The organism is Streptomyces sp. NBC_00250, assembly GCF_036192275.1.
Taxonomy (GTDB): domain Bacteria; phylum Actinomycetota; class Actinomycetes; order Streptomycetales; family Streptomycetaceae; genus Streptomyces.
The window spans coordinates 3,695,037-3,920,221 of record NZ_CP108088.1 but is presented as its reverse complement, the minus strand read 5'-3'; the positions used below and the strand labels follow the sequence as shown (position 1 = coordinate 3,920,221).

General features: G+C 70.9%; 218 protein-coding genes, 4 tRNA genes, 3 pseudogenes and 1 riboswitch (2 of these 226 cut by a window edge). Of the genes and pseudogenes, 150 read left to right on the top strand and 75 right to left on the bottom strand.

Going from position 1 to position 225,185, the window contains the following annotated elements:
• The 12 genes from OG259_RS17565 to OG259_RS17510 all read left to right on the top strand — a co-directional run.
• A protein-coding gene (locus OG259_RS17565) for an NADH-quinone oxidoreductase subunit C (protein ID WP_328943112.1) crosses the window boundary here: on the top strand, nt 1-815 show its 3' portion. Its footprint begins 655 nt before the window's first position; only the last 815 of its 1,470 coding nucleotides appear in the window; its start codon lies off the left edge, out of view; the stop codon is at nt 813-815.
• Nucleotides 812-1,780, top strand: coding sequence for a complex I subunit 1/NuoH family protein (locus tag OG259_RS17560; RefSeq protein ID WP_073910915.1), 969 nt, complete (start codon nt 812-814; stop codon nt 1,778-1,780). The genes OG259_RS17565 and OG259_RS17560 overlap by 4 nt, the downstream gene beginning before the upstream one ends.
• Nucleotides 1,780-2,343, top strand: coding sequence for a NuoI/complex I 23 kDa subunit family protein (locus tag OG259_RS17555; RefSeq protein ID WP_328943111.1), 564 nt, complete (start codon nt 1,780-1,782; stop codon nt 2,341-2,343). Before OG259_RS17560 ends, OG259_RS17555 begins: the two co-directional genes overlap by 1 nt.
• Nucleotides 2,340-2,918: an NADH-quinone oxidoreductase subunit J family protein gene (locus tag OG259_RS17550; RefSeq protein WP_328943110.1), complete on the top strand. Its 579-nt coding sequence runs from the start codon at nt 2,340-2,342 to the stop codon at nt 2,916-2,918. The genes OG259_RS17555 and OG259_RS17550 overlap by 4 nt, the downstream gene beginning before the upstream one ends.
• Nucleotides 2,918-3,322: an NADH-quinone oxidoreductase subunit NuoK gene (gene nuoK, locus OG259_RS17545; protein ID WP_328943109.1), complete on the top strand. Its 405-nt coding sequence runs from the start codon at nt 2,918-2,920 to the stop codon at nt 3,320-3,322. Before OG259_RS17550 ends, nuoK begins: the two co-directional genes overlap by 1 nt.
• Complete coding sequence (locus tag OG259_RS17540; protein ID WP_328943108.1) at nt 3,319-5,313, top strand: NADH-quinone oxidoreductase subunit 5 family protein; 1,995 nt, start codon at nt 3,319-3,321, stop codon at nt 5,311-5,313. The genes nuoK and OG259_RS17540 overlap by 4 nt, the downstream gene beginning before the upstream one ends.
• A gap of 27 nt (nt 5,314-5,340) precedes the next feature.
• A complete protein-coding gene (locus tag OG259_RS17535) occupies nt 5,341-6,894 on the top strand; it encodes a complex I subunit 4 family protein (protein ID WP_328947110.1) in 1,554 nt (517 codons plus the stop codon).
• Complete coding sequence (locus tag OG259_RS17530; protein ID WP_328943107.1) at nt 6,891-8,453, top strand: NADH-quinone oxidoreductase subunit N; 1,563 nt, start codon at nt 6,891-6,893, stop codon at nt 8,451-8,453. The genes OG259_RS17535 and OG259_RS17530 overlap by 4 nt, the downstream gene beginning before the upstream one ends.
• Before the next feature lie 37 nt (nt 8,454-8,490).
• Nucleotides 8,491-8,946 carry a large conductance mechanosensitive channel protein MscL gene (gene mscL / locus OG259_RS17525; RefSeq protein WP_328943106.1) on the top strand — a complete coding sequence of 152 codons (456 nt, stop codon included), beginning with the start codon at nt 8,491-8,493 and terminating at the stop codon, nt 8,944-8,946.
• A 174-nt stretch (nt 8,947-9,120) separates the two neighbouring features.
• Nucleotides 9,121-9,984: a zinc metalloprotease HtpX gene (gene htpX, locus OG259_RS17520; protein WP_328943105.1), complete on the top strand. Its 864-nt coding sequence runs from the start codon at nt 9,121-9,123 to the stop codon at nt 9,982-9,984.
• A complete protein-coding gene (locus OG259_RS17515) occupies nt 9,981-10,388 on the top strand; it encodes a YccF domain-containing protein (RefSeq protein WP_266895317.1) in 408 nt (135 codons plus the stop codon). Before htpX ends, OG259_RS17515 begins: the two co-directional genes overlap by 4 nt.
• Nucleotides 10,389-10,396: 8 nt before the next feature.
• Nucleotides 10,397-11,416 carry a hypothetical protein gene (locus OG259_RS17510; protein ID WP_328943104.1) on the top strand — a complete coding sequence of 340 codons (1,020 nt, stop codon included), beginning with the start codon at nt 10,397-10,399 and terminating at the stop codon, nt 11,414-11,416.
• Here OG259_RS17510 and OG259_RS17505 read toward each other — a convergent pair.
• The 4 genes from OG259_RS17505 to OG259_RS17490 all read right to left on the bottom strand — a co-directional run bounded on the left by OG259_RS17505 (nt 11,382) and on the right by OG259_RS17490 (nt 14,347).
• On the bottom strand, nt 11,382-12,620 hold the full coding sequence (locus tag OG259_RS17505) for an APC family permease (protein ID WP_328943103.1): 1,239 nt from the start codon (nt 12,618-12,620) through the stop codon (nt 11,382-11,384). The two genes, OG259_RS17510 and OG259_RS17505, sit on opposite strands and share 35 nt — an antisense overlap.
• Before the next feature lie 23 nt (nt 12,621-12,643).
• Nucleotides 12,644-13,267 carry an alpha-ketoglutarate-dependent dioxygenase AlkB family protein gene (locus OG259_RS17500; RefSeq protein WP_328943102.1) on the bottom strand — a complete coding sequence of 208 codons (624 nt, stop codon included), beginning with the start codon at nt 13,265-13,267 and terminating at the stop codon, nt 12,644-12,646.
• Entirely contained in the window at nt 13,264-13,761 is a 498-nt protein-coding gene (locus tag OG259_RS17495; protein ID WP_328943101.1) for a methylated-DNA--[protein]-cysteine S-methyltransferase, read from the bottom strand. The genes OG259_RS17500 and OG259_RS17495 overlap by 4 nt, the downstream gene beginning before the upstream one ends.
• Nucleotides 13,762-13,855: 94 nt before the next feature.
• Nucleotides 13,856-14,347, bottom strand: a complete 492-nt coding sequence (locus OG259_RS17490; protein WP_328943100.1) for a YajQ family cyclic di-GMP-binding protein — start codon at nt 14,345-14,347, stop codon at nt 13,856-13,858.
• Between the two features lie 170 nt (nt 14,348-14,517).
• Between OG259_RS17490 and OG259_RS17485 the strand changes: the two genes are divergently transcribed.
• Nucleotides 14,518-14,599 (top strand) — tRNA-Tyr (locus tag OG259_RS17485).
• Nucleotides 14,600-14,668: 69 nt separating this feature from the next.
• Here OG259_RS17485 and OG259_RS17480 read toward each other — a convergent pair.
• Nucleotides 14,669-15,325 (bottom strand): SDR family oxidoreductase, encoded by a 657-nt coding sequence (locus OG259_RS17480; protein ID WP_328943099.1) that lies wholly within the window; start codon nt 15,323-15,325, stop codon nt 14,669-14,671.
• Nucleotides 15,326-15,327: 2 nt separating this feature from the next.
• On the bottom strand, nt 15,328-16,608 hold the full coding sequence (locus OG259_RS17475) for an amidohydrolase family protein (protein WP_328943098.1): 1,281 nt from the start codon (nt 16,606-16,608) through the stop codon (nt 15,328-15,330).
• Nucleotides 16,609-16,815: 207 nt separating this feature from the next.
• On the opposite strand from OG259_RS17475, the gene OG259_RS17470 reads away from it, so the two are divergent.
• The 8 genes from OG259_RS17470 to OG259_RS17435 all read left to right on the top strand — a co-directional run bounded on the left by OG259_RS17470 (nt 16,816) and on the right by OG259_RS17435 (nt 21,570).
• Nucleotides 16,816-16,888: transfer RNA gene (locus OG259_RS17470), tRNA-Thr, on the top strand.
• Between the two features lie 43 nt (nt 16,889-16,931).
• Nucleotides 16,932-17,004, top strand: a tRNA-Met gene (locus tag OG259_RS17465).
• Between the two features lie 86 nt (nt 17,005-17,090).
• Complete coding sequence (rpmG, locus tag OG259_RS17460) at nt 17,091-17,255, top strand: 50S ribosomal protein L33 (protein WP_003956487.1); 165 nt, start codon at nt 17,091-17,093, stop codon at nt 17,253-17,255.
• Nucleotides 17,256-17,337: 82 nt separating this feature from the next.
• Nucleotides 17,338-17,790 (top strand): MaoC family dehydratase N-terminal domain-containing protein, encoded by a 453-nt coding sequence (locus OG259_RS17455; protein ID WP_328943097.1) that lies wholly within the window; start codon nt 17,338-17,340, stop codon nt 17,788-17,790.
• A gap of 2 nt (nt 17,791-17,792) precedes the next feature.
• Nucleotides 17,793-18,221 carry a MaoC family dehydratase gene (locus OG259_RS17450; RefSeq protein ID WP_266895335.1) on the top strand — a complete coding sequence of 143 codons (429 nt, stop codon included), beginning with the start codon at nt 17,793-17,795 and terminating at the stop codon, nt 18,219-18,221.
• Between the two features lie 106 nt (nt 18,222-18,327).
• Nucleotides 18,328-18,897, top strand: coding sequence for a TetR/AcrR family transcriptional regulator (locus OG259_RS17445; protein ID WP_328943096.1), 570 nt, complete (start codon nt 18,328-18,330; stop codon nt 18,895-18,897).
• Nucleotides 18,898-18,988: 91 nt separating this feature from the next.
• Nucleotides 18,989-20,440 carry an MFS transporter gene (locus tag OG259_RS17440; RefSeq protein WP_328943095.1) on the top strand — a complete coding sequence of 484 codons (1,452 nt, stop codon included), beginning with the start codon at nt 18,989-18,991 and terminating at the stop codon, nt 20,438-20,440.
• A 71-nt stretch (nt 20,441-20,511) separates the two neighbouring features.
• Nucleotides 20,512-21,570 (top strand): UDP-N-acetylmuramate dehydrogenase, encoded by a 1,059-nt coding sequence (locus tag OG259_RS17435; protein ID WP_328943094.1) that lies wholly within the window; start codon nt 20,512-20,514, stop codon nt 21,568-21,570.
• 66 nt (nt 21,571-21,636) lie between these two features.
• On the opposite strand, the gene OG259_RS17430 is transcribed toward OG259_RS17435, so the two are convergent.
• A complete protein-coding gene (locus OG259_RS17430; protein WP_328943093.1) occupies nt 21,637-22,269 on the bottom strand; it encodes an NAD(P)-dependent oxidoreductase in 633 nt (210 codons plus the stop codon).
• An 87-nt stretch (nt 22,270-22,356) separates the two neighbouring features.
• On the opposite strand from OG259_RS17430, the gene OG259_RS17425 reads away from it, so the two are divergent.
• On the top strand, nt 22,357-22,953 hold the full coding sequence (locus OG259_RS17425; protein WP_328943092.1) for a TetR/AcrR family transcriptional regulator: 597 nt from the start codon (nt 22,357-22,359) through the stop codon (nt 22,951-22,953).
• A 10-nt stretch (nt 22,954-22,963) separates the two neighbouring features.
• Here OG259_RS17425 and OG259_RS17420 read toward each other — a convergent pair whose 3' ends face one another.
• Together OG259_RS17420 and OG259_RS17415 are read right to left on the bottom strand one after the other, a co-directional pair.
• Nucleotides 22,964-23,986: an adenosine deaminase gene (locus tag OG259_RS17420; protein ID WP_328943091.1), complete on the bottom strand. Its 1,023-nt coding sequence runs from the start codon at nt 23,984-23,986 to the stop codon at nt 22,964-22,966.
• A gap of 146 nt (nt 23,987-24,132) precedes the next feature.
• On the bottom strand, nt 24,133-25,359 hold the full coding sequence (locus tag OG259_RS17415) for a pyridoxal phosphate-dependent aminotransferase (protein ID WP_328943090.1): 1,227 nt from the start codon (nt 25,357-25,359) through the stop codon (nt 24,133-24,135).
• Between the two features lie 207 nt (nt 25,360-25,566).
• Between OG259_RS17415 and OG259_RS17410 the strand changes: the two genes are divergently transcribed.
• From OG259_RS17410 to OG259_RS17365, 10 genes are all read left to right on the top strand, one after another.
• Nucleotides 25,567-25,639 (top strand) — tRNA-Trp (locus OG259_RS17410).
• A gap of 103 nt (nt 25,640-25,742) precedes the next feature.
• Nucleotides 25,743-26,030 (top strand): preprotein translocase subunit SecE, encoded by a 288-nt coding sequence (gene secE / locus OG259_RS17405; protein ID WP_015035534.1) that lies wholly within the window; start codon nt 25,743-25,745, stop codon nt 26,028-26,030.
• Between the two features lie 44 nt (nt 26,031-26,074).
• Nucleotides 26,075-27,007 (top strand): transcription termination/antitermination protein NusG, encoded by a 933-nt coding sequence (gene nusG / locus OG259_RS17400; RefSeq protein ID WP_328943089.1) that lies wholly within the window; start codon nt 26,075-26,077, stop codon nt 27,005-27,007.
• Between the two features lie 158 nt (nt 27,008-27,165).
• On the top strand, nt 27,166-27,600 hold the full coding sequence (gene rplK / locus OG259_RS17395; RefSeq protein WP_030318720.1) for a 50S ribosomal protein L11: 435 nt from the start codon (nt 27,166-27,168) through the stop codon (nt 27,598-27,600).
• A 78-nt stretch (nt 27,601-27,678) separates the two neighbouring features.
• The gene (gene rplA / locus OG259_RS17390; RefSeq protein ID WP_328943088.1) at nt 27,679-28,401 is read left to right on the top strand and encodes a 50S ribosomal protein L1; all 723 of its coding nucleotides are present in this window, start codon (nt 27,679-27,681) and stop codon (nt 28,399-28,401) included.
• 113 nt (nt 28,402-28,514) lie between these two features.
• A complete protein-coding gene (locus tag OG259_RS17385) occupies nt 28,515-29,336 on the top strand; it encodes a hypothetical protein (RefSeq protein ID WP_328943087.1) in 822 nt (273 codons plus the stop codon).
• A 248-nt stretch (nt 29,337-29,584) separates the two neighbouring features.
• On the top strand, nt 29,585-30,112 hold the full coding sequence (gene rplJ, locus OG259_RS17380) for a 50S ribosomal protein L10 (protein WP_189831652.1): 528 nt from the start codon (nt 29,585-29,587) through the stop codon (nt 30,110-30,112).
• Between the two features lie 109 nt (nt 30,113-30,221).
• On the top strand, nt 30,222-30,602 hold the full coding sequence (gene rplL / locus OG259_RS17375; protein WP_266895362.1) for a 50S ribosomal protein L7/L12: 381 nt from the start codon (nt 30,222-30,224) through the stop codon (nt 30,600-30,602).
• Between the two features lie 549 nt (nt 30,603-31,151).
• A complete protein-coding gene (rpoB, locus tag OG259_RS17370) occupies nt 31,152-34,634 on the top strand; it encodes a DNA-directed RNA polymerase subunit beta (protein WP_328943086.1) in 3,483 nt (1,160 codons plus the stop codon).
• A 107-nt stretch (nt 34,635-34,741) separates the two neighbouring features.
• On the top strand, nt 34,742-38,641 hold the full coding sequence (locus tag OG259_RS17365; RefSeq protein ID WP_328943085.1) for a DNA-directed RNA polymerase subunit beta': 3,900 nt from the start codon (nt 34,742-34,744) through the stop codon (nt 38,639-38,641).
• 61 nt (nt 38,642-38,702) lie between these two features.
• Here the strand turns inward: OG259_RS17365 and OG259_RS17360 are convergent, their stop codons facing one another.
• From OG259_RS17360 to OG259_RS17295, 14 genes are all read right to left on the bottom strand, one after another.
• The gene (locus OG259_RS17360) at nt 38,703-38,966 is read right to left on the bottom strand and encodes a hypothetical protein (protein WP_266895368.1); all 264 of its coding nucleotides are present in this window, start codon (nt 38,964-38,966) and stop codon (nt 38,703-38,705) included.
• Entirely contained in the window at nt 38,953-39,219 is a 267-nt protein-coding gene (locus OG259_RS17355; RefSeq protein ID WP_328943084.1) for a hypothetical protein, read from the bottom strand. Before OG259_RS17355 ends, OG259_RS17360 begins: the two co-directional genes overlap by 14 nt.
• A 24-nt stretch (nt 39,220-39,243) precedes the next feature.
• The gene (locus OG259_RS17350; RefSeq protein ID WP_328943083.1) at nt 39,244-40,155 is read right to left on the bottom strand and encodes a peptidoglycan-binding protein; all 912 of its coding nucleotides are present in this window, start codon (nt 40,153-40,155) and stop codon (nt 39,244-39,246) included.
• 84 nt (nt 40,156-40,239) lie between these two features.
• A complete protein-coding gene (locus OG259_RS17345; protein WP_328943082.1) occupies nt 40,240-40,668 on the bottom strand; it encodes an ATP-binding protein in 429 nt (142 codons plus the stop codon).
• Nucleotides 40,669-40,696: 28 nt separating this feature from the next.
• Complete coding sequence (locus OG259_RS17340; RefSeq protein ID WP_328943081.1) at nt 40,697-41,338, bottom strand: hypothetical protein; 642 nt, start codon at nt 41,336-41,338, stop codon at nt 40,697-40,699.
• Nucleotides 41,338-42,435 (bottom strand): hypothetical protein, encoded by a 1,098-nt coding sequence (locus OG259_RS17335; RefSeq protein ID WP_328943080.1) that lies wholly within the window; start codon nt 42,433-42,435, stop codon nt 41,338-41,340. The genes OG259_RS17340 and OG259_RS17335 overlap by 1 nt, the downstream gene beginning before the upstream one ends.
• Before the next feature lie 10 nt (nt 42,436-42,445).
• Nucleotides 42,446-43,585 carry a hypothetical protein gene (locus tag OG259_RS17330; protein ID WP_328943079.1) on the bottom strand — a complete coding sequence of 380 codons (1,140 nt, stop codon included), beginning with the start codon at nt 43,583-43,585 and terminating at the stop codon, nt 42,446-42,448.
• Between the two features lie 31 nt (nt 43,586-43,616).
• Nucleotides 43,617-44,804 carry a hypothetical protein gene (locus tag OG259_RS17325; RefSeq protein WP_328943078.1) on the bottom strand — a complete coding sequence of 396 codons (1,188 nt, stop codon included), beginning with the start codon at nt 44,802-44,804 and terminating at the stop codon, nt 43,617-43,619.
• A 34-nt stretch (nt 44,805-44,838) separates the two neighbouring features.
• Nucleotides 44,839-46,029, bottom strand: a complete 1,191-nt coding sequence (locus OG259_RS17320; protein WP_328943077.1) for a hypothetical protein — start codon at nt 46,027-46,029, stop codon at nt 44,839-44,841.
• 153 nt (nt 46,030-46,182) lie between these two features.
• Nucleotides 46,183-47,106, bottom strand: a complete 924-nt coding sequence (locus OG259_RS17315) for a phage distal tail protein (protein ID WP_328943076.1) — start codon at nt 47,104-47,106, stop codon at nt 46,183-46,185.
• A 210-nt stretch (nt 47,107-47,316) separates the two neighbouring features.
• On the bottom strand, nt 47,317-48,573 hold the full coding sequence (locus OG259_RS17310) for a tape-measure protein (RefSeq protein ID WP_328943075.1): 1,257 nt from the start codon (nt 48,571-48,573) through the stop codon (nt 47,317-47,319).
• Nucleotides 48,570-49,778 (bottom strand): phage tail protein, encoded by a 1,209-nt coding sequence (locus OG259_RS17305; RefSeq protein WP_328943074.1) that lies wholly within the window; start codon nt 49,776-49,778, stop codon nt 48,570-48,572. Before OG259_RS17305 ends, OG259_RS17310 begins: the two co-directional genes overlap by 4 nt.
• 31 nt (nt 49,779-49,809) lie before the next feature.
• Nucleotides 49,810-50,763 carry a hypothetical protein gene (locus OG259_RS17300; RefSeq protein ID WP_328943073.1) on the bottom strand — a complete coding sequence of 318 codons (954 nt, stop codon included), beginning with the start codon at nt 50,761-50,763 and terminating at the stop codon, nt 49,810-49,812.
• Nucleotides 50,764-50,856: 93 nt separating this feature from the next.
• On the bottom strand, nt 50,857-51,069 hold the full coding sequence (locus OG259_RS17295; RefSeq protein WP_328943072.1) for a hypothetical protein: 213 nt from the start codon (nt 51,067-51,069) through the stop codon (nt 50,857-50,859).
• Between the two features lie 302 nt (nt 51,070-51,371).
• Between OG259_RS17295 and OG259_RS17290 the strand changes: the two genes are divergently transcribed.
• Nucleotides 51,372-52,136, top strand: coding sequence for a hypothetical protein (locus OG259_RS17290; RefSeq protein WP_328943071.1), 765 nt, complete (start codon nt 51,372-51,374; stop codon nt 52,134-52,136).
• 27 nt (nt 52,137-52,163) lie between these two features.
• Here OG259_RS17290 and OG259_RS17285 read toward each other — a convergent pair whose 3' ends face one another.
• The 4 genes from OG259_RS17285 to OG259_RS17270 form a co-directional block, all read right to left on the bottom strand.
• Nucleotides 52,164-52,532 carry a hypothetical protein gene (locus tag OG259_RS17285; RefSeq protein WP_328947109.1) on the bottom strand — a complete coding sequence of 123 codons (369 nt, stop codon included), beginning with the start codon at nt 52,530-52,532 and terminating at the stop codon, nt 52,164-52,166.
• A gap of 65 nt (nt 52,533-52,597) precedes the next feature.
• Nucleotides 52,598-52,888, bottom strand: a complete 291-nt coding sequence (locus OG259_RS17280) for a hypothetical protein (protein WP_266895398.1) — start codon at nt 52,886-52,888, stop codon at nt 52,598-52,600.
• A gap of 85 nt (nt 52,889-52,973) precedes the next feature.
• Entirely contained in the window at nt 52,974-53,585 is a 612-nt protein-coding gene (locus tag OG259_RS17275; RefSeq protein WP_266895400.1) for a phage tail tube protein, read from the bottom strand.
• A gap of 123 nt (nt 53,586-53,708) precedes the next feature.
• Nucleotides 53,709-54,119, bottom strand: coding sequence for a hypothetical protein (locus tag OG259_RS17270; RefSeq protein ID WP_266895402.1), 411 nt, complete (start codon nt 54,117-54,119; stop codon nt 53,709-53,711).
• Nucleotides 54,120-54,444: 325 nt separating this feature from the next.
• Here OG259_RS17270 and OG259_RS17265 point away from each other — a divergent pair, with 325 nt between their 5' ends.
• Nucleotides 54,445-55,269 (top strand): hypothetical protein, encoded by an 825-nt coding sequence (locus OG259_RS17265; protein ID WP_328943070.1) that lies wholly within the window; start codon nt 54,445-54,447, stop codon nt 55,267-55,269.
• A 53-nt stretch (nt 55,270-55,322) separates the two neighbouring features.
• Here the strand turns inward: OG259_RS17265 and OG259_RS17260 are convergent, their stop codons facing one another.
• From OG259_RS17260 to OG259_RS17250, 3 genes are read right to left on the bottom strand one after another with little or no spacing between them, the layout of a single operon-like run.
• Entirely contained in the window at nt 55,323-55,526 is a 204-nt protein-coding gene (locus OG259_RS17260; protein WP_030318670.1) for a hypothetical protein, read from the bottom strand.
• On the bottom strand, nt 55,520-56,299 hold the full coding sequence (locus OG259_RS17255) for a hypothetical protein (RefSeq protein WP_328943069.1): 780 nt from the start codon (nt 56,297-56,299) through the stop codon (nt 55,520-55,522). The genes OG259_RS17260 and OG259_RS17255 overlap by 7 nt, the downstream gene beginning before the upstream one ends.
• On the bottom strand, nt 56,292-56,591 hold the full coding sequence (locus tag OG259_RS17250) for a WhiB family transcriptional regulator (protein ID WP_328943068.1): 300 nt from the start codon (nt 56,589-56,591) through the stop codon (nt 56,292-56,294). The genes OG259_RS17255 and OG259_RS17250 overlap by 8 nt, the downstream gene beginning before the upstream one ends.
• Before the next feature lie 236 nt (nt 56,592-56,827).
• Here OG259_RS17250 and OG259_RS17245 point away from each other — a divergent pair, with 236 nt between their 5' ends.
• From OG259_RS17245 to tuf, 5 genes are all read left to right on the top strand, one after another.
• Nucleotides 56,828-57,277: a helix-turn-helix domain-containing protein gene (locus tag OG259_RS17245; RefSeq protein WP_266895412.1), complete on the top strand. Its 450-nt coding sequence runs from the start codon at nt 56,828-56,830 to the stop codon at nt 57,275-57,277.
• 294 nt (nt 57,278-57,571) lie between these two features.
• A complete protein-coding gene (gene rpsL, locus OG259_RS17240; protein ID WP_003948652.1) occupies nt 57,572-57,943 on the top strand; it encodes a 30S ribosomal protein S12 in 372 nt (123 codons plus the stop codon).
• A gap of 2 nt (nt 57,944-57,945) precedes the next feature.
• On the top strand, nt 57,946-58,416 hold the full coding sequence (gene rpsG / locus OG259_RS17235) for a 30S ribosomal protein S7 (RefSeq protein ID WP_015035567.1): 471 nt from the start codon (nt 57,946-57,948) through the stop codon (nt 58,414-58,416).
• A 39-nt stretch (nt 58,417-58,455) separates the two neighbouring features.
• Nucleotides 58,456-60,585: an elongation factor G gene (fusA, locus tag OG259_RS17230; protein ID WP_189831628.1), complete on the top strand. Its 2,130-nt coding sequence runs from the start codon at nt 58,456-58,458 to the stop codon at nt 60,583-60,585.
• Nucleotides 60,586-60,735: 150 nt separating this feature from the next.
• Entirely contained in the window at nt 60,736-61,929 is a 1,194-nt protein-coding gene (gene tuf / locus OG259_RS17225; protein WP_026058274.1) for an elongation factor Tu, read from the top strand.
• Nucleotides 61,930-62,023: 94 nt separating this feature from the next.
• On the opposite strand, the gene OG259_RS17220 is transcribed toward tuf, so the two are convergent.
• The gene (locus tag OG259_RS17220; protein WP_328943067.1) at nt 62,024-64,003 is read right to left on the bottom strand and encodes a PIG-L family deacetylase; all 1,980 of its coding nucleotides are present in this window, start codon (nt 64,001-64,003) and stop codon (nt 62,024-62,026) included.
• A 213-nt stretch (nt 64,004-64,216) separates the two neighbouring features.
• Here OG259_RS17220 and OG259_RS17215 point away from each other — a divergent pair, with 213 nt between their 5' ends.
• The 33 genes from OG259_RS17215 to truA all read left to right on the top strand — a co-directional run bounded on the left by OG259_RS17215 (nt 64,217) and on the right by truA (nt 83,454).
• Complete coding sequence (locus tag OG259_RS17215; protein ID WP_328943066.1) at nt 64,217-64,579, top strand: YciI family protein; 363 nt, start codon at nt 64,217-64,219, stop codon at nt 64,577-64,579.
• On the top strand, nt 64,576-65,817 hold the full coding sequence (locus tag OG259_RS17210; protein ID WP_328943065.1) for an RNA polymerase sigma factor: 1,242 nt from the start codon (nt 64,576-64,578) through the stop codon (nt 65,815-65,817). The genes OG259_RS17215 and OG259_RS17210 overlap by 4 nt, the downstream gene beginning before the upstream one ends.
• Before the next feature lie 449 nt (nt 65,818-66,266).
• Nucleotides 66,267-66,575 (top strand): 30S ribosomal protein S10, encoded by a 309-nt coding sequence (gene rpsJ / locus OG259_RS17205; RefSeq protein WP_003948644.1) that lies wholly within the window; start codon nt 66,267-66,269, stop codon nt 66,573-66,575.
• Between the two features lie 11 nt (nt 66,576-66,586).
• A complete protein-coding gene (rplC, locus tag OG259_RS17200; RefSeq protein ID WP_024755405.1) occupies nt 66,587-67,231 on the top strand; it encodes a 50S ribosomal protein L3 in 645 nt (214 codons plus the stop codon).
• Between the two features lie 7 nt (nt 67,232-67,238).
• Nucleotides 67,239-67,889, top strand: coding sequence for a 50S ribosomal protein L4 (gene rplD, locus OG259_RS17195; RefSeq protein ID WP_189831625.1), 651 nt, complete (start codon nt 67,239-67,241; stop codon nt 67,887-67,889).
• Nucleotides 67,889-68,212 (top strand): 50S ribosomal protein L23, encoded by a 324-nt coding sequence (gene rplW, locus OG259_RS17190; RefSeq protein ID WP_015035575.1) that lies wholly within the window; start codon nt 67,889-67,891, stop codon nt 68,210-68,212. Before rplD ends, rplW begins: the two co-directional genes overlap by 1 nt.
• 40 nt (nt 68,213-68,252) lie before the next feature.
• Nucleotides 68,253-69,089 (top strand): 50S ribosomal protein L2, encoded by an 837-nt coding sequence (gene rplB, locus OG259_RS17185; protein ID WP_030214008.1) that lies wholly within the window; start codon nt 68,253-68,255, stop codon nt 69,087-69,089.
• Between the two features lie 12 nt (nt 69,090-69,101).
• The gene (gene rpsS / locus OG259_RS17180) at nt 69,102-69,383 is read left to right on the top strand and encodes a 30S ribosomal protein S19 (RefSeq protein WP_024755409.1); all 282 of its coding nucleotides are present in this window, start codon (nt 69,102-69,104) and stop codon (nt 69,381-69,383) included.
• Between the two features lie 42 nt (nt 69,384-69,425).
• On the top strand, nt 69,426-69,773 hold the full coding sequence (rplV, locus tag OG259_RS17175; protein ID WP_187623358.1) for a 50S ribosomal protein L22: 348 nt from the start codon (nt 69,426-69,428) through the stop codon (nt 69,771-69,773).
• Complete coding sequence (rpsC, locus tag OG259_RS17170) at nt 69,773-70,621, top strand: 30S ribosomal protein S3 (RefSeq protein WP_017239578.1); 849 nt, start codon at nt 69,773-69,775, stop codon at nt 70,619-70,621. The genes rplV and rpsC overlap by 1 nt, the downstream gene beginning before the upstream one ends.
• A 5-nt stretch (nt 70,622-70,626) precedes the next feature.
• Nucleotides 70,627-71,046 (top strand): 50S ribosomal protein L16, encoded by a 420-nt coding sequence (gene rplP / locus OG259_RS17165; RefSeq protein WP_015035580.1) that lies wholly within the window; start codon nt 70,627-70,629, stop codon nt 71,044-71,046.
• Nucleotides 71,046-71,270, top strand: a complete 225-nt coding sequence (gene rpmC / locus OG259_RS17160; RefSeq protein WP_017239580.1) for a 50S ribosomal protein L29 — start codon at nt 71,046-71,048, stop codon at nt 71,268-71,270. Before rplP ends, rpmC begins: the two co-directional genes overlap by 1 nt.
• Nucleotides 71,270-71,551: a 30S ribosomal protein S17 gene (gene rpsQ / locus OG259_RS17155; RefSeq protein WP_015035582.1), complete on the top strand. Its 282-nt coding sequence runs from the start codon at nt 71,270-71,272 to the stop codon at nt 71,549-71,551. The genes rpmC and rpsQ overlap by 1 nt, the downstream gene beginning before the upstream one ends.
• Before the next feature lie 136 nt (nt 71,552-71,687).
• Complete coding sequence (rplN, locus tag OG259_RS17150) at nt 71,688-72,056, top strand: 50S ribosomal protein L14 (RefSeq protein ID WP_003956455.1); 369 nt, start codon at nt 71,688-71,690, stop codon at nt 72,054-72,056.
• A gap of 2 nt (nt 72,057-72,058) precedes the next feature.
• Nucleotides 72,059-72,370: a 50S ribosomal protein L24 gene (rplX, locus tag OG259_RS17145; protein ID WP_024755412.1), complete on the top strand. Its 312-nt coding sequence runs from the start codon at nt 72,059-72,061 to the stop codon at nt 72,368-72,370.
• On the top strand, nt 72,367-72,924 hold the full coding sequence (gene rplE / locus OG259_RS17140) for a 50S ribosomal protein L5 (RefSeq protein WP_106975815.1): 558 nt from the start codon (nt 72,367-72,369) through the stop codon (nt 72,922-72,924). The genes rplX and rplE overlap by 4 nt, the downstream gene beginning before the upstream one ends.
• 5 nt (nt 72,925-72,929) lie before the next feature.
• A complete protein-coding gene (locus tag OG259_RS17135) occupies nt 72,930-73,115 on the top strand; it encodes a type Z 30S ribosomal protein S14 (protein WP_003948630.1) in 186 nt (61 codons plus the stop codon).
• 206 nt (nt 73,116-73,321) lie between these two features.
• Nucleotides 73,322-73,720 (top strand): 30S ribosomal protein S8, encoded by a 399-nt coding sequence (gene rpsH, locus OG259_RS17130; RefSeq protein ID WP_015035585.1) that lies wholly within the window; start codon nt 73,322-73,324, stop codon nt 73,718-73,720.
• Between the two features lie 21 nt (nt 73,721-73,741).
• On the top strand, nt 73,742-74,281 hold the full coding sequence (gene rplF, locus OG259_RS17125; RefSeq protein WP_024755414.1) for a 50S ribosomal protein L6: 540 nt from the start codon (nt 73,742-73,744) through the stop codon (nt 74,279-74,281).
• A 3-nt stretch (nt 74,282-74,284) separates the two neighbouring features.
• A complete protein-coding gene (rplR, locus tag OG259_RS17120; RefSeq protein WP_015035587.1) occupies nt 74,285-74,668 on the top strand; it encodes a 50S ribosomal protein L18 in 384 nt (127 codons plus the stop codon).
• 46 nt (nt 74,669-74,714) lie between these two features.
• Nucleotides 74,715-75,317, top strand: a complete 603-nt coding sequence (gene rpsE / locus OG259_RS17115) for a 30S ribosomal protein S5 (protein WP_114625512.1) — start codon at nt 74,715-74,717, stop codon at nt 75,315-75,317.
• The gene (rpmD, locus tag OG259_RS17110) at nt 75,317-75,499 is read left to right on the top strand and encodes a 50S ribosomal protein L30 (RefSeq protein ID WP_015035589.1); all 183 of its coding nucleotides are present in this window, start codon (nt 75,317-75,319) and stop codon (nt 75,497-75,499) included. Before rpsE ends, rpmD begins: the two co-directional genes overlap by 1 nt.
• A 1-nt stretch (nt 75,500) precedes the next feature.
• On the top strand, nt 75,501-75,956 hold the full coding sequence (gene rplO, locus OG259_RS17105) for a 50S ribosomal protein L15 (protein WP_030318646.1): 456 nt from the start codon (nt 75,501-75,503) through the stop codon (nt 75,954-75,956).
• A gap of 213 nt (nt 75,957-76,169) precedes the next feature.
• Nucleotides 76,170-77,489, top strand: a complete 1,320-nt coding sequence (gene secY, locus OG259_RS17100) for a preprotein translocase subunit SecY (RefSeq protein ID WP_266895449.1) — start codon at nt 76,170-76,172, stop codon at nt 77,487-77,489.
• Nucleotides 77,489-78,136 (top strand): adenylate kinase, encoded by a 648-nt coding sequence (locus tag OG259_RS17095; RefSeq protein WP_328943064.1) that lies wholly within the window; start codon nt 77,489-77,491, stop codon nt 78,134-78,136. Before secY ends, OG259_RS17095 begins: the two co-directional genes overlap by 1 nt.
• Nucleotides 78,137-78,232: 96 nt before the next feature.
• The gene (map, locus tag OG259_RS17090) at nt 78,233-79,084 is read left to right on the top strand and encodes a type I methionyl aminopeptidase (protein ID WP_266895453.1); all 852 of its coding nucleotides are present in this window, start codon (nt 78,233-78,235) and stop codon (nt 79,082-79,084) included.
• Between the two features lie 206 nt (nt 79,085-79,290).
• The gene (gene infA / locus OG259_RS17085) at nt 79,291-79,512 is read left to right on the top strand and encodes a translation initiation factor IF-1 (RefSeq protein ID WP_003956442.1); all 222 of its coding nucleotides are present in this window, start codon (nt 79,291-79,293) and stop codon (nt 79,510-79,512) included.
• A 62-nt stretch (nt 79,513-79,574) separates the two neighbouring features.
• Complete coding sequence (gene rpmJ / locus OG259_RS17080; RefSeq protein ID WP_003956441.1) at nt 79,575-79,688, top strand: 50S ribosomal protein L36; 114 nt, start codon at nt 79,575-79,577, stop codon at nt 79,686-79,688.
• A gap of 190 nt (nt 79,689-79,878) precedes the next feature.
• A complete protein-coding gene (gene rpsM, locus OG259_RS17075; protein ID WP_015035595.1) occupies nt 79,879-80,259 on the top strand; it encodes a 30S ribosomal protein S13 in 381 nt (126 codons plus the stop codon).
• Nucleotides 80,260-80,325: 66 nt separating this feature from the next.
• Complete coding sequence (rpsK, locus tag OG259_RS17070) at nt 80,326-80,730, top strand: 30S ribosomal protein S11 (protein WP_006376016.1); 405 nt, start codon at nt 80,326-80,328, stop codon at nt 80,728-80,730.
• Between the two features lie 134 nt (nt 80,731-80,864).
• Nucleotides 80,865-81,887, top strand: a complete 1,023-nt coding sequence (locus OG259_RS17065; RefSeq protein WP_003966937.1) for a DNA-directed RNA polymerase subunit alpha — start codon at nt 80,865-80,867, stop codon at nt 81,885-81,887.
• A gap of 162 nt (nt 81,888-82,049) precedes the next feature.
• Nucleotides 82,050-82,514, top strand: coding sequence for a 50S ribosomal protein L17 (rplQ, locus tag OG259_RS17060; RefSeq protein WP_266895457.1), 465 nt, complete (start codon nt 82,050-82,052; stop codon nt 82,512-82,514).
• An 82-nt stretch (nt 82,515-82,596) separates the two neighbouring features.
• A complete protein-coding gene (truA, locus tag OG259_RS17055) occupies nt 82,597-83,454 on the top strand; it encodes a tRNA pseudouridine(38-40) synthase TruA (RefSeq protein ID WP_328943063.1) in 858 nt (285 codons plus the stop codon).
• Here the strand turns inward: truA and OG259_RS17050 are convergent.
• The gene (locus OG259_RS17050; RefSeq protein ID WP_328943062.1) at nt 83,425-84,423 is read right to left on the bottom strand and encodes a hypothetical protein; all 999 of its coding nucleotides are present in this window, start codon (nt 84,421-84,423) and stop codon (nt 83,425-83,427) included. The genes truA and OG259_RS17050 overlap by 30 nt on opposite strands.
• 56 nt (nt 84,424-84,479) lie before the next feature.
• Here OG259_RS17050 and OG259_RS17045 point away from each other — a divergent pair, with 56 nt between their 5' ends.
• The 4 genes from OG259_RS17045 (at nt 84,480) to glmM (ending at nt 88,905) form a co-directional block, all read left to right on the top strand.
• Nucleotides 84,480-86,102, top strand: a complete 1,623-nt coding sequence (locus tag OG259_RS17045; RefSeq protein WP_266895463.1) for an ABC-F family ATP-binding cassette domain-containing protein — start codon at nt 84,480-84,482, stop codon at nt 86,100-86,102.
• A gap of 307 nt (nt 86,103-86,409) precedes the next feature.
• Nucleotides 86,410-86,853 (top strand): 50S ribosomal protein L13, encoded by a 444-nt coding sequence (gene rplM, locus OG259_RS17040; RefSeq protein ID WP_030318630.1) that lies wholly within the window; start codon nt 86,410-86,412, stop codon nt 86,851-86,853.
• A 44-nt stretch (nt 86,854-86,897) separates the two neighbouring features.
• Nucleotides 86,898-87,410 carry a 30S ribosomal protein S9 gene (rpsI, locus tag OG259_RS17035; RefSeq protein WP_015035601.1) on the top strand — a complete coding sequence of 171 codons (513 nt, stop codon included), beginning with the start codon at nt 86,898-86,900 and terminating at the stop codon, nt 87,408-87,410.
• A 136-nt stretch (nt 87,411-87,546) separates the two neighbouring features.
• Nucleotides 87,547-88,905 carry a phosphoglucosamine mutase gene (glmM, locus tag OG259_RS17030; RefSeq protein ID WP_328943061.1) on the top strand — a complete coding sequence of 453 codons (1,359 nt, stop codon included), beginning with the start codon at nt 87,547-87,549 and terminating at the stop codon, nt 88,903-88,905.
• A 94-nt stretch (nt 88,906-88,999) separates the two neighbouring features.
• Here the strand turns inward: glmM and OG259_RS17025 are convergent, their stop codons facing one another.
• The gene (locus tag OG259_RS17025; protein ID WP_328943060.1) at nt 89,000-89,950 is read right to left on the bottom strand and encodes a DUF389 domain-containing protein; all 951 of its coding nucleotides are present in this window, start codon (nt 89,948-89,950) and stop codon (nt 89,000-89,002) included.
• Between the two features lie 18 nt (nt 89,951-89,968).
• Entirely contained in the window at nt 89,969-90,937 is a 969-nt protein-coding gene (gene coaA, locus OG259_RS17020; protein ID WP_328943059.1) for a type I pantothenate kinase, read from the bottom strand.
• 183 nt (nt 90,938-91,120) lie between these two features.
• Here coaA and OG259_RS17015 point away from each other — a divergent pair, with 183 nt between their 5' ends.
• From OG259_RS17015 to OG259_RS17005, 3 genes are read left to right on the top strand one after another with little or no spacing between them, the layout of a single operon-like run.
• Entirely contained in the window at nt 91,121-91,876 is a 756-nt protein-coding gene (locus OG259_RS17015) for a hypothetical protein (protein ID WP_328943058.1), read from the top strand.
• A 39-nt stretch (nt 91,877-91,915) separates the two neighbouring features.
• Nucleotides 91,916-93,763, top strand: a complete 1,848-nt coding sequence (gene glmS, locus OG259_RS17010; protein WP_328943057.1) for a glutamine--fructose-6-phosphate transaminase (isomerizing) — start codon at nt 91,916-91,918, stop codon at nt 93,761-93,763.
• A gap of 38 nt (nt 93,764-93,801) precedes the next feature.
• Nucleotides 93,802-94,170 carry a holo-ACP synthase gene (locus OG259_RS17005; protein ID WP_328943056.1) on the top strand — a complete coding sequence of 123 codons (369 nt, stop codon included), beginning with the start codon at nt 93,802-93,804 and terminating at the stop codon, nt 94,168-94,170.
• Between the two features lie 108 nt (nt 94,171-94,278).
• Here the strand turns inward: OG259_RS17005 and OG259_RS17000 are convergent, their stop codons facing one another.
• Nucleotides 94,279-95,754: a YncE family protein gene (locus OG259_RS17000; protein ID WP_328943055.1), complete on the bottom strand. Its 1,476-nt coding sequence runs from the start codon at nt 95,752-95,754 to the stop codon at nt 94,279-94,281.
• On the bottom strand, nt 95,751-96,308 hold the full coding sequence (locus OG259_RS16995) for a hypothetical protein (RefSeq protein ID WP_328943054.1): 558 nt from the start codon (nt 96,306-96,308) through the stop codon (nt 95,751-95,753). Before OG259_RS16995 ends, OG259_RS17000 begins: the two co-directional genes overlap by 4 nt.
• Nucleotides 96,309-96,424: 116 nt before the next feature.
• Here OG259_RS16995 and OG259_RS16990 point away from each other — a divergent pair, with 116 nt between their 5' ends.
• The 6 genes from OG259_RS16990 to OG259_RS16965 all read left to right on the top strand — a co-directional run bounded on the left by OG259_RS16990 (nt 96,425) and on the right by OG259_RS16965 (nt 102,207).
• Nucleotides 96,425-97,873 carry an NAD(P)H-hydrate dehydratase gene (locus OG259_RS16990; RefSeq protein ID WP_328943053.1) on the top strand — a complete coding sequence of 483 codons (1,449 nt, stop codon included), beginning with the start codon at nt 96,425-96,427 and terminating at the stop codon, nt 97,871-97,873.
• 262 nt (nt 97,874-98,135) lie between these two features.
• Nucleotides 98,136-98,963, top strand: coding sequence for a L,D-transpeptidase family protein (locus OG259_RS16985; RefSeq protein WP_443052131.1), 828 nt, complete (start codon nt 98,136-98,138; stop codon nt 98,961-98,963).
• A gap of 20 nt (nt 98,964-98,983) precedes the next feature.
• Nucleotides 98,984-100,132 carry an alanine racemase gene (alr, locus tag OG259_RS16980; RefSeq protein WP_328943051.1) on the top strand — a complete coding sequence of 383 codons (1,149 nt, stop codon included), beginning with the start codon at nt 98,984-98,986 and terminating at the stop codon, nt 100,130-100,132.
• 10 nt (nt 100,133-100,142) lie between these two features.
• Nucleotides 100,143-101,333: an alpha/beta fold hydrolase gene (locus tag OG259_RS16975; protein WP_328943050.1), complete on the top strand. Its 1,191-nt coding sequence runs from the start codon at nt 100,143-100,145 to the stop codon at nt 101,331-101,333.
• A gap of 10 nt (nt 101,334-101,343) precedes the next feature.
• Complete coding sequence (gene tsaE / locus OG259_RS16970) at nt 101,344-101,844, top strand: tRNA (adenosine(37)-N6)-threonylcarbamoyltransferase complex ATPase subunit type 1 TsaE (RefSeq protein ID WP_266895490.1); 501 nt, start codon at nt 101,344-101,346, stop codon at nt 101,842-101,844.
• 171 nt (nt 101,845-102,015) lie between these two features.
• Nucleotides 102,016-102,207 carry a hypothetical protein gene (locus tag OG259_RS16965; protein WP_266895492.1) on the top strand — a complete coding sequence of 64 codons (192 nt, stop codon included), beginning with the start codon at nt 102,016-102,018 and terminating at the stop codon, nt 102,205-102,207.
• Nucleotides 102,208-102,311: 104 nt separating this feature from the next.
• Here the strand turns inward: OG259_RS16965 and OG259_RS16960 are convergent, their stop codons facing one another.
• Nucleotides 102,312-102,878, bottom strand: a complete 567-nt coding sequence (locus OG259_RS16960; protein ID WP_443051978.1) for a hypothetical protein — start codon at nt 102,876-102,878, stop codon at nt 102,312-102,314.
• Nucleotides 102,879-102,974: 96 nt separating this feature from the next.
• Between OG259_RS16960 and tsaB the strand changes: the two genes are divergently transcribed.
• The 8 genes from tsaB to OG259_RS16920 all read left to right on the top strand — a co-directional run bounded on the left by tsaB (nt 102,975) and on the right by OG259_RS16920 (nt 108,843).
• Nucleotides 102,975-103,631: a tRNA (adenosine(37)-N6)-threonylcarbamoyltransferase complex dimerization subunit type 1 TsaB gene (gene tsaB, locus OG259_RS16955; RefSeq protein ID WP_328943049.1), complete on the top strand. Its 657-nt coding sequence runs from the start codon at nt 102,975-102,977 to the stop codon at nt 103,629-103,631.
• 23 nt (nt 103,632-103,654) lie between these two features.
• Entirely contained in the window at nt 103,655-104,125 is a 471-nt protein-coding gene (gene rimI / locus OG259_RS16950) for a ribosomal protein S18-alanine N-acetyltransferase (protein ID WP_328947107.1), read from the top strand.
• Nucleotides 104,115-105,230, top strand: coding sequence for a tRNA (adenosine(37)-N6)-threonylcarbamoyltransferase complex transferase subunit TsaD (tsaD, locus tag OG259_RS16945; RefSeq protein WP_328943048.1), 1,116 nt, complete (start codon nt 104,115-104,117; stop codon nt 105,228-105,230). Before rimI ends, tsaD begins: the two co-directional genes overlap by 11 nt.
• Complete coding sequence (locus tag OG259_RS16940) at nt 105,227-105,481, top strand: hypothetical protein (protein ID WP_328943047.1); 255 nt, start codon at nt 105,227-105,229, stop codon at nt 105,479-105,481. Before tsaD ends, OG259_RS16940 begins: the two co-directional genes overlap by 4 nt.
• A gap of 56 nt (nt 105,482-105,537) precedes the next feature.
• Entirely contained in the window at nt 105,538-106,386 is an 849-nt protein-coding gene (locus OG259_RS16935; protein WP_328943046.1) for a polysaccharide deacetylase family protein, read from the top strand.
• Nucleotides 106,387-106,523: 137 nt separating this feature from the next.
• Nucleotides 106,524-106,889, top strand: a complete 366-nt coding sequence (locus OG259_RS16930; protein WP_266895502.1) for a YciI family protein — start codon at nt 106,524-106,526, stop codon at nt 106,887-106,889.
• A gap of 82 nt (nt 106,890-106,971) precedes the next feature.
• Nucleotides 106,972-108,177: an RNA polymerase sigma factor gene (locus OG259_RS16925; protein ID WP_328947106.1), complete on the top strand. Its 1,206-nt coding sequence runs from the start codon at nt 106,972-106,974 to the stop codon at nt 108,175-108,177.
• Nucleotides 108,178-108,198: 21 nt separating this feature from the next.
• Entirely contained in the window at nt 108,199-108,843 is a 645-nt protein-coding gene (locus OG259_RS16920; RefSeq protein ID WP_328943045.1) for a hypothetical protein, read from the top strand.
• Nucleotides 108,844-108,924: 81 nt separating this feature from the next.
• Here the strand turns inward: OG259_RS16920 and OG259_RS16915 are convergent, their stop codons facing one another.
• On the bottom strand, nt 108,925-110,112 hold the full coding sequence (locus OG259_RS16915) for a THUMP-like domain-containing protein (protein WP_328943044.1): 1,188 nt from the start codon (nt 110,110-110,112) through the stop codon (nt 108,925-108,927).
• A gap of 129 nt (nt 110,113-110,241) precedes the next feature.
• Between OG259_RS16915 and OG259_RS16910 the strand changes: the two genes are divergently transcribed.
• From OG259_RS16910 to groL, 4 genes are all read left to right on the top strand, one after another.
• Nucleotides 110,242-111,174 (top strand): polysaccharide deacetylase family protein, encoded by a 933-nt coding sequence (locus OG259_RS16910; protein WP_328943043.1) that lies wholly within the window; start codon nt 110,242-110,244, stop codon nt 111,172-111,174.
• Nucleotides 111,175-111,194: 20 nt separating this feature from the next.
• Nucleotides 111,195-111,443 carry a hypothetical protein gene (locus OG259_RS16905; RefSeq protein WP_328943042.1) on the top strand — a complete coding sequence of 83 codons (249 nt, stop codon included), beginning with the start codon at nt 111,195-111,197 and terminating at the stop codon, nt 111,441-111,443.
• A gap of 211 nt (nt 111,444-111,654) precedes the next feature.
• On the top strand, nt 111,655-111,963 hold the full coding sequence (gene groES / locus OG259_RS16900) for a co-chaperone GroES (RefSeq protein WP_017239619.1): 309 nt from the start codon (nt 111,655-111,657) through the stop codon (nt 111,961-111,963).
• 133 nt (nt 111,964-112,096) lie between these two features.
• Complete coding sequence (groL, locus tag OG259_RS16895) at nt 112,097-113,725, top strand: chaperonin GroEL (protein ID WP_328943041.1); 1,629 nt, start codon at nt 112,097-112,099, stop codon at nt 113,723-113,725.
• A gap of 71 nt (nt 113,726-113,796) precedes the next feature.
• Here the strand turns inward: groL and OG259_RS16890 are convergent, their stop codons facing one another.
• Nucleotides 113,797-114,495 (bottom strand): ester cyclase, encoded by a 699-nt coding sequence (locus tag OG259_RS16890; protein ID WP_328943040.1) that lies wholly within the window; start codon nt 114,493-114,495, stop codon nt 113,797-113,799.
• Between the two features lie 52 nt (nt 114,496-114,547).
• Here OG259_RS16890 and OG259_RS16885 point away from each other — a divergent pair, with 52 nt between their 5' ends.
• A complete protein-coding gene (locus OG259_RS16885) occupies nt 114,548-118,012 on the top strand; it encodes a hypothetical protein (protein ID WP_328943039.1) in 3,465 nt (1,154 codons plus the stop codon).
• Here the strand turns inward: OG259_RS16885 and OG259_RS16880 are convergent.
• The 5 genes from OG259_RS16880 to OG259_RS16860 form a co-directional block, all read right to left on the bottom strand.
• Nucleotides 117,989-119,011, bottom strand: a complete 1,023-nt coding sequence (locus OG259_RS16880) for a hydroxyacid dehydrogenase (RefSeq protein ID WP_328943038.1) — start codon at nt 119,009-119,011, stop codon at nt 117,989-117,991. The two genes, OG259_RS16885 and OG259_RS16880, sit on opposite strands and share 24 nt — an antisense overlap.
• 17 nt (nt 119,012-119,028) lie before the next feature.
• Nucleotides 119,029-119,883 (bottom strand): carbohydrate ABC transporter permease, encoded by an 855-nt coding sequence (locus tag OG259_RS16875; RefSeq protein ID WP_328943037.1) that lies wholly within the window; start codon nt 119,881-119,883, stop codon nt 119,029-119,031.
• Nucleotides 119,880-120,824: a carbohydrate ABC transporter permease gene (locus OG259_RS16870; protein WP_328943036.1), complete on the bottom strand. Its 945-nt coding sequence runs from the start codon at nt 120,822-120,824 to the stop codon at nt 119,880-119,882. The genes OG259_RS16875 and OG259_RS16870 overlap by 4 nt, the downstream gene beginning before the upstream one ends.
• Before the next feature lie 4 nt (nt 120,825-120,828).
• On the bottom strand, nt 120,829-122,145 hold the full coding sequence (locus OG259_RS16865) for an ABC transporter substrate-binding protein (RefSeq protein ID WP_328943035.1): 1,317 nt from the start codon (nt 122,143-122,145) through the stop codon (nt 120,829-120,831).
• Nucleotides 122,146-122,254: 109 nt separating this feature from the next.
• The gene (locus OG259_RS16860; RefSeq protein ID WP_328943034.1) at nt 122,255-123,352 is read right to left on the bottom strand and encodes a substrate-binding domain-containing protein; all 1,098 of its coding nucleotides are present in this window, start codon (nt 123,350-123,352) and stop codon (nt 122,255-122,257) included.
• 185 nt (nt 123,353-123,537) lie between these two features.
• Here OG259_RS16860 and OG259_RS16855 point away from each other — a divergent pair, with 185 nt between their 5' ends.
• The gene (locus OG259_RS16855) at nt 123,538-125,367 is read left to right on the top strand and encodes a DUF2264 domain-containing protein (RefSeq protein ID WP_328943033.1); all 1,830 of its coding nucleotides are present in this window, start codon (nt 123,538-123,540) and stop codon (nt 125,365-125,367) included.
• A gap of 5 nt (nt 125,368-125,372) precedes the next feature.
• Here the strand turns inward: OG259_RS16855 and OG259_RS16850 are convergent, their stop codons facing one another.
• Nucleotides 125,373-126,146: an SDR family NAD(P)-dependent oxidoreductase gene (locus OG259_RS16850; protein WP_328943032.1), complete on the bottom strand. Its 774-nt coding sequence runs from the start codon at nt 126,144-126,146 to the stop codon at nt 125,373-125,375.
• Nucleotides 126,147-126,196: 50 nt separating this feature from the next.
• Complete coding sequence (locus OG259_RS16845) at nt 126,197-126,871, bottom strand: MOSC domain-containing protein (protein WP_328943031.1); 675 nt, start codon at nt 126,869-126,871, stop codon at nt 126,197-126,199.
• An 80-nt stretch (nt 126,872-126,951) separates the two neighbouring features.
• Here OG259_RS16845 and OG259_RS16840 point away from each other — a divergent pair, with 80 nt between their 5' ends.
• Nucleotides 126,952-127,869 carry a LysR family transcriptional regulator gene (locus OG259_RS16840; RefSeq protein ID WP_328943030.1) on the top strand — a complete coding sequence of 306 codons (918 nt, stop codon included), beginning with the start codon at nt 126,952-126,954 and terminating at the stop codon, nt 127,867-127,869.
• A gap of 199 nt (nt 127,870-128,068) precedes the next feature.
• On the opposite strand, the pseudogene OG259_RS16835 reads toward OG259_RS16840, so the two are convergent.
• Nucleotides 128,069-128,395 (bottom strand): annotated as a pseudogene (locus OG259_RS16835) (WhiB family transcriptional regulator); the annotation flags it as partial.
• Nucleotides 128,396-128,828: 433 nt separating this feature from the next.
• On the opposite strand from OG259_RS16835, the gene OG259_RS16830 reads away from it, so the two are divergent.
• The 4 genes from OG259_RS16830 (at nt 128,829) to OG259_RS16815 (ending at nt 133,198) form a co-directional block, all read left to right on the top strand.
• A complete protein-coding gene (locus OG259_RS16830) occupies nt 128,829-129,440 on the top strand; it encodes a response regulator transcription factor (RefSeq protein WP_003948568.1) in 612 nt (203 codons plus the stop codon).
• 243 nt (nt 129,441-129,683) lie between these two features.
• Complete coding sequence (locus tag OG259_RS16825; RefSeq protein WP_030211429.1) at nt 129,684-130,286, top strand: sigma-70 family RNA polymerase sigma factor; 603 nt, start codon at nt 129,684-129,686, stop codon at nt 130,284-130,286.
• Nucleotides 130,287-130,464: 178 nt separating this feature from the next.
• Nucleotides 130,465-131,967 (top strand): IMP dehydrogenase, encoded by a 1,503-nt coding sequence (gene guaB, locus OG259_RS16820; RefSeq protein WP_328943029.1) that lies wholly within the window; start codon nt 130,465-130,467, stop codon nt 131,965-131,967.
• Nucleotides 131,968-132,073: 106 nt separating this feature from the next.
• Complete coding sequence (locus OG259_RS16815; protein ID WP_266895555.1) at nt 132,074-133,198, top strand: GuaB3 family IMP dehydrogenase-related protein; 1,125 nt, start codon at nt 132,074-132,076, stop codon at nt 133,196-133,198.
• 70 nt (nt 133,199-133,268) lie between these two features.
• On the opposite strand, the gene OG259_RS16810 is transcribed toward OG259_RS16815, so the two are convergent.
• Both OG259_RS16810 and OG259_RS16805 read right to left on the bottom strand, forming a co-directional pair.
• On the bottom strand, nt 133,269-133,757 hold the full coding sequence (locus OG259_RS16810) for a hypothetical protein (protein ID WP_328943028.1): 489 nt from the start codon (nt 133,755-133,757) through the stop codon (nt 133,269-133,271).
• 115 nt (nt 133,758-133,872) lie between these two features.
• A complete protein-coding gene (locus OG259_RS16805; RefSeq protein WP_328943027.1) occupies nt 133,873-135,114 on the bottom strand; it encodes a nucleotide sugar dehydrogenase in 1,242 nt (413 codons plus the stop codon).
• 260 nt (nt 135,115-135,374) lie between these two features.
• Here OG259_RS16805 and OG259_RS16800 point away from each other — a divergent pair, with 260 nt between their 5' ends.
• The 6 genes from OG259_RS16800 (at nt 135,375) to OG259_RS16775 (ending at nt 148,634) form a co-directional block, all read left to right on the top strand.
• The gene (locus tag OG259_RS16800) at nt 135,375-137,081 is read left to right on the top strand and encodes a glycerol-3-phosphate dehydrogenase/oxidase (RefSeq protein ID WP_328943026.1); all 1,707 of its coding nucleotides are present in this window, start codon (nt 135,375-135,377) and stop codon (nt 137,079-137,081) included.
• A gap of 190 nt (nt 137,082-137,271) precedes the next feature.
• Entirely contained in the window at nt 137,272-139,797 is a 2,526-nt protein-coding gene (locus tag OG259_RS16795) for a protein kinase domain-containing protein (protein WP_328943025.1), read from the top strand.
• A 138-nt stretch (nt 139,798-139,935) separates the two neighbouring features.
• Complete coding sequence (locus OG259_RS16790; protein WP_443051977.1) at nt 139,936-143,028, top strand: protein kinase; 3,093 nt, start codon at nt 139,936-139,938, stop codon at nt 143,026-143,028.
• A 136-nt stretch (nt 143,029-143,164) separates the two neighbouring features.
• On the top strand, nt 143,165-144,955 hold the full coding sequence (locus tag OG259_RS16785) for a serine/threonine-protein kinase (RefSeq protein ID WP_328943024.1): 1,791 nt from the start codon (nt 143,165-143,167) through the stop codon (nt 144,953-144,955).
• Between the two features lie 153 nt (nt 144,956-145,108).
• The gene (locus tag OG259_RS16780) at nt 145,109-146,773 is read left to right on the top strand and encodes a succinic semialdehyde dehydrogenase (RefSeq protein ID WP_328943023.1); all 1,665 of its coding nucleotides are present in this window, start codon (nt 145,109-145,111) and stop codon (nt 146,771-146,773) included.
• 49 nt (nt 146,774-146,822) lie between these two features.
• Nucleotides 146,823-148,634, top strand: a complete 1,812-nt coding sequence (locus OG259_RS16775; RefSeq protein WP_328943022.1) for a GMC family oxidoreductase — start codon at nt 146,823-146,825, stop codon at nt 148,632-148,634.
• A gap of 762 nt (nt 148,635-149,396) precedes the next feature.
• Here OG259_RS16775 and OG259_RS16770 read toward each other — a convergent pair.
• Nucleotides 149,397-149,690, bottom strand: coding sequence for a chorismate mutase (locus OG259_RS16770; RefSeq protein ID WP_055603524.1), 294 nt, complete (start codon nt 149,688-149,690; stop codon nt 149,397-149,399).
• 322 nt (nt 149,691-150,012) lie between these two features.
• Between OG259_RS16770 and guaA the strand changes: the two genes are divergently transcribed.
• The 4 genes from guaA to OG259_RS16750 all read left to right on the top strand — a co-directional run bounded on the left by guaA (nt 150,013) and on the right by OG259_RS16750 (nt 154,600).
• Nucleotides 150,013-151,605 carry a glutamine-hydrolyzing GMP synthase gene (gene guaA, locus OG259_RS16765; protein ID WP_328943021.1) on the top strand — a complete coding sequence of 531 codons (1,593 nt, stop codon included), beginning with the start codon at nt 150,013-150,015 and terminating at the stop codon, nt 151,603-151,605.
• Nucleotides 151,606-151,755: 150 nt separating this feature from the next.
• Nucleotides 151,756-152,544, top strand: coding sequence for a class II aldolase/adducin family protein (locus tag OG259_RS16760; protein ID WP_328943020.1), 789 nt, complete (start codon nt 151,756-151,758; stop codon nt 152,542-152,544).
• A gap of 177 nt (nt 152,545-152,721) precedes the next feature.
• Nucleotides 152,722-153,954 carry a hypothetical protein gene (locus tag OG259_RS16755; RefSeq protein WP_328943019.1) on the top strand — a complete coding sequence of 411 codons (1,233 nt, stop codon included), beginning with the start codon at nt 152,722-152,724 and terminating at the stop codon, nt 153,952-153,954.
• Between the two features lie 91 nt (nt 153,955-154,045).
• Entirely contained in the window at nt 154,046-154,600 is a 555-nt protein-coding gene (locus OG259_RS16750) for a DoxX family protein (protein ID WP_328943018.1), read from the top strand.
• 156 nt (nt 154,601-154,756) lie between these two features.
• Here OG259_RS16750 and OG259_RS16745 read toward each other — a convergent pair whose 3' ends face one another.
• Nucleotides 154,757-156,100: a PspC domain-containing protein gene (locus OG259_RS16745; RefSeq protein ID WP_328943017.1), complete on the bottom strand. Its 1,344-nt coding sequence runs from the start codon at nt 156,098-156,100 to the stop codon at nt 154,757-154,759.
• A 156-nt stretch (nt 156,101-156,256) separates the two neighbouring features.
• Here OG259_RS16745 and OG259_RS16740 point away from each other — a divergent pair, with 156 nt between their 5' ends.
• Both OG259_RS16740 and OG259_RS16735 read left to right on the top strand, forming a co-directional pair.
• Entirely contained in the window at nt 156,257-157,525 is a 1,269-nt protein-coding gene (locus OG259_RS16740) for a PspC domain-containing protein (protein ID WP_328943016.1), read from the top strand.
• Complete coding sequence (locus OG259_RS16735) at nt 157,522-158,238, top strand: response regulator transcription factor (protein WP_328943015.1); 717 nt, start codon at nt 157,522-157,524, stop codon at nt 158,236-158,238. Before OG259_RS16740 ends, OG259_RS16735 begins: the two co-directional genes overlap by 4 nt.
• Before the next feature lie 121 nt (nt 158,239-158,359).
• Here OG259_RS16735 and OG259_RS16730 read toward each other — a convergent pair whose 3' ends face one another.
• Entirely contained in the window at nt 158,360-159,493 is a 1,134-nt protein-coding gene (locus OG259_RS16730; protein ID WP_328943014.1) for a C40 family peptidase, read from the bottom strand.
• A 342-nt stretch (nt 159,494-159,835) separates the two neighbouring features.
• On the opposite strand from OG259_RS16730, the gene OG259_RS16725 reads away from it, so the two are divergent.
• Nucleotides 159,836-160,189: a hypothetical protein gene (locus tag OG259_RS16725; protein ID WP_266895593.1), complete on the top strand. Its 354-nt coding sequence runs from the start codon at nt 159,836-159,838 to the stop codon at nt 160,187-160,189.
• Between the two features lie 136 nt (nt 160,190-160,325).
• Nucleotides 160,326-162,776, top strand: coding sequence for a DNA helicase PcrA (gene pcrA / locus OG259_RS16720; protein WP_328943013.1), 2,451 nt, complete (start codon nt 160,326-160,328; stop codon nt 162,774-162,776).
• Between the two features lie 80 nt (nt 162,777-162,856).
• On the opposite strand, the gene OG259_RS16715 is transcribed toward pcrA, so the two are convergent.
• Both OG259_RS16715 and OG259_RS16710 read right to left on the bottom strand, forming a co-directional pair.
• The gene (locus OG259_RS16715; protein WP_328943012.1) at nt 162,857-164,569 is read right to left on the bottom strand and encodes a M23 family metallopeptidase; all 1,713 of its coding nucleotides are present in this window, start codon (nt 164,567-164,569) and stop codon (nt 162,857-162,859) included.
• A gap of 222 nt (nt 164,570-164,791) precedes the next feature.
• Nucleotides 164,792-165,583, bottom strand: a complete 792-nt coding sequence (locus OG259_RS16710; protein ID WP_328943011.1) for an esterase/lipase family protein — start codon at nt 165,581-165,583, stop codon at nt 164,792-164,794.
• 303 nt (nt 165,584-165,886) lie between these two features.
• Here OG259_RS16710 and OG259_RS16705 point away from each other — a divergent pair, with 303 nt between their 5' ends.
• Nucleotides 165,887-166,294 (top strand): cobalamin B12-binding domain-containing protein, encoded by a 408-nt coding sequence (locus OG259_RS16705; RefSeq protein ID WP_187623423.1) that lies wholly within the window; start codon nt 165,887-165,889, stop codon nt 166,292-166,294.
• Between the two features lie 157 nt (nt 166,295-166,451).
• Here the strand turns inward: OG259_RS16705 and OG259_RS16700 are convergent, their stop codons facing one another.
• The gene (locus OG259_RS16700) at nt 166,452-168,095 is read right to left on the bottom strand and encodes a DUF5691 domain-containing protein (RefSeq protein ID WP_328943010.1); all 1,644 of its coding nucleotides are present in this window, start codon (nt 168,093-168,095) and stop codon (nt 166,452-166,454) included.
• A 38-nt stretch (nt 168,096-168,133) separates the two neighbouring features.
• On the bottom strand, nt 168,134-169,480 hold the full coding sequence (locus tag OG259_RS16695; protein ID WP_328943009.1) for an SWIM zinc finger family protein: 1,347 nt from the start codon (nt 169,478-169,480) through the stop codon (nt 168,134-168,136).
• Nucleotides 169,481-169,688: 208 nt separating this feature from the next.
• Here OG259_RS16695 and OG259_RS16690 point away from each other — a divergent pair, with 208 nt between their 5' ends.
• From OG259_RS16690 to sucD, 6 genes are all read left to right on the top strand, one after another.
• Complete coding sequence (locus OG259_RS16690) at nt 169,689-170,102, top strand: hypothetical protein (protein WP_328943008.1); 414 nt, start codon at nt 169,689-169,691, stop codon at nt 170,100-170,102.
• A 159-nt stretch (nt 170,103-170,261) separates the two neighbouring features.
• On the top strand, nt 170,262-171,419 hold the full coding sequence (locus tag OG259_RS16685; RefSeq protein ID WP_328943007.1) for an ATP-binding protein: 1,158 nt from the start codon (nt 170,262-170,264) through the stop codon (nt 171,417-171,419).
• Nucleotides 171,416-173,824, top strand: a complete 2,409-nt coding sequence (locus OG259_RS16680; RefSeq protein ID WP_328943006.1) for a DUF5682 family protein — start codon at nt 171,416-171,418, stop codon at nt 173,822-173,824. The genes OG259_RS16685 and OG259_RS16680 overlap by 4 nt, the downstream gene beginning before the upstream one ends.
• Nucleotides 173,821-175,074 (top strand): VWA domain-containing protein, encoded by a 1,254-nt coding sequence (locus OG259_RS16675; RefSeq protein ID WP_328943005.1) that lies wholly within the window; start codon nt 173,821-173,823, stop codon nt 175,072-175,074. The genes OG259_RS16680 and OG259_RS16675 overlap by 4 nt, the downstream gene beginning before the upstream one ends.
• 473 nt (nt 175,075-175,547) lie before the next feature.
• Nucleotides 175,548-176,726, top strand: a complete 1,179-nt coding sequence (gene sucC, locus OG259_RS16670) for an ADP-forming succinate--CoA ligase subunit beta (protein ID WP_328943004.1) — start codon at nt 175,548-175,550, stop codon at nt 176,724-176,726.
• A 19-nt stretch (nt 176,727-176,745) separates the two neighbouring features.
• On the top strand, nt 176,746-177,630 hold the full coding sequence (gene sucD / locus OG259_RS16665) for a succinate--CoA ligase subunit alpha (RefSeq protein ID WP_189832909.1): 885 nt from the start codon (nt 176,746-176,748) through the stop codon (nt 177,628-177,630).
• Between the two features lie 82 nt (nt 177,631-177,712).
• On the opposite strand, the gene OG259_RS16660 is transcribed toward sucD, so the two are convergent.
• A complete protein-coding gene (locus OG259_RS16660; protein WP_328943003.1) occupies nt 177,713-179,053 on the bottom strand; it encodes a sigma factor-like helix-turn-helix DNA-binding protein in 1,341 nt (446 codons plus the stop codon).
• A gap of 119 nt (nt 179,054-179,172) precedes the next feature.
• On the opposite strand from OG259_RS16660, the gene OG259_RS16655 reads away from it, so the two are divergent.
• Complete coding sequence (locus OG259_RS16655) at nt 179,173-180,684, top strand: cell division protein PerM (RefSeq protein WP_328943002.1); 1,512 nt, start codon at nt 179,173-179,175, stop codon at nt 180,682-180,684.
• A gap of 6 nt (nt 180,685-180,690) precedes the next feature.
• Here the strand turns inward: OG259_RS16655 and OG259_RS16650 are convergent, their stop codons facing one another.
• Nucleotides 180,691-181,452: a hypothetical protein gene (locus OG259_RS16650; RefSeq protein WP_328943001.1), complete on the bottom strand. Its 762-nt coding sequence runs from the start codon at nt 181,450-181,452 to the stop codon at nt 180,691-180,693.
• 252 nt (nt 181,453-181,704) lie between these two features.
• Between OG259_RS16650 and purN the strand changes: the two genes are divergently transcribed.
• Both purN and purH read left to right on the top strand, forming a co-directional pair.
• Nucleotides 181,705-182,334: a phosphoribosylglycinamide formyltransferase gene (gene purN / locus OG259_RS16645; protein WP_328943000.1), complete on the top strand. Its 630-nt coding sequence runs from the start codon at nt 181,705-181,707 to the stop codon at nt 182,332-182,334.
• The gene (gene purH / locus OG259_RS16640) at nt 182,309-183,874 is read left to right on the top strand and encodes a bifunctional phosphoribosylaminoimidazolecarboxamide formyltransferase/IMP cyclohydrolase (protein ID WP_328942999.1); all 1,566 of its coding nucleotides are present in this window, start codon (nt 182,309-182,311) and stop codon (nt 183,872-183,874) included. The genes purN and purH overlap by 26 nt, the downstream gene beginning before the upstream one ends.
• A 102-nt stretch (nt 183,875-183,976) precedes the next feature.
• Here the strand turns inward: purH and OG259_RS16635 are convergent, their stop codons facing one another.
• The 5 genes from OG259_RS16635 to OG259_RS16615 form a co-directional block, all read right to left on the bottom strand.
• Complete coding sequence (locus OG259_RS16635; RefSeq protein WP_328942998.1) at nt 183,977-184,843, bottom strand: peptidoglycan DD-metalloendopeptidase family protein; 867 nt, start codon at nt 184,841-184,843, stop codon at nt 183,977-183,979.
• A complete protein-coding gene (locus OG259_RS16630) occupies nt 184,843-185,337 on the bottom strand; it encodes a hypothetical protein (protein WP_328942997.1) in 495 nt (164 codons plus the stop codon). The genes OG259_RS16635 and OG259_RS16630 overlap by 1 nt, the downstream gene beginning before the upstream one ends.
• A 66-nt stretch (nt 185,338-185,403) precedes the next feature.
• On the bottom strand, nt 185,404-186,363 hold the full coding sequence (locus tag OG259_RS16625) for a hypothetical protein (protein ID WP_328942996.1): 960 nt from the start codon (nt 186,361-186,363) through the stop codon (nt 185,404-185,406).
• Between the two features lie 168 nt (nt 186,364-186,531).
• Nucleotides 186,532-187,926 (bottom strand): protein kinase domain-containing protein, encoded by a 1,395-nt coding sequence (locus OG259_RS16620; RefSeq protein ID WP_328942995.1) that lies wholly within the window; start codon nt 187,924-187,926, stop codon nt 186,532-186,534.
• Nucleotides 187,923-188,681, bottom strand: coding sequence for an FHA domain-containing protein (locus OG259_RS16615; RefSeq protein ID WP_328942994.1), 759 nt, complete (start codon nt 188,679-188,681; stop codon nt 187,923-187,925). The genes OG259_RS16620 and OG259_RS16615 overlap by 4 nt, the downstream gene beginning before the upstream one ends.
• A gap of 178 nt (nt 188,682-188,859) precedes the next feature.
• Here OG259_RS16615 and OG259_RS16610 point away from each other — a divergent pair, with 178 nt between their 5' ends.
• The gene (locus OG259_RS16610) at nt 188,860-190,314 is read left to right on the top strand and encodes a DUF2079 domain-containing protein (RefSeq protein ID WP_328947104.1); all 1,455 of its coding nucleotides are present in this window, start codon (nt 188,860-188,862) and stop codon (nt 190,312-190,314) included.
• A 176-nt stretch (nt 190,315-190,490) separates the two neighbouring features.
• Here the strand turns inward: OG259_RS16610 and OG259_RS16605 are convergent, their stop codons facing one another.
• Nucleotides 190,491-191,087, bottom strand: coding sequence for a hypothetical protein (locus OG259_RS16605; protein ID WP_328942993.1), 597 nt, complete (start codon nt 191,085-191,087; stop codon nt 190,491-190,493).
• Between the two features lie 252 nt (nt 191,088-191,339).
• Here OG259_RS16605 and OG259_RS16600 point away from each other — a divergent pair, with 252 nt between their 5' ends.
• The 7 genes from OG259_RS16600 to OG259_RS16570 all read left to right on the top strand — a co-directional run bounded on the left by OG259_RS16600 (nt 191,340) and on the right by OG259_RS16570 (nt 197,302).
• Nucleotides 191,340-192,200: a bifunctional methylenetetrahydrofolate dehydrogenase/methenyltetrahydrofolate cyclohydrolase gene (locus OG259_RS16600; RefSeq protein WP_266895639.1), complete on the top strand. Its 861-nt coding sequence runs from the start codon at nt 191,340-191,342 to the stop codon at nt 192,198-192,200.
• Between the two features lies 1 nt (nt 192,201).
• Entirely contained in the window at nt 192,202-192,771 is a 570-nt protein-coding gene (locus OG259_RS16595) for a DUF3017 domain-containing protein (RefSeq protein ID WP_328942992.1), read from the top strand.
• A 233-nt stretch (nt 192,772-193,004) separates the two neighbouring features.
• Complete coding sequence (locus OG259_RS16590; RefSeq protein WP_328942991.1) at nt 193,005-194,099, top strand: helix-turn-helix domain-containing protein; 1,095 nt, start codon at nt 193,005-193,007, stop codon at nt 194,097-194,099.
• Between the two features lie 333 nt (nt 194,100-194,432).
• A complete protein-coding gene (locus OG259_RS16585) occupies nt 194,433-195,422 on the top strand; it encodes a malate dehydrogenase (protein ID WP_328942990.1) in 990 nt (329 codons plus the stop codon).
• 186 nt (nt 195,423-195,608) lie between these two features.
• Entirely contained in the window at nt 195,609-195,839 is a 231-nt protein-coding gene (locus tag OG259_RS16580) for a hypothetical protein (protein WP_328942989.1), read from the top strand.
• On the top strand, nt 195,832-196,239 hold the full coding sequence (locus OG259_RS16575; RefSeq protein WP_328942988.1) for a hypothetical protein: 408 nt from the start codon (nt 195,832-195,834) through the stop codon (nt 196,237-196,239). The genes OG259_RS16580 and OG259_RS16575 overlap by 8 nt, the downstream gene beginning before the upstream one ends.
• Before the next feature lie 181 nt (nt 196,240-196,420).
• Nucleotides 196,421-197,302, top strand: a complete 882-nt coding sequence (locus OG259_RS16570) for a hypothetical protein (RefSeq protein ID WP_328942987.1) — start codon at nt 196,421-196,423, stop codon at nt 197,300-197,302.
• Nucleotides 197,303-197,419: 117 nt separating this feature from the next.
• On the opposite strand, the gene OG259_RS16565 is transcribed toward OG259_RS16570, so the two are convergent.
• Nucleotides 197,420-198,166, bottom strand: a complete 747-nt coding sequence (locus tag OG259_RS16565; RefSeq protein WP_328947103.1) for an isocitrate lyase/PEP mutase family protein — start codon at nt 198,164-198,166, stop codon at nt 197,420-197,422.
• A gap of 20 nt (nt 198,167-198,186) precedes the next feature.
• Nucleotides 198,187-198,717, bottom strand: a complete 531-nt coding sequence (locus OG259_RS16560) for a carboxymuconolactone decarboxylase family protein (protein WP_328942986.1) — start codon at nt 198,715-198,717, stop codon at nt 198,187-198,189.
• Nucleotides 198,718-198,763: 46 nt separating this feature from the next.
• Here OG259_RS16560 and pdxR point away from each other — a divergent pair, with 46 nt between their 5' ends.
• The gene (gene pdxR / locus OG259_RS16555; RefSeq protein WP_328942985.1) at nt 198,764-200,299 is read left to right on the top strand and encodes a MocR-like pyridoxine biosynthesis transcription factor PdxR; all 1,536 of its coding nucleotides are present in this window, start codon (nt 198,764-198,766) and stop codon (nt 200,297-200,299) included.
• Nucleotides 200,300-200,353: 54 nt separating this feature from the next.
• On the opposite strand, the gene OG259_RS16550 is transcribed toward pdxR, so the two are convergent.
• The gene (locus tag OG259_RS16550) at nt 200,354-201,223 is read right to left on the bottom strand and encodes a hypothetical protein (protein ID WP_328947102.1); all 870 of its coding nucleotides are present in this window, start codon (nt 201,221-201,223) and stop codon (nt 200,354-200,356) included.
• Nucleotides 201,224-201,369: 146 nt separating this feature from the next.
• Here OG259_RS16550 and OG259_RS16545 point away from each other — a divergent pair, with 146 nt between their 5' ends.
• Entirely contained in the window at nt 201,370-201,669 is a 300-nt protein-coding gene (locus OG259_RS16545; protein WP_328942984.1) for a hypothetical protein, read from the top strand.
• A 14-nt stretch (nt 201,670-201,683) separates the two neighbouring features.
• Entirely contained in the window at nt 201,684-202,868 is a 1,185-nt protein-coding gene (locus tag OG259_RS16540) for a glutathionylspermidine synthase family protein (protein WP_328942983.1), read from the top strand.
• A gap of 4 nt (nt 202,869-202,872) precedes the next feature.
• On the opposite strand, the gene OG259_RS16535 is transcribed toward OG259_RS16540, so the two are convergent.
• Nucleotides 202,873-203,568 carry a polysaccharide deacetylase family protein gene (locus OG259_RS16535; RefSeq protein ID WP_328942982.1) on the bottom strand — a complete coding sequence of 232 codons (696 nt, stop codon included), beginning with the start codon at nt 203,566-203,568 and terminating at the stop codon, nt 202,873-202,875.
• A 91-nt stretch (nt 203,569-203,659) separates the two neighbouring features.
• Nucleotides 203,660-204,868 (bottom strand): ornithine--oxo-acid transaminase, encoded by a 1,209-nt coding sequence (gene rocD, locus OG259_RS16530; protein WP_328942981.1) that lies wholly within the window; start codon nt 204,866-204,868, stop codon nt 203,660-203,662.
• Between the two features lie 124 nt (nt 204,869-204,992).
• A riboswitch (ZMP/ZTP riboswitch) is annotated at nt 204,993-205,083 on the top strand.
• Nucleotides 205,084-205,156: 73 nt separating this feature from the next.
• On the opposite strand from rocD, the gene glyA reads away from it, so the two are divergent.
• Nucleotides 205,157-206,434, top strand: a complete 1,278-nt coding sequence (gene glyA / locus OG259_RS16525) for a serine hydroxymethyltransferase (protein ID WP_328942980.1) — start codon at nt 205,157-205,159, stop codon at nt 206,432-206,434.
• A 55-nt stretch (nt 206,435-206,489) separates the two neighbouring features.
• Here the strand turns inward: glyA and OG259_RS16520 are convergent, their stop codons facing one another.
• Together OG259_RS16520 and OG259_RS16515 are read right to left on the bottom strand one after the other, a co-directional pair.
• The gene (locus OG259_RS16520; protein WP_328942979.1) at nt 206,490-207,287 is read right to left on the bottom strand and encodes a hypothetical protein; all 798 of its coding nucleotides are present in this window, start codon (nt 207,285-207,287) and stop codon (nt 206,490-206,492) included.
• Nucleotides 207,280-207,888, bottom strand: coding sequence for an RNA polymerase sigma factor (locus tag OG259_RS16515; RefSeq protein WP_328942978.1), 609 nt, complete (start codon nt 207,886-207,888; stop codon nt 207,280-207,282). Before OG259_RS16515 ends, OG259_RS16520 begins: the two co-directional genes overlap by 8 nt.
• A gap of 56 nt (nt 207,889-207,944) precedes the next feature.
• On the opposite strand from OG259_RS16515, the gene trpS reads away from it, so the two are divergent.
• Both trpS and OG259_RS16505 read left to right on the top strand, forming a co-directional pair.
• The gene (trpS, locus tag OG259_RS16510) at nt 207,945-208,958 is read left to right on the top strand and encodes a tryptophan--tRNA ligase (protein ID WP_328942977.1); all 1,014 of its coding nucleotides are present in this window, start codon (nt 207,945-207,947) and stop codon (nt 208,956-208,958) included.
• 91 nt (nt 208,959-209,049) lie between these two features.
• Nucleotides 209,050-209,646, top strand: coding sequence for a 2'-5' RNA ligase family protein (locus OG259_RS16505; protein ID WP_328942976.1), 597 nt, complete (start codon nt 209,050-209,052; stop codon nt 209,644-209,646).
• Between the two features lie 96 nt (nt 209,647-209,742).
• Here the strand turns inward: OG259_RS16505 and OG259_RS16500 are convergent, their stop codons facing one another.
• Nucleotides 209,743-210,498, bottom strand: a complete 756-nt coding sequence (locus OG259_RS16500; protein WP_328942975.1) for a decaprenylphospho-beta-D-erythro-pentofuranosid-2-ulose 2-reductase — start codon at nt 210,496-210,498, stop codon at nt 209,743-209,745.
• 86 nt (nt 210,499-210,584) lie between these two features.
• Nucleotides 210,585-210,779 (bottom strand): annotated as a pseudogene (locus tag OG259_RS16495) (decaprenylphosphoryl-beta-D-ribose oxidase); the annotation flags it as partial.
• Nucleotides 210,780-211,042: 263 nt separating this feature from the next.
• On the opposite strand from OG259_RS16495, the gene OG259_RS16490 reads away from it, so the two are divergent.
• Complete coding sequence (locus tag OG259_RS16490) at nt 211,043-211,963, top strand: YihY/virulence factor BrkB family protein (RefSeq protein WP_328942974.1); 921 nt, start codon at nt 211,043-211,045, stop codon at nt 211,961-211,963.
• Here OG259_RS16490 and OG259_RS16485 read toward each other — a convergent pair.
• The gene (locus OG259_RS16485) at nt 211,875-213,158 is read right to left on the bottom strand and encodes a D-alanyl-D-alanine carboxypeptidase family protein (protein WP_328942973.1); all 1,284 of its coding nucleotides are present in this window, start codon (nt 213,156-213,158) and stop codon (nt 211,875-211,877) included. The two genes, OG259_RS16490 and OG259_RS16485, sit on opposite strands and share 89 nt — an antisense overlap.
• Before the next feature lie 109 nt (nt 213,159-213,267).
• Between OG259_RS16485 and OG259_RS41780 the strand changes: the two are divergent.
• From OG259_RS41780 to OG259_RS16450, 7 genes and pseudogenes are all read left to right on the top strand, one after another.
• Nucleotides 213,268-213,342, top strand: a pseudogene (locus tag OG259_RS41780) (SCO4848 family membrane protein); the annotation flags it as partial.
• Nucleotides 213,343-213,386: 44 nt separating this feature from the next.
• The gene (locus OG259_RS16475) at nt 213,387-215,114 is read left to right on the top strand and encodes a recombinase family protein (protein ID WP_328942972.1); all 1,728 of its coding nucleotides are present in this window, start codon (nt 213,387-213,389) and stop codon (nt 215,112-215,114) included.
• A gap of 395 nt (nt 215,115-215,509) precedes the next feature.
• The gene (locus OG259_RS16470) at nt 215,510-215,932 is read left to right on the top strand and encodes a hypothetical protein (RefSeq protein WP_328942971.1); all 423 of its coding nucleotides are present in this window, start codon (nt 215,510-215,512) and stop codon (nt 215,930-215,932) included.
• 1,093 nt (nt 215,933-217,025) lie between these two features.
• Nucleotides 217,026-217,979: a hypothetical protein gene (locus OG259_RS16465; RefSeq protein ID WP_328942970.1), complete on the top strand. Its 954-nt coding sequence runs from the start codon at nt 217,026-217,028 to the stop codon at nt 217,977-217,979.
• Nucleotides 217,980-217,997: 18 nt separating this feature from the next.
• Complete coding sequence (locus tag OG259_RS16460) at nt 217,998-218,345, top strand: hypothetical protein (RefSeq protein ID WP_328942969.1); 348 nt, start codon at nt 217,998-218,000, stop codon at nt 218,343-218,345.
• A 1,118-nt stretch (nt 218,346-219,463) separates the two neighbouring features.
• Nucleotides 219,464-219,667, top strand: a complete 204-nt coding sequence (locus OG259_RS16455) for a hypothetical protein (protein ID WP_328942968.1) — start codon at nt 219,464-219,466, stop codon at nt 219,665-219,667.
• Complete coding sequence (locus tag OG259_RS16450) at nt 219,667-224,646, top strand: peptidoglycan DD-metalloendopeptidase family protein (RefSeq protein ID WP_328942967.1); 4,980 nt, start codon at nt 219,667-219,669, stop codon at nt 224,644-224,646. The genes OG259_RS16455 and OG259_RS16450 overlap by 1 nt, the downstream gene beginning before the upstream one ends.
• 225 nt (nt 224,647-224,871) lie before the next feature.
• Here OG259_RS16450 and OG259_RS16445 read toward each other — a convergent pair whose 3' ends face one another.
• Nucleotides 224,872-225,185, bottom strand: the 3' end of a protein-coding gene (locus tag OG259_RS16445) for a helix-turn-helix domain-containing protein (protein ID WP_328942966.1). It continues 790 nt past the right edge of the window; only the last 314 of its 1,104 coding nucleotides appear in the window; its start codon lies beyond the right edge, outside the window; it ends in the stop codon at nt 224,872-224,874.

Here is a 225,185-nt window from a genome sequence, read left to right as displayed (position 1 = left end):
GCTCGGCAACCCCATCGGAAACCCCGCCCCCGACGGACACCCCCCGCCCGCCCCGCCGCACCCGCTCGGTCTCCGACGGTTCGGCGAGCCAGTCGACCCCGGAGCCGTCCGCCGTGCCGGAGCCGGGTCCCGACGCCCCGCCTGCGGTGCCGCGCCGTTCGCGTTCGGCGGCCGACGGTTCGGCGAGCCAGTCGCTCCCCGAGCCGAGCGCCACGCCGGAGCCGGGCGGCGACGCCCCGCCCGCGGCGGCCCGTCCGCCGCGCCGTTCTCGCTCTGCAGCCGACGGCTCGGCCAGCCAGTCGACCCCGGAGCCGTCCGCCATGCCGGAGCCGGGGCCCGATGCCCCGCCTGCGGTGCCGCGCCGTTCGCGTTCGGCGGCCGACGGCTCCGCGAGCCAGTCGACCCCGACCGGCCCCGCGTCGCGCCCGGAGGCCGCGCCCCCGCGCACCCGCAGCTCGGACGCACCCTGGCACCACGCCCGCCCGGCCTTCGACGAGGAGCCCACCACTGGGCCGAAGGCCCCGGAAACGGCGCCGGAGCCCGAGGCTTCGGGACCCGAGCCCGAGGCTTCGGGCCCCGAGCCCGACGGCTCCGAAACCTCGCGGCCCGAACGCGGGGCCGACGGCCCCGGAACCGCCGCCGAGCCCGAGGAAGGTCCGGAGCCCGGTCCCGCCGGGACCGAGGCCGAGCCCGCAGGTGAAGGCCCCGCCGCCCCGCAGGGGGACGCCGAGGCCGACGCCGCCCACCCGCCCGCCGCCCCGCAGGGGAACGCGGACCCCGACCCCACCACCCCCACCGGAGGCGATCCCGCGTGAACGACGTACTCGACGTCGCCCTCCGGCTGCTCGTCGTCTTCGCCGTCTTCCTCGTCCTGCCGCTCGTCGTCGGGCAGACCGAGCACAAGGTCATGGCCCATATGCAGGGCCGCCTCGGCCCCATGTACGCCGGTGGTTTCCACGGCTGGGCCCAGCTCGTCGCCGACGGCGTGAAGTTCGCGCAGAAGGAGGACGTGGTTCCCAAGGACGCCGACCGGCGGGTCTTCCAGCTCGCGCCGGCCGTCGCCCTCCTCCCGTATCTGCTCGTGCTGGTCGCGATCCCGATCGGCCCGAGCGAGGGCGCCGTCGGGCAGGTCGTCGACGCGGGCATCTTCTTCGTGCTGGCCGTGATGGGCGTCGGTGTCCTCGGCAGCCTGATGGCCGGCTGGGCGTCCGCGAACAAGTTCTCGCTGCTCGGCGGTCTTCGTACCGCCGCTCAGCTCCTCGCGTACGAGCTCCCCATGCTCCTCGCCGCCGCCTCCGTCGCGATGGCCGCCGGCACGGTCTCCCTCCCCGGCATCCTGAACGCCTTCGAGTGGTGGTGGGTGCCCTGGCAGATCGTCGGCGCGCTCGTCTTCTTCGTGGCGGGTCTGGCGGAGCTCCAGCGGCCGCCGTTCGACATGCCGGTCGCCGACTCGGAGATCATCTTCGGCGCGTACACCGAGTACACCGGCCTCCGTTTCGCGCTCTTCCTGCTCGCCGAGTACGCCGGCATCGTCGTCCTGTGCGGCCTCACCACCGTCCTGTTCCTCGGCGGCTGGCACGGGCCCTTCGGCGCGGACGGTCTCGGCTGGGTCTGGACCCTCCTCAAGACCGCGATCCTCGCGTTCGTCGTGATCTGGCTGCGGGTGAGCTACCCGCGCCTCCGTGAGGACCAGCTCCAGAAGCTCGCCTGGACGACCCTCGTCCCGCTCGCGCTCGCGCAGATCGCACTCACCGGCATCGTGAAGGTGGCGATCCAGTAATGGCCATTCCCGGCTCCGGCCTCGCCAAGGGCCTCGCCGTCACCCTCCGCACGATGACGAAGAAGACCGTCACCGCGCAGTACCCGGACGTCCAGCCCGAGCTGCCGCCCCGCACCCGCGGGGTCATCGGGCTGTTCGAGGAGAACTGCACGGTCTGCATGCTCTGCGCCCGCGAGTGCCCCGACTGGTGCATCTACATCGACTCCCACAAGGAGACGGTGCCGGCGGCCGTCCCCGGCGGCCGCGAGCGCAGCCGGAACGTCCTCGACCGCTTCGCCATCGACTTCTCACTCTGCATGTACTGCGGCATCTGCATCGAGGTCTGCCCGTTCGACGCGCTCTTCTGGTCGCCCGAGTTCGAGTACGCGGAGACCGACATCCACGAGCTGACCCACGAGCGCGACAAGCTCCGCGAGTGGATGTGGACGGTTCCGGAGCCGCCCGCGCTCGACCCGCACGCGGAGGAGCCGAAGGAGATCGCGGCGGCCCGCAAGGCAGTGGAGAAGGCCGCCACCGCGGCGGCCGCCGAAGCGGCCGCGGCCGCCGAGGGGGAGCAGCAGTGATCCTGGCAGCACACACAACTCAAGCGGCACAGGCGGCACAGCAGGCCCAGGGCTTCCTCTCGCCCACCGGCGTCGAGATCGCCTTCCTCCTCGTCGGCCTGGTCACCCTCGGCGCCGCCCTCGTGACGGTCACCACCCGCCAGCTCGTCCACGCCGCGCTCTGGCTGGTCGTGGCGCTCGGTGGCCTCGCCGTCGAGTACCTGCTCCTGACGGCCGAGTTCATCGCCTGGGTCCAGGTCCTGATCTACGTCGGTTCCGTCGTCGTCCTCCTCCTCTTCGGGCTCATGCTCACCAAGGCCCCCATCGGCCACTCCCCGGACGCCGACTCCCGTAACAAGCCCGCGGCGATCGCCGTCGCGATCGCCGCCGCAGCCGCACTCGTCTGGGTCGTCGTCGACGCGTTCCGTACGACGTGGATCGATCTGGACGGTGCCGTGCAGGGCTCGACGAAGGTGTCGGGCGAGATCCTCTTCCGGCACTGGGTGCTGCCGTTCGAGGCGCTGTCCGTCCTCCTCCTGGCCGCCCTGGTCGGCGCCATCGTGCTCTCCCGCAGGAAGCAGGAGGAGCAGCGCTGATGCATCTCGTCTACCCGGCCGTCCTCGCCGCCCTCCTCTTCGCCATCGGCGTGTACGGCGTCCTCGCCCGCCGCAACGCGATCCTGGTCCTGATGTCCGTCGAGCTGATGCTCAACGCCGTCAACCTCAACCTGGTCGCCTTCGACGTCTGGCTCCGCGACACCCTCCACGCCGGCCAGGCCCTCACCCTCTTCACCATCGCCATCGCCGCCGCGGAGATCGGCATCGGCCTCGCGATCGTCCTGATGGTCCACCGCAACAAGGGCACGTCGGACGTCGACCGCCTCCGTGACACGGCGGAGCCGCCGGAGCCGTGGAGCACCGATGCCGCGGACGAACCGTCACCGGACGACGCGCCCACCGACGACACGCCCGCCGGCGAGAAGGCCGAGGCCACCGCGTGACCACCACGACCCTCGCCGTCCTCGTCCCCCTCCTGCCCTTCCTCGGCTCCGTCGCCGGACTCCTGCTCGGCCGCACCGCGCCCGGCTTCGTCCGCCCGCTGGCCGTGCTTCCCACCCTCGCCGCCACGGTCCTGGCCGTGCTGGTCGCGGTCCGGCAGGGCGGCGGGAAGGCGATCGACGCCGCCACCCAGCTCACCCCCACCGGCTCGGTCCCCATCGACCTGGCCCTGTACATCGACGGCTTCGCCGCGCTCGTCGCCGTCCTGGTCGGCGTCGTCGCCACCTGTGTGCAGATCTACTCGACCGGCTACCTCCGCGAGGACCCGCGCTACCCCTCGTACGCCGCGCTCGTCTCCCTCTTCACGTCCGCGATGCTGCTCGTCGTCTACTCCGGCGACCTGATGGTGCTCCTGGTCGGCTGGGAGATCATGGGCATCTGCTCGTACTTCCTCGTCGGCCACTACTGGGAGACGCCCGAGGCACGGGCCGCCTCCCTGAAGGCCTTCCTCGTCACCAAGCTCGGCGACGTCCCCTTCCTCATCGGGCTCTTCGCGCTCGCCACCGACGCGGGCACCTTCCAGATCACGGGCGTCCTCGGCGCCGTCGCCGGCGGCGGCCTCGACCACCCCACCCTGATCGCGCTGCTGCTGCTCGCCGGTGTGGCGGGCAAGTCGGCACAGTTCCCGCTGCACACCTGGCTCCCGGACGCCATGGCCGGCCCCACCCCCGTCTCCGCGCTCATCCACGCGGCGACGATGGTCGCCGCCGGTATCTACTTCACGGCCCGGCTGCTGCCCGTCTTCGCCGAGTCCGCCGCCGCGATGACGGTGCTGGCCGTGATGGCCGCGATCACGATGGTCGGCTCGGCGCTCGCCGCGCTCGCCCAGGACGACATCAAGCGGGTCCTCGCCTACTCGACGATCGGCCAGCTCGGCTACATGGCCGGCGCCCTCGCCGTCGGCGACCGCGGGGCTGCCGTCTTCCACCTCCTCTCGCACGCCGCGTTCAAGGCACTGCTCTTCCTCGCCGCCGGCACGGTCATCCACGCCGCCGGTACGAACTCGCTGACCGCCATGTCCCGCATGAGCGGCCTCGCGAAGCGCGTCCCGGACGCGTACTGGACGATGACCGTCGCCCTGCTCGCGCTCGCCGCGATCCCGCCGTTCGCCGGCTTCTTCTCCAAGGAAGCCGTCCTGGTGGCCGCCGAGCACACCGCGCTCGGAGACCGGACCGTCGCCCCCGCCGGGGCCGGCTGGACCGTCCTCGTCGCGGGCCTGCTGACGGCCCTGCTCACCGCCGCGTACGCGCTCCGCCTCTGGCTGCGGACCTTCCGCGGCCGGGGCGCAGAGGCCCCCGACCACGGGCGCCAGCCGATCGCCATGACGTCCGTCCTGTGGGTGCTCGCGATCCCCTCCCTGGGATTCGGTCTGACCGTCACGTACCTCGACGACTGGTTCGACGGGAACGCCCTCACCCCGACCGTCACCACGGCCGTCCTCGGCACGGGTCTCGCCGCCGCCGGAGCGGTGATCACCTACGCGGTCTGGCGCACCCTCGCCGCCAGGACGCCGGTCTCCGCGGCCGCCGCGCAGGCACCCGCCCCGCACGTCGCCCACCCGGACGCCGACGCGGGACTGGTCGAGGCGGAGGCGCTGCACCTGCCGCACCCCGCCGAGGACCCGGCCGACCCCGGCCGCGCCCTCCTGGGTCCGCTGCACGGTCCCGCCGCCGACGGCTTCCACCTGGACGCCGTCTACCGGACGGTGTTCGTCCGCCCCGTCCTCGCCGCGGCCTCCCTGGTCCGCTTCCTGGACCGTGAGGTCATCGACACCTACGTCCGCGCCGCGGGCACCTCCGCCAAGGGGCTCGGCTGGCTCGTCCGCCGCGCCCAGACCGGCAACGTGCAGACCTATCTGAGCGCCCTGTTCGCCGGCTCCGTCGTCCTGGCGATCGTCGCCGTCGCCCTCGCCAACGCCGTCGCCGGAGCGTGAGCCGTGATCGATATCAGCGAATCCGTGATGCAGTTCCTTCTGGCGTTGATCGTCGCCGGACCGCTCCTCGGCGCGGCCGCCGCCCTCCTCCCGGCCCCGCCGGGACTGAAGGGGAAGTCCCCGGACCAGGCCGTGCTCCGCCACGGCGTCACCGTCACCGGTGTGATCCTGCTGGCCGCGATCGTCCTCGCGCTCGGCTTCGACCACGACCAGCCGTCGAGGATGCAGGCCACGACGGACATCAGCTGGATCCAGGCACTCGACGTGCGGATCCACCTCGGCGTCGACGGCATTTCCCTCCCCCTCCTGGTCCTGACCGCGCTCCTGACCTTCCTCTGCGCGCTGTACAGCTACTTCAAGATGCCCTCCGGCCCTTCCCCCAAGGGCTTCGTGGCGCTGCTCCTCGTCCTGGAGTCCGGCACCCTCGCCACCTTCGCCGTCCTCGACCTGGTCCTGTTCTTCCTGGCCTTCGAGATGGTCCTCATCCCGATGTACTTCCTCATCGCCCGCTGGGGCGGCGAGGGCAAGCAGGCCGCGGCCTGGAAGTTCATCCTCTACACGCTGCTCGGCTCCGTCGTCATGCTGCTCGGCCTGCTCCTCATCGGAGTGAAGGCGGGCACCTTCGACATGGTGGCACTGGCCACTGACAACGGCCGTGGACTGACCACGTCCGTGCAGGTCATCGCCGTTCTCGCGATCGGTCTCGGGCTCGCCGTGAAGACCCCGATGTGGCCGCTGCACAGCTGGCTCCCGGACGCCCACACCGCCGCCCCGACGGTCGGCTCGGTCCTCCTCGCCGGTGTGCTGCTCAAGATGGGCACGTACGGTTTCGTCCGGATCGTCCTGCCGATCGCCCCCGACGGCATGCGGATCTTCGCCCCCTACCTCGCCGCCTTCGCCGTCGCCGGGATCATCTACGGATCGCTCGCCTGCCTCGCCCTCGTCCGGCCCGGCAACAAGGGCGACCTCAAGCGCCTCATCGCGTACTCCTCCGTCGGCCACATGGGCTTCGTGCTCCTCGGCATCGCCACCATGACCCCCACCGGAGTCAACGGCGCCCTCTTCGCCAACGTCGCCCACGGCCTCGTCACCGGCCTGCTGTTCTTCCTGGTCGGCGCGGTCAAGGACCGGTACGGCACCGCCGACCTCGACACCCTCGCGGGCGCCACCGGCGCCGCCCTCTACGGCCGTGCCCCGCGCCTCGGCGCCCTCCTCGCCTTCGCCGCCGTCGCCTCCCTCGGCCTGCCCGGCCTGGCCGGATTCTGGGGCGAGATGCTTGCCCTGTTCGGCGCCTTCGAGCCCGCCGAGGGCCTCAGCCGCCCCGCCTTCCTCACCTTCATGGCGATCGGCGCCTTCGGCACCCTCCTCACCGCCGCGTACCTCCTGCTCGTCGTCCGCCGCGTCTGCATGGGCGGCCCCCGGCCGGCCGGGGAGACGCCGATCGCCGACATCCAGGGGTACGAGTTCGCCGCCTGGACCCCGCTCGTCGCCCTCACCGTCCTCGCCGGACTCTGGCCCGCGGTCCTCCTCGGCCTCACCGACCCGGCCGTCCAGAAGCTCCTCGCCGGAGGCACCCGATGACCCCAGTGACGGCGTTCGCCAGCGAGTCGCTCGTCCAGTCCGTCGACTGGCTGGCGATCGCGCCCCCCACCCTCACGGCCGTGGTCGCCCTCGTCGTGCTCGTCGCCGACCTGTTCGTCCCCGAGGAGCGCAAGCGGCTCCTCGGCTGGACCGCCATCGCCGGCCTCGTCGCCGCCCTCGCGCTCCTCGTCCCGCTGCGGGCCGGCGACCGCTCCACCTTCTGCCTCACCGCGGACACCCAGGTCACGGCCTGCAGTTACACGGCCGACGACTTCACCCTCGTCATCCAGCTGCTCGTCCTCGGCGGCGCGCTCCTGACGGCGCTGCTCTCGATCACCGAGACCCGCGAGAAGCTCCCGGCCGGCGAGTACTGGTTCCTGCTGCTCTCCTCGGCGGCCGGCGCCGCCCTCCTGCCCGCCTCCCGGGACCTCGCGACCCTCGTCGTCGCCCTCGAAGTGGCCTCGCTGCCCGCCTTCGCGCTCGTCGGCCTCAAGCGCGGCGACCGCAGGTCCGGCGAGGCCGCGCTGAAGTTCTTCCTGTCGTCGGTGACGGCGACCGCCGTCACCCTGCTCGGGGTCAGTTTCGTGTACGCGGCGACCGGCACCCTCCACCTCACGGAGCTCGCCCAGCGCCTCGACGACGTGCCCGGCCAGCTCCAGACGCTCGCCGAGGCGGGCGTGGCCCTCACCCTCGTCGGCTTCGCCTTCAAGACGGCCGCCGTCCCCTTCCACTTCTGGGTGCCCGACACCTACGTCGGCGCCCCGCTGCCCGTCGCCGCCTATCTGTCGGTGGTCGGCAAGGCCGTCGGCTTCACCGGGCTCATCCTGGTGACGGTCGTCGCCTTCCCCTCGTACGCCGACGTGTGGGGCCCGGCGCTCGCCGCCCTCGCCGCGCTCACCATGACCGTCGGCAACGTCGCCGCCCTCCGTCAGCGCTCCACGCGCGCGTGGAGCGCGGTCCGGCTGCTCGCCTGGTCCTCCGTCGCCCAGGCGGGCTACCTCCTCGTGCCGATCGCGGCCGCCGCGTACTCCAGCGACGACCAGATCGGCGCCACCGTCGCGTACGCCCTGATGTACGCCGTCGTGAACCTCGGCGCGTTCGCGGTCGTCGCGCTCGTCGCCCGCCGGCATCCCGAGAACCGGATCGCGGACTACCGGGGCCTGTACGCCGCGAGCCCTGCCGCCGCCCTCGCGCTCGCCTTCTTCCTCCTGAATCTGGCCGGTTTGCCCCCGGGTATCATCGGCCTCTTCGCCAAGGTGACCGTCTTCTCGGCGGCCGTCGACGCGGGCCTCGGCTGGCTGGCCGTGATCATGGCCGTCAACGTCGTGATCGGGCTGTACTACTACCTCCGCTGGACGGCACTGCTGTTCCGCACGCCGGAAAGCACGTCTGAAAGCGCGCCGGAAGGCGCACAGGCAGGAGCGCCGGAGGGGAAGGCCGTGCCCCACGCGGTCCCCGCGCCGATCACCCTGGCGATCGTGCTGACCGCCGCCGCCGGAGTCGTGCTGTCGGGATACCCGCAGCTCGCCCTCCGCTTCGCGGCGAACAGCCTCTTCTGACCCCCCACAAACGAAACACCTGGGAGCGAGAAACACCGTGCTGAACGGATTCAAGGACTTCATACTTCGCGGGAACGTCATCTCGATGGCCATCGGCCTGGCCGTCGGAACGGCGTTCACGGCCGTCGTCACCGGCTTCAGCAAGGCCTTCATCACCCCGCTCATCGGTCTCGCGACCGGCTCCGTCGGCAACTTCAACGACGCCCAGTTCCACGTCGGCAAGACCGTCTTCCCCTACGGCCTCGCCATCTCGGCCGCCATAGCGTTCGTCATCACCGCCGCGGTGCTCTACTTCCTGATCGTCGCCCCGCTGGCGAAGGTCCAGGAGAAGTTCGCGAAGGAGGAGGCGGCCGACCCCAAGGCGGAGAAGCGCGACTGCCCCCGCTGCTTCACCGAGATCCCGGCGATCGCCTCCCGCTGCGCCCACTGCACCAGTGAGGTCGAGCCCGTCGCCACCACCCTGGAGAAGCTCGGGGTCCCGGCGGCCCGCTGATCACCCGAACGGCCCACAGCACGCCCCGGTGCGGCCGGGGGAACCGGAACCTCCCGCCTGGCGTTGACCAGTACGGAAGGGTCCACTGGACCTGGGGGTCCCTCCCGGACGAAGTCCGGGGCGGGCCACCACGAAGCAAAGGGTTCCCCTGCCGCACCACTTGGAGGGCGTACCGTGCACCGCCGGCACAACGGGCTGAGGACCGCCGTACTCCTCGGAGGGCTCTCGGCCCTCATCATCGTCATCGGCAGCTTCTTCGGCCGTACGGGGCTGATCGTCGCGCTGTTCGTGGCGCTCGGCACCAACGCGTACGCGTACTGGAACAGCGACAAGCTGGCGCTCCGGGCCATGCGCGCCCGACCCGTCAGCGAGTTCGAGGCACCCGCGCTCTACAAGATGGTGCGGGAGCTCTCCACGCAGGCGCGTCAGCCCATGCCGCGGCTCTACATCTCGCCCACCCAGGCGCCCAACGCCTTCGCGACCGGCCGCAACCCGCGCAACGCGGCGGTCTGCTGCACCGAGGGCATCCTCGCGATCCTCGACGAGCGCGAGCTGCGCGGGGTCATCGGCCACGAGCTGAGCCATGTCTACAACCGGGACATCCTGATCTCCTCGGTCGCCGGAGCACTCGCCTCGGTGATCATGTTCCTGGTCAACTTCGCATGGCTGATCCCGGTCGGCCGCTCCAGCGACGACGACGGGCCGGGCATCCTCGGCTACCTCCTGATCCTCATCCTCGGCCCGATCGCCGCCTCGATCATCCAGCTCGCCATCTCCCGCTCCCGCGAGTACGAGGCCGACGCCTCCGGAGCGCAGCTCACCGGCGACCCGCTCGCCCTGGCCAGCGCCCTGCGGAAGCTGGACGCCGGCACCAAGCAGCTGCCGCTGCCCGCCGAGCCGCGGATCGAGACCGCGAGCCACATGATGATCGCGAACCCGTTCGGGCCCGGAAAGGGCGTGTCCAAGATGTTCTCCACCCACCCGCCGATGGCCGAGCGGATCGCCCGGCTCGAACAGATGGCAGGTCGACGCCCGTGAAGACGATCCTCAACATCATCTGGCTGATTCTCTGCGGATTCTGGATGTTCCTGGGCTACATGCTCGCGGGCGTCCTGCTCTGCATCACGATCATCGGCATCCCTTTCGGACTCGCCGCCTTCCGTATCGGGATGTACGCGCTGTGGCCCTTCGGGTACACGGTCGTGGACCGACGCGACTCGGGCGCGCCCTCCTGCGTGGGCAACGTCCTGTGGCTGATCCTGGCCGGCTGGTGGCTCGCCCTCGGCCACATCACCACCGGCATCGCCCTCTGCATCACGATCATCGGCATCCCGCTCGGCATCGCGAACTTCAAGATGATCCCGGTGTCGCTGCTCCCGCTCGGCAAGGAGATCGTCCCCACGGACCAGGCGTACGGCGCGTACGGGCAGCAGGGGCACTGACGACACCGGTGGACCATCCGAACTACGCCTTGGTCTCCGGCGCGTACGCGGTCGCCCTCTGCAAGGACGTCGACGGCCTGTACGGGGACCCCGTCCCGCCGCCCCGCGTCGTCCACGAGCTCCGCGGCTGCGAAGCGCGCGGGGACCTCGCCCGGGCCGTCACCCAGGCCGTCGTCGAGGGCTCGGCCCCGTTCGGCACGCTCCACGTCCAGACCCACGACGGCCTCACCTGGCTCTTCGTCGAGGTCCGGGTCCTCGGCGCCCGCGGCGACGTCGTCACCGTCGAGTCCTCGGGCGACCCCCGCAGGGCCTACGGCGCGCACGGGGCCTTCTCCTGCGTCAACCTGGTCCCCGTCCTGCCCTCGGATCCACCGGAGCGCACCCACACCGAGGTCACCTTCCTCGGCTGCTCCCCGCGCGGTGTGCTCCGCGACGCCCTGGCGGCCGGCGCGGAGGAGTTCGAGACCGTCCGCTACCAGGTCCTCAGCCATGTGGGAACCGCGCACCACGAGGCCGAAGCGGGCCGCATCACCGGCTGGGACACCTCGCTCCTCGCCCACGGCCTGGTCGACCTCACCGTGTCCTTCCCCCGGCAGGGCCTGATACCGCACCAGTCCCGGGAGGTCTGGGACCTCTGGCACAAGGGCCGGCCCGCGGAGCCGGGCACCTGGCGGCGGTTCACCGGCGCGGCGCGCGGCGAGTGGCTGAACCAGGCCGTCCGCAGGTCGTACGGCGCCCCGGAGATCACCCCGGACGCCACGTACGACCTCGACGGGACCGACGTCACCGACGAGGACTCCTTCCTCTGCGCGCTCGGCGAGGCGGTGTACGGCCCCGGGCGCACCTTCGGGTTCGGGGCGCCGGGGGCGATCGGCGAGGAGCTGGCGGGCACCACCCTCGTCTGGCACCGGTCGGACGTGGCCCGCACCTGCCTGGGCGTCCAGCCGTGGAGCGGACGCCGCCCCGCGACCTTCCAGGAGTTCGTCGACGGCCTCAGGAACGCGGGGGTACGGCTCGTCCTCGACTGATGGCCCAGGCCACCACGCCCGCCGCGACGACTCCCGACCCGGCGAGGACCGGCCCGAGCGGCAGCGCGAACGCGAGGGTCGCGCACCCGGCGAGGCCGAGCGCGGCGAGCGGCCGGTGCGCGGGCCCCAGGGTCCAGGCGGAGGCGTTCGCGATCCCGTAGTAGACGAGCACCCCGAAGGACGAGAACCCGATCGCGTCGCGCACGTCCGCCGTCGCGGCCACCACGGCCACCACCGCGCCCACGGCGAGCTCGGCCCGGTGCGGCACCTGGAACCGGGGGTGGACGGCGGCGAGCGCGGTCGGCAGATAGGCGTCCCTGGCCATCGCCAGGGTCGTACGGGACACCCCGAGGATCAGTGAGAGCAGCGAGCCGAGCGCCGCGACGGCCGCCCCCACCGCGACCACCGGCACCAGCCAGTCGGCGCCCGCGGCCCGGGCGGCATCCGTCAGCGGGGCGGGGGAGTCGGCGAGGGCGTCGGGGCCGAGGACGGTGAGCACGCTCACCGCGACGAGCACGTAGACGGCGAGCGTGATCCCGAGCGCCACCGGTACGGCCCGGGGGATCGTCCGGGCCGGGTCGCGGACCTCCTCGCCGAGCGTGGCGATGCGCGCGTACCCCGCGAATGCGAAGAAGAGCAAACCCGCGGCCTGGAGAACCCCGCCGAGGGTGAGCTCCCGGCCGGGCGCGAGCGGCGATGTCCCACCGGCCCCGAAGGACACCGTGACGACAGCCGCGAGGACCGCGAGAACCAGTCCCACGACCACCCGCGTGAGCAGCGCCGACTTCTGAACTCCCCGGTAGTTGACGGCGGTCAGGGCCACCACGGCGCCCACCGCCACCGCGTGCGCGTGAGTCGGCCACACATACGCACCGACGGTCAGCGCCATCGCCGCGCACGAGGCCGTCTTGCCGACCACGAACGCCCAGCCGGCCAGGTATCCCCAGAACGACCCGAGGCATTCGCGACCGTACACATAGGTGCCGCCCGAACGGGGGTAGCGGGCCGCGAGCCGGGCCGAGGCCATGGCGTTGCAGTACGCGACGACGCCGGCGATCCCGAGCGCCAGGAGCAGCCCGCCCCCGGACCCGGCGGCCACCGCGGCGGGCCCGAGCGCGACGAAGATCCCGGCCCCGATCATGGCGCCGAGCCCGATCACGACCGCGTCGAACACACCGAGGGACCGGCGCAGCTCAGCACTCATGCGCCGCAGCCTAGGGGGTGTCCCTAGAGCCCCGTCTCCCGCAGGGTGATGTTGAGCCGCCCCGTGAGACCGAGCGCGGGATCGGCCGTCCCCGGCCAGACCTTCGGCACCCCGTGATGGACCCACCGGGAAGCCCCGCCGAACACGAACAGATCGCCGGACGCCAGGTCGACGTCCTGGTAGGGGCGGCCGCGGTTCTCCTCGTTGCCGAACCTGAAGACGCACCGGTCCCCGAGGCTCAGCGACACCACCGGCGCGCCCGAACGCTCCTCGCGGTCCTGGTGCATGCCCATCCGCGCCCCCGGCGCGTAGAAGTTCACGAGCGCGGTGTCCGGCGCGAAACCGCCGTCGTCCCCGTACGCCTCGACGAGCGCCTCCCGGCCGAGGGCGACGAGCCACCCGGGCAACGGGACACCGACGGAGTCGAGATAGCGGTACGGCACCCATGGCCGGCCGAGACACAGCGACCGCACCGACATGACACCCCCGCCGGGCAGCACGGTCTGCCGGTACGGCGTGGGCCCCCGCCCCCACTCCCGGCAGGCGTCCACCAACTCCCGCTGCCGCGCGAACGGGAGCCACGCGGGCACGTGCACCGCGCCGGGCGCGACCGTGGCCCGCTCGCGGGGGAACAGCCCCTCGGTCACACCGGGGCCCCCTCCAGGCCCAGGAGCCGCTCCTTGCGCTCGAGCCCCGCGGCGTACCCGCGCAGGCTCCCGTCGGCCCCGATCACCCGGTGACAGGGCCGCACCACGAGCAGCGGATTGCGCCCGATCGCGGTCCCCACGGCCCGTACCCCGGCGCCGGAGGAACCGATCTGCCGCGCGATCTCCCCGTACGAGACGGTCGTGCCGTACGGGATCTCCTCCAGGGCCCGCCAGACGCGCCGCTGGAACTCGGTCCCGGCGTCGCTGTCGAGCGGCAGGTCGAACCGGTCCCTTCGCCCGTCGAAGTACTCGCCGAGCTGCTCGGCGACGTCCGCGAAGGCCTCGGGTGCGAGCGTCCACCCGTCCTCGACCTCGACGGCGCCCTTCTGCCCCGGCAGGGACAGCGAGCGCAGCACGGCACGGCCCCCTTCGGCGAGCTGCCCGACAAGCAGCATCTCGCCCAGGGGGCCGTCGACGTACGCGTACACGGTCATGGCTGGTTCCTCTCCCCGCACGGGTCTTCCACGTCCAGTGTGCGGGGCCCGCCGAGCCTCGGGCTGGCGGTATTCGGACACGAGCCTCGACGGGTCAGCGGTAGTTCACGAACTGGATCGCGAAGTCGAAGTCCTTGCCCTTGAGCAGCGCCTGCACGGCCTGCAGGTCGTCCCGGCTCTTCGAGCTGACCCGCAGCTCATCGCCCTGGACCTGTGCCTTGACGCCCTTGGGGCCCTCGTCGCGGATGGCCTTCGCGACCTTCTTGGCGTTCTCCTGGGAGATGCCCTCGGTGACCGACGCGAAGAGCTTGTACTCCTTGCCGGACAGCTGCGGGTCACCCTCGACGTCCAGCGACTTCAGCGAGATCCCCCGCTTGATCAGCTTGGTCTGGAAGATGTCGAGGATCGCCAGGACGCGCTCCTCGCCGTTCGCCTGCATGAGGATCTTCTCGCCCGACCACGAGATCGAGGCGTTGGTTCCCTTGAAGTCGTAACGCTGGGAGATCTCCTTCACGGCCTGGTTGAGGGCGTTGTCGACCTCCTGCCGCTCGACCTTGGACACGATGTCGAAACTGGAGTCGGCCATGACTCGTGGCTCCTTGCTCGGATGCTGTGGGGTACGACCCAACCCTAGGGGGTGCACCACGGCCCGAACCGCTGATCAATCCGGTGGCGAACCACCCCCCGGGATCAGGTATTGTTTACGTCGTTGCCACGGAACACCGCCGAAAAGCGGCTCCACGGCAGCGATCTCATGGCGATGTGCCCGAGTGGCCAATGGGAGCGGACTGTAAATCCGTCGGCTTAGCCTACCCAGGTTCGAATCCTGGCGTCGCCACGCGAAACGGAAGGTCCCCGGTGCTTGCACCGGGGACCTTCCTTCGTTTCCGGGGTGGTGTCGGCGCCGTCAGTTTCCGGCCATGTCCTTGACCGCGACCGAGAGCGGGGTCGAGCCCGCGATCAGTTCCAGGGTCAGGCCGGCGGTCGCCGGGGTGTCCAGGAGTTCGGCGAGGGTCGCCGCCACGTCGTCGCGGGGGACCGGGCCGCGGCCCGTACGGGCCTCCAGGCGGACCATGCCCGTGCCCGCGTCGTCCGTCAGGGTGCCGGGGCGCAGGATCGTCCAGTCCAGCCCCGTGCGGGAGCGGACGTCGTCGTCGGCGGCGCCCTTGGCACGGAGGTAGGCGTCGAAGACCCCGTCACCGGCGTGCGTGGCGTCCGCGCCCATCGACGAGACGACGATGTAGCGGCGCACGCCCGCCCGTTCCGCCGCCTCGGCGAACAGGACCGCCGCCGCGCGGTCCACCGTGTCCTTGCGGTCCACGCCGCTGCCCGGGCCCGCCCCGGCCGCGAAGACCGCCGCGTCGGCGCCCGTGAGCACGGCGGCGACCATCTCGGCCGACGCCGACTCCAGGTCCAGGACGACGGGTTCGGCCCCCGCGTCCCGCAGGTCCCCGGCCTGCTCCGGTCTGCGGATGATCCCCGCGACCTCGTGCCCGTGCGCCGAGAGCAGCCTCTCCAGGCGCAGGGCGATCTGTCCGTGTCCTCCAGCGATGACGATGCGCATACTCACGACCGTACGACGGGACCGGGCGGAGGGCTTCCCGGCTCGGGCGGCCGTTCAGGGCGTGCCTGGCGCGGCAGATCGAGCGCCGCCGCCGAGTCGCAGTACTCCCGCACCGCGCTCGTCCGGGCCACCACCCGCCCCCGGTGCACCACGATCCGGCTGTACGCGAGGGACAGCACGCCCGACAGGCGCTCTCCGCGCACCGCGAGCAGCTCCGCCGGGAACCCGGCCTCCACCCGCACCTCCGGCAGCCCCATCGCCGCCCGCGCCTCCGCGCTCACCGCCGCGTACGCCTCCTCCGCGGGCAGCCCGCCCAGCGAGGCGAGCAGGTACGCCGCCTCCAGCGGATCCCCGCGCCCCACCGGGTTGGCCACGTCCCGCATCGCCCCGCTGCCCGCCGCGACCCGTACCCCGGCCGCCCGCAGCAGCCGTACCGGCGCCGCCCCGCGCCGCTCGGTGCCCCCGCAGCCGCCCTGCGGCAGGCACACCACCGTCACCCCGGCCGCCGCGAGCCCGTCCGCGGCCCGCCGTGCCACGTCGGAGGGAAGTCTGACGAGCCCCGTGCACGGGCCGATCGTCACCCCGGGCCGCAGCCCGCCGGCCATCGCCGCGAGCCGGGCGAGCCGGGCCGGGTCGTCACCGTCGGTGTGCAGATCGACCGGCACGCCGTGCTCGGCCGCGACCTCCAGGACCGCCTCCACGTATCCCGCCGGGTCGGGGTCGAGGTCGGGGCAGCCGCCGACCACTCCGGCGCCCATCTTCACCGCGTCCCGCAGCATCGCCAGACCGTCCGCGCCCGCCACCCCGGTCAGCAGCCGGGGCACCGCGACCGTGGTCAGGTCCACCAGGCCGCGCAGCGAGCGCCGGGCCTGGAGGACGGCTTCCAGCGGGCCGAGCCCCTGCACGTCGCCGATCCGCACGTGCGCGCGTTGCGCGGTCGCGCCGTGGCCGAGCTGGAGCAGCGCCGCCTCGGTGGCCCGGCGCTGCACGTCCTCGGGTGCGTACGAGACGGGCCCGGGGGAGTCGGCGGAGAGCGCGGTGTCGGAGTGGGCGTGGGGTTCGGCGGCGGCGGGCAGCAGCAGGTAGCCGGCGAGGTCCACGCGCGCGCCCACGGCGGTGAGGCTGCCGGCCGTGCCGACCGCCTCGATCCGGCCGCCGACGAGCCGTACGTCCACGGTCCGCCCGTCGGTGAGCCGTGCGTGGGAGAGCAGGAGCGAGGTCGAGTCGGCCGTGGTGGCGGCCCCGTCCTCGGGCGGCTGGGGCTGCTTGCTTTCGGCTGACATGGGGGCTCCTCAAGGCTCCTCAAGATCAAGATCACGAAGCGTGGGGCCGAGCCTAGGGGTGCCCGGAGCGACCTTCGAGGAGGAGCGCAATAGTCGTACCGATGAGGCCACGAGTGGCGTACGTGACGCCTGGTGAGGACCGTCGGGCGGGCGCCGCGAAACGGATTTGGGTGATGGGCGGGAGACCGTGTAATGTCTTCCTCGCTCGCCCCAATAGCTCAGTCGGTAGAGCGTCTCCATGGTAAGGAGAAGGTCTACGGTTCGATTCCGTATTGGGGCTCTGGTGAGAAGGACCCGCCTTCGGGCGGGATCCGGATCATCAAAGCGGTGTAGCTCAGTCGGTAGAGCAAGCGGCTCATAATCGCTGTGTCACCGGTTCAAGTCCGGTCACCGCTACACACAGTAGCCGATTGTGGGGTCGGTCCTTCGATCGGCTACTCTTTCATGCGTTCATCCGTCCCATCCGTCCAAGGAGCACTCACGTGGCTGCCACCGACGTCCGCCCGAAGATCACGCTGGCCTGCGTGGAGTGCAAGGAGCGGAACTACATCACCAAGAAGAACCGGCGTAACAACCCGGACCGTCTTGAGATGAAGAAGCACTGCCCCCGCTGCAACTCGCACACTGCGCACCGCGAGACGCGCTAATCAGGCTCGTACACGAGGCCGTCCCCACTCGGGGGCGGCCTCGTGTCGTTTGTCGGCAACAAATCCAGGAGGTATCGAGTCCATGGCGCTCGACCAGTCCTTCGTGGGCCGGACCTATCCGCCCACCCCGCCCTATGAGGTCGGCCGCGAGAAGATCCGCGAGTTCGCCGAGGCGATCGGGGATGCGAATCCCGCCTACGTCGACCAGGAAGCGGCCAAGGCGCTCGGGCATTCCGATGTGATCGCCCCGCCGACCTTTGTGTTCGCCATCACATTCAAGGCGGCCGGCGCCGTCGTCGAGGACCCCCAGCTGGGTCTCGACTACAGCCGCGTCGTCCACGGCGACCAGAAGTTCGTCTACACCCGGCCCGTACGCGCCGGGGACCGACTCTCGGTCACCTCCACCATCGAGGGGATCAAGTCCCTCGCCGGCAACGACGTCCTGGACATCCGCGGAGAGGTCCACGACGCCTCCGGCGAGCACGTCGTGACCGCCTGGACCAAGCTCGTCTCCCGCGCACCCGAGGGGGCCTGACCATGACCGCCAAGATCGCCTACGACGAGGTCGAGGTCGGCACCGAGCTGCCCGCGCAGACCTTCCCCGTGACCCGCGACACACTCGTCCGGTACGCGGGCGCCTCCGGGGACTTCAACCCGATCCACTGGAACGAGAAGTTCGCGGTGGAGGTCGGCCTCCCCGACGTCATCGCCCACGGCATGTTCACCATGGCCGAGGCGATCCGCGTCGTCACCGACTGGGCCGGCGACCCCGCCGCCGTCGTCGAGTACGGCGTCCGCTTCACCAAGCCGGTCGTCGTCCCCAACGACGACAAGGGCACCACCGTCGAGGTCAGCGCCAAGGTCGCCGCGAAGCTGGACGACCAGCGGGTGCGGGTCGACCTCGTCGCGATGTGCGCCGGCCAGAAGGTCCTGGGCATGTCCCGGGCCGTGGTCAGGCTCGCGTAGCCCGGCTGAGGGCAGAGGCTGAGGGCACGGGGGAGGGGTGGCCGCGGAAAGCGGCTGCCCCGATCCCCTCTTGACCAAGTTAGTGATTGAGTACTAACTTGGTCGCATGGTCAGGATGAGTGCGGAGGAGCGGCGCGAGAGCGTCATCCGTGCGGCGATGAGCGAATTCAGCCGCGGCGGGTACTACGGCACGTCCACCGAGGCGATCGCCAAGCGCGTCGGCGTCTCGCAGCCGTACCTCTTCCGGCTCTTCCCGGGCAAGAAGGCCATGTTCCTGGCCGCCTCCGAGCGCTGCATCAGCGACACCATCCGCGTCTTCGAGGAGGCCGCGGAAGGGCTGTCCGGCGAGGAGGCCCTGCAAGCCATGGCCAACGCGTACACCCGGATCATCGCGGAGGATCCCGACCGGCTCCTGATGCAGATGCAGGTGTACGTGACCGTCGCCGCCGCCGAGGCGGCCGGTGACCACGAGTTCGGCGAGGCCGTACGGGCCGGCTGGATGGTGCTCTGGGAGACCGTCCACCTCGCGCTCGGCGCCGACAAGGACGAGACCACGACCTTCCTGGCGTACGGGATGCTCATCAACACCCTCGTCGCCATGGGCTTTCCGCCCGAGCACCGGGTCTGGGAGGGGTTCTACCCCTCCGCCCGCCGTCTCGGCCGTCTGGAGAAGTAGCGCCGCCACCCGCCTTCGCGTGTGCCCGCCCGCCCTTTCATGGGCACAAAAGTTAGTCATCAATAACTAACCTGAGATCTGAGGGGCAGTAATGAACCAGCCAACAGCCCGCCGTGGTTCCGCCGCCTGGGCACTCGTCATCACCAGCGTCGCCGGCTTCATGGCGGCCCTCGACAACCTCGTCGTCACCACCGCCCTCCCCTCGATCCGCGAGGACCTCGGCGGAGCCCTCCACGACCTCGAATGGACGGTGAGCGCCTACACCCTCACCTTCGCCGTCCTGCTCATGTTCGGAGCGGCCCTCGGTGACCGCTTCGGCCGCCGCCGGCTCTTCGTCGTCGGACTCGCCGTCTTCACCGGTGCCTCCGCCGCCGCCGCGCTCGCCCCCGGCATCGACGCACTGATCGCCGCCCGTGCCGTCCAGGGCGTCGGCGCCGCGATCATGATGCCGCTCACCCTCACCCTGCTCACCGCGGCCGTCCCGGCCGCCAAGCGCGGGATGGCCTTCGGCATCTGGGGCGCCGTCAACGGTCTCGCCGTCGCCTCCGGCCCGCTCATCGGCGGCACCCTCACCGAACACATGTCCTGGCAGTGGATCTTCTGGCTGAACGTTCCGCTCGGCCTCGCCCTGCTTCCGCTCGCCCGGCTGCGCCTGGCCGAGTCGCACGGCACCGGGGCCCGCCTCGACATCGCCGGCACGCTCCTCGCCAGCGGCGGTCTGTTCGGCATCGTCTACGCGCTGATCCGCGGCCCGATCGACGGCTGGACCTCGCTGACCGTCCTCACCGGACTGATCGCCGGCTCCGCGCTCATCGGCGGGTTCATCCACCACGGCATCCACGGCAAGGCGCCGATGCTGCCCATGCGGCTCTTCCGCAACCGCGCCTTCTCCGGGATCAACGCGGCCAGCCTGCTGATGTTCCTCGGCATGTTCGGCTCGATCTTCCTGCTCAGCCAGTACATGCAGGGCGTACTCGGCTACTCGCCCACCGAGGCGGGACTGCGGATGCTGCCCTGGACCGGCATGCCGATGATCGTCGCGCCGCTCGCGGGCGCCCTCTCCGACCGGATCGGCGGCCGCCCGGTCGTCGCCGTCGGCCTCGCCCTCCAGGCGCTCGGCCTCGCCTGGTTCGCGCTCGTCCTGACCCCCGACGCCTCGTACGCCGTCCAGCTCCCCGCGCTCGTCGTGAGCGGCATCGGCATGGCGCTGTACTTCGCACCGGCGGCCAACCTCGTGATGTCCAGCGTCCGCCCCTCCGAGCAGGGCATCGCGTCCGGCGCCAACAACGCGCTCCGCGAGGTCGGCGGTGCGCTCGGCGTCGCCGTGATGGCCTCGATCTTCGCCGCCCAGGGCGGGTACGAGTCCGGCCAGAGCTTCGTCGACGGCCTGGTACCCGCGCTGTGGGTCGGCGCGGGGGCGGTGGCCCTCGGCGCGGTCGCGGTGCTGTTCGCCCCGTCGCGGCGCCAGGAGGCCCGGCGGAAGGCGGAGGGCGAGGCGGCGGCCGGAGCCGAGGCGGGGGAGAAGGACCTCATCGCCGCGTGACGCCGTGTGCGGAACCGCGCCGGGGACGGGCCCGCCAGGGGTGGCGGGCCCTTCCCCGTACCCTTGAGCCCGTGCAGCCTCTCCACGACGCCCCCCTCGCGCCCCTGACCACCTTCCGGCTCGGCGGACCCGCCACCCGGCTCGTCACGGCCACCACCGACGACGAGGTGATCGCGGCCGTGCGCGAGGCCGACGCCACGGGGACGCCACTGCTGGTCATCGGCGGCGGATCCAACCTCGTCATCGGCGACAAGGGCTTCGACGGCACCGCGCTGCGGATCGCGACCAAGGGCTTCGCCCTCGACGGGACGAAGCTGGAGCTCGCCGCGGGCGAGGTCTGGACCGACGCCGTCGCCCGGACCGTCGAGGCCGGCCTCGCCGGGATCGAGTGCCTGGCCGGCATCCCCGGCTCGGCCGGCGCGACCCCGATCCAGAACGTCGGCGCGTACGGCCAGGACGTCTCCGCCACCGTGACCGAGGTCGTCGCCTACGACCGGCGCGACGAGGAGACCGTCACCCTCACCAACGCCGAGTGCGCCTTCTCGTACCGGCACAGCCTCTTCAAGGACCACCCCGAGCGGTATGTGGTGCTGCGGGTCCGCTTCGAGCTGGAGGACGCGGACGGGCTGTCCGCGCCGATCAACTACCCGGAGACGGCCCGCTTCCTCGGCGTCCGGGCAGGGGACCGGGTGCCGCTCGCCCACGCCCGCGAAACCGTCCTGCGGCTGCGCGCGGGCAAGGGCATGGTCCTGGACCCGGAGGACCACGACACCTGGTCCGCGGGCTCCTTCTTCACCAACCCGATCCTCACGGCGGGGCAGTACGAGACCTTCCTCGCGCGCGTGGCCGGGCGGCTCGGCGCCGACGTCACCCCGCCGGCCTTCCCCACGGGCGAGGACGGCGCGGTGAAGACCTCCGCCGCCTGGCTGATCGACAAGGCGGGGTTCACCAAGGGGTACGGCTCCGGGCCCGCGCGGATCTCCACCAAGCACACGCTGGCGCTGACCAACCGGGGCGAGGCGACCACCGAGGACCTGCTGGCGCTGGCCCGCGAGGTCGTCGCCGGGGTCCACGAGGCCTTCGGGATCACCCTGGTCAACGAGCCCGTCACCGTCGGCGTCGAACTCTGAGTCCGGTCCGCCCCCGGTCCACCGGACACCTTCCAGTACGCGACGCCCACGCCCTGCTTGACCGTCCTAGTACGCGACGCCCACGCCCTGCTTGACCGTCGCCGGGTCGTCGATCATCGCCAGCATCGCGTGGGCCACGTCCGCGCGGGCCAGTGAGCGGCCCCGGGGCGGGGTGCCTCCGACGACCGTGCGGTAGCGGCCGGTGCCCCGCTTGTCCGTCAGCTTGGGCGGGCGTACCGACGTCCAGTCCGTGCTGCTCGCCGCGAGCTCCGACTCCATGACCCGCAGATCCGCGTAGACGTCCTTCAGGACGGCGTTGACGATCGCGAGGACGGCCTTGTCCGCGAGTCCCTGGCCGTCCGGGACCGGGCCGAGCGGGGCCGCGCTCACCACCAGGAGCCGACGCACCTTCTCCGCCTCCATGGCCGTGAGCACCGAGCGGGTCAGCCGGGCGGCCACGCCCGCGTCCGCGCGGCTCCGGGCGCCGAGGCCCGAGAGCACCGCGTCCCGGCCGGTGAGCGCTCCGCGCAGGCTCTGCGGGTCGGAGAGGTCGGCGCGGAGGACCGTCAGCCGTCCGCCGGTGGCCGTGAGTCGCGCCGGGTCCCTTACGACCGCCGTCACCTCGTGGCCCGAGGCCAGGGCCTGGCCGACGATCTCCCGGCCGATGCCGCCGGTCGCACCGAAGACTGTGAGCTTCATGTCGCACCCTCCAGGGGTGGGTAAGTGTTCACTCACCCCTAGGGTGGGTGAACACTTACCCACCCGTCAAGCGTGGCTGGAGGATGCATGGAACAGAAGCCGACCCGGGTACGGATCGTGGACGCGGCCCGCGACCTGATGCGGACCGTGGGGCTCGCCCGCACCACGACCAAGGAGATCGCCAAGGCCGCGGGCTGCTCGGAAGCCGCGCTCTACAAGTACTTCACCAGCAAGGAAGAGCTCTTCCTCGCCGTACTCAACGAGCGGCTTCCCCAGCTCGGCGGGCTCCTCGGCACACTCGTCGCCGACCCCGGCGGCCGTACCGTCGAGGCGAACCTCACCGAGGTCGCCCGGCAGGCCGCCCTCTTCTACGAGCAGACCTTCCCGGTCGTCGCCTCCCTCTACGCGGAACCGCAGCTCAAGCAGCGCCACGAGGAGGCCATGCGCACGTACGGCATGGGGCCCCACAAGCCCATCGAAGGCCTCGCCGCCTACCTGCGCGCCGAGCAGCGGCACGGCCGCATCGCCGCCCACGCCGATCCGGTGGCCGCCGCCTCGCTGCTCCTCGGGGCCTGCGCCCAGCGCGCCTTCGCCTGGGAGATGACCCCCGACCGCCGACCGCCGGACTCCGTCGACGACTTCGCGCGGAGCGTCGCGCGCACCCTGATGGCAGGAATCGGCTAGCCCCCTGGGATCAGGCGGCGATCCAGTCGTCGATCCCCGCGAGCAGCTTCGCCCGGACGTCCTCCGGGGCCGCCGAGCCCCGCACCGACTGCCGGGCCAGCTCCGCCAGCTCCGCGTCCGTGAAGCCGTGGTGCTTGCGGGCGATCTCGTACTGCGCCGCGAGCCGGGAGCCGAAGAGCAGCGGGTCGTCCGCGCCGAGCGCCATCGGCACCCCCGCCTCGAAGAGCGTCCTCAGCGGCACGTCCTCGTGCTTCTCGTACACCCCGAGGGCCACGTTGGACGCCGGGCAGACCTCGCAGGTCACCCCGCGCTCCGCGAGCTTCCGCAGCAGCCGCGGGTCCTCCGCCGACCGCACCCCGTGGCCGACCCGCGCCGCCCGCAGATCGTCCAGGCAGTCCCGTACGGACGCCGGCCCCGTCAGCTCGCCCCCGTGCGGGGCCGCGAGCAGACCGCCCTCGCGCGCGATGGCGAAGGCCCGGTCGAAGTCCCGGGCCAGGCCCCGCCGCTCGTCGTTCGAGAGCCCGAAGCCGACCACGCCCCGGTCCGCGAACCGCACCGCGAGCCGGGCGAGCGTCCGCGCCTCCAGGGGGTGTTTCATCCGGTTCGCCGCGACGAGCACCCGCATCCCCAGCCCGGTCTCCCGGGAGGCCGCGTCGACCGCGTCCAGGATGATCTCCAGGGCCGGGATGAGCCCGCCGAGGTGCGGGGCGTACGAGGTGGGGTCGACCTGGATCTCCAGCCACCCGGAGCCGTCCTTCACGTCCTCCTGGGCGGCCTCGCGGACGAGCCGCTGGATGTCCTCGGGGGAGCGCAGGCAGGAGCGGGCGATGTCGTACAGCCGCTGGAAGCGGAACCAGCCGCGCTCGTCGGTGGCCCGCAGCTTCGGAGGCGTACCGCTGCTCAGCGCCTCGGGAAGGTGCACGCCGTACTTGTCGGCCAGCTCGATGAGGGTGGTGGGCCGCATCGAACCGGTGAAGTGCAGGTGCAGATGGGCCTTGGGCAGTGCGGTGAGGTCGCGGTAAAGGTGCTCCATCGGCTGATCCTGCCGCACCCGAATGGACGAACACACCCCGTTTCCCCGATCGGGACCTTGCTAGAACGCAAAAACGGGTCCCCGGCTCCGAAGAACCGGGGACCCGCCACCCACCTGGCGACGTCACCAGGTGGTTCGGTCACCGATCAGTCGGTGGCCTCGGCGAGAAGCTTCTGGAGGCGGGCCACGCCCTCCACCAGGTCCTCGTCACCCAGCGCGTACGACAGGCGCAGGTAGCCCGGCGTGCCGAAGGCCTCGCCCGGGACGACCGCGACCTCGGCCTCGTCCAGGATCAGGGCGGCCAGTTCGACCGAGGTCTGCGGGCGCTTGCCGCGGATCTCCTTGCCGAGCAGGCCCTTCACCGAGGGGTACACGTAGAACGCGCCCTCCGGGGTCGGGCAGAGGACGCCGTCGATCTCGTTGAGCATCCGCACGATCGTCTGGCGGCGCCGGTCGAAGGCGCGACCCATCTCCGCGACGGCGTCCAGGTTGCCCGAGACGGCGGCGAGGGCGGCGATCTGCGCGACGTTGCTCACGTTGGACGTGGCGTGCGACTGCAGGTTCGTCGCGGCCTTCACGACGTCCTTCGGGCCGATGATCCATCCCACGCGCCAGCCGGTCATCGCGTACGTCTTGGCGACACCGTTGACCACGATGCACTTGTCGCGCAGCTCCGGCATGACCGCCGGGAGGGAGACCGCGGAAGCGCCGCCGTAGACCAGGTGCTCGTAGATCTCGTCCGTCAGGACCCACAGACCGTGCTCGACGGCCCAGCGGCCGATGGCCTCGGTCTCGGCCTCGCTGTAGACGGCGCCGGTCGGGTTGGACGGCGAGACGAAGAGGACGACCTTGGTCTTCTCCGTACGGGCCGCCTCCAGCTGCTCCACCGAGACCCGGTAGCCGGTGGTCTCGTCGGCCACGACCTCCACCGGGACACCGCCCGCGAGGCGGATCGACTCGGGGTACGTCGTCCAGTACGGCGCCGGGACGATGACCTCGTCGCCCGGGTCGAGGATCGCGGCGAACGCCTCGTAGATCGCCTGCTTGCCGCCGTTGGTCACCAGGACCTGGGAGGCGTCGACCTCGTAGCCGGAGTCGCGCAGCGTCTTGGCGGCGATGGCGGCCTTCAGCTCGGGCAGACCCCCGGCCGGCGTGTAGCGGTGGTACTTCGGGTTCTTGCAGGCCTCGACGGCCGCGTCGACGATGTAGTCCGGGGTCGGGAAGTCGGGCTCACCCGCGCCGAAACCGATCACCGGGCGCCCGGCGGCCTTGAGAGCCTTGGCCTTGGCGTCGACGGCGAGGGTGGCGGACTCGGAGATCGCACCGATCCGGGCGGAGACCCGACGCTCGGTGGGAGGGGTAGCAGCGCTCATGCGGCCCATCGTCCCAGACCGCTTCAAGGCCCGGCACTCAGGTTTCACGGACCGGACAGGAACGGTCATTACCGGTCGTACGCGCGTCCGACGGCAGGTCGGTCGTGGTTTCTGTTCGACGCGGGGCCCCCTGACCACGTATGCTCACTCCTCGTTGGCCCGCACCGACCACATCTCACGATGCGGTACGTTGAGGGACACCAACAAAGGGTCGTAGCTCAATTGGTAGAGCACCGGTCTCCAAAACCGGCGGTTGGGGGTTCAAGTCCCTCCGGCCCTGCTACACACACCGCCAGGTGTTGTGCGCATGTACGTACTTCATTGCACCGCCGTGCGGCTCCACCCGGGCGCGGCACGGCCGACCCGGAATCAGGTGAGAGATCGTGACGGACGCCGTAGGCTCCATCGACATGCCTGATGCCGATGACGAGGCCGCAGAGTCGAAGAAGAAGTCCCGCAAGGGCGGCAAGCGCGGCAAGAAGGGCCCCCTGGGCCGTCTCGCGCTCTTCTACCGACAGATCGTCGCAGAGCTCCGCAAGGTCGTCTGGCCCACGCGCAGCCAGCTTTCGACGTACACCACCGTGGTGATTGTCTTCGTCGTCATCATGATCGGCCTTGTCACCGTGATTGACTATGGCTTCCAGGAAGCAGTCAAGTACGTCTTCGGCTGACTTTTTGTTCCACCCCATCTGTATCGCAGGAAGAAGCAGCCACCGTGTCTGACGCGAACCTGAACGACGCCTTCGAGTCCGAGTCCGTCGAGGACGAGCTGGACATCGTCGAGGCCGCCGACGAGGACCAGGCAGACGCTGCTGACGACGTTGCCGGCGAGGCCGCCGAGGAAGCCGCTCTCCAGGTCGAGGACGAGGACCAGGACGAGTCGGAGACCGACGAGGACGACTCCGACGACGACTCCTCCGACGAGGACGCCTCCGAGGACGACGAGGACGAGGACGAGACCGTCGTCGAGGTCGAGGACGACGAGGACACCGAGGAAGAGACCGACGAGGAGGCCGAGCCGGCCGCCCCGGTCGACCCGGTCGCCGCGCTCCGCGAGGAGCTGCGCACCCTCCCCGGCGAGTGGTACGTCATCCACACCTACGCGGGCTACGAGAAGCGCGTGAAGGCCAACCTCGAGCAGCGTGCCGTCTCGCTCAACGTCGAGGACTTCATCTACCAGGCCGAGGTCCCCGAGGAAGAGATCGTCCAGATCAAGGGCGGCGAGCGGAAGAACGTCAAGCAGAACAAGCTTCCCGGCTACGTTCTCGTCCGCATGGACCTGACGAACGAGTCCTGGGGCGTCGTCCGCAACACCCCCGGTGTCACCGGCTTCGTGGGCAACGCCTACGACCCGTACCCGCTGACCCTGGACGAGATCGTCAAGATGCTCGCCCCGGAGGCCGAGGAGAAGGCCGCCCGCGAGGCCGCCGAGGCCGAGGGCAAGCCGGCTCCGGCCCGCAAGCTGGAGGTCCAGGTCCTCGACTTCGAGGTCGGCGACTCGGTCACCGTCACCGACGGCCCCTTCGCCACCCTCCAGGCGACCATCAACGAGATCAACCCCGACTCGAAGAAGGTCAAGGGCCTCGTCGAGATCTTCGGTCGCGAGACCCCGGTCGAGCTCAGCTTCGACCAGATCCAGAAGAACTGATCTCATAAGTTTCCGACCAGGTCAGAGTGGCTCTCGCAGCCGCTCTGACCTGCTCGGTTTTTGGCCGCAGCGCTATACCCGTTATCGTGGTGCGGTATGCCTGCATCCGGATGACCGGATGGCGGGCTGAACACTCTCACTAGGACCCGGAGAGAGCAATGCCTCCCAAGAAGAAGAAGGTCACGGGGCTTATCAAGCTCCAGATCAACGCTGGTGCGGCCAACCCGGCCCCGCCGGTCGGCCCCGCGCTGGGTCAGCACGGCGTCAACATCATGGAGTTCTGCAAGGCCTACAACGCCGCGACCGAGTCGCAGCGTGGCATGGTCGTGCCGGTGGAGATCACGGTCTACGAAGACCGTTCCTTCACCTTCATCACGAAGACTCCGCCGGCCGCCAAGCTGATCCTCAAGGCCGCTGGTGTGGACAAGGGCTCCGGCGAGCCGCACAAGACCAAGGTTGCCAAGCTCACGGCCGCCCAGGTCCGCGAGATCGCCACGGTCAAGCTCCCCGACCTGAACGCCAACGACCTGGACGCCGCGTCCAAGATCATCGCTGGCACCGCCCGTTCCATGGGCATCACGGTCGAGGGCTGATCACCCCCCTCGTGACCTAGTGGTAGGACCAGCGCTGGTCCGCACCACGACTCCACACCTGAACCAACAGGAGAAGCAGTGAAGCGCAGCAAGACTCTCCGCGCAGCGGACGCCAAGATCGACAGCGAGCGGCTCTACGCCCCTCTCGAGGCCGTCCGTCTCGCCAAGGACACCTCCAGCACGAAGTTCGACGGCACCGTCGAGGTCGCCTTCCGCCTGGGCGTCGACCCGCGCAAGGCCGACCAGATGGTCCGTGGCACCGTGAACCTTCCGCACGGCACCGGCAAGACCGCCCGGGTCCTGGTCTTCGCGACCGGTGACCGTGCCGAGGCCGCGATTGCCGCGGGCGCCGACATCGTCGGCTCCGACGAGCTCATCGACGAGATCTCCAAGGGCAACCGCCTGAACGAGTTCGACGCCGTTGTCGCCACCCCGGACCTCATGGGCAAGGTCGGCCGCCTCGGCCGCGTCCTCGGCCCGCGTGGTCTCATGCCGAACCCCAAGGTCGGCACCGTCACCCCCGATGTCGCGAAGGCTGTCAACGACATCAAGGGCGGCAAGATCGAGTTCCGCGTCGACAAGCACTCGAACCTGCACTTCATCATCGGCAAGGTCTCCTTCGACGAGACGAAGCTGGTCGAGAACTACGCCGCGGCCCTGGACGAGATCCTCCGTCTGAAGCCGTCCGCCGCGAAGGGTCGCTACATCAAGAAGGCGACCATCACGACGACGATGGGCCCCGGCATCCCGCTGGACTCGAACCGCACCCGCAACCTGCTCGTCGAGGACGAGACGGTCTGAGCCCCACAGGCTCACTGAGCGGTCGGCCGGCCCCGCACCTCTTCGGAGGTGCGGGGCCGGCTTTTTGTTACGGTCCGGGGGACGTACGACGTTGATCAAGGGGTGGAACACGTATGGGCAGCTCCGCAGGGAAGCGCGTGGCGTTCGCGCTGGCGGCCGTGGTCGTCGTGGCCGGTGTCTCGGGGTGCGAGGACGGCGACGGCGGTACGAAGCCGGCGGGGGCGTCCGCCGAGCCGACGACCCAGAGCCGGGAGGAGGCCGTGAAGGCCGTCCGGGCCGCGTACACCAAGACCGCCCGGGCCAAGAGCGCCAAGGTCGAGATGCGCGTCGTCGTCAGCGGTGACCAGGGCGGCAGCAGCACGTTCACCGGTGTCCAGGGATGGAGCCCCTCGGTCGCGGACCTGAAGGTCACCGATTCGACGTACCTGGAGGGCATCCCCGGCGCCCCCGTCGAGACGCGCATGCTCACGGCCGGCGGCGCCACCTACATGGACGTGGGCTCCGAGCAGGCCGCGCAGACGGGCGGCAAGCGCTGGATGAAGGTCGAGGCCGAGGGCGCCGCCGGTGGCGACGAGCTGCTGACGCAGCTGACCGCGGGCCTGAGCAGCGTGAACCAGGACCCGGCTCAGGAGCTCGGCCTCCTCGCCGGGTCGTCGACGGTGAAGCACCTCGGCCCGGCGAAGGGCGCCGACGTCACCGGACAGAGGTACGAGGGCGAGCTCTCCGGCGGCAAGCACGTGGAGGTCTGGATCGGCAAGGACGGCTATCCGGTGCGGATGATCGTCGAGACGACGGCCGGCGGGTCGTCGACGAAACTCACCACGAACTACCGCGACTACGGTGCCAAGGCCGCCGTGCAGGCCCCGCCCGCCGACGAGACCTTCGGCTTCATGGAACTCCTGAAGAGGATCGGTCAAGGTCTCGGACGGGGCTGATTTGCCCCGGGCCGACCCGGTCGCGTACTCTTCCGAGGAAGCCAAAGACCGCTGGTCGTCACTGTGCCGTCAAGGTGTGGTGGCCGAAGGATTCGCTGAGACGCGAACGACCCGCGCAGGTGATTGTGGATGAGTTCCCGGATCTTCGTGATGCGGTCGAGCTGAGCCCCGAGCGCCTGCGCCGGGGCGTTTTGTTTTGTCAGCCCCTTCTGAGCGGTCCTCATCACCCGGAAGGAGGCCGACGCTCTATGGCAAGGCCCGACAAGGCTGCCGCGGTAGCCGAGCTTGAGGACCAGTTCCGCAGCTCGAACGCCGCCGTGCTGACCGAGTACCGGGGTCTCACCGTTGCGCAGCTCAAGACGCTGCGTCGTTCGCTCGGTGAGAACGCCCAGTACGCCGTGGTGAAGAACACGCTGACCAAGATTGCGGCCAACCAGGCCGGGATCACCGCGCTGGACGAGCACTTCGCTGGTCCGACCGCGGTCGCCTTCATCACCGGTGACCCGGTGGAGTCGGCGAAGAGCCTGCGTGACTTCGCCAAGGACAACCCGAACCTCATCATCAAGGGCGGTGTCCTTGATGGTAAGGCGCTCTCCGCCGATGAGATCAAGAAGCTCGCGGACCTCGAGTCCCGCGAGGTTCTGCTCAGCAAGCTGGCCGGCGCGTTCAAGGGCAAGCAGTCTCAGGCTGCCTCGCTCTTCCAGGCGCTGCCGTCGAAGTTCGTCCGCACCGCGGAGGCGCTTCGCGTCAAGCTCGCCGAGGGCGGTGCCGAGTAATTCGGCTCGCGTCATGATCTGTGCCGCCTAGGCCCAGGTCGTAGCGGGCCGTAACGCCCGCCTCTCTATACATCCGGCACTTGCCGAATTAGTGGAAGGATCGCCCATCATGGCGAAGCTCTCTCAGGACGACCTCCTCGCCCAGTTCGAGGAGATGACCCTCATCGAGCTCTCCGAGTTCGTGAAGGCGTTCGAGGACAAGTTCGACGTCACCGCCGCCGCGGCCGTCGCCGTTGCCGGCCCGGGTGCCCCCGTCGCCGCCGAGGCCGAGGCCGAGCAGGACGAGTTCGACGTCATCCTCGAGGGTGCCGGCGACAAGAAGATCCAGGTCATCAAGGTCGTGCGCGAGCTCACCTCCCTGGGCCTCAAGGAGGCCAAGGACCTCGTCGACGGCACCCCGAAGCCGGTCCTCGAGAAGGTCGCGAAGGAGGCCGCCGAGAAGGCTGCCGAGTCCCTCAAGGCCGCCGGCGCCTCCGTCACGGTCAAGTAAGACCGTTTCGAGTCGCTGAAGCTGACTCCGGCCCCCGTGTAACGCGAGGGCACCGAAAGGCGATCACCCTTCTGGGTGGTCGCCTTTCGGCGTTCCCCGGGAAGGGCGTGGCGGGGCACCTGAGGGCCGCCGGAAGCGGAGTATGGTGATCTTCGCCGTGCGCCCCGCAGACCGGGGGGCCTTGACGAACCGCACGCAGCGCGCAATTCTCAGGACGCGTCGTCACAACGATCCGTTTCCGAGGCATGGATCGACGACTGAACGGGCAGTATCGAGGTGCGCCGCACGGCGCGAGGTACCGCGGAGTTGAGAGCAACGAGGGTCGCGAATTATTCGCCCTGGACATCAGTGAGCCAAGTGGCTACACTGACCCTTTGCGCTGCCTGTTAGCTGCCCCCTGCCCGTCACCAGGGGCATACCTTCGCATCCGCTACTCGGACCGACCCCGTCTGACCTGGCTTTTTGGCCATATCAGGAAAAGTCTGCCGTGAAGCGATGCAGGGGACCGGTACGCGCGTAGTGAGTCCGAGCCCTCGGAAGGACCCCCTCTTGGCCGCCTCGCGCAACGCCTCGACCAATACGAACAACGGCGCAAGCACCGCCCCGCTGCGCATCTCTTTTGCAAAGATCAGGGAGCCCCTCGAGGTTCCGAACCTCCTCGCGCTGCAGACCGAGAGCTTTGACTGGCTGCTCGGCAACGCCGCCTGGAAGGCTCGCGTCGAGGCTGCCCTTGAGTCGGGACAGGACGTCCCCAGGAAGTCCGGTCTGGAAGAGATCTTCGAGGAGATCTCGCCGATCGAGGACTTCTCCGGGTCGATGTCGCTGACCTTCCGCGACCACCGCTTCGAGCCGCCGAAGAACTCGATCGACGAGTGCAAGGACCGTGACTTCACGTACGGCGCCCCGCTCTTCGTCACCGCCGAGTTCACCAACAACGAGACCGGCGAGATCAAGTCCCAGACGGTCTTCATGGGCGACTTCCCGCTCATGACGAACAAGGGCACCTTCGTCATCAACGGCACCGAGCGTGTCGTGGTGTCGCAGCTGGTCCGTTCGCCGGGCGTCTACTTCGACTCCTCGATCGACAAGACGTCCGACAAGGACATCTTCTCCGCCAAGATCATCCCGTCCCGGGGTGCCTGGCTGGAGATGGAGATCGACAAGCGCGACCTGGTCGGTGTCCGCATCGACCGCAAGCGCAAGCAGTCCGTCACCGTCCTCCTCAAGGCTCTCGGCTGGACCACCGAGCAGATCCTGCAGGAGTTCGGCGAGTACGAGTCCATGCGCGCCACCCTGGAGAAGGACCACACCCAGGGCCAGGACGACGCGCTGCTCGACATCTACCGCAAGCTGCGTCCGGGCGAGCCGCCGACCCGTGAGGCCGCTCAGACGCTGCTCGAGAACCTCTACTTCAACCCGAAGCGCTACGACCTCGCGAAGGTCGGCCGCTACAAGGTGAACAAGAAGCTCGGCGCGGACGAGCCGCTGGACGCCGGCGTGCTCACCACCGATGACGTCATCGCCACGATCAAGTACCTGGTCAAGCTCCACGCGGGCGAGACCGAGACGATCGGCGAGAACGGCAACGAGATCGTCGTCGAGACCGACGACATCGATCACTTCGGCAACCGTCGTCTGCGCAACGTCGGCGAGCTCATCCAGAACCAGGTCCGCACGGGTCTGGCTCGTATGGAGCGCGTCGTGCGTGAGCGCATGACCACCCAGGACGTCGAGGCGATCACGCCGCAGACCCTGATCAACATCCGGCCGGTCGTCGCCTCCATCAAGGAGTTCTTCGGCACCAGCCAGCTGTCGCAGTTCATGGACCAGAACAACCCGCTGTCGGGTCTGACGCACAAGCGTCGTCTCTCGGCGCTGGGCCCTGGTGGTCTGTCCCGTGAGCGGGCCGGCTTCGAGGTCCGAGACGTGCACCCGTCCCACTACGGACGCATGTGCCCGATCGAGACCCCCGAAGGCCCGAACATCGGTCTGATCGGTTCGCTCGCCTCGTACGGCCGCGTCAACGCGTTCGGCTTCATCGAGACGCCGTACCGCAAGGTCGTCGACGGCCAGGTCACCGACGAGGTCGACTACGTCACCGCCGACGAGGAGGACCGGTTCGTCATCGCGCAGGCCAACGCCGCGATCGACGACGACCTGCGCTTCTCCGAGAACCGCGTCCTGGTGCGTAAGCGTGGCGGCGAGGTCGACTACGTCGAGCCGTCGGACGTGGACTACATGGACGTCTCGCCGCGCCAGATGGTGTCGGTCGCGACCGCCATGATCCCGTTCCTCGAGCACGACGACGCCAACCGTGCCCTCATGGGCGCGAACATGATGCGTCAGGCGGTGCCGCTGATTAAGTCGGAGGCCCCGCTCGTCGGCACCGGCATGGAGTACCGCTGCGCCACCGACGCCGGCGACGTGCTCAAGGCCGAGAAGGACGGTGTCGTCCAGGAGCTGTCGGCCGACTACGTCACGGTCGCCAACGACGACGGCACGTACATCACGTACCGACTGCACAAGTTCTCGCGCTCGAACCAGGGCACCTCGGTCAACCAGAAGGTCGTCGTCGACGAGGGCGACCGCGTGATCGAGGGCCAGGTCCTCGCCGACGGTCCCGCCACCGAAGACGGCGAGATGGCGCTCGGCAAGAACCTGCTCGTGGCGTTCATGCCGTGGGAGGGTCACAACTACGAGGACGCGATCATCCTGTCGCAGCGCCTCGTCCAGGACGACGTCCTCTCCTCGATCCACATCGAGGAGCACGAGGTCGACGCCCGTGACACCAAGCTCGGCCCGGAGGAGATCACCCGGGACATCCCGAACGTCTCCGAGGAGGTCCTCGCCGACCTCGACGAGCGCGGCATCATCCGTATCGGTGCCGAGGTCGTCGCCGGCGACATCCTCGTCGGCAAGGTCACGCCCAAGGGCGAGACCGAGCTGACCCCGGAGGAGCGCCTGCTCCGCGCGATCTTCGGTGAGAAGGCCCGTGAGGTCCGTGACACCTCGCTGAAGGTGCCGCACGGCGAGATCGGCAAGATCATCGGCGTCCGCGTCTTCGACCGCGAGGAGGGCGACGAGCTTCCCCCGGGCGTGAACCAGCTGGTCCGCGTCTACGTCGCCCAGAAGCGCAAGATCACCGATGGTGACAAGCTCGCCGGCCGTCACGGCAACAAGGGTGTCATCTCCAAGATCCTTCCGATCGAGGACATGCCCTTCCTCGAGGACGGCACCCCGGTCGACATCATCCTCAACCCGCTGGGTGTCCCGTCCCGAATGAACCCGGGACAGGTCCTGGAGATCCACCTCGGCTGGCTCGCCAGCCGCGGCTGGGACGTCTCCGGCCTCGGGGAGGAGTGGGCGCAGCGCCTTCAGGCGATCGGCGCCGACCAGGTCGCCCCCGGCACCAACGTCGCGACCCCGGTCTTCGACGGTGCGCGTGAGGACGAGCTCGCGGGTCTGCTGAACCACACCATCCCGAACCGCGACGGCGAGCGCATGGTGCTCCCGACCGGTAAGGCGAGGCTGTTCGACGGCCGCTCCGGCGAGCCGTTCCCGGACCCGATCTCCGTCGGGTACATGTACATCCTCAAGCTCCACCACCTGGTCGACGACAAGCTCCACGCTCGTTCGACCGGTCCGTACTCGATGATCACCCAGCAGCCGCTGGGTGGTAAGGCCCAGTTCGGTGGCCAGCGCTTCGGTGAGATGGAGGTGTGGGCGCTGGAGGCGTACGGCGCCGCTTACGCCCTCCAGGAGCTGCTGACGATCAAGTCCGACGACGTGACCGGCCGCGTGAAGGTCTACGAGGCCATCGTCAAGGGCGAGAACATCCCTGAGCCCGGCATCCCCGAGTCCTTCAAGGTGCTCATCAAGGAGATGCAGTCCCTGTGCCTCAACGTGGAGGTGCTGTCCTCGGACGGCATGTCCATCGAGATGCGCGACACCGACGAGGACGTCTTCCGCGCAGCGGAGGAGCTCGGCATCGACCTGTCCCGGCGCGAGCCGAGCAGCGTCGAAGAGGTCTGACGGGAGTTCGGTCGGGGACTCGGCGTAACGCCGCCGAGTCCCCGGCCGGCCCCAGGACCCCCGTATCAGACCCCAAGCCTTACAACCCTGAGAGGGATTGACGCATAGTGCTCGACGTCAACTTCTTCGACGAGCTCCGGATCGGTCTGGCCACCGCTGACGACATCCGTCAGTGGAGCCACGGCGAGGTCAAGAAGCCGGAGACCATCAACTACCGCACGCTCAAGCCCGAGAAGGACGGACTCTTCTGCGAGAAGATCTTCGGTCCGACCCGGGACTGGGAGTGCTACTGCGGCAAGTACAAGCGTGTCCGCTTCAAGGGCATCATCTGTGAGCGGTGTGGCGTCGAGGTCACCCGCGCGAAGGTGCGCCGTGAGCGGATGGGCCACATCGAGCTCGCCGCTCCCGTCACCCACATCTGGTACTTCAAGGGCGTCCCGTCGCGTCTTGGCTACCTGCTCGACCTCGCCCCGAAGGACCTCGAGAAGGTCATCTACTTCGCGGCGTACATGATCACGTTCGTCGACGACGAGCGTCGTACGCGTGACCTGCCCTCGCTGGAGGCGCACGTCTCCGTCGAGCGTCAGCAGATCGAGAACCGTCGCGACTCCGACCTGGAGGCCCGCGCCAAGAAGCTCGAGAACGACCTCGGCGAGCTTGAGGCCGAGGGCGCCAAGGCCGACGTGCGCCGCAAGGTGCGCGAGGGTGCCGAGCGTGAGATGAAGCAGCTGCGCGACCGTGCGCAGCGCGAGATCGACCGTCTGGACGAGGTCTGGTCGCGCTTCAAGAACCTCAAGGTCCAGGACCTGGAGGGCGACGAGCTCCTCTACCGCGAGCTGCGTGACCGCTTCGGCACGTACTTCGACGGTTCGATGGGTGCCGCGGCGCTGCAGAAGCGCCTGGAGTCCTTCGACCTGGAGGAGGAGGCCGAGCGCCTCCGCGAGATCATCCGTACCGGCAAGGGCCAGAAGAAGACCCGTGCGCTCAAGCGCCTCAAGGTCGTCTCCGCGTTCCTGCAGACCGCGAACAGCCCCAAGGGCATGGTTCTCGACTGCGTGCCGGTGATCCCGCCGGACCTGCGTCCGATGGTGCAGCTGGACGGTGGCCGCTTCGCGACCTCCGACCTGAACGACCTGTACCGCCGCGTGATCAACCGCAACAACCGTCTGAAGCGTCTGCTCGACCTCGGTGCCCCCGAGATCATCGTGAACAACGAGAAGCGGATGCTCCAGGAGGCGGTCGACGCCCTCTTCGACAACGGCCGTCGTGGTCGCCCGGTCACGGGCCCCGGCAACCGTCCGCTGAAGTCCCTCAGCGACATGCTGAAGGGTAAGCAGGGTCGTTTCCGTCAGAACCTGCTCGGCAAGCGTGTGGACTACTCCGCGCGTTCCGTCATCGTCGTGGGTCCGCAGCTGAAGCTGCACCAGTGTGGTCTGCCGAAGGCCATGGCGCTGGAGCTCTTCAAGCCGTTCGTGATGAAGCGCCTGGTCGACCTGAACCACGCGCAGAACATCAAGAGCGCCAAGCGGATGGTCGAGCGCGGCCGCACGGTCGTGTACGACGTCCTCGAAGAGGTCATCGCCGAGCACCCGGTTCTGCTGAACCGTGCGCCCACGCTGCACCGCCTCGGCATCCAGGCCTTCGAGCCCCAGCTGGTCGAGGGCAAGGCCATCCAGATCCACCCGCTCGTCTGCACCGCGTTCAACGCGGACTTCGACGGTGACCAGATGGCCGTGCACCTGCCGCTCTCCGCGGAGGCGCAGGCCGAGGCCCGCATCCTGATGCTGTCCTCGAACAACATCCTGAAGCCCGCCGACGGCCGTCCGGTCACGATGCCGACCCAGGACATGGTCCTCGGTCTGTTCTTCCTGACCACCGACGGTGAGCTCCGTGACACCAAGGGCGAGGGCCGTGCGTTCGGCTCCACGGCCGAGGCGATCATGGCGTTCGACGCCGGCGAGCTCGCGCTGCAGTCGCAGATCGACATCCGCTTCCCCGTCGGCACCGTCGCTCCGCGTGGCTGGGTTCCCCCGGTCACCGAAGAGGGCGAGCCGGAGTGGCAGCAGGGTGACTCGTTCCGCCTGCGCACCTCGCTGGGCCGCGCGCTCTTCAACGAGCTGCTGCCCGAGGACTACCCGTTCGTCGACTACTCCGTCGGCAAGAAGCAGCTCTCCGAGATCGTCAACGACCTCGCCGAGCGCTACCCCAAGGTCATCGTGGCGGCGACGCTCGACAACCTGAAGGCGGCGGGCTTCTACTGGGCGACCCGTTCCGGTGTCACCGTGGCCATCTCCGACGTCGTCGTGCCCGAGGCCAAGAAGGCCATCGTCAAGGGCTACGAGGAGCAGGACGAGAAGGTCCAGAAGCAGTACGAGCGCGGTCTCATCACGAAGGAAGAGCGCACTCAGGAGCTCATCGCGATCTGGACCAAGGCGACCAACGAGGTTGCCGAGGCGATGAACGCGAACTTCCCGAAGACGAACCCCATCTTCATGATGGTTGACTCGGGTGCCCGAGGAAACATGATGCAGATGCGTCAGATCGCCGGTATGCGTGGTCTGGTGTCGAACGCCAAGAACGAGACGATCCCGCGTCCCATCAAGGCGTCCTTCCGTGAGGGCCTCACCGTTCTGGAGTACTTCATCTCCACGCACGGTGCCCGTAAGGGTCTGGCGGACACCGCCCTGCGTACCGCCGACTCGGGTTACCTGACCCGTCGTCTGGTGGACGTCTCGCAGGACGTGATCATCCGCGAGGAGGACTGTGGCACCGAGCGCGGTCTGAAGCTGCGGATCGCCGAGCGCGGCGCCGACAACGTGCTGCGCAAGACGGACGACGTCGAGACCTCCGTGTACGCGCGGATGCTCGCCGAGGACGTCGTCGTCGACGGCAAGGTCATCGCGCCTGCCAACGTCGACCTGGGTGACGTGCTCATCGACGCCCTCGTGGGCGCCGGTGTCGAGGAGGTCAAGACCCGCTCGGTCCTGACCTGTGAGTCCGCCGTCGGTACCTGTGCGTTCTGCTACGGCCGTTCGCTCGCCACCGGCAAGCTGGTCGACATCGGTGAGGCGGTCGGCATCATCGCCGCCCAGTCCATCGGTGAGCCCGGTACCCAGCTGACGATGCGTACCTTCCACACCGGTGGTGTGGCCGGTGACGACATCACCCAGGGTCTGCCCCGTGTCGTCGAGCTCTTCGAGGCTCGTCAGCCCAAGGGTGTCGCCCCGATCTCGGAGGCGGCCGGCCGCGTCCGTATCGAGGAGACCGAGAAGACCAAGAAGCTCGTCGTCACCCCGGACGACGGCACCGACGAGACGGCGTTCCCGATCTCGAAGCGTGCCCGTCTGCTCGTGGGCGAGGGCGACCACGTCGAGGTGGGCCAGAAGCTCACCGTGGGTGCCACCAACCCGCACGACGTGCTGCGCATCCTGGGTCAGCGTGCGGTCCAGATCCACCTGGTCGCCGAGGTCCAGAAGGTCTACAACTCGCAGGGCGTGTCGATCCACGACAAGCACATCGAGATCATCATCCGGCAGATGCTGCGCCGTGTGACGATCATCGAGTCCGGCGACGCGGAGCTGCTGCCGGGCGAGCTCGTCGAGCGCTCGAAGTTCGAGACCGAGAACCGTCGTGTGGTCACCGAGGGCGGTCACCCCGCCTCCGGCCGTCCGCAGCTGATGGGTATCACCAAGGCCTCGCTCGCCACCGAGTCGTGGCTGTCGGCGGCGTCCTTCCAGGAGACGACCCGAGTTCTGACGGATGCGGCGATCAACGCCAAGTCCGACAGCCTCATCGGCCTCAAGGAGAACGTCATCATCGGTAAGCTCATCCCGGCCGGTACGGGTCTGTCCCGCTACCGCAACATCCGGGTCGAGCCGACCGAGGAGGCCAAGGCCGCGATGTACTCGGCCGTCGGCTACGACGACATCGACTACTCGCCGTTCGGCTCGGGCTCCGGCCAGGCCGTTCCGCTGGAGGACTACGACTACGGTCCGTACAACCAGTAAGCGAGTCGCTTGACCGAAGGGCGGTCACCCCGATGGGGTGGCCGCCCTTCGGCGTGCCCGGCTAGCGGGCGGCGAGTTCCCAGACGGCGACGAGCACGCCGGCGCTCGCGGCCAGGGCGGCGATGCTGGTCAGCGGCCAGCGGGAGCGCTCCAGGTCGTCGAGGCGGGCCTCGTGGTCGGCGAGCTGTCGGTCGGTCTGGTCGCTGCGCTGTACGAGCAGCGCGAGCGAGCCGTCGACGCGGGCGAAGCCGGCCTCCAGGGTGCCGCGGAGCCGTTCCAGTTCGAGGGCGACGGCGACGGGGTCGTTCGGATCAGACTCGGTCATCGGCACCGCCCTCGGCCGGGGCGCTGCCGTCGCCGGCGTCGACGGCGTCGCTGCGGAGCCAGGACGGCAGCAGGGTCTGCACCACGTCCAGGGCCATCACCCGGGCGAGACCTCCGGCGACGGCCAGCGCCCCGGCGACCCAGGGGAGGGTCGCGGGGACACCGGAGGCGTCGACGATCGCGGGGAGCACGACGGCGATGCCGACGGCGGACTGGAGGACGGTGCGGGCCGTGCGCTTGGCGGCATCGGACATCGGGGGTCTCCTCTGGTGCGGTGGCTACTTCGTGTGCGGGACCTTCAGCGCGCTCCAGGACGCGGCGCCGGGGATGCCGTCGGCGTCGGAGCCGCGGAAGCCGAGCTTGCGCTGCCACTTCGCGTAGCTGAGCCGGTCGGCCTCGCTCCAGCGGGGGCCGGGGCCGACGGTGTACGCGGAGCAGCCCTCGGCGACGAGACGGCGGCCCATGGCCGTGATGACCGGGGAGCTCGTCTCCTTGCGGAAGAACGAGGTGCCCGGGAACGGCTGGAGGCGGGGGACGGCGGGCTTTCCGCTGTCGGGGGTGTTCTTGGCGGGGTCCTTGGCGAGCCGGGTCTGGACCCGCTGGCGGAGGGTCGGCATGCCGAAGCCCTTGGGGTCGCTCTTCCAGTCGGACCACTCCAGGTGGCCGATGACGGACTTGGCGCCCCAGCCGTGGGCCCGGCACAGGGCGGCGGAGACCCGTTCGATGGCGTCGAGCTGGGCGGCCGGCCAGGGGTCGGTGCCGTTGCCGAGGTTGATGCATTCGAAGCCGTAGAAGCGGGAGTTTCCGTCGACGGCGTCCTGGCTGCCCTGGTGGGCGCGCGGGGTCGGCGGCCGGTCGCCGTACGTCTCGGTGACCACGGCCTGGAGGACGGACGGGTCGCCGCCGCCGGCGTGGTTGGCGCGCCCGTTGCCGACGAGGTGGACGGTGCCGTCCTTGGCGATGACGCCGTGGCAGAGCGGTCCGGGCAGGCCCTCGTAGCCGTTGAAGCACATCTCGACGGACGAGGTGGTGCCGGAGCTGACGGTGTGGTGGATCATCACGCCGGCGACGGGGCCCCAGGCGCCGGCGTGGTTGCGGTTGTGGGTGCGCCAGCCGGGGTGTTCGACGACGGTGACGCCTTCGGCGCGGAGCGCGGCGACGAGCCGGTCCGCGGGGAGGGGAGTGGCCATCTGGTGTCCTCCGGACATGAAAAAGGCCCGCACGGAGGGCGGGCGTACGGGTGGGCGGCGGGCCGGCCGAGGGGCCGGGGCCGACTACGGGGCCGGGGTCGTCTCCGGTGCGGGCTCCGTCTCCGGGGCCGGCTCGGGGTCCGGTTCGGGGGCGGCGGGGACCCAGGCGGCGCAGAGCGCGGCGTAGGCCAGTCGACGGGTCTCGAAGTCGGCGAGCGAGGCCTCGACGGCCCGCTGGACGGCGGTCGGGTCGGGCACGGCCGGGTTGCCGTTGGCCGGGTTGACGGTGACCAGGCCGTAGCCGCGGAGGAAGGCGCTGGTCTCGCCGTTCTCGCTGATCTGGGCGGTGACGTACACGGCCGGGTACTCGCCGGTCATCGGGTCGGGCTCCAGCGGGCCGCCGAGGGTGTTGTCGTACAGGCGGACGCCGATCGTGTGGCCGTTCTCGGTGACGGTGCCGCGGCCCGCGTAGTCGATGGGCAGGCCCCAGGGGTGGTTCGGGTCGGGGATCATGGTGGCTCCTCTCAGGGGGTGGGGCGGGTCAGGTCTGGCGGCCGTACATCAGGATCGGTTTGGCGTAGACCGTGCCGGAGGCGCTGGTCACGAGGCCGTGGATCTCCACCGTCAGGTCCTTGCCGAAGTTGGTCTGCATGTCGGCGGTGACGAAGTCGGTGGTGTCGAAGACGGCGCCGGCGGCGACGGTCGCACCGAACTGGACGCCGTTGACCATCACCCGGATCTGGCCGGTGGCGCCGCTGGAGACCCGGGTGGCCATCCGCAGGCGCATCTTGGGCTGCCAGATCGGGTTCTGGGACTGGGCGATCGTGGTCCACGCGGTGGCGCTGGTGGCCGGCCAGTTCGCGGAGGCCAGGTCCTGCGGCGGGAGCATCGGCAGCCAGGGCCGGGCGAGACCGCCGGTGATGATGTCGTCCGAGAGGATCTCGTGGCCGTAGGCGTCGTTGACCCGCAGGACCGGCTTGGCGGAGCCGGGCCCGCTGCTGTTGATCTGGGTGACGGTGACGGAGGTCGTCGGGTCGTCGGGGTTGGGCTGCCGGCGCACGGTGAGCGAGCCGTTGACGACCTCGGTGATCGGGGGGCGGGTGTTCACCGCGGTGGACAGTGCCTGGATCCGGCGCTCCATCTGGATGAGCCGGTCGATGATGTCCTCGGGCAGCTGGGCCATCAGGCCTCCTCAAGGCTGAGCTCGGCGGTGTCGGGGCGGCCGCGCTCCGGTGGCCGGAACTTGACGCCGACGATCCGGTAGCGGGCGTCGAGCCCCTGGGGGTGCCACTCGTCGGTGATCCGGATCCTGGCGGTACGGCCGAGGAGCGCGGGCGGAACGATTCCGCCACCCAGTCGGATGCTGATCTCGGGGATCAGTACGGAGCCGCTCGCCGCCGTGACCTGGGCCAGGGCCAGCGAGTTGAGCGTGTCGACGTCGCTGATGTCGTTGTGGTCGGAGGACAGGTCGACCAGCGGCCAGTCCGCGTGCTGCGGGCTGAGCTTCACCTCGGAGCAGGTGGGCCGGGACTCCGAGGCGGCGTTCGTGTTCGTCGTGGCGCCGCGGGCGACGGCGGCGGTGCCGCCCCGGGTCGCGTCGTCGGGGAACGAGTAGCTGAGGATGGTGCCGGGCCGGTCGAAGACCATGTCGGTCGCGCCGGTACGGATCTTGGGCGAGCCGAGCCGCAGCTGGCGCACACGCGTGCCGTCGGTCGGGTCGCGGTAGACCAGGATCTGGTACTCGAAGCCGTTCTGCTGGGAGGCGAGCTGGTCGAGCGCCTCCTGGTAGACGGTCTCGTCGCCGAACCGCCAGGACGCCGTCCGCATGATGTCGGACGAGTCGGTGCCGGCCGCGACGCCGCTCTTGCCCAGGCCCGCCGAGAGGTCGGCCCAGAGCGTGCGGGCGATGTCGAACTGATCCGTCGGCAGGGTGAACGTGATCGGCCTGCGGATGCGGCGCCGGGTCGCGTACGAGTCGAAGGTGGCCGCCTGGATGCCCAGGGTCAGCACCCCGCGGTCGCTGCTCTGCAGGTTGGTCGTCCAGACGATGCCGCCCCACCACAGGTCGCCGCCGCGCTCCAGATAGACCGCGGTGCGGCCCGCCTGGACCTTGTGGGCGCGCTCGGCGATGGCCCGGTCGGAGAGCGGGATGGTGCCGGACAGGGAGCCGGCCCGGCCGATGTAGTCGTCGCACTGGACGTCCCGCAGCGGCAGGATGTCGAGGGTCGTGTCGGTCAGCAGGTCGCAGAAGATCGCCCGGTAGGGCGTGTCGATGGTCATCGGTGGGACCTCACAGCACGTAGGTGGCGGAGACGCGGACGTTTCGGCCGGCCGTGAGAGCGCCGTTCGACGACCAGGTGCGCAGCACCACCTGTCCGTTGGGGGAGAAGTAGGCGCTTCCGGAGGCGAAGCCGTCGCCGGCGGCGGCTTCCAGGTCGAGGACGGAGCGCCAGCCGACGGGCAGCGTGAGCAGTGGCTCGTCGTTGATGTTGCCGGCGCTGTTGGCGTAGATGTCGGCGCCGTTGCGGGTGACGGTGGCGGTGACGGTGGCGATGCCGCGGGTGCGGCGGGCGTTGAACGCGATCAGCGTCCAGCCGGTGAGCGCGGTCGCGCCCGTCGCGATCGTCTCCACCTCCACGGGCGGCTGGTAGTTCACCCAGGCGCTGCCGTTCCAGCGCTGGAGCACGCCCGCGTTGTCGCGGAACTGGCCGGTGTAGCCACCGGTGGTGAGCGTCGTCCCGGTGGGGACGACGCCACCGATCTCCTTCGGGTAGGCGACCCAGGAGGTGCCGTCCCAGCGCTGGAGGAAGTGGGAGTTGTCGTTGTCCTGGTACTGGCCCGGGTAGGAGCCCGGCACTCCGGCGTTGTTGTAGACGGGCAGGATGCCGCCGACGCCGACGACGGTGGCGCGCAGGTCGGTGAGGGCACCGCCCGCCCATTCGATGCCGCCGGTGCCGGCGGAGGCGCCCGCCTTCACCCTGACCTGGAAGAGGGGGAGCGAGCGCGGGGGTGCGGCGGGCGGGACCGGTACCGCCTTCGGTGTGCCGCGCACGATCTCCAGGACGGCTTCGTTCCTGGTCAGGGCGTCGAACTCGTCGTCGTACACACGCAGGACGACGAGGTCCAGCCGGGGGTTGAGCGGGTCGCCGTCGCCGAAGGTGACCACGCTGTCCTCGTCGAGGGTGACGGGGTAGGCGCCCTGGTTGTCCGCTCCCTGGATGACCGCGCGTCCTGGGTGGACGGTCGCGGTCATCGGGCCGCTGGAGGTCATCGAGAGGCCGGCGACCCGGTACTTGCCGTCGATCGAGCCGGGCAGGATGCCGGAGCGCGAGGCGAGCGGGTTGACCGGGGTGGTGGCGCCGTGGGCGGTGAGGCGGGTCGTGACACGGGTCTGCCCGGTCGGCGGGAGCCAGCCGCTGCGGAGTGCCATGGGATTCTCCTGTCGGGTGGGTGGGCCGGTGTCAGAACTGCGGGTCGACGCGGATGAACGTGTTGTCGAAGCCCGCCTTGTGGCCGAGGGTGTTGACGGTGATCCGGAAGAAGGCGGTCAGCGTGTAGCTCGTGCCCGGGGTCAGGTTGGAGAGCCGGCGCATGGCGGAGCAGGAGACCGTGGTGTCGCTCGCGACGATCGCCGCGTACTCGTCGTTGAGGTCCTCGACGACGGTGGCGCCCTGGGTGAGCTTGAGGGCCATGAAGCCGTAGTGGTCGTCCCGGGACTTCATGCGGGCGCCGAAGGTGATGAGGACGCTCTTCGACGGCGGCGCGACGAAGGTCAGCGCGAGCGGGTTCGTGGCGCGTGCCACGAGCGTCGAGGTGTACGTGCCCGACGTGGTGTCGCCGTAGTCGGTGTTGTCCGTGTAGTACGAGCTCGGCACGGACTGCAGCCAGGTGGAACCGTTCCACCGCTGGAGCTGGCCGCCCGCCGAGTCGCGGTACTGGCCGGTGTAGCTGGCGGGCGTGGTGGAGGCGGAGTTCGGGATGATGCCGCCGAGCGCGGACGGGTACGACACCCAGGCGCCGCCGTCCCAGCGCTGGAGCGCGCCGCCGGAGTCCTGGTACTGCCCCGGGTAGGCGCCCGGCAGGACCGGGCCCTCGACGGGCAGGATGCCGCCGAGCGCGACGACCGGGGTGCGCAGGTCCTTGAGCGAGGAGGCCCACGGGATGCCGCCGTTGCCCGCGCTGGCGCCGGCCGGGACGGTCACCTCGTACAGCGGGAGGCTGCGGGGCGGGACCGCCGGGGCCTGCGGGGTCTGCCCCGGGATGCCCTGGATGATCTCGATCTTCGCCTCGTTGCGGTTCGAGGAGTCGTAGAGGTTGTCGTAGATCTTCACGACGAGCAGGTCGATCCGGCCGTACAGGGCGTCGCCCGGCGCGAAGGTGACCGCCTCGGACGTCGGCATGGTCACCGGGTAGACGCCCTGGGAGATGTCGCCCTGGATGACGGCCCGGCCCTCGGAGACGGTCGCGGTCATCGCGGCCGAGCCGTAGGTCCAGAAGCCGGCCATCCGGTACAGGCCGTCGTAGGACCCGGGCAGGACGCCGGAGCGGACCTGGACGGGGTTGGTCAGGGTGGTCACGCCGGTCTGGGTGAGGCGGGTGTCCTCGCGGGTCTGGCCGGTCTCGGCGACCCAGCTGCTGCGCAGGTTCATGGGGTTTCTCCGTTCGGAAGGGAGGGGGCGGGGGTCAGGACTTGATCCACTCGGCGGAGAGGTTGCCGGCGTAGCCCGAGCCGCCGAGGGTCTTCACCGCCACGTCGTGGGTCTGGTAGACGGCGACGTTGATGGTGCTTCCGGCGTTGAGCTTGATCAGGCCCTGGCCGCCGACGACGACGGCGCCGGCGCCGGCCGGGGTCAGCCAGGTGCAGCGCGGTACGCCGACGCTGTCGACCACGATCCGGGCGCCGCGCATGCCGGCCGAGGAGTCGGGGGCCCAGGCGATGTGTGCGGAGATGCGCCACCAGCCGGTCCGCGGGACGCGGTAGTAGGTGCTGCCGGACCAGCCCGCCGCGTCGTCGACGTCGACGCTCTGGAAGCCGACCGTGTACCAGGTGTTGGGCGGGACGGTGGACTGCGCCGTCTGCGAGACGCTGAACAGGATCGAGGACTTGCCCTCGACGTACTGCCAGGCCGTGCCGTCCCAGCGCTGCAGCACACCCGCGTTGTCCCGGTACTGGCCGACGTAACTGCCCGTGGTCACCGTGCCGTTGGGGGCGATGCCGCCGAGGGGCTTGGCGTACGACACCCAGGTCGTGCCGTCCCAGCGCTGGAGGAGGCCCGAGGCGTCCCGGTACTGGCCGACGTAGGCACCCTTGTAGCCGCTGGTGGGCATGATGCCGCCGAGGGCGACGACCGGCCAGTGCAGGGTGGTCACGTCGGCGGTGCTCCACTGGACACCGCCTGTGCCGGCGGACGTGCCCTTCCGCACCAGGACCGTGTACAGCGGGATCGTGCTGCCGGGGCCGCTCGCCGGGGCGGTCGGGGTGGCCGCGGGGGTGCCCTTGACCAGGCGTACGACCGCCTCGGTGGCGCCCGTGCGGTCGTAGGCGTCGTCCACCACGGCCAGCTCGATCAGGTCGATCCGGTCGTACTGCGGGTCGCCGTCCGCGAGGGTCAGGATCTCCGGCGCGGTCACGGCGACGAGGTAGGCGCCCTGGGCGGTGTCCTTGCCCTGGACGATCGCGCGACCGGTGCCGATCGTGCACTGCATGGGCGTCGAGGCGGCGAGGACGAAGCCGCCGGGCACGATGCCGGGCCGTGAGCGCAGCGGCGTCTCCTCGGCGCTCTGCCCGCTGGGGGTGAGCAGTGCGGCGAGGGTCAGACGGGTGTCCTCGCGGGTCTGGCCGGTGGGCTGGAGCCAAGCGGCACGTACGGTCATGGGGTCACCTCTCCGAGAAGGGGGTCGTGGCGTCGGGGGAAGGCCGCGGTCCGGCTGCTCCCGGTCCGGCGGAAGGAACGGTTCGGTTCCGGGGGGAAGGAACGGTTCGGTGACCGGCCGCCGTGCGGCGGCCGGTCACCGTGCGGGCGCAGGTCACCATTCGGCGCTGCGCCAGCGCACCGTCATCAGCGCGTCCTCGGTCGCCTCGTCGGGCCGGAAGGACAGCTCCGTACGGCCGGGGTCCAGGACGAAGAGCTCCTCCGGGCTGGAGTCGGCCATCGCGGTGTGCAGCCGGGAGGCCGAGTTGTTCAGCAGGACCGTGCCGGCGCGCGTGTCGATGACGAGCTCGTCGCCCGCCGCCAGATCGATCCCGTACCGCAGTCGCCGCCGGCTCGTCCGCTCGGTGACGGTCGGCATGGAGCAGGGGCCGCGGAAGACGATCACCGGGTGCGCCGGGGCGGAACCGATGTTCTCGACGACGGCGTCGCCCGTGCTCTTCGCCTGGCCCCAGAAGAGCGGCCAGACCAGCGGCCAGGTGAGGCCCGACTCCGGCTGCGGGGCGGTGGCGGTGGCGAGCTGCTCGTTGACGACGTACCGGCGCGGGTCGGAGGCCAGCCACTGGATCGACATGCGCGAGCTGCCCTGGGTGGCGAAGCCCTGGTCCGCGGGGACCACGCGCTGCGCGATCCGGGCGCGCACGGTGAGCATCTCGCCGTGCAGCCGGACGGTGAGCCAGCGCTCCTCGTCGAGCAGGGCGAGCGACTGCCGCAGGGCGCGGACGGCCTCGGTGGCCTGGTTCCACTCCGGCATCAGCACGATCGTGCCGCCGACCTTGCGCGGCTTGGCGTACCGGGAGCCCGGCCAGGCGCCGTGGGAGGTCGGCCGGTCGGCGTCGGAGGAGTCGTACTCGGGCAGGTCCTCCCAGCCCGACAGACCGGACTTGTCGACGGCGAACGGGGTGCCGGGCCCGATGAGAAGCCCGGCCCACTGCATCTGCCCGTCCTGGGTGATGAGCGAGCCGGGCGCGAGGTCGGCGGTGAAGTTGCTTCCGGCGTAGGGGGTCGTGGTCTCGGCCATGGGGCCGTCACCTCACTTCGGATGGGGCGCGCACTTCGGACGGTGTGCCGGGAGTGGCGCGGTCAGGCATGGCCGGGTCGGGCATGGCCGGGGTCGGACGGAGCGCGGTCGGACATGGCCGGGTCGGACGGAGCGCGGTCGGACACGGCGGGGGCAGGGGCGCGTTCGGCCGGGGTGTGTTCCGGTAGGGTGCGGTCGGCCGGGGCGCTTTCAGGCATGGGCGGCCGCGAGGAAGAGCAGGTCCTCGGCGGTCGACCGGGGGCCGGCGCCGGGCTCCTCGTGGAAGTCCCGGATGCGGTGCGGCGGTCGGGGCGTCTCGGTGAGGGCCGGGATGCGGCGGTTCTCCAGCTGCGCGAGCGAGTCGATGCGGTAGTCGTCCGCGGAGCCGGGGGAGACGATGCCGCCCTCGGCGAGCATGGGGAGCTTGTCGAGTTCGACGCCGAACTTCTTGCCGGTGAGGGGGATCTCGAAGCTCAGCTTGTTGAGCCCGTCGATGATCCAGTTGGCGAAGGCGATCAGACCGTTGATCGGCCCCTTGACGACGCCGATCACGGCGCTGAGGGCGCCCTTGACCAGGTCGCCGATGCCGCGCATCGCGTTGCTCACGGCGTCCTTGGCGGTACGGAAGAACCCGGGCACCTTGTCGGTGACCCAGTCGACGACCGGCCGGACGGCGCTCTTGATGCCACCGATCGTGTTCGAGGCGATGCCGCGGAGCGCGTTCGTGGCGGAGGAGACGGCGGAGCGGAGCTTGGAGACTCCCTCGATGGCCGCGCCGACGATCCTGAGCGCGGTCTTGAACAGGGTCAGGTAGGCCTTGAAGTAGGTGCCCACGGCCTGGCCGAGGAGCTTCATGATCGGCTGGAGGAACTTCCAGACGGCCTGGAACCCCTTCAGCGCCTGCTGCATGCCCTGCTTGATCAGCCGCTGGCCGGTCTCGGAGTTGACCGCGAGTTCGATCAGGTACGCCGCGATGGGCACGATCAGGCCGACGAGGAAGCCGAGCGGGTTGGCCCGCATGGCGACGTTGACGCCTGTCATGGCGATGGAGGCGATGGTCATGACGGTGCCGAAGGTGCCCATGAGACCGGTGATGACATCGGTGAGGGGCAGCAGCGGCAGGAGGATGCCGAGGACCACGCCCGCGCCGGTGCCGATCTTTCCGGCGGCGGTACGGGCCTTGCCGGCCGCGGTGCCGATCCGCCGGACGCCCGCGGGTGCGGTGGACCTGCGGATCCGGCCCATGGCGGTGGAGGCTCCGGAGGCGTTCCCGCCGAGGCTCCTGAGGGCGGTGCCGCTCGTGCGCAGGGCGGTGGCGAGGCCGCCGATCCCGCCGGTCGCCTGCCGCACGTTCTGGGAGAACCGCCGCAGCGAGCCCCTCGCGTCACCGAGCCCCCGTGACAGGGAGCTCACCGTCGGGACGACCGCCCGGAAGTTCGGCATGGCGCCCGGGGCGACGGCGCTCATGCGCGTGCTCCACGCGCCTTCACGAGGTACATCAGCGCGTCGGCGGTCGCGTGCGGGTCACTGTTCCGGGCCGCGTGGTAGTGCTCGATGTGCAGTCCGGCACCGGCGCCCACGGTCTGGTTGCCCTGGGCCGCGCGGGCACGGCGGGCGGTCTGGGCGAGGAGCCGGTCCAGCTTGGAGAGCGGGAGGACGGCCTCGGCCTCGCCGGCCTCGGCGAGGATCGCCGGGACACCGCCGTGGCGGGGCATGACGACACCACCGGTGGCGAGCATCGGGATGGTCGGGATGCTGACGCCGAAGGTCTTGCCTCCGACGACCGGCACCCAGCCGGGGACGCTGACCTTGACCCGGTTCAGGCTGCCGATCATTCCGTTGATCAGGCCGATGACGGCGTTGATCGGGGACTTCACGCCGTCCTTGATGCCGTTGAACGCCCGGGACGCGATGTCCTTGAGGCCGTTCCAGACGGACGACATCTTGTCCTTGACGGCGGTGAACGCCTTCGGGATCGCGGACTTGATCCAGTTCACCACCGGGGTGATGACGGCCTTGATGCCGTTCCAGACCGTGCTGATCACGGTCTTGATGGCCTTCATGACCGTGGTGATGACCGTCTTCCAGATGTTCACGTAGGTCTTGACGACGGTCGCGACGGCCTTGACGACGGTGGAGATGGCCTTCTTGATGCCGTTCCAGACCGTCTTGATGAGCGATCCGGCCTTCTGCATGATCGGCCCGATGGCCTTCATGACGGAGCTGATCACCGTCTTGATGGCGCTGAACGCCTTCTTCAGGACCGTCTGCATCGTCTTCGAGCGCAACGCCATCTCGACGATCGACTCGATGAGCGGCATGAAGAGTTCGAGCAGCCGGACCAGGAAGTTGCCCTTCATGGACCGGTTGAGCTTGTCCTGGCCCTTGGCCGCCTTGCCGGCGCCGGACTCGTACTTGCCGAGCTTGCCGCCGGCCGACTGGGCGGTGTCGCCGGCCTTCTTCATGGCGCGCTCGGCCTGCTCCGAGGCGGTCTTGAGGTTCTTGAGCTGGGTGCCGGAGCCCTGGGCGTTGGTACGGAGCGTCTTGAGCTGGCCGGATGCCGACCTGCCGGCGTCCCCGACCTTCTTGACCGAGGTGCCGGCGTTGGACGCCTGCGTCTTGAGGTTGCCGAGGGCGGTGGACGCGTTCTTCAGGTTTCTGACGAGAGACATGGATGTACCTCCTTTCGCGGTGGGGTGGGGATCAGGCGGGGGCGCCGAGTTCGTCGTTGATGCTGCGGACCGTGGCCGCGAAGTCGCGCATCTTCTGCGCGAGGGTCCCGGTGTTGTCGGCGAGCCGCTTGGCGTTGTCGGCCGCCTGCCCGAGGGTCCCCGCCTTGGGGACCTTGTCGACCTCCAGGCCGTCCATGGCGAGCTTGAGCTTCCCGATGGCCTTGGCGAACGAGGAGGTCTTCCGGGGGTTCGCGTTCTTCACGGCGCCGTTGATCTTGCCCATGCCGCTGGCGACCAGGGCCATGGTCTGGTGGTCGACGTCCTTGACGGCCAGGGCGATCTTCTCGACGGCGTCCGCCTTCGCGGCCGCGCCCCTCGTCGGCATCTTGCGGAAGTTCGAGACGAACGAGGGGGCGTGGAGGTTGAACTTCGCGAGGTGCGGGTTCAGCCGTTCGAGCTGACCGCGCAGTTCGTCGAAGTTGGCGTCCGCGTTGATGTCGGCCATGCCGCCGGGGGCGACGCCGTTTCTCTCGGCCTCGATCTCCGAGAAGTTCCGTCGGCCGAAGCTGCCGTCCGCACGCGGGCCGAACGTCTCGTTGGTGGCGCTCCTGCCGGCGTGCCACTTCTGCAGCTGGAAGACGATGAAGGCGCCGAGCGCGGTGAGGAGGATGGGGACGATCATGCCGCCGAGGGCGACGAAGGCGGCCCCGACGGCGGCCATGATGCCTTCCTCGGAGCCCTTCTTGATGATCTCGGCCACGGGGCCGAGGCCCAGCTGTTCGAGGACCTGCTCCCAGGGGGCCTTGATCACTTCCTCGGCGACCTTCTCCTGCTCCGCCTTGAGGTCCTCGATCAGTTTGTTGACGGGTGCCAGCTGCTGCTTCATCCACTCGGTGGTGGGCAGCGAATTGTGGTCGACCTTCGTGAGGTAGTGCCGGAGGCTGCCGATCTGGATCGACAGATCCTCTGTTGTCACTTCTGCCATGAGTCACTCCGCTTCCGGCCGGTGACGGCCAAGCGCCGAAAAGCCCCTGCCGGTCCCGGCAGGGGCTCGTTCGTAGGGGCAGCGGGAGGCCGGCTAGGCGTCCTCGGTGCGGCGCGGGCCGCGCCGCACCGTCGCGAGGGCGTCGTTCCAGCCGGCCGCGTAGGCGACCGCCTCACGTCGGTTGACCTCGGCGTACAGGCTGCCGAGCAACGCTCTCTTGTCGAGCGCGGCGGGTCCGTCGAGGAGCTGGCGGAGGCGGTCCTGGAGAGGGATCTGCGGTCGCGATGCCTCGGCCTGCTGGGTCATGGACGCCTGCCTTCCGGTTGCTTGCCCGTGCGTGTGTGGCGGCGCCGCGGATCAGGGGAGCGGGGGCACCACGTGTTCGAACTCTTGTGCGAACAGAGTGTGGAACACCTGTTCGGGGTTTGTCGAGCGGGAAACGTCTGACGGCGTGTCTTCTCGCCTGTTTCCCGAACGGGTTGGCGGCTGATCGGAGCTTCTGTTCGACCGGGTAACCTGGAAGGCGCTCTCCGGACCGGACCACCTCGGGGCGCGGGGGCGCGAGGGGCGCGCGGGGACCCCAGGGGGCTGGAAGGCAGTACTGACGCATGGAAACGGAGCCGGGAGCCAACCGGCGGGAGCGAGTCGTCGACTGGCTCGCGTCCCACCCCGATCTGCCCCATCTCTTCGCACGCCTCTCCGAGCTCGTCCTGGTTCACGGGTACGCCACCGAGGACCTCGTCGTGATGCCCCGGTCCGAGGTCGACCGCCGGGAGACGGCCGCGTTCACCGCGGGCTGGGCCGAAGCGGTGTCGGACGAACTCCCGCGCATACGACGGGAATACGAGAAGCGCGTCGCCGACGCCTACACCCAGGGCCAGGGTGACGCGCGTGGAATCCGCCGGCCGGAGCGCCGGATCGACGGCGGACAGGACGGCGCCCGGGTCATCGCGCTGCCCTTCGCCCGGCTCCTCGAACCGCCGGCCGCCGTGGTCGAGGCCGAGGAGCGGGTACGCAGGGAACGCGAGCTGTTCGAACAGCGGCCCGAACCGGAACCCGAGCACACCTCGGGCCCCGATCCGGGCTCGGACCCGGACGTCCTCCTGACCGCCCAGGAGAGCCGCACCCGAAGGAGCGCCCAGCCGGTACGGAAGGTCGTCCGCGGCAAGGGCGGACGCCCGATCGTGCCGCCGCTCGCCGGGGTACCCGTACAGAACGGCCCGAACGCCGACCGCCGTGACCAGGAGGCCGCCGACCCGGAGCCGCGTCCGGGCAAGGGGCGCCGGGGGTCGTTGTCCGAGCGCGCCAAGGCCCTGGAGAAGGAACTCTCCGGCGAGCGAGCACGGGAAGCGCCCCCGGAGTCCGCTCCCTGACGGGAACGGCCTCCGGGGGCCGCGGGGTCACCCGAAGAACCGGGCGAGGGCATGGGGAGACACGTCCGTGCTCTCCTCGGCACGCGCGCTCCGCCCGTTCTCGTCGGTGTCCGTGCCGTCCGCGCCGTCGTCGTCCCGGTCCGGACCGCCCGGCCGGGGAACGGGCTCCGGCGGATCGGGCTGGTCGCCGTCCTCGCCGCCGTTGACGCACATGAACATCCAGTTGGCGACGGCCAGATGGTCCACCGCGGCGGCCAGCAGGTGATCGGTGATCGACCACTCCGCGGACTCGCCGTGGAGCTCCCGCTGGACGGCGCTGTCCCGCGGCAGGTTCTTGATCAGCGCCAGGACCCGGCGGCTGGAGAGGGTGCCGCGGTGCCAGTCGAGGAGATCGATGGAGTAGTAGCGGAGCAGGTCCGCCTCAAGGGCCTCGGCGTGTTCGTCGACGAACTCGACGAGGCTCAGTCTTCCCCCAGGCCGAGCCCGGTCTCCTTGCCGTAGGCCTCCAGGATGGCGGCGATGTCCTGCATGGTGACGTCGTGCTGCTCGAAACGAGCGAACTGCTTCTCACCCATCAGGAGTTCGAGCAGGCCGTCCACGTCGTTGTCGTCGAGCTTGCGCAGCGCCTTGGCCGTCGCACGGCTCAGTTCGGTCGGAAGGGTGTAGCTCTCGCCGTCCAGCTCGAAGGACCAGGCGCGGCCGTGGGCCTCCTGTCGCTGGGCGCGGGCTGCGTTGACGTCGAAACGGGCCATGGTGATGCGTACTCCTTGTTCGAGTGAGTGAAGAGGAGAGGGGCGGGGCGGGACGGATCTCTCCGTCCCGCCCCTGGAGAAGGGATCAGACGGTCGCGGAGTACTGGCTGTCCTTCATGAGGAAGGTCGCCAGCGGCTTGCCGTCGCCCTTCGACATGGCGGTGAAGGTGACGCCCAGCTGCGACGCGGCCTTGCGGGCCAGCTTGATGTCGTCGGTGGCCGTGACCTGGCCGCGCGGGATGATGAAGCGGTACTTGACCGCGGTCGTGCCACCGGCCTTGACGTCGGTGAACTCCAGGCCGAGGGCACGCACGTCGGCGAACGGGCGCTCGGCGATCTCGTAGCGGTAGGTGTCGACGGCCGGGGTCGGCTCCGCCTTGACGGCGTCGCCGCCCATGAAGAACGGCAGCGTGTCCTCGTTGAACTGGAGCAGCGAGAACTTCAGCGAGAGGTCACGGCTGGAGTAGATGAAGTGGATCGGGGAGACCGACTGCCACGAGTCGATGGGCTCCAGCTTGTCCTTCTTGGAGAAGGTGACGCCGTCGCCGGAGGTGAAGCCCAGGTCCTTCCAGCCCGCGCCGGACCAGTCGGCAGCGGAGTCGGTGCCGAACGTGGCCGGGGCGGAGGTGCCCGCGTCGGCCACGTAGAGCTTGCCGGTACCGGCGACGCGGATCTCGGCCGAGTTGTTTCCTGCCATGGTGTGTTTCTCCTTGGTGAGAGGCTGACCGCCCCGGACGCTCTGTCCGGGTACGGCAAAGGCCCCGCCGGACGGCGAGGCCTGGTCTGTGGGGCGAGCGGCGGGGCGCTCGGGGGCGAGCGGCTAGAACACGCTCAGGGAGAGGCGGATGACGCACAGGTAGCGGTTGGCGCCCCGGTAGAGGTAGTCGGGCAGCCAGCGCGGCCCGTCCTGCTCCTCGACGTCGTGGACGACGTTGTTGGCGCCGATCTGCTTGCCGATGGTGGCGAGCAGGGCCCGGCGGGCGCCGTTGGCGAGGACGTGGGCGGCGTTCTTGGTCGGCCCGTACACCTCGAACTCGATCAGTGGCATGTCGACGTGCAGGTCGCCGATCCAGGCGCCGCCGCGGCGGTTCACCAGGACGGCGAGCTGGGTGCCGTCGAAGCCGGCCGGCGCGTTGACCGCGATGGTCGCGCCGGCGAGCGCCGGATCGGCCTTGAGGACGTCGACGACCAGCTTCTCGACGTCCGGGAACGCACTCGGGGGAGTGGTCATGACGGTTTCTCCTCGGGTGAGGGATGCGGGACGGGGTGCCGCCCGGGGCGCTCCGGCGGGAGGGGGCGGGGCGCGGCAGCGCGCCCGGACGGCGAACGGCGAAGCCGCCGCCCGTTGTTCGGGCGCAGCTCCGCCGCTGCACCAACTGTGACAGAGAGCGTGCGCGCACGCAACTAGTTCTGTGCGGTCGACGGATCCCCGTGCGCACATCCCCTGTACGCCCCTCCGCGGGCCCTCCGCGCGGGCCCTTCCGCGCGGGCCCTTCCGCGCGTGGCCCGGACAGGCGCCGGATAGGTTGGCGGCCACCCGACCGAGGAGCCGCCCCGTGCCCGCCCGCCCCAGCCTTCTGTACGTCACCGACCTCGCCTACCCGGCCCGTGGACGGCGCTACTGCGACGAGGACATCCACCTCACCGCCCGGCTGCGCGAGACCTTCGACCTGGCGCTCTGTCATCCGCTCGACGCCGCCGCGCTCATGGACGGCTTCGACGCCGTCGTCGTCCGCAACAGCGGCCCGGTCCTCGGCTACCAGAAGGAGTACGACGCCTTCCGCGAGCGCGCCCTGGCCGAGGGCACCCGCGTCTACAACCCGCTCCACGGCCGCGGCGACATGGCCGGCAAGCAGTACCTGCTCGACCTGACCACCGCCGGATACCCCGTCATCCCCACCGTCGACCGGCCCGAGGACCTCCACCGGCTGCCCGCCGCCACCGCGTACGCGGTCAAGCCCAAGGCCGGGGCCGACTCGATAGGCCTGCGCTTCCTGGCGTACGAGGAACTCGCCGGCCTCGCGTACGACGGCCTCCTCGTCCAGCCGCGCATCGACTTCCGGTACGAGGTCTCCTTCTACTTCGTCGACGACCTCTTCCAGTACGCCCTCCACGCCCCCGACCCCGAACGCCGCTGGGTCCTGGAGCCGTACGAGCCCACCGAGGACGACCTCGCCTTCGCCCGCCGCTTCATCGACTGGAACACCCTCGACCACGGCATCCAGCGCGTGGACGCCTGCCGTGCCCCCGGCGGCGAGCTGCTCCTCGTCGAACTGGAGGACCTCAACCCCTATCTCTCCCTGGACCGCGTCCCCGAGGAGACCCGCGACCGCTTCGTCGCCGTTCTCACGGCCTCCCTCGACCGATTCCTGAGGGCATGAGAAAGCGCCCCCCGTCCTTCCTGGACGGGGGGCGCTTCTCGTACGGGGGGAAGTCAGGCGGTACGGGGACGGCGGCGGGCGACACGCTCGGCGGCGAAGACGTCCTCCAGGCGGAAGAGCTGCGCCCGGCCCGCCTTGCCGGCGGCCCGCAGATGACCGAGCTGGACCCACTTGCGGATGGTCGCGGGGGCGACGCCCGCCTCCTCGGCGGCGAGCGGTCCCGGAATCAGGGCCGGCAGGGCGGGCGAGCTCAGCACGAGGTCTCCTCCGTGTCGTTCGTCGTGGGGTCCGCGATCGTGCTCGTCGTCGTGTCCATCGCCGCCTCGATCTCCTCGGCAAGGGCTCCGGAGGCCGCCGCGAGCTCCTCCCACTCCCGCTCCGGCCACAGGTGCCGGTAGGCCGGGTCGTCCTGACAGCCGCACACCTCGTCCGTGCACACACAGGCCGGGTTCACACAGAGCACGGCGCGCCGGTCGGGGAAGGCCCGCAGCGACACCGAATCGCACCAGGGGCAGCGGCCCGACACCCGGACCACCGTCTCCGAGTCGCCGAGCGTCCGGGCGCAGCGCCGGGCCATCCGGCGGATCTCGTCCCGCACGTGCCGGGCCAGGTCCGGGTCGGCGGCGATCGCGTCGAGCAGTCCCACCACCCGCCGGAGCCGGTCGATGACCCCTGCGCGGGGCGGCCGGGGGAGCGCGAGCCGGGCGCACACGGCCTCCTCCAGCTCCACCACCCCGTCGGTGATGTCGCGGATGGCGTCGGAGACGTGCAGCCGGATGGGGGCGGCGCCATGGCCGGGGACGGCGAGCCCGTGCCGCTGCTGGAGGAGCAGCGCCTCACGGCGCTCCTCGCGGATCTGCTCGTCGCGGCCGGCGGGGGAGGGGGCCGGGGCGCTCCCGGCGGGGCCGCGGCGGCCGGGCGCGAGCTCTTCGGCGAGCTCGGGGAACTGGCGTACGAGGGAAGCGGTCCAGAGCGCGATGTCACGCAGCACCGGCTCGACGGATGCGGTGGGGGGCGTGCGGTCAGCCACGGCGGCCGCTCCAGGCGAGCGTCGGGGTGAGGGCGACCGCCTTCGCGACGCGCGCCGGGTCCGCCGGCCGCCCGTTGCGGTACAGGCGGCCCGCGCACACGCCGTCGAAGTAGCTCTCGGCGGGGGCCACCGCCGTCTCGCACTCGCGGCGGACGGGGCAGTCGGCACAGGCGCGCAGCGCCGGGGCCGCCTCCTTGGCGCGGCGGGCGAAGACGACGGACGGGGAGAGGCCGGCACACGCGGCGGCGGCCTGCCAGGGGGTGGGGTCGGGCTGGAACAAGAGGTTCTCCACGGTCCGGGGCTCCCGGGGACTCCCATGGGGCCGATGGGGCCGTTGGGGCTCAGGGGGCCGACGAGTGCGGCGGCGAGCCAGACTTACATGTTGCGTGCGGGCGCGCAACAAAAATGTGTGGCACCTCCGGGGTCACCTTCACCGATTCGACACGTTGCGTACCCGAAACCAGGTAATTCCTTGCGCGCAAGCACGCTAGAGTTGAGCGCCTGGAGGAGTGGAGTGAGGAGCTGTACATGACCACTCGTGGGCTGGACGAGTTCGCAGGCTGGGTCGAAGGCCTGATGCGACAGCGCGGCTACGACATCGACAGCCCGCGTGGCGGTGGCAAGTCCCGGATCGCGGACGAGGCCGGGGTGCACCGGGCCGCCGTGACGCGGCTGCTGCAGCGGCAGAGCATGCCCGACCTGGAGACCATGCGCAGGATCGCCCCGCTGCTGGGCGTCTCGGTCCGCGACATGCTGATCCGGTCCGGCCGCGTGTCGCCCGAGGAGCTCCCGATGGCGGCGGATCTGCTGCCCCCGAGCGATTGGCAGCCCTCCATGGAGGACTTCGCCCGCTGGCTGGGGGTGCCCGACGAGCGCATGGGCGTCTTCGTCAAGGTCGTGAACCAGTTCCTGGAGCCCGACACGGAGGCCGAGGGGCCCGCCGAGGCCCCGGAACCGCGCCGCACCGCCCGGGACTGACCCCGGTCCCCGCATGATCTTGCCTGGTCCCGGCCTTCCTCGGCCGGGACCACGTGCGCGTGGGCATTTGTTTTGACCGGAGTCCATGCGATAGGTACGCTCAAGCCTTGTGCCTGGGGTGTGCCTGGGCTCGCGTGCGTGTCCTCAACCGCAAGGCGAGTCATATATCGGCCACCGTGATCCGCGCCTTTCCACTCTGGTGGAGGGGTCCGCGAGATTCGACACACCCGACCGCGTGGGTCGGCGAATGTTCCAGGTTAGTTTCACCGACGGCACACAGAAACCGGAGAAGTAGTGCCTACGATCCAGCAGCTGGTCCGGAAGGGCCGGCAGGACAAGGTCGAGAAGAACAAGACGCCCGCACTCGAGGGTTCCCCTCAGCGCCGCGGCGTCTGCACGCGTGTGTTCACGACCACCCCGAAGAAGCCGAACTCGGCGCTCCGTAAGGTCGCGCGTGTGCGTCTGACCTCCGGCATCGAGGTCACGGCCTACATCCCGGGTGAGGGTCACAACCTGCAGGAGCACTCCATCGTGCTCGTGCGTGGTGGCCGTGTGAAGGACCTGCCGGGTGTTCGTTACAAGATCATCCGCGGTTCCCTCGACACGCAGGGCGTCAAGAACCGTAAGCAGGCTCGCAGCCGCTACGGCGCCAAGAAGGAGAAGTAAGAATGCCTCGTAAGGGCCCCGCCCCGAAGCGCCCGGTCATCATCGACCCGGTCTACAGCTCTCCTCTTGTCACCTCGCTGATCAACAAGATCCTGCTGGACGGCAAGCGTTCCACCGCCGAGCGCATCGTGTACGGCGCCATGGAGGGTCTTCGCGAGAAGACCGGCCAGGACCCGGTCATCACGCTGAAGCGCGCTCTCGAGAACGTCAAGCCGGCCCTCGAGGTCAAGTCCCGCCGTGTCGGTGGCGCCACCTACCAGGTGCCGATCGAGGTCAAGCCGGGCCGCGCGTCCACGCTGGCCCTCCGCTGGCTCGTCGGTTACTCCCGCGCCCGTCGCGAGAAGACCATGACCGAGCGCCTCATGAACGAGCTCCTCGACGCCTCGAACGGCCTCGGTGCGGCCGTCAAGAAGCGTGAGGACACGCACAAGATGGCCGAGTCCAACAAGGCCTTCGCGCACTACCGCTGGTAGTCGCAACCCACATCGAGACCGAGAGAAGACTGAGCCGATATGGCTACCACTTCGCTTGACCTTGCCAAGGTGCGCAACATCGGCATCATGGCTCACATCGACGCGGGCAAGACGACCACCACCGAGCGGATCCTGTTCTACACCGGTGTCTCTTACAAGATCGGTGAAGTCCACGACGGCGCTGCCACGATGGACTGGATGGAGCAGGAGCAGGAGCGCGGCATCACCATCACGTCTGCCGCGACGACCTGCCACTGGCCGCTCGAGAATGTCGATCACACGATCAACATCATCGACACGCCGGGTCACGTCGACTTCACCGTCGAGGTGGAGCGTTCGCTGCGCGTGCTCGACGGTGCTGTCACCGTGTTCGACGGTGTGGCCGGCGTCGAGCCCCAGTCCGAGACTGTCTGGCGTCAGGCGGACCGCTACGGCGTTCCGCGTATCTGCTTCGTCAACAAGCTCGACCGTACGGGCGCCGAGTTCCTTCGTTGCGTCGACATGATCGTGGACCGCCTCGGCGCCGTCCCGATCGTCATGCAGCTCCCCATCGGGTCCGAGATGGACTTCCAGGGTGTTGTCGACCTCGTCCGCATGAAGGCTCTCGTCTGGTCCGCCGAGGCCAGCAAGGGCGAGATGTACGACGTCGTCGACATCCCGGCCTCGCACACCGAGCTCGCCGAGGAATGGCGCGCCAAGCTGGTCGAGACCGTCGCGGAGAACGACGAGGAGCTCATGGAGCTCTTCCTCGAGGGCGTCGAGCCCACCGAGGAGCAGCTGTACGCGGCTGTCCGTCGTATCACCATCGCTTCCGGCAAGGGCAACGGCGAGAAGACGGTCACCCCCGTCTTCTGTGGCACCGCGTTCAAGAACAAGGGCGTTCAGCCCCTGCTCGACGCTGTCGTCCGTTACCTGCCGTCGCCCCTGGACGTCGAGGCCATCGAGGGCCACGACGTGCGGGACGCCGAGGTTGTCGTCAAGCGCAAGCCGTCCGACGACGAGCCGCTGTCGGCGCTCGCGTTCAAGATCGCGAGCGACCCGCACCTCGGCAAGCTCACCTTCGTCCGGATCTACTCCGGTCGCCTGGAGGCCGGCACCGCGGTGCTGAACTCCGTCAAGGGCAAGAAGGAGCGCATCGGCAAGATCTACCGCATGCACGCGAACAAGCGTGAGGAGATCGACTCGGTGGGCGCCGGCGACATCGTCGCCGTCATGGGCCTCAAGCAGACCACCACCGGTGAGACGCTGTGTGACGACAAGAACCCGGTCGTGCTGGAGTCCATGGACTTCCCGGCGCCGGTCATTCAGGTCGCCATCGAGCCCAAGTCCAAGGGTGACCAGGAGAAGCTGGGTGTCGCCATCCAGCGTCTCGCGGAGGAGGACCCCTCCTTCCAGGTGCACTCGGACGAGGAGACCGGCCAGACCATCATCGGTGGTATGGGCGAGCTTCACCTCGACATCCTCGTCGACCGTATGCGTCGCGAGTTCAAGGTCGAGGCGAACGTCGGCAAGCCGCAGGTCGCGTACCGCGAGACGATCCGCAAGGCCGTCGAGCGCGTGGACTACACCCACAAGAAGCAGACCGGTGGTACCGGTCAGTTCGCCAAGGTGCAGATCGCGATCGAGCCCATCGAGGGTGGCGACGCCTCCTACGAGTTCGTGAACAAGGTCACCGGTGGCCGCATCCCGAAGGAGTACATCCCTTCGGTCGACGCGGGTGCGCAGGAGGCCATGCAGTTCGGCATCCTGGCCGGCTACGAGATGACTGGCGTCCGCGTCATCCTTCTCGACGGTGGCTACCACGAGGTCGACTCCTCCGAGCTCGCGTTCAAGATCGCCGGTTCGCAGGCCTTCAAGGAGGCCGCGCGGAAGGCTTCGCCGGTCATCCTCGAGCCCATGATGTCCGTCGAGGTCACCACGCCCGAGGACTACATGGGTGAGGTCATCGGCGACATCAACTCCCGCCGTGGTCAGATTCAGGCCATGGAGGAGCGCAGCGGCGCTCGCGTCGTGAAGGGCCTCGTGCCCCTTTCGGAGATGTTCGGCTACGTCGGCGACCTCCGCAGCAAGACCTCGGGTCGCGCAAGCTACTCGATGCAGTTCGACTCCTACGCCGAGGTTCCGCGGAACGTCGCCGAGGAGATCATCGCGAAGGCCAAGGGCGAGTAACTCTTCCGAGTTCACGCTTTAGGCTTGACACCAGTCGCCGGGGCTCAGCCCCCGAAACCCGAGGGATCGGGCCCCGGCGGATGGCATCCCAGCAAAGATCACCTGGCGCCGATGAGCAAGGCGTACAGAACCACTCCGCAGGAGGATTCAGTGGCGAAGGCAAAGTTCGAGCGGACTAAGCCGCACGTCAACATCGGCACCATCGGTCACATTGACCACGGTAAGACGACCCTCACGGCCGCCATTACCAAGGTGCTGCACGACGCGTACCCGGACCTGAACGAGGCCTCGGCCTTCGACCAGATCGACAAGGCTCCCGAGGAGCGCCAGCGCGGTATCACGATCTCGATCGCGCACGTCGAGTACCAGACGGAGTCGCGTCACTACGCGCACGTCGACTGCCCGGGTCACGCTGACTACATCAAGAACATGATCACGGGTGCCGCGCAGATGGACGGCGCGATCCTCGTGGTTGCCGCCACCGACGGCCCGATGCCGCAGACCAAGGAGCACGTGCTCCTGGCCCGCCAGGTCGGCGTTCCGTACATCGTCGTCGCCCTGAACAAGGCCGACATGGTGGACGACGAGGAGATCCTGGAGCTCGTCGAGCTCGAGGTCCGTGAGCTCCTCTCCGAGTACGAGTTCCCGGGCGACGACCTTCCGGTCGTCCGCGTCTCGGCGCTCAAGGCTCTCGAGGGCGACAAGGAGTGGGGCGAGAAGCTTCTCGGCCTCATGCACGCGGTGGACGAGTCCATCCCGCAGCCCGAGCGTGACGTCGACAAGCCGTTCCTGATGCCGATCGAGGACGTCTTCACGATCACCGGTCGTGGCACCGTCGTCACCGGTCGTATCGAGCGCGGTATCCTCAAGGTCAACGAGACCGTCGACATCATCGGCATCAAGACCGAGAAGACCACCACCACGGTCACCGGTATCGAGATGTTCCGCAAGCTGCTCGACGAGGGCCAGGCCGGTGAGAACGTCGGTCTGCTCCTCCGTGGCATCAAGCGTGAGGACGTCGAGCGCGGCCAGGTCATCATCAAGCCGGGTTCGGTCACGCCGCACACGAACTTCGAGGCCCAGGCCTACATCCTGTCGAAGGACGAGGGTGGCCGTCACACCCCGTTCTTCAACAACTACCGCCCGCAGTTCTACTTCCGTACCACGGACGTGACCGGCGTCGTGACCCTCCCCGAGGGCACCGAGATGGTCATGCCGGGCGACAACACCGCCATGAGCGTTGAGCTGATCCAGCCCATCGCCATGGAGGAGGGCCTCAAGTTCGCCATCCGTGAGGGTGGCCGGACCGTCGGCGCCGGCCAGGTCGTCAAGATCACCGCCTGATCGGCGATCTGACCTGGTAGCTCCAGCGAGCTGCTGAGCAGTGAAGGGAAGGCCCCGCACCGAAAGGTGCGGGGCCTTCTCGCGTTCCCGACCCCTACGGCCGCCAGCTCCAGGGGTGGCCGTCCGCGCCCAGACCCACCACGGTCGCCCGGCCCGTCCCCAGGTGCAGCGCGGCCGACACCGCCGACGGACCCGCCGTACGGGTGCGCAGTCGGCCACCTGCCCGCATCCGCACCCGGCCGCGTGCGTCCGTGCCGAGGAGCACGGTCCCGAGCGCCGCTGAGCGCGCCGCGACCACACCCCCGTAACCGTCCAGACCGGCGTCGCCCGTCGGGCCGAGGAGTTCCCCGCTCGCCGGCCGCCGGTAGTACAGCTCGCCTCCGGCCGCCGCCACCGTGGACCCGGACAGCGGCAGCGGCTCCGGCCGCTCCACTCCGTCCACCCAGTGGCGTACGGACTCCCGCCCCGCCGCGTGGAGGTGCACCCGGCCCGCCGCGTCGAGCGAGACGGCGAGACCGTCCTGGACCTCCGCCGTGCCGGGAAGCGTCCGCCACGGGCTCCAGGACCCGTCCGCCGACCGCACCAGGGTGGAGACGCCCTTGTCGGCGTTCCGTACGAAGAGATGGACCCGGCCGTCGGGGGCCGTGACCGCCACCGGGGCGCCGACCCGGCGGCCGCGGTCGTCGCCGCGCTCCGGATTGCCGAGCCCGCGCCAGGCCAGGAACGGGCCGCCGGGGGAGCGCTGCTCCAGGAGCACCAGCTCGCGCCGGTTCGACCCGCCGTGTCCGTCGATCGCGGCGAACCGCACCCCGAAGAGCAGCACCCGGCCGTCGCCGAGCACCGCCGAGCCGAGCGCGGGTGCGAGCGGCCCGCCGCCGAGGTCCACCGGCTCGCTCCAGACGCCGGGTGCGGTCTCCCGCCAGCGGACGGCGCGCAGACCCAGCACGCCGTACGCGGTGAGGCGGCCGTCCGGCTCCTCGGCGAGCGCCGGGCCCGCGGACGGCCAGCGGTGGTGGGTGGAGCGGACCCAGCCCTTGCGGTTGGTGAGCGGCCGGTCGCCGCCGACGCCGTAGTCGCCGCAGCCCGAGGGGTTTCCGCACTCCCAGGAGGGGTCCCCGCCGTACGGGACGAGGCGCGCGGCCTTCTCCTCGAGCACCTGCGGGGGGAGGTTCTTGGGCCAGTGGCGGTTGTAGTAGCCGCGGAAGGCGGTCGTCGTGAACGCCGGTATCGGGTTGCCGTCCCGGACCGCGTCCGAGACCCAGCGGCTCAGCGCCGCCCAGGTGAAGGAGGCGACCGCCGTGTGGTCCCCGTGGTCCGAGTAGCCGGGCTGCTCGGAGTCCCGCCTGCGGGTGGCCTCGTCGCCGGTCTGGACGTCCGGATCCGGGTCGAGGGTGTGCACCACCGTGGGCCGGTAGCGGCGGAGCAGCCCGACGAGGACGCCGACCAGCTGGTCGTAGTCGTAGGTGTCCGAGCGGGTGACGGGCGAACCGGTCGACAGATGGGTCCGCAGCTCCAGGGCACGGTCGTGCCAGAGCGCGGGCAGGGCCATGTAGCGCCGGTTGGTGTGCATGGGCAGGTTGAGGAAGACCAGCTCTATGCGGCGTCCACCGTGCGTGAGCGTGTCCGTCTCCGCCCGCCGGCCGTCGGGGAGCGTGAGCACCTCCCGCCGCCAGGGCGTGAACATCGGCAGGCCGAGCGCCGCCGCGTACGACTGGCGCAGGCCCTGGTGGCGCGACGAGGAGTAGGCGGCGCGGTCCGGGGGAGTGTCCGGCATCCCCTTGATCCGGTTCCGGCCGGTGTGCTCGCCGGCGGTCACGTACACGGAGACGAGCGGGACCCCGGCGTCGAGGAGGCGCTGGGTGTCGGGGTTCATGAAGTACAGGTCGTCGTCCGGGTGCGCGGCGACCTGCAGGAGCAGCGCCCGCCGGGTCCGCGCGGAGGCGATCGGCTTGCCGGGCGCGGGGTCGACGGTCGGGGCGGTCCTGCGCGGCTCGGGCACGGAACACCCGGCGACGGCCGAGGTGACGGCGAGGGCGGCGGCGAGAACCGCCCGCCGACGGGGTGCTGTGGTCACGTACGCGGTCCGTCCCCTGGGCTGTGCGGTCCTCAGCAAGACGAATATTCGATGCTCGGGGTTGTGTGTGGACGGGCCGCCGAGTGGCAGGATTCGGCCACCGGAAAAAGATCTCCGAAGATCTCTGTCGATCATGTCGAGGACCCGCTGTCGGCTCCGACCAACGGGTGACGGCACGCCACAGGGGCGCGCGGGACGGGGAGGACACCCGAGATGAAGTACGTCGCGATGATCTACGGCAACCAGGCCAAGTGGGACTCCTTCCCGGCCGAGGCCTGGCCCGAGGCGATCGCCCGCCAGGACGCCTTCAACCGGAAGTACCGGGAGAGCGGTGAGCTGATCGGCGCGTACGGACTCGCCGACGCGGCCGCCGCCCAGCTCGTACGCCGTGAGGGCGGCGCCCCCGCGGTCACCGACGGCCCCTACCTGGAGACCAAGGAGTACCTGGCCAGCTTCTACCTGCTCGACTGCGACAGCCTGGAGCGGGCCCAGCAGATCGCCGCGGACATGCCCTTCGCGGACGTCGACCCCGTCGAGCTGTGGCCGGTCCTGCACGAGTCCGCGGCGGACGTGTGAGCGGCCCCACCGACATCGAGGACCTGCTGCGCACGTACGCGCCGCAGGTCCTCGGCGTGCTCGTCCGCCGGTACGGCAGCTTCGACACCTGCGAGGACGCCGTCCAGGAGGCCCTGATCGCCGCCGCCCGGCAGTGGCCCGGGGAAGGCGTCCCGGACAACCCGCGCGGCTGGCTGGTCACCGTCGCCTCCCGCAAGCTCGTCGACCAGGTCCGCAGCGAGGCCGCGCGGCGCCGCCGCGAGGACGCTCTCGCCCTCGCCACCCCCGCCTCGGAACTCCTCGCGCACGCCGCCGACGAGGAGGAGCCGGGCGCCGACCGGGACGACTCGCTCGCCCTGCTCTTCCTCTGCTGTCACCCGGACCTCTCCCCGCCCAGCCGCATCGCGCTCACCCTGCGCGCGGTCGGCGGCCTCACCACCGCGCAGATCGCCGCCGCCTTCCTCGTCCCCGAGTCGACGATGGCGCAGCGCATCAGCCGGGCCAAGCAGACGATCAAGGCGGCGGGCGGGTCGCTCACGCTGCCCCCGGAGGACCGCACGGCCCGTCTCGCCGAGGTCCGGCACGTGCTCTACCTCGTCTTCAACGAGGGCTACACGGCCAGCGGCGGCGACGAGCTCACCGCGCCCGAGCTGTCCACGGAGGCGATCCGGCTGGCGCGGCTGCTCCACCGACTGGTGCCCGAGGACACCGAGACGGCGGGCCTGCTGGCCCTGATGCTGCTCACCGACGCCCGCAGGCCGGCCCGGACGGGACCGCACGGAGAGCTGGTGCCGCTCGCGGAGCAGGACCGGGGGAGGTGGGACGGCAGGCTCGTCGCGGAGGGCGTCACGCTGATCAGCCGCACTCTGCCCCGGGGCCAGGTGGGCCCTTACCAGCTCCAGGCGGCGATCGCGGCCGTCCACGACGAGGCGGAGACCGCCGAGGCCACCGACTGGCCGCAGATCCTCGCGCTCTACGAGCTCCTGGAGCGGACCGGGCCGAACCCGATGATCACCCTCAACCGCGCGGTGGCCGTCGCGATGGTCCACGGACCGGCGGCCGGTCTCGCCCTCCTGGACGAGCTCGCGCGGGACAAGAGGACGGCCCGGCACCACCGGCTGCTGGCCACCCGGGCCCATCTGCTCGAACTCCTCGGCGACCCGGAGACGGCGGCGGAGGTCTACCGGGAGGCGGCACGCCGTACGACCAGCGCCCCCGAGCGTCGTCATCTCACCGAGCGGGCACGGCGCTTGGGATGAGAGGGGAAGGGGGGCGGGCGACCTGGCCGCGTGCGCCCCGGCGCATGGCCTGACGTGACGTGGGGTACAGTCTTCGCTCCCGATTGGCGGCCGGATGGCCCCGTATGGCAGACTGTCGGGGTTGCTCGGTTGAGTGCCGATGCTGCGCGCCTCCCGTCGGGAGGACCGGAAGCGAGTCCCACAGTACTCGTCGCTCCTTCTCAGGAGCGGACGTACGGGAATCTTCTGGGAAGCGTCAGCGGGGTGCAGACCAGGCACCCGGTGGGTGTTTTGCCCCCGGCCCGCGGTTCATGGCGACCGTGCCCCCTTGGTTGGGAAATCCTCAGGGATTTCTGCGTAGAGGGAGTGCGACACGCCCGACCGCGTGGGTCGGAGACACGACAACGCTTTTCAATAAGCGAAGCCGATCGGGTTCCAGAGCGTTACGAGACAAAGGACTACTAGTAGCCATGGCGGGACAGAAGATCCGCATCCGGCTCAAGGCCTACGACCACGAGGTCATCGACTCCTCGGCGAAGAAGATCGTCGAGACGGTGACCCGCACTGGTGCGTCGGTCGCGGGCCCGGTGCCGCTGCCCACTGAGAAGAACGTGTACTGCGTCATCAAGTCGCCGCACAAGTACAAGGACTCGCGCGAGCACTTCGAGATGCGCACGCACAAGCGCCTCATCGACATCCTCGACCCCACGCCGAAGACGGTTGACTCGCTCATGCGTCTCGACCTCCCGGCGGGCGTTGACATCGAGATCAAGCTCTGAGGGCGCGCGAGATGGCTAAGAACATCAAGGGCATCCTGGGCGAGAAGCTCGGCATGACGCAGGTCTGGGACGAGAACAACCGGGTCGTCCCGGTGACCGTCGTCAAGGCCGGCCCCAATGTCGTGACCCAGGTGCGTACGAACGACGTCGACGGCTACGAGTCGGTCCAGATCGCCTTCGGCGAGATCGACCCTCGCAAGGTGAACAAGCCCCTCAAGGGTCACTTCGCCAAGGCTGACGTCACCCCGCGCCGCCACCTGGTGGAGCTCCGCACCGCTGACGCCTCCGAGTACACGCTCGGCCAGGAGATCACCGCCGAGCTCTTCGAGGCCGGCGTGAAGGTCGACGTCACCGGTAAGAGCAAGGGCAAGGGCTTCGCCGGTGTCATGAAGCGCCACAACTTCCGTGGTGGCAAGGCGTCGCACGGTGCCCACCGCGTGCACCGTAAGCCCGGCTCCATCGGTGGCTGTGCCACCCCGGGTCGTGTCTTCAAGGGCATGAAGATGGCCGGTCGCATGGGCAACGAGCGTGTGACCACCCAGAACCTGACCGTCCACGCCGTTGACGCCGAGAAGGGTCTGCTGCTCATCAAGGGCGCCGTCCCCGGCCCTAACGGTGGCCTCGTCCTGGTCCGCACTGCGGCCAAGGGGGTTTGAGGAACCGATGAGCACCATTGACATCCTTTCGCCGGCAGGCGACAAGACCGGGACCGTCGAGCTCCCCGAGGAGATCTTCGGCGCCAAGGTCAGCGTTCCGCTGATCCACCAGGTCGTCGTCGCGCAGCTGGCCGCGGCCCGTCAGGGCACGCACAAGACCAAGCGTCGTGGCGAAGTCCGTGGTGGTGGCAAGAAGCCTTACCGCCAGAAGGGCACCGGCCGCGCTCGCCAGGGTTCGACCCGCGCCCCGCAGTTCGTCGGCGGTGGCGTCGTTCACGGCCCCCAGCCGCGTGACTACTCGCAGCGGACCCCCAAGAAGATGAAGGTCGCCGCCCTCCGCGGTGCCCTCTCGGACCGGGCCACCCACTCCCGCATCCACGTCGTGACCGGCGTGGTCGAGGGTGACATCTCCACCAAGGCCGCGAAGACGCTGTTCGGCAAGATCTCGGAGCGCAAGAACCTGCTCCTGGTCGTCGAGCGCTCCGACGAGGCCGCGTGGCTGTCCGCTCGTAACCTGCCCCAGGTGCACATCCTGGAGCCGGGCCAGCTCAACACGTACGACGTGATCGTCTCCGACGACGTGGTCTTCACCAAGGCCGCCCTCGAGTCCTTCGTGTCTGGCCCCCAGACCGCTGAGACCGAAGGGAGCGACGCCTGATGACTGAGGCCGTCGTCACCAGCAAGACCTTCTCGGACCCGCGCGACATCCTGATCAAGCCGGTCGTCTCGGAGAAGAGCTACGCCCTGCTGGACGAGAACAAGTACACGTTCATCGTCGCGCCTGGCTCCAACAAGACCCAGATCAAGCAGGCCGTCGAGGCGGTCTTCTCGGTCAAGGTCACCGGGGTCAACACGATCAACCGCCAGGGTAAGCGCAAGCGCACCAAGGCCGGTTTCGGCAAGCGCAAGGACACCAAGCGCGCCATCGTGACCCTTGCTGAGGGCAACCGTATCGACATCTTCGGCGGTCCGACCGCCTAAGGGCGGTCTGGATCGTCCGGAATCGGACGAGGACTGAGAAATGGGAATCCGCAAGTACAAGCCGACTACGCCGGGCCGTCGTGGCTCCTCCGTAGCCGACTTCGTCGAGATCACGCGGTCCACGCCGGAGAAGTCGCTGGTTCGCCCCCTGCACAGCAAGGGCGGCCGTAACAACACCGGTCGGATCACCGTTCGCCACCAGGGTGGTGGACACAAGCGCGCCTACCGTGTGATCGACTTCCGTCGTCACGACAAGGACGGCGTGCCGGCCAAGGTCGCGCACATCGAGTACGACCCGAACCGCACGGCGCGCATCGCGCTGCTCCACTACGTGGACGGCGAGAAGCGCTACATCATCGCCCCCAAGGGTCTGACGCAGGGTGACCGCGTCGAGAACGGCCCCGGCGCGGACATCAAGCCCGGCAACAACCTGGCGCTCCGCAACATCCCGGTCGGTACCACGATCCACGCGATCGAGATCCGTCCCGGTGGCGGCGCCAAGTTCGCCCGCTCCGCTGGTGCCTCCGTGCAGCTGCTGGCGAAGGAGGGCACGATGGCCCACCTTCGTATGCCGTCCGGTGAGATCCGTCTCGTCGACGCGCGCTGCCGCGCCACGATCGGCGAGGTCGGCAACGCCGAGCAGTCGAACATCAACTGGGGCAAGGCCGGCCGCAAGCGCTGGCTCGGCGTCCGCCCGACCGTCCGCGGTGTGGCGATGAACCCGGTTGACCACCCGCACGGTGGTGGTGAGGGTAAGACCTCCGGTGGTCGCCACCCGGTCTCCCCGTGGGGTCAGAAGGAGGGTCGTACTCGCTCGCCGAAGAAGGCTTCGAGCAAGTACATCGTCCGCCGCCGCAAGACGAACAAGAAGCGCTAGGAGCGGGTTTAGATGCCGCGCAGTCTCAAGAAGGGACCCTTCGTCGACGGACACCTCGTAAAGAAGGTGGACGTACAGAACGAAGCCGGTACCAAGAACGTCATCAAGACCTGGTCCCGTCGCTCGATGATCATCCCGGCCATGCTCGGCCACACGATCGCGGTGCACAACGGCAAGACCCACATTCCGGTGTTTGTCACCGAGTCGATGGTCGGCCACAAGCTCGGCGAGTTCTCGCCGACGCGCACCTTCCGGGGTCACGTGAAGGACGACCGGAAGTCGAAGCGCCGCTAGTAGCGGGGTGGAATGACCATGACAGACACTGGAAGGACAACCATGGAAGCCAGGGCCCAGGCGCGGTACATCCGCGTCACGCCCATGAAGGCCCGCCGAGTGGTGGACCTTATCCGTGGCATGGACGCCACGGAGGCTCAGGCGGTCCTGCGTTTCGCCCCGCAGGCCGCGAGCGTGCCGGTTGGCAAGGTGCTGGACAGCGCCATTGCCAACGCTGCACACAACTACGACCACACGGACGCCTCTTCGCTGATCATCAGCGAGGCGTTTGTGGATGAGGGCCCGACCCTGAAGCGGTTCCGTCCGCGTGCCCAGGGCCGTGCCTACCGGATCCGTAAGCGGACCAGCCACATCACCGTGGTCGTCAGCAGCAAGGAAGGAACCCGGTAATGGGCCAGAAGGTTAACCCGCATGGGTTCCGGCTCGGCATCACCACGGACTTCAAGTCCCGTTGGTACGCCGACAAGCTGTACAAGGACTACGTCAAGGAAGACGTCGCCATCCGTCGGATGATGACGTCCGGCATGGAGCGCGCCGGCATCTCGAAGGTTGAGATCGAGCGCACCCGTGACCGCGTGCGGGTGGACATCCACACCGCGCGTCCCGGCATCGTCATCGGCCGCCGTGGCGCCGAGGCCGACCGCATCCGCGGTGACCTCGAGAAGCTCACGGGCAAGCAGGTCCAGCTGAACATCCTCGAGGTCAAGAACCCCGAGATGGACGCTCAGCTGGTTGCTCAGGCCGTTGCCGAGCAGCTCTCCTCCCGCGTCTCCTTCCGTCGCGCCATGCGTAAGAGCATGCAGGGCACGATGAAGGCCGGCGCCAAGGGCATCAAGATCCAGTGTGGCGGTCGTCTCGGCGGCGCCGAGATGTCCCGCTCGGAGTTCTACCGCGAGGGTCGTGTGCCGCTGCACACGCTCCGCGCGAACGTGGACTACGGCTTCTTCGAGGCCAAGACGACCTTCGGTCGCATTGGCGTCAAGGTCTGGATCTACAAGGGCGACGTCAAGAACATCGCCGAGGTCCGCGCCGAGAACGCTGCGGCCCGTGCGGGTAACCGCCCGGCCCGTGGCGCCGGCGCTGGCGACCGCCCGGCCGGCCGTGGTGGCCGCGGTGGCGAGCGTGGCGGCCGCGGCCGCAAGCCGCAGCAGCAGTCCGCGCCGGCTGCCGAGGCCCCCAAGGCCGACGCTCCCGCCGCCGCTGCCGCTCCGGCTGAGAGCACCGGAACGGAGGCCTGACCGAAATGCTGATCCCCCGTAGGGTCAAGCACCGCAAGCAGCACCACCCCAAGCGCTCGGGTATGAGCAAGGGTGGTACGCAGGTTGCGTTCGGCGAGTACGGCATTCAGGCCCTCACGCCGGCGTACGTGACGAACCGCCAGATCGAGGCTGCTCGTATCGCGATGACCCGCCACATCAAGCGTGGCGGCAAGGTCTGGATCAACATCTACCCGGACCGCCCCCTGACGAAGAAGCCTGCCGAGACCCGCATGGGTTCCGGTAAGGGTTCTCCGGAGTGGTGGATCGCGAACGTCAAGCCGGGTCGGGTGATGTTCGAACTGTCCTACCCGAACGAGAAGATCGCGCGCGAGGCCCTGACCCGTGCGGCCCACAAGCTGCCGATGAAGTGCAAGATCGTTAAGCGCGAAGCAGGTGAGCTGTGATGTCGGCCGGTACCAAGGCGTCCGAGCTGCGCGAGCTGGGCAACGAGGAGCTTCTCAACAAGCTCCGCGAGGCCAAGGAAGAGCTGTTCAACCTCCGCTTCCAGGCGGCGACGGGTCAGCTCGAGAACCACGGCCGGCTCAAGTCCGTCCGTAAGGACATCGCCCGGATCTACACCCTGATGCGTGAGCGCGAGCTGGGCATCGAGACGGTGGAGAACGCCTGATGAGCGAGAGCAACGTGACTGAGAAGACCGAGCGCAACGCTCGCAAGGTCCGCGAGGGCCTGGTCGTCAGCGACAAGATGGACAAGACCGTCGTCGTCGCTGTCGAGGACCGCGTCAAGCACGCGCTGTACGGCAAGGTCATCCGCCGTACGAACAAGCTCAAGGCTCATGACGAGCAGAACGCTGCCGGCATCGGCGACCGCGTCCTCCTGATGGAGACCCGGAAGCTGTCCGCCACGAAGCACTGGCGCGTCATCGAGATCCTCGAGAAGGCCAAGTAAGGAATTTCCCGCAAGGGAAATCCATATGTTCAGCCTGAGGGGTTTCCCTCAGGTCAGTTCCGCCAGGCTCGGTGGGGTTGCGCTGATCACTTGGCGCAACCCCGCCGGGAACCGGCAGACAAATCAGGAGATAGACGTGATCCAGCAGGAGTCGCGACTGCGTGTCGCCGACAACACTGGTGCCAAGGAGATCCTTTGCATCCGTGTTCTCGGTGGCTCGGGTCGCCGCTACGCGGGCATCGGTGACGTCATCGTCGCCACCGTCAAGGACGCGATCCCCGGTGGCAACGTGAAGAAGGGTGACGTCGTCAAGGCGGTCATCGTTCGCACCGTCAAGGAGCGCCGCCGCCAGGACGGCTCGTACATCCGCTTCGACGAGAACGCCGCTGTCATTCTCAAGAACGACGGCGACCCTCGCGGCACCCGTATCTTCGGCCCGGTCGGCCGTGAGCTGCGCGAGAAGAAGTTCATGAAGATCATCTCGCTCGCGCCGGAGGTGCTGTAAGCATGAAGATCAAGAAGGGCGACCTGGTCCAGGTCATCACCGGTAAGGACAAGGGCAAGCAGGGCAAGGTCATCACGGCCTTCCCCCGCGAGAACCGCGTCCTCGTCGAGGGTGTCAACCGGGTCAAGAAGCACACCAAGGCCGGCCCGTCGCAGGCCGGTGGCATCGTCACGACCGAGGCTCCGGTCCACGTCTCCAACGTCCAGCTGGTCGTGGAGAAGGACGGCAAGAAGGTCGTCACGCGTGTCGGTTTCCGCTTCGACGACGAGGGCAACAAGATCCGCGTTGCCAAGCGGACGGGTGAGGACATCTGATGGCTACCACCACTCCGCGTCTCAAGACGAAGTACCGCGAGGAGATCGCGGGCAAGCTGCGTGAGGAGTTCTCCTACGAGAACGTCATGCAGGTTCCCGGCCTCGTGAAGATCGTGGTCAACATGGGTGTCGGCGACGCCGCCCGTGACTCGAAGCTCATGGACGGTGCCGTCCGTGACCTGACCACCATCACCGGTCAGAAGCCGGCCGTCACCAAGGCCCGCAAGTCCATCGCGCAGTTCAAGCTTCGCGAAGGACAGCCGATCGGTGCGCACGTCACCCTCCGTGGCGACCGCATGTGGGAGTTCCTGGACCGCACCCTGTCGCTCGCGCTTCCGCGCATCCGCGACTTCCGTGGTCTGTCCCCCAAGCAGTTCGACGGGCGTGGCAACTACACCTTCGGTCTCACGGAGCAGGTCATGTTCCACGAGATCGACCAGGACAAGATCGACCGTGTCCGGGGTATGGACATCACCGTGGTGACCACGGCGACCAACGACGACGAGGGCCGTGCCCTTCTGCGTCACCTCGGCTTCCCCTTCAAGGAGGCGTAAGCGAGATGGCGAAGAAGGCTCTCATCGCGAAGGCTGCTCGCAAGCCCAAGTTCGGCGTGCGTGGCTACACGCGCTGCCAGCGCTGTGGTCGTCCCCACTCCGTGTACCGCAAGTTCGGCCTGTGCCGCGTGTGCCTTCGTGAGATGGCTCACCGTGGCGAGCTGCCGGGCGTGACCAAGAGCTCCTGGTAATCCCTTAGTTGGGATGACCGGAGTCTCTCGGTAAGCACTGGGTTGTCGGATGCCCAGCCCTCCATGGCTTAGGCTAGGAGGGTTGGGCGTCCGACGCCCGTACGACTTACTACGCCGTAGGTCCCCGCGCCGCACCCGTCCCGCCCCTGTGTGGGGAGAGGGATGGCGCACTGGAAACCCCGGCGAGAGAGGCCGAAGGCCAATTCATGACCATGACTGATCCGATCGCGGACATGCTGACTCGTCTGCGTAACGCGAACTCGGCATACCACGACTCCGTGACGATGCCGCACAGCAAGATCAAGTCTCACATCGCGGAAATCCTCCAGCAGGAGGGCTTCATCACGGGCTGGAAGGTCGAGGACGCCGAGGTCGGCAAGAACCTCGTCCTCGAGCTCAAGTTCGGTCCGAACCGTGAGCGCTCCATCGCGGGCATCAAGCGGATCTCGAAGCCCGGTCTCCGGGTTTACGCGAAGTCCACCAACCTGCCGAAGGTTCTCGGCGGCCTGGGCGTGGCGATCATCTCCACGTCCCACGGTCTCCTGACCGGCCAGCAGGCAGGCAAGAAGGGCGTAGGTGGGGAAGTCCTCGCCTACGTCTGGTAGTCGGGAAAGGAAGGAAAGCTCATGTCGCGTATTGGCAAGCTGCCTATCCAGGTTCCCGCCGGCGTGGACGTCACCATCGATGGCCGCACGGTCACGGTGAAGGGTTCCAAGGGCACCCTGAGCCACACCGTCGCCGCTCCGATCGAGATCGTTAAGGGCGAGGATGGCGTGCTGAACGTCAACCGTCCGAACGACGAGCGTCAGAACAAGGCCCTTCACGGCCTGTCCCGCACGCTGGTGGCCAACATGATCACCGGTGTGACCCAGGGTTACGTGAAGGCGCTCGAGATCAGCGGTGTCGGTTACCGCGTGGCCGCGAAGGGCTCCAACCTGGAGTTCCAGCTCGGCTACAGCCACCCGATCCTGGTCGAGGCGCCCGAGGGCATCTCGTTCAAGGTCGAGTCGCCGACCAAGTTCTCGGTCGAGGGCATCGACAAGCAGAAGGTCGGCGAGGTCGCGGCGAACATCCGCAAGCTGCGGAAGCCCGACCCGTACAAGGCCAAGGGCGTCAAGTACGCCGGCGAGGTCATCCGCCGCAAGGTCGGAAAGGCTGGTAAGTAAGCCATGGCATACGGTGTGAAGATCGCCAAGGGCGACGCTTACAAGCGTGCCGCCAAGGCGCGCCGCCACATCCGCATCCGCAAGAACGTGTCGGGTACGGCGGAGCGTCCGCGCCTCGTCGTGACGCGTTCGAACCGTGGTATCACCGCTCAGGTCATCGACGACCTCAAGGGTCACACCCTTGCGTCGGCGTCGAACCTGGACGCGTCGATCCGCGGTGGCGAGGGTGACAAGTCCGCGCAGGCCAAGCAGGTCGGAGCTCTCGTCGCCGAGCGCGCCAAGGCCGCTGGCGTCGAGGCTGTCGTGTTCGACCGTGGTGGCAACAGGTACGCCGGGCGCATTGCCGCTCTGGCTGACGCCGCCCGCGAAGCCGGGCTGAAGTTCTAAGCCCCGGTTCCGGGACTAACGGACGTAACAGAGAGAGGTAAATCCAATGGCTGGACCCCAGCGCCGCGGAAGCGGTGCCGGTGGCGGCGAGCGGCGGGACCGGAAGGGCCGCGACGGTGGCGCTGCCGCCGAGAAGACCGCGTACGTTGAGCGCGTTGTCGCGATCAACCGCGTCGCCAAGGTTGTCAAGGGTGGTCGCCGCTTCAGCTTCACCGCGCTGGTCGTGGTGGGCGACGGTGACGGCACCGTAGGTGTCGGTTACGGCAAGGCCAAGGAAGTTCCCGCGGCCATCGCCAAGGGTGTCGAGGAAGCCAAGAAGAACTTCTTCAAGGTTCCGCGCATCCAGGGCACCATCCCTCACCCGATCCAGGGCGAGAAGGCCGCGGGCGTCGTCCTGCTCAAGCCGGCTTCCCCCGGTACCGGTGTTATCGCCGGTGGCCCGGTGCGCGCCGTGCTCGAGTGCGCCGGCGTTCACGACATCCTGTCGAAGTCGCTCGGCTCCGACAACGCGATCAACATCGTGCACGCGACCGTGGCGGCCCTTCAGGGCCTGCAGCGTCCCGAGGAGATCGCGGCTCGCCGTGGTCTGCCCCTCGAGGACGTCGCCCCCGCGGCTCTGCTCCGTGCGCGTGCTGGGGCGGGTGCCTAATGGCTCGCCTCAAGGTCACGCAGACGAAGTCGTACATCGGCAGCAAGCAGAACCACCGCGACACCCTGCGCTCGCTTGGCCTCAAGAAGGTCAACGACGTGGTTGTCAAGGAGGACCGCCCCGAGTTCCGCGGCATGGTGCACACCGTCCGCCACCTCGTGACGGTCGAGGAGGTTGACTGACATGGCGGAGACCAACCCGCTGAAGGCCCACAACCTCCGTCCCGCCCCCGGCGCCAAGACCGCGAAGACCCGTGTGGGTCGTGGTGAGGCGTCGAAGGGTAAGACGGCCGGTCGTGGTACCAAGGGCACGAAGGCCCGTTACCAGGTTCCGCAGCGCTTCGAGGGTGGGCAGATGCCCCTCCACATGCGTCTGCCGAAGCTCAAGGGCTTCAAGAACCCGTTCCGCACCGAGTACCAGGTCGTGAACCTGGACAAGCTCACCGCGCTCTACCCGCAGGGTGGCGAGGTCACGGTGGCCGATCTGGTCGCCAAGGGTGCGGTTCGCAAGAACCAGCTCGTCAAGGTGCTCGGCACCGGCGAGATCACCGTGGCGCTGCAGGTGACGGTTGACGCCGTCTCCGGCTCCGCCAAGGAGAAGATCGCCGCTGCCGGCGGCACCGTCACCGAGCTCGTCTAAGACGACTCGATGGCTTGAACATCCGATCGGGGATGCCTCCCAAAAGGGGCATCCCCGATTGGTCGTTCCTAGGGGGGCATGCTCGCCGGTAAGGTGGCGTGCACTGTCTAGGCTCCGTGCGGTATGCCCGCACGGGATTGATGACCGATACCTAATCGTCGAACCTCAAGACCGTCACCCTTGACGCATAGCGCGGGGGTCGCAGGAGGCACCGTGCTTACCGCGTTCGCCCGGGCGTTCAAGACGCCCGACCTGCGCAAGAAGCTGTTCTTCACGCTCGCCATCATCGTGCTGTACCGCCTCGGGGCCCACATCCCGGTCCCCGGCGTCAGCTACGAGGCCGTCCAGCAGTGTGTGAAGCAGGCCAGCGAGGGCAACAACAGCCTGTTCGGCCTGGTCAACATGTTCAGTGGCGGCGCGCTGCTGCAGATCACCATCTTCGCGCTCGGCATCATGCCGTACATCACGGCGAGCATCATCCTGCAGCTGCTGACCGTCGTGATCCCGCGACTCGAGGCCCTCAAGAAGGAGGGTCAGTCCGGTACCGCCAAGATCACGCAGTACACCCGGTACCTGACGGTCGCCCTCGCCATCCTTCAGGGCACCGGTCTCGTGGCCACCGCCAAGAGCGGTGCTCTCTTCAGTGGCTGCCGTGTCGCCGACCAGGTCGTCCCCGACCCGTCGATCTTCACCATCGCCACGATGGTCATCACGATGACCGCCGGCACCTGCATCGTCATGTGGCTCGGTGAGCTCATCACCGACCGCGGCATCGGCAACGGCATGTCGATCCTGATGTTCATCTCGATCGCCGCCGGCTTCCCGGGTGCCCTCTGGGCCATCAAGGAGAGCGGCAAGCTCGCCAAGGGCTGGATCGAGTTCGGCACCGTCATCCTCATCGGCTTCGTGATGGTGGCCCTCGTGGTCTTCGTCGAGCAGGCCCAGCGCCGCATCCCGGTGCAGTACGCGAAGCGCATGATCGGCCGGCGCTCCTACGGCGGTACGTCCACGTACATCCCGCTGAAGGTGAACCAGGCAGGTGTGATTCCTGTCATCTTCGCGTCGTCGCTGCTCTACATCCCGGCCTTGATCGCCCAGTTCTCGAACTCCACCGCAGGGTGGAAGACCTGGATCGAAGCCCACTTCGTCAAGGGTGACCACCCCTACTACATCGCTACGTACTTCCTCCTGATCGTGTTCTTCGCCTTCTTCTATGTGGCGATCTCGTTCAACCCCGAGGAAGTCGCGGACAACATGAAGAAGTATGGTGGCTTCATCCCGGGTATCCGGGCTGGTCGACCTACTGCCGAGTATCTGAGCTACGTGCTCAACCGGATCACTTGGCCGGGCTCGCTGTACTTGGGTCTGATCGCTCTTGTGCCGACGATGGCGTTGGCAGGCTTCGGTGGCGCCAATGCCAACTTCCCCTTCGGTGGGACGAGCATCCTCATCATCGTGGGTGTGGGGCTGGAGACCGTGAAGCAGATCGAGAGCCAGCTCCAGCAGCGCAATTACGAAGGGTTCCTCCGCTGATGCGAATCGTCCTCGTCGGACCGCCCGGTGCCGGCAAGGGAACGCAGGCTGCGTTCCTTGCCAAGAACCTGGACATCCCGCACATCTCCACGGGCGACCTGTTCCGCGCCAACATCTCTCAGGGCACGGAGCTGGGTCTGAAGGCCAAGGCGTTCATGGACGCCGGTGACCTGGTACCCGACGAGGTGACCATCGGGATGGCCAAGGACCGGATGGAGCAGCCGGACGCCGCCAACGGCTTCCTGCTGGACGGGTTCCCCCGCAACGTGGCTCAGGCCGAGGCTCTGGACGTCGTCCTGAAGGCCGAGGACATGCAGCTCGACGCGGTCCTGGACCTGGAGGTCCCCGAGGACGAGGTCGTGAAGCGGATCGCGGGTCGCCGCATCTGCCGTAACGACTCGGCGCACGTGTTCCACCTGACGTACAACGCCCCGAAGACCGAGGGCGTCTGCGACGTCTGCGGCGGCGAGCTCTTCCAGCGCGACGACGACTCCGAGGAGACCGTCCGCCGGCGCCTGGAGGTCTACCACACGCAGACCGAGCCGATCATCGACTACTACCGGGCGCAGAACCTGGTCGTGACGATCTCGGCGCTCGGCAAGGTGGACGAGGTCACCGCGAAGGCGATGGCCGCGCTCAAGAAGTAGCCCTGGTTCGTTCGATACGGCCGCGGTGCCCCTCGGGGGTGCCGCGGCCGTATCGTTGTTCTGTTCCCCGTACTCGATGGAAAGGCCGCGGCCACGATGGTGCAGATCAAGACCCCCGAGCAGATCGCGAAGATGCGCGAGGCGGGGCTGGTCGTCGCCGCCATTCACTCGGCGACCCGTGAGGCGGCCGTGCCGGGCGCCACGACCCGTGATCTCGACGAGGTCGCGCGGAAGGTCATCGCCGACCACGGCGCGAAGTCGAACTTCCTCGGGTACGGCGGGTTCCCCGCGACGATCTGCACCTCGGTGAACGAGGTCGTCGTCCACGGCATCCCCGACGACAAGACCGTCCTCAAGGACGGCGACATCATCTCCATCGACGCGGGCGCCATCGTCGACGGCTGGCACGGTGACGCGGCCTACACGGCCTTCGTGGGCACCGGGCACGCGCCGGAGCTCGTCGAGCTCTCCCGGGTCACGGAGGAGTCGATGTGGGCCGGTATCGCGGCCATGAAGCTCGGCAACCGTCTGGTCGACATCTCGAAGGCCATCGAGACGTACATCAAGCGCCAGCCGCGCCCCGCCGTCGGCGACCACAGCCTCGGCCGGTACGGGATCATCGAGGACTACGGCGGCCACGGCATCGGCACCGAGATGCACATGGACCCGCACCTGCTGAACTACGTCTCCCGCAAGCGCGGCAAGGGCCCGAAGCTGGTCCCCGGCCTCTGCCTGGCGATCGAGCCGATGGTCTCCCTGGGCACCCCCCAGACGGAGGTCCTGAAGGACGACTGGACCGTCATCACCACGGACGGCACCTGGTCCTCCCACTGGGAGCACTCGATCGCCCTGACCGAAGAGGGCCCCCTGGTCCTGACCGCGGTCGACGGTGGCAAGGCGAAGCTGGCGGAACTGGGCGTCACGGCGGCGCCGGACCCGCTGGCGTAGCGGGTCGGAGCGCTTTCGTCCGCTCAGGAGTAGCTTTGAAGTTTCTACGGCGTGGTGCCTTGCGTAAGGATCAGTTCGGGTGGGCAGACTTCCCGATTCGTCTTTTCCTGGGGCCTGACGTAGACTGATGCGTCGGCTCTCGTGTACCCGTGTGTCCGCATACGGCGGCGAGAGTCGATCAAGGTAGCCGATTCGAAAGGCGAAGCGTGGCCAAGAAGCAAGGTGCCATCGAAATCGAGGGCACCGTGATCGAGTCCCTCCCGAACGCCATGTTCAAGGTGGAGCTCCAGAACGGTCACAAGGTCCTCGCGCACATCTCCGGCAAGATGCGGATGCACTACATCCGAATCCTTCCGGACGACCGGGTCGTGGTGGAGCTCTCTCCGTACGACCTGACGCGTGGCCGGATCGTCTACCGGTACAAGTAGATCTTGCCCGCACCCCGCCTTCACGCGCGGGTGGTGGCACTGACCCGGAGAACCTCACACCCATGAAGGTCAAGCCGAGCGTCAAGAAGATCTGCGACAAGTGCAAGGTGATCCGCCGTCACGGTCGGGTCATGGTCATCTGCGACAACCTGCGCCACAAGCAGCGCCAGGGCTGACGCACGCCGACCGACCTGCAATTTCGCAGTTCTTCGCGCGACGCATAGCAATACGTACATACGCAGAGCCCGTCGGGCCGTGATTCACGGTTGACGGCACCTCCGGCGGGGGCCGGGGACCCGACCTGTACCTCATACGGCAGCCGGGAACGGTTCTGCAGCAGACCCCCGAGAACACAGGAGCCATTGAATGGCACGCGTTTCCGGTGTTGACATCCCGCGCGAAAAGCGTGTGGTGGTCGCACTCACCTACGTCTTCGGTATCGGGCGTACCCGGTCCGAGGAGATCCTCGCCGCGACCGGCGTGAACCCGTCCACCCGTGTCCGCGACCTTGCCGAGGAAGACCTCGTCAAGATCCGCGAGTACGTGGACGCCAACCTCCAGACCGAGGGTGACCTCCGCCGCGAGATCGCCGCCGACATCCGCCGCAAGGTCGAGATCGGCTGCTACCAGGGTCTGCGCCACCGTCGTGGCCTGCCCGTCCGCGGCCAGCGCACCAGCACGAACGCTCGTACCCGCAAGGGCCCGCGTCGCGCCATCGCCGGCAAGAAGAAGCCGGGCAAGAAGTAGTCCTCAGCGGACGCTTGACCAAGCGGTCTTCGCTGTAGGACCGACCACCTCCCGTAGGAGTTATAGATGCCCCCCAAGGGTCGTCAGGGCGCTGCCAAGAAGGTGCGCCGCAAGGAAAAGAAGAACGTCGCTCACGGGCACGCTCACATCAAGAGCACGTTCAACAACACGATCGTCTCGATCACGGACCCCGCGGGCAACGTGATCTCCTGGGCCTCCGCCGGCCACGTCGGCTTCAAGGGCTCGCGCAAGTCGACCCCGTTCGCCGCGCAGATGGCCGCCGAGTCGGCCGCTCGCCGCGCGCAGGAGCACGGCATGCGCAAGGTTGACGTCTTCGTCAAGGGTCCGGGCTCCGGCCGCGAGACCGCGATCCGCTCCCTCCAGGCCACGGGCCTCGAGGTCGGTTCGATCCAGGACGTCACCCCCACGCCGCACAACGGCTGCCGTCCCCCCAAGCGCCGCCGCGTCTGACGCACGGCTGCTTGACTCAGGACTTCGGGCGGTACGGCTCTTCGGACCGTGCCGCCCGTACCCTTGCAGTACGCAGTACGCAGCACTCCGTCGGGCGTCAAATAGTGGGCGTCCACGACTGAAGGATTGAACACATGCTTATCGCTCAGCGTCCGTCGCTGACCGAAGAGGTCGTCGACGAGTTCCGCTCCCGGTTCGTCATCGAGCCGCTGGAGCCCGGCTTCGGCTACACCCTCGGCAACTCGCTCCGCCGTACCCTCCTCTCCTCGATCCCGGGTGCCGCTGTCACCAGCATCCGCATCGACGGTGTCCTGCACGAGTTCACCACCGTGCCGGGCGTCAAGGAGGACGTGACCGACCTCATCCTCAACATCAAGCAGCTGGTCGTCTCCTCGGAGCACGACGAGCCGGTCGTGATGTACCTGCGCAAGCAGGGCCCGGGTCTGGTCACCGCCGCCGACATCGCGCCCCCGGCCGGTGTCGAGGTGCACAACCCCGACCTCGTCCTCGCCACGCTCAACGGCAAGGGCAAGCTGGAGATGGAGCTGACCGTCGAGCGCGGTCGCGGCTACGTCTCCGCCGTGCAGAACAAGCAGGTGGGCCAGGAGATCGGTCGCATTCCGGTCGACTCCATCTACTCCCCGGTGCTCAAGGTCACGTACAAGGTCGAGGCGACCCGTGTCGAGCAGCGCACCGACTTCGACAAGCTGATCGTCGACGTCGAGACCAAGCAGGCCATGCGCCCGCGTGACGCCATGGCGTCCGCCGGTAAGACCCTGGTCGAGCTGTTCGGCCTGGCGCGCGAGCTCAACATCGACGCCGAGGGCATCGACATGGGCCCGTCCCCCACGGACGCCGCCCTTGCCGCCGACCTGGCGCTGCCGATCGAGGAGCTCGAGCTCACCGTTCGTTCGTACAACTGCCTCAAGCGCGAGGGCATCCACTCCGTGGGTGAGCTTGTCGCCCGCTCCGAGGCGGACCTGCTCGACATCCGCAACTTCGGTGCGAAGTCGATCGACGAGGTCAAGGCGAAGCTGGCCGGTATGGGCCTCGCGCTGAAGGACTCGCCTCCCGGCTTCGACCCGACCGCCGCCGCGGACGCCTTCGGCGCCGATGACGACGCGGATGCCGGTTTCGTGGAGACCGAGCAGTACTAGTCCCTCGGGACCGACTGTTTGATTGCTTCTGCGGGCCAGTTTCGGCTGGTCGCGCAGTTCCCCGCGCCCCTTACGGGGCGCGGGTCTTCGACGGGCGACCGCCCGCTCGGATACTGACCTCGGTACCTGACACGGCCGAGGCAGACATCAAGGAGAAACACCATGCCGCGTCCCGCGAAGGGTGCCCGCCTCGGCGGTTCCGCCGCGCACGAGAAGCTGCTCCTCGCCAACCTGGCGAAGTCGCTCTTCGAGCACGGCCGCATCACCACCACCGAGGCCAAGGCCCGTCGCCTGCGTCCGGTCGCCGAGCGCCTGATCACCAAGGCGAAGAAGGGCGACATCCACAACCGTCGCCTGGTGCTGCAGACGATCACCGACAAGGGCATCGTCCACACCCTCTTCACCGAGATCGCCCCGCGTTACACGGAGCGCCCCGGTGGCTACACCCGCATCACCAAGATCGGCAACCGTCGTGGCGACAACGCCCCGATGGCCGTGATCGAGCTGGTCGAGGGCGAGATCGCCAAGAAGGCGACCGTCGCCGAGGCCGAGGCCGCCACCGTGCGCGCCGTCAAGGAGGCCGACGCGGCCGCCGAGGCTCCGGCCGAGGAGTCGAAGGACGCGTAAGCGTTTTTCCGACGTTTCTCGTGTGCGGGCCCGTACCCCCTGGGGTGCGGGCCCGTTCCCGTGTGTTTGAGAGGATCTCCGCGTGAGCGATGACGTGCAGGACGGTTTCGTACGGGTTCGGCTCGACCTGTCGTACGACGGCAAGGACTTCTCCGGCTGGGCCAAGCAGTCCCAGGGGCAGCGGACGGTGCAGGGGGACATCGAGGCCGCCCTGCGGACCGTGACCCGGTCCCAGGAGACGTACGAGCTGACCGTGGCCGGCCGGACCGACTCCGGGGTGCACGCACGCGGCCAGGTCGCGCATGTCGACCTGCCCGTCGAGCTGTGGGCCGAGCACCGCGACAAGCTGCTCAGGCGGCTCGCGGGGCGCCTCTCGCACGATGTGCGGGTCTGGTCCCTGACCGAGGCCCCCAGCGGCTTCAACGCCCGTTTCTCCGCCATCTGGCGCCGTTACGCCTACCGCGTCACCGACAACCCCGGCGGGGTCGACCCGCTGCAGCGCGGACACGTCCTGTGGCACGACTGGGCCCTCGACATGGACGCCATGAACGAGGCCGCCGCCGCGCTCGTCGGCGAGCACGACTTCGCCGCGTACTGCAAGAAGCGCGAGGGCGCCACCACCATCCGCACGCTCCAGGAGCTGCGCTGGGAGCGCCGCCCCGACGGCGTGATGGAAGCCACCGTGAAGGCGGACGCCTTCTGCCACAACATGGTCCGCTCGCTGGTCGGCGCCATGCTCTTCGTCGGCGACGGCCACCGGCCGGTGGACTGGCCGGGCAAGGTCCTCGCGGCCGGCGTCCGGGACTCCGCCGTGCACGTCGTACGGCCGCACGGGCTCACGCTCGAAGAGGTCGGCTACCCGGCCGACGAGCTCCTGGCCGCCCGCAATCTGGAGGCCAGGAACAAGCGGTCACTCCCCGGGAGCGCCGGCTGCTGCTGAGGCCTGGGCGCGGCCGCGGGCGTAGATCTGGTTGAAGGCGAAGGTGCCGAGGTCGTCGCTGGCCTGGAAGATCGGCTTGTCGGCCTTGGTGACCTTCTTGCCGTCGGCGAAGCCGGCCTGGGTGAAGTAGGCGTACCGGCCGATGGAGTTCGAGCGGCGCAGGCAGACCGTGGCGTGGCAGAAGTCACGCACGCCCGCGCCGGTCAGCGGGGCGATGCCGCCGGTGGCCTGACTCTTCGCCTTGAGGGCGGCGGCCTCCGAGGGGAAGACGGCGACGCCGACGGTGATCGCCACGCCGTCCTTCACATAAGTGGCGCGGAGCACCTTCTGGCAGCCGTTCTTCTTCAGGACGGCGCCGAGGCCGCCCTGGGTGACGGCCGCGCAGTTCGTGGTCGCCGAGGTCGCGCCCTTCTTGTACGGGCGCTTGTTCATCGTCAGCTTCTTGCCCGGGAAGAGGCCCTCCGCGGAGAGCGGGGCCTTGTCCTTCTTCGGGTCCGAGATGTAGTCCTTCGGGTTCGGCGGGGGCGGCGGCGCCACCGAGGAGAAGGTCGGCTCGGGGGTCGGCGTCGCGGTGGGGGAGACCGTGCCGGTCGGCACCCCGCCGTTCTTGGCCTCGTCGTCCTTCTTGCCGCTCGCGACCACGGCGGTGGCGACGATCGCGCCGACGACCAGGGCGGCCACGGCTCCGCCGCCGATCATCAGCCAGCGCTTGCGCCGGTTACGGGAGGCCGAGGCGTCGGCCAGGGCGCCCCAGTCGGGGGTGCCGGTGCCCTGGGCCCCCGGGAAGGGGTCCTGGGGTGCCTGCGCGCCCGGGAAGGGGCTCGGCTGCTCGCCGTAGCCCTGCTGTCCGTAGCCCTGCTGTCCGTGGCCGGGCTGCTGCCCGTATCCCTGCTGCCCCGGCTGCTGTCCGTACCCCTGCTGCCCGCCCTGCTGCGGCTCTTGCGGCCACTGCGGTCCCCCAAAGCTCATGCCGCGCATCCTAAACCGGTTGGGCCGTACGGACGCGGGCGGCGACAATGCACCTCATGGGACATGTCGAGGCCGCGCATCTTGAGTACTACCTGCCCGACGGGAGGATCCTGCTCGGGGACGCCTCCTTCCGGGTCGGGGAGGGCGCCGTCGTCGCCCTCGTCGGGGCCAACGGCGCCGGAAAGACCACACTGCTCCGGCTGATCTCCGGAGAGCTCCAGCCGCACGGCGGCTCCGTCACCGTCAGCGGCGGGCTCGGCGTGATGCCGCAGTTCGTCGGCTCCGTACGGGACGAGTCCACCGTCCGTGACCTGCTGGTCTCGGTGGCGCAGCCCCGGATCAGGGAGGCCGCGAAGGCCGTCGACGAGGCCGAGCACCTGATCATGACCGTCGACGACGAGGCCGCGCAGATGAAGTACGCGCAGGCCCTCAGCGACTGGGCCGACGTGCAGGGGTACGAGGCCGAGACCCTCTGGGACGTCTGCACGATGGCCGCGCTCGGCGTCCCGTACGAGAAGGCGCAGTTCCGGGAGGTCAGGACGCTCTCCGGCGGTGAGCAGAAGCGGCTCGTCCTGGAGTCGCTGCTGCGCGGCGCCGACGAGGTGCTGCTCCTCGACGAGCCGGACAACTATCTCGACGTCCCCGGCAAGCGGTGGCTGGAGGAGCGGCTGCGGGAGACCCGTAAGACCGTGTTGTTCATCTCTCACGACCGGGAGCTGCTCTCCCGGGGCGCGCAGAAGATCGTCGCGGTCGAGCCCGGCCCGGCCGGCTCGGACGTGTGGGTGCACGGTGGCGGTTTCGACACCTTCCACGAGGCGCGGCGGGAGCGGTTCGCGCGCTTCGAGGAGCTGAAGCGGCGCTGGGAGGAGAAGCACGCCCAGCTGAAGAAGCTCGTCCTCAACCTGCGGCAGGCGGCCGCGGTCAGCCACGACATGGCCTCGCGGTACGCGGCGGCGCAGACCCGGCTGCGGAAGTTCGAGGAGGCGGGGCCCCCGCCGGAGCCGCCGCGCGAGCAGGACATCAAGATGCGGCTGCGCGGCGGCCGTACCGGTGTGCGTGCTGTGACCTGCGAGAACCTTGAGCTGACCGGGCTGATGAAGCCGTTCTCGCTGGAGATCTTCTACGGGGAGCGGGTCGGAGTCCTCGGCTCGAACGGGTCGGGGAAGTCGCACTTCCTGCGCCTGCTCGCGGGGGACCCCTCCGTCGCCCACACCGGTGCGTGGAAGCTGGGCGCCCGGGTGGTGCCGGGGCACTTCGCCCAGACCCACGCGCACCCGGAGCTGACCGGCCGGCCGCTCGTCGACATCCTGTGGACCGAGCACGCCAAGGACCGGGGCGGGGCGATGTCGATGCTGCGGCGCTACGAGCTGGAGCGGCAGGGCGACCAGCCCTTCGACAAGCTCTCGGGCGGGCAGCAGGCGCGGTTCCAGATCCTGCTCATGGAGCTGCAGGGCACCACGGCGCTGCTCCTCGACGAGCCGACGGACAACCTGGACCTGGAGTCGGCGGAGGCTCTGCAGGACGGTCTGGAGTCGTACGACGGGACGGTGCTGGCCGTGACCCACGACCGGTGGTTCGCGAAGAGCTTCGACCGGTTCCTGGTGTTCGGCTCCGACGGCGTGGTGCGCGAGACGACGGAGCCGGTGTGGGACGAGCGGCGGGTCGAGCGGGCGCGCTGACCTTGGGCGGTCGGCGGTCCGGTGTGGGTGTGCGCCTCGGGTTCGGGTCGGAGCCGGTGTGGGGCGAGCGGGTGCGGTGACCTGGTGTATCGCGGCGTTTTGACCCGTCGGGGGGAGCGCGGGTAGTGTTGCGGTTTGTTATGCGTATTGGCTTCGTCGTTTTCACGCGAAGGGCCTTTGCGCAGGTTCCCTGGAGCAGTTACCAGTGGCTCGCATACGGGCGATGTTCCCGGCAGTGCAGGCCCCAGCTGCATGATCGCTTCAGGTGTGTCTGGACTCCATCCACTGAAGAAGCGAAGGCTACGAAGTGCGTACGTACAGCCCCAAGCCCGGCGATGTCACTCGCCAGTGGCACATCATCGACGCGCAGGACATCGTCCTGGGCCGTCTGGCGACCACGGCTGCGAACCTCCTCCGAGGCAAGCACAAGCCGGTCTACGCCCCCCACATGGACATGGGCGACTTCGTCATCATCATCAATGCTGACAAGGTCCACCTGTCCGGCAACAAGAAGACCCAGAAGCTGGCTTACCGCCACTCCGGCTTCCCGGGTGGTCTGCGCTCCGTCCGTTACGACGAGCTGCTCTCCAAGAACCCCGAGAAGGCCGTCGAGAAGGCCATCAAGGGCATGATCCCCAAGAACACCCTGGGCCGTCAGATGATCTCGAAGCTGAAGGTCTACGCGGGCGAGAACCACCCGCACGCTGCGCAGCAGCCGGTTCCGTTCGAGATCACCCAGGTCGCGCAGTAGTTCCGGCCACACCCCCTAAGAACGAAAGAAATCTGAGGAGCATCGTGGCCGAGACCACCCCCGAGACCCCCGTCGACGAGTTCGAGGGCGTTGAGGAGTACACCACCGAGACCGAGCTCGTCGAGGGTGAGTACACCTCCGAGTCGCTCGCGTCCCGCTTCGGCGACCCGCAGCCGGCCGCCGGCCTGGGCCGTCGCAAGAACGCCATCGCCCGCGTCCGGATCGTTCCGGGCACCGGCAAGTGGAAGATCAACGGTCGCACCCTTGAGGACTACTTCCCCAACAAGGTGCACCAGCAGGAAGTCAACGAGCCCTTCAAGGTGCTCGAGCTCGACAACCGCTACGACGTCATCGCCCGCATCGCGGGTGGCGGTGTCTCCGGCCAGGCCGGCGCCCTGCGCCTCGGTGTGGCCCGTGCGCTGAACGAGGCGGACGTCGAGAACAACCGCCCGGCGCTGAAGAAGGCCGGCTTCCTCTCCCGCGACGACCGTGCGGTCGAGCGCAAGAAGGCCGGTCTCAAGAAGGCCCGTAAGGCTCCGCAGTACAGCAAGCGTTAATCGCCTGCTCGGTCTGCTTTCGTACGCCCCGGCGGCACTGCCCGTGCCGTCGGGGCGTACGTTTTTTCATAACCTCTTTCTTCTTCACCACTTTCTTCTTTCATCAGCTTGGGCACGTATTTCTCGGAGGACAGCTGTGGGACGACTCTTCGGCACGGACGGCGTACGCGGTGTGGCCAACGCGGACCTGACGGCGGAGCTCGCGCTCGGCCTGTCGGTCGCGGCGGCGCACGTGCTCGCCGAGGCGGGCACCTTCGAGGGCCATCGGCCGACCGCCGTGGTCGGGCGTGACCCCCGCGCGTCCGGAGAGTTCCTCGAAGCCGCCGTCGTGGCGGGGCTCGCCAGCGCCGGTGTCGACGTCCTGCGCGTCGGCGTGCTCCCCACCCCGGCCGTGGCCCACCTCACCGGCGTCCTCGGCGCCGACCTCGGCGTGATGCTCTCCGCCAGCCACAACGCCATGCCCGACAACGGCATCAAGTTCTTCGCGCGCGGTGGCCACAAGCTCGCCGACGACCTCGAGGACAAGATCGAGTCCGTCTACGAGGAGCACCGCACCGGCGCCCCCTGGGAGCGCCCGACCGGTGCCGGCGTCGGCCGCGTCCGTGACTACGACGAGGGCTTCGAGACCTATGTGTCCCACCTCATGGCCGTCCTCCCCAACCGTCTCGAAGGTCTGAAGGTCGTCCTCGACGAGGCCCACGGCGCCGCCGCCCGTGTCTCGCCCGAGGCCTTCACCCGGGCCGGCGCCCAGGTCGTCACCATCGGCGCCGAGCCGGACGGCCTCAACATCAACGACGGCTGCGGCTCCACCCACCTCGGGCTGCTCAAGGCCGCCGTCGTCGAGCACGGCGCCGACCTGGGCATCGCCCACGACGGCGACGCCGACCGCTGCCTCGCGGTGGACGCCGCGGGCAACGAGGTCGACGGCGACCAGATCCTCGCCGTGCTCGCCCTCGCCATGCGCGAGTCCGGCGCCCTGCGCGGGGACACCGTCGTCGCGACGGTCATGTCCAACCTGGGCTTCAAGCTCGCCATGGAGCGCGAGGGCCTGAACCTCGTCCAGACGGCGGTCGGCGACCGCTACGTCCTGGAGTCCATGAAGGAGCACGGCTTCGCGCTCGGCGGCGAGCAGTCCGGGCACGTCATCGTGCTCGACCACGCCACCACCGGCGACGGCACCCTCACCGGTCTCATGCTGGCCGCCCGGGTCGCCGCCACCGGCAAGTCGCTCGCGGACCTGGCCGGCGTGATGGAGCGGCTGCCGCAGATCCTCATCAACGTCCCCGACGTCGACAAGTCCCGGGTGAAGACCTCCGGCGACCTCGCCGCCGCGGTCACCGCCGCCGAGACGGAGCTCGGCTCCACCGGCCGCGTCCTGCTGCGCCCCTCCGGCACCGAGCCGCTGGTCCGCGTCATGGTCGAGGCCGCCGACATCGAGCAGGCGCGCGCGGTGGCGCAGCGCCTCGCGGACGTCGTGAAGTCGGCGCTGGGCTAGTCTTTCTGAGGCACCGTCATGCTTGCGCGGGAGGCCCCGCCGTACCGGATTCCGGTACGGCGGGGCCTCTTCCGTGTACGGGGCCCTTCCGGAGTCAGCCGCGCCGCAGGCGCCGCTTCAGGCGCCCGCGCTGGGTCCGCCACAGTCGCTGCTGGAGGGCCAGGGTCGCCGTGCCCGCCAGGATGATGCCCAGCAGGTTGAGCAGCAGCTGCCAGATCGATCCCCACATCTGGCCGACCTCGCCGTAGCTGAGCGCCACCGCCGCGTTCGCCGCCGCCGGGACCGTGGTCACCGAGATCGCGACACCCACCAGGGCGCCCGACTTGGACGAGGTGAGGGAGAGGGTTCCGGCCGCGCCCGCCAGCAGCGCCACCACGAAGGAGAACAGGTCCGGCTGCCAGATGAAGCTGGTCTGCGGGCGCGCCGCGTCCAGCATGTCCTTGCTGAACTGGTTCAGCAAGGTCATGACCAGGCTGAACAGGGTCGTCGCCAGGATCGCCGTCACGAAGCCGATGAGCAGCGCGGTCAGGGACCGTGCCGCCAGTCGAGGGGCCCGCTGCACGATCGCCGTGCACACGCCGGCGAGCGGGCCGAACTCCGGGCCGACCGCCATGGCGCCCACGATCAGGATCGCGTTGTCCAGGACGACACCGCAGGCCGCGATCATCGTCGCCAGGCCCATGAAGGAGAGATAGGTGAAGGAGAGCGTCGACTCCTCGTGGGTCGCCTCCGCCAGCTGCTCCCAGATCACGGCGTCCGCGCCCTCGCCCGGCGCGTCCTCCTCCGCCGCGTCCGCCCGGGTGGACATCGACAGGTCGATGGACTCCACCGCGATCGACCCGTCCTGATCGATCCTCATCTCGCGCAGTCCGTGCAGCAGTTCGTCGGCCGACTCACGCGCCATGTCGCACATGACCACGTCGCCGGCGGGGTCCCTGGCCACGCCGGGCAGCACCACGAGATGCGTGGTCCCGACCGTCGACTCGATCAGTTCCACCGCAGCCGTGGTGCGGTCCGACGGGACGATCATGCGCAGATGCAACATCCCCCGAGCTTACGGAGCTCAGAGCTTGCGGAGGCTCAGCCGCTGCACCTTGTGGTCCGGGCCCTTGCGGACGACGAGCGTCGCCCGGCCGCGGGTCGGGGCCACGTTCTCCAGGAGATTCACCTTGTTGATGGTCCGCCACATGGTGCGGGCGTAGTCGAGGGCCTCGTCCTCGGAGACCTGGGTGTAGCGCTGGAAGTACGAGGAGGGGTTCTGGAAGGCGGTGTCGCGGAGCTTGCGGAAGCGGTTGAGGTACCAGCGCTCGATGTCCTCCGCGCGCGCGTCCACGTACACCGAGAAGTCGAAGTAGTCGGCGAGGCCGACGCGGGTGCGGCCGTCCTTGCCGGGGAGGGCCGGCTGGAGGACGTTCAGCCCCTCCACGATGAGGATGTCGGGGCGGCGGACGACGAGCCGCTCGCCGGGCACGCGGTCGTAGATGAGGTGCGAGTAGACCGGGGCCGTGACCTCCTCCTTCCCCGCCTTGATGTCCGCGACGAACCGGGTCAGGGCCCGGCGGTCGTACGACTCGGGGAAGCCCTTGCGGGACATGAGTCCGCGGGCCTTCAGCTCCTCCATCGGGTAGAGGAAGGCGTCCGTGGTGACCAGCTCCACGCGCGGGTGCTCCGGCCAGCGGGCGAGGAGGGCCTGGAGGAGGCGGGAGACCGTCGACTTGCCGACGGCGACCGAACCGGCGACCCCTATGACGAAGGGCGTGCCGCGCTGCTCCGCGCTCTCGCCGAGGAAGGTGTTGAGGGCGCCGCGCAGACCGCTGGTGGCGTTCACGTACAGGTTGAGCAGCCTGGACAGGGGCAGGTAGATGTCCCGTACCTCGTCGAGGTCGATGACGTCCCCGAGCCCGCGGAGCCGCTCGACCTCCTCGGCGGTGAGGGGCAGCGGCGTCTTGTCGCGCAGGGCGCTCCACTCGGCCCGGGTGAGGTCGACGTAGGGAGTCGCCCCGTTGGCGCTTCGTGGCGGCGAAGTGATCACCCCGCCATTGTCGGGGGTCGAAGGGGTTCGTGGGCCGTGGGGTCGGTCACGCGCCCCAGGCGTTGTCGGACCGCTGCTCTAGGGTGATCCTTCTGATGCCGCGTGGGCTTCCGTCCTTCACGCGGGGGGAGCCGCCTCCGGGCGGCGCGAAGTGATCACGAAGAGAACAGAGAGCCACCACCCATGCGTACGTCCCTGAGAAGCGCCGCGGTCGCCGCCACCGCCGTCTCCTTCGCCCTGCTCGTCTCCGCCTGCGGTGGCGGGGAGAAGAGCGGCGACAAGGGCGGGGCCACCGGTGCGCCCAGCGCCTCCGCCACGAGCGCGCCCGCCGCCGAGACGCTGTCCGCCGCCGAGCTGGAGAAGGCGATCGTCGAGCAGGCCGATCTCAAGGGCTACCAGGTGCAGAAGGCCAAGCCCGCGGACATCCTCGCGGCCGACGCCGTCTCCACCGACAAGCCCGCCTGCAAGCCGATCGCCGACGGCATGTCGTCCATCGCCATCGGCAAGCCGGCGGCGAGCGCGCAGCGCAAGGCCATCGAGATGCCGAAGACCGAAGGGACGGCCTCGCCGGAGGAGGCCCTCGGGGCGCTGGCCGCCCCGGTGACGGGCGTGACGCTCGGCGCGTACGAGGGTCAGGGCGCCCAGGAGGCCTTCGCCTCGCTGAAGACGGCGGGCACCGACTGCGCGGGCGGCTTCACGCTGCTCGGCGGTGGCGAGAAGACGAAGATCGTCAAGATCGCGCCCGAGACCGCGTCCGCCGGCGACGAGGCGCTCGCCTGGACGATCACCACCGACGTGGACGGGAAGCCGTTCCTCACCAAGCTGGTCGTCTTCCGCAAGGGCAACACCCTGGCCTCGTTCCACACCCTCAGCTTCGGCGGCGCCGTCAAGGCGCTGCCGCAGGCCATCATCGACGCGCAGGCCGCCAAGCTGTCCTGACTCCGGCCCTCCGGGCACCTTCCGCCGTAGGCTGCCGCCATGTGCGGAATCGTGGGATACGTCGGCGGGCAGTCGGCGCTTGATGTGGTCGTCGCGGGCCTCAAGAGGCTCGAATACCGGGGCTACGACTCGGCCGGTGTCGCGGTGCTCTCCGACGGAGGGCTGGCCGCGGCCAAGAAGGCGGGCAAGCTCGTCAACCTGGAGAAGGAGCTCGTGGACCGGCCGCTGGTCGGCGGGTCCGTGGGCATCGGACACACCCGCTGGGCCACCCACGGCGGCCCGACGGATGCCAACGCGCACCCGCATCTGGACAACGCCGGGCGGGTCGCCGTCGTCCACAACGGCATCATCGAGAACTTCGCCGCCCTGCGCGAGGAGCTCGCCGAGCGCGGCCACGACCTGGTCTCCGAGACGGACACCGAGGTCGTGGCCCACCTGCTCGCCGAGGAGTTCTCCTCCGCCGGGGACCTCGCGGAGGCCATGCGGCTCGTGTGCCGACGACTCGACGGGGCGTTCACCCTGGTCGCCGTGCACGCCGACCAGCCGGACGTGGTCGTCGGCGCCCGCCGGAACTCGCCGCTCGTCGTCGGTGTCGGCGAGGGCGAGAACTTCCTCGCCTCCGACGTGTCCGCCTTCATCGCCCACACCCGTTCGGCGATCGAACTCGGCCAGGACCAGGTCGTCGAGCTGACCAGGGACGGCGTCACCGTCACCGACTTCGACGGGGTGCCCGCCGACGTACGGGCCTTCCACGTGGACTGGGACGCCTCGGCCGCCGAGAAGGGCGGCTACGACTACTTCATGCTCAAGGAGATCGCCGAGCAGCCCAAGGCCGTCGCCGACACCCTCCTCGGCCGGATCGACGGCTCCGGCCGGCTCAGCCTCGACGAGGTGCGCATCCCCGATGCCGTGCTCCGCGAGGCCGACAAGGTCGTCATCATCGCCTGCGGCACCGCCTTCCACGCCGGGCTCATCGCCAAGTACGCCATCGAGCACTGGACCCGGATCCCCTGCGAGGTCGAGCTCGCCAGCGAGTTCCGCTACCGCGACCCGATCCTCAACCAGCGCACCCTGGTCGTCGCGATCTCCCAGTCCGGCGAGACCATGGACACCCTGATGGCGCTCCGGCACGCCCGTGAGCAGGGCGCGAAGGTCCTCGCCGTCTGCAACACGAACGGGTCGACGATTCCGCGTGAGTCCGACGCCGTGCTGTACACCCACGCCGGGCCCGAGGTCGCCGTCGCCTCCACCAAGGCCTTCCTGACGCAGCTGGTGGCCTGCTACCTCCTCGCGCTCTACCTCGGGCAGGTACGCGGCACCAAGTGGGGCGACGAGATCCACGCCGTCGTCCGCGAGCTGGCCAGGATCGGCGACGAGGTCGAGCGCGTCCTGGAGACCATGGAGCCCGTCCGGGCCCTCGCCCGCTCCCTCGCCCACAAGAACACCGTCCTCTTCCTCGGCCGGCACGTCGGCTATCCGGTCGCCCTCGAAGGCGCCCTGAAGCTCAAGGAACTCGCGTACATGCACGCCGAGGGCTTCGCGGCCGGTGAGCTGAAGCACGGGCCGATCGCGCTCATCGAGGAGGACCTGCCGGTCGTCGTCGTGGTCCCCTCGCCCAAGGGCCGCTCCGTCCTCCACGACAAGATCGTCTCCAACATCCAGGAGATCCGGGCCCGCGGAGCCCGGACCATCGTGATCGCGGAGGAGGGCGACGAGGCCGTCGTCCCGTACGCCGACCACCTCGTCCGCATCCCGGCCACGCCTACGCTGCTCCAGCCGCTGGTCTCCACGGTGCCGCTCCAGGTCTTCGCCTGCGAGCTGGCCACCGCGCGGGGCAACGAGGTGGACCAGCCGCGCAACCTGGCAAAGTCCGTGACCGTGGAGTGAGTGTGTCCAGATGAGCGTGAATCGGTGAGTGTGAACAGATGATCATTGGGGTGGGGATCGACGTGGCGGAGATCGACCGGTTCGCCGCGTCGATCGAAAGGACGCCGGGGCTCCTCCAGCGCCTCTTCGTCGAACGGGAGCTGCTGCTCCCCAGCGGCGAGCGGCGTGGGCCCGCCTCCCTCGCGGTGCGGTTCGCCGCGAAGGAGGCCCTCGCCAAGGCGCTCGGTGCGCCGGGCGGGCTGCACTGGACGGACGCCGAGGTGTACGTCGAGGGCACCGGTCAGCCGCGGCTGCGGGTGAGCGGGACCGTGGCGGCGCGGGCGGAGGAGCTGGGCGTGAAGCACTGGCACGTGTCGCTGAGCCATGACGCGGGGGTGGCATCCGCGGTGGTGATCGCGGAGGCGTGAGCCGCCGCAGTCGTACGGACCACGGGCCCGGCCGTTAGGAACGGTCGGGCCCGTGGTCGTGTGCGCGCGACTGCCAGGGCCGGCGTCGGGTGTGAGTGCCGCGCGCGTCTAGGGGGTGGTGGCCGCTTCCGCCTGTGCCGCGCGGCGGCGGGTCAGGACCAGGGCCGTGCCGCCCAGGGCGGCGAGGCTCGCCGCGGTGAGGGCGAGGGGGAGGGTGCGGCTGCCGGTGGCGGCGAGGCCGCCGGTGGGGCTGGTGCCGTCGGTGGTGATCGGGCCGGTGCCGGTGCCTCCCGGGCTGTCGCCGTCGCCGGTGGTGCCTCCCGAGGTGGGGGCCGGCGACGTCGAGTCCGGCGAAGCCGGGTCCGTCGGGGTCGGGGCGGTCGTCGCCGGTGCGACGGACGTCGAGGTGGGTGTGGGTGTCGGTGACGTGTCCGTCGGGCTCGGAGCCGGGTCCGTCGGCTCCTGGGTCGGGGGCACCGGCGTGGTCGTGGTCGCGGTGGGTGTCGGGTCCGTCGGTCCCGTGGTCGGGCTCGTCGGCTCCTGGGTCGGTGTCGGCTCCGGCGGCGTCGGGGTCTTCCGTACCGTCTGGGTCACCGCGCCGCCCGCCACCGTGAAGAGCGTGTGGTCCGTCGGGTCCAGGGCCAGTGCCGCCGGGCGTTCGCCCGTCGCGACGGTCTCCGTCACCGTGCCCGATCCCGGGTCGACGACCGCTACGGACGAGGCGCCGGTCCGGGCCGCGTACAGGGTCGTGGTCCCCGGGTCGTACGCGAGGGCCTTCGGGTTGCCGTCGACGGCGAGGCTGCCGGTGACCTTCAGTTCGGCCAGGTCGACGACCGAGACCGTACCGGCGGCGAGGTTGGCCACGTATCCCGTGCGGTCGGCGGGGTCGACGGTGACTCCCATGCTGCCGAGGGCGGTCGTGCCCAGGCTGACGGTGCCGGTGAGGCGGCCGGTGGTGCCGTCGACGGCGTTGAGGATGTTCCGGTAGACGACGGAGCCGTTCTCGACGGCGCCGCCGACGTAGGTCGCGTACCCCGTGTGGCCGGTGGGGTCCACGGCGAGTCCGGCCGGGTGGAAGGGGAGGACGACGGGCGCGCCGACGGCCGTACCGGTCCCGGTGTCGTAGACGGTGACGGATCTGGCGGCCTGGTTGCCGACGTACAGCCGTCCCTGCCCCGGGTCGGCGGCGAGGAGGCTCACGCTGCCCTCGACGGGCAGCCGGTGGTCGGCGACGGTGCGGCTCGCGGTGTCGTAGACGGCGATGCGGGTGGACAGGCCGAGGTAGAGGGTGCCGGGGGCGCCGAGGGCCATCACCGTGGCCGGGGCCGGGAGTTCGACCGGGTCTCCGACCGGGGCGCCGGTGGCCGTGTCGTACACCGTGAGGCGGTGGGCCGTGCCGTCGCTGCTGCTGACGTACAGCCGGTCCGTGACCGGGTCGACCTCGGCGTCCAGGGCGCTGCCGGTGGCCGGGGTGATCGTGCGCAGGTTCTCGTGGAACGGAGCGGGGGGCGGGGTGGTGGCCCGCACGGCCGCCGTGCCCGTGAGGGCGAGCACGGCGGCCGTCGTCAGGAGGGCGGTTCTCACTGGAAGGTCACCGGCACGTACACGTCGTACTTCCGGTCGGAGCTGTCGAAGTGGTCCGCGCGGGTGACGATCGCGCAGGTCACACCCGACTGGCCGCAGGTGACGGTGTCGGAGAGCTTCGCCTTGACGTGGATCTGGACGGAGAAGGAGCCGAGGCCGCCGGACTCCGTGAACGGGGAGGAGTTCGACGGGGACATCCAGTACCAGTCGCTGTTCACCCAGTGGGAGGCGCCGGTCGTGCCGGTCTCGTCCTGGCCGCCGAGGCAGGGGGTGGGCTTGCTGTTCCAGGTGCTGGGGTCGGCGGTGTTCACCCCCGCGGGTATCGCACAGAGGCCCACGTAGACCCCCTGGTCGGGGTTGTAGCCGGAGCCGGTCACGGTGACGTTGGTGCCGGCGGCGGAGGCGGTGTTCGGGGCGGTGAGGGAGAGGTTGTAGGTGCGGGTGCCGTCGGTGACGGTGCGGTTCGCGGTGGCGGCGGAGGCCGTGGAGGCGAGGCCGAGGGTGAGGGCGGCGGCGGAGGCGAGGGTGAGGGCGGAGCGGGTGACGGTGCGCATGGCGAAGAGGGCCTTCCCGAGCGGTTACTTAGGTAAGGCAAACCTAAGTTGATCGATGAGGGGGCGTCAACCCACGCCCCCGAGCGGGGGCTTGGGGACTGCGGCAGACTGCGACCATGCGTACCGCTTACCGCGTGGAGACCGTACGGGCCGCCGAGACCGCCCTCATGGCCCGTCTGCCCGAAGGCGCGCTCATGCAGCGCGCCGCCGCCGGACTCGCCACCGCCTGCTTCTCCCTCCTCGGGAAGGGACGGGTGTACGGCGCCAGGGTCGTCCTCCTCGTCGGCAGCGGCGACAACGGCGGCGACGCCCTCTACGCCGGAGCCCGGCTCGCCCGGCGCGGCGCCGGAGTCACCGCCGTCCTGCTCGGCGACCGCGCCCACGAGGGCGGGCTCGCGGCGCTGCGGGCGGCGGGAGGCCGCGTCGAGGCCGACGACCCGTTCGAACCGCTCGCCACCGCCGACCTCGTCCTCGACGGCATCACCGGCATCGGCGGGCGCGGCGGGCTCCGGCCCGCCGCCGTGCCCGTCGCCCGGGCCGCACGCGGCTCCGACGCCGTCGTCGTCGCCGTCGACCTGCCCAGCGGCGTCGACGCGGACACGGGGGAGGTGGCGGGCGAGGCGCTGCGGGCGGACGTGACGGTGACCTTCGGGACGTACAAGCCCGGACTGCTCGTCGACCCGGCCCGGTCGTACGCGGGCGCGCTGCGGCTCGTCGACATCGGGCTCGGCGACGAACTGCCGGGCGTGCCCGACCTGGAGGCGCTCCAGCACCAGGACGTGGCGCGGCTGCTGCCCGTACCGGGCGCCGAGAGCGACAAGTACCGGCGCGGGGTGCTGGGGGTGGTGGCCGGATCCGCGCGGTATCCGGGGGCGGCGGTCCTCGCCGTCGAGGGTGCGCTGCGGGGCGGGGCCGGGGCGGTGCGGTACGTCGGACCCGCGGCCGACGCCGTGATCGCGCGGCACCCGGAGACGCTCGTCCACGCGGGGCCGCCGGACCGCGCCGGGCGGGTGCAGGCCTGGGTGGTCGGGCCCGGCCTCGGCGACGACCCGGGCGTCGCGGAGGTCCTCGCCTCGGACGTGCCGGTGCTCGTGGACGCGGACGGGCTGCGGGGCCTCGACCCTTCGCTCGTACGGGCCCGCAGCGCGCCGACCCTGCTCACCCCGCACGCGGGGGAGGCGGCGGCGCTGCTGGGCGCCTCCCGGGAGGAAGTCGAGGCGGGACGGCTCGCCGCCGTACGGGAACTGGCGGGGCGGTTCGGGGCGACGGTGCTGCTCAAGGGCTCGACGACGCTGGTGTGCGGGGCGGGGCCGGAGGGTGGCGCGGTGCGGGTGAACCCGACGGGGACGGGGTGGCTGGCGACCGCGGGAAGCGGCGACGTCCTGTCGGGGCTCGCGGGGTCGCTGCTCGCGGCGGGGCTGCGCCCGGTGGACGCGGCGTCGTGCGCGGCGTACCTGCACGGGCTGGCGGCGCGGCGGGTGTCGGAGGGGCGGGGGCCGGTCACGGCGGGGGAGGTGGCGGGGGCGTTGGGTGGTGCGTGGCGGGATGTGACGGCGGGGCCGTAGGGGCGGCCCGGATTCCCCTGACCCCACCTGACCCCAGCTCGCCCCACCTCATCCCACCTCATCCCACCTCGCCCCGTCCCTTCGGACAACCGTGCCGGGGCGGGATCCGCCATGCGGCCGCGCCCCGGGTCTCGTCCACGGCCCCGCCCCGTCACCACCCCCACTCGGCCCAACCCGTTGCCCCGCCCGCCTCTCTCGGCGCGCTGCCTCGTCCGCTCGGGGATTGGGTGGGTGGGTGATCAGACGGAGAAGGCGTTGCGTGTTGTTGTCGTTGCTTCTTGTGGGCCTGCTCGCTCCCGGGGCCGGGGCGTTCGCCGAGGTGCCCGAGCCGTCCGGGGACGTGCTCGTGCCGGGTGTCGTCGGAGGTGGGCGGCCCGAGTACCCGATGGATACGCCCGATCAGGTGCTGCCACCCCTGCAGCCCGAGGGTGACGTGCCCGTGCCCGCGCCCGAGGGGGATGCCGACGAGTCGATCGAGTACATGCCCCGGAGCGTCGTGGGCGCCTCCTGCACCGCTGCCGCCGGGACCCATCAGCGGAAGGTCGAGCGGCTGCTCAAGCTGAAGGTCGACGGCAGGCAGTCCGCCGCCGACTGCCGGGCCATCCGCGCCTTCCAGGTCCGGGAGAAGATCAAGCCCGCCAACGGGTACGCCGGGCCCGTCACCTGGGCGCGGGCCGAACTGCTCGCCGCCCGGAAGAACCTCGACCCGGGGCGGCGCTGTCCCGTGAAGAAGTACGCCGTGGCCTGCGTCGATCTCGATCGGCAGCTCATGTGGGTCCGGAAGGACAAGAAGGTCACCTTCCCCGTCGTCACCATGCGGAGTGGCCGGGCGGGGTATGCGACCCGTACCGGGTGGCACTCCGTCTACTGGCGTCACAAGGACCACTGGTCCTCCATCTACAACACCCCCATGCCCTACTCCCAGTTCTTCAGCGGCGGTCAGGCCTTCCACGCCGTCTACGGGCAGCTCGCCACGCCCACCGGCAGCCGCGGCTGCGTCAATCTCGGCTACGCCCACGCCCGGAAACTCTGGGACGTCCTGCGCAAGGGTGACCGGGTCTACATCTGGGGAAAGCGGCCCGGCAGCTGACACCTGAGAGACTGGGCGCGATGACTGAGACACCGCCGCCCCGCAGAGCCCGCGCCGAGATCGACCTCGGTGCGCTGCGTGCGAACGTCCGCACGCTGCGCGCCCGCGTCGCCCCCCACGTCCGGATCATGGCCGTGGTCAAGGCCGACGCGTACGGACACGGCGCGGTGCGCTGTGCCCGCGCCGCGCTGGACGCGGGCGCGGACTGGCTCGGCACGGCCACCCCGCACGAGGCGCTCGCGCTGCGGGCCGCCGGGATCACGGACGTTCCCGTCATGTGCTGGCTCTGGACCCCCGGCGACCCCTGGGACCAGGGCATCGAGGCCGGTCTCGACATGGCCGTGAGCGGGATGTGGGCCCTGGAGGAGGTCGTCGAGGCGGCCAGGAGGACCGGCGGCACCGCGCGCGTACAGCTCAAGGCCGACACCGGCCTCGGGCGCAACGGCTGCCAGCCCGCCGACTGGCCGGAGCTCGTCGGGGCGGCGCTCAAGGCCGAGGCCGACGGGCTCGTCAAGGTCACCGGGCTCTGGTCGCACTTCGCGTGCGCCGACGAGCCCCACCACCCCTCCATCGCCGCCCAGCTCGACGTCTTCCGCTCGATGCTCGACCACGCCGAGAAGGCCGGCGTCCGGCCCGAGGTCCGGCACATCGCCAACTCGCCGGCCACCCTCACTCTCCCCGAGGCCCACTTCGACCTGGTCCGTCCCGGTATCGCCATGTACGGCATTTCGCCGAGCCCCGAGCTCGGCACCTCCGCCGAGCTGGGGCTCCGGCCGGTGATGTCGCTCAAGGCGAGCGTCGCCCTCGTGAAGCGGGTCCCGGCCGGGCACGGCGTCAGCTACGGCCACCACTACGTCACCGGCGCGGAGACGACCCTCGGTCTCGTCCCGCTCGGCTACGCCGACGGCGTTCCCCGGCACGCCTCGGGCCGCGGCCCCGTCCTCGTCGACGGCACCGTCCGCACCGTCGCCGGGCGGGTCGCCATGGACCAGTTCGTCGTCGACCTGGGCGGGGACGTCCCCGCGCCGGGCACCGAGGCCGTGCTCTTCGGGCCCGGCGACCGGGGCGAACCGACCGCCGAGGACTGGGCGGTGGCCGCCGACACCATCGCGTACGAGATCGTCACCCGGATCGGCGCGCGCGTCCCGCGCGTGTACCTGGGCGAATAGAGGGGGGCCCATGGGCGAGTCCAGCAGCACCGGTACCTGGCGGCGCGCCGGATTCGCCGGAGCCGCGATAGGTGTCCTCGCGGCCGGAGCCGCCGCCGGGGTCGCCGTCGAGCGGCTCACCGTGGGCCGTTCCGTACGGCAGAAGGCGCGGCTCGCCCTCGACGCCACCGACCCGTACGGCGGGCTGCGCGGGACCCCCGGCCGGGCCCTCGCCGACGACTCGACCGTCCTGTACTACGAGGTCGACGAGGTCGAGGACGACGCTCCGCCCGCCCGCCGGCGCCGGCTCTTCGGGCGCAAGGAACCCGCCCCCGTCACCGTCGTCTTCAGCCACGGCTACTGCCTCAACCAGGATTCCTGGCACTTCCAGCGGGCCGCGCTGCGCGGTCTCGTCCGTACCGTCCACTGGGACCAGCGCAGTCACGGCCGGTCGGGTCAGGGCGTCGCCCAGGCCGGCTCCGACGGGGTGCCCGTCAGCATCGACCGGCTGGGCCGCGACCTCAAGGCCGTCCTCGACGTCGCCGCCCCCGAGGGGCCGCTCGTCCTGGTCGGGCATTCGATGGGCGGCATGACGGTCATGGCGCTCGCGGACCGGTACCCGGAGTTCGTCCGTGACCGGGTCGTCGGCGTCGCGTTCGTCGGCACCTCCGCCGGAAACCTCGCCGAGGTGTCGTACGGGCTGCCGATCGCCGGCGTCAACGCCGTCCGGCGGGTCCTGCCGGGGGTCCTCCGGGCGCTCGGCTCCCAGGCGGAGCTGGTCGAGCGCGGCCGCCGGGCGACGGCGGACCTGTTCGCCGGGCTGATCAAGAAGTACTCGTTCGCGTCGAAGGACGTGGACCCGGCGGTCGCCCGCTTCGCCGAGCGGATGATCGAGTCGACCCCGATCGACGTGGTCGCCGCCTTCTACCCGGCCTTCGCCGAGCACGACATGGCCGCCGCCCTGCCCGTCTTCCGCGACATGCCGGTGCTCGCGCTCGCCGGGGACAACGACCTGGTGACGCCCAGCTCCCACACCGAGGCCATCGCCGATCTGCTCCCGGACGCGGAGCTGGTCATCGTCCCGGACGCCGGCCATCTGGTGATGCTGGAGCATCCGGAGGCGGTCACCGACCGCCTCGCCGATCTGCTCGTCCGGGCGGGGGCCGTCCCGGAGGCGGCGGCGGCGACCGTCACGGCGAAGCCGGAGACCCGCAACGGCTAAGTTGGCGGGTATGGAAGCAGCGCACCCGCCCGTCTCCGGCGCGACCCTCTCCGTCGACTCCCCCCAGCAGATGCAGGAGCTCGGCCGTCGCCTCGCGAAGATCCTCCGTCCCGGCGACCTCGTCATGCTCACCGGTGAGCTCGGCGCCGGGAAGACCACCCTCACCCGGGGCCTCGGCGAGGGCCTCGGCGTGCGCGGCGCCGTCACCTCCCCGACCTTCGTCATCGCCCGCGTCCACCCGTCCCTGGTCGGCGGCCCGGCCCTGGTGCACGTCGACGCGTACCGCCTGGGCGGCGGTCTCGACGAGATGGAGGACCTCGACCTGGACGTGTCACTGCCCGAGTCGGTGGTGGTCGTCGAGTGGGGTGACGGCAAGGTCGAGGAGCTGACCGACGACCGGTTGCACCTGCTGATCCACCGGGTGACCGGCGACACGGACGACGACCGGCGCTCGGTCGTGCTGCGCGGGATCGGCTCGCGCTGGGCGGACGAGGACCTGGGCGCGCTCTGAGGCCGTGCTCCCGGCGTGCTCCGAGGGCGTGCTCCGACCGGCCGTACGCGGGGCCGCCCGGACGTACGTAGTTTCCGACAACGTGTCGGGAAGGTGTTGCGTCGTTCGTACGTGCCGTGGTGACATGGATGCACAAGCTGGTTAGGTGAACCTAACCTACGGGAGGCATGCATGGCGACGCCGAAGCGCGCGGAACCCGTCCGGGACCACGTCTCGATGAGTGAGCTGCTGGCATCCTGCGCGGCCGCCCGCGCCGTGTCGACCCCGCCGGGCGGGCGCCCCGACCGGACGGACGAGGAGCACGGGGCGAGGGCCGGGCAGGTCGAGCGGATCGTGCGGGTCGTTCGCGGCAGAGCCGCGTAGCCCCCGGGGGCGGGTCCGGAGAGTCCCGCCTCAGGGTCGGTCCCGCCCTAGGGCCGTGTCCGGAAAGTCCCGCCTGGCCCGCGACGCCCGGCCCGCGACACGACCTAGGCGACGACGACGACCTTCGCGCCGATCACCGCGAACGTCCACAGCGCGTCCCCGTCGGCCCGCTTCATGCGGATGCCGCCGGTCTTCTTCGACGGGTCCGGCTTCGGCGTCGAGCCGTCGACCGCCGCGCTGAAGCCGATCACCACGTCCTGGGCGGTCGCGAACCGCACCACGTGCTCGATCCGCACGCCGTCCGAGCCGCGGACCGAGCCCGAGCGGGACGTCACGCTGTACGCCCCCGGCGCCGGGTCCACCGTGCTCGGCATCACCGTGAACGTCCGGGTGGCCTTGCCCTTCGCGTCGACCAGCCACACCCGGCGGTCGGAGAGCCCGTACACGACCCGCTCACCGCTGCCGGAGCTCGCCGGCACGGCGAGGGGGTTCTTCGGCGGCTGCTTCGGGCCGCCGCTCGGCGAGATCGAGGGGGCGGCGGTGCCGGGCGTCCGGGGCTTCACGGAGACATCTGCGGGAGCGTTCGCCGAGGCCTGGTACGCCAGGAAGCAGACCGCGGCGACGGCCGCCGCCGTGAGCCCGGCCACGATTCCCGAGCTGCTCCGTGCCACCGTGCCCACCTCTCGTACGAACGTATCGAAGGGTGACGGTAGCAGCCGGGCGAGCGAGGGGCGGGGCACCGTGCCCGGGAGCCGTAGGCTGTTCGCGTGCTGTTGCTCGCCATGGATACCGCCACCCCCGCCGTCACCGTCGCCCTCCACGACGGCGAGGCCGTCGTCGCCTCGTCGAGCCAGGTCGACGCCCGCCGCCACGGGGAGCTCCTGCTGCCCGCCGTCGACCGGGTCCTCAAGGAAGCCGGGCTCACGCTCGACGCGGTCACCGGGATCGTCGTCGGCGTCGGCCCCGGGCCGTACACGGGCCTCCGGGTCGGTCTCGTCACGGCCGCGGCCTTCTCCTCCGCGCTCGGCGTGCCCGTGCACGGCCTGTGCACCCTCGACGGCCTCGCGTACGCCTCCGGGATCGACGAGCCCTTCGCCGTCGCCACGGACGCGCGCCGCAAGGAGGTCTACTGGGCGCGCTACGAGGACTCCCGCACGCGCGTGACCGACGCGGCCGTCGACCGGCCCGCCGAGATCGCCGAGCGGCTCGCCGGTCTCCCCGTCGTCGGCGCGGGCGCCCGCCTCTACCCCGAGGCCTTCCCCGACGCCCGCGACCCCGAGCACCAGTCGGCGGCCGCGCTCGGCGCACTCGCGGCGGAGAAGCTCGCGGCCGGCGGGGACGGGTTCCTCGACCCGCTGCCGATGTATCTGCGCCGCCCCGACGCGCAGGTGCCGAAGAACTACAAGGTGGTCACCCCCAAGTGACCGGCGCCGTGGAACTGCGCGAGATGCGCTGGTGGGACCTCGCACCGGTGCTCGCCCTGGAGAACGAGCTGTTCCCCGAGGACGCCTGGTCGGCGGGCATGTTCTGGTCGGAGCTGGCGCACGCGCGCGGGCCCCGGGCCACCCGCCGCTACGTCGTCGCGGAGACCGGTGAGGGGAAGATCGTCGGGTACGCCGGGCTCGCCGCCGCCGGCGGACTCGGTGACGTGCAGACCATCGCCGTCGCCCGCGACCAGTGGGGCACCGGCCTCGGCGCCCGGCTCCTCACCGACCTGCTCCACCACGCCACCGCCTTCGAGTGCGAAGAGGTCCTCCTCGAAGTGCGCGTGGACAACACCCGGGCCCAGAAGCTCTACGAGCGCTTCGGCTTCGAGCCCATCGGTTTCCGGCGCGGCTACTACCAGCCCGGAAACGTGGACGCGCTCGTGATGCGACTGACCGTTCAAGGAACTGAGACTGATTCTGATGGCTGCTGACGAACCGCTCGTACTCGGCATCGAGACCTCCTGCGACGAGACCGGCGTCGGCATCGTCCACGGGACCACGCTCCTCGCGGACGCCGTCGCGTCCAGCGTCGACACCCACGCGCGCTTCGGCGGCGTCGTGCCCGAGATCGCCTCCCGCGCCCATCTGGAGGCGATGGTCCCGACGATCGAGCGCGCCCTGAAGACGGCCGGCATCTCCGCGAAGGACCTCGACGGCATCGCGGTCACCGCAGGACCCGGCCTCGCGGGCGCGCTGCTCGTCGGCGTCTCGGCGGCCAAGGCGTACGCGTACGCCCTCGGCAAGCCGCTCTACGGCGTCAACCACCTCGCCTCGCACATCTGCGTCGACCAGCTGGAGCACGGCAAGCTGCCCGAGCCGACGATGGCCCTGCTGGTCTCCGGCGGCCACTCCTCGCTGCTGCTCTCCGCCGACATCACCTCCGACGTGCGTCCGCTGGGCGCCACCATCGACGACGCCGCCGGCGAGGCCTTCGACAAGATCGCCCGCGTGCTCGACCTCGGCTTCCCCGGCGGACCGGTCATCGACCGGCTCGCCAGGGAGGGCGACCCGGCCGCCATCGCGTTCCCGCGCGGTCTGAGCGGCTCCCGGGACCCCGCGTACGACTTCTCCTTCTCCGGCCTCAAGACCGCCGTGGCCCGGTGGATCGAGGCCAAGCGGGCGGCCGGCGAGGACGTGCCGGTGCGGGACGTCGCCGCGTCCTTCCAGGAGGCGGTCGTCGACGTCCTCACCCGCAAGGCCGTCCGGGCCTGCAAGGACGAGGGCGTAGACCACCTGATGATCGGCGGCGGCGTCGCGGCCAACTCGCGGCTCCGGGCCCTCGCCGAGGAGCGCTGCGAGCGGGCCGGCATCCGACTGCGGGTGCCCCGGCCGGGCCTGTGCACGGACAACGGCGCGATGGTCGCGGCCCTCGGCTCCGAGATGGTCGCCCGCAACCGGCCCGCCTCCGACCTGGAGCTGTCGGCGGACTCCTCGCTGCCGGTGACGGACCCGCACGTGCCGGGTGCGCACGCGCACGGCCACTCCCACGACCACGATCACGTGCACGAGGTCAGCAAGGAGAACCTGTACTCATGAGGCTCGCCCTCATGTGGGAGGCACGGGCCGCGCAGGGCCGGGGCGCCGAGCTCCTGGAGTGGGCCCGGTCCCAGGTCCTCGCGCACGAGCCGCTGCGGCGGGAGATCCTGCGCGCCCCGCAGGACCGGGTCCTCGTCCTCACCTGGTGGGAGGCGGAGACCTTCGACGTCGAGCTGCCCGAGCTGCCGGAGCCGGACGCGGAGCTGATCACCCGTCCGGTCCACCGCTGGCGCTTCGAATCGGTCGAATAAGCACACCGGATCGAAAGTAGAGCAACCTTTCGATCGAATCGGGCATCCCACAGCGCGTGAAGAAGACGATCGCGCTGTGGGCGGCGCTGACCGCCGTCGCCCTCCTGGTGACCGGCTGCGCGGCGGAGGAGCCCGAGGCCGCTCCCGCCCCGGCGAAGACGACCGCACCCGCGGTCGAGCCGTCCGCCGGGCACAAGGCGCCCGAGGCCCCCGGGGGCGCCACTGCCGCCGCGTACCGCCGCTGGGGCCTCAAGCCCTTCGCCGCCCCGCCCGCCCCGCCGGCGACCAAGCCGGTGACCCGCGAGCCGGGCGGCCCGGTCCCCGTCATCAGTGACATCCCCACCACCGAGAAGATCGTCTTCATCACGATCGACGACGGGGCGGAGAAGGACCCCGAGTTCGTCACGATGATGAAGGACCTCAAGGTCCCGGTCACGATGTTCCTCACCGACTCCGCCATCCGCGCCGACTACGGGTACTTCGCCCCGCTCGTCGCCCAGGGCCACGGCCTCGCCAACCACACCCTCACCCACCCCAACCTGCGCACCCTCCCCAAGGACGCCCAGCGCCGGGAGATATGCGGCCAGCAGACGAAGCTGGCGAAGCGGTACGGCACCGCCCCTCGCCTCTTCCGCCCGCCCTACGGCAACTGGAACGAGGCCACCCGCGCGGCGGCGGGGGAGTGCGACGTCGACGCGATCGTGCTGTGGCGCGAATCCATGCAGATCAAGAACATGCAGTACCAGCGCGGCGACAGGAAACTGCACCCCGGCGACATCATCCTGGCCCACTTCCGCGGCCCGTCCGAGCTCAAGGGCCGCACGATGACCGAGATGACGGCGACGATGCTGCGCCGCATCCAGGAACAGGGCTTCACGGTGGCGCGCCTGGAGGACTACGTCTAGAAGCCCGGGTCCGAAGACCGCCTCCGGAGACCGCGGCCGAAAAAACCTTCCGCGGGTCGTCGATGCGGGGCCCGCCCGTTCGACGTATGTGTGGAAGGCGGGGAACGGCCCCGCCGCCGCACCATCGAGGAGTCGTCATGCCCCGCTTCCTGTCCCTCGTCCGCATCGAGGAGAACACCATCGACATGGAGAGCGCCGACCCCGGCTTCGAGGAGCGGATGGGCGCGCTCTTCGAGGAGATCACCAAGGCAGGTGCCATGGTGGACACCGCCGGGCTCAGGCCGACCGCCGAGGCCACCCGGATCACCTGGTCGGACGGGAAGCTGTCGTACACCGACGGACCGTTCACCGAGACCAAGGAGGTCGTCGGCGGCTACGCGATGCTCCAGTGCAAGGACATGGCCGAGGCCGTCGAGTGGGGGAAGCGGTTCCTGGCCGTCCACCCGCCGCACTGGAAGGTGGGCCTGGAGGTCCGCGAGGTCGAGGAGATGCCGGAAGGCTGACCGGTCCCCGAGCCCGTCGTGTGCTGTCATGTGAGACGTGACGGCACAGACGGTCGAGGAGACGCTGGAGACGGTCTTCCGGATGGAGTCGGCGCGGATCGTCGCCACCGCGGCGCGGATCGTCCGCGATGTCGGCATCGCCGAGGAGATCGCGCAGGACGCGCTCGTCGCCGCCCTTGAGCAGTGGCCGCGGACAGGGGTCCCGGAGCGGCCGGGAGCCTGGCTGACGGCCACCGCCAAGCACCGCGCCGTCGACCTCGTGCGGCGCCGCGAGACGTACGCCCGGAAGCTCGCCGAGGTGGGCAGGACGCTCGACGAGGAGTCGTACGACCCGGAGCCCTCGGGCCCCGGGGACATCGACGACGACGTGCTGCGGCTGATCTTCACCGCCTGCCACCCGGTGCTCTCCGCCGAGGCCCGCGCGGCTCTCACGCTGCGGCTCGTCGGCGGGCTCCGGACGGACGAGATCGCCCGCGCCTTCCTCGTACCGGAGGCGACCGTCGCGGCGCGGATCACCCGCGCCAAGCGGACGCTCGCGAAGGCGGGCGTGGAGTTCGAGGTGCCGTACGGGGAGGCGCGGGCGGCCCGGCTCGGCTCCGTCCTGGAAGTGATCTACCTGATCTTCAACGAGGGGTACGCGGCGACCGCCGGCGGCGACCTGCTGCGGCCGGGCCTGTGCGAGGACGCGCTGAGGCTCGCCCGGGTCCTCGCCGCGCTCGTGCCCCAGGAGGGCGAAGCGCAGGGTCTGGCCGCCCTGTTGGAGCTCCAGGCCTCGCGGACGGCGGCCAGGACCGGACCCGACGGGCGGCCGGTGCTGCTCGCCGCGCAGGACCGGCGGCGCTGGAACCGGCTCCTCATCCGGCGCGGATACGCCGCGCTCGAACGCGCCGGGGACGGGCGCTCCTACGGGCCGTACGCCCTCCAGGCCGCGATCGCCGCCCTCCACGCGCGGGCCGCCTCGTACGAGGAGACGGACTGGGCGACGATCGCCGCGCTCTACGGGAAGTTGGGCGCCCTGACCCCCTCACCGGTCGTCGAGCTGAACCGCGCGGTCGCCGTGTCGATGGCCGAGGGCCCCGCGGCGGCGCTCCCGATCGTCGACGCCCTGGCCGCCGAACCGGGCCTGGCGCGCTACCACTTGCTGCCGAGCGTGCGGGGCGACCTGCTGGCCCGGCTCGGCCGGACGGAGGAGGCGCGGGCGGAGTTCGAGGCGGCGGCGGAACTCACCCGCAACGAGAGCGAGCGGGAGCTGCTGCGGGGGAGGGCGCGGGAGTTGGAGGCTTCGTGACGCGCCCGTAGGGTGCTTGGCATGTCCCCGCGCAATCCGCTGCCTCCACCGCCCCCGCCCGCCGAGATCCAGAGCTGGCCCGACCGGGACGCGCGCCTCGCCGACCGGGCGCGGGCGCTGGACGAGCTGGCCCGACGGCTGCTCGGCGCCGGGCGGCTCGCGCTGTTCCTGCTCTGGTTCCTCCTGCTCCAGCTGGGCTGGTCCCTGATCGGCGTCCTGCTCACCTCGCTGGGCGGACCCGTCTTCGACCCGATCATGATGATGATGGACCTCTTCGCGGCGGCCCTCGGCATCGGCGTCCTCGTCCCCGCCGTGTGGCTGACGATCCGCAGCCTGCGCCGCGACCGGATCATCCGCGAGCGCCTCGTCCAGTGGGCGGCCCTGGACCGGCACGGCCCGACGGACGCCCGGCTGCGTGCGCCCGGCCTCAGCGTCAACTGGCTGCTGATGTCCTTCGCGATGTGCGGACTCGGCCTCTGGATGGGCTTCGCGGTCCCGGCCGGCGTCAGCCGGGACGACGGCTACGGACTGGTCGCCTACGGCATGGGAGTCGCCCTGATCCTCTGGGTCACCGGCCTGACGGGCCTGGTCAAGGCCATCGGGCACTACCGCCTGGCGGTACGGCTGACGGGCCGGCGGCGGTCCGAGGCGAGCACGGCCGCCTGAGCGGCGGGGTCCACCGGCTCACCGCCGCCTCACCGCCTCCGCGGCTCACCGCCTCCGCGGCTCACCGCCGCCTCCGCCGGTTCACCGACCCCCCGCCGGCCTCCCGATCAGCATCGTCGGCGCTCCCGCCACCCGGGTGAGCAGGACCGTCGCCGAGTGGGGGCCCTTCGGCTTCACCTTGCGGCGGATCTCCTCGGGCTCGACCGCGGAGCCGCGCTTCTTCACCGTCAGGGTGCCGACCTCGCGCTCCCGCAGCAGGGCCTTCAGCTTCTTCAGGTTGAAGGGGAGTTCGTCGGTGATCTCGTACGCGGCGGCGTACGGGGTCGGGACGAGCGCGTCCGCCGTGATGTACGCGATCGTCTCGTCGATCAGGCCACCGGCCAGGTCCTCCGCCACCTCGGCGACCAGGTGGGCGCGGATGACGGCGCCGTCCGGCTCGTAGAGGTAGCGGCCGACCGGGCGGACCGCCGGGTCGGGGAGGCCGCGGCCGGTGAGGCCCGCGCCCGAGGGCAGCAGGGTGGCCCGGCGGGCGCCCGGTTCCGTACCGAACCAGAGGACGGCCTCCTTGACGTCCCCGCCGTCCGAGATCCACTCGGCCTCGGCCTCGTCGGGAACCGCCTCGTGCGGGATGCCCGGGGCCACCTTGAGCGCCGCGTGCGGGGCCCTGCGGGCCGCCTCGACCGCCCAGGAGAGCGGCGGGGAGTACGCCTCCGGGTCGAAGATCCGGCCCCGGCCGCCGCGCCGCGCCGGGTCGACGAAGACCGCGTCGTACGGGGCGGTGTCGATGTCGGTGACGTCCGCGCACCGCACCTCGATCAGCTCCGCGAGGCCGAGGGCCTCGGCGTTGGCGCGGGCCACCTCGGCGGTGAGCGGGTCGCGGTCGACGGCGAGCACGGAGATCCCGGCACGGGCGAGCGCGATCGCGTCGCCGCCGATCCCGGAGCAGAGGTCCGCGACGCTCCGTACCCCGAGCGCCTTCATGCGGGCCGCCCGGTAGGTGCCGACCGAGGCGCGCGTCGACTGCTCGACGCCGTTCGGGGTGAAGTACATCCGGTACGCGTCCTCCGCGCCGAACTTCGCCACCGCCCGCTGCCGCAGCCGCGCCTGCCCGATGGCCGCCGTGACCAGCTCGGCGGGGTGGTCACGGCGCAGCCGGGAGGCGACCGCCAGCTCCTGGGCGGGGTCGTAGTCGCGCAGGGCGGTGAGGAGCGTCTGGCCCTCGGGGCCGAGCAGAGGGGCGAAGGAGGCGAGGTCGGTCACCCGTCCCATTGTGGGCCCTGTGATGCTGTGGGCCGGCCGGGGGACCGAGGGCACGTACGGCGGTGTCGTACCCCGCGAGGGGCTCCCGCGCTGACAGGATGCGGCGCCATACGACTCGTACGACAAAAGGAATAAACGATGGCAAAAGGTGTGCACGGTTCCACTCGGGCGCTCGGGGCGGTGCTCGTCGTCGCCGCTCTCGCCTCCGCCGCCACGGCCTGCTCCGACGGCGCCGAGCCGGACCGCGGCGCGCCCGCCCCCGCCGCCGGGCAGCAGGCCCAGAGGCAGGTGCAGGGCCAGAGTGCGGCCCGCGCGCTCGACGCGTACGTCGAGAAGGTCCACAAGCGGCGGACCGCCCGCGTGCTCGCCGCCAAGAAGTGGGGCCTCGCCAAGCCCCCGCTCGAAGCGCCCGCCCCGCCCGCCGTCAAGCCGAAGATCACCACCCGCAAGGGCTTCGAGACGGACGGCGAAGGACTCCCGCCCGTCTTCACCACCGTGCCGACCAAGCAGAAGGTCGTCTTCCTGACGATCGACGACGGCGCGGAGAAGGACCCGGCGCTGCTGCGGATGATGAACGAACTGCGGATCCCCTACAGCGCCTTCCTCAGCGACTACGTCGTCAAGGACGACTACGGCTACTTCGCCCGGATGCAGAAGTCGCAGGAGTCCGGGGTCTCCCTCCACAACCACACCCTCAACCACCGCTACCTGCCCGGACTCTCGTACAAGCAGCAGAAGCGCGAGATCTGCGGCATGCAGGACGTCATCGAGAAACGATTCGGCAAGCGGCCCCCGCTCTTCCGCCCGCCGTACGGCAACTACAACGAGGACACCCTGCGCGCCGCCAAGTCCTGCGGGGTCGAGGCCGTCCCGCTGTGGGCCTCCGAGGCGTTCCCCGACCACATGGAGTGGCGCGAGTGGGACCGGGACCTGCACCCCGGCGACATCGTCCTCACCCACTTCCGGGGCAAGCAGGACTGGAAGGGCTCCATGCCCGACATGATCCGCCGGGTGATGAACGTGATCACGGCCAAGGGGTACGCGGTCGCGAAGCTCGAGGACTACGTGTGACCGGACGACGGGGACCACGCGTGACCGGACGACGGGGGGCATCCGCGACCGGACGGCAGGGGTCCTCCGCGACCGGGCGGCGGGTGCCGGCGCTGCTGGCCGCGGTGCTCGTGCTGGGTCTCACCGGCTGCGCCTCGACCGTGGACTCGATCGAGCGGCTCGGCCGGAAGGCGGTGGAACGCGTCGGCCCCCGCGACGCGAAGCCGGCGCCGGCGGCCGACCACGCGTCGACGGAGCTGCCGCCGGTGCCGGGCGGCCGGGGTCACTGAGGCCCCTCCGCGCCGCGAGGACACCGCCACGAGTGAGGAATTGGCACTCCGCTTGACCGAGTGCTAATCGCGGTCATAGTCTCGGCTCTGGCACTCACCACTGGAGAGTGCCAACAGAGCGACGGGCAGGTCCGGCACCCGCGACGACGGATCCACCTGGTCGCCACCTCAGACAGTTAACCCCGAGATCTCCGAAGGGGGAGGTCGGATCGTGACGACCACCAGCTCCAAGGTTGCCATCAAGCCGCTCGAGGACCGCATTGTGGTCCAGCCGCTCGACGCCGAGCAGACCACCGCCTCTGGCCTGGTCATTCCGGACACCGCCAAGGAGAAGCCCCAGGAGGGCGTCGTCCTGGCCGTGGGCCCGGGCCGCTTCGAGAACGGCGAGCGTCTGCCGCTCGACGTCAAGACCGGCGACATCGTGCTGTACAGCAAGTACGGCGGCACCGAGGTGAAGTACAACGGCGAGGAGTACCTCGTCCTCTCGGCTCGCGACGTGCTCGCGATCGTCGAGAAGTAATTCACCGACGTACCGAAGTACCTGAAGTACCGAGCACTGAAGCAGATGCTCAGAGCTGCGCCCCGAGGCCCCTTCCAGGCGCCCCGGGGCGCGGTTCGTTCCACCCCGATTCCGAGAGGGCTGAACCGCTCCCATGGCGAAGATCCTGAAGTTCGACGAGGACGCCCGTCGCGCCCTTGAGCGCGGCGTCAACAAGCTTGCCGACACGGTGAAGGTGACGATCGGCCCCAAGGGCCGCAACGTCGTCATCGACAAGAAGTTCGGCGCCCCCACCATCACCAACGACGGTGTCACGATCGCCCGCGAGGTCGAGATCGAGGACCCGTACGAGAACCTCGGCGCCCAGCTGGTGAAGGAGGTGGCGACCAAGACCAACGACATCGCGGGCGACGGCACCACCACCGCCACCGTGCTCGCCCAGGCCCTGGTCCGCGAGGGTCTGCGCAACGTCGCCGCCGGTGCGTCCCCGGCCGCCCTGAAGAAGGGCATCGACGCCGCCGTCAAGGCCGTCTCCGACGAGCTGCTCGCCACCGCGCGCCCGATCGAGGACAAGTCCGACATCGCCGCCGTCGCCGCGCTCTCCGCGCAGGACCAGCAGGTCGGCGAGCTCATCGCCGAGGCGATGGACAAGGTCGGCAAGGACGGTGTCATCACCGTCGAGGAGTCCAACACCTTCGGCCTGGAGCTCGACTTCACCGAGGGCATGGCCTTCGACAAGGGCTACCTGTCCCCGTACATGGTGACCGACCAGGAGCGTATGGAGGCCGTCCTCGACGACCCGTACATCCTGATCAACCAGGGCAAGATCTCCTCGATCCAGGACCTGCTGCCCATCCTGGAGAAGGTCATCCAGGCCGGCGCCGGCAAGCCGCTCCTGATCATCGCCGAGGACGTCGAGGGCGAGGCCCTGTCGACCCTGGTCGTGAACAAGATCCGTGGCACCTTCAACGCCGTGGCCGTCAAGGCCCCCGGCTTCGGTGACCGCCGCAAGGCCATGCTCGGCGACATCGCCACCCTCACCGGTGCGACCGTCATCGCCGAGGAGGTCGGCCTCAAGCTCGACCAGGCCGGTCTCGACGTGCTCGGCACCGCCCGTCGCGTCACCATCACCAAGGACGACACCACGATCGTCGACGGTGGCGGCGACTCGTCCGAGGTGGCCGGCCGCGTCAACCAGATCAAGGCCGAGATCGAGTCCACGGACTCCGACTGGGACCGCGAGAAGCTGCAGGAGCGCCTGGCGAAGCTCGCCGGTGGCGTCTGCGTCATCAAGGTCGGCGCCGCCACCGAGGTGGAGCTCAAGGAGAAGAAGCACCGTCTGGAGGACGCCATCTCCGCGACCCGCGCCGCGGTCGAGGAGGGCATCGTCTCCGGTGGTGGCTCCGCTCTGGTCCACGCCGTCAAGGTCCTCGAGGACAACCTCGGCAAGACCGGCGACGAGGCCACGGGTGTCGCGGTCGTCCGCCGCGCCGCCGTCGAGCCGCTGCGCTGGATCGCCGAGAACGCCGGTCTCGAGGGCTACGTCATCACCTCGAAGGTGGCGGAGCTCGACAAGGGCCAGGGCTTCAACGCCGCGACCGGCGAGTACGGCGACCTGGTCAAGGCCGGCGTCATCGACCCGGTGAAGGTGACGCGCTCCGCCCTGGAGAACGCCGCCTCGATCGCCTCCCTCCTCCTCACCACCGAGACCCTCGTGGTGGAGAAGAAGGAAGAGGAGCCGGCGGACCACGGTCACGGCCACGGTCACGGCCACTCGCACTGACGCGTGTCGTAACTGATCACTGAGGCCCGGTGCCCCCGTCGCGGGGGCACCGGGCCTCGGCGTTTCTCCCGCTATCCCTCCACGGCGCCGAGCTGCGCCATCAGCCCGAGCATGTCGTAATGCCACCACGCCTCGACGATCTTCCCGTCGTCCCGGAAGCGGTGGATGATCACCCCGGTCATGGTCACGTCCATACCGGTGGGCTGGAGCCCCATGAAGTCGCCGTTGTGGGTGGCCTTCCACGTCCAGCGGGTGCAGACCCGGTCGCCCTCGGCGATCTGGTCGTCCACGGTGAAGGCGAAGTCGAAGCCGCCCCGCCACATCTCCACCTCGCGCCGGAACGCGTCCATGCCGATGGTGTCCTGGGCGTTGGCCGGATTGCGGAAGTGGCACCCCTCGGCGAGCAGCTCGTCGAGCAGCGCGAGCTCCGGCTCGGTCGCGATCATCTCCAGGAAACGCCGGGCGTTGTTCTTGTACAGGGCCTCGTCCCGGACCACGTCCAGGTCGGTGAAGGTCGGCATCTCGTCACAGAGCGCGACCATCTCCCGGAAGATCCGATCGGTCTCGGGAAGCTGCGAGTTCCGCATGGCCACGTCGTACGACGGGAACTCGATGATCTCCACGAGATGCGTGGAATCGGCCCGGTCTCTGCCGAGGACGCTGTGGGTGGCGGTCCGCTTGCCCTTGGTCTGCTCGATCCACCGGTCCATGAGCCGGTTCATGTCGTCGACCCGGCTGGTCTTGAAGTCGATGATCTGCGTGAACGTCATGACGCCTCCCGATCCCGACCCAGGTGGGACCCCTCCAGTCTAGGTTGGACGCATGGAGCGGGCAGGGGGAGCACGGTCGGTCACGGTCGACAACGGCGAGGGAACCGTGGTGGTCGGCAGCCACAACCGGATCACGGTCGGGGCCGGGGAGGCGGTCCGCTCGGCCTACCGGGAGCAGGTCCGCCGGATCGCCCCGCCGGAACTCGTCGGCCGGGAGGAGGAGTTGGCCGAGCTGGCCGAGTTCTGCCGCGCCGACTCGGGGCCGGCGTACGCGCATTGGCGCGCGGGCGCGTGGGCGGGGAAGACGGCGCTGATGGCGTGGTTCGCCCTCGACCCGCCGCCGGGCGTACGGATCGTCCCCTTCTTCGTCACCGCCCGACTCGGCGCCCACAACGACGTCGCCGCGTACACGGACGTGGTCCTGGAACAACTCGCGGAACTGGCGGGCGAGGGCCTGCCGGCCCTGTTGACGGCCGCGACCAGGGAGGCCCACCTCCTGCGCCTGTACGCCTCCGCCGCCGAGGCCTGCGCGGCGCGCGGCGAGCGACTGGTCCTCCTCGTGGACGGGCTGGACGAGGACCGGGGTGTGACGACGGGAGCGGACGCCCACTCGATCGCGAGCCTGCTGCCGTACGACCTCCGGGTGATCGTCGCGGGCCGCCCGAACCCGCCGCTCCCGGCCGACGTCCCCGAGGACCATCCGCTCAGGTCCGCGGTCGTCCGCACCCTGACACCGTCCCCGAGGGCCCACGCGATCCGCACGGACGCGGAACGCGAGCTGAAGCGTCTCCTGGAGGCGGGCGGTCTCCCGTACGACCTGCTCGCCCTGCTCACGGCGGCGGGGGGCGGCCTCACGGCGGACGACCTCGCGGAGCTGACGGAGGGAGTGCCGTACCGGGTGCGGGACGTGCTGCGGACGGGCCCGGGGCGGACCTTCGCGGTCCGGGGCGAAACGTACCTGCTCGCGCACGAGGAACTGGCCACCGGAGCGCGGGAGATGCTGGGGGAGCGGGAACTCGCCCGGTGGCGGGCGGTGCTGCACGCGTGGGCGGACCACTGGCGGGAACGGGGCTGGCCGGAGGGGACCCCGGACTACCTGCTGCACGGGTACGTGCCGATGCTGCGGGCGGAGGGGGACGTCGAGCGGCTGGTGCGATGCGTGGGGGACGGGCGGCGGCACGCCCGGCTCCTCGCCGTGACAGGGGGCGACGCGGCGGCGCTGGCGGAGATCGGGGCGGCGGCGGACGTGGTCCTGGGCGCGGCGGAGCGCGAAGGCTCGGTGGCGGCGGCGCTGAGGCTGGCGATGCGCAGGTCGAGGCTGGACCGGGTCAGTGGAAGCGTGCCCCTCGCGTTGCTGAGCGGCTGGGCGGCCGTGGGCATGCCGGACCGTGCCGTGGCGCTCGCGCGGAGCATGGAGGGAGTGGCCGCCGTCGCGGGACTCTGCACGGTGGCGGGCAAGCTGCTGGACGGGGGGACGCGGGAGCGGGCCATGGAGCTCGTCGACGAGGCCGAGGAGCTGACGGAGGCCCTGTCGACCCGTCCTTTTCACTCGTACGACCTGGCGGCCGCCGCGGTCACCCGGCTGCTCGTCCGGCTCGGCGCGTACGACCGTGCCGAGCGGCGGCTGACGACGATCGGCTCCTACGAAGCCCGCGGGCCCCGTCGTGCGCTGCTGGACGGCCTGCTCTCCGCGGGACGGTACGAGCAGGCCGTCAGAGTGGGGCGGGACGAGCCGGACGACGGCAGCGGGGCCCGGACCAGGGCCGGCATAGTCGAGGCGCTGATCGACGCGGGCCGTGTCACCGAGGCGGAACGGGAGGCGTACCGGCCGGAGCAGGCACCCGGCGGGCGTGCGGCGGTGCTGCTCCGGGCGTCGGTCGCGCTGCGAGCGGCCGGGCATCCCGGCGCGGCGGACGCCGCGCTGAAAGCGGCGATGCTGGACCGGCTGAGCCTGGGGCCCCGGGAGTCTGCCCTGAGGGTGTCCCTGGTCGATGAACTCGTCGCCGCGGGGGAGGTCGCGGCGGCGCGTGCGGACAGCGGAGACGAGGGAGCCGCCGGGTTCGCCTCCGCGCTCTTCAGGAACGGCTGGTGGGACGAGGCCTGGGACGTCGCCGGGACCATGGAAGGCACCGAGTGGATCCTCGTACGCGCGCATGCCGCTCGCGAACTGGCTCTGACCGGCGCCGTCGAGCAGGCCATGGCCGTCGCCCCGAGGGAGGAGATGCCCTGGAACGATCCTTGGCCGGCCATCGTGTCGGCCCTGCTGGCGCGCGGAGACCTGGACACGGTCGCCACGCTCTGCGGAAGGCTCGTGGAGAACCCGGGCGCGTGGTGGAGAAGGGTGGGCGAAAGCTCCGAGCGACTCCAGGTGCTCGGCGTCTTCCTGCGCCGACTGGTCACCGAGGGCGCGTCCGACCGTGCCCGCGCGCTGGTCGACGGGATCGAGGGGAACACGGAGGCTCGCGCCGTGTTCGCGGAGGCGCTGTACGGCGCCGGTCGTGCCGTGGAGGCCCGGAGTCTGCTCACCGCCGAGGAGGAGCGGAGCCGGGTCCTTCCCCGTGAGGCCCTCGCCGGGGATCTGGCAGCGCTCGTCCGGGCCCTCGGGGAGGCCGGTCGGCGCGACGAGGCGGCGGACCTCTTCCGGGCCGTGGAGGACGAGCCGGGCCTGGACTCCGAGAGCGTCGTCTCCGCCGCGCTCGCGGTGGGCCGGGTGGAGTGGGCGGAGGCCCGCGCCCGGGAAGGGACCGAGCACGAGCGCCGGACCCTGCTGCCCCGGGTCGTCGCGGCCCATGCGGCCGCGGGGGATTTCGACCGTGCCCTGAGCCTGGTCGGCCATCGGGACGCGCCGCCGAACCTCCTCGGCGAGGCGGCCGTGATCTTCGCCGCGGCGGGCGCCTGGGAGCGTGCGTCGGAGCTGGCGGCGAAGTGGTCCTGGCCGCCGCACGTCAAGGAGGTGTCCGCGGGGTTGGCCCTGGAGTGCGTACGCCAGGGCCGCCTCGACGACGCCCGGCGCTTGCTCGAGGTCGTACACGGGGTGGCGGCGGAGGACGGGTATCTGCCGCTCGACGCCGTACGGGCCGACTACGGACTCGGAGAGACCCGCCGGGCCCGCTCGGGGGCCGAGTCCCTGGTGCGGCGGAGGCAGCCCGCTGTCACGGAGCTCGCGCTGGTCCTCATCGGTGCGTACGACGAGGCGGTCGACTTCTTCCGGTCCAGGACGGGCTGGGTGAAGCACGCACTCGCCGAGCTGGTCACCGAACTCGTCCGAGCCGGTCAGTGCGACCGTGCCGCCGCGCTGCTCGGCGGGATGCACCACATCGGGCGCGAGTGCGGCGAGGCGTACGCCCTGCTGGCCCGTGCAGGACCCGACCCCGCCCTGGCCCGGCGCTGGGCCGTCCTCGCGCTGCGGCTCGGGGGCTGGCGGTCCGTGCTGCCGGCCGTGCTCGCCGTCGCGCCCGAGGCGGTTCCCCTCGTCCTCGCCGAGGCCGACCGCCTACGCCGAGCGCTGGAGGTCTGACGCCCTGACCTCCTCCGCGAAGGGTTCGCCCCGGACGTACCGCGCGACCTCCTCCAGCGCCTGGTCCGTCATCCGGTGGAGTTCGTTGCCCAGGGAGCCCGCCACGTGCGGGGTGAGCAGGACGTTCGGGAGGGTGTAGAGGGGGGAGTCCGGCGGTGGGAGTTCCGGGTCCGTGACGTCCAGGGTGGCGTGGAGGCGGCCTGCCAGGAGGTGGGGGAGGAGGGCCTGTTCGTCGATCAGGGAGCCTCGGGAGGTGTTGATCAGGGTCGCCCCGTCCGGCATCGCCGCCAGCTGGGGCGCGCCGATCATGCGGTACGTGGACGGGAGCTGGGGGGCGTGGACCGAGACGACCGTGCTGCGGGCGCACAGTTCGTCGAGGTCCGTCACCAGTTCCACGCCGGGGGGCGGGACGTCGACGTACGGGTCGTACAGGAGGATCTCGATGTCGAAGGGGCGCAGGAGGTCGATCACCCTGCGGCCGATGCGGGACGCGCCCACGATGCCGACCGTGCGGCGGTAGTTGCCCCAGGTGGCGGACTCGGTGAGCCAGGCGTGGTCGGCGCGGAGTTCGGCGTACCGCTGGGCCGAGCCGAGGACCCGTTTCCCCGCGAAGAGGATCGCGGCGAGCGTGTACTCGGCGACCGGCAGCGCGTTGGCGGCGGCGGCCGAGGTGACGCGCAGGCCCCGGTGCCAGCAGGCCTCGGTGATGTGGTGTTTGACCGAGCCGGCCGCGTGGACGACGGCCCGCAGGCGCGGTGCGCGGTCGAGGACCTCGGCGGTGAGCGGGGTCGCTCCCCAGCAGGTGAGGAGGATCTCGGCCTCGGCGAGGGCGGTGGTGATCCGTGGGTCCCGGGACGTCAGGTCGTGGGCGACCAGGTGCGGGTCCGTGCGGGTGAGGGACGCGAGGCGGGTGCGGTGGGCGGGGGTGAAGAGGCGTTCGGCCACGCCCTCGCCCATGGCCAGGAGCAGTGCGGGGCGGTTGTCGGTGGTCGGGTGCATCGTTGTACCTGAGCTCCTCACTTGACGCTGCCGGCCGTCAGACCGGCCTTCCAGTGGCGCTGGAGGGAGACGAAGGCGACGACGAGGGGGACGACGGCGAGCAGGGATCCGGTGACGACGAGGGGGTAGAAGTCGGGTTCGGCGTGGGCGTTGCTGTTCCACGCGTACAGGCCGAGGCTCAGCGGGTAGAGCTTCTGGTCCGACAGCATCACCAGGGGGAGGAAGAAGTTGTTCCAGACGGCGGTGAACTGGAAGAGGAAGACGGTCACGAAGCCGGGCATGACCATGCGCAGACCGATGGACCAGAAGACGCGCAGTTCGCCCGCTCCGTCGATACGGGCTGCCTCCAGGGCCTCGTCGGGGATGTAGCCGCCGCAGAAGACCCGGGACAGGTAGACGCCGAAGGGGTTGACGAGGACGGGGATCAGGACGGCCCAGTAGGTGTTGACGACGCCGACCTCGCTGGCCAGGAGGTACATCGGCAGGGCGAGCGCGGTGGTGGGGACGAGCACGCCCAGGAGGACCAGGCCGAAGAGCTTCTCCTTGCCGCGGAAGTCGTAGACGTGGAAGGCGTATCCGGCGGCGACGCTGACGAACGAGCAGGCGAGGGCGCCGAGTCCGGCGTAGAGCAGGCTGTTGGCGTACCAGTGGAAGTAGATGCCGTCGTTGTACTCGGCGAGCCGGGAGAGGTTGCCGCCGAGGTCGAAGCCCTCGAAGGAGAAGGCGTTTCCGGCGAGGAGACCGCCAGCGTCCTTGGTGGCGGCGGTCAGCAGCCAGACCAGCGGGAAGAGCATGTAGACGACGGCGAGGACGAGGGCGCCGTTGACGGCCGTCTTGGAGAGCCATCGGTTGGGGGTGCGGGTGCCGCTCATGCCGTGCGCTCCTTCCGCGCGGTCGCGGGCTTGCGGGCCGGCGCGGGCTTCCGGGCCGTGCCGGCCTTGCGGCGGCCCGTCACCCGGGTCACCGCGAAGGAGAGCAGCGCCGCCGTCAGGGCGAGGAGTACGGACGCCGCCGCGGCGAGCCCGTAGTCGTTGCGGTCGAAGGCCGCGGTGTAGGCGTACATGTTCGGCGTCCAGGTGGAGGTGACGGCGGAGCCGGTGCCCTTGTTGAGGATCAGCGGCTCGGTGAAGAGCTGGAGGGAGCCGATGATCGTGAAGAGGCCGACCATCGCGAGTGAGGCCTTGACCAGCGGGATCTTGACGGAGAAGGCGATGCGCCAGGCGCCGGCCCCGTCGACGGTGGCCGCTTCGAGGACGGAGCGGTCGATGGCCTGGAGGGCCGCGTAGAAGATGACCATGTTGTAGCCGAGCCACTCCCACAGCGCGATGTTGACGACGGAGGGCAGGGCTCCTTCGGGGGAGAAGAAGTCGAAGCCGATGCCGCCGGCCTCCATGGCCTGGACGACCGGGCTGAGCTGGGGCGTGTAGAGGTAGACCCAGATCAGCGCGGCGATGATGCCGGGGACGGCGTGCGGCAGGAAGAGCGCGAGCTGGAAGAAGCGGCGGGCACGGGCGAGTGCCGAGTCGAGCAGGAGGGCGAGGCCGAGGGCTCCGGCGAGCAGCAGCGGGATGTAGAGCAGGCAGTATCCGAGCAGGACGCCGAAGCCCTCGCGGAAGGCCCGGTCACCCAGCGCCGCGGTGTAGTTGTCGAGGCCGGTGAAGACGGTCTCGGTGCCGCCGAAGCCCAGTCCGGACTGCTTCTCGGTGAAGAGGCTGAGCCAGACCGCGTATCCGATCGGCACCACCATCACCGCGGTGAAGAGCAGGAAGAAGGGGGTCAGCAGGATCGTGGCGGCGCGGGTGCGGGCCTTCATCCGGTCAGCCCTCGACCTTCAGGCCGCGCTTGGTGAGTTCGGCGACGGTGGCGTCGTGACCGGCCTTGACGGCGTCGGCGATGCCGGGGCCGCCCTGGGTGATCTTGCCGAAGTGGTCCTTGATGGTGGTGTTGGTGGTGCCGGTCGTCGGGCCCCAGGCCCAGCTCGGGCCGATGGAGGCACCCGCCGTCTCGAAGAGGGCGTAGATGTCCTGGCCGCCGTAGTAGCTCGCGTCGAAGGCCTTCTTGGCGACGGGGCGCAGCGCGGTGGCGGCGGGGAAGGCGGAGGAGGTGCCGGAGGCGATGCGGGCCTTCACGCCGGCCTCGGTGGTGGACATCCACTCGGCGAAGGTGACGGCGGCGGCCTGCTGCTTGCTGTCCTTGGTCACGGCGAAGGAGGTGCCGCCGAGCATGCCGCTGGCGGGCTTGCCGTCCCAGCTGGGCATCGGGGCGACGGCCCACTTGCCGTCCTGCTCGGGGAGGGTGCCCTTGAGGACGCCCGCGCCCCAGGAGGCGCCGAGGTAGCCGATGGTGGTGCCGTTCTTGAGGGAGCCGGTCCACTCGGGGCTGAAGGAGGCGTTCTTGTGGACGAGTCCGGCGTCGAGGAGGCCCTGCCAGTAGGCGGCGACCTTGGTGGTGGCGGCGTCGGTGGTGTCGATCTTCCAGGTGTCGTTCTCGGCCTTGAACCACTGGGCGCCGGCCTGCCAGGCCATCGCCTCGAAGGTGGTCGGGTCGTCCGGGAAGAAGGTGCCGATACGGGCCTTGGCGTCGGCCTTCTTGACCTGCTCGGCGGCCTTCTTGAACTCGTCCCAGGTGGTGGGGACCTGGACCTTGTACTTCGCGAAGAGGTCCTTGCGGTAGAAGAAGGCCTGCGGGGCGGCGTCGAAGGGGACGGCCCAGGACTTGCCGCCGAGGGTGGTGAGTTCGACGGTCTGCGGGAGGAGCTTGGCGCGGTCGGCCTCGGTGAACTGGCCGCCGATGTCCTGGAGGGCGCCGGAGCTGACGAACTCGGGGAGCGAGGAGTACTCGATGGAGACGAGGTCGGGGGCGTTGCCGGCCTTCACGGCGTTGGAGATCTTGGCGTAGCCGCCGGCGGTGCCGGAGGGGATCTCCTCGAACTTCACCTGGATGTCGGTGTGGGAGGCGTTGAAGGCGTCGACGACGTCCTTGGAGCCCTTGGCCCAGCCCCAGAAGGTGATGGTCACGGGCCCGTTCGGCTTGTTCGCGGTGTCGTCACCGCCGCCGCCGCAGGCCGTGAGTACGGCGAGGGCGGTGGCGGTGCCGGCTATGACACGGGACGTTCTGCTCCAACTACGGGTCACGGCACGACTCCTGAAGGGCGGCGGCGGGGAGGTTGTGGCCGTGATCCTGTGACCGTTCATGACCGAAGTCAAGAGCGAAAGATTGATTGATCGAAAAAAGATCAGAAGGTTACGGGGTGTGCGCCCCGCACGACTCCCGCACCCGCAGCCTCGGCAGCAGCCCCAGATGACGCCGTGCCGCGTCCTCGTCCGGGCCCTCGTCCCGCTCGGCGAGTCGCTCCACGAGCAGTTCGGTGGCATGCCGCCCCACCTGCCGCTTGGGCGGCGCGACCGCCGTCAGCGGGGTGTCGGCGAGCGCCGCGACCTCGTCGTCGTACGCGATCAGGGCCAGGTCCTGCGGTACCCGTACGCCCAGCTCGGCCAGGCGCTGCACGATCTCGATCGCGTCCACGTCGTTGTGCACCAGGGCCGCGCTCGCCAGGCCGGAGGCGACCGCCTCGTGCAGCGCCCGTACCGCCCGCTCGAAGCCCTCCGGATCCGCCTCCGCCGGTACGGAGTCGATGACCGGGCGCGGCTCCGCCAGGCCCAGGGTGCCCAGCGCCTCGGCGTACCCGGCGCGCACCGCGAGCGCGGTGGGCGAGTCCCGGCGCGCCACGAGCAGGGGCGTCGCATGGCCGAGGGAGAGCAGGTGGCGCAGGGCGAGCAGGACGCCGTGGCCGTGGTCGGAGGCGACCCGGTCGAGGCCGTCGAGGGGGCTGCCGGGTTCGGCCCGGCGCTCCAGGAGCACCGCCGGCACGGGGAGTTCGGTCAGCCAGTCCCCGTACGCCCGCTGGTCCTCGGGCCCGCGCCAGCCGGGTGCGACGAGCACGCCCTCGGCGCCGGCCGCGAGCAGTCCCTCGGTGCGGGCCCGGTCCTCCTCCGGCCGGTAGTCCGAGACGCGCAGGACGAGCCGGGCGCCGGCGCGGGCGGCGGCCTCGTGCGCGCCCCGGATGACCTCGGCGAAGTAGTACGTGGCGGAGGGTGCGAGCAGGCCGATGACCAGGCCCTCACCGGGACGTCCGGCGCCCTGGGTGCCCTGTCGCCGAGGCCAGGACACCTGGCCGTGCACCCGGTCGAGCAGGCCCCGGCCCGCCAGGAGTTCGACGTCCCGGCGGGCGGTGACGGGGGAGACCCCGAGCCGCTCGGCCAGCTCGGCGACGCGGGCGGTGCCGCGCTCGCGCACCAGGGCCAGCAGTCGGTCGTGTCGTTCGGCAGCACTCTCGCGCACGGCGCAGTTCCCCCTCGCGGTGGTGGTGGTTCCCCGACCTTAGTTCACACACGGCCCCGAATGATCGAACGGAAGAAATTTCGATCATTCGCTCCGAATCTCTTGACGTTCGATCGGAGCCTGTCCAGGATTCCCGGCGACGCAGTCGTCACCGCAGGGAGCCCCAGGAAGCCGCAGGGAGCATCATGCCCACGCCGCCCGAGAACCGTGAGCTCAGCCCGTACACCGGCTGGACCCGTGCCCACTGGGAGACCACGGCCGATCGACTCCTCCTGGCCGTACGCCCGTTCGCCTCCCCCCACCACGGACTGATCGATCTGCCGGGCCCCCGCCCCAGCTGGTCCGGAGCCCGCTCCGACGGCCTGGAGGGCTGGGCCCGCACCTTCCTCCTCGCGGCACTCAGGGTCGCGGGCGGGCAGGGAGCCGACCCGCACGACCACCTCTCCCGGTACGCCGAAGGCCTCACCGCCGGGACCGCGCAGCCGGGACGTGCGGACGCCGACTCCTGGCCCCTCACCACCGACACCCGCCAGGCGATCGTCGAAGCCGCCTCCGTCGCCCTCGGTCTCCGCCTCACCCGCCCCTGGCTCTGGGACCGGCTCGACGACCGCACCCGCGAGCGGGTCGCCGACTGGCTCCGCCCCGCCCTCGGCCCGTCCCCCGTCGACAACAACTGGTGGCTCTTCGGCCTCACCGTCGCCGGTTTCCTCCAGGACGTCGGCGCCGACACCGACCGGGCCGCCGCCACCGTCGACCGCTCACTCGCCCGGATCGAGGACTGGTACCTCGGCGACGGCTGGTACAGCGACGGCGACAACCGCGCCTTCGACCACTACAACGCCTGGGCCCTGCACTTCTACCCCGTCCTCCACGCCCACCTCGCCGGCGACCGGGAGCTCCTCGACCGGTACGGGCCCCGCCTGCGCGCCCATCTCGACGACTACGTCCACCTCTTCGACGCCGACGGCGCCCCGCTCCCGTACGGGCGCTCCCTGATCTACCGCTTCGCCGCGGCCGCCGCCCCCTGGCTCGGCACCCTCACCGGGCACACCCCGCTCACCCCCGGCGCCACCCGCCGCCTCGCCTCCGGAACCCTGAGGTACTTCCTCGACCGGGGCGCCACCGACCCGAACGGCCTCCTCACCCTCGGCTGGCACGGCCCGTACGCGCCCCTGGTCCAGGAGTACTCGGGACCCGGCTCCCCCTACTGGGCGTCCAAGGGCTTCCTCGGCCTCCTCCTGCCCGCGGACCACCCCGCCTGGACCGACCCCGAGGAACCGCTGCCGGCCGAGCGCGCCGACACCGTCCGCCCCTTCGCCCCGGCCGGACTCCTCGTCCAGACCACCGCCGCCGACGGACTCGTACGCCTCCACAACCACGGCAGCAACCACGTAGGGAGCGCCGAGGCGGCCGAGGACGACCCCGGCTACGCCCGCCACGCCTACTCGACCCGTACGGGACCCACCACCGGTCCGGCCCCCGCCGACAACCACTTCGCCCTGCTGACGGAAGACGGGAGGACCACCACCCGGGGCCCCGCCGTCCCCGCCGGTACCGGCCCCGGCTGGGCCGCCTCCCGGCACACCCCGTGCCCCGGCGTACGGATCCTCTCCGCGACCCTCGCCCACGGCCGCGCCGAGGTCCGCGCCCATCTCGTCCTCGGTGCCCCGGAAGGGACCCCTGTACGGCAGACCGGCTGGGCCACCACTCCCGAGGGCCCGCACGCGCAGCTCCACCCGGTCCACGGCTATCCGACGGACCGCGGAGCCACCGCACTCCCCACCGAACTCCCCACCGGGGAAACCCTGCAGGGTCCCGACAGCCGCACCCTCGCCCTGCACGGCACGACGAGCGGCCCGGCCACCCTCTTCGTCGCCCTCGCCTCGCTCACCGCCGAGCCCGCCCCGGCCCCCGTCACCGACCTCGCGGCCGTCCGGGTCGCCGGCCACACGCTCCACGTGACCTGGCGGAACGGAACCACCGTCGAACTGGACCTCGACGCGCGCGACCGGTGACCGCGCTACTTCGGCCCGTACTTGCGGCCCGCCTTGGAGGAGACCCCGCCGAGCAGGCCGCGCGGCGCCAGCTTCACCACACCCATGAGGGCCTTGTAGCGGGGGTCGGGGATCGACAGCGTCTTCCCCCGGTCCAGGTCCGCGATCGCCGCCGTCACCAGCTTGTCCGCGTCGAGCCACATCCAGCCCGGGATGTTGTCCGTCCCCATCCCGGCCCGCTCGTGGAACTCGGTCCGTACGAAGCCGGGGCAGAGCGCCATCAACCGGACCCCGCTGCCCGCCAGGTCCCGGGCCGCGCCCTGGGTGAACTGCACGACCCAGGCCTTCGACGCCCCGTACGTGCCGCGGGGCACGAAGGCCGCCACCGACGCGACGTTCACCACGGAGCCCCGGTGGCGCTCCTTCATCGAGGCGGCGGCGGCCGAGGTCAGCCGCAACACCGCCTCGCAGTGCACCGTGAGCATCTTCAGCTCGTCGGCCATGGACACTTCGAGGAAGCGGCCCTTGTTGCCGAAGCCGGCGTTGTTCACGAGCATGTCCACCGGCTGCTTCGGGTCCGAGAGCCGGGCCTCGACGGCGGCGATGCCCTTCTCCTCGGCGAGGTCCGCCGAGAGCACCTCGGCCTCGATGCCGTGCCGGTCGTGCAACTCGGTCGCCTGCTCCCGGAGCCGCTTCACGTCCCGTGCCACGAGCACGACATCGTGGCCGTCGGCCGCGAGCCTCCGTGCGAAGGCGGCCCCGATGCCCGCGGTGGCGCCCGTAATCAGTGCAGTCGTCATACGGGCACGGTAGTGCCCCGCCGCGGACGCTCTTGTCCGCGTACCGGCGACTACGCGCGCGCGTACTTCTCCGTGTACTGGCGTGCGAGCGCGAGGAGTCCGGACTCCATCCACGCGGCGGCGGCCAACGTGCGGGGCAGCAGGGTGCGTTCGGCGGTCGCGGCGCGATGCAGCAGCGCGACGGTGATGTCGTGGTCGGGCCGGTGGACGACCGTCATCGGGTCTCCGGCGCGGATCTCGCCCGGCACGATCACCCGCAGCAGCGCGCCGGGTCCGGCCTCCGACTGCGTGAAGCGCCGGACCCAGCCCTTCTCCTCCACGAAGCCCGCGAAGGTACGGCAGGGGATGCGGCCGCCGGTGACTTCGAGGACGACCTCCTCGCCGATCCGCCATCGCTCGCCGATCAGGGCCCCGTTCACGTCCAGGCCGAGGGTGGTGAGGTTCTCGCCGAAGGAGCCGTTGGCCAGCGGACGGCCGAGCTCCCGCTCCCACCGGTCCAGGTCCTCGCGGGCGAAGGCGTACGCGGCCCGGTCGTCGCCGCCGTGGAAGCGCAGGTCGCAGACCGTGTCCCCGGCGAGCCCGCTCGTCCCGACACCGGGCGCCCCCGGCGCCTCGATCCGCACGGGCCCGTCGACGGGGCGCTTGTCGATGGCGGTGAGGCCGGAGGCGGCGTCGGTGTAGTCCACGGCCTTGGCGCGGCCCACATTCACACTGAGCAAGGTCATGTAGGCACTTTACGGGCATCATCTCAAAGCCGTGAGCGAATATTCAGCATCCAACCCAAGACTCGCTTATGATGGAGTCCATGATCGAGGCACGTCATCTCCGCGTCCTGCGCGCTGTCGCCGCCACCGGCTCCTTCTCGGCCGCCGCGCGCGAACTCGGCTGCACCCAGCCCGCCGTCAGCCAGCAGATGAAGGCGCTCGAAGCCTCCGCCGGCACGCCGCTGCTGATCCGTACGGCCCGCGAGATGCGCCTCACCCAGGCCGGTGAGGTCCTGGTCCGCCACGCCTCCGGCATCCTCGCCGGGCTCACCGCCGCGGAGGAGGAGGTCGCCGCGATCGCCGGGCTCCGCGCGGGCCGGGTCCGCCTGGTCTCCTTCCCCAGCGGCAGCTCCACCCTCGTCCCCACCGCGCTCGCCGCGCTGCGGGCCGCGCACCCCGGCACCCGCGTCTCGCTCGTCGAGGCCGAACCGCCGCGCTCGATCGAGATGCTCCGCGGGGGCGACTGCGACGTGGCCCTCGCCTTCCGCTACGGAGCCGGGCAGACCGGTCGACCGGCTGACGGGCAGGCCGAGTGGGACGACCTGGTCGTCCGGCCGATCCTCGCCGACCGCCTGGTGGGCCTCGTCCCCGAGGGCCACCGGCTCGCCGGGGCCGCGTCCGTCGGCATCGCCGAACTCGCCGACGAGTCCTGGATCGCGGGCTGCCCGCGCTGCCGCCGTCAGCTCGTGGACGTGTGCGAGGAGGCGGGATTCACCCCCCGCATCGACTTCGCCACCGACGACTACCCGGCCGTGGTGGGCCTGGTCGGCGCCGGTCTCGGCGTGGCCGTCCTGCCGGAGCTGGCCATCGAGTCCGTACGGCCCAAGGGCGCGCGGACCGTGGCCGTGGAGCCGGCCGTGGAGCGGGAGATCGTGGCCCTGACGCTGCCCGACCTGGCGCAGGTCCCGGCCGTCGCCGCCACGCTCGACGAACTGACCCGGGCCGCCACGCGCGCGTAGGTGTCGCGACACGCGCGTGGGCGCGGCTCCGGTCCTCCGGGCTCCTGGCTCTCCGTGCTCCTGGCCCTCCGTGTTCCTGGTCGTCCGTGCTGCTCCGTTGGGGCTGCTTAGTTGAGGAAACGTTCCTTCACATGCGCTCCACAATCGGCCGGCCGGATGCCGACGCCGCTGTCGTCATGGATGTCACGGAAGCCGCGGACGCGACCGATGCAACCGACGTCGCCGTCGGTGCCGCTGCGATCAGGCGATTGCGCGCGCGTCCCATGAGCTCTTCGCGTTCGTCCTCGGTGAGGCCGCCCCATACGCCGTAGGGCTCCCGCACGGCGAGTGCGTGTGCCGCGCACTCCGCGCGCACCGGGCACCGCATGCAGACCTCTTTCGCCGAGTTCTCACGCGCACTCCGTGCCGCGCCGCGCTCTCCCTCGGGGTGGAAGAACAGGGAGCTGTCGACTCCGCGGCAGGCCGCGAGCAGTTGCCAGTCCCACAGATCGGCGTTGGGTCCGGGAAGGCGGGAGAAATCTGCCATTGCGCTTGTCCCCTTGAAACCGTGTCGAACGGATAGGTGGGCGGGTGGATGGCTATGGCCGGGGCTCCTCGGGGCCCCGACGGCTCCGGGTCGGTACACCTACTGTCTAAGTAGATGTAAATATGACTCATTGCGAATCTAGCCACAGACACTGCGAAAAGGGAAGAAAACCCGCTAAATGGGGCATAGCTTTCGATGATGGACAGAAGGGCCGCGTCGCTCTCCTCCGCGCACGTTCCCTCACGTAGAGTGCCGAACGCCGCCGTCCGACCCGTAACTCTTTCGAGTGACCGTCGTTGAGAGTGCGGAGGCGGTTGAAGGAACAAGCGATCGGGCAGGTGTCCGAGAGCGTCAATCGCACAGGTGACGATTACGTACAGCCCTGGAGGCTCAAGGTGACGCGCTACAGCTGCGAGAGCCGCGGAGGTCAGGCATGACATCCGTTCTCGTCTGCGACGACTCCCCGCTTGCCCGAGAGGCGCTCCGCCGCGCGGTCGCGACCGTGCCCGGTGTCGAGCGCGTGACCACCGCGGCCAACGGCGAGGAAGTCCTCCGCCGCTGGGGCGCGGACCGCTCGGACCTGATTCTGATGGACGTACGCATGCCCGGTCTGGGCGGCGTGGAGACCGTCCGCCGGCTGCTCTCCGCGGACCCCGGCGCCCGCATCATCATGCTCACGGTCGCCGAGGACCTCGACGGCGTCGCCCTCGCGGTCGCCGCGGGTGCCCGTGGCTATCTGCACAAGGACGCCTCGCGCGCCGAACTGCGGGCCACCGTCACCCAGGCGCTGGCCGACCCGACCTGGCGGCTCGCCCCGCGCCGGCTCCGTTCGGCCGAGATGGGCGCAGCGCCCACCCTCACCGCACGCGAGATCCAGGTCCTCGAAGGCATGAGCCACGGCCGGTCCAACGCGGAGATCGGGCGCGAGCTCTTCCTCTCCGAGGACACGGTCAAGACCCACGCCCGGCGTCTCTTCAAGAAGCTGGGCGCCTCGGACCGGGCGCATGCCGTCGCCCTCGGATTCCGCTGGGGCCTGGTCCGCTGAGTCGCAGGTCACCGGCTACATCCCCGTCCTCGCCCGCGTCCGTCGTGGGGTGGACGGGGTGGGCTTGTGTCACTTCCCCGCGGAATGCCGCATCCTTGAGGTGTGGAGTTCCTCGGGGACGAGTCGATCGAGCGGGAGGGGAGGGCGCGGGAGATGAGTTCCGGCGCACCTACTCATAACGCTTCGGTGCACAACTACGGACGCGGTGCCACGAACGCGGAAGCGTCGGGGCACCATGGAGCGATGCGCGACGACGAGACCGTGGGTTCCCCCATGCCTGCCGGGCAGGGGGAGATCGGCGCGCTCGTCCACCGTGCGGTCGACGGCGACGCCCAGGCGACGCACGACCTGCTCGCGCGGGTGCACCCGCTCGCGCTGCGGTACTGCCGCACCCGCCTCAACCGGCTGCCGGGCGACGCCCGGCACTTCGTCGAGGACCTGGCCCAGGAGGTCTGCGTCGCCGTCCTGATGGCGCTGCCGCGCTACAAGGACACGGGCAGGCCCTTCGAGGCCTTCGTCTTCGCCATCGCCGGACACAAGGTCGCCGACCTCCAGCGGGCCGCCATGCGGCACCCGGGGTCGACGGCCGTTCCCTCCGACGAGATGCCCGAGCGGCCCGACGACTCCCTCGGCCCCGAGGAGCGCGCGCTCCTCAGCGACGACGCCGAGTGGGCCAAGAAGCTGCTCGCCAACCTCCCGGAGAACCAGCGCGAACTGCTCGTGCTCCGCGTCGCGGTCGGGCTGACCGCCGAGGAGACCGGGCAGATGCTCGGCATGTCCCCGGGGGCCGTCCGGGTCGCGCAGCACCGCGCGCTCAGCCGGCTCAGGGCGCTCGCGGAGCAGTGATCCGTGGCGAGTCCGGCCGGGAAGTAGCCAGGCAGTAAGTGTTGCCGGGGCCTTTCGGCCCTTTCGTACACGTGCGAACGTCCAAAGCTTGCGGCTGATCTTGATCGTGGAATGAGACACCGCTTCGGCCCGTTAGCATGGACATCCGCACCGATCAAGACCATTTGGGGAAGGTGTCATGACTGCAAACGTCGACGGAGTGCCCGAGAAATTCGCGACACTCGGGCTGACCTACGACGACGTGCTGCTGCTGCCGGGCGCGTCGGACATGGCGCCCGACCAGATCGACACCGCCTCGTACATCTCGAAGAACGTGCGGGTGAACATCCCGCTGCTCTCCGCCGCGATGGACAAGGTCACCGAGTCCCGCATGGCGATCGCCATGGCGCGACAGGGTGGTGTCGGTGTCCTGCACCGCAACCTCTCGATCGCCGACCAGGCCAACCAGGTCGACCTGGTGAAGCGCTCCGAGTCCGGCATGGTCACCGACCCGATCACGGTCCACCCGGACGCGACGCTCGGCGAGGCCGACGCGATCTGCGCGAAGTTCCGCATCAGCGGCGTCCCGGTCACCGACCAGGGCGGCAAGCTCCTGGGCATCGTCACCAACCGCGACATGGCCTTCGAGTCGGACCGCAGCCGCCAGGTGCGCGAGGTCATGACCCCGATGCCGCTGGTCACCGGCAAGGTCGGCATCTCCGGTGTGGACGCGATGGAGCTGCTCCGCCGCCACAAGATCGAGAAGCTGCCGCTGGTCGACGACGCGGGCATCCTCAAGGGCCTCATCACGGTCAAGGACTTCGTCAAGGCCGAGAAGTACCCGAACGCCGCCAAGGACAAGGAAGGCCGCCTGCTCGTCGGCGCGGCCGTCGGTGTCGCCGGTGACGCGTACGAGCGTGCCCAGGCCCTGATCGAGGCGGGCGTCGACTTCATCGTCGTCGACACCGCCCACGGCCACTCCCGGCTGGTCGGCGACATGGTCGCCAAGATCAAGTCGAACTCCTCCGTCGACGTCATCGGCGGCAACATCGCCACCCGCGACGGCGCCCAGGCGCTCATCGACGCCGGTGTCGACGGCATCAAGGTCGGCGTCGGTCCCGGCTCCATCTGCACCACCCGCGTCGTCGCCGGCATCGGCGTCCCGCAGGTCACCGCGATCTACGAGGCCTCCCTCGCCGCCAAGGCGGCCGGAGTCCCGGTCATCGGCGACGGCGGCCTGCAGTACTCCGGCGACATCGCCAAGGCCCTCGTGGCCGGTGCCGACACGGTGATGCTCGGCTCGCTGCTCGCGGGCTGCGAGGAGTCCCCGGGCGAGCTGCTCTTCATCAACGGCAAGCAGTTCAAGTCGTACCGCGGCATGGGCTCGCTCGGCGCCATGCAGACCCGCGGCGAGCAGCGCTCCTTCTCCAAGGACCGCTACTTCCAGGAGGGCGTGGCCTCCGACGAGAAGCTCGTGCCCGAGGGCATCGAGGGCCAGGTGCCCTACCGCGGCCCGCTCTCGGCCGTCGTCCACCAGCTGGTGGGCGGCCTGCGTCAGTCGATGTTCTACGTCGGCGGCCGCACGGTTCCGGAGCTTCAGGCCCACGGCCGGTTCGTCCGGATCACCTCGGCGGGCCTCAAGGAGAGCCACCCGCACGACATCCAGATGACGGTCGAGGCGCCGAACTACAGCAGGAAGTAACACAGCGCGACGCGTGGGGGCGGTTCCGGCATGTGGCCGGAACCGCCCCTCACGCTTGTGTCGGGGATACTGGTAGGCGCAGACGTAGAGGGAAAGGCCACACATCGTGACTGAGATCGAGATCGGGCGCGGCAAGCGCGGCCGCAGGGCGTACGCGTTCGACGACATCGCCGTCGTTCCGAGCCGGCGCACCCGGGACCCGAAGGAGGTCTCGATCGCCTGGCAGATCGACGCCTACCGGTTCGAGCTCCCGTTCCTGGCCGCCCCGATGGACTCGGTCGTGTCGCCGCAGACCGCCATCCGCATCGGCGAGCTGGGCGGCCTGGGAGTTCTGAACCTCGAGGGTCTCTGGACCCGGTACGAGGACCCGCAGCCGCTGCTCGACGAGATCGCCGAGCTGGACGAGGCGACCGCGACCCGTCGTCTGCAGGAGATCTACGCGGCCCCGATCAAGGAAGAGCTGATCGGGCAGCGCATCAAGGAGGTGCGCGACTCCGGTGTCGTCACCGCCGCGGCGCTCTCCCCGCAGCGCACCGCGCAGTTCTCCAAGGCGGTCGTCGACGCCGGCGTGGATATCTTCGTCATCCGCGGTACGACGGTCTCCGCCGAGCACGTCTCGGGCGCGTCCGAGCCGCTGAACCTGAAGCAGTTCATCTACGAGCTCGACGTCCCGGTCATCGTCGGCGGCTGCGCCACGTACACCGCGGCCCTGCACCTGATGCGCACCGGCGCCGCGGGTGTCCTCGTCGGCTTCGGTGGCGGCGCCGCGCACACCACGCGCAACGTCCTCGGCATCCAGGTCCCGATGGCGACCGCGGTCGCCGACGTGGCCGCGGCCCGCCGCGACTACATGGACGAGTCCGGCGGCCGGTACGTGCACGTCATCGCCGACGGCGGTGTCGGCTGGTCCGGCGACCTGCCGAAGGCGATCGCCTGCGGCGCCGACTCGGTCATGATCGGCTCCCCGCTGGCCCGCGCCACGGACGCGCCCGGCAAGGGCCACCACTGGGGCATGGAGGCCGTCCACGAGGACGTGCCGCGCGGCAAGCTGGTCGACCTGGGCATCGTCGGCACCACCGAGGAGATCCTCGCGGGCCCGTCGCACACCCCGGACGGCTCGATGAACTTCTTCGGCGCCCTGCGCCGCGCGATGGCCACGACGGGCTACAGCGAGCTCAAGGAGTTCCAGCGCGTCGAGGTCACGGTCGCGGACTCCCAGCACAAGCGCTGACGTCCGACTGTTCCGTACGCGAAGGGGCCCCGCACCGGGTGGTGCGGGGCCCCTTCACGTAGGACGACGGTTACGAGGCCTTCTTGGCGCCGGAGAAGGCGGCGAAGGCGGCGATGCCGAAGAACAGGAACGTCAGCCCGTCCTTGGTCGCGTTCCAGCCCTCGGTGAGCAGACCGAACTCCTGGAAGAAGAGCTCCGTCGCGGAGACGTTCAGCTCCTTGGAGAGGAGGATCGCGATGCCCAGGAGCTGGCCGAGGTAGACCGCGCCGAGGGCGAGCACCGCGCTCGCGATCGGCAGGAGGGGGTTGCGGCCGCCGACCTTGCCGGCGGCGAAACCGGTGAGGAAGCCGACGCCGACGGCGGCCCAGCCGATCTCGCGCTCGACGCCGCCGATGACGGCGCCGTACACACCGGCGGAGACCAGCGCGGCGACGAGCGCGGCGACCAGGCCGAGGGCGACGTTGTCGCGGGCGGGCGCCGGCGGCGGCGCGACCGGGTACTGCTCGGGCGCGGCGCCCCCGGCGAACGGGTTGCCGGGCGGCGGAACGGGCTGGCTCATGGTGCGGATCCCCCCAGGGACGGAAGTAGCACGCGCGTACGTGCAGACGAGAGGCCCGGAGATTAGCACCCCCCTATGACAGGGGCACAACAGATTTGCCCGGTGGCCACGCAGGTCAAAGGCGGTGGGCCGTACCCGTGGGGGTGGCGCCCCGGGTGTCGAGGAGGAGCTGGGCCTTGACCGCGAGGCCCTGGAGGTCGTAGGTGCGGTGGTGCTGGAGCAGGATCGTCAGGTCGGCGTGGGCGGCGGCCTCGTAGAGGGAGTCCGCGCGGGGGACGGGGAGTTCGCGGACGCGCCAGTCGGGGACGTGCGGGTCGTGGTAGCTGACGGCCGCGCCGAGGTCCATCAGACGGCATGCGATCTCGTCGGCGGGGGAGCCCTGACGGTCGGGCAGGTCGGGCTTGTACGTGATGCCCAGGAGCAGGATCCGGGCGCCACGGGCCGACTTGCCGTGTTCGTTGAGGAGGGTGGCGGCGCGCTGGACGACGTACTGCGGCATGCGTTCGTTGACCTGGCCGGCGAGTTCGACGAGGCGGAGCGGGCGGTGGGCGCCGACGGTGTCGACGGGGACGCCGTGGCCGCCGACACCCGGTCCCGGGCGGAAGGCCTGGAAGCCGAAGGGCTTGGTCTCGGCGCAGCGGATGACGTCCCACAGGTCGACGCCGAGTTCGTGGCAGAGCACCGCCATCTCGTTGACCAGGGCGATGTTGACGTGCCGGAAGTTGGTCTCCAGGAGCTTGACCGTCTCCGCCTCGCGGGGGCCACGCGCGCGTACCACCTTGTCGGTGAGCCGGCCGTAGAAGGCGGCCGCCGCCTCGGTGCAGGCCGGGGTGAGGCCCCCGATGACCTTGGGGGTGCCGGCGAAGCCGTGGGTGCGGCTGCCGGGGTCGAGGCGGCCGGGGGAGTGCGCGAGGTGGAAGTCGCGTCCGGCGCGCAGGCCGGAGCCCGCTTCGAGGAGGTCGCGGAGCAGGCCCTCGGTGGTACCCGGGGGGACCTGGGACTCCAGGAGGACGGTGGTGTGCGGGCGCAGCCGGGCGGCGAGCGCGCGTGCGGCGTCGGTGACGGCGGTGAGGTCGAGGGAGCCCTCCGGACCGAGGGGGGTCGGGGCGCACAGGACGGCGGTGCGGACCCGGCCGAGTTCGGCGGGGTTGGCGGTCGGCCGGAAGCCCCCCGAGAGCATCCGGCGGATCTCCGGGACGGTGAGGGAGCCGTCGACCGGGGAGCGGCCGGCGGCGAGTTCGGCGACGGGGCGGGGGTCGGTGTCGTAGCCGATGGTGTCGATGCCTGCGGCGGTGGCGGCCTGGGCCAGGGGGAGTCCGTGGTGGCCGAGGCCGATGACGGCGAGATCAGCGGGCATGGAGGGTGGGCCGTCCTTCCCAGTAGCCGGAGGGAACGCGACGCGCAAGCCCGGTGGACAGAACGGGTCAGGCGCAATGTCAGACTAGGCGTAAATATGACCGATATGCCGCATTGTGCGACCGAAGGTCGCCGAGTGTTATCCACAGGTCCGTGACGAGGCGGTGGCTGAAGTCGCCGGGGAGGGCCAGAATCGAGCTGTGAGCCGGACCACATGGCCCGGTTCGCGTGCCGGAACGACGGGGGACGACGGGAGGCACCGTGAGGACAGCGACACTGGGACCCGCCGAGCGCGCCGAAGCGCTCGCGGCCATGGCCGAGCGCGAGCTGGACGTGCTGGTGGTCGGCGCCGGAGTGGTCGGCGCCGGGACGGCACTGGACGCCGTCACGAGAGGGCTCTCCACCGGCATCGTCGAGGCCCGCGACTGGGCCTCCGGCACCTCCAGCCGGTCCAGCAAGCTCATCCACGGCGGCCTGCGCTACCTGGAGATGCTGGACTTCGCCCTGGTCCGCGAAGCCCTCAAGGAGCGCGGACTGCTCCTGGAGCGGCTCGCACCCCACCTGGTGAAGCCGGTCCCCTTCCTCTACCCGCTCCAGCACAAGGGCTGGGAGCGGTTCTACGCGGGCTCGGGCGTCGCGCTCTACGACGCGATGTCCCTCTCCTCCGGGCACGGCCGCGGCCTTCCCGTCCACCGGCACCTCTCCCGGCGGGGCGCCCTGCGGGTCGCCCCCTGCCTGAAGAAGGACGCCCTCGTCGGCGCCCTGCAGTACTACGACGCCCAGATGGACGACGCCCGCTTCGTCACCACCCTCGTGCGCACCGCCGCCTCCTACGGCGCCCTGGCCGCGAGCCGGGCCCGCGTCGTCGGCTTCCTGCGCGAGGGCGCGCGGGTCGTCGGCGCCCGCGTCCAGGACGTCGAGGCCGGCGTCGCGTACGAGATCCGGGCCAAGCAGATCGTCAACGCCACCGGGGTGTGGACCGACGACACCCAGGCCCTCATCGGCGAGCGCGGCCAGTTCCACGTCCGCGCCTCCAAGGGCATCCACCTCGTCGTCCCCAAGGACCGCATCCACTCCTCCACCGGGCTCATCCTGCGCACCGAGAAGTCCGTGCTCTTCGTGATCCCCTGGGGCCGGCACTGGATCGTCGGCACCACCGACACCGAATGGGACCTCGACAAGGCCCATCCCGCCGCGTCCAGCGCCGACATCGACTACCTCCTGGAGCATGTGAACACCGTGCTCGCCACCCCGCTCACCCGGGACGACGTCGAGGGCGTCTACGCGGGCCTGCGCCCCCTGCTCGCCGGCGAGTCGGACGCCACGAGCAAGCTCTCGCGCGAACACACCGTCGCCCACCCGGTCCCCGGCCTGGTCGTGGTGGCCGGCGGCAAGTACACGACGTACCGGGTCATGGCCAAGGACGCCGTCGACGAGGCCGTGCACGCCCTCGACCAGCGGGTCGCCCCCTGCGTCACCGAGGACGTCCCGCTCCTCGGCGCCGAGGGCTACCGGGCCCTGTGGAACGCGCGGGCCAGAATCGCCGCGCGCACCGGCCTCCACGTCGTCAGGGTCGAGCATCTCCTCAACCGGTACGGCTCCCTGACGGAGCAGATCCTCGACCTCATCGCCGAGGACCCCACGCTCGCCCGACCCCTCCCGGCGGCCGACGACTACCTGCGCGCCGAAATCGTCTACGCCGCCTCCCACGAGGGCGCCCGGCACCTCGACGACGTCCTCACCCGGCGGACCAGAATCTCCATCGAGACCTTCGACCGCGGCACCCTCAGCGCCCGCGAGTGCGCGGAACTGATGGCGCCGGTCCTCGGCTGGGACGACCTCCAGATCGAGAAGGAGATCGAGCACTACGAGAAGCGGGTCGAGGCCGAGCGCGAGTCGCAGCGGCAGCCCGACGACCTGACAGCGGACGCCGCTCGACTCGGGGCGCCGGACATCGTGCCGCTCTGACAGAACGACCGGTCCGCTTGCCACGGGTGGGAACCTGGAGGGTGTGTGGGGGCGTCGTCATCCCGGAGTACGGACCCGGGGGCGCCGCCCGTCCCGAGGTGAGGGACAATGGCCTCTCTTCCAGGGCGGGTTACCGCATCGCGCGGGAAGCGGCAGACGCGGCGAAGATCAGGGATCGCAGAGGGGACGCATGTCGGAGGCGGAGCAGTCGCGGGACACGGCGAAGGACCCCAGGCGGGACGCCGCCGCGGGGGCCGCGACCGACGGCGACCGAGGAGCGGTCCCGGCCGCGCGTGAGCCGGCGCGGGACGCGAAGGACGCGCAGGTCAAACAGGGTGCCGAGGGTGCCGGGGAACCGGCTGCCCCCGTGGCGCCCACGGACTCCGCGGACCCGGTGGACGCGGCGGACGCGGGTGTTCGGGACGCGGGTGTCGAGGGCTCGGGCGCTCGGGACGCGGGTGGTGGAAGCGTGAAGGACGTTCAGGACGCCGAGGGCGTTCGGGACGTGAAGGACGTTCAGGACGCGCGGGGACCCGCGGGTGCCCGGGGCTCCGCCGATGTCCAGGACGCGAAGGGCCCGGCGAGCGCGCCGGCCGACGCGGCGGGAACCGGTGCGCGTGCCGGCGAGGACGTCTCCGCCGCCGGGCGGCTGCGTGGGACCGAGCCGTCCACCGGTCGGGCCGGGTTCGGCGCGGGCGACGGCGACGGCGAGAGCGACCGCCGGACGGCGTCGGGCTCCACGCGCGGCGACCGGGCGCGCAAGGTTCCGGCCAACGAGGGCCGGCTGCTCGCCGGCCGCTACCGGCTCGGCGCGGTCCTCGGCCGCGGCGGCATGGGCACCGTGTGGCGCGCGGTCGACGAGACCCTCGGCCGTACCGTCGCCGTCAAGGAACTCCGCTTCCCCACCAGCATCGACGACGACGAGAAGCGCCGCCTCATCACCCGGACGCTGCGCGAGGCGAAGGCCATCGCCCGGATCCGCAACAACGGCGCCGTGACCGTGTACGACGTCGTCGACGAGGACGACCGTCCGTGGATCGTCATGGAGCTCATCGAGGGCAAGTCCCTCGCGGACGCGGTCCGCGAGGACGGCACGCTCACGCCGCGGCGCGCCGCCGAGGTCGGCCTCGCCATCCTCGACGTGCTGCGTTCGGCGCACCGCGAGGGCATCCTGCACCGCGACGTGAAGCCGTCCAACGTGCTGATCGCCGAGGACGGCCGGGTCGTCCTCACCGACTTCGGCATCGCCCAGGTGGAGGGCGACCCCTCGATCACCTCCACCGGCATGCTCGTCGGCGCCCCCTCGTACATCTCCCCGGAGCGCGCCCGCGGCCACAAGCCCGGCCCCGCCGCCGACATGTGGTCGCTCGGCGGCCTGATCTACGCGGCGGTCGAGGGCAGCCCGCCGTACGACAAGGGCTCCGCCATCGCCACCCTCACGGCGGTGATGACCGAGCCGGTCGACCCGCCGAAGAACGCGGGACCCGAGCTGGAGAAGGTCATCTACGGCCTCCTCGCCAAGGACCCGGCCCAGCGCCTCGACGACGCCCGCGCGCGCGTCCTGCTGCGGGCCGTGCTCGACGCGCCCGAGGCCGCGCCCCGGATCTCGCCCGAGGTCACCAGGGTCGTACCGCTGCCGCCGCGCCCCGAGCAGGCGCCGGTGGCCCCGGTGGCCGACCGGGCCAAGGCGCCCGACGCGTCCGCCGACCGGATGCGGGGTGCCCTGAAGTCCGTGCGTAACGCGGCGGCCTCCGTGAAGGCCGAGCCGAGGGCGTCGCAGACGCCCAACGCGAAGGCGGGGGCGGGCTCCGCGGTGCCCCAGGGCGCCGGCAGACCGGCTCCGGCCCGAGCGGCACTGACCGATGTCGTCCCGCGCCGCACGTTGGTGATCATCGCCGCGGTCGCCGTTCTCGCCCTGCTCGGGACGATCCTCGCGGTCTCCCTCAGCGGTGGCGACGAGGGCAACCAGGGCAAGGGCGGCGGGGGCAGCACCGCCTCGGCCGGCGCCTCGGCGGGCGGTGACGGATCCGGCGATTCCAGCGGCTCCGGCGGCTCCGACGGCGGCAAGGGGCAGACGCCCGGCGGCCCCGGCCAGCAGGGCGGCGCACAGCCCGGCGACACCGGCTCCGACGGCGGCACCGGCTCCGACGGGTCGACGGGGGCCGACGGCACGACGGGCTCCACGGGCGGGACCGGCGGGTCGAACGGCAACGGCGTCACGCCGTCCGGCAAGCCCGGCGGCGACGCGGGCAAGCAGCTGCCCGCGGGCTACACCCTCGTCACCAACGACCGCTTCCACTTCTCCATGGCGATGCCCTCCACCTTCAAGGTCCGGTCGATACCGGGCTACAGCGGTGGCGGGATATTCAGCGAGAGCGGCGGCTTCCCGCGCATCCAGGTCGACTTCAACGCCAGCCCGAAGGACGACGCGGCGGCCGCCTGGGAGCTGGGCAAGATAGGCGTCGCAGCCACCAGCAAGGGGTACAAGCACTTCGGCATCAGGACGGTCTCGTACAAGGGCTACCCGACCGTCGCCGACTGGGAGTTCGAGCGTGTCCAGCAGGGCATGCGCGTCCATGTGCTCAACCGCGGCTTCAAGGTGGACGCCGAGCACGGCTACTCCATCATGATCAGCTGCAAGGCGGACGAGTGGAACGGCGCGGAGTGCAAGACGCTGCGGGAGACGGCGTTCGCCACGTTCAGCCCCAAGGACTGACCGGCGCCACGTATCGTGAAGGTTCGACGACCGTACACAGTCGAACAGAGCCGTTAACTGCACGGTCTCGGACCGGAATTGACGGACTCGCGCGATCCCTCCCGATTTCGGGGGATCCGCGGGTCCACGGGGGACAGCGTGCGCGCGTGGGGAGGCGTCGTGGACGACTACGCGGGAAGGGTGCTCGCGGACCGGTACCGCCTGCCGCTGCCGCCGGCTGACGCCGACGCGTACGACCTGGCCGAGACGCGCGCCTTCGACACGTACAGCGGGCAGGAGGTCCTGGTCCGCCAGGTGCCGCTGCCGGAGTTCGTCGACGCCGAGGTGCTCGACGGCGAGGGCGGTCCCGGCGGTCCCTACGGCGCCGCGGGGCGGGCGACCCGCCGCCCGGCCGAGCCCGTCGTACGCCGGGCGATCGAGGCGGCCCAGGCCGCCGCGCAGATCCCCGACCATCCGCTGCTCGACCAGGTCTTCGACGTCTTCGCGGAGGCCGGTTCGCTCTGGATAGTGAGCGAACGCATCGCGGCCAGACCGCTGGCCGCGCTCCTCGCCGAGCGGCCGCTCAACCCGTACCGGGCGGCCGAGATCGGCGCCGACGTCCTCACCGCCCTGCGCGCCCTCCACGCCCACGGCTGGGTGCACCGGAACATCACCTCCCGGACCGTGCTCGTCTGCGACGACGGCCGGGTGGTCCTCACCGGCCTCGCGGTGGGCGCCGCGGAGGAGGCCCTCTGCGGGTACGCGCCGGTACCGGAGCAGGATCCGGACGACACCGCGTGGCCGGCGCCGGTGGAGGAGTACGGGGCCGAGGCGTACGGATCCGACGAGTACGGCCCCGACGAGTACGGCCCCGACCTGTACGAGGCGGAGGTCGCGGAGGTCTACGAGGAGGGCGACGAGCAAGCCCCCTACGGGACGGACGCGTTCGAGGAATCCGCCGAGGAATCCACCGACGAACTGGTCGACGAACTGGTCGACGAACTGGTCTACGAGGCCGGCGAGGAGACGGCAGAGGAGTCGGCAGAGGAGTCGGGGCCGGAGTACGGCTACGGCTACGACGACGGCTACGACGACGGCCATGGCCACGACGACGGGTACGGCAACGGCGGCGGAGGCGAGTCGTACGCCGCCGAACTCGCCCCGGACGACACTGCCCCTCCCTACGGCACCGCCCCCTCCGGCACCGACTCCTACGGCACCGACCCCTACGGCACCGACCCCTACGGTCGGTCCGTGCCCGCCTTGCCCGCCGTCGGGACGCAGCCCGCGCCCGTGCCGCCCACCGCCGATGTGCGGGCCGCACGCGCCGGGGCCATCGCCGCCTACCGGGCCGGTGCCCGCGCCGCCGCCAAGCTCGGCGAGAGCGGATCCCTCCCCGTGCAGCGCCCCGCGCCGACGGACCTGCCCGAGCCGCCCCCGCCACCTACCGCGCAGGCGGCAGGCGCGCCCGAGCCGCAGTGGTGGGCGCGAGTGGCGGACGACGAGGACGACGATGACGACGGCGACGGCGACGGCGACGAGCCGTACGGTGCCGGTCCGCAGGCAGGCCCGCCGCCGCGCGTGATGCTGGCGGGCAACTGGAGCGACGGCCCGCACGCCTCGCGGGACGGCTCCCGGCCGATCCCGGCCGGTGGTGGCGGTCCGGGTGCCGGCCGCGGCCCCGTGCTGCCCGGTTCGGGCCGCCCGGCGCTGCCCGCCGGGTACACGGCCGCGACCCCCGACCCCGCGCGCCTCCCGGTCCCCACCGGCGTCCGGGAGGAGGCCCTGGAGCCGGTCAGGATTCCCGCCCAGGCGGTGGACCGCGGCCCCACCACCCGGCTCGCCGCCGAACGGGCCCGGCAGACCCGGATCGCGGTCGTCGGCGCCGTCACCGAGCGCTGGGCACCCGAACAGGCGGGCCCCGTCCACGAGAACTGGCGCCTCGCCCCGCCGATCGGCCCCGCCACCGATCTCTGGGCGCTCGGCGCGCTCCTCTACCGGGCCGTCCAGGGACACGCCCCGTACCCCGAGGACAGCGCCGCCGAGCTCGTCCAGCTGGTCTGCGCCGAACCACCCGCCTTCGCCGAGGAATGCGGGCCACTGCGCCCGGTCGTGGAGTCCCTGCTGCGCCAGGACCCCACCGAGCGGCCCGACTTCGAGGAGCTGCGCGGCTGGCTGCGCTCCCTCGTGCGCTCGGCTCCTGAGCCGGAGGCCGGTGTCGGAGTCGTACCGCTGCCGTCCTTCGACGAGAAGCGGCTGCCGATCGTGCGCAGGCGCGGCGAGCTGGTGCGCCGTCGGCGCGGGGGAGCGGGCGCGGGCCGGCACCGCCACAAGCGAGGCAAGGACCCGCGCCCCCGGCACGAACACGAGGACGTCGACACGCGGGAGCGTGAGCCAGCCCCCGTACAGGCCGATTTCCGCGAGGAGTTCCGCGAAGACTTCCGCGAGGACTTCCAGGACGAGATCCCGCAGCGCGCGACCCGGCCTCCGCGTGGCGGGCGTTCGTCGTCCTCCCGGACCCGGGGCTCCTCCGGTTCCCCGAGTGCTCTCGGCCGTACCCTCCTGGTGCTCGTCTTCCTGCTGCTCGGCGGGGCCGTCGTGTACGCCGTCCTCTTCATGCCCGGGGAGGGGGAGACGCCCACCGCGCCGACCGCTCCCGGCGCCGGTCCGTCCTCGCGTACGACCGCCCCCCCGAGCGCTCCGTCCGCGACGACGGCGCCGAGCACCGCACCGACCACCGCCCCGCCCGCCACCCCGCGCACCAGCCCGCCTGCCGCGGACCCCTCGGCTCCGGCCCTCGCCGCCGGGTACACGCTGCGCCAGGACCCCGAGGGGTTCCGGATCGGGGTGCCGAACGGCTGGCGGCGCAGTCCGATCAACGACGCCCAGCAAGTGCGCTACACGAACGGCGACTTCACGATGATCGTCGTCCCCGGCCGTGACAGCGTCCGCGACAACGGCTCGGACCCGCTGGAGTTCCAGAACTCCAAGGAACGCGAACTCGATCCGTGGCGGACGTCGAGCTGGGCGGACGTGGACGAGGTGCGCCGGGTCGACATCGGTACGACGGCGACGGCCACGGGCAGTTACTGGTGGCTGGACAGCACGGGCCGCCAGGTGTTCGTCCGCAACCTCGCCCTGATCGACGGCGGGAAGTACCACATCGTCCAGGTCATCGGCCCGAATCGCGAGCGCGCCAAGGTCACCGAGATCTTCGACGAGGCCACGAAGGGGTTCCGTCCGGGGCGCTGAGCGGGACGAGGTACGGAGGCGGTGTCCGGAATGCCCACCGGCCCCCGGTCACAGTGCTGTTCCTATGACCGCCCCGAGGTTCCACAGTCCGTGCCCCCCTCCGTAACCTGGCATCCGAAGGAACGGGCGGGGGCAAGTGGAACATTCTCAGAACACAGGGGCAGGGCTTTTGCTCGCCGGTCGCTACCGGCTGGGCGAGTCCATCGGGCGCGGCGGCATGGGCAAGGTCTGGCGCGCGCACGACGAGGTGCTGCACCGTGTGGTGGCGGTGAAGGAGTTGACGGCGGGCCGGTTCGTGGCGGAGGCCGACCGGCTCGTGCTGCACGCCCGTACGCAGAAGGAGGCGCGGGCCGCCGCGCGGATCACGCACCCGGGTGTGGTGACCGTCCACGACGTCCTGGAGCACGACGACCGGCCGTGGATCGTGATGCAGTACGTCGACGGTCCCTCGCTCGCCGACGCCGCCAAGGAGAAGGGGCCGATCGACCCTCACGAGGCGGCCAGGATCGGGCTGCACGTCCTCGGCGCGCTGCGCGCCGCGCACGCGGCCGGCGTGCTGCACCGGGACGTCAAGCCGGGCAACGTCCTCCTCGCACGCGACGGGCGCGTCCTGATCACCGACTTCGGGATCGCCGCGATCGAAGGGGACGCGACGATCACCCGGACCGGTGAACTCGTCGGCTCCATCGACTATCTGGCGCCCGAGCGGGTGCGGGGCGGCGACCCCGGCCCGGCCTCCGACCTCTGGTCGCTCGGCGCCACCCTGTACACGGCGGTGGAGGGCAGCTCGCCGTTCCGCCGCACCTCTCCGATCAGCACCATGCAGGCCGTGGTGGCCGAGGAGCCGCCGTACCCGGAGAAGGCCGGACCGCTGGCGCCCGTCATCGTGGCCCTGCTGCGCAAGGACCCGGAGCAGCGGCCGCAGGCGGACGAGGCCGGGCGGATGCTGCTCGACGCGATGGAGGGGCGTACACCGGCCGCGGCGCAGGCGTACGTACCGACCCAGCGGGTGGCGAGGGAGGATCTGGACCCGGCGGGGGACGGGTCCGGCTCCGTGCTCGACATCGTGACCCTGGGCGACGAGCCGGACGGCACGGGTCCGACGGGCACCTCACGCGCGTCCACCCCGGCCCCCACCGCCCAGTGGCCCCACCCGGCCCAGAGGGCGGAGGCCTCTCAGGCGTCCCACCTGTCCCCGTCGACTCAGAGAGAGCCCTCCGGGAGCCAGTCCTCCCGAAGCCCGTCCTCCCTTCCGCACGGCCCCGCCCCCTCGCATCCCACCCTGGTGCCGCCCCCTGCGGCCTCCGGCCGTGGCCGCTGGCGTACCGCCGTGCTGGCCGCCCTGCTCGCCGGACTCGTCGCGGGCGGCGCCGTCTTCGCCGCAATGAACTACGCGGGTGGAGGCGGCGACGGCGGACGGCCCAAGGCCACCGGATCCGCCCCCTCCACCGCCACCCAAGGCACCGGGAACGACATCCCGGACGGCTGGCACCGCGTCGTCGACCGGGAGGGCTTCAGCCTCCTCGTGCCGAAGGGCTGGAAGCGGCAGACGGAGGGCGACAACATCGACTACACCCCGGACAACGGCCGCCACCGCATCCGGATCAACATCGACGCCAGCCCCGACTTCGAGAACCCGTACATGCACGCGCTCGACCTGGAGCGCATCGTCGCGAAGCGGATGGAGTACACCCGGGTCAAGCTGGGCCAGACCACCTACCGAGACCAGGTCCGCTCCTCCCTGTGGGAGTTCACCTGGACGGAGAAGCGGGACTTCCCCGGGCCGCGGCACGCGATCGACCTCATGTACTACGCCGACGACGGCACGGAGTACGCGATCTACATGTCCTCGCCGGAGTCGAGCTGGGAGACCACCCGCGAGCAGTTCGACATCGTCCTCCAGCACTGGCGGGCCCCGGGCGACTGAAGCCGGTGAAAATCTCCGGTACGGGCCTCCACACAGCCATAAGCCCCTGATCAGGGCTTATGTGCCAGTGATCGCTGGCGCGATGTGCGCACCCGGTGAAAACGCGTTACCGACGGGTACCCAAAGGGCGGAACGGCGCCTACGCTCGGGCCCATGACGGACTCGCAGGCCCCCGCCGCCCCCTCGGTTCCCGACGCCCCCGCCGCGCAGGCCGGAGCCGCCGCGCCCGCCGCGGCGACCAATCCGGTCGCGCCCGCGCCCGCCGGCGTGCGCACCGCCGCCGACGTCGTGACGCCCGAGGTGGTCGCCCGGCTCACCCGGGGCGTCGTCGGCTCCGGCCGGACCGCCAACCACACCCCCTTCACCGGGGCGAAGCTGGCGGACCTGCCCGAGTCCACCCCCGAGGACGTCGCCGAGGCCTTCACGCGCGCGCGTGCCGCCCAGACCGCCTGGGCCGCCACCCCGGTCAGGGCCCGTGCCGCCGTCCTCCTGCGCTTCCACGACCTCGTCCTCCAGCGCCAGTCCGAGGTCCTCGACCTCATCCAGCTGGAGACGGGCAAGGCCCGCCTGCACGCCCACGAGGAGGTGCAGGCGGTGGCCGTCGCCGCCCGCCACTACGGCCGCAAGGCCGCCTCCTACCTGCGCGCCAAGCGCCACACCGGCGTCGTACCGACCCTCACCAAGGTCACCGAGCTGCGCCAGCCCCGCGGGGTCGTCGGCCAGATCGCGCCGTGGAACTACCCGCTCGAACTCTCCGTCGGCGACGCGCTCCCCGCCTTCGTCTCGGGCAACGCCGTCGTCATGAAGCCCGACACCGAGACCGCGCTCACCGCGCTGTGGGCCCGTGACCTGCTCATCGAGGCCGGTCTTCCCGCCGAGGTCTTCCAGGTCGTCCTCGGAGACGGCCCGGTCGTCGGCCCCGAGGTCGTCAAGCACGCCGACTACGTCTCCTTCACCGGCTCCACCCGGACCGGCCGCGAGGTCGCCCAGGGCGCCGCCGCCCGGCTCGTCGGCGTCTCCCTCGAACTCGGCGGCAAGAACGCGATGCTCGTCCTGAAGGACGCCGACATCGAGAAGGCCGCCGCCGGAGCCGTCCGCGCCTGCTTCTCCTCGGCCGGCCAGCTCTGCATCTCCATCGAGCGCCTGTACGTGCACGAGTCGATCGCCGACGCCTTCCTCGACCGCTTCGCCGCCCGCACCAAGGCCATGCGGCTCGGCAGCTCCCTCGCGTACGGGGCGGACATGGGCTCGCTCGTCGGCGAGCGCCAGCTGGAGACCGTCACGAAGCACGTCGACGAGGCCGTCGCCAAGGGCGCCACGCTCGTCGCCGGCGGCGTCGCCCGCCCCGACATCGGCCCCCTCTTCTACGAGCCGACCATCCTCGACGGCGTCGAGGCCCCGATGGCGGTCTGCGGCGAGGAGACCTTCGGCCCGGTCGTCTCGATCTACCGCTTCCGCGACGAGGACGAGGTCGTCGACCTCGCCAACGCCACCCCGTACGGCCTGAACTCCTCCGTCTGGACGAAGGACTCGCGCCGCGGCCACGCCGTCGCCGCCCGCCTGCGCACCGGCACCGTCAACATCAACGAGGGGTACGCCCCCGCCTACGGCAGCGTGCAGTCCCCGATGGGCGGCATGAAGGACTCCGGTCTCGGCCGGCGCCACGGTTCCGAGGGCATCCTCAAGTACACCGAGGCCCAGACCGTCGCCCAGCAGCGGCTGATGCCGCTCGCGCCCTCCTTCGGGATGGACGACGAGAAGTACGCCGCGTTCATGAGCGTCTCCCTGAAGGCGATGAAGGCCCTGCGCCTGCGCTGACCCCCGGACCCGCCCCGCCCCCTTTCGCCCTTTCCGTACGAGGAGAGCCATGACCGCGGTACCCCCTACCCAAAATCAGGAGCAGGCGGACGACGACGCGTACGACTACGACGTCCTCGTCGTCGGTTCCGGCTTCGGCGGTTCGGTGACCGCCCTCCGGCTCACCGAGAAGGGCTACCGGGTCGGCGTCCTGGAGGCCGGGCGCCGCTTCACCCGCGCCACCCTGCCGAAGAACTCCTGGGACGTGAAGAACTTCCTGTGGGCCCCCGCGCTCGGCCTCTACGGCATTCAGCGCATCCACCTGCTCGGCAACGTCATGGTGCTGGCCGGCGCGGGCGTCGGCGGCGGCTCGCTGAACTACGCCAACACCCTCTACGAGCCGCTCGCGCCGTTCTTCGACGACCCGCAGTGGAAGGACATCACGGACTGGCGCGAGGAGCTGAGCCCCTACTACGACCAGGCCAAGCGGATGCTCGGTGTCCGGATCAACCCGACGATGACCCCGTCGGACGTCCACCTCAAGGCGACCGCACAGAGCATGGGCATCGGCGACACCTTCCACATGGCGCCCGTCGGGGTGTTCTTCGGGGACGGGCAGGACGGCGACGGGACGGCGAAGGCGAAGCCGGGCGGCGAGGTGCCCGACCCGTTCTTCGGCGGGGCCGGCCCCGCCCGCAAGGCCTGCACCGAGTGCGGCGAATGCATGACCGGCTGCCGGCACGGCGCCAAGAACACCCTCAACGAGAACTACCTCTACCTCGCCGAGAAGGCGGGCGCGGTCGTCCACCCCATGACCTCGGTCGTCGCGGTCACCGAGGACTCGCGGGGCGGCTACGCCGTCAAGACCCTCCCCTCCGACAACCGGAGGAAGGGCAAGGGCCGTACCTTCACGGCCCGCAAGGTCGTCATCGCCGCCGGCACGTACGGCACCCAGACCCTGCTGCACCGGATGAAGGACACCGGCCTGCTGCCCCGGATCTCGGCCCGGCTCGGCGAGCTGACCCGTACCAACTCCGAGGGCCTCGTCGGCTCGCAGACCACCGACCGGCGCTACCGGAAGAAGCACGGCAAGGAGAAGGCCGACTTCACCCGCGGTGTCGCCATCACCTCCTCGATCCACCCCGACGAGAACACCCACATCGAGCCCGTCCGGTACGGCAAGGGCTCCAACTCGATGGGCGCGCTGACGATCCTCCAGGTGCCGTACGGCGCGCACCGCGTCCGCAGGTGGCTGCTCGAAATCGTCAAGCACCCCGCGCTCGCGGCCCGCTCGCTGTCCAACCGGCGGTGGTCGGAGCGGACCATCATCGGCCTCGTCATGCAGTCCCTGGACAACTCCCTGACGACCTACCGCAAGCCCGGCGGCGTCGGCAAGGGCCTGCTCACCGCCCGCCAGGGCCACGGGGCCCCCAACCCGACGCAGATCGAGGCGGCGACCCAGGCCGCCACCCTCCTCGCCGAGGAGATCAACGGCTTCGCGGGCTCCAACGTCGGCGAGCTGATGGGCACCCCCCTGACCGCCCACTTCCTGGGCGGCTGCCCGATCGGCGCCGACGCCGACTCCGGCGTCATCGACCCGTACCACCGGCTCTTCGGCCACCCGGGGATCTCCGTCGTGGACGGGGCCGCCGTCTCCGCGAACCTCGGCGTGAACCCGTCCCTGACGATCACCGCGCAGGCGGAGCGGGCGATGTCCTTCTGGCCGAACAAGGGCGAGGAGGACGCGCGACCGCGGCAGGGCGAGTCGTACGTACGGATCGCGGCGGTCGAGCCGAAGTCCCCCGCGGTCCCGGCCGAGGCCTTCGGCGCGCTGCGGCTGCCGTTCCTGGGGATGCCGGCGGTCCCGCCGAAGAAGAACTGACCCGCCGAACGGGTCGTGAACCGACACAGGTAAGGGGCGCTGCACCCCCCTCCGAGTGCAGCGCCCCCACCAGCTTTGGTGTTGCTGCATAGATGACCCGCGACCGGCGGGGATGGTTGTAGCGGTTGCACGGGATCTTCATGTGACGCGCGTCACGTCGGAGGCCGGTGCGGGGAGGGGCGCGCACAGGCAAGGGCCCCGTGCCGCGATTCCGGTCGCGGCACGGGGCCCTTGGGGTCGGCACCGGTGTCAGGGCAGCGGCGGTGCCGAGCGGGGCGGCGCCGGGGGGTTGCGCCGCGTGGGGAGGGAAGCGGGAGGGGACGAGACGGTTTCGGAGGTTCGCACGGTGCGGGCGGTCGCGGGGGCCGCGACCGGGAGAGCCGGTTGCGGCCGGCCCCGAGCGTCCCCGGGGCCGACCGCTCCTTCTGGGTGACCGGGCTGCTGTCCCCTGCTGTCCGGTCACAAGCGCTGGTGCGAGGTCCCACGACGTACCTGAGGTACGCCACACGCCCCAGCGAAGCCACGCGTGGTTTCTTACGGGCCCGCCCCTGGCTGGCACGGACACCCGGACCAACGAAGCCGGGCCGGAGCCGGTCACGCGCCGTACGGGTGAGAGCGGGCCCGAACTCAGATCCGGGGACGCACCCGGATACGCGAGCGCACGACGTACCCGGATGTGCGAGCGCACGACGTACCCGGATACGCGAGCGCACGACGTACCCGGATACGCGAGCGCACGCAGCCGGATGCGCGAGGGCGCCCTCAGATGCGTCCCCGGCACAGCTCCAGCATCGTCATCGCGAGCGCCGTGCCCGGCTTGCCCAGCGCATCCCGGTAGTGACCCAGGACCTCCATCTCGCGGGCCAGGTTCACCCGGCGGCCGCCGGAGGAGATCCGCGCCTCCTGGATGACGGCCGAGACGGCCATCCGTTCCTGGATGAGACCGATGATCCGGTCGTCGAGCGCGTCGATGCGCTCACGGGCGTCACCGATCAGCGTCGCCGCCTCGTCGGTGCGGGCGCCGGTCTTCTCCGGGGTGGCGGTGTTCGTCGTCATGGTGGGGCTCCTGGGGTGTCGGATGCCCTGGGGTGAACCGGCCCGGGAACGACAGAACGCCCCGGGCTGTCAGCCCGGGGCGCCTGGGAAGTCGCTTGTCAGTTGCTCAAGCAGCACGACCATGGCAGCCGGTGGGCCGGTTGCCATAGGTAAAGAGGAAGGTCGTGAGCTTGCGCATGGCACCAGTATGGACCCCGCCGCCGGACCGGAGCCAACCCGGGTTCGGATGGTGAGACGAAAAGCGCCACCGGCGCGCCGGTAGAATCGACAAATAGCACCCCCCTTCGGGGGACCCTCCTCCTACCGCCGGAAGGCCGCCGTAGTGTCATCAGCGACCCCCGCTGCCGCGCCCGACGTCACCAACCCGGACGTAGTCCTCGTTGTCGACTTCGGCGCCCAGTACGCCCAGCTCATCGCCCGCCGCGTCCGTGAGGCCCGGGTCTACAGCGAGATCGTCCCGTCCACCATGCCGGTGGCCGAGATGCTGGCCAAGAACCCGAAGGCGATCATCCTCTCCGGCGGACCGTCCTCCGTGTACGCCGAGAACGCCCCCCGTCTCGACCGCGAGATCTTCGAGGCGGGCGTCCCCGTCTTCGGTATGTGCTACGGCTTCCAGCTGATGGCGACGACCCTCGGTGGCACCGTCGACAACACCGGCGCCCGCGAGTACGGCCGGACCCCGCTGCACGTCTCCAAGGCCGGCTCCACCCTCTTCGAGGGCACCCCGGTCGAGCAGTCCGTGTGGATGTCGCACGGCGACGCCTGCTCCGCCGCCCCCGAGGGCTTCTCCGTCACCGCGTCCACCGACGTCGTGCCGGTCGCCGCCTTCGAGAACGACGAGAAGAAGCTGTACGGCGTCCAGTACCACCCCGAGGTGCTGCACTCCACGCACGGCCAGCAGATCCTGGAGCACTTCCTCTACCGCGGCGCCGGCATCGAGCCCAGCTGGACCACGGGCAACGTGATCGAGGAGCAGGTCGCGGCCATCCGCGCCCAGGTCGGCGACAAGCGCGCCGTCTGCGGTCTCTCCGGCGGCGTCGACTCCGCCGTGGCCGCCGCGCTCGTGCAGAAGGCCATCGGCTCGCAGCTCACCTGTGTGTACGTCGACCACGGCCTCATGCGCAAGGGCGAGACCGAGCAGGTCGAGAAGGACTTCGTCGCCTCCACCGGCGTCAACCTGAAGGTCGTCGACGCCCAGGAGCGCTTCCTCACCGCCCTCGCCGGCGTCTCCGACCCGGAGACCAAGCGCAAGATCATCGGCCGTGAGTTCATCCGCGTCTTCGAGCAGGCGCAGCTGGAGATCCTCCAGGAGGACGGCCCCGAGGTCGCCTTCCTCGTCCAGGGCACGCTGTACCCGGACATCGTCGAGTCCGGCGGCGGCACCGGCACCGCCAACATCAAGTCCCACCACAACGTGGGCGGCCTCCCCGACGACATCGAGTTCGAGCTCGTCGAGCCGCTGCGCCAGCTGTTCAAGGACGAGGTCCGGATGGTCGGCCAGGAGCTCGGCCTGCCGGAGGAGATCGTCCAGCGCCAGCCGTTCCCCGGCCCCGGCCTCGGCATCCGCATCGTCGGCGAGGTCACCAAGGAGCGCCTGGACCTGCTGCGCGAGGCCGACGCCATCGCCCGCGAGGAGCTCACCGCGGCCGGCCTCGACCGCGAGATCTGGCAGTGCCCGGTCGTCCTGCTCGCCGACGTCCGTTCCGTGGGCGTCCAGGGCGACGGCCGCACCTACGGTCACCCGATCGTGCTGCGTCCCGTCTCTTCCGAGGACGCCATGACGGCCGACTGGTCGCGTCTGCCGTACGACGTGCTCGCCAAGATCTCGACCCGCATCACCAACGAGGTCGAGGACGTCAACCGCGTCGTCCTCGACGTCACCAGCAAGCCGCCGGGCACCATCGAGTGGGAGTAGTCGCTCCCGCTCGCTGAGCCCACCGAAGCCGCCGCCCCCGCGTCCGTCGCGCGGGGCGGCGGCTTCGTCGTGTCCGGCCCCTCCCGAAGGCGTCTTTCCATGGCGTCCGGACTCTGGTGACTTGACCGGACGGGCGTTACCTTCCGGCGCATGAGCGTGATACCCGACCCCGTTCCCGTCGACCGGCTCCACTTCGCCATGCCGCCCGTCCACGCGACGGCCGAGGAGGAACGCGCCCACCGCAAGCAACGGCTCGCCGGCGCGCTCCGGGTCTTCGGGCGGTTCGGTTACGAGGAGGGCGTCTCGGGCCACATCAGCGCCCGCGACCCCGAACTCCCCGACTGCTACTGGGTGAACCCCTTCGGGGCGCCGTTCGAGGAGATCTCGGCGAGCGACCTCATCCTGGTCAACGGCGACGGGCAGGTCGTCCGGGGCGGGCAGTACGTCAACCAGGCCGCGTTCACCGTCCACGCCCAGGTCCACCGGGCCCGCCCCGACGCCGTGGCCGTCGCCCACACCCACTCCCTCCACGGCCGGGCCCTCGCCGCGCTCGGCGAACTCCTCGACCCGATCACCCAGGAGGCCTGCGCCTTCTACCAGGACCACGCCCTCTACGACGCCTACACCGGCGTCACCGTGGACGCCGAGGAGGGCCGCCGGATCGCCGTCGCCCTCGGCGCGTTCAAGGCGATCGTGCTCCGCAACCACGGCCTGCTCACCGTCGGCACCTCCGTCGACGCGGCCGCCTGGTGGTTCATCGCCCTGGAGCGCTGCGCCCAGGTGCAGCTGGCCGCGCGGGCGGCCGGCAAACCGGTCCTGATCGACCACCGCGAGGCCGTCGCCACCCGCGAACAGCTCGGCAGCGACCTCGTCGCCTGGATCAACTACCAGCCCCTCTGGCGCAGGATCAGCCGAGCGGAGCCCGAACTCCTGTCGTAACACCATCGCTTCAGCCTTCTGTACGTCAATGAGATGGCGCGGCAATCACCCTCCGGCGGGGCGCACGCGGCAGGTGCGGGAGCCGCCGGTGCGACACAATTCCGGGGAAACAACGGCTGGTTGACCCTTCGGGAGGCACCGGTACGTGTCGTGAAGTGAGCTCGGGAAGTGAGCACCGTGGCCGTTCAAGAGGCGAGACAGTACGGCGAGCACGCGACGGCCTGTGGGGGCTGCGCCCACTGCGGGCAGGCCGGTCACCGGCGCGCCGTCGCCGCCTTCCTCGCACGGCGCGACGAGCTCGCCGCCGGGCACGGCGTCCCCGCCGCCGTCGCCCATTCCCCGGTCGCGGCCCGCCAGTGGGTCTCCGACGAGCTCGCCCAGTCCGCCCGCGCGGTGGCCGTGCACGGCCGGGAGGCCGGGGTGGCCTGGTTCGACCGGGTACGGCGCGGAGGTCTCGCCGCGGTCTGGGGCGCCGTCCTCGCCCTCCTCCTCGGCCAGGCCCTCACCGCCGTGCACAGCGGCTGGACCGTCGCCCGTACGGCCGGGCTCTGCACCGCCCTGGTCCTCGCCGTCCTGCTCAGCGCCGCCGCCCACTCCCACCGCTCCCGCGGTGGTCTGCTCGCCCCGCTGATCGGCGAGGACAACCGGCTCTCCACCACCCGTGCCGCCGCCGCCGGCTGGCTCCTGTTCCTCGGCTACACCCTCCTCTTCCTGGCCTTCCTCGCGCCGGGCGCGCGCGCCTTCGGTCTGGCCCGGGGTGCCGGTCTGCTGACCGTCCTCGCCCTGGTGTCGGCCGTCACTGTGACCGCCCGTCTCGTCGTCGCGGTGGGCATCGTGTCCCGCCGCCTCCAGAAGGTCCGCGCGGACCGCCCGCGCGCCGCCGATCTGCTCTGCGACGACAGCGGCCGGGCCGCCCTCGCCGACGTCCAGTACCTCCTCGTCTCCGGTTCCGTCCTGGCCCTGGCGGCCGTCGGCCTCGCCCGCGACCCCGCCAGGCTCCCCGAGGTGCCCTGGTCCCTCGTGCTGCTCGTCGGCGTCTCGGCGGCCTGGCACCTCGCCGCGAAGTGCACCGAGGGCGTCCGCCCCACGATCCACTCGGTGGTCCGGTCCCGGGAGGCCGGTGACCTCGACGCCCCGATCCGCACGGGGGACGACATCGAGATCCGCGGCTGCGGTTTCGTCCCGCCCGGCGCCGGCGCCCCCGAGCCGCTGACCCGTCTGGTGGTCCGCATCGGCCCGGTCCACGCCCACGTCCCGTTGGTCCCGGTGCCGGGCGGCTTCGCCAACCCCACCGACGCGGCCCTGACCGTCCCCCTCCCGGCGGATGTGGAACCGGGCCGGGTGGAGGTCTCGGTCGTCACGGCCGCGGGCGTCGAGACCAACCGGGTCACGATCGACGTCGTGGACTGATCGTCCGGCCCCCTTCCCGTATCCGTTCACAGGCTGGACGAGGAGAATCGTTCCGCGAACAGTCGTACGGGGCGAGGAGAGGTGGCCGACGATGACGGGACACGCGGACCGGACGGACAGGACGGCCGACGGAACCGGTGGCGCGGGTGGCGAGGACGGTTCCGGTCGGTTCGGCGGGCTCGACCGGTGGAAGGCGCTCGGCTCCCGCTACGCCCTCCTTCCGCTGCGGCTCTTCCTCGGGGTCACGTTCATCTACGCCGCCTTCGACAAGCTCACCGACTCCGCCTTCTTCGCCGACACCGGCACGGGCTCCATCGGCGAGATGATGACCGGCGTCCGCGACAGCTCGGCCATCCCCGCCCTGGTCGACCTCGCCCTCAAGAACCCCGCCGGGTTCGGGTACGCCATCGCCTTCGGGGAGCTCGCCGTCGGCATCGGCACCCTGGTCGGTCTCTTCGCCCGGGTGGCGGCCCTCGGTGGGGCGCTGATCTCGCTGAGCCTCTGGCTGACCGTGAGCTGGCAGGTGAACCCCTACTACCTCGGCAATGACCTCGCCTATCTCATGGCCTGGCTGCCGCTGCTGCTGGCCGGGGCGTCGGTGCTGTCGCTGGACCGGCTTCTCGCCGAGCGGCGCCGCACGCGATAGACGACCCAGGTCACGAGCCCTGCCAGGCCCAGACCGCCGCAGAGCACCGGGATCACGGCGTACCACGGGGTCGTCCAGGCCCCGGCGGCGTCGCCCGCGTAGACCGCGGCGAGCGTGAGGGCGGTGAGGCCGACGATGAGCCGGCCGGGGCGGAACTCATGAAGCAGCACGGGTGACCTCCAGCTGTCCGATGCTGACCTCCAGCGTGAGGTCCAGGGTGCCTGCCGGGGTGGTCCCGGCCGGCGGGTTCAGCGTCCGGGTCGCGTCGCGGTCCGGAGAGATGTCGATGTCGTTCGGCGGTTCGCCCGGCAGCTGCAGATCGCCGAGCCCCACCTGGGCACTGAGCTTCACCACCGCGTCCTTGGGGACGATCACCTTGAGCTGTCCGGCGGCCACCTCCGCCGATGTCGACACGGTCGTGCCCGCCGGGACGGGCAGCGCCGACAGATCGAGCGTGCCGACCCCGGTGGCCAGCTCGTAGTGCGGCTGCACGGCGGTGACCGAGGCCGGTCTCCAGGTCTCGCGGATCCACTCCGTGGTGATCTGTTGGGGCACCGCTGTGGCCAGGGCCAGCAGGCCCGCCGTGACCACGGTGTGGAAGATCGTGCCGAACCCGGTCCTGCCCAGGAAGCTGCTGACGACCAGGCCGAGGCCGAACACCGCGAGGGCCCCGACCAGACCGGTCTGCAGGCTCGTGCTCAGCGGCTGGCTCTCCCAGGTGAGAGCGGTGCCGAGGACGGCCGCGGCCATCGCGAGCAGGAAGACGAGACCGGCGATGGAGTACGGACTCCGCCGGATCGAGGGCTTCGGACGCCCGGGGGCCTGGGGGCCGGCGTTCCACTGGCTGCCGGGCTTCGGGACCTCGCCGTCCACCCGGCCGTCGCTGTCCAGGATGCCGTGCGGCCCCCACAGGTATCCGATGGCCAGCTTGCCCGTCGAGCCGTCCTTGACGATCGGGTCCTTCCACCAGGAAGGGGACTCGACGAGCGGCGGAGCCTTGGTCTCGGGCGGGGCGACGGCGACCGAGGCGGCGCCCGTCGAGTCCTCCCGGCCCTCCGCCTCCGCGGCACCAGCCTGCCGGTGCCGCGACCAGAGCGCCGCCGACGACAGCGCGAACGCCACCAGGAGCGCGGAGCCCATCATCGACCCGCTGTGCAGCATCGACAGGAAGATCCCGCAGCCCACCAGGGCGGTCAATATGGCGGCCAGGGTGGAGCCGGAGACGCGGCCGGTCAGCAGCCTGCGCCCCTCGTTCTCCTCCTCGCCCACGAGCGGGATCAGCAGCCAGGCGAAGCCGTAGACGATCAGCCCGAGGCCGCCCGGCAGCGCGAGCACACCGACCACCACCCGGAAGATCACCGGGTCCAGGTCGAAGTACCGGCCGAGGCCGCCGCAGACACCGCCCACGACCTTGCTGCTGCGCGAGCGCCGCAGGGGCAGGGCGGAAGCGGCCTCCGCCGGCGGCGGGGCCTCGTGCTGCGAAGGCATCGAACTCGTCATGCGTCCATGGTGACCGCCCGTGACGCCGAGCGGCACCGGGGCCGACCCTGGCCCGACCCTGATATTCGGAGCCCCGTTCTCCCCGAGGCGGTACCAGGGACGATCTCAGGGCCGACCCTGATGTCCCGGGCGTGCCGAACGTGTGACGATCGGTGCATGTCCGCAGCCGCTCGTGTCACCGACACCGACGAACCGCCCGTGCGCAAGCTCTACCGGAGCGCCGACGGGCGATGGCTCGGCGGTGTCGCACGCGGCCTCGCCGGGCACCTCGGGCTGCCGGTCGTCTGGGTCCGCGTGGCCTTCCTGGTCATGTTCTTCCTGGACGGCCTCGGACTTCTGATCTACGCGGCCTTCTGGATCGTCGTGCCGCTCGGTGTCGGCGGACGGACCGCCCCGCGCTCCGTCTTCGAGACCACCCCCGAAGGGCGCCGCAGACTGCGCAAGCCCGACCGGGGACAGCTCTTCGCCTTCATCGTGCTCGGGCTCGGCGCCGCGGCCCTCGTCGTGAAGATAAGCGCCGACAACCAGTCCGGACGCTACCTCTGGCCCCTGCTCCTCGTCTCCGGCGGTGTCGCCCTGGTCTGGCGCCAGGCGGACAACGCCCGGCGGGCCAGCTGGACCGACCCCGGGCGCCACACACGCGCCTTCCACCTCGTACGCGCCCTCGTCGGCGTCGCCCTGGTCGGCACCGGCCTCGCCGTCTTCCTGGTGGTCCGCGGCTCCGTCGCCCAGCTCGGCACGGCCCTCACCGCGGCGGTCGCGGTCCTCACCGGCATAGCCCTGCTCACCGGCCCCTGGCTGGTCCGGATGTCCCAGGACCTGACGGAGGAGCGGACCATGCGCATCCGCGCCCAGGAGCGCGCCGAGGTGGCGGCCCACGTCCACGACTCGGTGCTGCACACCCTCACCCTGATCCAGCGCAACGCCGAGGACGCCGGCGAGGTCCGCCGCCTCGCCCGCGCCCAGGAGCGGGAGCTGCGGAACTGGCTCTACAAGCCCGAGGGCAACGGCAAGGACAAGGACGAGGAGCCCGAGACCCTCGCGGAGGCGGTGAAGAAGTCCGCCGCCGAGGTCGAGGACCAGCACGGGGTCCCCATCGAGGTGGTCGTCGTCGGCGACTGCCCGCTCGACGAGGGTCTGGTCGCACAGATGCAGGCCGCGCGCGAGGCGATGGTCAACGCCGCGAAGTACGGTGGCGAGGGTGGGGCCGTGCAGGTGTACGCGGAGGTGGAGGGCCGCTCGGTCTTCGTCTCGGTCCGGGACCGGGGACCGGGCTTCGACCTGGACGCGGTGCCCGAGGACCGGATGGGCGTACGAGAATCGATCATCGGCCGGATGCAGCGCAACGGCGGTACGGCCCGGCTTCGGTCCGTGCCGGGCGGGGGCACCGAAGTGGAGCTTGAGATGGAGAGGGCGGACGGATGAGCGACGAGACCGGAGCAGCGACCGGAACCGAGGCGGGGGCGGCCGGCCCGGAGCGCCGGGTGCGGGTGGTGCTCGTCGACGACCACCGGATGTTCCGTACGGGAGTGCAGGCCGAGATCGGCCGGACCGAGGTCACCGGCGTCGAGGTGGTCGGCGAGGCCGCCGACGTCGACCAGGCGGTCACCGTCATCACGGCGACCCGCCCCGAGGTCGTCCTCCTCGACGTGCACCTGCCGGGCGGCGGCGGGGTCGAGGTGCTGCGCCGCTGCGCGAGCCTGATGGGCGCGGCGGACGACCCGGTCCGCTTCCTCGCCCTGTCCGTCTCGGACGCGGCCGAGGACGTCATCGGGGTGATCCGGGGCGGTGCCCGGGGCTATGTCACCAAGACGATCACCGGTACCGACCTGGTCGACTCGATCTTCCGGGTCCAGGAGGGCGACGCCGTCTTCTCGCCCCGGCTCGCCGGATTCGTCCTGGACGCCTTCGCGTCGACGGACGCGCCGCCGGTGGACGAGGACATGGACCGGCTGACCCAGCGGGAGCGGGAGGTGCTGCGGCTGATCGCCCGGGGGTACGCGTACAAGGAGATCGCCAAGCAGCTCTACATCTCGGTGAAGACGGTCGAGTCGCACGTCTCGGCGGTGCTGCGGAAGCTCCAGCTCTCCAACCGCCACGAGCTGACCCGCTGGGCAACGGCCCGCCGCCTGGTCTGAGCGGCCTGCGCCGGGCTGCCTCGTCGGCCAACCTGCGCCGGGCTTGCCCGGTCGGGCCACCCGCGCCGGGCCGCCCGGTCGGGGCCGTCTCCGCCGATGGGGCTGGTTCGGGGCGAGCCCGTCATCCCACCCGGGTCGCTCCCGCGAACGGCATCTCGTCGATGGGGGCTACCCGCACCGGGGCGCCGGGGCGGGGGGCGTGGATCATCTGGCCGCCGCCGATGTAGAGCCCGACGTGGCTGATCCCGGAGTAGAAGAAGATCAGGTCACCGGGGGCGAGCTGGGACCGGGAGACGCGCCGGCCGGCGTTGATCTGGGTGTACGTGGTGCGCGGCAGGGAGACACCGGCCGCGCGCCAGGCGGCCTGGGTCAGGCCCGAGCAGTCGTACGCGGAGGGACCCGTCGCCCCCCACACGTACGGCTTGCCGAGCTGGGCGTGGGCGAAGGAGACGGCCTGGGCGGCCCGTGCGTTCGGGGCCGTCACCGGTCCGCGGTCGCCGCCCGAGGAGCGGTCGGCCCGCGTGGTGGCGGTGGCGGTGGCGGCCGTGGCCGTACCACCGGTGCCGCTGGTCCCGGCCGTGGTGCCCGAGCCGTCGTGGCCCGAGCCGTCGCGGCCGGCCTCGGCCGCTTCGTACCGGGCCCGTTCCTCCGTGGTGAGCCGGGCGAGCAGGGTCCGTGCCGCCTGGAGCTTGCCCAGCACGGCCGCCTTCTGTCGCCGCAGCTCCGTCTCGTGCCCGCGCAGCGCGTCCAGGCGTCCCGTCGACTCGGCGCGCAGCTGCCGTACCGCGGCGAGCTCGCGCCGTACCGCGCTGACGGCGGCCGCCTGCCGGTCCGCGGCCTTCTCGGCGAGCGCGGCCCGCTCCAGGTACCGGTCGGGGTCGGAGGTGAGCGCGAGCTGCACGGCGGGGTCGAGGCCGCCGGAGCGGTACTGGGCGGCGGCCATGGTCCCGAGCCCGTCCCTCGCGGTGTTGAGCCGCTGGGTCCTGCGGGCGGCCTCGTCGCGCAGCCGCTCGAACGCGGCGCGGGCCTCGTCCGCCTTCTCCTTCGCCCCGTTGTACCGCTCGGTCGCGACCTCGGCCTCTTCGTAGAGCCGGTCGACCTTGTCCTTGACCTGGGCGGTGGTGGGGCGGGGTTCCGCGTGCCCGGACCCCTCGAAAAGCGTCGCGGTCGCGGCGGAGGCGAGGGCGAGTGTGGCGGCGGTGCGGCCCGCCTGACCACCGAGGGGCGACTGCTTGGGTTTTCGGTGTGCTGCCACGAGGGCGGGTCACATCCTCTGTCCGAGGGGCGGGCCCGCCGGGCCGACGACGGGCCGTCACAGGGGAGACGGCCCGCCGCCGGGTTTTCTCGGCGGGGGTGACCGACAACCGCCGGATCGCCGGTGGTGGTGGGGAGCCGGTCACCTGCTCCAGGACGCTAAACCTGGGGTCACCGCCGGGCGGTGGGATGACCGCTATTGATGACAGTTGACGGTCGTCGACCGATGTCTTTCGCCCGGGGTGACGGGCCCGGGGGCTTTCCGACGATCGTCCGACCGAAGTGCCGGAGCGGGTGGACCCGGCCGGAGGGCGGTGCTAGGGCCCCGGTTAGGCTCCGGCCCATGGACGTACTCATCAATGTCTTCGTCGCCCTGCACATCATCGGTATCGCCTCCCTGCTGGGCGGATTCCTCACCCAGATGAAGGCGATGGGGGCCGGTACGGCCCGCTTCAGCCCCGCCATGCTGCACGGCGCGCTGACCATGCTGGTCACCGGAATCGCGCTGGTCGGCCTGAACCAGGCGGACGACCAGAGCGTCAACAACCTCAAGATCGGCATCAAGCTCGGGATCCTCGTCGTGATCCTCGGCCTGGTCTACGTGAAGCGCGACGAGGAGAAGGTCGACAAGGGTCTCTTCGCCGCCGTCGGCGGTCTGACCATGGCGAACATCTTCATCGCGACCCTCTGGACGTGACCTGCCGGACGTGACCCGCGACCCCTCCGGGAACGGGTCCGGACCCGGGGGTGTGACCGGTTCCGCAGGCCGCCGAGGAAGGCGGGTCCCGAAGGCGGGCCCGGATGTCGGTGGGGCGTCCTAGACTCGTGAGGCGATGAGCAGCCTCTTTGACGACAGCTTCCTGGCCGGCCTCCAGAACCACTCCTCGGAGGAGCCCCCGCCCCACCCCGAGGACGACGAGCACGGCTCCCCGGCCGTGGAGGACGTCCCGCACGACCTCTTCGGGGAGCACTTCGACGTGCCTCCGCCCGCCCGGGACACGCACTACCGCGACGGCGCCCCCCGCCCCGTCGTGGACACCGCCGCGCTCCTGGACGGGCTGAACGAGCAGCAGCGCGCCGCCGTCGTCCACACCGACACCCCGCTGCTCATCGTCGCCGGTGCGGGATCCGGCAAGACCCGGGTGCTCACCCACCGCATCGCCCACCTCCTGGGCTCACGGCACGTGCACCCCGGCCAGATACTGGCGATCACCTTCACGAACAAGGCCGCCGGCGAGATGAAGGAGCGCGTCGAGCAGCTCGTCGGGCCGCGCGCCAACGCGATGTGGGTGATGACCTTCCACAGCGCGTGCGTCCGCATCCTGCGCCGCGAGTCGAAGAGGCTCGGCTTCACCTCCTCCTTCTCGATCTACGACGCCGCCGACTCCAAGCGGCTGATGTCCCTGGTCTGCCGTGACCTGGACCTCGACCCGAAGAAGTTCCCGCCGAAGTCGTTCAGTGCCAAGATCTCGAACCTCAAGAACGAGCTGATCGACGAGGAGAGCTTCGCCGACCAGGCCGTCGACGGCTTCGAGAAGACGCTCGCCGAGGCGTACCGGATGTACCAGGCGCGGCTGCGCGAGGCCAACGCCCTGGACTTCGACGACATCATCATGACGACGGTCCATCTGCTGCAGGCGTTCCCCGACGTCGCGGAGCACTACCGCCGCCGCTTCCGTCACGTGCTCGTCGACGAGTACCAGGACACCAACCACGCCCAGTACACCCTCGTGCGGGAGCTCGTCGGCACCGGCTACGAGGACCTCGGCCCGGCCGAGCTGTGCGTCGTCGGTGACGCCGACCAGTCGATCTACGCCTTCCGCGGCGCGACCATCCGCAACATCCTCCAGTTCGAGGAGGACTACCCGGACGCGACGACGATCCTCCTGGAGCAGAACTACCGCTCCACGCAGACGATCCTCTCCGCCGCGAACGCCGTCATCGAGCGCAACGAGTCCCGCCGCCCCAAGAACCTCTGGACGAACGCGGGCGCCGGTTCGCAGATCACCGGCTACGTCGCCGACACCGAGCACGACGAGGCCCAGTTCGTCGCCGACGAGATCGACCGGCTCACGGACGCGGGCGAGGCCAAGGCCGGGGACGTCGCCGTCTTCTACCGGACCAACGCCCAGTCCCGTGTCTTCGAAGAGATCTTCATCCGCGTCGGACTGCCCTACAAGGTCGTCGGCGGCGTGCGCTTCTACGAGCGCAAGGAGGTCCGGGACGTCCTCGCGTACCTGCGCGTCCTCGCCAACCCCGAGGACAACGTCCCGCTGCGCCGCATCCTCAACGTCCCCAAGCGGGGCATCGGCGAGCGCGCCGAGGCGATGATCGACGCCCTCTCGCTGCGCGAGAAGATCACCTTCCCGCAGGCCCTCAAGCGGGTCGACGAGGCGTACGGCATGGCCGCGCGCTCGGCGAACGCCGTCAAGCGCTTCAACGCGCTGATGGACGAGCTGCGTACCGTCGTCGAGTCCGGCGCGGGCCCCGCCGTCGTCCTGGAGGCCGTCCTGGAGCGCACCGGCTATCTGGCCGAGCTCCAGGCCTCGACCGACCCGCAGGACGAGACCCGGATCGAGAACCTCCAGGAACTCGCCGCCGTGGCCCTGGAGTTCGAGCAGGAGCGCGGAGAGGAGCCCGCGACCCTCGCCGAGTTCCTGGAGAAGGTCGCGCTCGTCGCCGACTCCGACCAGATCCCGGACGAGGACGAGGAGGGCCGGGGCGTCATCACCCTGATGACCCTGCACACCGCCAAGGGCCTCGAGTTCCCGGTCGTGTTCCTGACGGGCATGGAGGACGGCGTCTTCCCGCACATGCGCGCCCTCGGGCAGGCGAAGGAGCTGGAGGAGGAGCGGCGCCTCGCGTACGTGGGCATCACGCGCGCGCGGGAGCGGCTCTACCTCACGCGCTCGTCGATGCGCAGTGCCTGGGGCCAGCCCTCGTACAACCCGGCCTCGCGCTTCCTGGAGGAGATCCCGCCCGCGTACCTGGAGTGGAAGCGGACCGGTCCGATGGCGAAGCCCGCCGGGCCGACCTCGGGGATCACCTCCTCGCTCTCCTCGTCCCGCTCGCGCTCCGGTCCCTCGGGCTTCGCCACCCGGCGTGCCGGGGAGAAGCCGGTGATCTCCCTGCAGGTCGGTGACCGGGTCACGCACGACCAGTTCGGACTCGGCACGGTCATGACGGTGACCGGTGCGGGCGCGGACGCCCAGGCGACGATCGACTTCGGCGACGAGAAGCCGAAGCGGCTGCTGCTGCGGTACGCGCCGGTCGAGAAGCTGTAGCCGCGGAGACGGCGTACGAGAGCGGGCCCCGGCCGAGGAAGCCGGGGCCCGCTCTCGTCGGTGAGAGGTGAGGGGTGAGGTCAGCTGGTCGGGTCGAGACCGTGGCTGCGCAGCCAGGCCAGCGGGTCGATCGCGTAACCGCCGCCCGGCCGGACCTCGAAGTGCAGGTGCGGGCCGGTGGAGTTGCCCGTGTCGCCGGAGTACGCGATGACGTCGCCGGCCTTCACCTGGCCGTAGCGGATCTTGGCGCTGCTGAGGTGGCAGTACCAGGTCTCGGTGCCGTCCGGGGCGGTCACGATCACCATGTTGCCGTAGGCGCTGTTGATCTGGGTGCGGACGGTGCCGTCCGTCGCGGCCATCACGGGGGTGCCGGTCTGCACGGGGAAGTCGATGCCGGTGTGCACGGACATCCAGTTGACGCCGGACTGGCCGAAGCGCGCGCTGAGCCGGTGGAGTTCCACCGGCAGCATGAACTTGGGACGCAGCGCCTCCTTGCGGGCCGCCTCCTCCTCGCGCTTCTTCTTGTCGGCCGCCTGGCGGGCCTTGAGGTCGATGCGTTCCTGGGTGCGGCTGGCGCGGTCGCCGAAGTCGCGGGCGTCGGCGCTGAGCGCGGCGAGCTGCGTGTCGAGCGCGTTGTTGGCGGCGACCTGTTTGACGGAGGACGGGTCGGCGGCGGCGAGCGCGGTCGTGTCGTCCTTCTTCCCGCTGTCGCCGACGGGTCCGGTGAGTCCGCCGACGGAGGCGGCGGCGATGCCGGCGACTCCCATGACGCAGGCGGAGGGGACGGCGACGGTCAGCAGCGCGGACCGCTTGGCGGGGGTACGGCGACGGCCGCGGCTGCCGGCGGAGGAGCGGCGTACGGGGCGGCCGGCGACGGGGGAGTCGGTACGGACCTCGACGGCGGGCTGGTCGTCGAGGTCGTCGGCGCGGACGTCGTGACGGTCGTCGACGTCACCGTCGTGGTCGCGGTCGTGTTCGTCGAGGCCGGCGTCGAGGTCGTGGGCGGACTCGGTGTCGTCCGGGTCCGCGAGGGCCTCGGCGGTGGCCGCCTCGGTCTCGGGGACGTACTCGAACGCGAACTCCGCGGTGTGCTCGGGGCCCGGGGTGTACTGCTGGGGGACGACCGGATCGGCCTCGGGGGCCGCCTGGTTCCACGCGGTCGCGTCGTAGGCGCCGGTGTCGGTCGCGAACGCGGGGGCGGCCCACTGGCCGGTGGCGTCGTAGGCCTCGTAGCCGTACGCCCCCTGGGCGGCGTAGGCGCCGGAGTGGAGGGTCTCGTACTGGCCGGTGTGCTGGGCCTCGGTCCAGGCGGAGGCGTCCCACTGGCCGGTGGTGTCGTACGAGGGGGCGGCCTCGTACTGCGCGGCGGCGTCGTACGGGGGGGGCGTCTCGTACTGGCCGGTGATGGTCTCGTACTGCGCGGCCGTCGTGTCGTACTGACCGGTCGTCGTCTCGTACTGACCGGCCGAGGTCGCGTACGTGCCGGTGGTGTCGTAGGCGCCGGTGGTGTTCCACTGCCCGGTGGTGTCCCACTGGCCGGTCGTGTCGTACTGACCGGTGGTGCCGTACTGCCCCGTGGTGTCGTACTGCGTGCCCGTGGTGTCGTACTGCGTGGTGTCGTACTGCCCCGTCGTCGCGTACCCGCCGGTGGCGTCGTACCCGCCGAGATTCCACTGTCCGCTGTGGTCGGCCTGACCGTCGGCGTAGGCGCCGAAGAGGGGGTCGGTGGCGAAGCTGCCGGTGGAGTGGGCGCCGTCTCCGGCGTACCCGGCGTGGGGGTGCTGGTCGTTCACCAACGTCTCTCTCGCCTCGGCAGCAGGACCATTCCGGGGCGGCCCGACGAGGGGTGTCCCGGGGGTAAGCAGTGGCGCGACTGTACCCGGCGGTATGCGCAACCGACAATCTTCGGAAGGGTTTGAGCCCGTAGGAAACGGGCAATCGGCCGTGTTTCGCCAGCTCGCGGAGGGAGCTTTGGCCTTGTGTTCGAGGAACGTTCGAAGAACGGTCCCGGAGCGTCACGCCACGGAGGTCGTGCCCGGCTCTTCCTCGTGCGCTCCCGGCGCCTCCGGCCCGCCCGCGTCGAGCGCCTCCCGGACCCCGGTGGCCACCGTGGGGTGCACGGGAAGCGCGAGATGACCGATTCCGCTGACCCGGACGTTGTGCACGAACAGGTCGGGGTGGTCCAGACGGGCCGTCTCCACCGGCACCATGATCTGGTCGAGATCGCTCCAGAAACTCACGAACCTGGTCCGGCAGCCGGGCGAGGGCCCGGCGAGCTCCCGCAGCACCTCCGAACCGGGCCGCATCTGCCGGACCAGCGGGTGCGCGTCGGCGAGCGGGGCGATGCTCGTGCCGGAGTGCGGGGTGCCGAGCGTGACCAGGGTGCGCACCTTGGTGTCACCGCCGAGACGCTGTACGTAATAACGGGCGATGAGCCCGCCCAGGCTGTGCCCGACGATGTCGACCTCGGCGTGTCCCGTACGGGCGCGGATCTCGTCCACCCGGCGGCCGAGCAGCTCGGCGGCGGCCCGCAGGTCGCAGGTGAGCGGTGAGTAGTTGAGCGACTCGACGCAGTCACGGCCGCTGCGGACGAGGGAGCGGCGCAGCAGGACGAAGACCGAGCGGTTGTCCACGAAGCCGTGGAGCAGGACGACCGGGCGCCGGCCCGGGGTGACCTCGGACGGGGGAGCGGCGGGCGCGAGGCGCTCGGCCACGATCCCCGACGGGTACAGGACGAGGTGCCCGGTGAGGATCGCGAGCTCCAGGGCGGTGGCCTTCATCAGGGTGGTGACCTTGGTGAGCTCCATGGCCGGCCTCCCGAACGGTGCGCGGGGCCGGACGGTACGCCGGTACGCCGCGTCCCCGCGCCGCACGGACGGCGGCACGGGGACGCGGCGACCTCGTCGCGGCTCCCTTTGCGTCCGTGCCCCGCTTGCGGCTGGTGGGCCCAGGAGGAGGGCCCGAAAGCGGGGTCCGGCGCAGAGCGAACATGTCCCACGTGTGATTTCCCCCTCGCTCGCCACCGCGAAACGGGCGGTTGCGAGATGCTGGCGATAACGTTCGTTCACCTCCCCGGCAAACAGGCGCGGGGGTCGCATGTGGAGGCAGTGATGGGTGTGACCGGTCCGATCCGCGTGGTGGTAGCCAAGCCGGGTCTCGACGGCCACGATCGCGGGGCCAAGGTGATCGCGCGGGCACTCCGCGACGCCGGTATGGAGGTCATCTACACCGGACTCCACCAGACGCCCGAGCAGATCGTCGACACCGCGATCCAGGAGGACGCCGACGCGATCGGTCTCTCGATCCTCTCGGGCGCGCACAACACGCTGTTCGTGAAGGTCCTGGAGCTCCTCAAGGACCGCGACGCGGAGGACATCAAGGTCTTCGGTGGCGGCATCATCCCGGACGGGGACATCGCGCCTCTGAAGGAGAAGGGCGTGGCGGAGATCTTCACGCCGGGCGCGACGACGACGTCCATCGTCGACTGGGTGAACGCGAACGTGCGCGTGGCCGCGTAGTCCGGTTCGTCCACCTCACGCCGTCGGGGCCCTCCTTTAGGGGAGGGCCCTTCGGTGTGCCGTGGGACGGCCGGTCCGCTCTGCCCAGGCGGTCGCCCCGGCCCACTCACCCCACTCACCCCACCCGGTCCACCCGGTCCACGGTTGTCCACCCGGTCTACAGCGCCGGTTCCGTGAGTTCGGCTCTCATCGCCTCGCGGAGCCGGAGCGTGGAGACCAGGCGCTGGAAGGCCTCGGACCAGTAGCCGCCCGCACCGGGGGAGACGTCTTCCGCCTCGTCCGGCCGGGCCGTCAGGGACTCCAGCTGCCGGGCCGCCTCCGGGGCGAGGCAGCGCTCCGCGAGACCCATCACCCCGCTGAAGCTCCAGGGGTAGCTGCCCGCCTCCCGCGCGATGTCGAGGGCGTCGATCACCGCCCCGCCGAGCGGCTCCGCCCACGGCACCTCACAGACGCCGAGCAGCTGGAAGGCCTCCGACATGCCGTGGGCCGCGATGAACGAGGCGACCCAGAGCGCCCGTTCCTCCTGGGGCAGCGTCGACAGGAGCTGGGCCCGCTCGGCCAGCGACGAGGTGCCGGGGCCGGTCGCGGGCGGGGTCGCCGGGGAGCCGAGCAGCGCACGCGACCAGGCCGCGTCCCGCTGCCGTACGGCCGCCCGGCACCAGGCCGCGTGCAGTTCTCCCTGCCAGTCGTCGGCGACCGGCAGCGCCACGATCTCCTCCGGGTCGCGCCCCCCGAACCTGCGCGGCCAGCAGGACAGCGGTGCGGCCTCGACGAGCTGGCCCAGCCACCAGGACCGCTCGCCCCTGCCCGCAGGGGGCGTCGCCGCGAGGCCGTCGCGCTGCATGCCGGTGTCGCACTCGTGCGGGGCCTCCACGATGATCGTGGGCGACTCCGCCGTCCGGTCGAGGCCGACACAGGTGACCGCCCGGCCCGCCATCCGGCCCGCGAGCGCCGAGGAAGGCAGTGCGGACAGCAGTTCGGCGGCGGTGGCCCGCACATTGCGGCTGCGGTCGCCGAGGGCCGCCTCCAGGAACTCCTCGTCCGCGCCGGAGAGCCCGGCCCGCAGCGAGTCCAGGAACATCAACCGGTCCTCCGCCCGCTCGGTGGTCCAGGTGGACGCGAGGAGGGCGAGACCGGCCGCCGGATCCCGGGTCCGTACGGCGGCGAGCAGGGCGACCCGCTCGGCGAACAGACCCTCGTCCCAGAGCGCGCGCACAGCCTCCCGGTCCCCGGGGTCCGGGAGGGAGCCGCCCGCGCCCGCACCCCGGAGGGCGAACCTCCACTCGGGGTTGAGCCGGGCCAGCCACAGGCCGCGCGGCCCGGCCAGCTGGAGTGCCTGGGGCCGCAGATCGGTGCGGGCCCGGGCCGCGTCGAGAAGGGCGGGCAGGGCGGCCGCCGGGGCCTTGTACCCGAGCTCGTTGGCGAGGGCCAGCCACTGCGGGAGCAGTTCGGCGAGGTCCGGAGCGGCCCCGCGCCGCCCGGCGGGCGAGGGCGCGGCCCGGCCGGCGAGCAACTGGTCGAGCCGCCGCCGCGCCGCCCCGGGGAGCGGTCCACGGGGATCCTCGGGCGCGCGCTCCGGCGGCGTCACGGCGGGCCCGGGGCGCAGCCCTGCCCTGCGTCGTACGGTGTGGAGCGCGGCGGCGTCGAGCAAAGCGCCCGGCAGGTCACCGCCCGGCGCGACGGCGAGCCCGGCGGGCGCCCGCCGGTCCGTACCGAGCAGCGCCGAGGTGACGAGCTCCTCCCAGAAGCCGTCCTCCGCGAGAACAGCGCCGGCCGTCGGGATCGTCGTGTCCGTCTCCATGGAGATCCTCCGGGCGGGCCGTATGTGATCGGCGGGGGTCATATGAGGGGGACCGTCTCTCCCGGGGTCTCCGGTGACCAGGCGGCGAGCGGGGTGAATCCCCGGTGCCCGCACTCTCCGAAGACCGTGACCGGGGCTCCGCCGGACAGGGCGACCAGGCGCCAGAGTCCGGGCCGGGACTGGGCGGCGGGCGTCAACGGCAGGGCCTCGCGGCCGTCGGCGTCGGCGAGCTGCCAGCCGTACTCCGCGCGCGCGGGGACGACCGCGCTCAGCGTCACGGGCCAGGAGTCCAGCCAGGGGTCCTCGCGCAGCGCGCGCCCGTACGCGTCGAGGGCCGCGCCGACAGGTCCGCCCGGTGGCGGGGCGGCGGGGCCCTCGACCGGGACGAACTGCTCGCCCGGCTCCGCCCGCAGCCGGCCGGAGCCCGCGTGCGGGGTCAGCTCGCCGTCGAGCACCGCGCCCACGGGGAGCGCCAGTCGAGGAGCCCTCCCCGCCGCGCCGAAGGACAGCAGGAGCGCCGTGCGCCCGCTCGTCGTGCCGTGCAGCCAGATGCGCCGGGTGGTCAGTCGGGCGTCGGCCGCGTCGTACTGCGCGAGCACCAGCCAGTGGTCGCGCACCGGGACGCCTTCGGCCGGGGCGGTCAGGCCGATCCGGGTCCGAACGGTCGTCGCGAAGGGCGCGGGCAGCCGGTCGACGCCGAGCCAGGCCCGGTCGAGGAGATGGGTCAGCGCGCACTCCTCCAGGAGCCGCACCGGCCAGCCGGGCCCCGAGCCCGGTATCGCGCCCAACTCCCGGACCCGGCCCGCGAGTCCCGGCGCCTGGGCGTCGACCATCCGGGCAGCCGTCTCCTCCCACAGTCCGTACCCCGGCTGCTCGGCCGCCGCGAGGCCGCCGCGCAGCAGGTCGGCGAGCCGCTGCTCCAACTCCTCGGCGCCCGAGGTGATCCGGGCGGCTCTGCGCTCGGCCCGGCGGCGTGCCGCCTCGGGATCCGCCGGGCCTCCGGCGGCCCCGCCCCCGGACTTCCGTACCGCGCTCTCGGCGTGCCCGCGTCGTGCCGTGAGCCACTGCCCGGCCCAGTCGGGGGCGGCGGCCTCCTCGATCGCCGCCCCGTCCGAGGCCTGGAGGAGCAGCAGGCCGAGCGCGTGCTTGCACGGGAACTTACGGCTGGGGCATTCGCACAGGTAAGCGGGCCCCGTGGTGTCGACGACCGTCCGGTACGGCACGCGGCCGCTGCCCTTGCAGCGGCCCCAGACGGCGCCCTCGCCGCGACCCGTGCCCGACCACGGCCCGGCCGTGCCGAGCTTGCTTCCCGCTCTGCGCGAGGCGTCGTCAGGAGCCAGTGCCAGCACCTGATCAGCCGTCCAGCGCACCCCCATGGCATTCATGTCACCGACGGTAGAGGCCGCCACTGACAACGCTCCTGGCCTGGGTGTTCACGGGATGCCCGGGGGATGCCCCGGGGGTTGTCCGGAGGCTGTTCGGGGGCTGTTCGGGCTCGCCAGGGGAGGCCGTGAGGGGATTTGACTTTACTCTCCCTTTACGATTCTCTGCGCGGGACCCACTGATCCACCACGACCGTCCAGGGGACCCCGCATGAAGCGCACCGCCCGCACCGCCGTCTCGGCCCTCGCCGTCGCCGGTCTCGCTCTCGGCCTCGGCGCCTGCTCCGAGGCCGCCGAGAAGGCCGTCGACCAGGTCGACAAGTCCGTGAACGAGTCCTACGAGGTCACGTACGAAGTCACCGGCAAGGGCATCGAGTCCATCGACTACCACGCGGGTGACGGCACCGCGATGGCGCCGAAGGTCGCGTCGGAGAAGAAGCCGACCGCGCCGTGGAAGAAGACGGTGACACTGAAGGGCGTCATGCCGCCGGCCGTCATGCCGATCTCGCTCGCCCCGGCCGACCTCACGTGCAAGATCATCTACCAGGGCAAGGTCATCAAGGAGGCCAAGGCCGAGCAGGCGATGGCCGGGGGCTGCGTCGCCGTCTCCCCGGTCGTGGGCTGAGTCGCCCCGTCGCCCCATCGCCCCGTCGTGATGGAGGGCTGACCCTCCATCACCCCTTCACCACCCCTCCAACAGCCCCTGACCAGCGGTGACATCCGATTGTCAGTGGCATGGTGCACGGTGGATCCACAGCAGGTCGAACGATCTGGAGGGGGATCCATGCCCGTGCCCGAAACCATCGCGCAGCCCGGTTCCGGTGTCGAGACGGACACCGGACCGGGGCAGTCGCAGGCCGTGACCGAGGTCCTGCGACCGCACGCGGAGCACGCCTTCGCCGACGAACTCGCCGCGCTCGCCGCGGCCGACGACCGGCCCCGCCCCGCCCGCTGGCGCCTCTCGCCGTGGGCCGTCGCCACCTACCTCCTCGGCGGCACCCTCCCCGACGGGACGGTGATCACCCCCAAGTACGTGGGACCGCGCCGCATCGTGGAGGTCGCCGTCACCACGCTCGCCACCGACCGGGCGCTGCTCCTGCTCGGGGTGCCCGGCACCGCCAAGACCTGGGTCTCCGAGCACCTCGCCGCCGCCGTCAGCGGCGACTCCACCCTCCTCGTCCAGGGCACCGCAGGCACCCCCGAGGAGGCCGTCCGGTACGGCTGGAACTACGCCCGGCTCCTCGCCCACGGCCCCAGCAGGGACGCCCTCGTGCCGAGCCCCGTGATGCGGGCGATGGCGCAGGGCATGACCGCGCGCGTGGAGGAGCTCACCCGCATCCCCGCCGACGTGCAGGACACGCTCATCACGATCCTGTCCGAGAAGACCCTGCCCCTTCCCGAACTGGGGCAGGAGGTGCAGGCGGTGCCCGGCTTCAACCTGATCGCCACGGCCAACGACCGCGACCGGGGCGTCAACGAACTCTCCAGCGCACTGCGTCGTCGCTTCAACACGGTGGTCCTGCCGCTGCCCGCCACCCCCGAGGCCGAGGTCGACATCGTCGCCCGCCGCGTCGAGCAGCTCGGTCGCTCCCTCGAACTGCCGGTCCTCCCGGACGGCGTCGCCGAGATCCGCCGGGTCGTCACCGTCTTCCGCGAACTGCGGGACGGGGTCACCACCGACGGAAGGACCCGGGTCAAGTCGCCCTCGGGCACGCTCTCCACGGCCGAGGCCATCTCCGTCGTCACGGGCGGCCTCGCCCTCGCCGCCCACTTCGGTGACGGCGTCCTGCGCCCGGCCGACATCGCGGCGGGCATCCTCGGCGCGGTCGTCCGCGACCCGGCGGCCGACCGGGTGGTCTGGCAGGAGTACCTGGAGACGGTGGTCAGGGAGAGAGACGACTGGAAGGACTTCTACCGCGCCTGCCGCGAGGTGAGCGTATGACGCCCACACCCACCTCCAGGCCTACCTCTACGCCCGCACCAGAATCCGCACCCGCACCCACGCCCACACCCGAATCCACACCCACACCCGCGCTCACATTCGAATCCACACCCGAATCCGCACCCGCACCCAAGGCCGCGGGCGGTCTCCTCGACGGGCCGCTCGTGCTCGGGGTCCGGCACCACGGGCCCGGGTCCGCGCGCGGGGTGCGGGCCGCGCTGGAGGCGGCCAAGCCCGCCGTCGTGCTCGTCGAAGGGCCCGCCGAGGCCGACGCGCTCGTGGCGCTCGCCGGGGACCCCGGCATGCGGCCACCGGTCGCGCTGCTCGCCCACGCCGTGGACGACCCCGGGCGGGCCTCGTTCTGGCCGATGGCGGCGTTCTCGCCCGAGTGGGTCGCGATCCGCTGGGCCCTCGACCGGGGCGCCGAGGTCCGCTTCATCGACCTGCCCGCCGCCCACACCCTCGCCGCCCTCGACCCCACCTGGGACGACGGGGAGGACGAGGTCTCCGGCGGCGGCCTGCGGATCGACCCGGTCGCCGAACTCGCCGGGGCCGCCGGATACGAGGACGCCGAGCGCTGGTGGGAGGACGTCGTCGAACTGCGCGGTGACGACGACCCCACCGCCCCCTTCGAGGCCCTCGCCGAGGCCATGGGCGCGCTCCGCGAGGCGTACGGACACGGCGGCCACCCCCGCGACCTCGTCCGCGAGGCCCACATGCGGCTCCAGCTCCGCGCCGCCCGCAAGGAGTTCGGCGATGCCGTCGCCGTCGTCTGCGGCGCCTGGCACGTCCCCGCCCTCACCCGGAGGACCACCGTCGCCGCCGACCGGGCCCTGCTCAAGGGCCTGCCCAAGGTGAAGACCGAGATGACCTGGGTCCCCTGGACCCACCGCAGGCTCGCCCGCCGCTCGGGATACGGCGCCGGGATCGACTCGCCCGGCTGGTACGCGCACCTCTTCGCCGTCCCCGACCGGCCCGTCGAGCGCTGGATGACCAAGGTCGCCGGACTCCTCAGGGCCGAGGACCACCTCGTCTCCACCGCCCATGTCATCGAGGCCGCCCGGCTCGCCGAGACCCTCGCCGCCCTGCGCGGCAGGCCGCTCCCCGGCCTCGACGAGACGACCGACGCCGTCCGCGCCGTCCTCTGCGAGGGCTCCGACGTGCCGCTCGACCTCGTCCGGGACCGCCTCGTCGTCGGCGACGTCCTCGGCGAGGTCCCGGCCGGCGCCCCCGCCGTACCCCTCCAGCGCGATCTGACCCGCCGCCAGCGCACCCTGCGCCTCAAGCCCGAGGCCACCGAGCGCGACCTCGAACTCGACCTCCGCAAGGACATGGACGGGGAGCGGAGCCGGCTGCTGCACCGGCTGCGGCTCCTCGGCGTCGGCTGGGGCGAACCGGCCACCGGCCGCTCCGGCACCGGCACCTTCCGGGAGACCTGGCGGCTGAGCTGGGAACCCGAGCTGTACGTCCAGGTCGCCGAGGCCGGCGTCTGGGGCACCACCGTCGAGGCCGCCGCCACCGCCCGGGCCCGCTCCCGAGCCCTCGGGGCGACCGCCCTCGCCGACATCACCGCCCTCGCCGAGCAGTGCCTCCTCGCCGGTCTCACCGACGCGCTCCCCGTCGTCATGCGGGCGCTCGCCGACCGGGCCGCGCTCGACACCGACGTCGCCCACCTCGCCCAGGCGCTCCCGGCCCTCGCCCGCTCCCTGCGCTACGGCGATGTCCGCGGCACCGGGACGGCGGCCCTCGCCGAGGTCGCCGCCGGCCTCGCCGAACGGATCTGCGTCGGCCTGCCACCCGCCTGCGCCGGACTCGGCGCCGACGCGGCCGCCGCCATGCGCGAGCGGATCGACGAGGTCCACCAGGCCCTCGGACTGCTCCCCGGAGCGGCCGGGCTGACCGACCGCTGGGCGGGCGTCCTGCGCCGTCTCGCCGACCGCGACCGGATCCCGGGCGTCCTCAGGGGCCGGGCCGCCCGGCTCCTCCTCGACGAGGGCCGGATCGCCGACGACGAGGCCGCCCTCCTCATGAGCCGCGCCCTCTCGCCCGGCACCCCGCCCGCCGACGCCGCCGCCTGGATAGACGGCTTCGCCGGCGGGGCCTCGGGCGGCGGACTGCTCCTGGTCCACGACGAGCGGCTCCTCGGCCTGCTCGACGACTGGCTCACGGGCGTCCGGGCCGAGGCGTTCACCGATGTGCTGCCGCTGCTGCGCCGCACCTTCTCCGGGTACGAGTCGGGCGTACGCCGCACGCTCGGCGAGCTGGTCGCCCGGGGTCCCAAGGCAGAAGGCCCCGGGCACACCGCCCCCGGTGTCCCCGGCTTCGGCGCCACGACCGACCGGGAGCGGGCGGACGCAGTGCTGCCCCTCCTCCACCTCGTCCTCGGCACGGAGGCCCTCGTATGAGCACAGGCACGACCACCGGCACGAGCAGTGCCGTGAATACAGGGACGACCACCGGCACGAGCAGCGCCACGACCACCGGCGCGACCACCCTTCACGCGTCGGGGAGCGACGACGAGCGGCTGCGCCGCTGGCGTCTCGTCCTCGGCGGAGGCGAGGCCGACGGCACCGGCCGCGCCCTCACCGGCACCGACGCCGCCATGGACGGAGCGCTCACCGCGCTCTACGGCGGTAAGACCCAGGGCGGCGACCGGGCCGGCCGGGACCGCTCGGCCGGACTGGGCGCCTCGGCGCCCTCCGTCGCCCGCTGGCTCGGCGACATCCGCACGTACTTCCCCAGCTCCGTCGTCCAGGTCATGCAGCGCGACGCGATCGACCGACTCGGCCTCGCCACCCTCCTCCTGGAGCCGGAGATGCTGGAGGCCGTCGAGGCGGACGTCCACCTCGTCGGCACCCTGCTCTCCCTCCACAAGGCCATGCCCGAGACGACCAGGGAGACTGCGCGGGCCGTCGTCCGCAAGGTCGTCGACGACCTGGAGAAGCGCCTCGCCTCCCGCACCCGCGCGACCCTCACCGGCGCCCTCGACCGCTCCGCCCGGATCGGCCGGCCCCGCCACCGGGACATCGACTGGGACCGCACGATCCGCGCCAACCTCAAGAACTATCTGCCCGAGCACCGCACGGTCGTCCCCGAGCGGCTGATCGGCCACGGGCGTGCCTCGCGGGCGATACGGAAGGAGGTCGTGCTCTGCGTCGACCAGTCCGGCTCCATGGCCGCCTCGGTCGTCCACGCCTCCGTCTTCGGCGCGGTGCTCGCCTCCATGCGGTCGATCGCCACCCGGCTCGTCGTCTTCGACACCGCCGTCGTCGACCTGACCGACCGGCTCGACGACCCCGTCGACGTCCTCTTCGGCACCCAGCTCGGCGGCGGCACCGACATCAACCGCGCCCTCGCCCACTGCCAGTCGAAGATCACCCGCCCCGCCGACACCGTCGTCGTCCTCATCAGCGATCTGTACGAGGGGGGCATCCGCGACGAGATGCTGAAGCGGGTCGCGGCCATGAAGGCCTCCGGTGTCCAGTTCGTCGCGCTGCTCGCCCTCTCCGACGAGGGCGCCCCGGCGTACGACCGTGACCACGCGGCGGCACTCGCCGCGCTCGGCGCCCCGGCCTTCGCCTGTACCCCCGACCTGTTCCCGGAGATCATGGCCGCCGCCCTGGAGAAGCGCCCGCTGCCGATCCCCGCGGCCTGACCGGCCTGACCGGCCCGACCGGCCTGACCGGCCCGACGCGACGGGACCCGCCGGGCAGCTCCCGTCCGGCCGGCGCCGCGGGTACGGAATTCGTCGTCGCGGGACCACCCGCACGGGTGTCCCGGACCTCACTGAGTCCCATATCACACACGTCTCCGAACGGCCCTCACCCACGTTCCCGGCGCGTCGTGAGAAGGCGGGAGGCCAAGCCCCGCCTGCCGCGCGGGCCGTGCTCCGCCACGGCGCACCCCCTGCGTGCGACCCCGTGGCCCCTACAGCCTGTGACCCGTATCACCGCTCTGTTGGGATCTGCGATTTAGGGACCCACGTCCCTCGGCGATAACCTGCGAGACGGACATGCCGCGTCCACGGTCACCGTGTGCGCCTCCCTTGTGACAGTGCAGTCACGTTGCCCTTCGCGGCACGCCCACGCAGACAACGAACCGCGATCATCAGAAAAGGGACGGACGCGCGTGGACCTGTTCGAGTACCAGGCGAGGGATCTCTTCGCCAAGCACGGAGTACCGGTGCTGGCCGGTGAAGTCATCGACACGCCTGAGGCCGCGCGCGCCGCGACCGAGCGCCTCGGCGGCAAGTCCGTCGTCAAGGCCCAGGTGAAGGTCGGTGGCCGCGGCAAGGCCGGCGGCGTCAAGCTGGCCGGCGACGCGGACGAGGCCGTCGCCCGCGCGACGGACATCCTCGGGATGGACATCAAGGGCCACACGGTCCACAAGGTGATGATCGCCGAGCTGTCCCCGGAGATCGAGGCGGAGTACTACGTCTCGTACCTCCTCGACCGCACCAACCGCACCTTCCTCGCGATGGCGTCGGTGCAGGGCGGCATGGACATCGAGGAGGTCGCGGAGAAGACCCCCGAGGCCCTCGCGAAGGTCCCGGTCAACGCCGTCGACGGCGTGAGCATCGAGAAGGCCCGCGAGATCGTGGCCCTGGCGAAGTTCCCGGCCGATGTGGCCGAGGGCGTCGCCGAGGCCCTGGTGACCCTGTGGAAGACCTTCGTCGCCGAGGACGCGCTCCTCGTCGAGGTCAACCCGCTGGTGAAGACCAAGGACGGCCGCATCCTGGCCCTGGACGGCAAGGTGTCTCTCGACGAGAACGCCGACTTCCGTCAGCCCGACCACGAGGCGCTCGAGGACAAGGCCGCAGCCAACCCGCTCGAGGCTGCCGCCAAGGCCAAGAACCTCAACTACGTCAAGCTCGAGGGCGAGGTCGGCATCATCGGTAACGGTGCCGGTCTGGTCATGTCGACCCTGGACGTCGTCGCGTACGCCGGTGAGAACCACGGCGGCGTGAAGCCGGCCAACTTCCTCGACATCGGTGGCGGCGCCTCCGCCGAGGTCATGGCGAACGGCCTGGAGATCATCCTGGGCGACCCGGACGTCAAGTCCGTGTTCGTCAACGTCTTCGGTGGCATCACCGCCTGTGACGAGGTCGCCAACGGCATCGTCCAGGCCCTGGAGCTCCTCGCCTCCAAGGGCGAAGAGGTCACCAAGCCGCTGGTCGTGCGCCTCGACGGCAACAACGCGGAGCTGGGTCGCAAGATCCTGTCGGACGCGAACCACCCGCTCGTGCAGCGCGTGGACACCATGGACGGCGCGGCCGACAAGGCCGCCGAGCTCGCGGCTGCGAAGTAAGGGACGAGGTCAGAACACCATGGCTATCTTCCTGACCAAGGACAGCAAGGTCATCGTCCAGGGCATGACCGGTGCCACGGGCATGAAGCACACCAAGCTCATGCTGGGTGACGGCACCAACATCGTCGGTGGCGTGAACCCGCGCAAGGCCGGCACGTCCGTCGACTTCGACGGCACCGAGGTCCCGGTCTTCGGCTCCGTCGCCGAGGCGATGAAGGAGACCGGCGCCAACGTCTCGGTCCTCTTCGTGCCGCCGGCGTTCGCGAAGGCCGCCGTGGTCGAGGCGATCGACGCCGAGATCCCGCTGGCCGTCGTCATCACCGAGGGCATCGCGGTCCACGACTCCGCCGCCTTCTGGGCGTACGCGCAGGCGAAGGGCAACAAGACCCGCATCATCGGCCCGAACTGCCCCGGTCTCATCACCCCGGGCCAGTCCAACGCCGGCATCATCCCGGGCGACATCACGAAGCCGGGCCGCATCGGCCTGGTCTCGAAGTCCGGCACGCTGACGTACCAGATGATGTACGAGCTCCGTGACATCGGCTTCTCGTCCGCCGTCGGCATCGGTGGCGACCCGGTCATCGGCACCACGCACATCGACGCCCTCGCGGCGTTCGAGGCGGACCCCGACACCGACCTGATCGTCATGATCGGTGAGATCGGCGGCGACGCCGAGGAGCGTGCGGCCGACTTCATCAAGGCCAACGTCACCAAGCCGGTCGTCGGCTACGTCGCGGGCTTCACCGCGCCCGAGGGCAAGACCATGGGCCACGCCGGCGCCATCGTCTCCGGCTCCTCCGGCACCGCCCAGGCGAAGAAGGAGGCCCTTGAGGCCGCGGGCGTCAAGGTCGGCAAGACGCCGACCGAGACGGCCAAGCTGGCGCGCGCGATCCTCGCCGGCTGACTTCGTCAGTAGCTGTACGAGAGGGCCCCGCCCCCGCCCGGTCACCCGGGCGAGGGCGGGGCCCTCTCGCGTACGGCGGCGGTTACTCGGCGGCCGGGACCAGCCGCTCCGGGCCCGGGTTGGGCTCCGAGCGCAGTATGTCGCGGAGCTCCAGGTCCTCCGGGCGGAGCTTCTGAGGGCCACCGCGCACGGGGACGCCGTTGACGGTCTCGCCGGGGACGTTGACCGGGATGTAGTGCGTCGGCGCCGTCGCCGCCGCGAAGCCCGTGACGCAGATGAGGACCGCCGTCACCCCCAGCACCGCGCGCGTCCAGGTCCGGGTCCGGCGTTCGCTGCCCGTCCGGACCACGCGGGCCGCCGGGAGGGTCGCCGTCGGCGCCTCCGTGACGAGCGCGCTGAGCCGCCGGTGCAGGGCCTCCGGCTCGGCGAGCTCCGGGACCCGCTTCCCGAGGACCGTACGGGCGTGCAGCAGCCGGTTGGCGGCCGCGGGGGTGCTCGCCTCGGTCTCGGCGGCCGTCTCCGGCAGATCGAGGCCGAGCCCGTCGTAGAGCAGGACGGTACGGCGGTACGCCGGCGGCAGTTCGAGGAGCGCGGTGAGCACCGCCCGCCGGTTCGCCTCGGTGGGTGGGGAGTCGGGGTGCTTGTGGGCCCGGCGCATCCGGTGCCACGGGGAGAGCGCGTACTCGTACGCCGTCGCCCGCACCCAGCCCACCGGGTCCGCGTCGACGGCGACCTCGGGCCAGTGCTCCCAGGCGTGGTGGAAGGCGTACTCGACGGACTCGCGGGAGAGCCGCCGTCGGCCGGTCAGCAGATACGTCTGGTGGACGAGACCGTGCGCCGCGTGCGCGTACAGCGCGTCGAAGGCCTCCTCGGGGGTGAGTCCCGGTACGGCGGGGGGCCGCGCGGGGACGGGCGGGGCAGCTTCCGCCGTCCCTGCCGGTTTCAGCCGCTCCTGCGGATTCGGGGGGCCTTCACGGGCGGGGCCGGGAGAGACGGCCGGGGAGGGGGCGGGGGCCTTCGGCGGCTCGGCGGCCCGCTCGGCGGCGGCCTTGGGCCGGACGTTGCCGGCCTGCGCCTGTGGCTGCGCGTGTGCCTGCGCCTGTGGCTGGTGCTGTGGTTGCTGCGCCTGCGCGTCTGCCTGCGCCTGCGTCCGTACGGGTGACTGCGCCTGGGTCTCCGTCGGCACGGGCGGCTGCCCGTCGGCGTCCGGCTCGTGCGTGCCGAGCAGTTTCGCGTACGCCTCGCGTTTGCGGCCCCGGGGTGCCGAGCGCCCGGTCTCCCATGACTTGACCGTGGCCTTCGTGACGCCCATGGCCTCGGCGACCTGCTCCTCGCTCAGGGCGAGGGCCTCGCGCAACCTGCGCCGCTCCTTCGGGGTCGGCAGGGTGGCGGAGGATGCGGAATCCGCGGTGCTCCGGCTCATCGACGTCGACCTCCCGCAGAGCTTCTCTGGGCGGAAAAGTACATAAACGTATATTGAGCGACACAACGGAGGTTTGCCTGTTACGCGGCAAAAGCGCGTGTCGTTGGCAGCATGACCCCGTGACCCATGTGACCGAGCACCCCCTGGTCCAGGGCGGCCGTTCCGCCGCGCTCGCCACCGCCTGCGTCCGGGGCGGGGTCGCCGCCGGACTCGGACTCGGCGCCCTCGCGGTCCTGGTGGTCGCGGCCTGGATCAGCTCCCCGTACCCCGACAGCGGCCCCGGCGGCGCCCTCCACCTGGCGGCGGGACTCTGGCTGCTCGCCCACGGCGTGGACCTCGTCCGTACGGACACCCTGTCCGGCCTGCCCGCGCCCCTCGGCATCGTGCCGATGCTCTTGGTCGTCCTGCCCGTCTGGCTCGTCCACCGGGCCGCCCGCGACACCCTCGACGCGGACGACCGCGGCGACCGGTCACGCCCGTCCACGGGCGGTGCGGTCGCCGCCGTGGCCGGGGGATATCTCCTGGTCGCGGCCGCCGTCGTGGTCTACAGCGAGAGCGGCCCGCTGCCCGCCGACCTGATCACCGCCGGGCTCTGGCTGCCCGCCGTCGTGGTCGGCGCGGCGGGGGCCGGCGCCTGGACGGCGCTCGGCCGCCCGCTCCCCGAACAGCGGCAGGCCGCCGCCGCCGTGCGCGCGACGGGGCTCGGGCTCGTGACGCTGCTCGGTGGCGGTGCGGTGGCGGCGGCGGTCTCCCTCGCCTGGCACGCGGGCGAGGCCCAGGCCGCGTACGCCGCCCTTTCGGGGGAGTGGTCGGGGCGGGTGGCGGTGCTGCTGCTTGTGCTCGCGCTGCTGCCGAACATGGCCGTCTGGGGGGCGGCGTACGGGCTCGGGCCGGGCTTCACCCTCGGCACGGGCGCGCTCGCGACCCCGCTGGGCCTCGCCGGGGACCCGGCCCTGCCGCCCTTCCCGCTGCTCGCCGCGCTGCCCGAGGGAGGGCGCGGCACCTGGATCCACTGGACGGCCGCGGCGGTCCCGCTGGTGGCCGCCGTGCTCCAGGGCCGCCGGGTGGGCCGCTCGGCACGGACCTGGACGGCCCGGGACACGGCACTCACGGCGCTGGGTGCGGCCTGGGGCTGCGGGGCCGTGGTCGCCGTCCTCTCGGGGGCGGCGGGCGGCCCGCTCGGCAGCGGCCGGCTGTCCGCGTTCGGCCCCGTGTGGTGGCAGACGGGCGCGGCGACGGTCCTGTGGGGTGCCTGCGTCGGGGTGCCGGTGGCCCTGGGCGTACGGGCCTGGGGCCGGCGCGTCCCCCGGCCGAAGCCCCTGCCGGTTCCGGCGGAGGCCTCCGTGGCCGGACCGGCGGCCGGGGCCGAGAAGTGGGCCGCCTCGGGCCTCGTGCCCGTGCCCGGCCCCGTACCCCCGTCCACCCCGGACCCGGAGACGCCCGAGGAGGCGCAGCCGGACACGGCTCCGGCGACCTCGGCCGTGCCGGAGGCCGGTCCGGACCTCGGCCGGGCCGACGATCCGTACAGCGCCCCCTACGCCGACCCGTACGGCGACGCCGCCTTCGAGCCCTACGACTACCTCCCGGCGGCCTGGGAACCCGCCTCGCCACCGCCTCCGGACGCGCCCTAGCTCTCGCTACTCCCGGACCCCGAAGCCCGCGCGCAGCGGCTTCGGCAGGAGGTCGTTGCAGGCCAGCTGGCCGGCGTGGGTGAGGGCGTCGTCACGGCACTCGTAGAAGTCGCTGTAGACGAGCTGCATGGTGAAGCCCACCGCGACGATCATCAGGGCCACGCTCGCGGCGACCAGGCCGCTGATCGCGGCCGTCCGCATCGAGCGGAGCGGGGCCGCCGTGGCGCCCTGTCCCGTCGGCCGGGCCGGGGTCTGTCCCGAGGGCTGGGACGCCGGCGCGGTCGCCGACTGTGACGTCGGCGACAGCTCGTCCGCCGGCTTCGGCTTGGCGCGCAGCGAGCTGATCGCCCAGTAGACACCCAGGGCGCCGAGCAGCAGCGCCAGTTCCGGGATCTCGAAGATGGCGAAGAAGAAGGCCCACATGCCGGAGAGGATCGCGTACCGCGCGCGTCGCTGCGCCGGGTCCGTCGGGTCCCAGCGGAGCCCCCGTCCGCCGGATCCGCCCTGGCCGGGGCCACCCTGCCCGGGGCCGCCCTCCGGTCCTCCCGGGCCGCCTCCCTGGCGCTCGGGCCCACGGCCGAAGCCGTCGTTCGAGGGGCCCGGCTGGCGCGGGCTCCAGCGGCCGTCGGACGGCCCCGACGACCCGGAGTCCCCGGACGTCTCATCGTCCGAGCCCTCCGGTCGCCGCGGCTGCCACGGCTGATCCGGCCGGCCCTCGGGCGGCGGCGCGAACGGGTTGTTGTCGTCCGTGGACTGGCGTTCCGGCATCTGCTGAACGTCTTCCCTCTGTCGTCACGACCACGGCCGCACCCGTGGTCTCCGCTGCTGTCTCTTCTGCTGCTGTCTGCTGATCGTCGGGCGTCGGACCCTGACGCTACCGCCCTGCCCCGCCCCCGTCCCGTGGGGGCCGTCCGGTGTGCCGGTATCGTTGCTGACGGTCGAGCCATTCGTAGGGTTCCCCGTATAGAGCGACACGATTCGTTCGTACGACCGTACAAACACCACGGAAAGAGTGACCCAGTGGCTGCCGCCCGCCTCGTCGTCCTGGTCTCCGGTTCCGGTACCAATCTGCAGGCCCTCCTCGACGGCATCGCCGCGGACCCCGAGGGCTACGGCGCGGAGATCGTCGCCGTCGGCGCGGACCGCGACGGCATCGCCGGTCTGGAGCGCGCCGAGCGCGCCGGGCTGCCGACCTTCGTCTGCCGGGTCAAGGACCACGCGACCCGCGAGGAGTGGGACCGCGCGCTGACCGAGGCCACCGCCGCGTACGAGCCGGATCTCGTCGTCTCGGCCGGCTTCATGAAGATCGTCGGCAAGGAGTTCCTCGCCCGCTTCGGCGGCCGGGTCGTCAACACCCACCCGGCTCTGCTGCCCAGTTTTCCCGGTGCCCACGGGGTGCGTGACGCCCTCGCCTACGGCGCGAAGGTCACCGGGTGCACCGTCCACTTCGTCGACGACGGTGTCGACACCGGCCCGATCATCGCCCAGGGCGTGGTCGAGGTGCGGGACGAGGACGATGAAGCCGCTCTGCACGAGCGCATCAAGGAAGTCGAGCGCTCGCTGCTCGTCGACGTCGTGGGGCGCCTCGCCCGGCACGGCTATCGCATTGAGGGACGAAAGGTTCATGTCGGTGAACACGGACACCGTTAAGCCCATCCGCCGCGCGCTGGTCAGCGTCTACGACAAGACGGGGCTCGAAGAGCTGGCCCGCGGTCTGCACGAGGCCGGCGTCGAGCTCGTCTCCACCGGCTCCACGGCCGGGAAGATCGCCGCCGCCGGTGTGCCGGTCACCAAGGTCGAGGAGCTGACCGGCTTCCCCGAGTGCCTGGACGGCCGCGTCAAGACCCTCCACCCGCGCGTGCACGCCGGCATCCTCGCCGACCTGCGCCTCGAGTCGCACCGCGAGCAGCTCGCCGAGCTGGGCGTGGAGCCCTTCGACCTGGTCGTCGTGAACCTCTACCCGTTCAAGGAGACCGTCGCCTCCGGCGCCACTCCCGACGAGTGCGTCGAGCAGATCGACATCGGCGGCCCGTCCATGGTCCGCGCCGCGGCCAAGAACCACCCCTCCGTGGCGATCGTCACCAGCCCCGAGCGGTACGCCGACGTGCTCGCCGCCGTCCAGGCCGGCGGCTTCGACCTGACCGCCCGCAAGCGCCTCGCCGGCGAGGCCTTCCGGCACACCGCCGCGTACGACGTGGCCGTCGCCTCCTGGTTCGCCGACGACTACGCCGCCGCCGACGACAGCGGCTTCCCGGGCTTCCTGGGCGCCACGTACGAGCGGAACAACGTCCTGCGGTACGGCGAGAACCCCCACCAGGGCGCCGCGCTCTACGTCGACGGCACGGGCGGCCTCGCCGAGGCCGAGCAGCTGCACGGCAAGGAGATGTCGTACAACAACTACACGGACACCGACGCCGCGCGCCGGGCCGCGTACGACCACACCGAGCCCTGCGTCGCGATCATCAAGCACGCCAACCCGTGTGGCATCGCGATCGGCGCCGACGTCGCCGAGGCCCACCGCAAGGCGCACGCCTGCGACCCGCTGTCCGCGTTCGGCGGCGTCATCGCCGTCAACCGCCCGGTCTCGGTCGCGATGGCCGAGCAGGTCGCGGAGATCTTCACCGAGGTCATCGTCGCCCCGGCGTACGAGGACGGGGCCGTCGAGGTCCTCGCCAAGAAGAAGAACATCCGTGTGCTCAAGGCCGAGGGCGCCCCGAGCAACCCCGTCGAGGTCAAGCCGATCGACGGCGGCGCCCTGCTCCAGGTCACCGACCGCCTCCAGGCCGAGGGCGACGACCCGGCGAACTGGACCCTGGCGACCGGCGAGGCCCTCTCCGCCGAGGAGCTCGCCGAGCTCTCCTTCGCCTGGAAGGCCTGCCGCGCGGTCAAGTCCAACGCGATCCTGCTCTCCAAGGACGGCGCCTCGGTCGGCGTCGGCATGGGCCAGGTCAACCGCGTCGACTCCGCGAAGCTCGCGGTCGAGCGGGCGGGCGAGGAGCGGGCGCGCGGCTCGTACGCCGCCTCGGACGCCTTCTTCCCCTTCCCGGACGGCCTGGAGATCCTCACCGCGGCCGGTGTGAAGGCGGTCGTGCAGCCGGGCGGCTCGATGCGGGACGAGCTGGTGGTCGAGGCCGCGAAGAAGGCCGGCGTGACGATGTACCTCACGGGGACGCGCCACTTCTTCCACTGAGGCAACTGAGTAATCCGAGTCATCCGGGTCATCCGGGTCATCCGGACGACGGGGGCGGCCCCGGCACCTCTTCAGGTGCCGGGGCCGCCCCCGTCGTCGGTGTCAGCAGCTCCCCACCCACCTGACGGCCGTCACGGTCAGTCCGCCGCCGGGCAACGCCCCTCGTGCGGCGCGCTCCAGACACGGTCCGGTGCCGTTCACCCGGACCCGGTCGTACCCGGGGTCGACCGTCCCGTTGTTGAAGTACGACTTCCGGAGACCGCAGTCGAGGGCGGTGGCGTCCCGGTCGGTCCTGCAGACGCTGCCGGTGCCGTCGGCGTTCGGGTAGAAGCACACGTATCCGGACGGGCAGTCCTGCCACGGCGCGGCCGGCGAGCAGTTGGCACTGGTGACGCTCTTCCACTCCTTGCCGACGCCGGTGTAGAGCGTCCCGTCGAAGTGCACCGGCCGGCGGTGGCTCTCGTCGGTGAAGTCGCCGGACGCCAGGTACCGCTGCTCGTAATGGAGATGGGCCCAGCCTCCCGAGTTGGCGCCCGTCTTGCCGATCGACCCGATCCGGGTCGTCGCCGCGACCTGCTGTCCGACCTTCGCCACCACCGGGCTTTCCAGGTGGTAGTAGACGGAGAACCAGCCGCCGCTGTGCTTGATCTGCACCACGTTGCCCGCGCCCGCGTCCTCGTACACGGCGGTGACCGTGCCGGGAGCCGAGGCGAGTACCGGCTTGCCGTCGGATCCCGGGTTCCCCTTGGCGACGATGTCGAGCGCCGGATCGTGCCCCGAGTCGTAGCTGTTCAGCTGCCACTGTGTGCCGCACGGGAACGGCATCTGGAAGGCGGGCTTCGCGGCCGTGGCCGCCGCATCGGTCGAGGCGGAGGCGGAGGCGGAGGCGGACGCGGAGGTGGCCCAGGCCGCCCCCGGTCCGAGCGCGAGCAGCGCCACGCCGAGGACCGCGAGGATCAGCCGGCGCATCAGTGGAAGAACTTGCTGCAGGCCGATGCGGTCACCCACTGGTGGGAGCTGATCGCGTTGTTGGCGGCGACACCCGTCGTGAACGTGTCGTCGTCGAGGTTGTCGACGTACTTCTCCCCGAAGGTGACACAGCCGTGTCCGCCCTCGTACCCGGAGCCGAGGTAGAACGCGACGGTGTCACGGCCGCCCTGGGTCCCGGTGTTCACCAGCGAGGTGGCCCGGTCGTTGTCGTCGCCCTGGAACGGGCCCGAGGAGTTGCTCCAGTTGGAGTCCCAGGACGGGCTGCGGCCGAGCTCGGTCCCGGAGCAGTCGCTGCCGCTGAACGCCCACATGTTGCCGTCGCCCTGGTGTGCCCTCCAGACGCCGTCGCATCCCGCGGCCGGCGCTCCCGTCGCACCCTCGGACGCCGCCTGCGCGGCCGTTCCGGGCAGGGCGAGGCCGAGCGCGGCCAGTCCGAAGGCGGCCGTGGCGACGCCGATCCTGCGCTTGATCATGGTGTTCCTCCTTGCGTGGGCCTCCGTGACGGAGGCGTGCTCGTCCGCAGCGGTGTGCTGGGGAAGTCAGGGCCGCGCACCGGTGATGTCCCGGGCGCGGGCGAGCGCCCGGCGCTCGATGCCGGCGTGCTCGGCGAGTGCGTCGAGGTACACGCCGTCCAGCTTGTTGCGGTACTCGGTCTCCAGCGCCCGGCCGGTCTTCCCGAGGCCGCTGTTCACGGCGCAGGTCGCCTCGGCCACCGCCAGCCTCACCTCGGCGGCGAACGCCCGCCGTTCGTCGGAGCTCCCGGGAGTCGTCCCGGCGTCCGGGGCCGTGGCCTTCGCGGCGGCGCCGTGGGCGGCCGCGGGGTCCGGGTAGGGGTGTCCGGCGCTCCTCATGCAGCGGGACCACGCGGTGACGGCGCTCCTGAAACGGGGGTCGCTCCGCAGCTCGGCGGCGTACAGCGGGGTCAGGTTCGCGGCGATCTTGTCGACGCGGAACCAGGTGGCCCGGTCTCCGTACAGCTCTTCGAGGGCCGTTCCGTGGCACCCGCCCAGCCGGCTGCTGATCGTCCCGCCGCTGGGGACGTTCACCGACAGGACGGGGGTGTCCGGCCCGCCGTACAGCGCGTCGGTGTACTCGGTGAGCCGCTGCCCGGTCAGCTTGCCGCGGTGGATCAGATTGAGGTCGGCACGCTTGGCGGCGAGCTCCTTGTACCGGAGCCGGCCGCCGTACCCGTACTCGCGTGCCCATGCCACGTCGTCCAGGACGTAGCCGACGCCCCGGCTCTCCTCCTCGGACAGCCGAGGCACGGTCCAGTACGGAATCCCCCGTCTGCTCATGCAGCGCTGGACGAGGAGTTGATCGGCGCGGTCGAGCAGCGCTCGCTCGGACGCGTTCGACTCGGCCGGTGCCGACCGCTTTTCACCGCCTCCCGCCGTCGCTTCCCCGGGGTCGTTCGGCGGCGCGCACGAGAGGAGCAGACCGCCGGTGAGAGCGGTGGCCGTTCCCAGTGCCAGTGCCAGTGCCGTGAGCGCGTGTCGCACGGTGTCCCCCTTCGGTCCGTGGCACCACCTTCGCGGGGGCGGGACGCCCCGGGTACCTCGGAAGTCCGAGGGCGGGGAGCGGCGAGCGGGGAGCGGGGAGCGGGGAGCGGGGGGACCGGCGGGGCAAGGGAACGGGCGGTGGGGGCGGCCGGCGTCCGTGGCCGTGGATCAGCAGTCCGGCAGCCACTTCAGGGAGCGCACGCCGGCGGCGCCGTCCAGGTTCCGTGCCTCGTTGGTCTGCAGGCAGCCCAGCGGCTCTCGGTAGCCGGCGTCCCCGTAGAACTGGACGTCGTCCAGCGGATCGCCGACGTAGCCGTTGTTGACGGCGGACCGGGGTGCGGAGTCGCGGCCCCAGGCGCAGACGATGATCCCGGTCTGCCAGTCCTTCTCGTCGTCGTACCAGGCGCACATCTCCCCCTGGCCGTCGCGTTCGGTGAAGAAGCAGGCGTGGCCGATCGGACAGCGGTCGTAGCCCTGCGCCGCCTCCGCCGAGGGGGCGTCCCGCAGCATGACGAGGCTGAGGGCCGCGGCCAGCACGGCCGCCCCGGTGGCCGTGGCCAGCCGCGTGGCCCCGCGGGGTCCGGACAGACGGCGCGAGCGGCGCATGCGGCGCAGCAGGGGGAACCGGGGGGTGCTGCCCGCGGCCGCCCGGGTGGCGCGGCGGACCAGGGACGCCGCGTCGTGGGCCGAGCGTTCCTCGTGGGTGGGGCGCAGGCAGTCGCTGATGATGTCCCGCCACGCGGGAGGGAGTTCGGGGGAGAGCCGGAGTTCCTCCTCGCCCCGGGCGTAGCGGACGGCGGCGTCCCGGCGGGCGTTCGGCGTGCCGCCCGGCAGGGGGTGGGCGCCGGTGAGGACGGTGTGCGCGAGGACGCCGAAGGCCCAGACGTCCGAGGTGGGGCGGATCCGTGCGCCCCGGGCGCCGACGTCGGACCAGAGCAGCTCGGGCGGGGTGTAGTCCGGGGTGGCGAAGGCGGGGGAGTAGGCGTGGGTGCCGTCGAGTTCGCTCGCGGTGCTGAAGTCGCCGAGCCGGGCGGTGCCGTCCTTCATCAGCAGGACGTTCCCGGGTTTCAGGTCGCCGTGGACCCAGCCCGCGGTGTGCAGTTGGCGCAGCCCTTCGCAGACCTGGGTCAGCAGTGCGGGGCCGGCGTTCGGCGGGGTGCTGCCGGTCAGCAGGGAGTGCAGGGAGCGTTCGGCCTCCTCCAGGACGAGGACGGTGGCGCCGTCGAGGCCGGGGCGGTCCGGATCGTCGACGGTGAGGGTTTCGTACAGGCGGATCAGGTGGGGCGAGCGCAGCCGCCGCAACAGCGCGATCTCCCGTTCGGCGAGGTCCCGCAGATGGCACAGCTGACGGGGGGTGTGCGTGCCGGTCGGCAGGAACTTGAGGGCCGCGCGGGCCGGGAGTCCCGTCGGTGCCGACGGGTGGCCCGGGGCGGCCGGGGCCGTGCGCCGGGCCGCGTACACCGTGGCGAAGGCTCCCGACCCGAGGGGGCGCTCGACGGTCCAGTCGCCGACGCGGTACCCCTCCGGTACCGGGACGGGCGTGTGCTCGGGGGCCGCGCTCATCGGACCGGTCCGGCGACCGGGACCCGGGCGAACGGCTCCAGGTCGTCCTCCCGTACGAGGTCGAAGCGGAGCGCCAGCGAGACCAGCGACTCCTTCTTGCCGTTGAGGCGCGGGCCCGCGTCCGCCGTGTCGGGGCCGGGCTTCAGGCGGAGTTTCACGGCCAGGTAGTCGATGTTCCACTGCACGGCGGCCCGGTTCGCGGCGGGCCAGAGCGGGCGGAGCCGGTCCACGATCGCGTCGGCGGTCGGCAGCGGTGCGTGCGGTTCGCCGCGCAGCCGGGGTTCGCAGAGCGCGGCGAGCACGAGGAAGTAGCGCTTGGAGCGGTCGAGGGGGAAGGCGAGCGCGGTCGGCTCGCCGTCCTCGGCGGTGTGCGCGCGTTCCACGTAGTCGTGGCGGGGGGCCCAGACACAGAAGTCGACCAGGTCGCTGCCGGCGGGCAGTACGACCCGGGAGAACTCGAAGGGCACCGGTGCGTCGACCCGGCCCGGCGCGATCTTGATGTGCTCCCCGGCTCCCTCCGGGTTCTCGACGACGTACGTCGAGGCGGTGCTGAAGTTGCTGAGCGTCCAGTAGTTCGCGGTGGCTCCGATCTCTCCGGCGGTACGGGACACCCCGGGGTGCGGGACGTCCAGGTGCCGCCGGCCGCCGGCCGTACGCGGTGCGGTGCGGCCGAAGTGGAGTCGTTCGCCGGGCGCCAGTCTGACCTGGTCTCCGGAGGTCGCGGCCGGTGCGGGCACCACGATGATGCTGTACATGACGCTTCCTTTCCCCGAGGTCTGCGCCGTCAGGCTAGGAAGCGGCGATAAACGAATGCAGAACGTCACCGAGAGTGCTCGTGGCGCTACGGGAGCCCCGGCGGCGACCGATCCACCGATCGGGTGGACTCTGGTCTAATGGGTTGCTCTTTTGTCGACCACTGGTAGTGGGGGCGTGGTGTTGGACGTACAGAACAGGTCCGCCGAGGAGGCCGTCACCGGCACTCCGGGCGCCGCCCGCACCGAGTCGCCGGATGGCCTCTCTCCGGCCCCGCTCCGCCCGTACCTGATCCTCGCGGCCGTCCTCTGCGGCCTGTACTTCCTCTACTCCTGGGTGCAGTACGCGCACTTCCGCACCCCGTCCTGGGACCTCGGGATCTTCGGGCAGTCGGTCCGGGCGTACGCCGAGTTCCGGGCCCCGGTCGTCGACATCAAGGGCCCCGGCTTCCACATACTCGGCGACCACTTCAGCCCCGTCACCGCGCTGCTCGCACCGCTCTACTGGGTCTGGTCCTCACCGGTCTCCCTGCTCTTCGCCCAGGCCGCGCTGTTCGCCTCCGGCGCCGTCGTCGTCGGCCGCACCACCCAGCAGATCCTCGGCAGCCGGGCCGCCGGCCTCGGCCTCGCCCTCGCGTACGGGCTCTCGTGGGGGCTCCAGGAGGCGGTCAAGTCCGACTTCCACGAGATCGCCTTCGCCGTCCCGATGCTCGCCCTGACCTGCCGGGCGCTGCTCCTCGGCCGCTGGACCGCGGCCGCGGCCTGGGCCGCGCCGCTCGTCCTCGTCAAGGAGGACATGGGTCTCACCGTCTCCATGGTCGGCGTGGTCCTCTTCCTGAAGGGGCAGAAGCGGCTCGGCGCGGCCCTGGCCGGCTTCGGCGCGGCGGCCTTCGCCCTGACGGTCCTCGTCCTGATCCCGGCGGCGAGCCGGGTCGGCGAGTACGACTACTGGTCGAAGATCGAGAAGACCGGGCAGGGCGCCGAGACCTCCTTCGGGCAGGTCATCGGCGACGCCCTCGCCTCGGGCGAGCGCTGGGAGATGGTGATCTTCCTGCTCGCCGTCACCGGGTTCCTCGCCCTGCGCTCCCCGCTGATCCTGCTGGTCCTGCCAACGCTCGGCTGGCGCTTGCTCTCCCAGGACCCCAATCACTGGGGCATGCACTGGCACTACAGCGCCATCCTCATGCCGGTGGTCTTCCTGGCCCTGGTGGACGGCGTCCGTTCCGTGCGCACCTCGCCGCGCGCGTGGCTCGCCTCGTACGGGAAGGTCGTCGTCCCGGTCGCTACGGCGGTCGCGCTGGTCCTCGCCGTGAACCTGCCGCTGCGGGAGCTGACGAAGGCGGAGACGTACCGGACGGACACCCGGACCGAGCAGGCGCGCGCGGCGGTCGACGCGGTGCCGGAGGGCGTGAGCGTGGAGGCGGACGTCTCGCTCCTCGCGCACCTCACGGCGGACCACCGCGTCTACTGGGTGGGCACGTCGAAGGGCGCCACCCCGGACTATCTCGCCTTCGACCTGCGCGGCTGGTCGCAGCAGGTCTCGGACCCGGAGCAGCTGGCTTCGCAACTGCATCCGGAGGCGCGGTACGAGATCACCCACCGCTCGGACGGCTTCGCGGTCCTCAAGCGGGTCTGACGGCGGAGGCGCAGGGCGTCGACCGAGTCGGCCGGACGTCGACCGGCCCGGCCAGGACGTCGCCCGGCCCCGTACGACGTCCTGGGGCAGGCCCCGTACGACGAGGAGGGCCCCGTTCCAGGTGAATCACCTGGAACGGGGCCCTCCTCGTCTTGCGTGTGCCGTGCGCCCCGTGCTCAGTAGCGCGGGCGGTTGAACCAGGCCGACGCCTGCGAGCCGATCATCGAGGCGAGGATGACGCCGCTGATGGCGAGGCTGATGACGCCGCCGAAGACGCCGCTGGGCTCGCCCTGGGCGAAGTTGCCGAGCGAACCGACGATCATCAGCGAGGCGTAGATGATCGTGATGACGCGGATCGCGGTGCCGCCCTTGGAGAACCGGACACCGAGGAAGATCGCCAGGCCGGCGAAGGCCAGCAGGACGGCGACGATGGCGAAGCCGAGGCCGGCGAGGCCGGTGGCCGCGTCCGAGTCGTCGACCGCGCTGGAGGCGGCGCCGATCGCGATGGCCGCGATGACGCCGACGACGATCTGCAGGCCGCCGATGATGAAGAGCAGCACGCGCGCGGCGGTCATCATTCCGGGCATCTTGGCCGGGCCCTGCGGGTAGCCACCGGGGCCGTACGGAGAGATCGGCGGAGCCGCGGGGTAGCCGTAGCCCTGCTGCGGCGGCACGCCCTGGGGGGCCTGCTGCGGGTAGCCGTAGCCGGGCTGCTGGCCCTGGCCCTGGCCCTGCGGCGGGCCGTAGGGGTTGTTCGGGTCACCGAAGCTCATCGCGGGATTCCTCCGTGAAATTTTTCTCTTTGCGGGGACGACGCGGCCCGCGCGGAGGACTCTTCACGGTTGTGAGCGGATTCCCCCCGGCACTTTCCGCGGTACTTCGCCGATCATCGTGGTCGCAACGTCGACTTTTTGTCCAGTCGATACGCATCGGAGTTGTGCAAGTGCAACCCGTCGCTCCGCGGGAGCGGCCGCCCGGCACGAGCGAATTGGAACAAGGCGGGGGTCATCCGGGAGGATGTCACCATGAGCGCCCAGATTCTCGATGGCAAGGCCACCGCAGCCGCGATCAAGTCCGATCTGACCGTCCGTGTGGCGGCCCTCAAGGAGCAGGGCGTCACGCCCGGCCTGGGCACCGTCCTCGTCGGCGACGACCCGGCCAGCCAGAAGTACGTGGCGGGCAAGCACCGCGACTGCGCCCAGGTCGGCATCGCCTCCATCCAGCGCCACCTTCCGGCCACCGCGACGCAGGAGGAGATCGAGGCGGTCGTACGGGAGCTCAACGAGGACCCGACCTGCACCGGTTACATCGTCCAGCTCCCGCTGCCGAAGGGCATCGACGAGAACCGGATCCTGGAGCTGATGGACCCGGCCAAGGACGCGGACGGCCTGCACCCGACCAACCTCGGCCGACTGGTGCTGAACGAGCCCGCCCCGCTGCCCTGCACGCCGAACGGCGTCATCACGCTGCTCCGCGCGCACGGCGTGGAGATCAACGGCGCGGAGGTCGTGGTCGTCGGCCGCGGTGTCACCATCGGCCGTCCGATGCCGCTCATCCTCACCCGCCGCTCCGAGAACGCGACCGTGACCCAGTGCCACACCGGCACCCGGGACCTCTCCGCGCACCTGCGCAACGCCGACATCATCGTGGCGGCGGCCGGTGTGCCGCATCTGATCAAGCCGGAGGACGTGAAGCCGGGCGCGGCCGTCCTCGACGTCGGCGTCTCGCGCAACGGTGAGGGCAAGATCCTCGGCGACGTGGACCCCGGCGTCGCCGAGGTGGCCGGCTGGATCTCCCCGAACCCCGGCGGTGTCGGCCCGATGACCCGCGCCCAGCTCCTCGTCAACGTCGTCGAGGCCGCCGAGCGCGCGGCCGCGGCGCTCTGACGTGACCTCCGGGACCCCGGGGACGGCCGGGAACCCGGGCGGGCCGTCCGACGGCGCCGCGAAGGACGGCCGACGGGACCCGGACGCCATGGACGCCGCCGACGCGCAGGACGCCGCCGACGCGCAGGACGCCGCCGACGCGACGGATGCGGCTTCGGCCCCGGCCGGCCCCGGCTGGAAGCGGCCGGCGCCCACCCTCACCACCGACACCGCGCGGCCCGAGGGCGGCGGCCGGGCGGCCCCCGGCGACGCGTCGGCACCCGCCCGTCAGTGGCCGCTGCTCACCGTGCTCGGTCTCGCCGGGATCGGGCTGCTCGTGGTGGGTACGGACGCCTTCGAGCAGGCCTTCCGGATCGGCACGATGCTGGTCGGGGCGGCGCTCCTCGTGGGGGCCGTGATGCGCCGGGTGCTGCCCTCGGTGGGCATGCTCGCCGTCCGGTCCCGCTTCACGGACATGATCACGTACGGGGTGATGGGTGGCCTGATCGTGCTGCTCGCGCTCATGGTGCAGCCGGGCCCCTGGCTGAGGATCCCGTTCCTGGAGGACGTCCTCCATCTGACGGTCACCTGACCCGGACGTACGTGGCACGGCGCCCGCCCTCTCCCCCGTGGGAGGGCGGGCGCCGCTGCGATCAAGGGTCATGTACGTGCCAAGGCGGGTTCAAGGTCCGTCGGTGCGCTGTGGCACGGAAGTGACCATTCCGGTACCTCGGCTGCGCATCCGGGGCGCGCATCGCCCCTGGACCTGCCATCCTTCGGGGAAGCAGGGGAGGCACGGGAGCCACGGGACGATGGGGGGCCGCCATGGCCGGCTGGAAGGCGCTGCCGGAGGAACTCGACCCGGACGTCCGCGCGTTCACGGAACGACTCCGCCGGCTGATCGACCGCAGCGGCCTCGGCGTCACGGCCGTCGCCGAGCGCACCGGACACGAACGGTCCGCGTGGGACACCTATCTGAACGGCCGTCAGCCCGCGCCCCGGAGCGCCGTCGTGGCACTCGCCGAGGTGACCGGAAGTGATCCGGCGGGCCTCGCGACCGACTGGGAGCGCGCGGAGCGCGCCTGGGCCCGCTCCGCCGCCCTCGTCGAGGGCTGGGGAGGCGGGCGCGGTGAGCCCGGTACGGAGCCCGGTCCTGAGCCCGAGGACGGCGACGGTCGCGGTCGCGGCATCGGTGCCGCCGGTGACGTGGGTGCTGCCGGTGCCGCGGGTGACGCCGTCGGCGCCCGTGGTGACAGCACCATGCAGATCCGCCGCGTCGACCCGCCCCGCCCGACAGTGCCTTCGGCCCCTGCCGCCGCCGCAGTGCCCCCGCCCCGCAACCCGGGCTCCGACTCGGCTTCCGCCGCACCTCCCGCGCGTACCCCCGACTCGCCTCGCCGCAAGGCCCTGCTCTACGCCGCCGGCGTCCTCGGCGCCCTGCTCGTCGTCACCGCCGCCCTGCTCCTCGTCGACCTCGGCGGTTCCGACGGCGAGGACGACCGGGTGGCCGCCCCGCCCGCGACCACCACCGCCCCGCCCGCCACACAGCGCACCAGCCTCCCGCCAGGGGTGAACTGCGCGGGAGCGGACTGCACGGGCCAGGACCCCGAGGCCATGGGATGCGGTGGCGCCCTCGCCACCACCGTCGCCCTCGCCCGCGTGGGCGCCGCGCAGGTCGAGGTCCGCTACAGCGAGACCTGCGGCGCCGCCTGGGCCCGGCTCACCCAGGGCTCCCCCGGGGACACCGTGACCATCCGCGTGGGGGACGACGCCCGGCGCGCGACCGTCGCCCCGGGCACCGACACGGCGGCGGTGGAGACCGACGCGTACACGCCGATGGTCGCGGTCGGCTCCGGCACGGCCGCGCGGGCCTGCGGCCTGCTCGCGGACGGGAGCGAAGGCTGCACCGCGAACCCGTAGGCACGCGCGCGGAATCCGTAGGCACGCGCGCGGACCCGTAGGCACGCGCGCGCGGACCAGCGGCCGGATCCGTGCGGGCGGGTGGTCGAAGCCCTGACCGACCCGCGGCCGGAGCCGTAACCGGCGTGTGGCCGAAGCCGTACGGACGGGTGGTTCGAGCCGTGCGGACGGGCGGCAGTGAGCCGGACCACAAGGGGGTGGGGATTCACCGGCGCCCGGGTCGGATAGCCTGACCGCTGGATATCTCTTCATGTCGAGACACCGATCGATCAAGAGAGCTATCCCGCACCAGGGGCAGGGACCCCCACCGCCAGCTGTCTTACGGAGATCGCCATGACCCGCACTCCCGTGAATGTCACCGTCACCGGCGCGGCCGGCCAGATCGGCTACGCGCTGCTCTTCCGCATCGCCTCGGGCCACCTGCTCGGCGCGGACGTGCCGGTCAAGCTGCGCCTCCTCGAGATCCCGCAGGGCGTGAAGGCCGCCGAGGGCACCGCCATGGAGCTCGACGACTGCGCGTTCCCGCTGCTCAAGGGCATCGACATCTTCGACGACCCGAGCAAGGGCTTCGAGGGCGCCAACGTCGCGCTGCTCGTCGGCGCCCGCCCGCGTACCAAGGGCATGGAGCGCGGCGACCTGCTCGCCGCCAACGGCGGCATCTTCAAGCCGCAGGGCAAGGCCATCAACGACCACGCCGCGGACGACATCAAGGTCCTCGTCGTCGGCAACCCGGCCAACACCAACGCCCTGATCGCCCAGGCCGCCGCCCCGGACGTGCCGGCCGAGCGCTTCACCGCGATGACCCGCCTGGACCACAACCGCGCGCTCTCGCAGCTCGCCGCCAAGACCGGCGCCTCGGTCGAGGACATCAAGCGCCTCACCATCTGGGGCAACCACTCGGCGACCCAGTACCCGGACATCTTCCACGCGGAGATCGCCGGCAAGAACGCCGCCGAGGCCGTCAACGACGAGGCGTGGCTGGCCGACACCTTCATCCCGACCGTCGCCAAGCGCGGCGCCGCGATCATCGAGGCCCGTGGCGCGTCCTCCGCCGCCTCGGCCGCGAACGCCGCCATCGACCACGTCCACACGTGGGTCAACGGCACCGCCGCGGGCGACTGGACCTCCATGGGCATCCCGTCGGACGGCTCGTACGGCGTCCCGGAGGGTCTCATCTCCTCCTTCCCCGTCACCTGCGTCGACGGCACGTACGAGATCGTCCAGGGCCTGGAGATCAACGACTTCTCCCGCAGCCGCATCGACGCCTCGGTGGCGGAGCTCGCCGAGGAGCGCGACGCGGTCCGCGAGCTCGGCCTCATCTGAGCCCAGGCTCCGCGCACTCGGCGCCCCCGGACCGTACGACCGACCGTACGGCCCGGGGGCGCCGTTTTTTCTGCCGTGACGGCGCCGCCCTTCATGCCCAGCGGAGCTGTATTTCCTGCCGACACGGAGCCCCCGCCTCCCCTATGCTGGCCCACCGGTTCACGGCCAAGTCAGCCGTAACCATGGGTGGTTACACACTTTCGGGGGAGTCTTGGCAGAGTCGTTCTTACCCCAGCAGCCGGGTCGGCCACCGCACCCGCGCTGCCCGAGGGCCCCGAGGTCTCCGTCCGCGAGCTCGGCTCCGACGACGACGCCACGTTCATCGAGAACACCAAGGCCGACGTCACCCCCGGCAACCACGACACCGTCACGAGCAAGACCTTCACCGACGCGAGCACCGGAGGCAAGCGTGGCTGAGACCGGGAACACCACCGCGAACGGCACCGGCGACGACCGGGCCGCCCACGGCGGCATCCATGTCACCAACACCGGGGGCAACGTCACCATCGGCGACCACAACACCGTCACCAGCACGGTCAACGGGACCCCGCCGGACCGCGACCCGCTGCAGGAGGAACTGCTCCGGGCCGTCCGCCGGCTCCGCGCCGACCTCGGCGGGGTCGTCCCCACCGAGCAGACCGCCGCCCTCGACACCGAACTCTCCGAGGCCGAGAACGAGATCGAGGGCACGGGCCGGGCGGACGCGGGACGGCTCACCCGGCTGCGCCGCGCCCTCACGGACGCGGGGGCGGTGACCGGGATCCTGGCGTCGGGCGTGGCCGTCGGACAGGCCGCCGGCGCCCTGCTCGGTGGGTGAGATGAGCGGCTACGGGGGTGGCGGCGGGGGCGGGGCCCGCTGGAACGAGGAGACACAGAGCTGGGAGTCCGGGGGGAAGAGCCGGGAGCCCTGGGGGACGGCGCCCGGTCCGGCGGAGGGAGCCGGGGGCGGCCCCGACAGACCCCCGCCGCCGCCCCGGCCCGAGCCTCCGCGGGACCCCATGTCCTCGCCTCCGCCGCAGAGGTACGCGCCGCCTCCCCCTCCCGCGTACGCCCCCGGGTACGCGCCGGAACACGGCCTCACCTACGTGCCGGAGACCGGCGGCTGGCAGTACCCCACGTCCGGAACGGCCGCCCCGGCGGCCCGGCCGCGCTCGCGGGCGGCCGTTGCGGCGGGGGTCGCCGTGGCCGTCCTCGCGGCGGGCTCCGTGGGCGGCTGGCTGCTCTGGGGCAAGGACGACGGCGGGCGGTCCCCGGCGGGCGGCGGGCCCGCAGCCTCCGTCTCGGCGCCGCAGGACACGACCGGGACCACCGACCCGACGGCCGCCCCACCTTCCGCCCCACCTTCCGCCCCACCTTCCGGCACGCCGTCGGATGCCCCGTCGGACTCGGCGTCGCCCTCCGGCACGGCCACCCCGACGGACGGCGCGCCCCCGGTCGGCTACCGCGTCGTGGAGGACCTCAAGGGCTTCACGATCGCGGTCCCCGACGGCTGGGACCGTACGGAGTCCGACCAAGGCGTCTTCTACAACGCGCCCGACCGCCGGAGCCTGCTCCAGGTCTTCGTCGTCACCGAGGCCGGTCTCACGCCGTACGAGGCCCTGCGTGGGACCTCCGAGGCCGGCCGCAGCACCAAGACCGGCTACCGGGAGATCAGCCTCGAACGGCTCACCGGCGAACCCGGCGCCCCGGTCGACGCCGCCGAACTGGTGTACGCGTACACGCGGGACGACGGCAGCCGCCGCAAGGTCGTCGACCGGGCTTTCACGGCCGCGGACGGCAACCACTACGCGATCCTGGCCGCCGGCCCGGAGGGCGATTGGCCGAAGCAGCGTGAATCCCTGCGGGTGGCACTGGAGTTCTTCCGGCCCGGCGCGTACTGAGCGAGGGGGTCTCCATCCCTGCTCCTTGTCCCCGATCCCCGATCCCCGATTCCCGATCCCCGATCCCCGAGGCAGGACTTCGGACGTCGGGCCTCGGGGATCGGGAATCGGGGACGCTCAGAGAGCCCCGCCGTCCCTGAGCTTCGCCGCCCGCGCCGACAGGTCGTCCGTCGCCTGTCGGAGCAGCCCGTCGGCGAAGGTGATCCGGGTCGCGCCGAGGCGTCCGAGGTCGGCGAAGGGCGGGCCGCCCGGCCTGGCCAGGGTGTTGAGCGGGAGGTCGCCCAGGGCGGCGCGGAGGACGGGGAGGTCGGCGGGCGGGGCCGCGATCGGGTAGACGCAGTCCGCGCCCGCCTCCGTGTAGCGCCGGGCGCGCTCGATCGCCGCGTGGACCGGTTCGGGCGCCCGGCGGATGTACACGTCCACGCGCGCGTTGACGAAGAGACCGGGTCCCGCAGCGGCCCGTACCTCCGCCAGCCACTCGGCGTGCGCCGCCGGGTCCTTGAGCCCGCCGTCCGGGCCGGTGTCCTCCAGGTTCACCCCGACGGCCCCCGACTCCCGTACGCGCTCCACCAGTTCGGCGGCCGAGAGGCCGTAGCCGCCCTCCAGGTCCGCCGTGACGGGTACGGAGACGGCGCGGACGATCCGGGCCACGGCGGCGAACATCTCCGCCACCGGTGTCGACCCGTCCTCGTACCCGAGGGCGGCGGCGATCCCGGCGCTCGGCGTCGCGAGCGCCGGGAAACCGGTCGCCTCGAAGGCGCGGGCGCTCACCGCGTCCCACGGGCCGGGCAGCACCAGCGGATCGCCGGCGGCCCGGTCCCGGTGGAGGGCGCGCAGGGCCTCGGCCGTCGCGCCCCCGGTCACCCCCACGCCCGCACCGACGCTCACGCGCCGCGCGGGGTGTAGTGGCCGGGCGTCATCCGGGTGGTGACGGCGATCCGGTTCCAGGCGTTGATGACGACGATCGCGCTGATGACCCGGGCGAGCTCGGTCTCGTCGAAGTGCGCGGCGGCGCGGGCGTACACCTTGTCGGGGACGAAGCCGTCGGTGAGGACGGTGACGGACTCGGTCAGCGCGAGGGCGGCCAGTTCCCGCTCGGTGTAGAAGTGCCGGGACTCCTCCCAGGCGGAGAGCTGCACGATCCGCTCGACGGTCTCGCCCTCGGCCAGTGCGTCCTTGGTGTGCATGTCGATGCAGAAGGCGCAGTGGTTGACCTGCGAGGCCCGGATCTTGATCAGGTGGTACAGGGTCGGGTCGATGTCCTTCGCGGCCGCCGCCTCCAGGCGCAGCATCGCCCGGTAGAACTCGGGGACGCGCTCGGCGAGGGGGAGGCGGGGGGCGTGCTCGTGGGCGTACTCGGTCTTCGCGGCCGTAGCGGTCCCGGTGGTGTCGACGATGTCCGTGTGAGTGATCATGCCTTCACCGTACGAGCGGGGTGGCTCAGGAGTATGGTCCATTGTCATGGCAAACGAGTGGGCCACTTTCGGGGCCGACCTCCATCTGGAACTCCGGGGTCCGCGCCTGCGGGCCGGTCTCATGGACGCCCTGCGGGAGGCGGTGCGCAGCGGGCGCCTGGAGGCGGGGACCCGGCTGCCGTCCTCCCGGTCGCTCGCCGCCGACCTCGGCATGGCCCGTAACACCGTCGCCGACGCCTACGCCGAACTCGTCGCCGAGGGCTGGCTGACGGCCAGGCAGGGCTCCGGCACCCGGGTCGCCCGGCGCGCCGAGCCGCGCCGCGACGAGCCGCGCCGCGCCGACCCCCGCCGTGACGGCGCGCGCCCGGCGGGACGGCTCGTGGGCTCTCCCGCGCTTGCCCTGCCCCGGCCCTCCGCGCCCGCGCACAACCTCAAGGCCGGCACACCCGACCTGGCGTCCTTCCCGCGCACCGAGTGGCTCAAGGCGTACCGGAGGGCGCTCACCGCCGCCCCGAACGAGGCCTTCGGGTACGGCGATCCGCGCGGCCGGATCGAACTGCGCACCGTCCTCGCCGAGTACCTCGCCCGCGCGCGGGGCGTGCACGCCCGGCCGGAGCGGATCGTCGTCTGCGCGGGCTTCGTGCACGGCCTGATGCTGCTGGGGCAGGTGCTGCGGAGCCGGGGCGTACGGGACGTGGCGATCGAGTCGTACGGGCTCGGCCTCCACGCCGGCCTCCTCACCGGCGCCGGTCTCGGCACCCCGATCCTGCCCTTCGACGAACGCGGCACCCGGGTCGAGGAGTTGTCGGCACAAGGGAAGTCCGAGGAGCCCCGCGAGCTCCGTCAGTCCAGTGAGTCCCGGGAGTCCCAGGAGCCCCGTGCGCCCGGCGGTCTCGGTTCGGTCGGGGCCGTCCTCATGACGGCCGCCCACCAGTTCCCGCTCGGCGGCGCCCTGCCCCCGGACCGGCGCGCGGCGGTCGTCGACTGGGCGCGCGCCTCGGGCGGTTTCGTCCTGGAGGACGACTACGACGGGGAGTTCCGGTACGACCGGCAGCCGGTGGGCGCGCTCCAGGGCCTCGATCCCGAGCGGGTCGTCTACTTCGGCACCGCGAGCAAGTCGCTCGCCCCCGGGCTCCGGCTCGCGTGGATGGTGCTGCCGGAGAGCCTGGTCGGCGAGGTGGTGGCGGCGAAGGGGGCCGTGGACTGGGTGTGCGGCGGGCCGGACCAGCTGGCGTTCGCGGAGTTCCTGGGCTCGGGGGCGTACGACCGGCATGTACGGGCGATGCGGCTGCGCTACCGGCGCCGCCGCGACCAGCTGGTGGCGGCGGTGGCCGCGCACTCGCCCGACACCCGGGTCAGCGGCATCGCGGCCGGCCTCCACGCCGTCCTCGCCCTGCCGCCCGGCACCGAACAGGACGTCCTGCGGGCGGCGGCCTGGAACGGCCTCGCCGTCCAGGGCGTCAACCAGTTCCGCCGCCCGGCGGTGCCGGCGACCCTGGACGGACTGGTCGTCGGCTACGCGACACCACCGGACAGCGCCTGGCAGGGCGCCCTCCAGGCGCTGTGCCGGGTGCTCCCCTGAGAGGCGTCCAGGAGGGACTTTCCGGACACGACCCAACCCTTCGCCGGACAGGACCTAACCCTTCGCCGGACCCGCGCCGGTCCCCGCCCCCGCGGCCACGACGCGCCCGGTCTCGTCCACCTCCGGTGGTTCGCCGAAGCGGGCCAGGGTCAGGGAGCCCGCCACCGCGATCGCGAAGCCGGTGACCGCGAGCCAGCCGAGCCCCTCCCTCGTACGGTCACCGAGCCAGACCACCCCGATGATCGCGGGCCCGATCGTCTCGCCGAGGACCGCGCCCGCCGTCGCCGTGGTCACCGAGCCGCGCTGAAGAGCGGAGGTCAGCAGCAGGAACGCCGCTCCGCCGCCCACCAGGAGCGCGTACCAGACCGGGTCGGCGAAATCGATGCCGTCGATCAGCCGGACCGCCACCTCCACCACCCCGAAGCCGAAGCCCGCCCCGAGGCCGAGGACGAGGGCGCGGGGCCGCTGCGGCAGCCTGCCGCCCACCACGCCGAGCAGCAGCACCCCGACGGCGGCCGCGAGCAGCGCCCAGCGCAGGGCGTCCGAGCCCTCCCGGTGGCCCTCCTTCCCGGCGGCGAGGGCGAGCAGCGCGAGCCCCGCGCAGACCACGGCCACCGCCGTCCACTCGACCCGGCTCAGCCGCACCCGCAGCAAGCGGGAGGCGATGACCGCCGTGACCGCGAGACTCGCGGCGAGGGCGGCGCCCACCACGTAGATGGGCAGGGTCCGCAGGGCGACGATCTGGAGGACGAACCCGGTTCCGTCCAGAGCGAGTCCGGCGAGATATCGCCACTGTCGCAGCGCCCGCCCCATCAGGGCGACGTCGACGCCACCACCGGTCCCCGGTGTCGCGGCGCGGGCGCCCATCGCCTGGAGAACCGAGGCCGCGCCGAAGCAGACGGACGAAGCGAGCGCACAAATCATCCCGAGTAGCACGAAATGACTCTAGGCGTTGCGGCTGGAAATCACCGGCCTACACTGTGCGGTCGCGACAGACGTGAACGCGACAAGCGTGAACGGCGGCCGGTGTGACCGCAGGGGTCGCGACCGCGATCGGGAGGGCGACGGACATGCGGAGGCTGAGGTCGAGCACGGTGGTGCTCGGCGGGATGGGCGTGCTCGCGGCGACGATCACCGCGTGCGGCTCCGAGCCGGACAAGCGGTGTGTGGACCCGCTGACCCGGGAGGAGCTGCCCCGCTACGAGTGCGAGAGCAACGGCGGCGGCAGCGACGACGACAACGGCGGCACGACCCGTGGCTCGTACTACTACGGCGGTTCCATACGCGACAAGCAGGTGAGCGGCGGCAGCTTCGACAAGAAGGCCGTCGACACCGGCGGCTTCGGCTGCTCCGGTTCCGGCGGCGGCTGAGAGAGGCCCGGCACATGCGACGGCACACGATCGAGCCCCGGCCCGGCTGGCAGGAGACGGTGGAGGAGCAGGGGCTCGTCTACCCGCTGACCCGCTACCCGGACGGTTCGCTGCGCCCGTACTGGGACGAGAGCGCCTACTACTCCTTCACCCTGCCCGAGGTCGAGGCCCTGGAGGAGGTCGTCGAGGAGCTGCACGCGATGTGCCTGGCGGCGGCCGCCCACATCGTCGAGCGGGACCGGTTCGCCGAGCTCGGGTTCACCGATCCGAAGCTCGTGTCCCTGGTCGCCGAGTCCTGGCGTCGGCGCGCGGAACTTCCGTCCCTCTACGGGCGGTTCGACCTGCGCTACGACGGCACCGGCCCGGCCAAGATGCTGGAGTACAACGCCGACACCCCGACCTCGCTCGTGGAGGCCGCGAGCCCGCAGTGGTTCTGGATGGAAGAGCGGTTCCCCGGCGCCGACCAGTGGAACTCCCTCCACGAACGGCTCGTCGACGCGTGGAAGAAGCAGGCCCACCTGTTGCCCCCCGGCCCGCTCCACTTCGCGCACTCGGACGGCGACGAACTCGGCGAGGACCTGATGACGGTCGCGTATCTGCGCGAGACCGCCCAGCAGGCCGGGCTCGACACCGAGGCGCTCTCCGTCGAACGGATCGGCTGGGACCGGCTCTCGCGCCGCTTCGTCGACGACCGGCTCCGGTTCATCCGCAGCTGCTTCAAGCTCTACCCGTGGGAGTGGCTGACCACCGACCGCTTCGGCCGGCACGTCCTGGACACCCTCGACAACGGCGGCGGCACCGGGACGACCTGCTGGATCGAGCCCGCCTGGAAGATGCTGCTCTCCAACAAGGCGCTCCTGGCGATCCTGTGGGAGCTGTACCCGGGCCACCCCAATCTGCTGCCCGCCTACCTCGACGGGCCGCGCGAACTCGCCACGACCAACGGCTGGGTCGCCAAGCCGCTGCTCGGCCGCGAGGGCGCGGGCGTCACCCTGCACGAGGCCGGCACGGAGCCGTTCGTACGGGACGGGGAGCCCTGCTGCTACCAGGAGCTGGCCCCGCTGCCGGACTTCGACGGCAACCGGGTGGTGCTCGGCGCGTGGGTCGTCGAGGACGAGGCGGCGGGGCTCGGGATCCGGGAGTCGTCGGGCCTCGTCACCGACGAGTACGCCCGCTTCCTCCCGCACGTGATCCTTTAGGGGTCTACTCGGGGACGTACTCCCTGAGCGGCGCGGGGTTCAGACCGGCGGCCTCGGCCGCGTCGAGGGCCCGCTTCAGGTCCTGCTCCAGGGTCTCGTTGAAGTGCAGCAGGATGATGTCGCCGGCCTTGAGCGTCGGCGTCGGCGGGGTCCACTGGCCCCAGGTGGTGAGGTCGTACGTCCATGTCACCAGGGCCTTCGCGCCGCAGGCGCGGGCCGCGGTCCGGGTGTTCTCGTCGAACGCGCCGTACGGCGGGCGCAGCAGCCGCGGCCCGTCGCCGAACTGCGCGAGGTGCTGGTCGCGCGCCCCGCAGACCTCCGCCCTCCGGCCCGCGGCGTCGAGGGTGGTCAGGTCCGGGTGGTTGACGGTGTGGTTCTCCACGCGGGAACGGCCCTGGTTCAGCAGGGTGTGGAAGTAGCCGGAGTCGTACGAGTAGGCGCCGGGCAGCAGGAAGAGGGAGGCGGGCACCCGGCGGTCGAGCAGCAGCTTCGCCGCGGCCGGGTCGTGGAACCAGCCGTCGTCGATGGTGATGAAGACGACCGGGTCGGTGGTCTCGACGTGCGAGACCACCGGGACGGGCTCGGGCCAGGCCGCCCCCGGGGCGGCGTGCGCGGGTCCCGTGACCGCGCCGAGGAGCGCGAAGGGGACGAGGGCGGCGAGCGCGGCACGCAGGGCGTGACGCAGACGGAGTCTCGGCATGGCGGCATCATTGGCCTAGACCAACTGCCGTGTCAATGGTCCGAGTTGCCCCACGACGGCCCGCGCCCGCCGCCCCCTCAAACGGACTTCGTCACTCCTCCGACAGCACGCCCCTCAGCTGCTCCAGACCCCAGTCCAGATCCTCCTTCGAGATCACCAGCGGCGGTGCGATCCGGATCGTCGAACCGTGCGTGTCCTTCACCAGGACACCCCGCTCCATCAGCTTCTCCGAGATCTCCCGGCCCGTGCCGTGCGACGGCGCGATGTCCACCCCGGCCCACAGCCCGCGCCCGCGCACCGCCTCCACCGCCCCGCCGCCCACGAGCAGCCCCAGCTCCGCGTGCAGGTGCTCGCCCAGCTCCGCCGCCCGCTCCTGGTACTCACCCGTCCGCAGCATCGCGATCACCTCCAGGGCCACCGCGCAGGCCAGCGGGTTCCCGCCGAACGTCGACCCGTGCTCACCCGGCCGGAACACCCCGAGGACATCCCGGTCGGCGACCACCGCCGACACCGGCACCACCCCGCCGCCCAGCGCCTTCCCCAGGATGTACACATCGGGCACCACGCCCTCGTGCTCGCACGCGAACGTCCGGCCCGTCCGGCCCAGACCCGACTGGATCTCGTCCGCCATGAACAGCACGTTCCGCCGGCGGGTCAGCTCCCGCACCCCCGCCAGATAGCCCGCCGGCGGGACCAGCACCCCCGCCTCGCCCTGGATCGGTTCGAGCAGCACCGCCACCGTGTTCTCGGTGACCGCCGCCTCCATCGCCGTCAGGTCCCCGTACGGCACGATCTCGAACCCCGGCGTGTACGGACCGAAGTGGTCCCGCGCCTCGTGGTCCGTGGAGAAGCCGACGATCGTCGTCGTCCTGCCGTGGAAGTTGTTCGCCGCGACCACGATCTTCGCGTGCCCGTCCGGCACGCCCTTCACCTCGTACCCCCACTTCCGGGCGGTCTTCACGGCCGTCTCGACCGCCTCCGCCCCGGTGTTCATCGGCAGCACCGCCTCCTTCCCGCACAGCTCGGCGAGCCGGGTGCAGAACTCGGCGAACCGGTCGTGGTGGAAGGCGCGTGAGGTCAGCGTCACCCGCTCCAGCTGGGCCTTCGCCGCGTCGATCAGACGCCGGTTGCCGTGCCCGAAGTTGAGCGCCGAGTATCCGGCGAGCATGTCGAGATAGCGGCGCCCCTCGACATCGGTCATCCAGGCGCCGTCCGCCGAAGCGACGACGACCGGCAGGGGGTGGTAGTTGTGTGCGCTGTGCGCCTCCGCCGAAGCGATCGCGTCTTGTGTGCTCGACACGGGATCTCCGTTCGTCCTGCGGGCTCGGGGGATGACCCCGACGAGGGGGTTGTGGCCCCTGTTTCTATCGTCGCTCGGATGCCGGACCGGGAAACCTCGCGCGCGGCGCGCCCGCTAGTCTGAAAACACGCACGGCGACTGGCGCACGGGGAAGCGACCCCGGGGGAGCCGTGCGCGGCAGACCACACGAGACGCCGCCCGCCTGGGCGTCACGGGACCGAAGTCCCGCGTGGCGCCGCGCCTCTCACGCAGTGTCCCGGGACCCGCCGACGCCCGGAGGACACCGCCATGACCGTCCCGCAGCCCCCGTACACGCACCCCGCACTCGCCGCCGCCGACCCCGAGCTCGCCGCCCTCGTCGGCGCCGAGGAACGCCTCCAGGCCGAGACCCTGCGCCTCATCCCCAGCGAGAACTACGTCTCCGCCGCCGTCCTCGAAGCCTCCGGCACCGTCCTCCAGAACAAGTACAGCGAGGGCTACCCCGGCCGCCGCTACTACGAGGGCCAGCAGAACATCGACCAGGTCGAGACCCTCGCCGTCGAGCGCGCCAAGGCCGTCTTCGGCGTCGACCACGCCAACGTCCAGCCCTACTCCGGCTCCCCGGCCAACCTCGCCGTCCACCTCGCCTTCGCCGAGCCCGGCGACACCGTCATGGGCATGGCCCTGCCCATGGGCGGCCACCTCACCCACGGCTGGGGCGTCTCCGCCACCGGCACGTGGTTCCGCGGCGTCCAGTACGGCGTCCGCCGGGACACCGGCCTCATCGACTTCGACGAGGTCCGCGAGCTCGCCCTCAAGGAACGCCCCAAGGTGATCTTCTGCGGCGGCACCGCGCTGCCCCGCACGATCGACTTCGCGGCCTTCGGCGAGATCGCCCGCGAGGCCGGTGCCGTGCTCGTCGCCGACGTCGCCCACATCGCCGGCCTCATCGCGGGTGGCGCCCACCCGTCCCCGGTCCCGCACGTCGACGTCATCTCCACGACCACCCACAAGACCCTGCGCGGCCCGCGCGGCGCCATGCTCATGTCCCGCGAGGAGCACTCCAAGGCCCTCGACAAGGCCGTCTTCCCCGGCCTCCAGGGCGGCCCGCACAACCAGACCACCGCCGCCATCGCCGTCGCCCTCCGCGAGGCGTCCCAGCCCTCCTTCCGCGACTACGCCCACGCCGTCGTCGCCAACGCCAAGGCCCTCGCCGAGGCACTCCTCGCCCGAGGCTTCGACCTGGTCTCCGGCGGCACCGACAACCACCTGATCCTGATGGACCTCACCCCCAAGCAGGTCCCCGGCAAGATCGCCGCGAAGGCCCTCGACCGGGCGGGCATCGTCGTCAACTACAACACCGTCCCCTACGATCCCCGGAAGCCGTTCGACCCCTCCGGCATCCGCATCGGCACCCCCTCCCTCACCTCCCGAGGCCTCACCACGGAGCACATGACGCAGGTCGCCGACTGGATCGACCGGGGCGTCGCGGCGGCCGGCACGGGCGACGAGCAAGCCCTCGCCACGATCCGCGCCGAGGTCGCCGACCTGATGGCCGCCTTCCCGGCCCCCGGCCTCCCGGTCTGACCGGGGGCGGATCCCAGGCCTGTCCGGCGGATCACGGCCGGGCGGGCCCGAGCCGTCAGCCGAGCGACTCCGCCGCCCGCCGGGCCTCCTCGCGGTCCGGTATGCCCTCCAGCCGGAAGGTGAGCGCGCCCCCGTTCCTCGTCCAGAGGAGCGTGGGGCCCGCCGTACGGACCTCATGGGTCCAGGCCGAGCCCGTCCCGTCCGTCATCGGGAACGTCAGCAGATGCGGGGCCGCGAACCAGTAGCCCTGCGCGCCGTCCGGGAGGTCGACCCACTGCGGCTGTGTCCGCACCTGCTTGGCGAAGCCGATGTCCAGCCGGGCCGGGAACTCGTCGAGCCGGACCGTCCGCTCCCCGTCGCGCCAGCACAGGCTGATCACCGCCCGGCCCCGGTCCGCCGACCCCGTCACCGCCACCGCGTCGGGCGCGCCGAGCGCCCTCGGTATCAGCGGCTCGAACCCCGCGAGCCGCCCGGCCTCCGCCGGCGGCACCGCCTCCGGGCACCCCGGCACCGGGCCGCCGGCCGCCGGGACATGACGTCCGTCCGGGTCGTACCGCACGGTGACCCCGCCGAAGCCGAACCACTCGGCCACGGCCGCCCGCACCGGCGGGGTGAGCACCAGCACGATCAGCACCCCGGTGAGACCCGCCACCAGCGCCCGCCGGCGCGCCCGCGCCCATCGCCGTACCGACGTCCACCACCCCCGTCGGCGGTGGACCGGCGTCGGCGTCGGCACCTGTTCGGCGAGGAGCTGGGCGAGCACCCGCTCGGCCATCGACTCCCCGTCCACGTCCGGCACCCTCAGCCGCCGTCCCAGCTCCCTCAGCTCGTCCGGCAGACCCTCGTCAGCCACGCTCCCCACCTCCCTCCGATCCGTCCCTCAGGCCTTCCTCCAGCACCAGGCCCAGCTTCTTCAGCGCCCGGCTCAGCCGGGACTTCACCGTCCCCTTCGGCCACCCGAGGGCCTGGGCCGTCTCCGTCTCGTCCAGCTCCAGCAGATACCGGTGGATCACCACCTGCCGGTGGTCGTCGGTGAGTCGATCGAGCGCGTCGAGGAGCCGTCTGCTCCGCTCCCGCTCCTCGGCCGCGACCGCCGGATCCGCCGAATCCGGTATCCGCGGCTCACCCCCGAGCAGGTCCGCCTCCCGGTCGGCGACGGCCCGCTGCCGACCCGCCGACCGCACTGTGTTCCTGGTCTCATTGACGACGATCCGCAGCAGCCACGGCCGGAACGCCGAGCCCTCCCGGAAGCGCCCCAGCGAGCGGTACGCCTTGAAGAACGCCTGCTGCACCACGTCCTCGGCCTCCGCACCCGCGCCGCACGCCACCGCCGCCCTCAGCGCGACCGCCGTGTACGCGCGGACCAGCTCCGCGTACGCCTCCGGCTCCCCGGCGCGCACCCGTGCGATCACCACGGCCTCGTCGTCGACCAGGCCCCCCTCCCGCGTCCTCACACTCTTGATACACCGGCAGTCCGGGATCGGTTCCCACACCTGAGAGAATGATGTGCATGGCCTCTGACAGTCCCCGCGTGCTCTCCGGAATCCAGCCCACCGCAGGCTCGTTCCACCTCGGCAACTACCTCGGCGCCGTCCGCCAGTGGGTCGCCCTGCAGGAGACCCACGACGCCTTCTACATGGTCGTCGACCTGCACGCGATCACGGTTCCCCAGGACCCCGCGGAGCTGCGTGCGAACACCCGGCTCGCCGCCGCCCAGCTGCTCGCGGCGGGTCTCGACCCGGAGCGCTGCACCCTCTTCGTCCAGAGCCACGTCCCCGAGCACGCCCAGCTCGGCTGGGTCATGAACTGCCTCACCGGCTTCGGCGAGGCCTCCCGCATGACCCAGTTCAAGGACAAGTCCGCGAAGCAGGGCGCCGACCGCGCCACCGTCGGCCTCTTCACGTACCCGATCCTCCAGGTCGCGGACATCCTGCTCTACCAGGCCAACCAGGTCCCGGTCGGCGAGGACCAGCGCCAGCACATCGAGCTGACCCGCGACCTCGCGGAGCGCTTCAACGGCCGCTTCGGCGAGACGTTCACGATCCCGGCGCCGTACATCCTCAAGGAGACGGCGAAGATCTACGACCTCCAGGACCCGTCGATCAAGATGAGCAAGTCGGCGTCCACGCCGAAGGGTCTGATCAACCTCCTGGACGACCCGAAGGTCACCGCGAAGAAGGTCAAGAGCGCGGTCACCGACACCGAGACGGTGATCCGTTTCGACCCGGAGAACAAGGCCGGCGTCTCCAACCTCCTCAGCATCCTGTCCACCCTCACCGGGACGAGCGTCGCCGATCTGGAGACGAGCTACGAGGGCAAGATGTACGGCGCGCTGAAGACGGATCTCGCCGAGGTCATGGTGGACTTCGTCACGCCGTTCCGGACCCGCACCCAGGAATACCTGGACGACCCGGAGACGCTGGACTCCGTTCTGGCCAAGGGAGCGGAGAAGGCTCGGGCCGTCGCCGCCGAGACGCTGGCGCAGACGTACGAGCGCATGGGCTTCCTGCCCGCCAAGCACTGAGTCCAAGGACCCTGGCCGAAAGGGTGGTGCAGGCCGCACACTGGCGGCTGCACCACCCGACACAAGTCGACCGACGACGGAGGAGAACGACGTGGGGACCGTAACGCTCGGCGTTTCGATCGCGGTCCCGGAGCCCTACGGCAGCCTGCTCCAGGAGCGGCGCGCCGGCTTCGGGGATCCGGCCGCGCACGGCATCCCCACGCACGTGACGCTCGTCCCGCCGACCGAGGTCGCCGAGGAGCGGCTGCCCGAGATCGAGGCGCACCTCGCCGGTGTCGCCGCGGGCTGCCAGCCGTTCCCGGTGCGGCTGAAGGGCACCGGGACCTTCCGGCCGCTCTCTCCGGTCGTCTTCGTGAAGCTGAAGGAGGGCGTGCCCCTCTGCAACCGGCTCCAGCACCGGATCCGGGACGAGGCGGGCCCGCTCGCGCGCGAGCTGCAGTTCCCGTACCACCCGCACGTCACCGTGGCGCACGCCATCTCCGAGGAGGGGATGGACCGGGCGTACGAAGAGCTCGCCGGGTACGAGGCGGCCTGGACCTGCCGTTCCTTCGCGCTGTACGAGCAGGGTGCGGACGGCGTGTGGCGGAAGCTCTACGACTACGAGTTCGGCAGCGGACGCCCGATCTCGGCGGTCCCGGCGCAGGCCGGCAGCCCGGTCGACACCCCGACGGCCACCCCGGCCGGCTGACGGATACCGGGTACCCCGTCCGGCTGGCGGAGCCCCCGCCCCTCGCCCCGCCGGCTCCCGGCTCGCGCCAGCTCCCGGTTCACACCGGCTCCCGGTTCACACCGGCAGCCGCCGGAACAGCGGCCTCGGGACGTGCCGTACGGCCGCCATCACCATCCGTAGCGCCCCCGGCACCCACACAGTCTCCGAGCGGCGCCGCAGCCCCAGCTCGATCGCCCCCGCGACCGCCTCCGGCGTGGTCGCGAGAGGCCCCTCCGCGAGCCCGGCCGTCATCTTCGAGCGCACGAACCCGGGCCGTACGACCATGACGTGCACCCCCGTGCCGTGCAGCGCGTCCCCGAGGCCCTGGGCGAAGGCGTCGAGCCCCGCCTTCGACGAGCCGTAGATGAAGTCGGCGCGGCGGGCCCGCTCGCCCGCCACCGAGGACAGCACGACCAGCGAGCCGTGCCCCTGTGCCTGGAGCGCGCCCGCGCACACCAGCCCCGCCGAGACGGCGCCCGTGTAGTTGGTCTGCGCGACGCGCACGGCCGCGACCGGGTCGGACTCGTCGCGCGCCTGGTCGCCGAGGACCCCGAAGGCGAGCAGCACCATGTCGATGTCGCCCTCGGTGAAGATCTTGCCGAGCCGCTCCTCGTGCGACTCGGGGTCGAGCGCGTCGAAGGGGACCGTGTGCACGTCCGCGCCGAGCGCCCGCAGCGAGTCGGCCGCGGCGGTGAGCGCGGGGGAGGGGCGACCGGCCAGCCAGACGGTACGGGTCCGGCGGGCGATCAGTCGGCGGGCGGTGGCGAGCCCGATCTCGGAGGTGCCGCCGAGGACGAGCAGGGACTGCGGGGCACCGAAGGCGTCCTTCATGTGAGGCTCCTGGAGATCGGGTCGGGCTTGAGGCCGAGGCGGCTGGGAGAGGTCCGAGGTGAGGACGGACCGGGGGTCGAGGGCGGCGCGTTCTGCGCGGCGTCCCCGGAGGCGCGGCCGAGACCGGGGGCGATCGAACCGCGGGCCCCGGCCGTGCGGACGGCCTCGGCCGCCTCGGCGTGAGTGCGGGGCCGGTTCACGCGCGCGAGGGTCGGCGCGGTGCGCCCCCAGCCGGTGATCGTTTCGCAGTCGTCGTCCAGGACGTGGGTCTCGACAGCCATGAGGGGACCGTATAGCCGCCTCTGTCGCTTATGCCGGTATTGCATGGCGGTTCGTCGAAATGGGTGATTAAAGGAGTGTCGGGAAAGTGCCCTCGAAGGTGTGTCTCCCGGGTTCCGCGGGTCCCGCGCGTGGCGGAGTGCGGGTGGCGATGTACGGGTGGCCATGTACGGGATGTCGCTCGCGGGCCCGAGGGTCCCGGCGGGGGATTCTCGTATCGCGGTCGCCTCAGGGGCGCACACGGATCGAGGGGTAGGCGTACGACATGGACTGGCTGACCAAGCTCCCCGTCATCGGCCCATGGGTCGCGCGGCTCATGCGGACCCATGCGTGGCGCTCGTACGAGACCCTCGACGAGGCCCACTGGACCCGGCTCGCCGCCGCGATCACCTTCGTCTCGTTCCTGGCGCTCTTCCCGCTGATCACCGTCGCCGCCGCGGTCGGGGCCGCACTCCTCAGCAAGGAGCAGCTCGACAAGATCGAGGACAAGATCAGCGACCAGGTGCCCGGGATCTCCGACCAGCTCAACATCGGCGGGCTGGTCGACAACGCCGGCACCGTCGGGCTCGTCGCCGGTGCGATCCTGCTGCTCACCGGCATCAGCTGGGTCGGCTCCATGCGGGACTGCCTGCGCGCGGTGTGGGGGCTCGACGACATCGAGGGCAACCCGGTCCTGCTCAAGGGCAAGGACGCGCTCATCCTCGTCGGCCTCGGCGGCGTCGCCCTCGCCTCGCTCGCGGCGTCCTGGCTCGGCTCCACCGCCGTCGGCTGGAGCGCCGACCGGATCGGGATCTCCAGCGAGGGGGCGGGCGGCTACTTCCTCCAGGCGGCCGCCGTCCTGGTCGCGGTCGTCGCCGACTTCCTGATCCTGCTGTACGTCCTGACGCTGCTGCCCGGCGTGCAGCCGCCGCGCCGCCGGCTCGTCGTGGCGGCGCTGATGGGCGCGGTCGGCTTCGAGCTGCTCAAGCTGCTGCTCGGCGGCTACATGCGCGGTGTCGCGGCGAAGTCGATGTACGGGGCGTTCGGTGTCCCGGTCGCCCTGCTGCTCTGGATCAACTTCACCGCGAAGCTGCTGCTGTACTGCGCCGCGTGGACGGCTACGGATTCACGTCGGGATCCGTCCCGGGAGTCCGCTGCGAGCGACGGCGACGGCCCGCCGACCCAGCGAGCGGCCAGCGACGGTTGACGAGGAAGACGGCGCCGGCGAGGAGCACGAGGGCCCCGCCCGCCACGGCGAGCGCGATCCCGACGCCACCGGACTGCTCCTTCGCGGCCGCCTGGACGGTGTCCCCCGGGGCGTTCTTGCCGGGCGCCGGGACCGATCCGTCGTCGGGGGCGGTCGTGGCCGTACGGGCGGACCTCGGCGGCACCAGTTCGCCGACCGGGGTCACCTTCCCGTACGCGGCGAAGCCCCAGTCGAGCAGCCGGGCGCTCTCGCGGTAGACCGCGTGCTGCTCCTTCGAGGAGGGGTTCATCACGGTGACGAGCAGGACCCTGCCGTTCCGCTCGGCGACTCCCGTGAAGGTGGCACCCGCGTGCGTGGTGTTGCCGTTCTTGACGCCCGCGATGCCCTGGTACTGGGCGACGCCGATGTCGCCCGTGAGCAGCCGGTTGGTGTTCTGGATCTCGAAGGTCTCGCGCTTCTTGCCCGGCTTCTGCTCGCCGGGGAAGGCGGCGCGGGCGGTGGCGGCGTACGCGCGGAAATCCGGCTTCTGCATGCCGCTGCGGGCGATGAGCGTCAGGTCGTACGCGGAGGAGACCTGGCCCGGGGCGTCGTAGCCGTCCGGGGAGACCACGTGGGTGTCGAGCGCCTGGAGCTCGGCCGCGCGGTCGTTCATGTCCTTCACGGTCTGACGGAGACCGTTGTTCATGTTGGTCAGGACGTGCACGGCGTCGTTGCCGGAGCGGAGGAAGACACCGAGCCACAGGTCGTGGACGGTGTAGGTCTGCTTCTCCTTGATGCCGACCAGGCTGGAGCCGGCTCCTATCCCGGCCAGGTCGGTGTTGGTGACGAGGTGTTTCTGCTTCGCGTCGGGGAACTTCGGCAGCAGGGTGTCCGCGAAGAGCATCTTGAGCGTGGAGGCCGGGGCGAGCGGCCAGTGCGCGTTGTGCGAGGCGAGGATCTTGCCGTTCTCGGCGTCCGCGACGATCCAGGAGCGGCCGGACAGCTCCTTCGGCAGCACCGGGGCGCCGGGGCCCAGCTGCACCTGCGTGCCGGGGTTGCCGAGCAGGGGGCCGCCGAGCGAGGACATCGCGTTGGGGGGCTTGGGCTGCTTGTCCTTCTCGTCCTTCGTGTCCGCGTGTGCGGAGGGCACGGCGACGACGAGCGGCAGGAACACAGCAGCAATGACCGCCCAAGCGGTCTTCTTCGAAGCAGACACGGTCGTGAACGTACAGGTACGGAAGAAGGATCCGAACTCCGGCTGGCGGTTCGTCCGGGCTCGTCCACCCGTCCGCGGGGCCAGTGGGGCGGACGGTGATACTGGGGTCATGAAGTTCAGCCGCCGCGTCTCCTGGTTCCTGCTCGCGTTCGGGGTGTGGAGCTGGTTCATCTGGATCACCTTCCATGCGTAAATAACTGTTAGACCTCCTCGAACGGGAAAGTGCAGGTGAGAGGCTTGACTCCCTTCGTTTCGGCTGTTGGGGCCGAGAAGCTGGACACGGTGAGGGTTGGTGTGTACGCCCGCCAGTCGAAGGCGCGGCCGGACTCGTCGGAAGCGTCGCCGGAAGCGCAACTGACGGCTGGTCAGATGCTCGCGGCTAGCCGGGGGTGGGAGGTGGTGCACACCTTTAAGGACGTCGGTAGGTCGGGCTGGGATCCAAATGCGGTCCGTCCAGAGTTCGAAGCCCTCATGGACGCGGTGCGTGCGGGCGAGATTGACGTGGTGATCGTCAACGAGCTGTCCCGGCTGACCCGCAAAGGTGCACACGACGCGTTGGAGATCGACAAGGAGTTCAAGGAGTACGGAGTCCGCTTCGTCTCCGTACTGGAGCCGTTCCTCGACACGTCCAACCCCATCGGTGTGGCGATCTTTGCCCTGATCGCAGCCCTGGCGAAGCAGGACAGTGACATCAAGGCTGAGCGCCTTCGTGGAGCGAAGGACGAGATCAGGGCAGTCGGTGGGCGGCACTCCTCGTCGGCGCCGTTCGGGATGCGGGCCGTTCGCGAGAAGATCGGGAACCTAGTTGTCTCTGTTCTGGAGCCAGACGAGGACAACCCCGACCACGTGGCTCTCGTCGAGCGCATGGTTGCGATGTCGACTGACGGGGTCTCAGACAACAAGATCGCCACTACCTTCACGGAAGAGGCGGTCCCGGCACCCGGGGAGGCCGAGCGACGCGCTACCCCCAAGCGGGTGGAGTCCATCAAGCGCCGGCGTGTGTCCGACAAGGAGAGCCCGATTCAGTGGCGCGCCCAGACCGTTCGGTGGATTCTCTCGCACCCTGCCATCGGCGGGTTTGCGAGCGAGCGCGTTAAGCGTGGGAAGGCATACGAGAACGTGATTGCGCGCAACCTCGTCGGGAAGCCGCTGGCTCCACACAGAGGGATCGTCCCGGGGGCGACGTGGCTCGAACTCCAGGAGAAGCGAAAGTCTCGCACCCAACCGGGGCGGAAGTCGGGTGGGGAGGCTGTGCCTACGCTGCTCAGCGGGTGGCGCTTCTCAACGTGCGGAGTCTGTGGAGGGGCGCTCGGGCAGACGCCTGGAAACGGTGATGGTTCCTACATGTGCTCCAACCCGAAGGGGCACGGCGGCCTCAGCGTCAAGCGAGGCGAGTTGGACGATTTCGTCGCGCGCTGCGTGTGGGCCCGACTTGAGAACGCCGACATGGAGAACGCTGAGGATCGGGCCTGGGTGGAGGCGGCTGCCCAGCGCTTCGCGTACCAAAGGGATCTGTCCAGCGCCCAGGAGGAGCGTCGGGAGACGGAGCTCCACCTTGACCACGTCCGGCAGTCGATTGCTGAGCTCCAGGAGGACCGGAAGCGTGGGCTGTACCGCGGACGAGACGAGCTACGAACGTGGCGCGCGACCATGGAGCAGTACCGAGCCTATGAGGAGCAGTGCGTTGCACGGCTGACGGAACTGGAGGAAGAGGCGTCCGCCACGGTCCGGATCCCTATGGAGTGGACTGAGGCGGGGGAGGATCCCGTCGGTAAGGGGAGCCCGTGGGCGGCGTGGGGCATCTTCGAGAAGCGTGAATTCCTCGACTTGTTCCTGTCCGGGGTGTCCGTGAGCCGGGGACGCGACCCAGAGACTCGGAAGTACGTCGCGATCGAGGGCCGGGTAACCCTGCACTGGCGGCCGCTCCCCGTCGACGACGAGGCTGACGAGGATTAGCGGTTGAAGCGACGAGGGCCCGCACGCAGTGTGCGGGCCCTTCGTATGTTCAGGAGTCAGACGGCACTGCTGGCGGCCGATCCGGCAGCTTCGCGCCAGGGCGGCCGACGAACCATTCCATATAGCCGCGCAGGGCCGCTGAGCGGTCAGTCCCCGACGCCTGCACGGCCCTCTCAAAGTCCTTCCAGAGAGCATCGTCGATGCCGCGGAGGCCGCGTACCGGGTGCTTGTGTTGGTTAGCCATGACTCGATGATGTCAGGTGGTTGACCACCTGTCGAGGGTGTGTCATATTCGAGGTGGTCAACCACCCGTGAACAGCGGGAAAGGGTGCAGCCCCGGTGTTCCTCTGGCCGAGTCTCCGGGGCTGCGCACTCCCGTGAAGGAGTGATTCAGAATGACACACCCCACCCCCCGAGTCCTCGTCATCGGCGACACCACCACCCCCGACGGACTGACCATCGTCACCGCCCTCGCACACGAGGTCGCTGACCGCATGCAGCTGCCGGCCGTCGTCGCTATGGGGCGCGACTATGACGTAACGCAGTTTGAAGCCGTCGTCTACGACGAGCTGTCCCACCTGGGGAGCGTCGACTCCGCGGTCCTGTGGGTGGAGGCCACGGAGGCGGACATGTGCGTCATGAACGTCCGTGACTTGGAAGACTTCGACCTCGTAGCGGAGTGCGGATGGTGCGGCGCCGACGATGAGGACCCGTCGCCCGTCCTTGTCGAAGGGACGTGGTTCCCCGTGGACCTCTGCGCGGGGTGCCTGAAGGGTGCTCACGCGGATGCGCAGAGCCGGGCGAGCGTGCCCGCGTAGCGCTCCACCATCAAGCGGCCCGCTTCCCGCTCCGGCGGAGGCGGGTCGTTGGCGTTTCAGGCAACCGCGGGTTGACGTCGACAGGCGTCCTCGTCCGCCAGGTTGGGTGCGCAGAGTGACGAATCGAGCCGACTAGCTACGCCGAGTGGCGATGGAGTGCCAAACAGGGTCCGAAGTGTCAAACAAACCCCTACTTCTACTTTCTTCTATAGCGCGTTAGGGAGAAAGGCTAGAAGGGGGTTTGTTTGCCACTCTGGCCCCCGGTTTGGCACGGGGCTGCTTCGACGTCGCGCGGCAGGGTAGGCGGATGTAACGACTTTGTAACCATGTGTGAGGGTATGGGTTCTATGTCGGTGTATTGCCGAACACGCCCCCACATCGCCTAAGTAGAGGGAAGTGCGGTCTGGACTGGGGGGACGCAAGATCGTTAACGCGTAACACGTCCCAAATAACCTAAGTAGAGGACTCGTTCCTCCCGGGCGCCGCGTCACAGCCGCCCGATAATAGAAGTAGGGGAGTTTCACGGACGCCGGCGACTGGCACGGCTCCTGGCTCCCCTCGCATGCTGCGTCGCCCGGTACCTCTCCCGGTCGACGCTCCGTCCCCGTGACGTCGAGCCTCCGCGTGTGCCGCGCCTCCTCCGCGCCCCGGTTGGCCCCGTCGCGGGGACGACGACTTTCGAGCGCTGTCCATCGGACGGCGCTTCTCTCATTTCTCCGAAATTCGCTAGGACGCGAGGAAGTCAGGACGGGATCAGCCATGGCCGACGTGCCCACTCCACACTCAGACGACCGCCCGTGCACGTGGTGCGGGCGCCTGCTACCACGAGACGCGCGCTACTTCGGCCGTGACGCCCTGGGCTTCCAGGGCCTGCGTGCCCGTTGCCGAGAGTGCTGCGCCGCCATCGAGCGCGAGAGGTACGCACGCACGTCGGCCGACGTCCTAGAACGCAAGCGTCAGGCCCGCATCGAGCGCGCGGAGATGTTCCGCGACGCACCCCAGTGGAACGCCGCTTAGGCGCCCGTACAGCCCCCTTCCTGAGCCCCTGCCGACCGGTGGGGGCTCAGTCATTTCCAAAGAGAGGTAACCGAACATGGCAGTAACCAACCCGGAGTTGGCGGCAGCGCTGGCGACCGTCCCGGAGATCGCTCGCGCCGAGAAGACGGCCAACGAGGCGGAGAAGCGCCTCCGGGAGCACCGCGCGGGCGCGGAGCCGCACACGGCGCGAGACCGCGTGATCGACGAGGCCGTCAGCGCTCTGACGTCAACAGGCAAGTGGACCGCGGACATCGGCAAGAAGGCAGCCGCCGCATATCAGTCCGCCATGGAGTGGGAGAGTGAGCGGACCGCGCTCCGTCGAGCGAAGGACGCAGCCAGGGACTACGCGATCGGTGTTCGCGAGGCTCTCGCCGGCGACGCGCTCGCGTATCTCGGGCGTCGCTTGGACGAGACGCTCAGCGCCGCCAGGGAGGCCGGTGACGTCCTCGGTGACGTCCGCACAGCAGACGAGGCCATCAGGGCTGGAGGCGCCGTTGTGGAGGCGTGGAGCCGCCTTCAGGGGCTCGTTGTCGACCTGAAGAACGTCCGAGAGGCTCAGTGGGATCTCCTCAGTCCTCCCCTGCGCACAGGCCAGTTGTCGAGCCTCACGAACCGACCGACCATGCTCGCCTGGAGGAACGCCGGACACGGTGAGATCCGGGGATTCCGCGTCGACGACGCTCCGGAGATCCTCCTCGACGCCGCCCGGTCCCGGCGCTACAGCGTCGACTACGTCCTGTGGCTTTCCCGACGTGGCACGGCCTACGTGCCCGGGAGCGTCGAAGAGCTCACCGACGAGGTAGAGGCGGCGAAGCCGGAGCCGATTTTCTACGACGACAACGGCCCCGTGACTCTCCGGGTGATCGAGACGCCCATCCCCGCGCCGAAGGCGTCGGAGGTCTACGCGCACTCGCGAGCGCCGCACCTGAACTACAGCGACCCTGCCCCCGTGAATCCCAACCCCAATGCGACTCCGGACGACCCGACGGCGCCTGTCTGGCGCTACTGACGAAGAGAGGCAACACCCATGAACGAGCCAACCCCCGAACAGCTTGCGGCCGGCGAAGTGCACGGCCTGACCCCGCCCATGTGCGCGTTCCTGCGCGGCGAGACCACCGAGGAGCTCCAGGCGGACGCTGTGGCGTTCATCGAAGCCTTCGGCACCCCCGAGCCTCCCGCGCCGGCTCCCCGTTCCGGCGGCCCCCGCGGAGTCGACGTGGGGAGCAACGGAGGCCGCGGAACCCTCAGCGCAGGCGCCGCCCTCTACCGCGAGCGACACCAAATCGACGAGGACGGTAACCGGCCCGCGAAGAAGCCGATCCCGACCGGCAACCGCAACCCGTTCGCAGAAGCGGGCTACACCCTGGAGCGCTGACGATGGTTGCCCCTGGACCACGGCGAGACCCCACCCGCGTTCACAGTCGTACCTACCGGGGGCAGGCACGGTCATCGGCGTCAGGCCCGATCGTGCTTCCCCTGGCAGGCTGCGACCTACCCGTCCCGGACATGCCGACAGGGCGCGCCTGGACGGAGTCGGAACAAGGCATGTGGGCGGACCTGTGGGCGAGTCCGCAGGCGACGCAGTGGAACGACAGCTACGTCCCTATCGTCGCGCTCTACGTGCGGGTGGTGTGCGACTCGCTGAGCGGTCGTGTGACGGCTGGCCTGGCGCAGGAGGCACGTCACCTAGCTGACCACCTTGGCCTGAGTCCTGCGGGGCTGAAGGCGCTGGGGTGGACGATAGAGAGTGTGGACGCCAGGACTGGTGAGATCCACGTACTCCCCGGTGGTGCGGCGTGAGCGCCCGCAGACAGGCGCAGTTGGCGCTACTGGCGCAGCGCAGTAGCCCGGAGGACGGGAGTAGCGCATGCCCGCCGACGCTGCGTACACCCTGCGTTGTGTGGGACTGGCTCCGTGCCAGCGAGCGTCACGCCGTGGAGCGTCACGGGCTGAGCGCGCCGGAAGTCATCAGAGCGTGGCGCCGCTGGCTCGACGCCCGACGTACCTACGCCGCTGACGTCGACGCTACGGAGCTCGCGGCGTGTGGTCCCGGCGGACGACCGACGCTCGGCTGACGTGCCACGCCTCTGACCTGCGGAGATGCCAGGGGGGTGACCCCCGCTGGCCATCCTTCCGGACCGTACAGGTGCTGGTACGCGCTGTCTGTCAACCGGTTAGAGGTCGAACGAGAGCGCCCGCAGGAGCCCCGTAGAGGCCGCTTAGGTGCCCGTCAGGTGCCCGTACGCGGGCCAGACGCGGTGGATCGCGTCCACAAAGCGAGCTAGGGCTAGGTGGGGACGCTTCCTCTGGCTTAGTGAAAACCGCAGGTCAGACGCCTAGAAGTGTTCCAAAGATGCAGCAACCAACTAATCCCCCGAAGGGCTCGTAGCCACTGCGCTGCGGGCCCTTCGGCGTTCCCAGACCATTGAGAGGTACTCGATGCCCGCTGACCCGAACGAGCCGTGCGCGCGCGACGGCTGCACCTTCTTGCCCATGCTGACGATGGTTGGCGATGCGCTGTTGCCGACGGCTCATTGCAGTCACGCGTGTGCTGACTATCTGTGGCTGGAACGCACCCTCGCCACCGTCCCGGCTACGGCGGACACGCCCGTAGCGAAGGCAGGCATGGAGAAGCTGCGCGTCGCACTCGACGCACGACGTGAGCCCACCGACATTGGCCCACTGGTGGAGTTCTGATGGCGACAGACCTGGACATCGTCGGTAACGCCGGCGTCGACGTCGTACCCGTCGCACCGACCTTTCACGCGAAGCTGGAGCGCATTGTCCTCCCCGCAGCGGATCGGGTCGGACAGGAAGCGGGACGCATCCTCGGTGACCGCATGGCTGACGCCATCGTGCGCCAGGTGGGTACTGCTCTCCCGCAGGCGATTCAGACCGGTGGGCAGGCAGCACAGCGAGCCGCGTCCCGTCAGGGATCGGACACAGGTGGCGCCTTTGCGAGCAGCCTCCGCCGAAAGCTAGAGCTTGCTTTCAGGGCAATGCCCCGCCTCGACGTCCGTCTCTCCGATACCGGGGTGGACGCCCAGCTCGCCCGCCTCCGTGCCCGCATGGAGACTCTGGCCGGCAAGCGCATCGGCATCGACGTCGACGTGACGGCCGCGGAGGCGGAGGTCCGGCGCATCGACGCGGAGCTCCAGCGGCTTGGGGCGTCGCACCCGAACGTTGCTGTCCGGGCCGACACGGCAACCGCACGCGCTGCTCTCGCGGAGCTCCGTGCCGAGATCGCTGCCGTGGACGCCACGGAGGTGGACCTCGACGTCGACGTTGACACGACCGGCGCCCGGTCGGCACTGATGTCGCTCGGGATCCAGCTGGCCGTGCTGATGGCCATCCCGCTCGGCCCGGTGATCGCTGCCGGACTTGGAGCCGTCGTCTCGATGGCTGCGGCTGCCGGCGCTGGGTTCGGCGCCTTCGCCCTGGCGGCTGTCCCCGCAGTGAAGGGCGTGGGGGAGGCGCTGAAGGCACAGAAGGCGGCGCAGGACGATGCGGCAAACGCCTCCCTGCGTGGATCCGCTGCTACGGCGCGAGCTGCGTCACAGGCAGCGTCGCAGGCACTCCAGCTCGCGGGTGCGCAGGCCTCTTTGGCGACGGCTCACCGCAACGCAGAGCGCACGATCGTCCAGTCCAACCGCGCGATCGAAGACGCGGAGCGGGCCCTCGCTCAGACAGGGATCCGTGCCGCCGATCAGCGTCGTCAGGCGGCTGACGCTATTGCGCGGGCGGAGCGGTCTCTCCTCGACGCCAAGCGTGACGTAGTGCGCGCTGAAGAGGGCGTTACACAGGCTGGCGTTCGGGCCGCCGAACAGCGCCGGCAGGCTGCCGAGTCCGTCGAACGGGCGGAGCGGTCCCTCGCTGACGCAGCGCGGGACGTGCTCCAGGCAGAGCAGGAGCTCACACAGGCCCGAGAGGCTGCGACTCAGCAGCTCAAGGATCTGAACGAGCGGCTCGCGGACTCCACCCTGGATCAGCGGGGCGCCGTTCTCCGCGTCACGGAGGCCCAGGAAGAGCTGGCTCGGGTGATGAAGGACCCGAAGGCGACGCAGCTCCAGCGCGATCGTGCGCAGCTCGCGGCCGACGAGGCGGAGCGCAACCTCCAGCGCCAGCGTGAAGACATCACGGAGCTGAAGGCGGAGATCGTCCGTCAGACGAAGGCCGGAGTCGACGGCTCCGAGCAAGTCACCCGCGCACAGGACCGACTGTCCGACGCCCAGCAGAAGGTGAAGGACGAAGCGAAGGCCGTTGCTGACGCCCAGCGAGCAGCCGCTCAGAGCCAGACGAAGGCTGCACAGGAGCTCGTGGACGCGCAGGAGCGTGTGCTCGACGCGCAGCAGAAGGTTCGGGACGAGGCCGCTGAGCTGACTCGCGCACAGAAGGATGCTGCGCGAGCTCAGACGCAGGCTGCTCAGGATCTCGTCGACGCGCAGCGACGTGTGGCGGACGCAGTGGACAACGCCGCAAACGCACAGGTCTCGTCGGCCGAAGCCATCGCATCCGCGGAACGTGGTGTCGCCTCCGCGCGACTGGCGGGTGCCTCCGCGACGTCGACGGCTATCACGAAGCAGCAGGAGTACGAACAGGCTCTCGCGAAGCTGACGCCGGCACAGCGCGACCTGTACGACTCGATTGCCGGGCCGACAGGTATCAAGAGTGCCTTCGACGCCTGGCAGAAGAGCCTCCAGCCGCACGTTCTGCCGATCTTCACCCGGGGCGTCGACGGGGCGAAGGGCTCCCTGCCGGGGCTCACGCCGCTCGTCATTGGCGCCGCCAACGCGATCCAGACGCTCATGGACAAGGCGTCTGCACAGCTCAAGACGCCGTTCTGGCAGGAGTTCAAGAAGGATCTCGCGGACAACGTTGAGCCGGCGATTGTCGGATTCGGCGTGGCCTTTGGCAATGTCATCAGGGGCGTTGCGGGAATCATCGACGCCTTCCTCCCGCACATGGACGGCATCGCTCAGCGATCGGATTCGATCACGGAGCGCTTCGCCAAGTGGGGGACGAGCCTGAAGGGCAGTCCCGACTTCGAACGCTTCCTTGATTACGTTAAGAGCAGTGCGCCGAGTGTTGGGGCGCTAGTCGGCAGCGTTCTTACTGCGTTGCTTACCACGGCGCAGACGTTGAGCCCCGTTTCAACGGCGTTGATGACCGTTGTAACGCCACTGTTTGACGCAATTACGTGGCTCGCAACAAACGTTCCAGAACTCGTCATCGCACTGTGGGGAATTTGGGCAGTCAACAAAGCCGTTGTGGTCGGAATGGCGGCGTTCGGTGCTGCAATGGGCCTGTACAATGCAGTTGTTTTGACGGCGCAAGTCGTCACCGGCGGATGGGCGGTAGCGCTTAACGCAACAGGCATCGTCCCGATCATCCGGGCCATCGTGCTCGTGATCGGTCTCCTCGTCGCGGCTGTGATCTACGCCTACCAGAATTGGGATTGGTTCCGCGAGACTGTCGACTTCGTGGTTGACGCTGTAGGGACGGGATTCTCGTGGCTCTGGGACAAGGTCCTGAAGCCGGTCCTCGACGGTGTGTGGTGGCTGATCCAAAAGGTCGGCGACATCGCGGTGTGGTTGTGGGAGAAAGCCATCAAGCCGGCGTTCGACTTCATCTCCACGGCTGCGCAGTACCTTTTCACGGCAGTCGTTACCCTTGCGCTGCTTCCTGCGTACTTGATTTTCAAGGCGCTCGGAGAGGTTGCGATCTGGCTGTGGGATCACGCCATCAAGCCTGCATTCAAGGCCATTGGCGACGCAGCCGTCTGGCTGTGGAACAACGCAATGAAGCCGGTCTTCACGTGGATCGGCGACAAGGCCACGTGGCTCTACGACAAGGCCATCAAGCCTGCCTTCAAGGAGGCGAAGAAGACCTTCGACGCTCTCGGCGACGCTGGCGAATGGCTGTGGGAGAAGGTGCTCCGGCCCGTCTTCCAGTGGATCGGCGAGAAGGCGGGGTGGCTGTACGACAAGGCCATTAAGCCCGCATTCGAGAACATCGGCAAGGCAATCGATATCCTGTCTGCCTCCTTCGAGGACGGAAAGAATGCCGTCGAAAAGGCCTGGAACAAGATTCAGGAGATCGCGAAGAAGCCCGTCCGGTTCATAATCCAACATGTGTACAACGAAGGAATTGTCCCCCTCTGGAATCGCGTAGCGGGCATTACCGGTGCCGGCAAGCTGAAGCCCCTGAACATGAAGGGCTGGGCGCGAGGCGGCATTCTCCCCGGACAGTCGACGTGGAGGCAGGGAGACGACCAACTCGTCCCGATGCGTCGCGGCGAAGGCGTCTACGTCTCCGAAGCGATGCGGGACCCCTACGAGCGTGCTCGTCTCCACGCCGTCAACCGTGCGGCTATGAGCGGTCAGTCGCTCGGGCAGTTCCAGGGTGGCTATGCCGAAGGCGGCATCGTCGGGTGGCTGAAGGACAAGGCCGGCGACGTCGCTGACATCTTCAGCAACCCGCTCGACGTCTTCGGCAAGGCACGCGACCTCGTCACCGATCAGTTGAAGCCCCTTCTGACCAACCCATGGGCACGTTCTGTGGCCAAGATGCCGGGGAAGGTGCTCAACGGGCTGAAGGACAAGGCGCTCGACTTCCTAGGCTTCGGCGGGGGATCGGGTGGCGGAGGCGGTGGAACGTGGCTCCGTCCCGTCGACGCTGCGTTCGGTACTCCCTTCGGCCAGCGCGGCTCGATGTGGTCGTCCGGCCGACACACCGGCCTCGACTTCCCTGCGGCTGTCGGAACGGCGATCCGTGCTGTGGCCGGCGGACGCGTCTCCATGGCGCAGGGCGGTGGCCCCTACGGGCTCCACGTCATGGTGAACCATGGAAACGGGCTGTCGTCCCTGTACGCCCACATGTCGTCGATGCTGACGCAGGTTGGCGACACGGTCCAGGCGGGTCAGACGATCGGCCGTGTTGGCGCCACCGGCAACGTGACGGGCCCCCATCTCCACCTGGAGGCGCGCCGGAACGGCGCCACTGTCGACCCTATGCCGTTCCTGACGGGTGGGGGAGGCGGAGGCGGTTCCGGCGTCCAGCGTTGGCGCGGAGTCGTACAGCAGGCACTCCGCATGACCGGCAACCCCGCAGGTTACGCGGACCTGACGCTCCGGCGCATGAACCAGGAAAGTGGCGGTAACCCCGAAGCCGTAAACAACTGGGACATCAACGCGCGCAACGGCACGCCGAGCGTTGGTCTGATGCAGGTCATCAAGCCGACGTTCGAAGCGTTCGCCGGCCACATGCGGAACGTTGGACCGAAGCTCTTCGGCGTCTCGACGAACCCACTGGCGAACGTCTACTCGTCGATGCAGTACGCCATGAGCCGCTATGGCTCGCTCCCGACGGCATACAACCGTCCCGGCGGATACGCCAGCGGCGGCTTCCCCGACGTCGGCGAGCTGGCATGGGTCGGTGAGAACGGTCCTGAGCTCGTTCGCTTCCTGCACCCGACGCAGGTCTACAGCAACAGCGACTCAAGGGCCATGGCTCGTCAGGCGGCGTCGCTCCAGGCCGGCGGACGTGGAACTCCCAACATCGTCGTGGAGGCCCGGACCTTCCTGGGGGACCGCGAACTGACCGACATCGTCCGTACAGAGATCGACGTCCGCGACGCCGACACGGCGCGCGCACTGACCTACGGACGCATGACCTGACACACCCTCACACGCCCCGCGGATCCGACATGGACCGCGGGGCGCCCCCATATCTGAGAGAGGTAACACCATGGACACCACGGCGCCGATCAAGGCTCAGCCGACGTCATGCGCACACTGTGGGGCCGACGTCCCGCAGACAGCCGGAGCAGGGAGGCTTAAGCGCTTTTGCACCCCCGCGCACGGCCGGCTCTGGAGGCGTCGGGCACGGTTCTTCGGGTGGCTCTAAGCCCGAATCTCATCCATGAGCATCCGCAACGTCAGAGAGTGTTTCTCCGGCGGTAGCTGATCCATGGCAGCCGTCGCATAGGCCAAGCCGCCTTGCTTGTCGCCTGCCCTGGCGAGCATGAGTCCCCGGTGTAGCTCCAGGTGAGTGGCGAACCGGGGCAGCTCGCTGGGCAGCTCCCTCCGTGCCGCGTCCTGCGCTTCGACGGCTCCCCGCTCGTCACCGAGTCGGGCGAGGAGGAGTGACATGAAGACGTTGACGCGCCACCACGGCACCGCGTAGTCGCTGGTTTGCTCGTATGACCCAGCCTTGT

Coding starts and splice junctions, on each gene's coding strand:
- OG259_RS17555 (WP_328943111.1), top strand. CDS start 1,780: ATGGCCATTCCCGGCTCCGGCCTCGCCAAGGGCCTCGCCGTCACCCTC.
- nuoK (WP_328943109.1), top strand. CDS start 2,918: ATGCATCTCGTCTACCCGGCCGTCCTCGCCGCCCTCCTCTTCGCCATC.
- OG259_RS17535 (WP_328947110.1), top strand. CDS start 5,341: ATGCAGTTCCTTCTGGCGTTGATCGTCGCCGGACCGCTCCTCGGCGCG.
- OG259_RS17530 (WP_328943107.1), top strand. CDS start 6,891: ATGACCCCAGTGACGGCGTTCGCCAGCGAGTCGCTCGTCCAGTCCGTC.
- OG259_RS17505 (WP_328943103.1), bottom strand. CDS start 12,620: ATGAGTGCTGAGCTGCGCCGGTCCCTCGGTGTGTTCGACGCGGTCGTG.
- OG259_RS17495 (WP_328943101.1), bottom strand. CDS start 13,761: ATGACCGTGTACGCGTACGTCGACGGCCCCCTGGGCGAGATGCTGCTT.
- OG259_RS17490 (WP_328943100.1), bottom strand. CDS start 14,347: ATGGCCGACTCCAGTTTCGACATCGTGTCCAAGGTCGAGCGGCAGGAG.
- OG259_RS17480 (WP_328943099.1), bottom strand. CDS start 15,325: ATGCGCATCGTCATCGCTGGAGGACACGGACAGATCGCCCTGCGCCTG.
- OG259_RS17475 (WP_328943098.1), bottom strand. CDS start 16,608: ATGTCAGCCGAAAGCAAGCAGCCCCAGCCGCCCGAGGACGGGGCCGCC.
- OG259_RS17455 (WP_328943097.1), top strand. CDS start 17,338: ATGGCGCTCGACCAGTCCTTCGTGGGCCGGACCTATCCGCCCACCCCG.
- OG259_RS17450 (WP_266895335.1), top strand. CDS start 17,793: ATGACCGCCAAGATCGCCTACGACGAGGTCGAGGTCGGCACCGAGCTG.
- OG259_RS17445 (WP_328943096.1), top strand. CDS start 18,328: ATGGTCAGGATGAGTGCGGAGGAGCGGCGCGAGAGCGTCATCCGTGCG.
- OG259_RS17440 (WP_328943095.1), top strand. CDS start 18,989: ATGAACCAGCCAACAGCCCGCCGTGGTTCCGCCGCCTGGGCACTCGTC.
- OG259_RS17430 (WP_328943093.1), bottom strand. CDS start 22,269: ATGAAGCTCACAGTCTTCGGTGCGACCGGCGGCATCGGCCGGGAGATC.
- OG259_RS17425 (WP_328943092.1), top strand. CDS start 22,357: ATGGAACAGAAGCCGACCCGGGTACGGATCGTGGACGCGGCCCGCGAC.
- OG259_RS17420 (WP_328943091.1), bottom strand. CDS start 23,986: ATGGAGCACCTTTACCGCGACCTCACCGCACTGCCCAAGGCCCATCTG.
- OG259_RS17415 (WP_328943090.1), bottom strand. CDS start 25,359: ATGAGCGCTGCTACCCCTCCCACCGAGCGTCGGGTCTCCGCCCGGATC.
- rplK (WP_030318720.1), top strand. CDS start 27,166: ATGCCTCCCAAGAAGAAGAAGGTCACGGGGCTTATCAAGCTCCAGATC.
- OG259_RS17385 (WP_328943087.1), top strand. CDS start 28,515: ATGGGCAGCTCCGCAGGGAAGCGCGTGGCGTTCGCGCTGGCGGCCGTG.
- rplJ (WP_189831652.1), top strand. CDS start 29,585: ATGGCAAGGCCCGACAAGGCTGCCGCGGTAGCCGAGCTTGAGGACCAG.
- rplL (WP_266895362.1), top strand. CDS start 30,222: ATGGCGAAGCTCTCTCAGGACGACCTCCTCGCCCAGTTCGAGGAGATG.
- OG259_RS17360 (WP_266895368.1), bottom strand. CDS start 38,966: ATGACCGAGTCTGATCCGAACGACCCCGTCGCCGTCGCCCTCGAACTG.
- OG259_RS17355 (WP_328943084.1), bottom strand. CDS start 39,219: ATGTCCGATGCCGCCAAGCGCACGGCCCGCACCGTCCTCCAGTCCGCC.
- OG259_RS17350 (WP_328943083.1), bottom strand. CDS start 40,155: ATGGCCACTCCCCTCCCCGCGGACCGGCTCGTCGCCGCGCTCCGCGCC.
- OG259_RS17345 (WP_328943082.1), bottom strand. CDS start 40,668: ATGATCCCCGACCCGAACCACCCCTGGGGCCTGCCCATCGACTACGCG.
- OG259_RS17340 (WP_328943081.1), bottom strand. CDS start 41,338: ATGGCCCAGCTGCCCGAGGACATCATCGACCGGCTCATCCAGATGGAG.
- OG259_RS17335 (WP_328943080.1), bottom strand. CDS start 42,435: ATGACCATCGACACGCCCTACCGGGCGATCTTCTGCGACCTGCTGACC.
- OG259_RS17330 (WP_328943079.1), bottom strand. CDS start 43,585: ATGGCACTCCGCAGCGGCTGGCTCCCGCCGACCGGGCAGACCCGTGTC.
- OG259_RS17325 (WP_328943078.1), bottom strand. CDS start 44,804: ATGAACCTGCGCAGCAGCTGGGTCGCCGAGACCGGCCAGACCCGCGAG.
- OG259_RS17320 (WP_328943077.1), bottom strand. CDS start 46,029: ATGACCGTACGTGCCGCTTGGCTCCAGCCCACCGGCCAGACCCGCGAG.
- OG259_RS17315 (WP_328943076.1), bottom strand. CDS start 47,106: ATGGCCGAGACCACGACCCCCTACGCCGGAAGCAACTTCACCGCCGAC.
- OG259_RS17310 (WP_328943075.1), bottom strand. CDS start 48,573: ATGAGCGCCGTCGCCCCGGGCGCCATGCCGAACTTCCGGGCGGTCGTC.
- OG259_RS17305 (WP_328943074.1), bottom strand. CDS start 49,778: ATGTCTCTCGTCAGAAACCTGAAGAACGCGTCCACCGCCCTCGGCAAC.
- OG259_RS17300 (WP_328943073.1), bottom strand. CDS start 50,763: ATGGCAGAAGTGACAACAGAGGATCTGTCGATCCAGATCGGCAGCCTC.
- OG259_RS17295 (WP_328943072.1), bottom strand. CDS start 51,069: ATGACCCAGCAGGCCGAGGCATCGCGACCGCAGATCCCTCTCCAGGAC.
- OG259_RS17290 (WP_328943071.1), top strand. CDS start 51,372: ATGGAAACGGAGCCGGGAGCCAACCGGCGGGAGCGAGTCGTCGACTGG.
- OG259_RS17280 (WP_266895398.1), bottom strand. CDS start 52,888: ATGGCCCGTTTCGACGTCAACGCAGCCCGCGCCCAGCGACAGGAGGCC.
- OG259_RS17275 (WP_266895400.1), bottom strand. CDS start 53,585: ATGGCAGGAAACAACTCGGCCGAGATCCGCGTCGCCGGTACCGGCAAG.
- OG259_RS17270 (WP_266895402.1), bottom strand. CDS start 54,119: ATGACCACTCCCCCGAGTGCGTTCCCGGACGTCGAGAAGCTGGTCGTC.
- OG259_RS17245 (WP_266895412.1), top strand. CDS start 56,828: ATGACCACTCGTGGGCTGGACGAGTTCGCAGGCTGGGTCGAAGGCCTG.
- rpsG (WP_015035567.1), top strand. CDS start 57,946: ATGCCTCGTAAGGGCCCCGCCCCGAAGCGCCCGGTCATCATCGACCCG.
- fusA (WP_189831628.1), top strand. CDS start 58,456: ATGGCTACCACTTCGCTTGACCTTGCCAAGGTGCGCAACATCGGCATC.
- OG259_RS17215 (WP_328943066.1), top strand. CDS start 64,217: ATGAAGTACGTCGCGATGATCTACGGCAACCAGGCCAAGTGGGACTCC.
- rpsJ (WP_003948644.1), top strand. CDS start 66,267: ATGGCGGGACAGAAGATCCGCATCCGGCTCAAGGCCTACGACCACGAG.
- rplC (WP_024755405.1), top strand. CDS start 66,587: ATGGCTAAGAACATCAAGGGCATCCTGGGCGAGAAGCTCGGCATGACG.
- rplD (WP_189831625.1), top strand. CDS start 67,239: ATGAGCACCATTGACATCCTTTCGCCGGCAGGCGACAAGACCGGGACC.
- rplW (WP_015035575.1), top strand. CDS start 67,889: ATGACTGAGGCCGTCGTCACCAGCAAGACCTTCTCGGACCCGCGCGAC.
- rplB (WP_030214008.1), top strand. CDS start 68,253: ATGGGAATCCGCAAGTACAAGCCGACTACGCCGGGCCGTCGTGGCTCC.
- rpsS (WP_024755409.1), top strand. CDS start 69,102: ATGCCGCGCAGTCTCAAGAAGGGACCCTTCGTCGACGGACACCTCGTA.
- rplV (WP_187623358.1), top strand. CDS start 69,426: ATGGAAGCCAGGGCCCAGGCGCGGTACATCCGCGTCACGCCCATGAAG.
- rpsC (WP_017239578.1), top strand. CDS start 69,773: ATGGGCCAGAAGGTTAACCCGCATGGGTTCCGGCTCGGCATCACCACG.
- rplP (WP_015035580.1), top strand. CDS start 70,627: ATGCTGATCCCCCGTAGGGTCAAGCACCGCAAGCAGCACCACCCCAAG.
- rpmC (WP_017239580.1), top strand. CDS start 71,046: ATGTCGGCCGGTACCAAGGCGTCCGAGCTGCGCGAGCTGGGCAACGAG.
- rpsQ (WP_015035582.1), top strand. CDS start 71,270: ATGAGCGAGAGCAACGTGACTGAGAAGACCGAGCGCAACGCTCGCAAG.
- rplX (WP_024755412.1), top strand. CDS start 72,059: ATGAAGATCAAGAAGGGCGACCTGGTCCAGGTCATCACCGGTAAGGAC.
- OG259_RS17135 (WP_003948630.1), top strand. CDS start 72,930: ATGGCGAAGAAGGCTCTCATCGCGAAGGCTGCTCGCAAGCCCAAGTTC.
- rpsH (WP_015035585.1), top strand. CDS start 73,322: ATGACCATGACTGATCCGATCGCGGACATGCTGACTCGTCTGCGTAAC.
- rplF (WP_024755414.1), top strand. CDS start 73,742: ATGTCGCGTATTGGCAAGCTGCCTATCCAGGTTCCCGCCGGCGTGGAC.
- rplR (WP_015035587.1), top strand. CDS start 74,285: ATGGCATACGGTGTGAAGATCGCCAAGGGCGACGCTTACAAGCGTGCC.
- rpsE (WP_114625512.1), top strand. CDS start 74,715: ATGGCTGGACCCCAGCGCCGCGGAAGCGGTGCCGGTGGCGGCGAGCGG.
- rpmD (WP_015035589.1), top strand. CDS start 75,317: ATGGCTCGCCTCAAGGTCACGCAGACGAAGTCGTACATCGGCAGCAAG.
- rplO (WP_030318646.1), top strand. CDS start 75,501: ATGGCGGAGACCAACCCGCTGAAGGCCCACAACCTCCGTCCCGCCCCC.
- OG259_RS17095 (WP_328943064.1), top strand. CDS start 77,489: ATGCGAATCGTCCTCGTCGGACCGCCCGGTGCCGGCAAGGGAACGCAG.
- map (WP_266895453.1), top strand. CDS start 78,233: ATGGTGCAGATCAAGACCCCCGAGCAGATCGCGAAGATGCGCGAGGCG.
- rpmJ (WP_003956441.1), top strand. CDS start 79,575: ATGAAGGTCAAGCCGAGCGTCAAGAAGATCTGCGACAAGTGCAAGGTG.
- rpsM (WP_015035595.1), top strand. CDS start 79,879: ATGGCACGCGTTTCCGGTGTTGACATCCCGCGCGAAAAGCGTGTGGTG.
- rpsK (WP_006376016.1), top strand. CDS start 80,326: ATGCCCCCCAAGGGTCGTCAGGGCGCTGCCAAGAAGGTGCGCCGCAAG.
- OG259_RS17065 (WP_003966937.1), top strand. CDS start 80,865: ATGCTTATCGCTCAGCGTCCGTCGCTGACCGAAGAGGTCGTCGACGAG.
- rplQ (WP_266895457.1), top strand. CDS start 82,050: ATGCCGCGTCCCGCGAAGGGTGCCCGCCTCGGCGGTTCCGCCGCGCAC.
- OG259_RS17050 (WP_328943062.1), bottom strand. CDS start 84,423: ATGAGCTTTGGGGGACCGCAGTGGCCGCAAGAGCCGCAGCAGGGCGGG.
- OG259_RS17045 (WP_266895463.1), top strand. CDS start 84,480: ATGGGACATGTCGAGGCCGCGCATCTTGAGTACTACCTGCCCGACGGG.
- OG259_RS17025 (WP_328943060.1), bottom strand. CDS start 89,950: ATGTTGCATCTGCGCATGATCGTCCCGTCGGACCGCACCACGGCTGCG.
- OG259_RS17015 (WP_328943058.1), top strand. CDS start 91,121: ATGCGTACGTCCCTGAGAAGCGCCGCGGTCGCCGCCACCGCCGTCTCC.
- glmS (WP_328943057.1), top strand. CDS start 91,916: ATGTGCGGAATCGTGGGATACGTCGGCGGGCAGTCGGCGCTTGATGTG.
- OG259_RS17005 (WP_328943056.1), top strand. CDS start 93,802: ATGATCATTGGGGTGGGGATCGACGTGGCGGAGATCGACCGGTTCGCC.
- OG259_RS16995 (WP_328943054.1), bottom strand. CDS start 96,308: ATGCGCACCGTCACCCGCTCCGCCCTCACCCTCGCCTCCGCCGCCGCC.
- OG259_RS16990 (WP_328943053.1), top strand. CDS start 96,425: ATGCGTACCGCTTACCGCGTGGAGACCGTACGGGCCGCCGAGACCGCC.
- alr (WP_328943051.1), top strand. CDS start 98,984: ATGACTGAGACACCGCCGCCCCGCAGAGCCCGCGCCGAGATCGACCTC.
- OG259_RS16975 (WP_328943050.1), top strand. CDS start 100,143: ATGGGCGAGTCCAGCAGCACCGGTACCTGGCGGCGCGCCGGATTCGCC.
- tsaE (WP_266895490.1), top strand. CDS start 101,344: ATGGAAGCAGCGCACCCGCCCGTCTCCGGCGCGACCCTCTCCGTCGAC.
- OG259_RS16965 (WP_266895492.1), top strand. CDS start 102,016: ATGGCGACGCCGAAGCGCGCGGAACCCGTCCGGGACCACGTCTCGATG.
- rimI (WP_328947107.1), top strand. CDS start 103,655: ATGCGCTGGTGGGACCTCGCACCGGTGCTCGCCCTGGAGAACGAGCTG.
- tsaD (WP_328943048.1), top strand. CDS start 104,115: ATGGCTGCTGACGAACCGCTCGTACTCGGCATCGAGACCTCCTGCGAC.
- OG259_RS16940 (WP_328943047.1), top strand. CDS start 105,227: ATGAGGCTCGCCCTCATGTGGGAGGCACGGGCCGCGCAGGGCCGGGGC.
- OG259_RS16930 (WP_266895502.1), top strand. CDS start 106,524: ATGCCCCGCTTCCTGTCCCTCGTCCGCATCGAGGAGAACACCATCGAC.
- OG259_RS16925 (WP_328947106.1), top strand. CDS start 106,972: ATGGAGTCGGCGCGGATCGTCGCCACCGCGGCGCGGATCGTCCGCGAT.
- OG259_RS16920 (WP_328943045.1), top strand. CDS start 108,199: ATGTCCCCGCGCAATCCGCTGCCTCCACCGCCCCCGCCCGCCGAGATC.
- OG259_RS16915 (WP_328943044.1), bottom strand. CDS start 110,112: ATGGGACGGGTGACCGACCTCGCCTCCTTCGCCCCTCTGCTCGGCCCC.
- OG259_RS16910 (WP_328943043.1), top strand. CDS start 110,242: ATGGCAAAAGGTGTGCACGGTTCCACTCGGGCGCTCGGGGCGGTGCTC.
- groL (WP_328943041.1), top strand. CDS start 112,097: ATGGCGAAGATCCTGAAGTTCGACGAGGACGCCCGTCGCGCCCTTGAG.
- OG259_RS16890 (WP_328943040.1), bottom strand. CDS start 114,495: ATGACGTTCACGCAGATCATCGACTTCAAGACCAGCCGGGTCGACGAC.
- OG259_RS16885 (WP_328943039.1), top strand. CDS start 114,548: ATGGAGCGGGCAGGGGGAGCACGGTCGGTCACGGTCGACAACGGCGAG.
- OG259_RS16880 (WP_328943038.1), bottom strand. CDS start 119,011: ATGCACCCGACCACCGACAACCGCCCCGCACTGCTCCTGGCCATGGGC.
- OG259_RS16875 (WP_328943037.1), bottom strand. CDS start 119,883: ATGAGCGGCACCCGCACCCCCAACCGATGGCTCTCCAAGACGGCCGTC.
- OG259_RS16870 (WP_328943036.1), bottom strand. CDS start 120,824: ATGAAGGCCCGCACCCGCGCCGCCACGATCCTGCTGACCCCCTTCTTC.
- OG259_RS16855 (WP_328943033.1), top strand. CDS start 123,538: ATGCCCACGCCGCCCGAGAACCGTGAGCTCAGCCCGTACACCGGCTGG.
- OG259_RS16850 (WP_328943032.1), bottom strand. CDS start 126,146: ATGACGACTGCACTGATTACGGGCGCCACCGCGGGCATCGGGGCCGCC.
- OG259_RS16845 (WP_328943031.1), bottom strand. CDS start 126,871: ATGACCTTGCTCAGTGTGAATGTGGGCCGCGCCAAGGCCGTGGACTAC.
- OG259_RS16840 (WP_328943030.1), top strand. CDS start 126,952: ATGATCGAGGCACGTCATCTCCGCGTCCTGCGCGCTGTCGCCGCCACC.
- OG259_RS16830 (WP_003948568.1), top strand. CDS start 128,829: ATGACATCCGTTCTCGTCTGCGACGACTCCCCGCTTGCCCGAGAGGCG.
- OG259_RS16825 (WP_030211429.1), top strand. CDS start 129,684: ATGCGCGACGACGAGACCGTGGGTTCCCCCATGCCTGCCGGGCAGGGG.
- guaB (WP_328943029.1), top strand. CDS start 130,465: ATGACTGCAAACGTCGACGGAGTGCCCGAGAAATTCGCGACACTCGGG.
- OG259_RS16810 (WP_328943028.1), bottom strand. CDS start 133,757: ATGAGCCAGCCCGTTCCGCCGCCCGGCAACCCGTTCGCCGGGGGCGCC.
- OG259_RS16805 (WP_328943027.1), bottom strand. CDS start 135,114: ATGCCCGCTGATCTCGCCGTCATCGGCCTCGGCCACCACGGACTCCCC.
- OG259_RS16795 (WP_328943025.1), top strand. CDS start 137,272: ATGTCGGAGGCGGAGCAGTCGCGGGACACGGCGAAGGACCCCAGGCGG.
- OG259_RS16780 (WP_328943023.1), top strand. CDS start 145,109: ATGACGGACTCGCAGGCCCCCGCCGCCCCCTCGGTTCCCGACGCCCCC.
- OG259_RS16775 (WP_328943022.1), top strand. CDS start 146,823: ATGACCGCGGTACCCCCTACCCAAAATCAGGAGCAGGCGGACGACGAC.
- OG259_RS16770 (WP_055603524.1), bottom strand. CDS start 149,690: ATGACGACGAACACCGCCACCCCGGAGAAGACCGGCGCCCGCACCGAC.
- OG259_RS16760 (WP_328943020.1), top strand. CDS start 151,756: ATGAGCGTGATACCCGACCCCGTTCCCGTCGACCGGCTCCACTTCGCC.
- OG259_RS16750 (WP_328943018.1), top strand. CDS start 154,046: ATGACGGGACACGCGGACCGGACGGACAGGACGGCCGACGGAACCGGT.
- OG259_RS16745 (WP_328943017.1), bottom strand. CDS start 156,100: ATGACGAGTTCGATGCCTTCGCAGCACGAGGCCCCGCCGCCGGCGGAG.
- OG259_RS16740 (WP_328943016.1), top strand. CDS start 156,257: ATGTCCGCAGCCGCTCGTGTCACCGACACCGACGAACCGCCCGTGCGC.
- OG259_RS16735 (WP_328943015.1), top strand. CDS start 157,522: ATGAGCGACGAGACCGGAGCAGCGACCGGAACCGAGGCGGGGGCGGCC.
- OG259_RS16725 (WP_266895593.1), top strand. CDS start 159,836: ATGGACGTACTCATCAATGTCTTCGTCGCCCTGCACATCATCGGTATC.
- pcrA (WP_328943013.1), top strand. CDS start 160,326: ATGAGCAGCCTCTTTGACGACAGCTTCCTGGCCGGCCTCCAGAACCAC.
- OG259_RS16710 (WP_328943011.1), bottom strand. CDS start 165,583: ATGGAGCTCACCAAGGTCACCACCCTGATGAAGGCCACCGCCCTGGAG.
- OG259_RS16705 (WP_187623423.1), top strand. CDS start 165,887: ATGGGTGTGACCGGTCCGATCCGCGTGGTGGTAGCCAAGCCGGGTCTC.
- OG259_RS16700 (WP_328943010.1), bottom strand. CDS start 168,095: ATGGAGACGGACACGACGATCCCGACGGCCGGCGCTGTTCTCGCGGAG.
- OG259_RS16695 (WP_328943009.1), bottom strand. CDS start 169,480: ATGAATGCCATGGGGGTGCGCTGGACGGCTGATCAGGTGCTGGCACTG.
- OG259_RS16690 (WP_328943008.1), top strand. CDS start 169,689: ATGAAGCGCACCGCCCGCACCGCCGTCTCGGCCCTCGCCGTCGCCGGT.
- OG259_RS16685 (WP_328943007.1), top strand. CDS start 170,262: ATGCCCGTGCCCGAAACCATCGCGCAGCCCGGTTCCGGTGTCGAGACG.
- OG259_RS16680 (WP_328943006.1), top strand. CDS start 171,416: ATGACGCCCACACCCACCTCCAGGCCTACCTCTACGCCCGCACCAGAA.
- OG259_RS16675 (WP_328943005.1), top strand. CDS start 173,821: ATGAGCACAGGCACGACCACCGGCACGAGCAGTGCCGTGAATACAGGG.
- sucD (WP_189832909.1), top strand. CDS start 176,746: ATGGCTATCTTCCTGACCAAGGACAGCAAGGTCATCGTCCAGGGCATG.
- OG259_RS16660 (WP_328943003.1), bottom strand. CDS start 179,053: ATGAGCCGGAGCACCGCGGATTCCGCATCCTCCGCCACCCTGCCGACC.
- OG259_RS16650 (WP_328943001.1), bottom strand. CDS start 181,452: ATGCCGGAACGCCAGTCCACGGACGACAACAACCCGTTCGCGCCGCCG.
- purH (WP_328942999.1), top strand. CDS start 182,309: ATGTCGGTGAACACGGACACCGTTAAGCCCATCCGCCGCGCGCTGGTC.
- OG259_RS16635 (WP_328942998.1), bottom strand. CDS start 184,843: ATGCGCCGGCTGATCCTCGCGGTCCTCGGCGTGGCGCTGCTCGCGCTC.
- OG259_RS16630 (WP_328942997.1), bottom strand. CDS start 185,337: ATGATCAAGCGCAGGATCGGCGTCGCCACGGCCGCCTTCGGACTGGCC.
- OG259_RS16620 (WP_328942995.1), bottom strand. CDS start 187,926: ATGAGCGCGGCCCCCGAGCACACGCCCGTCCCGGTACCGGAGGGGTAC.
- OG259_RS16615 (WP_328942994.1), bottom strand. CDS start 188,681: ATGTACAGCATCATCGTGGTGCCCGCACCGGCCGCGACCTCCGGAGAC.
- OG259_RS16605 (WP_328942993.1), bottom strand. CDS start 191,087: ATGAGCTTCGGTGACCCGAACAACCCCTACGGCCCGCCGCAGGGCCAG.
- OG259_RS16600 (WP_266895639.1), top strand. CDS start 191,340: ATGAGCGCCCAGATTCTCGATGGCAAGGCCACCGCAGCCGCGATCAAG.
- OG259_RS16590 (WP_328942991.1), top strand. CDS start 193,005: ATGGCCGGCTGGAAGGCGCTGCCGGAGGAACTCGACCCGGACGTCCGC.
- OG259_RS16585 (WP_328942990.1), top strand. CDS start 194,433: ATGACCCGCACTCCCGTGAATGTCACCGTCACCGGCGCGGCCGGCCAG.
- OG259_RS16570 (WP_328942987.1), top strand. CDS start 196,421: ATGTCCTCGCCTCCGCCGCAGAGGTACGCGCCGCCTCCCCCTCCCGCG.
- OG259_RS16560 (WP_328942986.1), bottom strand. CDS start 198,717: ATGATCACTCACACGGACATCGTCGACACCACCGGGACCGCTACGGCC.
- pdxR (WP_328942985.1), top strand. CDS start 198,764: ATGGCAAACGAGTGGGCCACTTTCGGGGCCGACCTCCATCTGGAACTC.
- OG259_RS16550 (WP_328947102.1), bottom strand. CDS start 201,223: ATGATTTGTGCGCTCGCTTCGTCCGTCTGCTTCGGCGCGGCCTCGGTT.
- OG259_RS16545 (WP_328942984.1), top strand. CDS start 201,370: ATGCGGAGGCTGAGGTCGAGCACGGTGGTGCTCGGCGGGATGGGCGTG.
- OG259_RS16540 (WP_328942983.1), top strand. CDS start 201,684: ATGCGACGGCACACGATCGAGCCCCGGCCCGGCTGGCAGGAGACGGTG.
- OG259_RS16535 (WP_328942982.1), bottom strand. CDS start 203,568: ATGCCGAGACTCCGTCTGCGTCACGCCCTGCGTGCCGCGCTCGCCGCC.
- glyA (WP_328942980.1), top strand. CDS start 205,157: ATGACCGTCCCGCAGCCCCCGTACACGCACCCCGCACTCGCCGCCGCC.
- trpS (WP_328942977.1), top strand. CDS start 207,945: ATGGCCTCTGACAGTCCCCGCGTGCTCTCCGGAATCCAGCCCACCGCA.
- OG259_RS16500 (WP_328942975.1), bottom strand. CDS start 210,498: ATGAAGGACGCCTTCGGTGCCCCGCAGTCCCTGCTCGTCCTCGGCGGC.
- OG259_RS16490 (WP_328942974.1), top strand. CDS start 211,043: ATGGACTGGCTGACCAAGCTCCCCGTCATCGGCCCATGGGTCGCGCGG.
- OG259_RS16470 (WP_328942971.1), top strand. CDS start 215,510: ATGACACACCCCACCCCCCGAGTCCTCGTCATCGGCGACACCACCACC.
- OG259_RS16465 (WP_328942970.1), top strand. CDS start 217,026: ATGGCAGTAACCAACCCGGAGTTGGCGGCAGCGCTGGCGACCGTCCCG.
- OG259_RS16460 (WP_328942969.1), top strand. CDS start 217,998: ATGAACGAGCCAACCCCCGAACAGCTTGCGGCCGGCGAAGTGCACGGC.
- OG259_RS16455 (WP_328942968.1), top strand. CDS start 219,464: ATGCTGACGATGGTTGGCGATGCGCTGTTGCCGACGGCTCATTGCAGT.
- OG259_RS16450 (WP_328942967.1), top strand. CDS start 219,667: ATGGCGACAGACCTGGACATCGTCGGTAACGCCGGCGTCGACGTCGTA.